This is a genomic window from Microbacterium sp. SCPM-O-B-15248 (M128) (genome assembly GCF_058214835.1).
The window spans coordinates 169,438-393,329 of record NZ_JBYQLI010000003.1 but is presented as its reverse complement, the minus strand read 5'-3'; the positions used below and the strand labels follow the sequence as shown (position 1 = coordinate 393,329).

The 223,892-nt window shown below is 70.6% G+C and carries 213 protein-coding genes, 2 tRNA genes, 2 pseudogenes and 2 riboswitches (2 of these 219 only partly in view); of the genes and pseudogenes, 92 read left to right on the top strand and 125 right to left on the bottom strand.

What is annotated here, in order from left to right:
* The 3 genes in view from AC3E6M_RS07210 to AC3E6M_RS07200 are tightly spaced (each overlapping or abutting the next) and all read left to right on the top strand, a layout consistent with a single transcriptional unit that may run on beyond the window.
* A protein-coding gene (locus AC3E6M_RS07210) for a magnesium transporter MgtE N-terminal domain-containing protein (protein WP_138172836.1) crosses the window boundary here: on the top strand, positions 1–1,238 show its 3' portion. It extends 82 nt beyond the left edge of the window; only the last 1,238 of its 1,320 coding nucleotides appear in the window; the start codon falls outside the window, past its left edge; its stop codon occupies positions 1,236–1,238.
* Positions 1,238–1,771 carry a DUF1003 domain-containing protein gene (locus tag AC3E6M_RS07205; protein WP_138172837.1) on the top strand — a complete coding sequence of 178 codons (534 nt, stop codon included), beginning with the start codon at positions 1,238–1,240 and terminating at the stop codon, positions 1,769–1,771. Before AC3E6M_RS07210 ends, AC3E6M_RS07205 begins: the two co-directional genes overlap by 1 nt.
* On the top strand, positions 1,768–2,919 hold the full coding sequence (locus AC3E6M_RS07200) for an Mrp/NBP35 family ATP-binding protein (protein WP_138172838.1): 1,152 nt from the start codon (positions 1,768–1,770) through the stop codon (positions 2,917–2,919). Before AC3E6M_RS07205 ends, AC3E6M_RS07200 begins: the two co-directional genes overlap by 4 nt.
* 4 nt (positions 2,920–2,923) lie before the next feature.
* Here AC3E6M_RS07200 and AC3E6M_RS07195 read toward each other — a convergent pair whose 3' ends face one another.
* Complete coding sequence (locus AC3E6M_RS07195) at positions 2,924–3,295, bottom strand: twin-arginine translocase TatA/TatE family subunit (protein WP_138172839.1); 372 nt, start codon at positions 3,293–3,295, stop codon at positions 2,924–2,926.
* 71 nt (positions 3,296–3,366) lie between these two features.
* Here AC3E6M_RS07195 and AC3E6M_RS07190 point away from each other — a divergent pair, with 71 nt between their 5' ends.
* Positions 3,367–4,005 carry an O-methyltransferase gene (locus tag AC3E6M_RS07190; protein ID WP_138172840.1) on the top strand — a complete coding sequence of 213 codons (639 nt, stop codon included), beginning with the start codon at positions 3,367–3,369 and terminating at the stop codon, positions 4,003–4,005.
* Positions 4,006–4,080: 75 nt separating this feature from the next.
* Here AC3E6M_RS07190 and AC3E6M_RS07185 read toward each other — a convergent pair whose 3' ends face one another.
* From AC3E6M_RS07185 to dapE, 3 genes are all read right to left on the bottom strand, one after another.
* Entirely contained in the window at positions 4,081–4,254 is a 174-nt protein-coding gene (locus tag AC3E6M_RS07185; RefSeq protein WP_076490128.1) for a DUF3117 domain-containing protein, read from the bottom strand.
* A 95-nt stretch (positions 4,255–4,349) separates the two neighbouring features.
* Positions 4,350–5,591, bottom strand: coding sequence for a hypothetical protein (locus AC3E6M_RS07180; RefSeq protein WP_490529450.1), 1,242 nt, complete (start codon positions 5,589–5,591; stop codon positions 4,350–4,352).
* Positions 5,573–6,649, bottom strand: a complete 1,077-nt coding sequence (gene dapE, locus AC3E6M_RS07175; RefSeq protein ID WP_138172841.1) for a succinyl-diaminopimelate desuccinylase — start codon at positions 6,647–6,649, stop codon at positions 5,573–5,575. Before dapE ends, AC3E6M_RS07180 begins: the two co-directional genes overlap by 19 nt.
* A gap of 49 nt (positions 6,650–6,698) precedes the next feature.
* On the opposite strand from dapE, the gene dapD reads away from it, so the two are divergent.
* On the top strand, positions 6,699–7,613 hold the full coding sequence (dapD, locus tag AC3E6M_RS07170) for a 2,3,4,5-tetrahydropyridine-2,6-dicarboxylate N-succinyltransferase (protein ID WP_138172842.1): 915 nt from the start codon (positions 6,699–6,701) through the stop codon (positions 7,611–7,613).
* A 153-nt stretch (positions 7,614–7,766) separates the two neighbouring features.
* Here the strand turns inward: dapD and AC3E6M_RS07165 are convergent, their stop codons facing one another.
* The 8 genes from AC3E6M_RS07165 to AC3E6M_RS07130 all read right to left on the bottom strand — a co-directional run bounded on the left by AC3E6M_RS07165 (position 7,767) and on the right by AC3E6M_RS07130 (position 15,442).
* A complete protein-coding gene (locus AC3E6M_RS07165) occupies positions 7,767–9,065 on the bottom strand; it encodes a citrate synthase (RefSeq protein WP_230006345.1) in 1,299 nt (432 codons plus the stop codon).
* A 217-nt stretch (positions 9,066–9,282) separates the two neighbouring features.
* Positions 9,283–10,089 carry an ABC transporter ATP-binding protein gene (locus AC3E6M_RS07160; RefSeq protein ID WP_138172844.1) on the bottom strand — a complete coding sequence of 269 codons (807 nt, stop codon included), beginning with the start codon at positions 10,087–10,089 and terminating at the stop codon, positions 9,283–9,285.
* Entirely contained in the window at positions 10,086–10,922 is an 837-nt protein-coding gene (locus AC3E6M_RS07155; protein ID WP_138172845.1) for a siderophore-interacting protein, read from the bottom strand. Before AC3E6M_RS07155 ends, AC3E6M_RS07160 begins: the two co-directional genes overlap by 4 nt.
* Positions 10,919–11,935 carry a FecCD family ABC transporter permease gene (locus AC3E6M_RS07150; RefSeq protein WP_138172846.1) on the bottom strand — a complete coding sequence of 339 codons (1,017 nt, stop codon included), beginning with the start codon at positions 11,933–11,935 and terminating at the stop codon, positions 10,919–10,921. Before AC3E6M_RS07150 ends, AC3E6M_RS07155 begins: the two co-directional genes overlap by 4 nt.
* Complete coding sequence (locus AC3E6M_RS07145) at positions 11,935–12,966, bottom strand: FecCD family ABC transporter permease (protein WP_212743465.1); 1,032 nt, start codon at positions 12,964–12,966, stop codon at positions 11,935–11,937. Before AC3E6M_RS07145 ends, AC3E6M_RS07150 begins: the two co-directional genes overlap by 1 nt.
* Positions 12,963–13,952, bottom strand: coding sequence for an ABC transporter substrate-binding protein (locus tag AC3E6M_RS07140; protein ID WP_212743466.1), 990 nt, complete (start codon positions 13,950–13,952; stop codon positions 12,963–12,965). Before AC3E6M_RS07140 ends, AC3E6M_RS07145 begins: the two co-directional genes overlap by 4 nt.
* Positions 13,953–14,034: 82 nt before the next feature.
* Complete coding sequence (locus AC3E6M_RS07135) at positions 14,035–14,538, bottom strand: helix-turn-helix transcriptional regulator (protein ID WP_490529449.1); 504 nt, start codon at positions 14,536–14,538, stop codon at positions 14,035–14,037.
* A gap of 70 nt (positions 14,539–14,608) precedes the next feature.
* Positions 14,609–15,442 carry a helix-turn-helix transcriptional regulator gene (locus AC3E6M_RS07130; RefSeq protein ID WP_138172848.1) on the bottom strand — a complete coding sequence of 278 codons (834 nt, stop codon included), beginning with the start codon at positions 15,440–15,442 and terminating at the stop codon, positions 14,609–14,611.
* A 165-nt stretch (positions 15,443–15,607) separates the two neighbouring features.
* Between AC3E6M_RS07130 and AC3E6M_RS07125 the strand changes: the two genes are divergently transcribed.
* Together AC3E6M_RS07125 and AC3E6M_RS07120 are read left to right on the top strand one after the other, a co-directional pair.
* Entirely contained in the window at positions 15,608–17,188 is a 1,581-nt protein-coding gene (locus tag AC3E6M_RS07125) for an ABC transporter transmembrane domain-containing protein (protein ID WP_138172849.1), read from the top strand.
* Positions 17,185–18,891, top strand: a complete 1,707-nt coding sequence (locus AC3E6M_RS07120) for an ABC transporter ATP-binding protein (protein ID WP_138172850.1) — start codon at positions 17,185–17,187, stop codon at positions 18,889–18,891. Before AC3E6M_RS07125 ends, AC3E6M_RS07120 begins: the two co-directional genes overlap by 4 nt.
* Positions 18,892–18,898: 7 nt before the next feature.
* Here AC3E6M_RS07120 and dapC read toward each other — a convergent pair whose 3' ends face one another.
* The 5 genes from dapC to AC3E6M_RS07095 are packed head-to-tail and all read right to left on the bottom strand — an operon-like array spanning position 18,899 to position 21,827.
* A complete protein-coding gene (dapC, locus tag AC3E6M_RS07115) occupies positions 18,899–20,002 on the bottom strand; it encodes a succinyldiaminopimelate transaminase (RefSeq protein WP_138172851.1) in 1,104 nt (367 codons plus the stop codon).
* Between the two features lie 3 nt (positions 20,003–20,005).
* Entirely contained in the window at positions 20,006–20,326 is a 321-nt protein-coding gene (gene fdxA / locus AC3E6M_RS07110; protein ID WP_022878250.1) for a ferredoxin, read from the bottom strand.
* A gap of 50 nt (positions 20,327–20,376) precedes the next feature.
* A complete protein-coding gene (locus tag AC3E6M_RS07105; RefSeq protein ID WP_138172852.1) occupies positions 20,377–20,772 on the bottom strand; it encodes a histidinol dehydrogenase in 396 nt (131 codons plus the stop codon).
* Between the two features lie 21 nt (positions 20,773–20,793).
* Complete coding sequence (locus AC3E6M_RS07100) at positions 20,794–21,108, bottom strand: AzlD domain-containing protein (protein WP_138172853.1); 315 nt, start codon at positions 21,106–21,108, stop codon at positions 20,794–20,796.
* Complete coding sequence (locus tag AC3E6M_RS07095; protein WP_138172874.1) at positions 21,105–21,827, bottom strand: AzlC family ABC transporter permease; 723 nt, start codon at positions 21,825–21,827, stop codon at positions 21,105–21,107. The genes AC3E6M_RS07100 and AC3E6M_RS07095 overlap by 4 nt, the downstream gene beginning before the upstream one ends.
* Positions 21,828–21,892: 65 nt before the next feature.
* Here AC3E6M_RS07095 and AC3E6M_RS07090 point away from each other — a divergent pair, with 65 nt between their 5' ends.
* Positions 21,893–22,444 (top strand): helix-turn-helix domain-containing protein, encoded by a 552-nt coding sequence (locus AC3E6M_RS07090; RefSeq protein ID WP_138172854.1) that lies wholly within the window; start codon positions 21,893–21,895, stop codon positions 22,442–22,444.
* A 38-nt stretch (positions 22,445–22,482) separates the two neighbouring features.
* Positions 22,483–22,836, top strand: a complete 354-nt coding sequence (locus AC3E6M_RS07085) for a DUF2200 domain-containing protein (protein WP_138172855.1) — start codon at positions 22,483–22,485, stop codon at positions 22,834–22,836.
* A gap of 9 nt (positions 22,837–22,845) precedes the next feature.
* Here the strand turns inward: AC3E6M_RS07085 and typA are convergent, their stop codons facing one another.
* Together typA and AC3E6M_RS07075 are read right to left on the bottom strand one after the other, a co-directional pair.
* Positions 22,846–24,759: a translational GTPase TypA gene (typA, locus tag AC3E6M_RS07080; protein WP_138172856.1), complete on the bottom strand. Its 1,914-nt coding sequence runs from the start codon at positions 24,757–24,759 to the stop codon at positions 22,846–22,848.
* 135 nt (positions 24,760–24,894) lie between these two features.
* A complete protein-coding gene (locus AC3E6M_RS07075; RefSeq protein WP_138172857.1) occupies positions 24,895–26,649 on the bottom strand; it encodes an ABC transporter ATP-binding protein in 1,755 nt (584 codons plus the stop codon).
* A gap of 62 nt (positions 26,650–26,711) precedes the next feature.
* Between AC3E6M_RS07075 and AC3E6M_RS07070 the strand changes: the two genes are divergently transcribed.
* The gene (locus AC3E6M_RS07070; RefSeq protein ID WP_138172858.1) at positions 26,712–27,314 is read left to right on the top strand and encodes a PH domain-containing protein; all 603 of its coding nucleotides are present in this window, start codon (positions 26,712–26,714) and stop codon (positions 27,312–27,314) included.
* Positions 27,315–27,334: 20 nt separating this feature from the next.
* Here AC3E6M_RS07070 and AC3E6M_RS07065 read toward each other — a convergent pair whose 3' ends face one another.
* The 3 genes from AC3E6M_RS07065 to AC3E6M_RS07055 form a co-directional block, all read right to left on the bottom strand.
* The gene (locus AC3E6M_RS07065; RefSeq protein WP_138172859.1) at positions 27,335–28,384 is read right to left on the bottom strand and encodes an ABC transporter permease; all 1,050 of its coding nucleotides are present in this window, start codon (positions 28,382–28,384) and stop codon (positions 27,335–27,337) included.
* Positions 28,385–28,415: 31 nt separating this feature from the next.
* Positions 28,416–29,960, bottom strand: coding sequence for an ABC transporter permease (locus tag AC3E6M_RS07060; RefSeq protein WP_138172860.1), 1,545 nt, complete (start codon positions 29,958–29,960; stop codon positions 28,416–28,418).
* Positions 29,961–30,113: 153 nt separating this feature from the next.
* Positions 30,114–31,907, bottom strand: a complete 1,794-nt coding sequence (locus tag AC3E6M_RS07055) for an ABC transporter family substrate-binding protein (RefSeq protein WP_138172861.1) — start codon at positions 31,905–31,907, stop codon at positions 30,114–30,116.
* A gap of 162 nt (positions 31,908–32,069) precedes the next feature.
* Between AC3E6M_RS07055 and AC3E6M_RS07050 the strand changes: the two genes are divergently transcribed.
* Positions 32,070–32,906 carry a CPBP family intramembrane glutamic endopeptidase gene (locus AC3E6M_RS07050; RefSeq protein ID WP_252370889.1) on the top strand — a complete coding sequence of 279 codons (837 nt, stop codon included), beginning with the start codon at positions 32,070–32,072 and terminating at the stop codon, positions 32,904–32,906.
* 19 nt (positions 32,907–32,925) lie between these two features.
* On the opposite strand, the gene AC3E6M_RS07045 is transcribed toward AC3E6M_RS07050, so the two are convergent.
* Positions 32,926–34,665, bottom strand: coding sequence for an ABC transporter substrate-binding protein (locus AC3E6M_RS07045; protein ID WP_138172863.1), 1,740 nt, complete (start codon positions 34,663–34,665; stop codon positions 32,926–32,928).
* 264 nt (positions 34,666–34,929) lie between these two features.
* On the opposite strand from AC3E6M_RS07045, the gene AC3E6M_RS07040 reads away from it, so the two are divergent.
* Positions 34,930–35,910 carry a type IV toxin-antitoxin system AbiEi family antitoxin domain-containing protein gene (locus AC3E6M_RS07040; RefSeq protein ID WP_138173547.1) on the top strand — a complete coding sequence of 327 codons (981 nt, stop codon included), beginning with the start codon at positions 34,930–34,932 and terminating at the stop codon, positions 35,908–35,910.
* A 180-nt stretch (positions 35,911–36,090) separates the two neighbouring features.
* Here AC3E6M_RS07040 and gcvP read toward each other — a convergent pair whose 3' ends face one another.
* The 4 genes from gcvP to AC3E6M_RS07020 form a co-directional block, all read right to left on the bottom strand.
* Positions 36,091–38,973: an aminomethyl-transferring glycine dehydrogenase gene (gene gcvP / locus AC3E6M_RS07035; protein ID WP_138173549.1), complete on the bottom strand. Its 2,883-nt coding sequence runs from the start codon at positions 38,971–38,973 to the stop codon at positions 36,091–36,093.
* Positions 38,970–39,344: a glycine cleavage system protein GcvH gene (gene gcvH / locus AC3E6M_RS07030; RefSeq protein WP_138173551.1), complete on the bottom strand. Its 375-nt coding sequence runs from the start codon at positions 39,342–39,344 to the stop codon at positions 38,970–38,972. Before gcvH ends, gcvP begins: the two co-directional genes overlap by 4 nt.
* Positions 39,341–40,477, bottom strand: a complete 1,137-nt coding sequence (gene gcvT, locus AC3E6M_RS07025) for a glycine cleavage system aminomethyltransferase GcvT (protein WP_490529446.1) — start codon at positions 40,475–40,477, stop codon at positions 39,341–39,343. The genes gcvH and gcvT overlap by 4 nt, the downstream gene beginning before the upstream one ends.
* A 47-nt stretch (positions 40,478–40,524) precedes the next feature.
* Positions 40,525–40,633: riboswitch (glycine riboswitch) on the bottom strand.
* A riboswitch (glycine riboswitch) is annotated at positions 40,634–40,728 on the bottom strand.
* Between the two features lie 96 nt (positions 40,729–40,824).
* Positions 40,825–42,000, bottom strand: coding sequence for a MarP family serine protease (locus tag AC3E6M_RS07020; RefSeq protein WP_490529445.1), 1,176 nt, complete (start codon positions 41,998–42,000; stop codon positions 40,825–40,827).
* Positions 42,001–42,107: 107 nt separating this feature from the next.
* On the opposite strand from AC3E6M_RS07020, the gene AC3E6M_RS07015 reads away from it, so the two are divergent.
* From AC3E6M_RS07015 to AC3E6M_RS06990, 6 genes are read left to right on the top strand one after another with little or no spacing between them, the layout of a single operon-like run.
* On the top strand, positions 42,108–42,833 hold the full coding sequence (locus tag AC3E6M_RS07015) for an NUDIX hydrolase (protein ID WP_490529444.1): 726 nt from the start codon (positions 42,108–42,110) through the stop codon (positions 42,831–42,833).
* Positions 42,834–42,844: 11 nt separating this feature from the next.
* Complete coding sequence (gene nadA, locus AC3E6M_RS07010) at positions 42,845–44,176, top strand: quinolinate synthase NadA (RefSeq protein WP_138173559.1); 1,332 nt, start codon at positions 42,845–42,847, stop codon at positions 44,174–44,176.
* Positions 44,173–45,690 (top strand): L-aspartate oxidase, encoded by a 1,518-nt coding sequence (gene nadB / locus AC3E6M_RS07005; protein ID WP_138173561.1) that lies wholly within the window; start codon positions 44,173–44,175, stop codon positions 45,688–45,690. Before nadA ends, nadB begins: the two co-directional genes overlap by 4 nt.
* Positions 45,684–46,541: a carboxylating nicotinate-nucleotide diphosphorylase gene (gene nadC / locus AC3E6M_RS07000; protein ID WP_138173563.1), complete on the top strand. Its 858-nt coding sequence runs from the start codon at positions 45,684–45,686 to the stop codon at positions 46,539–46,541. Before nadB ends, nadC begins: the two co-directional genes overlap by 7 nt.
* Positions 46,538–47,677, top strand: a complete 1,140-nt coding sequence (locus AC3E6M_RS06995) for a cysteine desulfurase family protein (protein ID WP_138173565.1) — start codon at positions 46,538–46,540, stop codon at positions 47,675–47,677. Before nadC ends, AC3E6M_RS06995 begins: the two co-directional genes overlap by 4 nt.
* Entirely contained in the window at positions 47,674–48,570 is an 897-nt protein-coding gene (locus AC3E6M_RS06990; protein ID WP_138173567.1) for a glycosyltransferase family 2 protein, read from the top strand. Before AC3E6M_RS06995 ends, AC3E6M_RS06990 begins: the two co-directional genes overlap by 4 nt.
* Positions 48,571–48,603: 33 nt before the next feature.
* On the opposite strand, the gene AC3E6M_RS06985 is transcribed toward AC3E6M_RS06990, so the two are convergent.
* Positions 48,604–50,541: an ABC transporter ATP-binding protein gene (locus tag AC3E6M_RS06985; protein WP_138173630.1), complete on the bottom strand. Its 1,938-nt coding sequence runs from the start codon at positions 50,539–50,541 to the stop codon at positions 48,604–48,606.
* A 212-nt stretch (positions 50,542–50,753) separates the two neighbouring features.
* Here AC3E6M_RS06985 and AC3E6M_RS06980 point away from each other — a divergent pair, with 212 nt between their 5' ends.
* Positions 50,754–52,241 (top strand): MDR family MFS transporter, encoded by a 1,488-nt coding sequence (locus tag AC3E6M_RS06980; protein ID WP_252370909.1) that lies wholly within the window; start codon positions 50,754–50,756, stop codon positions 52,239–52,241.
* Between the two features lie 12 nt (positions 52,242–52,253).
* On the opposite strand, the gene AC3E6M_RS06975 is transcribed toward AC3E6M_RS06980, so the two are convergent.
* Entirely contained in the window at positions 52,254–52,388 is a 135-nt protein-coding gene (locus AC3E6M_RS06975; RefSeq protein ID WP_289508575.1) for a hypothetical protein, read from the bottom strand.
* Positions 52,389–52,540: 152 nt separating this feature from the next.
* Here AC3E6M_RS06975 and AC3E6M_RS06970 point away from each other — a divergent pair, with 152 nt between their 5' ends.
* A complete protein-coding gene (locus AC3E6M_RS06970; protein ID WP_138173569.1) occupies positions 52,541–53,089 on the top strand; it encodes a type 1 glutamine amidotransferase domain-containing protein in 549 nt (182 codons plus the stop codon).
* A gap of 137 nt (positions 53,090–53,226) precedes the next feature.
* Here AC3E6M_RS06970 and AC3E6M_RS06965 read toward each other — a convergent pair whose 3' ends face one another.
* Positions 53,227–54,048, bottom strand: coding sequence for an Fpg/Nei family DNA glycosylase (locus AC3E6M_RS06965; protein ID WP_138173571.1), 822 nt, complete (start codon positions 54,046–54,048; stop codon positions 53,227–53,229).
* A gap of 15 nt (positions 54,049–54,063) precedes the next feature.
* Positions 54,064–55,488, bottom strand: a complete 1,425-nt coding sequence (locus AC3E6M_RS06960; protein ID WP_138173573.1) for a flotillin family protein — start codon at positions 55,486–55,488, stop codon at positions 54,064–54,066.
* 173 nt (positions 55,489–55,661) lie between these two features.
* On the opposite strand from AC3E6M_RS06960, the gene AC3E6M_RS06955 reads away from it, so the two are divergent.
* Entirely contained in the window at positions 55,662–56,069 is a 408-nt protein-coding gene (locus AC3E6M_RS06955) for a glucose-6-phosphate dehydrogenase (protein ID WP_138173575.1), read from the top strand.
* 58 nt (positions 56,070–56,127) lie between these two features.
* Here AC3E6M_RS06955 and AC3E6M_RS06950 read toward each other — a convergent pair whose 3' ends face one another.
* Positions 56,128–57,096 carry an aldose 1-epimerase family protein gene (locus AC3E6M_RS06950; RefSeq protein WP_138173577.1) on the bottom strand — a complete coding sequence of 323 codons (969 nt, stop codon included), beginning with the start codon at positions 57,094–57,096 and terminating at the stop codon, positions 56,128–56,130.
* A gap of 132 nt (positions 57,097–57,228) precedes the next feature.
* Positions 57,229–57,399 carry a CsbD family protein gene (locus tag AC3E6M_RS06945; RefSeq protein WP_138173579.1) on the bottom strand — a complete coding sequence of 57 codons (171 nt, stop codon included), beginning with the start codon at positions 57,397–57,399 and terminating at the stop codon, positions 57,229–57,231.
* A gap of 165 nt (positions 57,400–57,564) precedes the next feature.
* Between AC3E6M_RS06945 and AC3E6M_RS06940 the strand changes: the two genes are divergently transcribed.
* The gene (locus AC3E6M_RS06940) at positions 57,565–58,893 is read left to right on the top strand and encodes a serine hydrolase (RefSeq protein WP_138173581.1); all 1,329 of its coding nucleotides are present in this window, start codon (positions 57,565–57,567) and stop codon (positions 58,891–58,893) included.
* Here AC3E6M_RS06940 and AC3E6M_RS06935 read toward each other — a convergent pair whose 3' ends face one another.
* Positions 58,894–59,427, bottom strand: a complete 534-nt coding sequence (locus AC3E6M_RS06935) for a GNAT family N-acetyltransferase (protein ID WP_171024219.1) — start codon at positions 59,425–59,427, stop codon at positions 58,894–58,896.
* Between the two features lie 160 nt (positions 59,428–59,587).
* On the opposite strand from AC3E6M_RS06935, the gene AC3E6M_RS06930 reads away from it, so the two are divergent.
* A complete protein-coding gene (locus AC3E6M_RS06930; protein WP_138173585.1) occupies positions 59,588–60,085 on the top strand; it encodes a hypothetical protein in 498 nt (165 codons plus the stop codon).
* A 22-nt stretch (positions 60,086–60,107) separates the two neighbouring features.
* On the opposite strand, the gene AC3E6M_RS06925 is transcribed toward AC3E6M_RS06930, so the two are convergent.
* Complete coding sequence (locus AC3E6M_RS06925; RefSeq protein ID WP_490529442.1) at positions 60,108–61,433, bottom strand: MFS transporter; 1,326 nt, start codon at positions 61,431–61,433, stop codon at positions 60,108–60,110.
* Between AC3E6M_RS06925 and AC3E6M_RS06920 the strand changes: the two are divergent.
* Positions 61,338–61,577: pseudogene (locus tag AC3E6M_RS06920) on the top strand (type II toxin-antitoxin system YoeB family toxin); the annotation flags it as partial. The gene AC3E6M_RS06925 and the pseudogene AC3E6M_RS06920 sit on opposite strands and share 96 nt — an antisense overlap.
* A gap of 34 nt (positions 61,578–61,611) precedes the next feature.
* On the opposite strand, the gene AC3E6M_RS06915 reads toward AC3E6M_RS06920, so the two are convergent.
* The 4 genes from AC3E6M_RS06915 to AC3E6M_RS06900 form a co-directional block, all read right to left on the bottom strand.
* Positions 61,612–61,959 (bottom strand): immunity protein CdiI family protein, encoded by a 348-nt coding sequence (locus AC3E6M_RS06915; RefSeq protein WP_138173589.1) that lies wholly within the window; start codon positions 61,957–61,959, stop codon positions 61,612–61,614.
* 83 nt (positions 61,960–62,042) lie between these two features.
* Positions 62,043–63,149, bottom strand: coding sequence for a hypothetical protein (locus AC3E6M_RS06910; RefSeq protein ID WP_138173591.1), 1,107 nt, complete (start codon positions 63,147–63,149; stop codon positions 62,043–62,045).
* 43 nt (positions 63,150–63,192) lie between these two features.
* On the bottom strand, positions 63,193–64,266 hold the full coding sequence (ychF, locus tag AC3E6M_RS06905; RefSeq protein WP_138173593.1) for a redox-regulated ATPase YchF: 1,074 nt from the start codon (positions 64,264–64,266) through the stop codon (positions 63,193–63,195).
* 39 nt (positions 64,267–64,305) lie between these two features.
* Positions 64,306–65,055 carry a class I SAM-dependent methyltransferase gene (locus AC3E6M_RS06900; protein ID WP_138173595.1) on the bottom strand — a complete coding sequence of 250 codons (750 nt, stop codon included), beginning with the start codon at positions 65,053–65,055 and terminating at the stop codon, positions 64,306–64,308.
* Between the two features lie 234 nt (positions 65,056–65,289).
* Here AC3E6M_RS06900 and AC3E6M_RS06895 point away from each other — a divergent pair, with 234 nt between their 5' ends.
* Both AC3E6M_RS06895 and AC3E6M_RS06890 read left to right on the top strand, forming a co-directional pair.
* Positions 65,290–65,886, top strand: coding sequence for a 3'-5' exonuclease (locus AC3E6M_RS06895; RefSeq protein ID WP_138173597.1), 597 nt, complete (start codon positions 65,290–65,292; stop codon positions 65,884–65,886).
* A 50-nt stretch (positions 65,887–65,936) separates the two neighbouring features.
* Positions 65,937–67,262, top strand: coding sequence for a DNA recombination protein RmuC (locus AC3E6M_RS06890; protein ID WP_138173599.1), 1,326 nt, complete (start codon positions 65,937–65,939; stop codon positions 67,260–67,262).
* Positions 67,263–67,276: 14 nt separating this feature from the next.
* Here the strand turns inward: AC3E6M_RS06890 and AC3E6M_RS06885 are convergent, their stop codons facing one another.
* Both AC3E6M_RS06885 and glpX read right to left on the bottom strand, forming a co-directional pair.
* Entirely contained in the window at positions 67,277–67,486 is a 210-nt protein-coding gene (locus tag AC3E6M_RS06885) for a UDP-N-acetylmuramyl pentapeptide phosphotransferase (RefSeq protein ID WP_138173601.1), read from the bottom strand.
* A 246-nt stretch (positions 67,487–67,732) separates the two neighbouring features.
* Positions 67,733–68,722 (bottom strand): class II fructose-bisphosphatase, encoded by a 990-nt coding sequence (glpX, locus tag AC3E6M_RS06880; protein ID WP_138173603.1) that lies wholly within the window; start codon positions 68,720–68,722, stop codon positions 67,733–67,735.
* A gap of 179 nt (positions 68,723–68,901) precedes the next feature.
* On the opposite strand from glpX, the gene fbaA reads away from it, so the two are divergent.
* On the top strand, positions 68,902–69,930 hold the full coding sequence (gene fbaA / locus AC3E6M_RS06875; protein ID WP_138173605.1) for a class II fructose-bisphosphate aldolase: 1,029 nt from the start codon (positions 68,902–68,904) through the stop codon (positions 69,928–69,930).
* 151 nt (positions 69,931–70,081) lie between these two features.
* Here the strand turns inward: fbaA and AC3E6M_RS06870 are convergent, their stop codons facing one another.
* Genes AC3E6M_RS06870 through AC3E6M_RS06850 form a run of 5 tightly spaced genes read right to left on the bottom strand, consistent with a single transcriptional unit; the run spans position 70,082 to position 73,502 of the window.
* A complete protein-coding gene (locus AC3E6M_RS06870) occupies positions 70,082–70,627 on the bottom strand; it encodes an MOSC domain-containing protein (protein WP_138173607.1) in 546 nt (181 codons plus the stop codon).
* A gap of 9 nt (positions 70,628–70,636) precedes the next feature.
* On the bottom strand, positions 70,637–71,347 hold the full coding sequence (locus AC3E6M_RS06865; RefSeq protein WP_138173609.1) for an anti-sigma factor family protein: 711 nt from the start codon (positions 71,345–71,347) through the stop codon (positions 70,637–70,639).
* The gene (locus tag AC3E6M_RS06860; RefSeq protein WP_138173611.1) at positions 71,344–71,847 is read right to left on the bottom strand and encodes a sigma-70 family RNA polymerase sigma factor; all 504 of its coding nucleotides are present in this window, start codon (positions 71,845–71,847) and stop codon (positions 71,344–71,346) included. The genes AC3E6M_RS06865 and AC3E6M_RS06860 overlap by 4 nt, the downstream gene beginning before the upstream one ends.
* 54 nt (positions 71,848–71,901) lie before the next feature.
* Positions 71,902–72,444 carry a DUF6264 family protein gene (locus AC3E6M_RS06855; RefSeq protein ID WP_138173613.1) on the bottom strand — a complete coding sequence of 181 codons (543 nt, stop codon included), beginning with the start codon at positions 72,442–72,444 and terminating at the stop codon, positions 71,902–71,904.
* Entirely contained in the window at positions 72,441–73,502 is a 1,062-nt protein-coding gene (locus AC3E6M_RS06850) for a 4-hydroxy-3-methylbut-2-enyl diphosphate reductase (RefSeq protein ID WP_171024220.1), read from the bottom strand. Before AC3E6M_RS06850 ends, AC3E6M_RS06855 begins: the two co-directional genes overlap by 4 nt.
* 67 nt (positions 73,503–73,569) lie before the next feature.
* Between AC3E6M_RS06850 and xseA the strand changes: the two genes are divergently transcribed.
* Genes xseA through AC3E6M_RS06815 form a run of 7 tightly spaced genes read left to right on the top strand, consistent with a single transcriptional unit; the run spans position 73,570 to position 79,949 of the window.
* The gene (xseA, locus tag AC3E6M_RS06845; protein WP_138173615.1) at positions 73,570–74,883 is read left to right on the top strand and encodes an exodeoxyribonuclease VII large subunit; all 1,314 of its coding nucleotides are present in this window, start codon (positions 73,570–73,572) and stop codon (positions 74,881–74,883) included.
* A gap of 1 nt (position 74,884) precedes the next feature.
* Complete coding sequence (locus tag AC3E6M_RS06840; protein WP_036328293.1) at positions 74,885–75,124, top strand: exodeoxyribonuclease VII small subunit; 240 nt, start codon at positions 74,885–74,887, stop codon at positions 75,122–75,124.
* Positions 75,124–75,756 (top strand): DUF4245 family protein, encoded by a 633-nt coding sequence (locus AC3E6M_RS06835; RefSeq protein WP_490529440.1) that lies wholly within the window; start codon positions 75,124–75,126, stop codon positions 75,754–75,756. The genes AC3E6M_RS06840 and AC3E6M_RS06835 overlap by 1 nt, the downstream gene beginning before the upstream one ends.
* A gap of 8 nt (positions 75,757–75,764) precedes the next feature.
* Positions 75,765–76,412, top strand: coding sequence for a carbonic anhydrase (locus AC3E6M_RS06830; RefSeq protein ID WP_212743484.1), 648 nt, complete (start codon positions 75,765–75,767; stop codon positions 76,410–76,412).
* Between the two features lie 32 nt (positions 76,413–76,444).
* On the top strand, positions 76,445–77,839 hold the full coding sequence (locus AC3E6M_RS06825) for a class II fumarate hydratase (protein ID WP_490529439.1): 1,395 nt from the start codon (positions 76,445–76,447) through the stop codon (positions 77,837–77,839).
* Positions 77,840–77,880: 41 nt separating this feature from the next.
* On the top strand, positions 77,881–79,296 hold the full coding sequence (locus AC3E6M_RS06820) for a sensor histidine kinase (RefSeq protein WP_490529438.1): 1,416 nt from the start codon (positions 77,881–77,883) through the stop codon (positions 79,294–79,296).
* A complete protein-coding gene (locus tag AC3E6M_RS06815) occupies positions 79,293–79,949 on the top strand; it encodes a response regulator transcription factor (protein ID WP_138173624.1) in 657 nt (218 codons plus the stop codon). Before AC3E6M_RS06820 ends, AC3E6M_RS06815 begins: the two co-directional genes overlap by 4 nt.
* Positions 79,950–80,240: 291 nt before the next feature.
* Here AC3E6M_RS06815 and phoH2 read toward each other — a convergent pair whose 3' ends face one another.
* Both phoH2 and AC3E6M_RS06805 read right to left on the bottom strand, forming a co-directional pair.
* Positions 80,241–81,608: an RNA 5'-3' helicase PhoH2 gene (phoH2, locus tag AC3E6M_RS06810; protein ID WP_171024221.1), complete on the bottom strand. Its 1,368-nt coding sequence runs from the start codon at positions 81,606–81,608 to the stop codon at positions 80,241–80,243.
* Positions 81,609–81,793: 185 nt separating this feature from the next.
* On the bottom strand, positions 81,794–82,576 hold the full coding sequence (locus tag AC3E6M_RS06805) for an isoprenyl transferase (RefSeq protein WP_490529436.1): 783 nt from the start codon (positions 82,574–82,576) through the stop codon (positions 81,794–81,796).
* Positions 82,577–82,727: 151 nt separating this feature from the next.
* On the opposite strand from AC3E6M_RS06805, the gene trhA reads away from it, so the two are divergent.
* On the top strand, positions 82,728–83,420 hold the full coding sequence (gene trhA / locus AC3E6M_RS06800) for a PAQR family membrane homeostasis protein TrhA (protein ID WP_138173626.1): 693 nt from the start codon (positions 82,728–82,730) through the stop codon (positions 83,418–83,420).
* Between the two features lie 15 nt (positions 83,421–83,435).
* On the opposite strand, the gene AC3E6M_RS06795 is transcribed toward trhA, so the two are convergent.
* Positions 83,436–83,711 carry a hypothetical protein gene (locus AC3E6M_RS06795; RefSeq protein WP_394529765.1) on the bottom strand — a complete coding sequence of 92 codons (276 nt, stop codon included), beginning with the start codon at positions 83,709–83,711 and terminating at the stop codon, positions 83,436–83,438.
* Between the two features lie 63 nt (positions 83,712–83,774).
* Here AC3E6M_RS06795 and AC3E6M_RS06790 point away from each other — a divergent pair, with 63 nt between their 5' ends.
* Together AC3E6M_RS06790 and greA are read left to right on the top strand one after the other, a co-directional pair.
* Positions 83,775–84,170, top strand: coding sequence for a DUF4307 domain-containing protein (locus AC3E6M_RS06790; RefSeq protein ID WP_490529435.1), 396 nt, complete (start codon positions 83,775–83,777; stop codon positions 84,168–84,170).
* 110 nt (positions 84,171–84,280) lie between these two features.
* Positions 84,281–84,772: a transcription elongation factor GreA gene (gene greA, locus AC3E6M_RS06785; RefSeq protein WP_230007468.1), complete on the top strand. Its 492-nt coding sequence runs from the start codon at positions 84,281–84,283 to the stop codon at positions 84,770–84,772.
* A 77-nt stretch (positions 84,773–84,849) separates the two neighbouring features.
* On the opposite strand, the gene ilvA is transcribed toward greA, so the two are convergent.
* Both ilvA and AC3E6M_RS06775 read right to left on the bottom strand, forming a co-directional pair.
* A complete protein-coding gene (gene ilvA, locus AC3E6M_RS06780; RefSeq protein ID WP_490529434.1) occupies positions 84,850–86,079 on the bottom strand; it encodes a threonine ammonia-lyase in 1,230 nt (409 codons plus the stop codon).
* Positions 86,076–87,266, bottom strand: a complete 1,191-nt coding sequence (locus AC3E6M_RS06775; RefSeq protein WP_490529432.1) for an AI-2E family transporter — start codon at positions 87,264–87,266, stop codon at positions 86,076–86,078. Before AC3E6M_RS06775 ends, ilvA begins: the two co-directional genes overlap by 4 nt.
* 72 nt (positions 87,267–87,338) lie before the next feature.
* On the opposite strand from AC3E6M_RS06775, the gene AC3E6M_RS06770 reads away from it, so the two are divergent.
* A complete protein-coding gene (locus AC3E6M_RS06770) occupies positions 87,339–88,580 on the top strand; it encodes a winged helix-turn-helix domain-containing protein (RefSeq protein ID WP_490529431.1) in 1,242 nt (413 codons plus the stop codon).
* A gap of 50 nt (positions 88,581–88,630) precedes the next feature.
* Here the strand turns inward: AC3E6M_RS06770 and AC3E6M_RS06765 are convergent, their stop codons facing one another.
* The 11 genes from AC3E6M_RS06765 to AC3E6M_RS06715 all read right to left on the bottom strand — a co-directional run bounded on the left by AC3E6M_RS06765 (position 88,631) and on the right by AC3E6M_RS06715 (position 99,041).
* Positions 88,631–89,200 (bottom strand): LemA family protein, encoded by a 570-nt coding sequence (locus tag AC3E6M_RS06765; protein WP_138172794.1) that lies wholly within the window; start codon positions 89,198–89,200, stop codon positions 88,631–88,633.
* 110 nt (positions 89,201–89,310) lie between these two features.
* A tRNA-Leu gene (locus tag AC3E6M_RS06760) sits at positions 89,311–89,383 on the bottom strand.
* A 90-nt stretch (positions 89,384–89,473) separates the two neighbouring features.
* Entirely contained in the window at positions 89,474–90,859 is a 1,386-nt protein-coding gene (locus tag AC3E6M_RS06755) for an NAD(P)/FAD-dependent oxidoreductase (RefSeq protein WP_490529640.1), read from the bottom strand.
* An 8-nt stretch (positions 90,860–90,867) separates the two neighbouring features.
* Positions 90,868–92,175, bottom strand: coding sequence for a S8 family serine peptidase (locus tag AC3E6M_RS06750; RefSeq protein ID WP_252370885.1), 1,308 nt, complete (start codon positions 92,173–92,175; stop codon positions 90,868–90,870).
* Complete coding sequence (locus AC3E6M_RS06745) at positions 92,172–92,690, bottom strand: DUF501 domain-containing protein (protein ID WP_138172792.1); 519 nt, start codon at positions 92,688–92,690, stop codon at positions 92,172–92,174. Before AC3E6M_RS06745 ends, AC3E6M_RS06750 begins: the two co-directional genes overlap by 4 nt.
* 64 nt (positions 92,691–92,754) lie before the next feature.
* The gene (locus AC3E6M_RS06740; protein WP_490529430.1) at positions 92,755–93,372 is read right to left on the bottom strand and encodes an FtsB family cell division protein; all 618 of its coding nucleotides are present in this window, start codon (positions 93,370–93,372) and stop codon (positions 92,755–92,757) included.
* A 167-nt stretch (positions 93,373–93,539) separates the two neighbouring features.
* On the bottom strand, positions 93,540–94,820 hold the full coding sequence (gene eno / locus AC3E6M_RS06735; protein ID WP_138172791.1) for a phosphopyruvate hydratase: 1,281 nt from the start codon (positions 94,818–94,820) through the stop codon (positions 93,540–93,542).
* Between the two features lie 117 nt (positions 94,821–94,937).
* Complete coding sequence (locus AC3E6M_RS06730) at positions 94,938–95,627, bottom strand: O-methyltransferase (protein WP_490529429.1); 690 nt, start codon at positions 95,625–95,627, stop codon at positions 94,938–94,940.
* Positions 95,628–95,658: 31 nt separating this feature from the next.
* Positions 95,659–96,471, bottom strand: a complete 813-nt coding sequence (locus AC3E6M_RS06725) for a cytochrome c oxidase assembly protein (RefSeq protein WP_490529428.1) — start codon at positions 96,469–96,471, stop codon at positions 95,659–95,661.
* 205 nt (positions 96,472–96,676) lie between these two features.
* Entirely contained in the window at positions 96,677–97,495 is an 819-nt protein-coding gene (locus AC3E6M_RS06720; protein WP_138172788.1) for an SGNH/GDSL hydrolase family protein, read from the bottom strand.
* Between the two features lie 100 nt (positions 97,496–97,595).
* Positions 97,596–99,041 (bottom strand): MFS transporter, encoded by a 1,446-nt coding sequence (locus tag AC3E6M_RS06715; protein WP_490529427.1) that lies wholly within the window; start codon positions 99,039–99,041, stop codon positions 97,596–97,598.
* A gap of 124 nt (positions 99,042–99,165) precedes the next feature.
* On the opposite strand from AC3E6M_RS06715, the gene AC3E6M_RS06710 reads away from it, so the two are divergent.
* Positions 99,166–100,023, top strand: coding sequence for a helix-turn-helix transcriptional regulator (locus AC3E6M_RS06710; protein ID WP_138172786.1), 858 nt, complete (start codon positions 99,166–99,168; stop codon positions 100,021–100,023).
* 33 nt (positions 100,024–100,056) lie between these two features.
* Here AC3E6M_RS06710 and hisS read toward each other — a convergent pair whose 3' ends face one another.
* Both hisS and AC3E6M_RS06700 read right to left on the bottom strand, forming a co-directional pair.
* A complete protein-coding gene (gene hisS / locus AC3E6M_RS06705) occupies positions 100,057–101,307 on the bottom strand; it encodes a histidine--tRNA ligase (protein ID WP_490529639.1) in 1,251 nt (416 codons plus the stop codon).
* 144 nt (positions 101,308–101,451) lie between these two features.
* Positions 101,452–102,057, bottom strand: a complete 606-nt coding sequence (locus AC3E6M_RS06700; RefSeq protein WP_490529638.1) for a nucleoside triphosphate pyrophosphohydrolase — start codon at positions 102,055–102,057, stop codon at positions 101,452–101,454.
* A 360-nt stretch (positions 102,058–102,417) separates the two neighbouring features.
* Between AC3E6M_RS06700 and AC3E6M_RS06695 the strand changes: the two genes are divergently transcribed.
* Complete coding sequence (locus tag AC3E6M_RS06695) at positions 102,418–105,090, top strand: phosphoenolpyruvate carboxylase (protein ID WP_138172784.1); 2,673 nt, start codon at positions 102,418–102,420, stop codon at positions 105,088–105,090.
* Between the two features lie 7 nt (positions 105,091–105,097).
* On the opposite strand, the gene alr is transcribed toward AC3E6M_RS06695, so the two are convergent.
* The 3 genes from alr to AC3E6M_RS06680 are packed head-to-tail and all read right to left on the bottom strand — an operon-like array spanning position 105,098 to position 108,812.
* Positions 105,098–106,297: an alanine racemase gene (gene alr, locus AC3E6M_RS06690; protein ID WP_490529426.1), complete on the bottom strand. Its 1,200-nt coding sequence runs from the start codon at positions 106,295–106,297 to the stop codon at positions 105,098–105,100.
* Positions 106,297–107,898, bottom strand: a complete 1,602-nt coding sequence (locus AC3E6M_RS06685) for a helix-turn-helix domain-containing protein (protein WP_138172782.1) — start codon at positions 107,896–107,898, stop codon at positions 106,297–106,299. Before AC3E6M_RS06685 ends, alr begins: the two co-directional genes overlap by 1 nt.
* Complete coding sequence (locus tag AC3E6M_RS06680; protein ID WP_171024163.1) at positions 107,895–108,812, bottom strand: serine hydrolase; 918 nt, start codon at positions 108,810–108,812, stop codon at positions 107,895–107,897. The genes AC3E6M_RS06685 and AC3E6M_RS06680 overlap by 4 nt, the downstream gene beginning before the upstream one ends.
* 153 nt (positions 108,813–108,965) lie before the next feature.
* Between AC3E6M_RS06680 and AC3E6M_RS06675 the strand changes: the two genes are divergently transcribed.
* The 5 genes from AC3E6M_RS06675 (at position 108,966) to AC3E6M_RS06655 (ending at position 115,169) form a co-directional block, all read left to right on the top strand.
* The gene (locus AC3E6M_RS06675) at positions 108,966–110,486 is read left to right on the top strand and encodes an amidohydrolase family protein (protein ID WP_490529425.1); all 1,521 of its coding nucleotides are present in this window, start codon (positions 108,966–108,968) and stop codon (positions 110,484–110,486) included.
* Between the two features lie 137 nt (positions 110,487–110,623).
* Positions 110,624–112,129 (top strand): sugar ABC transporter ATP-binding protein, encoded by a 1,506-nt coding sequence (locus AC3E6M_RS06670; protein WP_490529424.1) that lies wholly within the window; start codon positions 110,624–110,626, stop codon positions 112,127–112,129.
* Positions 112,126–113,094 (top strand): ABC transporter permease, encoded by a 969-nt coding sequence (locus tag AC3E6M_RS06665; RefSeq protein ID WP_490529423.1) that lies wholly within the window; start codon positions 112,126–112,128, stop codon positions 113,092–113,094. Before AC3E6M_RS06670 ends, AC3E6M_RS06665 begins: the two co-directional genes overlap by 4 nt.
* Before the next feature lie 42 nt (positions 113,095–113,136).
* A complete protein-coding gene (locus AC3E6M_RS06660; protein ID WP_138172777.1) occupies positions 113,137–114,279 on the top strand; it encodes a sugar ABC transporter substrate-binding protein in 1,143 nt (380 codons plus the stop codon).
* Positions 114,276–115,169 (top strand): serine hydrolase, encoded by an 894-nt coding sequence (locus tag AC3E6M_RS06655; protein ID WP_138172776.1) that lies wholly within the window; start codon positions 114,276–114,278, stop codon positions 115,167–115,169. The genes AC3E6M_RS06660 and AC3E6M_RS06655 overlap by 4 nt, the downstream gene beginning before the upstream one ends.
* 78 nt (positions 115,170–115,247) lie before the next feature.
* On the opposite strand, the gene AC3E6M_RS06650 is transcribed toward AC3E6M_RS06655, so the two are convergent.
* From AC3E6M_RS06650 to mfd, 3 genes are all read right to left on the bottom strand, one after another.
* On the bottom strand, positions 115,248–115,847 hold the full coding sequence (locus tag AC3E6M_RS06650) for a gamma carbonic anhydrase family protein (RefSeq protein ID WP_138172775.1): 600 nt from the start codon (positions 115,845–115,847) through the stop codon (positions 115,248–115,250).
* Positions 115,848–115,931: 84 nt separating this feature from the next.
* Entirely contained in the window at positions 115,932–116,306 is a 375-nt protein-coding gene (locus AC3E6M_RS06645; protein WP_138172774.1) for an SdpI family protein, read from the bottom strand.
* 13 nt (positions 116,307–116,319) lie between these two features.
* A complete protein-coding gene (gene mfd, locus AC3E6M_RS06640) occupies positions 116,320–119,916 on the bottom strand; it encodes a transcription-repair coupling factor (RefSeq protein ID WP_490529422.1) in 3,597 nt (1,198 codons plus the stop codon).
* A gap of 50 nt (positions 119,917–119,966) precedes the next feature.
* Here mfd and AC3E6M_RS06635 point away from each other — a divergent pair, with 50 nt between their 5' ends.
* The 3 genes from AC3E6M_RS06635 to AC3E6M_RS06625 all read left to right on the top strand — a co-directional run bounded on the left by AC3E6M_RS06635 (position 119,967) and on the right by AC3E6M_RS06625 (position 121,714).
* Complete coding sequence (locus AC3E6M_RS06635) at positions 119,967–120,455, top strand: hypothetical protein (protein WP_138172772.1); 489 nt, start codon at positions 119,967–119,969, stop codon at positions 120,453–120,455.
* Between the two features lie 114 nt (positions 120,456–120,569).
* A complete protein-coding gene (locus AC3E6M_RS06630) occupies positions 120,570–121,085 on the top strand; it encodes a hypothetical protein (RefSeq protein WP_138172771.1) in 516 nt (171 codons plus the stop codon).
* Positions 121,086–121,282: 197 nt separating this feature from the next.
* Positions 121,283–121,714 (top strand): hypothetical protein, encoded by a 432-nt coding sequence (locus AC3E6M_RS06625; RefSeq protein WP_490529420.1) that lies wholly within the window; start codon positions 121,283–121,285, stop codon positions 121,712–121,714.
* A gap of 13 nt (positions 121,715–121,727) precedes the next feature.
* Here AC3E6M_RS06625 and pth read toward each other — a convergent pair whose 3' ends face one another.
* Both pth and AC3E6M_RS06615 read right to left on the bottom strand, forming a co-directional pair.
* Positions 121,728–122,309 (bottom strand): aminoacyl-tRNA hydrolase, encoded by a 582-nt coding sequence (gene pth / locus AC3E6M_RS06620; protein ID WP_490529419.1) that lies wholly within the window; start codon positions 122,307–122,309, stop codon positions 121,728–121,730.
* A 106-nt stretch (positions 122,310–122,415) separates the two neighbouring features.
* On the bottom strand, positions 122,416–123,033 hold the full coding sequence (locus AC3E6M_RS06615) for a 50S ribosomal protein L25/general stress protein Ctc (protein ID WP_138172768.1): 618 nt from the start codon (positions 123,031–123,033) through the stop codon (positions 122,416–122,418).
* Between the two features lie 287 nt (positions 123,034–123,320).
* Here AC3E6M_RS06615 and AC3E6M_RS06610 point away from each other — a divergent pair, with 287 nt between their 5' ends.
* A complete protein-coding gene (locus AC3E6M_RS06610; protein ID WP_490529418.1) occupies positions 123,321–123,446 on the top strand; it encodes a hypothetical protein in 126 nt (41 codons plus the stop codon).
* A gap of 79 nt (positions 123,447–123,525) precedes the next feature.
* On the opposite strand, the gene AC3E6M_RS06605 is transcribed toward AC3E6M_RS06610, so the two are convergent.
* From AC3E6M_RS06605 to AC3E6M_RS06595, 3 genes are read right to left on the bottom strand one after another with little or no spacing between them, the layout of a single operon-like run.
* The gene (locus AC3E6M_RS06605; protein WP_490529417.1) at positions 123,526–124,527 is read right to left on the bottom strand and encodes a zinc-binding dehydrogenase; all 1,002 of its coding nucleotides are present in this window, start codon (positions 124,525–124,527) and stop codon (positions 123,526–123,528) included.
* Between the two features lie 14 nt (positions 124,528–124,541).
* Entirely contained in the window at positions 124,542–125,312 is a 771-nt protein-coding gene (locus AC3E6M_RS06600; protein ID WP_138172766.1) for an SDR family oxidoreductase, read from the bottom strand.
* A gap of 13 nt (positions 125,313–125,325) precedes the next feature.
* Positions 125,326–126,714, bottom strand: coding sequence for a GntP family permease (locus tag AC3E6M_RS06595; protein WP_138172801.1), 1,389 nt, complete (start codon positions 126,712–126,714; stop codon positions 125,326–125,328).
* Between the two features lie 138 nt (positions 126,715–126,852).
* Between AC3E6M_RS06595 and AC3E6M_RS06590 the strand changes: the two genes are divergently transcribed.
* From AC3E6M_RS06590 to AC3E6M_RS06565, 6 genes are all read left to right on the top strand, one after another.
* Entirely contained in the window at positions 126,853–127,548 is a 696-nt protein-coding gene (locus AC3E6M_RS06590) for a FadR/GntR family transcriptional regulator (protein WP_138172765.1), read from the top strand.
* Positions 127,549–127,580: 32 nt separating this feature from the next.
* Positions 127,581–128,096: a gluconokinase gene (locus tag AC3E6M_RS06585; RefSeq protein ID WP_490529416.1), complete on the top strand. Its 516-nt coding sequence runs from the start codon at positions 127,581–127,583 to the stop codon at positions 128,094–128,096.
* A gap of 83 nt (positions 128,097–128,179) precedes the next feature.
* Positions 128,180–129,775 carry an NADP-dependent phosphogluconate dehydrogenase gene (gnd, locus tag AC3E6M_RS06580; RefSeq protein ID WP_138172763.1) on the top strand — a complete coding sequence of 532 codons (1,596 nt, stop codon included), beginning with the start codon at positions 128,180–128,182 and terminating at the stop codon, positions 129,773–129,775.
* Positions 129,730–130,233, top strand: a complete 504-nt coding sequence (locus tag AC3E6M_RS06575; protein ID WP_490529637.1) for a VanZ family protein — start codon at positions 129,730–129,732, stop codon at positions 130,231–130,233. The genes gnd and AC3E6M_RS06575 overlap by 46 nt, the downstream gene beginning before the upstream one ends.
* Before the next feature lie 21 nt (positions 130,234–130,254).
* Positions 130,255–130,989 (top strand): response regulator transcription factor, encoded by a 735-nt coding sequence (locus AC3E6M_RS06570; protein WP_138172761.1) that lies wholly within the window; start codon positions 130,255–130,257, stop codon positions 130,987–130,989.
* A complete protein-coding gene (locus tag AC3E6M_RS06565; protein ID WP_490529415.1) occupies positions 130,986–132,479 on the top strand; it encodes a sensor histidine kinase in 1,494 nt (497 codons plus the stop codon). The genes AC3E6M_RS06570 and AC3E6M_RS06565 overlap by 4 nt, the downstream gene beginning before the upstream one ends.
* On the opposite strand, the gene AC3E6M_RS06560 is transcribed toward AC3E6M_RS06565, so the two are convergent.
* The 6 genes from AC3E6M_RS06560 to AC3E6M_RS06535 all read right to left on the bottom strand — a co-directional run bounded on the left by AC3E6M_RS06560 (position 132,473) and on the right by AC3E6M_RS06535 (position 138,039).
* Entirely contained in the window at positions 132,473–134,026 is a 1,554-nt protein-coding gene (locus AC3E6M_RS06560; RefSeq protein WP_490529414.1) for an FAD-dependent oxidoreductase, read from the bottom strand. The genes AC3E6M_RS06565 and AC3E6M_RS06560 overlap by 7 nt on opposite strands.
* On the bottom strand, positions 134,026–134,901 hold the full coding sequence (locus AC3E6M_RS06555) for an FAD:protein FMN transferase (RefSeq protein WP_490529413.1): 876 nt from the start codon (positions 134,899–134,901) through the stop codon (positions 134,026–134,028). The genes AC3E6M_RS06560 and AC3E6M_RS06555 overlap by 1 nt, the downstream gene beginning before the upstream one ends.
* A gap of 4 nt (positions 134,902–134,905) precedes the next feature.
* Positions 134,906–135,382, bottom strand: coding sequence for an FMN-binding protein (locus AC3E6M_RS06550; protein WP_138172758.1), 477 nt, complete (start codon positions 135,380–135,382; stop codon positions 134,906–134,908).
* A gap of 111 nt (positions 135,383–135,493) precedes the next feature.
* The gene (locus AC3E6M_RS06545; RefSeq protein WP_138172757.1) at positions 135,494–136,528 is read right to left on the bottom strand and encodes a ribose-phosphate diphosphokinase; all 1,035 of its coding nucleotides are present in this window, start codon (positions 136,526–136,528) and stop codon (positions 135,494–135,496) included.
* Complete coding sequence (gene glmU / locus AC3E6M_RS06540) at positions 136,518–137,966, bottom strand: bifunctional UDP-N-acetylglucosamine diphosphorylase/glucosamine-1-phosphate N-acetyltransferase GlmU (RefSeq protein WP_490529412.1); 1,449 nt, start codon at positions 137,964–137,966, stop codon at positions 136,518–136,520. Before glmU ends, AC3E6M_RS06545 begins: the two co-directional genes overlap by 11 nt.
* A gap of 1 nt (position 137,967) precedes the next feature.
* A tRNA-Gln gene (locus tag AC3E6M_RS06535) sits at positions 137,968–138,039 on the bottom strand.
* A 68-nt stretch (positions 138,040–138,107) separates the two neighbouring features.
* Here AC3E6M_RS06535 and AC3E6M_RS06530 point away from each other — a divergent pair.
* Entirely contained in the window at positions 138,108–138,605 is a 498-nt protein-coding gene (locus tag AC3E6M_RS06530; protein WP_138172755.1) for a MarR family winged helix-turn-helix transcriptional regulator, read from the top strand.
* The gene (locus AC3E6M_RS06525; RefSeq protein WP_138172754.1) at positions 138,602–139,114 is read left to right on the top strand and encodes a hypothetical protein; all 513 of its coding nucleotides are present in this window, start codon (positions 138,602–138,604) and stop codon (positions 139,112–139,114) included. The genes AC3E6M_RS06530 and AC3E6M_RS06525 overlap by 4 nt, the downstream gene beginning before the upstream one ends.
* A gap of 15 nt (positions 139,115–139,129) precedes the next feature.
* Here AC3E6M_RS06525 and AC3E6M_RS06520 read toward each other — a convergent pair whose 3' ends face one another.
* The 7 genes from AC3E6M_RS06520 to AC3E6M_RS06490 form a co-directional block, all read right to left on the bottom strand.
* Positions 139,130–140,929, bottom strand: coding sequence for an ABC-F family ATP-binding cassette domain-containing protein (locus AC3E6M_RS06520; RefSeq protein WP_138172753.1), 1,800 nt, complete (start codon positions 140,927–140,929; stop codon positions 139,130–139,132).
* Between the two features lie 310 nt (positions 140,930–141,239).
* Positions 141,240–142,151: an ABC transporter substrate-binding protein gene (locus AC3E6M_RS06515; protein WP_138172752.1), complete on the bottom strand. Its 912-nt coding sequence runs from the start codon at positions 142,149–142,151 to the stop codon at positions 141,240–141,242.
* Positions 142,152–142,185: 34 nt separating this feature from the next.
* On the bottom strand, positions 142,186–142,941 hold the full coding sequence (locus tag AC3E6M_RS06510; RefSeq protein WP_490529411.1) for an ABC transporter permease: 756 nt from the start codon (positions 142,939–142,941) through the stop codon (positions 142,186–142,188).
* Complete coding sequence (locus AC3E6M_RS06505; RefSeq protein WP_490529410.1) at positions 142,938–143,618, bottom strand: ABC transporter permease; 681 nt, start codon at positions 143,616–143,618, stop codon at positions 142,938–142,940. Before AC3E6M_RS06505 ends, AC3E6M_RS06510 begins: the two co-directional genes overlap by 4 nt.
* Positions 143,615–144,439, bottom strand: a complete 825-nt coding sequence (locus AC3E6M_RS06500; RefSeq protein WP_490529409.1) for an ABC transporter ATP-binding protein — start codon at positions 144,437–144,439, stop codon at positions 143,615–143,617. The genes AC3E6M_RS06505 and AC3E6M_RS06500 overlap by 4 nt, the downstream gene beginning before the upstream one ends.
* A gap of 13 nt (positions 144,440–144,452) precedes the next feature.
* Positions 144,453–144,755 carry a DUF427 domain-containing protein gene (locus AC3E6M_RS06495; RefSeq protein WP_138172748.1) on the bottom strand — a complete coding sequence of 101 codons (303 nt, stop codon included), beginning with the start codon at positions 144,753–144,755 and terminating at the stop codon, positions 144,453–144,455.
* Between the two features lie 136 nt (positions 144,756–144,891).
* The gene (locus AC3E6M_RS06490; protein WP_138172747.1) at positions 144,892–145,824 is read right to left on the bottom strand and encodes a 4-(cytidine 5'-diphospho)-2-C-methyl-D-erythritol kinase; all 933 of its coding nucleotides are present in this window, start codon (positions 145,822–145,824) and stop codon (positions 144,892–144,894) included.
* 235 nt (positions 145,825–146,059) lie between these two features.
* On the opposite strand from AC3E6M_RS06490, the gene AC3E6M_RS06485 reads away from it, so the two are divergent.
* On the top strand, positions 146,060–147,640 hold the full coding sequence (locus AC3E6M_RS06485) for a stealth conserved region 3 domain-containing protein (protein ID WP_138172746.1): 1,581 nt from the start codon (positions 146,060–146,062) through the stop codon (positions 147,638–147,640).
* Here the strand turns inward: AC3E6M_RS06485 and AC3E6M_RS06480 are convergent.
* Together AC3E6M_RS06480 and rsmA are read right to left on the bottom strand one after the other, a co-directional pair.
* Positions 147,591–148,526, bottom strand: coding sequence for a phosphodiesterase (locus AC3E6M_RS06480; RefSeq protein WP_138172745.1), 936 nt, complete (start codon positions 148,524–148,526; stop codon positions 147,591–147,593). The genes AC3E6M_RS06485 and AC3E6M_RS06480 overlap by 50 nt on opposite strands.
* Before the next feature lie 139 nt (positions 148,527–148,665).
* Positions 148,666–149,505 carry a 16S rRNA (adenine(1518)-N(6)/adenine(1519)-N(6))-dimethyltransferase RsmA gene (gene rsmA, locus AC3E6M_RS06475; protein ID WP_138172744.1) on the bottom strand — a complete coding sequence of 280 codons (840 nt, stop codon included), beginning with the start codon at positions 149,503–149,505 and terminating at the stop codon, positions 148,666–148,668.
* Positions 149,506–149,562: 57 nt separating this feature from the next.
* Here rsmA and AC3E6M_RS06470 point away from each other — a divergent pair, with 57 nt between their 5' ends.
* A complete protein-coding gene (locus tag AC3E6M_RS06470; RefSeq protein WP_138172743.1) occupies positions 149,563–151,020 on the top strand; it encodes a sugar porter family MFS transporter in 1,458 nt (485 codons plus the stop codon).
* Between the two features lie 69 nt (positions 151,021–151,089).
* Here AC3E6M_RS06470 and AC3E6M_RS06465 read toward each other — a convergent pair whose 3' ends face one another.
* Genes AC3E6M_RS06465 through rsmI form a run of 3 tightly spaced genes read right to left on the bottom strand, consistent with a single transcriptional unit; the run spans position 151,090 to position 154,445 of the window.
* Entirely contained in the window at positions 151,090–152,007 is a 918-nt protein-coding gene (locus tag AC3E6M_RS06465; protein WP_490529407.1) for a TatD family hydrolase, read from the bottom strand.
* Positions 152,004–153,578 (bottom strand): methionine--tRNA ligase, encoded by a 1,575-nt coding sequence (gene metG / locus AC3E6M_RS06460; protein WP_138172741.1) that lies wholly within the window; start codon positions 153,576–153,578, stop codon positions 152,004–152,006. The genes AC3E6M_RS06465 and metG overlap by 4 nt, the downstream gene beginning before the upstream one ends.
* Positions 153,579–153,626: 48 nt before the next feature.
* Positions 153,627–154,445: a 16S rRNA (cytidine(1402)-2'-O)-methyltransferase gene (rsmI, locus tag AC3E6M_RS06455; RefSeq protein WP_490529406.1), complete on the bottom strand. Its 819-nt coding sequence runs from the start codon at positions 154,443–154,445 to the stop codon at positions 153,627–153,629.
* Positions 154,446–154,467: 22 nt separating this feature from the next.
* On the opposite strand from rsmI, the gene AC3E6M_RS06450 reads away from it, so the two are divergent.
* Together AC3E6M_RS06450 and AC3E6M_RS06445 are read left to right on the top strand one after the other, a co-directional pair.
* On the top strand, positions 154,468–156,033 hold the full coding sequence (locus AC3E6M_RS06450; protein WP_490529405.1) for a dolichyl-phosphate-mannose--protein mannosyltransferase: 1,566 nt from the start codon (positions 154,468–154,470) through the stop codon (positions 156,031–156,033).
* A 4-nt stretch (positions 156,034–156,037) separates the two neighbouring features.
* Positions 156,038–156,799 (top strand): AAA family ATPase, encoded by a 762-nt coding sequence (locus tag AC3E6M_RS06445; protein ID WP_138172738.1) that lies wholly within the window; start codon positions 156,038–156,040, stop codon positions 156,797–156,799.
* A gap of 38 nt (positions 156,800–156,837) precedes the next feature.
* Here the strand turns inward: AC3E6M_RS06445 and AC3E6M_RS06440 are convergent, their stop codons facing one another.
* From AC3E6M_RS06440 to AC3E6M_RS06430, 3 genes are all read right to left on the bottom strand, one after another.
* Positions 156,838–157,929 (bottom strand): hypothetical protein, encoded by a 1,092-nt coding sequence (locus AC3E6M_RS06440; RefSeq protein WP_490529403.1) that lies wholly within the window; start codon positions 157,927–157,929, stop codon positions 156,838–156,840.
* A gap of 73 nt (positions 157,930–158,002) precedes the next feature.
* Entirely contained in the window at positions 158,003–159,820 is a 1,818-nt protein-coding gene (locus tag AC3E6M_RS06435) for a thioredoxin domain-containing protein (protein WP_490529635.1), read from the bottom strand.
* Between the two features lie 14 nt (positions 159,821–159,834).
* On the bottom strand, positions 159,835–160,671 hold the full coding sequence (locus AC3E6M_RS06430) for an aldo/keto reductase (protein ID WP_490529402.1): 837 nt from the start codon (positions 160,669–160,671) through the stop codon (positions 159,835–159,837).
* Positions 160,672–160,712: 41 nt separating this feature from the next.
* Here AC3E6M_RS06430 and AC3E6M_RS06425 point away from each other — a divergent pair, with 41 nt between their 5' ends.
* The 4 genes from AC3E6M_RS06425 to AC3E6M_RS06410 all read left to right on the top strand — a co-directional run bounded on the left by AC3E6M_RS06425 (position 160,713) and on the right by AC3E6M_RS06410 (position 167,789).
* The gene (locus AC3E6M_RS06425; protein WP_490529401.1) at positions 160,713–161,060 is read left to right on the top strand and encodes a hypothetical protein; all 348 of its coding nucleotides are present in this window, start codon (positions 160,713–160,715) and stop codon (positions 161,058–161,060) included.
* 8 nt (positions 161,061–161,068) lie between these two features.
* Entirely contained in the window at positions 161,069–162,313 is a 1,245-nt protein-coding gene (locus tag AC3E6M_RS06420) for an LCP family protein (RefSeq protein ID WP_490529400.1), read from the top strand.
* A 79-nt stretch (positions 162,314–162,392) separates the two neighbouring features.
* Positions 162,393–163,550, top strand: coding sequence for a glycoside hydrolase family 3 N-terminal domain-containing protein (locus tag AC3E6M_RS06415; RefSeq protein WP_490529399.1), 1,158 nt, complete (start codon positions 162,393–162,395; stop codon positions 163,548–163,550).
* A gap of 120 nt (positions 163,551–163,670) precedes the next feature.
* Entirely contained in the window at positions 163,671–167,789 is a 4,119-nt protein-coding gene (locus AC3E6M_RS06410) for a DUF3418 domain-containing protein (protein WP_490529398.1), read from the top strand.
* 64 nt (positions 167,790–167,853) lie between these two features.
* Here AC3E6M_RS06410 and AC3E6M_RS06405 read toward each other — a convergent pair whose 3' ends face one another.
* Positions 167,854–168,348, bottom strand: coding sequence for a MarR family winged helix-turn-helix transcriptional regulator (locus AC3E6M_RS06405; protein WP_490529397.1), 495 nt, complete (start codon positions 168,346–168,348; stop codon positions 167,854–167,856).
* Positions 168,349–168,378: 30 nt separating this feature from the next.
* On the opposite strand from AC3E6M_RS06405, the gene AC3E6M_RS06400 reads away from it, so the two are divergent.
* Entirely contained in the window at positions 168,379–169,251 is an 873-nt protein-coding gene (locus tag AC3E6M_RS06400) for a DMT family transporter (protein ID WP_490529396.1), read from the top strand.
* A 75-nt stretch (positions 169,252–169,326) separates the two neighbouring features.
* Here AC3E6M_RS06400 and AC3E6M_RS06395 read toward each other — a convergent pair whose 3' ends face one another.
* From AC3E6M_RS06395 to AC3E6M_RS06355, 9 genes are all read right to left on the bottom strand, one after another.
* Positions 169,327–170,166: a hypothetical protein gene (locus tag AC3E6M_RS06395; RefSeq protein WP_490529395.1), complete on the bottom strand. Its 840-nt coding sequence runs from the start codon at positions 170,164–170,166 to the stop codon at positions 169,327–169,329.
* Positions 170,163–170,828, bottom strand: a complete 666-nt coding sequence (locus AC3E6M_RS06390) for a LuxR C-terminal-related transcriptional regulator (RefSeq protein ID WP_138177260.1) — start codon at positions 170,826–170,828, stop codon at positions 170,163–170,165. Before AC3E6M_RS06390 ends, AC3E6M_RS06395 begins: the two co-directional genes overlap by 4 nt.
* Positions 170,816–172,129 carry a sensor histidine kinase gene (locus AC3E6M_RS06385; RefSeq protein ID WP_138177257.1) on the bottom strand — a complete coding sequence of 438 codons (1,314 nt, stop codon included), beginning with the start codon at positions 172,127–172,129 and terminating at the stop codon, positions 170,816–170,818. Before AC3E6M_RS06385 ends, AC3E6M_RS06390 begins: the two co-directional genes overlap by 13 nt.
* A gap of 82 nt (positions 172,130–172,211) precedes the next feature.
* Positions 172,212–173,273, bottom strand: coding sequence for a substrate-binding domain-containing protein (locus AC3E6M_RS06380; protein WP_490529394.1), 1,062 nt, complete (start codon positions 173,271–173,273; stop codon positions 172,212–172,214).
* Positions 173,274–173,347: 74 nt separating this feature from the next.
* Entirely contained in the window at positions 173,348–174,610 is a 1,263-nt protein-coding gene (gene mmsB / locus AC3E6M_RS06375) for a multiple monosaccharide ABC transporter permease (protein WP_252371045.1), read from the bottom strand.
* Entirely contained in the window at positions 174,597–176,123 is a 1,527-nt protein-coding gene (gene mmsA / locus AC3E6M_RS06370) for a multiple monosaccharide ABC transporter ATP-binding protein (RefSeq protein ID WP_138177279.1), read from the bottom strand. The genes mmsB and mmsA overlap by 14 nt, the downstream gene beginning before the upstream one ends.
* A 143-nt stretch (positions 176,124–176,266) precedes the next feature.
* Positions 176,267–177,370 carry a multiple monosaccharide ABC transporter substrate-binding protein gene (gene chvE, locus AC3E6M_RS06365; RefSeq protein WP_138177277.1) on the bottom strand — a complete coding sequence of 368 codons (1,104 nt, stop codon included), beginning with the start codon at positions 177,368–177,370 and terminating at the stop codon, positions 176,267–176,269.
* A 311-nt stretch (positions 177,371–177,681) separates the two neighbouring features.
* Positions 177,682–178,716, bottom strand: coding sequence for a LacI family DNA-binding transcriptional regulator (locus AC3E6M_RS06360; protein ID WP_138177251.1), 1,035 nt, complete (start codon positions 178,714–178,716; stop codon positions 177,682–177,684).
* Positions 178,717–179,242: 526 nt separating this feature from the next.
* On the bottom strand, positions 179,243–180,565 hold the full coding sequence (locus tag AC3E6M_RS06355) for a M20/M25/M40 family metallo-hydrolase (RefSeq protein ID WP_138176757.1): 1,323 nt from the start codon (positions 180,563–180,565) through the stop codon (positions 179,243–179,245).
* A 93-nt stretch (positions 180,566–180,658) separates the two neighbouring features.
* Between AC3E6M_RS06355 and AC3E6M_RS06350 the strand changes: the two genes are divergently transcribed.
* Positions 180,659–181,642 (top strand): Gfo/Idh/MocA family protein, encoded by a 984-nt coding sequence (locus tag AC3E6M_RS06350; protein WP_138176760.1) that lies wholly within the window; start codon positions 180,659–180,661, stop codon positions 181,640–181,642.
* Between the two features lie 42 nt (positions 181,643–181,684).
* A complete protein-coding gene (locus tag AC3E6M_RS06345) occupies positions 181,685–182,548 on the top strand; it encodes an NYN domain-containing protein (RefSeq protein ID WP_138176762.1) in 864 nt (287 codons plus the stop codon).
* Positions 182,549–182,557: 9 nt separating this feature from the next.
* Here AC3E6M_RS06345 and AC3E6M_RS06340 read toward each other — a convergent pair whose 3' ends face one another.
* Positions 182,558–183,184, bottom strand: coding sequence for an MDR/zinc-dependent alcohol dehydrogenase-like family protein (locus AC3E6M_RS06340; protein ID WP_138176765.1), 627 nt, complete (start codon positions 183,182–183,184; stop codon positions 182,558–182,560).
* Positions 183,185–183,188: 4 nt separating this feature from the next.
* Positions 183,189–184,787 carry an ATP-dependent DNA ligase gene (locus AC3E6M_RS06335; protein ID WP_138176768.1) on the bottom strand — a complete coding sequence of 533 codons (1,599 nt, stop codon included), beginning with the start codon at positions 184,785–184,787 and terminating at the stop codon, positions 183,189–183,191.
* Positions 184,788–184,970: 183 nt separating this feature from the next.
* On the opposite strand from AC3E6M_RS06335, the gene AC3E6M_RS06330 reads away from it, so the two are divergent.
* Positions 184,971–186,626 carry a RecQ family ATP-dependent DNA helicase gene (locus AC3E6M_RS06330; protein ID WP_490529393.1) on the top strand — a complete coding sequence of 552 codons (1,656 nt, stop codon included), beginning with the start codon at positions 184,971–184,973 and terminating at the stop codon, positions 186,624–186,626.
* Between the two features lie 25 nt (positions 186,627–186,651).
* Here the strand turns inward: AC3E6M_RS06330 and AC3E6M_RS06325 are convergent, their stop codons facing one another.
* The 5 genes from AC3E6M_RS06325 to AC3E6M_RS06305 all read right to left on the bottom strand — a co-directional run bounded on the left by AC3E6M_RS06325 (position 186,652) and on the right by AC3E6M_RS06305 (position 192,434).
* A complete protein-coding gene (locus AC3E6M_RS06325) occupies positions 186,652–187,059 on the bottom strand; it encodes a DoxX family protein (protein ID WP_138176774.1) in 408 nt (135 codons plus the stop codon).
* Positions 187,060–187,100: 41 nt separating this feature from the next.
* On the bottom strand, positions 187,101–187,877 hold the full coding sequence (locus AC3E6M_RS06320; protein ID WP_490529392.1) for an LLM class flavin-dependent oxidoreductase: 777 nt from the start codon (positions 187,875–187,877) through the stop codon (positions 187,101–187,103).
* Positions 187,874–188,755, bottom strand: a complete 882-nt coding sequence (locus AC3E6M_RS06315) for an LLM class flavin-dependent oxidoreductase (protein ID WP_490529391.1) — start codon at positions 188,753–188,755, stop codon at positions 187,874–187,876. Before AC3E6M_RS06315 ends, AC3E6M_RS06320 begins: the two co-directional genes overlap by 4 nt.
* A gap of 192 nt (positions 188,756–188,947) precedes the next feature.
* Positions 188,948–191,476, bottom strand: a complete 2,529-nt coding sequence (locus AC3E6M_RS06310; protein ID WP_490529390.1) for an ATP-dependent Clp protease ATP-binding subunit — start codon at positions 191,474–191,476, stop codon at positions 188,948–188,950.
* Between the two features lie 124 nt (positions 191,477–191,600).
* The gene (locus tag AC3E6M_RS06305; protein WP_138176786.1) at positions 191,601–192,434 is read right to left on the bottom strand and encodes a hypothetical protein; all 834 of its coding nucleotides are present in this window, start codon (positions 192,432–192,434) and stop codon (positions 191,601–191,603) included.
* A 60-nt stretch (positions 192,435–192,494) separates the two neighbouring features.
* Here AC3E6M_RS06305 and AC3E6M_RS06300 point away from each other — a divergent pair, with 60 nt between their 5' ends.
* The 3 genes from AC3E6M_RS06300 to AC3E6M_RS06290 all read left to right on the top strand — a co-directional run bounded on the left by AC3E6M_RS06300 (position 192,495) and on the right by AC3E6M_RS06290 (position 194,626).
* The gene (locus AC3E6M_RS06300) at positions 192,495–193,256 is read left to right on the top strand and encodes an EI24 domain-containing protein (RefSeq protein WP_490529389.1); all 762 of its coding nucleotides are present in this window, start codon (positions 192,495–192,497) and stop codon (positions 193,254–193,256) included.
* A gap of 25 nt (positions 193,257–193,281) precedes the next feature.
* Entirely contained in the window at positions 193,282–193,431 is a 150-nt protein-coding gene (locus tag AC3E6M_RS06295) for a hypothetical protein (protein WP_171024345.1), read from the top strand.
* 91 nt (positions 193,432–193,522) lie between these two features.
* The gene (locus tag AC3E6M_RS06290; RefSeq protein ID WP_490529388.1) at positions 193,523–194,626 is read left to right on the top strand and encodes a class I SAM-dependent methyltransferase; all 1,104 of its coding nucleotides are present in this window, start codon (positions 193,523–193,525) and stop codon (positions 194,624–194,626) included.
* A gap of 3 nt (positions 194,627–194,629) precedes the next feature.
* Here AC3E6M_RS06290 and AC3E6M_RS06285 read toward each other — a convergent pair whose 3' ends face one another.
* Positions 194,630–195,094 (bottom strand): DUF3817 domain-containing protein, encoded by a 465-nt coding sequence (locus tag AC3E6M_RS06285; RefSeq protein ID WP_490529387.1) that lies wholly within the window; start codon positions 195,092–195,094, stop codon positions 194,630–194,632.
* A 358-nt stretch (positions 195,095–195,452) separates the two neighbouring features.
* On the opposite strand from AC3E6M_RS06285, the gene AC3E6M_RS06280 reads away from it, so the two are divergent.
* The 5 genes from AC3E6M_RS06280 to AC3E6M_RS06260 all read left to right on the top strand — a co-directional run bounded on the left by AC3E6M_RS06280 (position 195,453) and on the right by AC3E6M_RS06260 (position 199,074).
* Positions 195,453–196,478 (top strand): FUSC family protein, encoded by a 1,026-nt coding sequence (locus AC3E6M_RS06280; RefSeq protein ID WP_490529386.1) that lies wholly within the window; start codon positions 195,453–195,455, stop codon positions 196,476–196,478.
* 7 nt (positions 196,479–196,485) lie between these two features.
* Complete coding sequence (locus AC3E6M_RS06275; protein WP_138176800.1) at positions 196,486–196,989, top strand: hypothetical protein; 504 nt, start codon at positions 196,486–196,488, stop codon at positions 196,987–196,989.
* A gap of 72 nt (positions 196,990–197,061) precedes the next feature.
* Positions 197,062–197,901, top strand: a complete 840-nt coding sequence (locus AC3E6M_RS06270; protein ID WP_490529385.1) for a ribokinase — start codon at positions 197,062–197,064, stop codon at positions 197,899–197,901.
* Positions 197,898–198,824: a nucleoside hydrolase gene (locus tag AC3E6M_RS06265; protein WP_490529384.1), complete on the top strand. Its 927-nt coding sequence runs from the start codon at positions 197,898–197,900 to the stop codon at positions 198,822–198,824. Before AC3E6M_RS06270 ends, AC3E6M_RS06265 begins: the two co-directional genes overlap by 4 nt.
* Positions 198,825–198,897: 73 nt before the next feature.
* Positions 198,898–199,074 (top strand): YegP family protein, encoded by a 177-nt coding sequence (locus tag AC3E6M_RS06260; protein ID WP_138178009.1) that lies wholly within the window; start codon positions 198,898–198,900, stop codon positions 199,072–199,074.
* 209 nt (positions 199,075–199,283) lie between these two features.
* Here the strand turns inward: AC3E6M_RS06260 and nrdF are convergent, their stop codons facing one another.
* Genes nrdF through nrdH form a run of 4 tightly spaced genes read right to left on the bottom strand, consistent with a single transcriptional unit; the run spans position 199,284 to position 203,128 of the window.
* On the bottom strand, positions 199,284–200,258 hold the full coding sequence (nrdF, locus tag AC3E6M_RS06255; protein WP_138178007.1) for a class 1b ribonucleoside-diphosphate reductase subunit beta: 975 nt from the start codon (positions 200,256–200,258) through the stop codon (positions 199,284–199,286).
* A gap of 32 nt (positions 200,259–200,290) precedes the next feature.
* Complete coding sequence (gene nrdE / locus AC3E6M_RS06250; protein ID WP_171024399.1) at positions 200,291–202,423, bottom strand: class 1b ribonucleoside-diphosphate reductase subunit alpha; 2,133 nt, start codon at positions 202,421–202,423, stop codon at positions 200,291–200,293.
* A gap of 11 nt (positions 202,424–202,434) precedes the next feature.
* Positions 202,435–202,857, bottom strand: coding sequence for a class Ib ribonucleoside-diphosphate reductase assembly flavoprotein NrdI (nrdI, locus tag AC3E6M_RS06245; RefSeq protein WP_138178003.1), 423 nt, complete (start codon positions 202,855–202,857; stop codon positions 202,435–202,437).
* 37 nt (positions 202,858–202,894) lie between these two features.
* On the bottom strand, positions 202,895–203,128 hold the full coding sequence (gene nrdH, locus AC3E6M_RS06240) for a glutaredoxin-like protein NrdH (protein WP_022878810.1): 234 nt from the start codon (positions 203,126–203,128) through the stop codon (positions 202,895–202,897).
* Between the two features lie 386 nt (positions 203,129–203,514).
* Here nrdH and AC3E6M_RS06235 point away from each other — a divergent pair, with 386 nt between their 5' ends.
* Complete coding sequence (locus AC3E6M_RS06235; protein ID WP_138178001.1) at positions 203,515–204,720, top strand: MFS transporter; 1,206 nt, start codon at positions 203,515–203,517, stop codon at positions 204,718–204,720.
* A 59-nt stretch (positions 204,721–204,779) separates the two neighbouring features.
* Here AC3E6M_RS06235 and AC3E6M_RS06230 read toward each other — a convergent pair whose 3' ends face one another.
* Complete coding sequence (locus tag AC3E6M_RS06230; protein ID WP_490529383.1) at positions 204,780–205,184, bottom strand: pilus assembly protein CpaE; 405 nt, start codon at positions 205,182–205,184, stop codon at positions 204,780–204,782.
* Positions 205,185–205,255: 71 nt separating this feature from the next.
* Between AC3E6M_RS06230 and AC3E6M_RS06225 the strand changes: the two genes are divergently transcribed.
* The 5 genes from AC3E6M_RS06225 (at position 205,256) to AC3E6M_RS06205 (ending at position 209,507) form a co-directional block, all read left to right on the top strand.
* Positions 205,256–206,008, top strand: a complete 753-nt coding sequence (locus AC3E6M_RS06225) for an alpha/beta fold hydrolase (protein WP_138173640.1) — start codon at positions 205,256–205,258, stop codon at positions 206,006–206,008.
* 56 nt (positions 206,009–206,064) lie between these two features.
* Positions 206,065–207,228, top strand: a complete 1,164-nt coding sequence (locus tag AC3E6M_RS06220; RefSeq protein WP_490529381.1) for an acyl-CoA dehydrogenase family protein — start codon at positions 206,065–206,067, stop codon at positions 207,226–207,228.
* A complete protein-coding gene (locus AC3E6M_RS06215) occupies positions 207,228–208,502 on the top strand; it encodes a DUF445 domain-containing protein (protein WP_490529380.1) in 1,275 nt (424 codons plus the stop codon). Before AC3E6M_RS06220 ends, AC3E6M_RS06215 begins: the two co-directional genes overlap by 1 nt.
* A 60-nt stretch (positions 208,503–208,562) precedes the next feature.
* Positions 208,563–208,913, top strand: coding sequence for a gamma-glutamylcyclotransferase family protein (locus tag AC3E6M_RS06210; protein WP_138173647.1), 351 nt, complete (start codon positions 208,563–208,565; stop codon positions 208,911–208,913).
* A gap of 129 nt (positions 208,914–209,042) precedes the next feature.
* Positions 209,043–209,507: a SixA phosphatase family protein gene (locus tag AC3E6M_RS06205; protein WP_138173649.1), complete on the top strand. Its 465-nt coding sequence runs from the start codon at positions 209,043–209,045 to the stop codon at positions 209,505–209,507.
* Positions 209,508–209,538: 31 nt separating this feature from the next.
* On the opposite strand, the gene hutH is transcribed toward AC3E6M_RS06205, so the two are convergent.
* On the bottom strand, positions 209,539–211,080 hold the full coding sequence (hutH, locus tag AC3E6M_RS06200; RefSeq protein WP_490529378.1) for a histidine ammonia-lyase: 1,542 nt from the start codon (positions 211,078–211,080) through the stop codon (positions 209,539–209,541).
* Positions 211,081–211,132: 52 nt separating this feature from the next.
* Here hutH and AC3E6M_RS06195 point away from each other — a divergent pair, with 52 nt between their 5' ends.
* Positions 211,133–211,912: an IclR family transcriptional regulator gene (locus tag AC3E6M_RS06195; protein ID WP_490529377.1), complete on the top strand. Its 780-nt coding sequence runs from the start codon at positions 211,133–211,135 to the stop codon at positions 211,910–211,912.
* A gap of 16 nt (positions 211,913–211,928) precedes the next feature.
* Here the strand turns inward: AC3E6M_RS06195 and AC3E6M_RS06190 are convergent, their stop codons facing one another.
* The gene (locus tag AC3E6M_RS06190; protein WP_490529376.1) at positions 211,929–212,933 is read right to left on the bottom strand and encodes a LacI family DNA-binding transcriptional regulator; all 1,005 of its coding nucleotides are present in this window, start codon (positions 212,931–212,933) and stop codon (positions 211,929–211,931) included.
* Between the two features lie 164 nt (positions 212,934–213,097).
* Between AC3E6M_RS06190 and AC3E6M_RS06185 the strand changes: the two genes are divergently transcribed.
* From AC3E6M_RS06185 to AC3E6M_RS06170, 4 genes are all read left to right on the top strand, one after another.
* Positions 213,098–214,333 carry a sugar ABC transporter substrate-binding protein gene (locus AC3E6M_RS06185; protein WP_490529375.1) on the top strand — a complete coding sequence of 412 codons (1,236 nt, stop codon included), beginning with the start codon at positions 213,098–213,100 and terminating at the stop codon, positions 214,331–214,333.
* A gap of 10 nt (positions 214,334–214,343) precedes the next feature.
* Complete coding sequence (locus AC3E6M_RS06180; RefSeq protein WP_490529373.1) at positions 214,344–215,453, top strand: carbohydrate ABC transporter permease; 1,110 nt, start codon at positions 214,344–214,346, stop codon at positions 215,451–215,453.
* Positions 215,454–215,533: 80 nt separating this feature from the next.
* The gene (locus tag AC3E6M_RS06175; protein WP_490529634.1) at positions 215,534–216,367 is read left to right on the top strand and encodes a carbohydrate ABC transporter permease; all 834 of its coding nucleotides are present in this window, start codon (positions 215,534–215,536) and stop codon (positions 216,365–216,367) included.
* Complete coding sequence (locus AC3E6M_RS06170) at positions 216,364–218,313, top strand: glycogen debranching N-terminal domain-containing protein (RefSeq protein WP_490529372.1); 1,950 nt, start codon at positions 216,364–216,366, stop codon at positions 218,311–218,313. Before AC3E6M_RS06175 ends, AC3E6M_RS06170 begins: the two co-directional genes overlap by 4 nt.
* A gap of 39 nt (positions 218,314–218,352) precedes the next feature.
* Here AC3E6M_RS06170 and AC3E6M_RS06165 read toward each other — a convergent pair whose 3' ends face one another.
* Positions 218,353–218,829 carry a YbaK/EbsC family protein gene (locus AC3E6M_RS06165; protein WP_490529371.1) on the bottom strand — a complete coding sequence of 159 codons (477 nt, stop codon included), beginning with the start codon at positions 218,827–218,829 and terminating at the stop codon, positions 218,353–218,355.
* Positions 218,830–218,948: 119 nt separating this feature from the next.
* On the opposite strand from AC3E6M_RS06165, the gene AC3E6M_RS06160 reads away from it, so the two are divergent.
* Positions 218,949–220,022: a Glu/Leu/Phe/Val dehydrogenase family protein gene (locus AC3E6M_RS06160; protein ID WP_490529370.1), complete on the top strand. Its 1,074-nt coding sequence runs from the start codon at positions 218,949–218,951 to the stop codon at positions 220,020–220,022.
* 54 nt (positions 220,023–220,076) lie between these two features.
* On the opposite strand, the gene AC3E6M_RS06155 is transcribed toward AC3E6M_RS06160, so the two are convergent.
* The 3 genes from AC3E6M_RS06155 to AC3E6M_RS06145 all read right to left on the bottom strand — a co-directional run bounded on the left by AC3E6M_RS06155 (position 220,077) and on the right by AC3E6M_RS06145 (position 221,721).
* Complete coding sequence (locus AC3E6M_RS06155) at positions 220,077–220,415, bottom strand: histone-like nucleoid-structuring protein Lsr2 (RefSeq protein ID WP_230008082.1); 339 nt, start codon at positions 220,413–220,415, stop codon at positions 220,077–220,079.
* A gap of 84 nt (positions 220,416–220,499) precedes the next feature.
* Positions 220,500–221,264 carry an acetolactate decarboxylase gene (locus AC3E6M_RS06150; RefSeq protein ID WP_490529367.1) on the bottom strand — a complete coding sequence of 255 codons (765 nt, stop codon included), beginning with the start codon at positions 221,262–221,264 and terminating at the stop codon, positions 220,500–220,502.
* Positions 221,265–221,268: 4 nt separating this feature from the next.
* Positions 221,269–221,721, bottom strand: a complete 453-nt coding sequence (locus AC3E6M_RS06145) for a histone-like nucleoid-structuring protein Lsr2 (RefSeq protein ID WP_490529366.1) — start codon at positions 221,719–221,721, stop codon at positions 221,269–221,271.
* 106 nt (positions 221,722–221,827) lie between these two features.
* Here AC3E6M_RS06145 and AC3E6M_RS06140 point away from each other — a divergent pair.
* The 3 genes and pseudogenes from AC3E6M_RS06140 to AC3E6M_RS06130 form a co-directional block, all read left to right on the top strand.
* Positions 221,828–222,145, top strand: a pseudogene (locus tag AC3E6M_RS06140) (amino acid permease C-terminal domain-containing protein); the annotation flags it as partial.
* Between the two features lie 125 nt (positions 222,146–222,270).
* Positions 222,271–223,317: a permuted SH3 domain-containing protein gene (locus AC3E6M_RS06135; protein ID WP_490529365.1), complete on the top strand. Its 1,047-nt coding sequence runs from the start codon at positions 222,271–222,273 to the stop codon at positions 223,315–223,317.
* Positions 223,314–223,892: the 5' portion of an ABC transporter ATP-binding protein gene (locus tag AC3E6M_RS06130; protein ID WP_490529364.1), read on the top strand. The gene runs 219 nt beyond the window's last position; the window shows 579 of its 798 coding nt (coding positions 1–579); the start codon lies at positions 223,314–223,316; its stop codon lies beyond the right edge, outside the window. The genes AC3E6M_RS06135 and AC3E6M_RS06130 overlap by 4 nt, the downstream gene beginning before the upstream one ends.

The window sequence follows — 223,892 nt, the reverse complement described above, 5'->3', positions numbered from 1 at the left end:
GCGACGTCGTGGTGATCTACCGCTCGTCCGCAGCGCCGCGCGTCGTGGGCCTCGTCATCGAAATCCCCGGCCGACGACATGTGTTCGTGTCGATCGGACGCGTGACCTCCATTCAGGCCGGCCAGGTGATCACCACCGGGCTGATCAACGTGCGGCGCTTCCAGCAGCGCGGCGGCGAGGTGCGTGTCATGGCCGAGATGCTCGGACGGCGCGTCCACCTCGTCGACGGGTCCGGCGACGCCGTGATCGAAGACGTCGCGATCGAGCGCAACCGTCTCGGCGAATGGGACGTGGGCCAGCTCTTCCTGCGGCGTCCCCGAACGAGCGCCTCCCCGTTCGCCAAGGGAGCAACGACCTTCGCGGCGTGGAACGAGGTCCGCGAACAGCAGACCCCGGGCCAGGCGCAGTCGGCCGAGCAGTTGGTGGCGACCTACTCCGACCTCAAGCCCGCGGATCTCGCCAACACCCTCCTCGACCTCCCCGAGGAGCGTCTCATCGAGGTCGCCGAAGAACTCAGCGACGACCGCCTCGCCGACGCCCTCGAAGAGATGCCCGAGGACGAGCAGGTCCACATCCTCGAGCAGCTCGGCGACGAGCGCGCCGCCGACATCCTGGATGCCATGGAGCCCGACGACGCCGCCGACCTCCTCGGTCAGCTGCCCGAGACGCGCCTCGAACAGCTCCTCGACCTCATGGAGCCCGAAGAGGCCGACGACGTCCGCGCCCTGCTGCAGTACGGACCCGACACCGCCGGCGGTCTGATGACCCCCGAGCCCATCGTGCTGTCCGCCGACGCGACGGTGGCCGAGGCCCTCGCGCTGATCCGGCGCCATGAGCTGCATCCCGCGCTCGCGGCATCCGTCTTCATCACCCTGCCGCCGTACGAGACGCCCACGGGCCGGCTGCTGGGCACGGTCCACTTCCAGCGCATGCTCCGCTACCCGCCGCACGAGCGGCTCGGCGCGATCATCGACGACACCCTCGAGCCGGTACCCGCGGATGCCTCGGCGGCCGAGGTCGCGCGCATGCTCGCGAGCTACAACCTCGTATCGCTGCCCGTCGTCGATCAGGCCCACCGCCTCGTCGGATGCGTGAGCGTCGACGACGTGCTCGACTACCTGCTGCCCGACGACTGGCGCACGCACGACGGCGATGATCCGAGGCCCAGGACGACGATCAGACCGCTCGCGACCGCGAGCATCCCCCAGATCCCGACGCAGACCCCGAGGAGGCGCTGATGGCACGTGCACAACGACAGACCTCGCTCGACGCGCCCCGCGGTCGCACCGGGATGCTCGCCCCCCGCACCCCCCAGCCCTCGCGCGACCGGTTCGGCCGGTTCACCGAGTGGGTCGCCCGGGCGATGGGCACCCCGACGTTCCTCCTGTCGCTCACGCTGTTCTGCGTGGTGTGGATGGGGTGGAACTCCCTCATGCCCGACGAGCTGCGCTTCGACTCCGCCGCGATCGGTTTCACCGCCCTCACCCTCGTGCTCTCGCTGCAGGCCTCCTACGCGGCGCCGCTGATCCTGCTCGCGCAGAACCGACAGGACGACCGCGACCGCGTTCAGATCGAGCAGGACCGCCAGCGCGCCGAGCGCAACCTCGCCGACACCGAGTACCTGGCCCGCGAGATCGTGGCGCTGCGGATGGCCGTGCGCGATCTGACCGACGAGGTCATCACGAAAGAGAGTCTGCGCGCCGAGCTGAAGGCCGCGCTGGAACGTCTCGACGACAGCGACGCCGCCGAACCGAAACCGGCCGCGCCGTGACCGGGGCGGCCGCCGACCGCGTGCGCGCCGCCGTCGCCGCCGTCACGGATCCGGAGTTGCGTCGCCCGCTGGGCGAGCTCGACATGGTGCGCGACATCACGGTGCGCGACGGCGTCGCCGAGGTGGGGATCGCGCTCACGATCGTCGGCTGCCCCGCCGCGGACCGCATCGAGCGCGACGTCCGTGCCGCCGCGGCATCCGTCGACGGGATCTCCGCCGTCGAGGTCGCCGTCGGCGTCATGTCGCCCGACGAACGTCGAGCGCTGACCGAGCGTCTGCGCGGTGGTCGCGCGGCGCGCGAGATGCCGTTCGGCCCCGGCTCCCTCACTCGGGTCATCGCCGTGACGAGCGGAAAGGGCGGCGTGGGCAAGTCGACCCTGACCGCGAACCTCGCCGTCGCCCTCGCCGCCCGCGGGCTTCGCGTGGGACTCGTGGATGCCGACGTCCACGGCTTCTCGATCCCCGGACTGCTCGGCCTGGTCGACGCCGACGGTCTGCCCCCCGCGCCGACGCGTCTGGACGACCTCATCCTTCCTCCGGTCGCGTATGGCGTGAAGGTCATCTCGATCGGCATGTTCCTGCGCCGTCCCGGCGAGGATGCCGCCGGCGCGGTCGCGTGGCGGGGTCCGATGCTCCACCGCACGGTGCAGCAGTTCCTCACCGACGTGTACTTCGGCGATCTCGACATCCTGCTGCTGGACATGCCCCCGGGAACCGGCGACGTCGCCATCTCGGTGGGGCAGCTGCTCCCCCACGCCGATGTGCTCGTGGTCACCACCCCGCAGGCTGCGGCCGCCGATGTCGCCGTCCGCTCGGGCCTCGTCGCCCGCCAGACCGGTCAGACCCCGGTCGGCGTCATCGAGAACATGGCCGCGATGGCGCTTCCCGATGGGACGCTGCTCGACCTGTTCGGCTCCGGCGGCGGCGAAGCCGTCGCCCGCGCGCTGTCGAGCCCCGGCGACGACGTGCCCCTGTTGGCATCCGTCCCCCTCAGCCCCGCGCTGCGCACCGGCGGCGACGACGGCCGCCCCGTGGTCATCGCCCGGCCCGACGACCCGGCGTCCGTCGCGATCGAAGCCGCCGCAGCCGCCCTCGCGGCACGCCCGCGCGGACTGTCGGGACGCGCGCTGCCGATCCGACCGCGCTGAGTTCTCAGGTGGCTTCGTCGTCGAACGGCGGCGTCTCACCGGCGACGAACGCGGGCTTCTCGGCCGAAGCCTGGGTCGCCAGTGCGGCCGCGCCGGCCGCGCGCATCGTCGCCGTGGGCGTGTCCTCGAGAAGCGCCTCGCGGATGATGCGCCGGGGGTCATACTGACGCGGGTCGAGCTTGCGCCAATCGACGTCGTCGAAATCGGGGCCCATCTCGTCGCGCATGCGGGTCTTCGCACCCTGCATGGTCTCTTTCGCGCGCTTGGTCAGACGGGCGAGACTCTCGGCGTACTTGGGCAAGCGCTCGGGGCCGATGACGAGCGCAGCGATCACACCGATCAGCAGGAGCTTCTCGATCGTGAGGCCGAAGAACATGAGTTCAGATTACCCGCCGCGCCTCGGACGCCCGGACCACCCTGCCGTCTAGCCTGAGCGGGGAGGTCCACGTGAGCGGTTACGAAGCGAACGAGCGGTTCGTGCAGGAGTCGACGGTCGAACCCGAGCACATCGCGCGCGCCCGCGCGCACGCGCTCGAGCTCGGAGCCGCACCGATCAGCGCCGCCGTGGGCGCGCAGATCGCCGTGCTCGCCGCGTCCTCCCGCGCGCTCAATGTCGTCGAGGTCGGAACGGGCGGCGGTGTCTCGGGTCTGTGGCTCCTGCACGGCTCACCGCGGGCGACGCTGACGACGATCGACAGCGAGCCCGAACACCTCGGCGCCGCACGGGCGGCGTTCGCCGAGGCGCGGATTCCCGCGGCTCGCGCGCGTTTCATCACCGGCCGCGCGGCCGATGTTCTCCCCCGGATGAACGAAGCCTCGTACGACATCGTCCTCATCGACGCCGACGCCGAAGGCGTCATCGAATACGTCGAGCACGGTCTGCGACTCGTGCGCGCGGGCGGCACGGTTCTCGTTCCCCGCGTCCTCGCCGGCGGCGCCGTCGCCGACCCGGTGCGGCGCGACTCGGTGACGACCGCGTACCGCTCGCTGATACAAGAGGTGCAGACCTCCCCCGCCGTCTTCGGCGCGATCTCGACCACGGGCGAAGGTCTCCTGCAGCTGACGACGGTCACCCCTCTCACCTGATCGGGCGGGCGCCATCACCCTTGGCGAACGGCGAAGGCCGGTCCCCCGTGGGAACCGGCCTTCGGACACGATGCGTCAGGCTGCGCCGACGACACCGCCGAGCACGTCGTAGAGTTCCTTGGCTTCGGCGTCGTTCACCGACACCACCAGGCGTCCGCCGCCTTCGAGCGGAACACGCACGATGATGAGCCGGCCCTCCTTCACGGCCTCCATAGGTCCGTCACCGGTACGCGGCTTCATGGCTGCCATCGCGGCCCCCTTTTCGTCGTTGGTCTATGGAGTAGTTTAGTCGGTCCGCCGGGCGACCTGACGGGACGCGCGCCCGCGACGTCCGTCACGCACGGTCACGGAATCTGCCAGTACGTGTTCCCGAGCCCGTACATGTTGTAGATCCACCACCATTGACCGAGCAACGCCGCCCCCAGAACGGTCACGCGCCACGCGCGCGAACGCGGGACGGCCACCGCTCCCCAGAGGGGCGAGATCGGCAGCAGCAGCCGGAAGATGCTCGACTGCGGGAAGAACACGAGCAGCAGGTAGAGCAGATAGCTCGCCGACCAGAGGCGGATCTCCACGCCGAGACGTTTCACCTGGGGGGCGAACAGCAGAACGGCAGCGACGCCGAGGACGAGCAGCACGAGAGCGGCGTATCCCACGGCGGCGCCGAGGCCCCACTGCGTGAACCAGAACCCCGCGGCCTGGACCCACCCCTCGACCGGGACGAAGTGTCCGCTCGTCTCGCCGATCCAGTTGCGGCGCCAGGCCAGTTCCGTCGCGAGGTAGGCACCGGGATCCCCCGTGACCACGGCGGCGATCGCTTGCCACACGAACCCGACCACGACCGCCAGCGCCGCCACGCCGACGAGGTGCGCCATGTCTCGCAGAGGCAGCGGATCCACCCGTCGGCGAAGGAACCGATGGATGCCGTACAGGCCGACGAAGAGCGCGAAGGCCAGGATGCCGGGACGTGTGAAGCCCATCGCCGGCACCAGGAGATACAGCCATCCCCACTGTCGCAGCTGCACGCAGCGCAGGGCGAGGAAGAGCAGGAAGAGGAAGAGCGCTTCGGCGTAGCCGACCTGGAACAACGCCGCCAGCGGCCCGCAGGCGAAGAACGCGACCGCCCACGTCGCAGCGGCGTCGCCGATGCGGTCGCGGAGGAGGCCGTGCAGCATCACGCTCGCCCCGAAGCCCGAGACGAGCGAGATCACGACGGCGCCGGCTCCCCACGACCCCAGCAGCGCACCGAGCCCCGCCGACAGGTAGGCGTAGACGGGCATGAACGCCCACGCGTTCTCGGCCACGCCGCCCTGCGGGGTGAGCGGTAGATCGGCCGGGTAGCCGGATACCGCCGCCAACCAGTACCACTGCGCGTCCCACCCGAGAGCGAGTTCGCCGAGCGACGGGGCGACGCCGTACCGAGAAGCCGGTCCCGACAGCGCGGCGGCGATGAGGAAGAACCCCGTCGTGACCAGTCGCGCCGCCACGTAGATGACGGCGATACGGGCCACCACCGGTCCGCGCGGCCACACGGTGCGCGCCGGCACCGAGGTGGCCGCCGGCGAACTCACGACCCGGTCAGCCACGACCGGAGGCCGCGCTCGACCGCGTCGATCTGCGCCAGGGGCACGCGCTCCTCGTCGTGGTGCGCGAGGTGGGGGTCTCCCGGCCCGTAGTTGACGGCGGGGATGCCGAGAGCCGAGAAGCGGGCGACGTCGGTCCAGCCGTACTTGGGTTTCGGCGTCGCGCCGACGGCATCCACGAACTCGCGCGCCAGGGCGGCGTCCAGACCCGGACGCGCCCCCCCGGCGACGTCGACGATCTCGACGTCGAAACCGGTGAACACGTCGCGGACGACCCGCTCTGCGGCCGCCGCGTCGCGGCTCGGCGCGAAGCGGTAGTTGACCTCGACCTCGCACGCGTCGGGGATGACGTTGCCGGCCACACCCCCGGTGATGCGGACGGCGTTCAGACCCTCGCGGTAGACGAGACCCTCGACCTCGATCTCGCGGGCCCGGTACTCCGCCAGCCGGGCCAGGACAGGAGCTGCCTTGTGGATGGCGTTCTCACCGATCCACGAGCGGGCGCTGTGGGCTCGCACCCCCGTCGTGCGGACGAGCGCACGCAGGGTGCCGTTGCAGCCGCCCTCGACCTCACCGTTGCTCGGTTCGCCGAGGATCGCGAAGTCGCCCGCGAACAGATCAGGGCGATTCCGCGAAAGTCGGCCGAGGCCGTTCAGCGCCGAGTCGACCTCTTCGTGGTCGTACCACATCCAGGTGATGTCGACCGGAGGAGCCGTGAGCTCGACCGCGAGCTTGAGCTGCACGGCGACGCCCGCCTTCATGTCGACGGTGCCCCGTCCCCACAGGAACGGTTCGCCGTCGATCTCGATGTCGCGCGTGGGCAGGTTGTCGTTGATCGGCACGGTGTCGATGTGCCCGGCGATCACGACGCGCCGCGACCTCCCGAGCGACGTGCGGGCGACGACCGTGTCGCCATCGCGGATCACCTCGAGGTGGGCGTGACCGGAGACGGCAGCCTCGATGGCATCCGCCAGCGGGGTCTCGTCGCCGGAGACGCTGGCGATGTCGCAGATCGCCCGAGTGATCTCGACGGAGGACGCGGTCAAGTCGAGCGTGGGCATGCCTCCGATCCTACCCAGCGCGCCTCCGGCGCCCCGATAGCCTGTCAGAGTGACGAACGAACGACAGATCACCGGTACCGGCCTCTCGACCATCGCCTCCGACGGGACGGTCCTGGACGCGTGGTTCCCCGCTCCCGCCCTCGGCACCACGGATTCCGGTGCCGATCACGGCCTCGACGCCCTCGCCGGGAGCGACGAGCGCCGCGCCGTGCGGATCGAGGTCGTGACGCTCACGATCGACGTGGATGCCGCACCGGCCTCTACCGTCGACGCCTACCTGCGCCTGCAGGCGCTGTCGCACCGACTCGTCCGGCCCAACGAGATCTCTCTCGACGGCATCTTCGGCCACCTGCCCAACGTCGCGTGGACCAACGCCGGCCCGATGCACCCCGACGATGCCACGCGGCTGCGCCCGGCGCTGCTGCGCCACGGCATCCAGATCCAGGGTCTGGACAAGTTCCCGCGTCTCCTCGACTACGTCACCCCCGCCGGTGTCCGCATCGCCGACGCGTCGCGCGTGCGTCTGGGCGCGTACCTCTCCCCCGGCACGACGGTGATGCACGAGGGCTTCGTGAACTTCAACGCCGGCACGCTAGGGGCCTCGATGATCGAGGGGCGCGTGTCGCAGGGCGTCGTGATCGGGGACGGGAGCGACATCGGCGGCGGCGCCTCGATCATGGGCACCCTCTCGGGCGGCGGCACCCACCGCGTCTCGATCGGCGCCCGGACCCTCCTCGGCGCCAACGCCGGCATCGGAATTTCCCTGGGCGACGACTGCGTCGTCGAGGCGGGCCTCTACGTCACCGCCGGCACGAAGGTGCAGGTCGGCGACGGGACGGTGAAGGCCGGCGAGCTGTCGGGCCGCAACGGCATCCTGTTCCGTCGCAATTCGCTCACCGGCGCCGTCGAGGCCTCGGCGCGTGCGGGCGTCGGCGTCACGCTGAACGAAGCGCTGCACGCCTGACGCTTCCCTCCGGGCTGAGAAACGCTCTCTGCACTGAGAAACGCGCGCAGCGAGCGTTTCTCCCTGCGGCGAGCGTTTCTCGCGCTCCGCCGGGCCACCGCACACGCGAAACGCCCCGCCCCTCGCAAGAGGGACGGGGCGTGTACGCGGGGGTCAGCGCGCGCCGGGGTAGTCGCGCTGGGCGGCCCCTGTGTACAGCTGCTGCGGGCGGCCGATCTTCGTCTGCGGGTCGGTGATGGCCTCGCGCCACTGTGCGAGCCAGCCCGGCAGACGGCCGATCGCGAAGAGCACGGTGAACATGCGCGTCGGGAAGCCCATCGCCTTGTAGATGACGCCGGTGTAGAAGTCGACGTTGGGGTACAGACGACGCTCCTTGAAGTAGTCGTCCTGCAGGGCGATCTGCTCGAGCTCCTTGGCGAGGTCGAGCAGCGGGTCGCTGACGCCGAGGGCCTCGAGGACCTCGTCGGCCGCCTCTTTCACGAGCTTCGCGCGGGGGTCGTAGTTCTTGTAGACCCGGTGCCCGAAGCCCATGAGCTTGACGCCCTGCTCCTTGTTCTTCACCCGCTCGACGAAGCGCTCGACGCTCTCGCCCGAGTCGCGGATGCGGCCGAGCATCTGCAGCACGGCCTCGTTGGCGCCGCCGTGGAGCGGGCCCGAGAGCGCCTGGATGCCGGCGGAGATCGACGCGAACTGGTTGGCGCCGGTGGAGCCGACGAGGCGAACGGTCGAGGTGGAGGCGTTCTGCTCGTGGTCTTCGTGCAGCATGAGCAGCAGGTCGAGCGCCTTCGTCATGACCGGGTTGATCTGGTAGATCTCGCTGAGCACACCGAAGTTGAGCTTGAGGAAGTTGTCGACGAACCCGAGCGAGTTGTCGGGGTACAGGAACGCCTGCCCGATGCTCTTCTTGTGCGCGTACGCGGCGATGACGGGGAGCTTCGCGAGCATCCGCACCGTGTTCAGCTCGACGTGCTCGGGGTTGTGCGGGTCGGACTCCGACTCGTAGTAGGTCGAGAGCGCGGCCGTCGCGGCCGACAGCACCGACATGGGGTGCGCGGTCGGCGGGAGCGAGGAGAAGAAGCGCTTGAGGTCTTCGTGCAGCAGGGTGTGGCGGCGGATGCGCTCGTCGAACGCCGCCAGCTCGGATGCCGAGGGGAGCTCGCCGTAGATGAGCAGCCACGCCACCTCGAGGTAGGTGCTGTTCTTCGCGAGCTGCTCGATCGGGTAGCCGCGGTAGCGGAGGATGCCCTGGTCACCGTCGATGAAGGTGATGTCGGACTTCGTCGACGCCGTGTTGACGAAACCGTAGTCGAGCGTGGTGTGACCGGTCTGCTTCGTCAGCGACGCGATGTCGATGCTCGGCGTACCGTCGGTGCCCCGCAGGACCGGGAATTCGGCGGTGGTGCCCCCCACCGTGAGAGTGGCCTTGTCGTGCTCCGTACCCGCGTCGCTCACCGCGCCTCCTTGCGATTTCTGGTCGCCCGTGTGGTCGGACCGTAGGAGCACCCGGCCCCCACGGCCTTCTCGGTCGAACTCCGCCTGCGCGATTCCCGACACGGCACGCGGCGGAGGGTGGCCCGCACACAGTGCCCTTACAGCCTAGTAGGGCCGGCGACGTACAGATGACATCGCCAAAGGATGCCCCCTCCGGATGGAGGGATCCTCCTGAGCCTCAGGCGCGCCGCCGCGGCACCACGAGCGGCGTCGCCGTCTCGGGGTCCGGGATGATGCGACACGGGAGGTCGAACACCTCCTCCACCGCGGTCTCGGTCAGCACCTCGCCCGGCGCACCGTCGAGCACGACGCGGCCGTCCTTCAACGCGATCAGACGGTCCGCGTATCGCGCCGCCTGGTTCAGATCGTGGAGCACGGCGATGATCGTGCGTCCCCGATCGCGGTGGATCCGGGCGAAGAGGTCGAGGGCGTCGATCTGATGGGCGATGTCGAGGTAGGTCGTCGGCTCGTCCAGCAACAGCGTGTGCGTGTCCTGAGCGAGCGCCATCGCAAGCCACACCCGCTGTCGCTGGCCACCCGACAGCGCATCGACGTCGCGATCGGCGAGAGCGCTCACGCCCGTGGCATCCATCGCCTCGCGCACGGCGGTCTCATCCGCGGAGGTCCACGCGGCGAAGGGCCGCCGATGGGGATAACGGCCGCGCGCGACCAGGTCCGCCACGCGCATCCCCTCGGGAGCCGTGCTCGACTGGGGCAGCATGCCGAGCGAGCGGGCGAGCTCCCGCGGCGACCGGTCCCGTACGTCTCTCCCGTCGAAGACCACCGAGCCCTCGGCGACCGGCAGCAGACGCCCGATCGCGCGCAGCAGCGTCGACTTGCCGCAGCCGTTGGGGCCGACGATCGCGACGAACGAACCTCGCCGGATGCCGAGCGAGAGCTCGTGCACGACGGTTCGGCCGTGGGGGTAGGTGATCGAGACGCCGTCGAGCGCGATGACCTCGTCGACGGCGGTGTCCGGCCTCACAGCAGTCCTCTTCCGGCCAGCAGCTCCTCCAGGCGGTCGGCCTGGGTCTCGTCGTCGACGGAGGTTTCGAGCACCTCGTCGATGGCCCGCTGCAGCTCGGGGCCGGCCGCGGCGAAGCGGGCCGCCCACCGCTCGCTGTCGCGGCGCCAATAGCCCATGGTCGTCCACCGTGAGGCCGGGATGCCGAGCTCGCGGCGCAGTCGCGCACGAACGGCTCGCATGTCGGCGGCCTCGCCGGAGAACCAGACGTAGGCGAGCGGGTCGCCTCCGCAGAGTCGCCGCGTCTCGTCGACGAGCGCGGACGTCGCGCACCACCGCAGGTCGTCCCCCGGCCGCAGGGCGAGCGCCTGCCGGTCCGCGGGGTCGTCGAGCGCGATGACGATCGACGCCGGCGGCGACGTCTCGAGCGCGGCACGCTCCTCGAGGATGCGTCCGATCGCGGGGAGCGCGCTGACGTCGCCGCAGAGGACGAGGGACGTCGTGTCCGACGGGGGCGCATAGTGTCCGCGCGGCGCATCGAACGCGACGACGTCGCCGACCGCGGCGGCCCCGGCCCACTCGGTCGCGGGGCCCGTTCGGTGCAGAACCAGGTCGACGTCGATCTCGCCGCGGCCTTCCCGCCGCCGGCGCACGGTGTAGTACCTCTTGACGGAGTCGCCACCGGGAACCGGGACCCACAGACCGAAGAACTCGTCCGCCGGCCCGGGTTCCGGCATCCCGGCTCCGCCGAGACCGCGGACTCCGGCCAGCGTCACGCGGACCATATGGGGCGTGAGGCGCGACACCGCCGTCACCCGCGCCTCGTATTCCGGTCGGTCCTCTCGCAGAGTCATCGACGGGTCCTCTCTCTTCGGGTGAGCAGCCAGGCCAAGTAGAGGCCACCGAGGCAGACCGTCACCAGACCGGTCGGCAGCATGACGGGGGCGACCACGCGCGACGCGATCAGGTCGCTGGCGGACAGCAGGCTCGCGCCCACGAGCGCCGACGCCCCGAAGGGAATGGTGCCGGTGCGCCACACCCGCCGGGCGATCTGGGGCGCCGCGAGAGCGACGAAGCCGATGGGGCCGCACACGGCGGTGGCCACGGCGATGAGCGCGACGCCGATGAGCATCGCCCACCACCGGGTGGCCGACGGACGCGCGCCGAGGGCGGCGGCCCGCTCGTCGCCGAACTCCAGGGCGTGCAGGGCGGGTGCGAGCGCCGCGATGGCGACAGCTCCCGCGGCCAAGGCGAGCGCGGCGGGGAGGATCCACTCCGCGGCCGCACCGTTGAGCGAACCGGTGGCCCAGACGGCAGCGGCGCGGGCGCGGGCGTCGTCGAGGCGCACCACGAGAAGGACATTGACCGCGGCCGCCATGGCGCTGACCCCGACACCGGTGACGACGACCGTGAATCCCCCGAAGCCCGTGCGGGCGCACAGGGCGAACACGATCGTCGCCGTCACGAGTCCGCCCCCGACGGCGCCGCCCGCCAGCGCGAGGATCGACGACGCTCCCGCCAGGGTGACGGTCAGCACCCCGGTGAAGGCGCCGACCGAGAAGCCGAGGATGTCGGGGCTGCCGAGGGGGTTGCGCGTCACCGTCTGGAAGAGCGCGCCCGAGAGAGCCAGGAGCGCGCCGACAACGATGCCGAGCATTGCGCGCGGCAAGCGCCACTGCTGGACGACGAGCACAGTGCCGGCATCTCCCGCGCCGACGAGGGCCCCGAGGGCGTCGGCGGGGGTCACGCCCAGATCGCCGAGCGTGAGCGTACCCAGGGCCGACGCCACCAGGATGGCACCGACCACCACGGAGGCGATCCGGCGGCGTCGGAGCAGGGCGGGGTGCGCCCGGGTGATCGCGGCCATCACGACCGCCGACGACGGTGGACGAGGGCGATGAGCACGGGCGCTCCGAGGAAAGCGGTGACCACACCGAGGGGAAGCTCTCGCGGCGCCACGACCGTCCGGGCGATCAGGTCGGCGGCCAGGAGCAGTACGGGCCCGGCGACGATGCTGGCCACCAGCGTGCGGACCTGGTCGGCGCCGGTGAACGCGCGGACGGCGTGGGGAACGAGGAGCCCGACGAACGCGACCGGCCCGATCGCGGCGGTGGCCGTGCCGCACAGCAGGACGACGGCGACGAGTCCGGCCGTACGCACGCGTGTCACACGCGCGCCGAGCGCGTGCGCGGCATCCTCCCCCATCACGAGCAGATTCAGACCGGGCCCGATCGCCAGAGCCAGCACGAGTCCCACCGCGACGATGCCCGTCACCCACAGCGCCGTGGGCGCGTCGCGAGCCGCCAGCGATCCCGCCTCCCACATCCGGATGCGGGCGTACTGCGCCGGGTCGATGAGGCTGAGCGCCTGCGTGAGGCCCGCGAGGACCGCGGTGAGGGCGACGCCGGCCAGGACGAGCCGGGACAGGGATGCCGAGCGCCCGACGCCGCCGAGGAGGGCGACGAGGACGCCGGCCACGGCGGCTCCGACGGCAGCGACGAGGAGGGTCGACCCGAAGCCCTGCAGTCCGAGGACGACGAAGGCGAATGTGACGGCCAGAGCGGCGCCCGAGTTCACGCCGAGGATGCCCGGCTCCGCGAGAGGGTTGCGGGTCAGGGCTTGCATCACCACGCCGGCGACGGCGAGGGCCGCGCCCACCGCGACGGCGAGGAGCACGCGCGGAAGGCGAAGGGTCTGCACGATGAGAGCCTCGTGAGAGCCGTCGGGGTGCGTGAGGAGTCCGAGAGCGCGCGACGGCGCGAGCATCGGCTCCCCCACGCACAGTTCGGCGACGGCGAGCGCACCGCCGAGGAGCACGACCACGCCGAGGGCGACACCGAGGGTCGTCGCCGGGGAGCGGCGCGCGCGGCGGCGCTCCCCGACAGCCGACGAGGTCACTTCTGCATCGGCTCGAGCACCGTGTCGACGAGCTCGCGCACCCAGTCCTGCGCGGTGACGTAGTCGGTCACGAGGGTGCGCAGCGCGTAGACGCGCCCGTTCTGGGCCACGGGCAGCGTCTGGAACACGGGCGCGTTCACGACCTCGCTGACGGCGGGGAGAGCCGCGCCGTCCGCGGAGGAGAAGGTCAGCGCGACGGTGACGTCCTCGAACACGGTCGGCAGCTGCTCGAACGGCAGGGAGACGTAGCCCGCGCCGTCGGCGTCGGGCAGCGAGGCGGCGCCGGGACCGTACGCGAGGCCCATCTCGTTGACCACGAGGTCACCCGTGGAGCCGGTGGGAAGCTGGACCGAGAATTGTCCGGCGGCGTCGCCGAAGGAGAAGTTGATCCACCGGTTGCCCTCGATCTGGGCACGGTAGGTCTCTTTGGTCTCGTCGCGCAGCGTTTCGAAAGCGGCCTTCTCGCTCTCCCATTTCGCGGTTGCGCCGGTGGCGGCCGCCGTCTGCTCGGTGATCCTCTGCCAATCACCGCGTGCGGTCCCGCCGGCGATCACGGTGGGGGCGATGGCGCTGAGACGTCGGTAGGTGGCCTCGTCGACCTCGTCCACTGTGCCGACGATGACGTCGGGTCGGGCGGCGGTGAGGGCCTCGAAGTTAATCTCGCCGTAGGTACCGATCTTCGCGGCATCCGCGATGTACGCCATTTGCGTGGGGCTGAAGCTGTCGGCCCAGCGCGAGTAGTCGATCGTGGCGATGGGTTTCACATCGAGCGACATCAGCTGCCACGGGGTGTCGTACGACACGGCGGCGACGCGCTGCGGCTGCTGCGGCACGGTGACCTCGCCGTAGGCCGACTCGACGGTCGTCGAGGCGGCGGAGGTCGGGACAGCAGCCGGAGCGGAGGCCACCGAGGCGCACCCCGACAGCAGGGTGAGGGTCACGGCGGCGGCAGCCACGGTCATCGCGGCACGGCGTCTTCTGGGCACGGGAAAGCTCCTCGGCGTTAGGTAAGGAATACCTAATTATGTCGAGGGATCATCGACCCCCATGAGCACAGACGTGAGCCGTTCAGTCGACTTCTTTGGCGAATCGGTCATCTCTGCGTCCGACGGCGAACGCGCGCGGGCTCACCCCGGCGACCTCCCGGAAGGCCGTGGAGAACGCCGCCGCGGAGTCGTATCCCACGCGCCGCGCGACCGCGGCGACGGGCGCACCCGCGGCGAGCGCTGCCATGGCCGCCTGCATCCGCAACCGTGAACGCCACTGGGAGAAGGACTCGCCCGTCTCGTCGCGGAAGCGTCGCGTGAAGGTGCGCGTGCTGACTGCACAGGACCGCGCCCACTCCTCGACCGTCCGGTCATCGCCCGGCGACGCAGCGAGCGCGGTGGTGACCACGCGCAGCCAGGGGCTCCGCGGCTGCGGGAGCCCGGCATCCGGGCGCGCGCCGAGCGAGAGGAGGTCGAGCGCGAAGGCCTCGGCGCGCGCACGGCGTTCCGGGGCCCGCTCGAGGTCGGCGTGCTCGTCGTCGAGGTGCGTGAGGACGTCGTCGAGGAGGGGCGAGCAGGTCAGCACCGTCGGAGCGCCGGGGTGACGATCTCGACGGACTGCAGCCGAGGCCCCGGGATCCGGCCCGCCGCGTCCGTCATTCGACGCTCGCGAGCGACCGGGCGTACGCGGCGGGCGTGATGCCGAAACGCGCACGGAAGGCGGAGATGAAGCTGCTCACCGAGTCATAGCCCACCGCTGGGGCGACCGCGTGCACGGATTCCCCGCCGAGCAGCAGGCCGACAGCGACGTGAAGGCGTGCGCGCACCCTCCATTCGCGGAACGTCCGTCCGGTGTCGGCGACGAAGGCCCGGGCGATCGTCTTGGCGCTGACGCCCTGCTGCGCCGCCCATGCCTCGAGGTCGCGATCGTCGTCGGGGGCGGCCAGGAGCGCGTGGGCGATGGCGCGCGCCCGGGGGTCCTGCGGAAGAGCGACGACCTCGTGCGCGACGGGCGCCTCGGCCAGCAGGTCGGCGAGCACGGCGAAGCACCTCTGCCGTCGCGCCTCGGTCCGGCCGCCGCGGGCGAGGTGGCTCAGCAGCCCGCCGCCGAGCGGGTCGAGCCCGAGCACGCGCGGGCGGTCCCATCCCGTCCGGCTCGGCCGTCGGTGCGGATCGATGTACACGCTGATGAGCTCCCCCGGCTCGGTGAAGCGCATCTCGTGCAGCACCCCGGTCGGGATCCACGCCGCGTGATCGCGACGCAGATGCCAGCGGTCGGTTCCGACCGAGACCTCCGTCGATCCGGATGCCATCCACGAGAGCTGATCCTCCTCGTGACGGTGACGGTCGAACTCGCTGCCGGCGCGCACGGGCGTCGAGGTCACCGCGAATTCGGCGAATGTCCAGTGGCGAACAGCCGCCCGCCCGGCGGCGTCATCCGCGAGATCGGGATGTTCCCCACGGGACATCAGGGTGTCCTCGATCAGCACGAAATGTCTCCTCACGGCGGTGGCAGCCAAAGATAAGGCAAGGCTAACCTAGCATCCTCCCCGACCCGTCGATCCGAGAGCCGCCATGCCCGCCACACCCCCGCGTTCCCTCTCCGGCATGGCCTCGATGTCGCCGCTCGGACGCGAGCGGGCGCACGCACGCCCATGACCCGGATGCTGCTGCAGGCGCCGAGCTCCCCGATCGAGACGCGGCCGTTGACGGTCTCGCCCGCGACCACCCCGCGCCGCCTCGTACTTCGGGTGATGGGGGCCGTGCCCCGCTACGCGGTGCCCGCCGCCGCCCTGTCGGTCACGCATCAGGTGGGAGAGGCGCTCGTCCCCGTGGTCATGGGGATCGCGATCGAACGAGCTGTGGCCACGGGCGAACTCGCCCCGCTGCTGTGGTGGCTCGGCGTGCTGGCCGGGGTGTTCCTGACGCTGTCATTCTCGTGGCGCTTCGGCTCCCGCCTGGCGGAATTGGGCATGCTCGCCGTCCAGCACCGGCTGCGCCAGACGATCGCCGAGCACGTCCTGCGACGCTCGCCGCGCTCGGGGCGTCCGTCCGACCAACCGGGGGTGGCTCTGTCCCTCGCGGTATCCGACGCCGCGCGCCTCGCGGAGGCCGTGGAGATCGCGGTCTATCCGGTCGGACAGCTCGCGGCCGTGCTGTTCGGCGGCAGCGTCTTGCTCACCCTCGCGTGGCCGCTGGGCCTGGCCGTGCTGATCGGGGCGCCCTTGCTCTTGTGGCTGACGGAGCGCGCCGGCGCCTCGCTCCGGGAGCGCAGCGGCGACGAGCAGCAGGCCGCTGCGGCGGCCGCGGGCCGCGCCACCGACCTCATGAGCGGGTACCGCGTGATCCGCGGGATCGGCGCCGAGGAGGAAGCCGCCCGCCGCTACCGCCGTGCCAGTCAGGCGGCGCTGCGCGACACGCTGCGCGCGCGCCGCGCGGAGGGCGTCTTCGGCGGGGTGATGGGGAGCGTCACCGGTCTGTTCCTCACCGGTGTCGCCGTGGTCGCGGCCCTCCTCACCGTCACGGGGAGTCTGGGACTCGGAGAGTTCATCGCCGTCGTGGGACTCGCGCAGTTCCTCATCGATCCGTTGCGTTCCCTGGCCCTGTCGACGGGCGCGTGGTGGGCGTCGGCGACGGCGTCGGCGGGGCGCCTCCTCGACGTCCTCCGGGACGACGAGGAGCGCGACAGCGCACCGGAACGCGCGCGACCAGTGGCACTCCCCCACGATCTCCTCGACATCTCCCCCGGGGAGTTCGTCGTGGTCGCCGGCGACGGACGGCAGGCGCACCACGTGCTGTCGGGTCTCGTCGCCGCCTACCCCGATGCTCTCGTGGCGCCCCATGACGCCCACTTGTTCTCTGGAACCGTGCGCGAGAACGTCGCCGGCCCCCGGACGGATGCCACGCGCCTGGCATCCGCCCTGCGGGCCGCCGGGTGCGACGAACTGGTCGACGTTCTCCCCGCGGGGTGGGATACCCCGGTCGGAGAGAACGGCACCGGCCTCTCGGGCGGACAGCGGCAGCGCGTCGCGCTGGCCCGGGCTCTCGCGCGCGACGCCGAACTGCTCGTACTGCACGACCCCACGACCGCCGTCGACGCCGTCACCGAGGCGCGGATCGCCGAGCGCCTGCGCACCTCGCGTCGCCACGTCCGGACCGTGGTGGTCACGCGCGCTCCGGCGTTCCTCGCCGTCGCGGATCGTGTCGTCCGGCTCGCCGAGGAAGGTGTCGCATGAGCATCCCCCTGCCACTGGCCTCGGCCGGCGACGTCGCGCGCGAAGTGTGGCGAGCCCTCCCCCGCGGCTGGTGGCGACTGCCCGCTCTGGCGGCGGTCGTGCTCGGCGCCGCTGCGGCGGGAATCGTCGGTCCGCTGGCGCTGGGCACCGTCGTCGACGCCCTCGGCGCGGGCGAGCGTGGCGCACACCTCGTGCCGCTCCTCGCGGTCGTCATGTCCGTCGCGGTCGTCGCCAACGTCGTCCTCACCGCGATCGGCACGGTGACCGCGTCGCACCTCTGTGAGAGCGCCCTTGCGGTCTTGCGCGAGAGCATGGTCGAGACGGGGCTGCGCCTCCCCCAGGAGCGCATCGAACGCGCGGGGACGGGGGATCTCATCGCCCGGGCGGGCGACGACGTCGCCGAGGTGTCCGACGCGATCCCCCGTGTCGTCCCCGCCGTCGTCGGCGCGGCGTTCACGATCGCCGTCACCGTCGTCGGAATGGCGGTGATCGACCCCTGGTACGCGGTCGTGCTGCTGGCGGTGTCTCCCGTGCACGTGTGGGCGGTGCGCCGCTACCTCCGCGACGCGCCGCCGGTGTACGCCGCGGAGCGCGCAGCGATGTCCGAGCGCGCGCAGCAGCTCCTCGATGCGCTCCGCGGCCGCGAGACCGTGCGCGCGTTCGGCCTCGCCGGATCGCGCCTCTCGAGGATCTCGGAGGCGTCCTGGACGGTGGTCCGGTGGAGCATGCGAGCGCGCGGCATCCAGAACCGGTTCTTCGCCCGGCTGAACGGCGCGGAGTTCCTGGGGATGGCGGGACTGTTGATCGCCGGGTTCGTGCTGGTGTCGGCCGACGCGGGCACGCTGGGCGGCACGACCGCGGCGATGCTGCTCTTCCTGCGCCTGTTCGGCCCCATCAACCAGGTGCTGTTCGTCACCGACGACCTGCAGTCCGCCCTCGCCTCGCTCGGCCGGATCGTCGGGGTGATCCGCACCGAGACGGCGCCCGAGCGTGAGGCCGCGAGTGTCGCCGGCGACACAGTGCACCTCGCGAAGGTCACGCACTCCTTCGTGCCCGGGGTCACCGTGCTGCACGACGTGTCGCTCCGGATCGGCGCGCACGAGACGGTCGCCGTCGTCGGCGCGTCCGGGGCGGGCAAGACCACGCTGGCCGCAATCGCCGCCGGGGTCCACACGCCCGGGCACGGCGAGGTGCGACGCCCGCACTCGGTCGCCCTCGTCACGCAGGACGTCCACGTCTTCGACACCACGCTCCGCGAGAACCTCACTCTCGCCGCGGCGGATGCCACCGACGCCGAGGTGCGGGACGCGCTGATCCGCGTGGGTGCGGACTCACTCTTCACCCGCCTCGCCCGCGGGCTCGACGAACCCGTGGGCGCCTCGGGAACGACTCTGACGGCCGCCGAGGCGCAGCACATCGCGCTCGCGCGCGTGCTCCTGGCCGATCCGGCCTTCGTCGTGCTCGACGAGGCGACCGCGGAGGCGGGGTCGAGCGAAGCCGGACGCCTTGAGGAGGCTGCCGCCACCGCCGTGCGCGGCCGCACGGCCCTCGTCGTGGCACACCGCCTCAGCCAAGCCGCCGCGGCCGACCGGGTCGTCCTGTTGGATCGCGGGCGCGTCCGAGAAGAGGGGACGCACGACCGGCTGCGTGCCGCGGGGGGCGACTATGCGCGGCTGTGGGCCGCGTGGAGCGGATCCGAGTAACCGCCGACTACGGCGCCAGCCGCTCCGCCGCGGCCGCGATGCGCTCGTCGGTCGCCGTGAGCGAGAAGCGCACGTGCTGGGGGAAATGCGTCCCGTAGAAGTGCCCCGGGCCGACCAGGATGCCGAGTTCGGCGAGACGCCCCACGCTCTCCCACGCATCGCGTCCCTCGGTCGCCCAGAGGTACAGACCGCCTTCGCTGCGGTCGACGCGGAAGCCGGCCGCCTCGACCGCCGGCTTGAGCACCGCGCGACGACGGGCGTACCGCTCGCGCTGCGCGAGGACGTGCGCGTCATCGTCGAGGGCCACCGTCATGGCCCGCTGCACCGGCGCGGGAGGCATGAGCCCGAGGTGCTTGCGACCGGTCAGCAACCGGGCGACCAGCTCCGAGTCACCGGCGAGGAACGCCGCGCGGTATCCGGCGAGGTTGGACTGCTTGCTCAACGAGTACACCGACAGCACGCCCGTGAGGTCATCGCCCACGACGCGCGGGTCGAGCACGCTCGGCACGCGCTCGGCGTCCCACGGCGCCTCCCAGCCGAGTTCGGCGTAGCACTCGTCGGAGGCCAGCACCGCGCCGAGCTCTCGCGCCCGGATCACGGCATCCCGAAGCTCGTCGGTCGAGAGCACGCGCCCGTCCGGGTTTCCGGGCGAGTTGATCCACACGAGGCGCGTGTTCTCGGGCCATTCGGCAGGATCATCGGATGCCACGGGCTCCGCGCCCACGAGACGCGCACCGACCTCGTACGTCGGGTACGCGGCACGCGGGTGCACGACGACGTCGGCCGGTCCGAGGCCCAGAAGGAGGGGCAGGAGAGCGACGAGTTCTTTGGACCCCACCGTCGGGAGGACGTGGGCGGCGGTCAGGCCCGGGACACCGCGCCGACGGGCGTACCAGGCGACGATCGCCTCGCGCAGCGCCGGGGTCCCCATGGTCTGCGGGTACGCGTGCGCATCGGTCGCGGCGGCGAGGGCCTCGGCGACCACCGCGGGAGTCGGGTCGACGGGCGACCCGATCGACAGATCGACGATGCCCGCCGGGTGACGACGGGCGCGCTCGGCGTACGGCGCGACGGCATCCCAGGGATAGTCGGCGAGGTCGGCGACGCCCACGGGTCAGTGGCTCTGCGGAGGAAGTGCCGAGATGACCGGGTGGTCCTTGGCGATCACGCCGACCTTCGCGGCACCGCCGGGCGAGCCGATGTCGTCGAAGAACTCGACGTTGGCCTTGTAGTAGTCCGACCACTCTTCGGGGAGGTCGTCCTCGTAGTAGATCGCCTCGACGGGGCAGACCGGTTCGCACGCACCGCAGTCGACGCATTCGTCGGGGTGGATGTAGAGCGAGCGCTCACCCTCGTAGATGCAGTCGACGGGGCATTCGTCGATGCACGCGCGATCCTTGACATCGACACACGGGAGGGCGATCACGTAAGTCACCCGATCAGTCTACGCGTGACGACGACCCCACCCGGCCCGACGGCCGGACCCTATGATCCGGCAGCGGGCTGGGGCCGCAGTCGGGAGACGTCCGGCCAGAAAGCCACGAGGGTCAGCAGGATCGGGCCGACGAAAGTCCAGGCGATCGCGATCCACGCGGTGTCGGGCGTCGCCGCCGCGACGATCGCCGAACCCCCCGGTCCGACCTGCGAGAACAGGAACGTGGCCGCGATGATGCCCAGACCGCCGGCGATCGCGTTGACGCGGTCCTGCGTGAGCGTTCGGAGGGCGATGAGCAGCGCCGCGCACCCGACGGTCGCCAGGACGAGACCGACGGGCAGGGCACCGAGCCGGTAGGCGTGCCCGACCGTGGCGGCCGTCCCGTAGAACGCACCCACCGCGAAGGCGACGACCCAGCCGAAGACACGGACGATCCCTGAACTCACGCGGTCAGTCTAGGCGCGGGGTCATGTGGCCCAGCCGAACGCGCGGAGGAGCGCCGCGGTGGCCGCGGCGGCGGCGACGACCACGAGGAACGGCGCCCGCAGCCACAGCAGCACCGCGGCGACCACGACCGCCGGCACGCGTGCGTCGACGACGATCGCGGACCCCGCTCCCACGGCCTGCACGACGACGAGCGCCGAGAGCAGCGCGACCGTCAGCAGATCCGCGATGCGGGCCGGCCGCGGCGCGTCGAGCCAGCCCTGCGGAAGCAGATAGCCCACGGCCTTCAGCGCGAGGCAGAGCACGGATGCCGCGAGCACGGCGGTCCACAGGGTCATGGCATCCCGTTCTCGTCGTCCGCCGCCGGCGCGGCCGGGCGGCGCGGGTCGAACCAGCCGAGGGCGACGGCGACGCCGGCCGCCGCGATGACGGGGATGCCGGGCATCGCCCAGGGCGTCAGCAGGGCGGCCACCGCCGCGGCCCCGATCGCGACGGCGAGGGGCTGACGCCCTCGCAGGCGCGGCCACAGCAGAGCGAGGAAGGCGGCGGCCGCGGCGGCATCCAGTCCCCATGCCCGCGGGTCGCCGAGGACATCGCCGAGGAGGGCGCCCGCGAGCGTCGTCAGGTTCCACCCGACCCAGATGGCGACGCCTGTGACCCAGAAGCCCACGCGGCGGGCGCGCGGGGTCTGCTGAGCCAGGGACACGGCCACCGACTCGTCGATGGTGAACGGAGTGGCCGCGGCCCGCCACCAGCCGCCCGGGCCGACGACCGGCGACATCCGCATCGCGTAGGCGGCGTTGCGCACGCCGAGCAGGGCCGACGAGGCGACGGCCGCCGGAGCCGCGGCGACTCCCCCGGCGGCGATCACTCCGACGAAGGCGAACTGCGATCCGCCCGTGAACATGAGTAGGCTCAGCACGCACGTCTGCCACACATCGAGACCAGATGCCACCGACAGGGCGCCGAACGAGATCCCGTACGCGCTCGTGGCGAGGGCGACCGCGACACCCTGACGGGCGGCGACTCCGTCCGGTGTTCGATAGAACGAACGCATGAACAGCATCGTGAACGATCGCTGGCCGTTCGTCAAGTCGAACGATCGTCACGCATAATGAACGCATGAGCGAGCTCGGCGATCGCATCGCGACCACCCTCCGGCGCGAGCGCGAGCGCCGCGACCTCAGCGTCTCGGAACTCGCGCGTCGTGCGGGAGTGGCCAAGGCCACGGTGTCGCAGCTCGAGAACGGCGGCGGGAATCCCAGCGTCGAGACGCTCTGGGCCCTCGCCTCAGCGATGGAGATCCCCTTCGCGGTCCTCGTCGACGAAGGCGTGCGCTCCCCCACCCTGATCCGCGCGGGCGAGGGCGGCACGGCGGTCGCGTCCTCGGCATCCGAGTACGTGGCGGTGCTGCTCTCGGCGAGCCCGCCGCACGCGCGCCGGGACATCTACCTGCTCACGGCGGAGCCCGGAGCCCCACGGCTGTCCGACCCGCACCCGCGCGGCACGATCGAGCACGTCGTGATGATCACGGGCCGCGGCCTCGTCGGACCGGCCGACGCGCCGTTCGAGCTGGGGCCCGGCGACTACCTCTCGTACGCCGGTGACGCCCCGCACGTCTTCGAGGCGCTCACACCGGGCATGGGCGCGGTGTGCGTGTCCGAATCGCGCTGACACTCGCCGGCGCGGGTCGATGAGACTATCGTTCCCGCATGAGCCGCATCTTCGACACCGCGTTCTCGGCGATCCACCCCCTGTACGTCGCCAAGGTCGAGCGCAAGGGACGCACCCGCGAGGAGCTCGACACCGCGCTGCGGTGGCTCACCGGCTTCGACGACGCCGAGCTGGAGCACCACATCGCCGCCGACACGAGTCTGCGGGACTTCTTCGACGCCGCGCGCCTGAACCCCCTGTCGGTGAACGTCACCGGGGTCGTGTGCGGCGTGCGTGTCGAACAGATCGAGGATCCGCTGATGTACCGCATCCGGCTGATGGACAAGCTCGTGGACGAGCTCGCGAAAGGACGACCCCTCGCGAAGGTGCTTCGCGAGGGGTCGTCGGTCTGACGCGAACGCTCAGGCGTTGGCATCCTGGCGCTTGAGGCGCGAGGCGGCGCGACCGCGCTCGGTCGCGTCGAGCACGACCTTGCGGATGCGCACCTTCTCGGGCGTGACCTCTACGCATTCGTCGTCGCGGGCGAACTCGAGCGACTCTTCCAGCGTCAGCACGCGGGGCGGCGTCATCGACTCGAAGGAGTCCGAGGTCGACGAACGCATGTTCGTGAGCTTCTTCTCCTTGGTGATGTTGACGTCCATGTCGTCGGCGCGCGAGTTCTCGCCGATGACCATGCCCTCGTAGACCTCTTCGGTCGGCTGCACGAAGAAGCTCATGCGCTCCTGCAGGGCGATCATCGCGAACGGCGTCACGACGCCCATGCGGTCGGCGACGATCGAGCCGTTCTGACGCGTCGTGATCGACCCGGCCCAGTCGTCGTAGCCGTGCGAGATCGCGTTGGCGATACCGGTGCCGCGGGTGATGGTGAGGAACTCGCTGCGGAAACCGATGAGACCGCGCGAGGGCACGACGAACTCCATGCGCACCCAGCCGGTGCCGTGGTTCGTCATGTTGTCCATACGGCCCTTGCGGGCGGCCATGAGCTGCGTGATCGCGCCGAGGTGCTCTTCGGGAGCATCGACCGTGAGGTGCTCGAAGGGCTCCTTGAGCTTGCCGTCGTCGCCGCGCTTGGTGACGACCTGGGGCTTGCCCACGGTGAGCTCGAAGCCTTCGCGGCGCATGTTCTCGACGAGGATCGCGAGAGCCAGCTCGCCACGGCCCTGCACCTCCCACGCGTCGGGGCGTCCGATGTCGACGACCTTGAGCGAGACGTTGCCGATGAGCTCGCGGTCGAGGCGGTCCTTGACCATGCGCGCGGTGAGCTTGTGCCCCTTGACCTTGCCCATGAGGGGCGAGGTGTTGGTGCCGATCGTCATCGAGATGGCGGGGTCGTCGACCGTGATGGCCTTGAGCGGACGCACGTCCTCGGGGTCGGCGATGGTCTCGCCGATCGTGATGTCGGGGAAGCCGGCGATGGCGACGATGTCACCGGGGCCCGCGTCTTCGGCGGGGTAGCGCTCCAGCGCGCGTGTCTTCAGCAGCTCGGTGATGCGGGCGTTGCTGGTGGTGCCGTCGGCACGCACCCAGGCGACCGTCTGGCCCTTCTTCAGCGTGCCGTTGAACACGCGCAGGAGCGCGAGGCGGCCCAGGAAGGGGCTGGAGTCGAGGTTGGTGACCCACGCCTGCAGCGGAGCCTCGTCGTCGTAGGACGGAGCGGGCACGTGCTCGAGGATCGCGCCGAACAGCGGCTCGAGGTCGTCGTTGTCGGGCAGGGCGCCGTTGTCGGGGCGGTTGAGCGACGCGGCACCCGCGCGGCCCGACGCGTAGACGACGGGAACGTCGAGCAGCGCGTCGACGTCGAGGTCGGGCACGTCGTCCACCAGGTCGGACGCGAGTCCCAGCAGCAGGTCATGCGCCTCTCCTTCGACCTCGGCGATACGCGCGTCCGGGCGGTCGGTCTTGTTGACCAGCAGGATCACGGGGAGCTTGGCCTCGAGCGCCTTGCGCAGGACGAATCGCGTCTGGGGCAGCGGACCCTCGGACGCGTCGACGAGGAGCACGACGCCGTCGACCATCGACAGTCCGCGCTCGACCTCGCCACCGAAGTCGGCGTGACCGGGGGTGTCGATCACGTTGATCGTCACCGGCACCTCGGTGTGCACACCGTTGTAGGTGATCGCCGTGTTCTTGGCGAGGATCGTGATGCCCTTCTCACGCTCCAGGTCGTTCGAGTCCATCGCACGCTCTTCGACGTGCGCGTGGTCACCGAACGAGCCGGTCTGGCGCAGCATGGCGTCGACGAGGGTCGTCTTGCCGTGGTCGACGTGCGCGACGATCGCGACGTTACGGAGGTCAGGACGAAGGGCGTGCGCCATGGAGGGTCTCCAGGAAAATTCGGGGTGGCGCCCGGAATCGGGCACATCTAGTCTACCGGGCGTCTGCAACACTCCCGGCAGGGAGCGAAAAGGGGCGGCATCCCCACAGGAACGCCGCCCCCGATCACACGCGATTCAGGAGGCCGGCGTGTTCTTCAACAGCTCGTGCCGCAGTTCGCGGCGGGCGGCCTGCACCTCGACGTCGGGAACCGGGATCGCGGCGATCAGACGCTGCGTGTAGGGCTCCTTCGGCGACCGCAGGATCTCGTCGCGCGTGCCCTGCTCGGCGATCTTGCCGCGGTTGAGCACGACAATGCGGTGGGCCATGGCATCCACCACGGCGAGGTCGTGGCTGATGAACAAGCACGCGAAGCGGTGCTCCTGCTGCAGCTCGCTCAGCAGCTCCAGGACGCGCGCCTGCACCGACACGTCCAGGGCGCTCGTCGGCTCGTCGGCGACGAGCAGACGCGGCTGCAGCGAGAGCGCGCGGGCGATGCCGACGCGCTGCTTCTGTCCGCCCGAGAGCTCGTGCGGGTACCGGTTGCGGTAGCTGCGCGGGAGGCGCACCTCGTCGAGCAGCTTCTCGACACGAGCGTCGAGAGCGGCACCCTTGGCCTCACCGGCGAGGAACAGAGGCTCCCCGATGGACTCGCCGATCGGCAGACGCGGGTTCAACGACGACGACGGGTCCTGGAACACGATGCCCACGCGACGACGCAGCGACTTGATGAGCTTGCGCGAGCCGCTCGAGATGTCCACCCCGTCGACGACGAGGCGCCCGTCGGCGATGGGCTGCAGGCCGATCGCCGCGCGACCGATCGTGGACTTGCCGGAACCCGACTCCCCCACGAGACCGACGATCTCGCCCTCGGCGATCCCAAGAGTGACGTCGTCGACGGCACGGAACGCCGCCACGCGCCCCTTCTTGCCGTACTCGATCGAGACGTGGTCGAGCTCGAGCACCGGGTGGGCGATCTCGGGTGCCGCGGCGGCCAAGCGGATCGTCTCCGTGCGCGCAGGGCCTTCGGCCACGGCGGCTGCGAGCGACTCGACGACATCGACCGTCGACTCGCCCTCCAAGGTCTCACCGAGACGCGGGACGGAGGCCAGCAGTTCCTTGGTGTAGGGGTCCTGCGGGTCGCCGAGCACCTGAGCGGCCGGTCCCTGCTCGACGACCTCGCCGGACTTCATCACGACGATCCAGTCGGCGAGGTCGGCCACGACGCCCATGTCGTGCGTGATCAGCAGGACCGCGGAGTCCAGGCGATCGCGCAGGTCGCGGATGAGGTCGAGGATCTCGGCCTGGACCGTGACGTCCAGGGCCGTGGTCGGCTCGTCCGCGATGAGGAGTGCCGGCTCCAGGCTGATCGACTGCGCGATCATCGCGCGCTGACGCTGACCGCCCGACAGCTGGTGCGGGTAGGACGCGAACGCCTTGGCGGGGTCCGGGAGACCCACCATGTCCAGCAGCTCCATCGCGCGGACCTTCGCCTCGGACGGCGCCATGGTCGTGTGCGCACGGAGCGCCTCGATGATCTGCGAACCGACCGTGAGCACGGGGTTCAGGGCCGTCATCGGCTCCTGGAAGATCGCGGCGACCTCGGGCCCGCGCAGCTGCCGCATCTGGCTGCTGCTGAGCGTCGTCACCTCGCGCCCGTTCACCTTGATGCTCCCGCGCACGCGGCTGTTGCGCGGAAGCAGATCGAGCACGGCCATCGAGCTGACGCTCTTGCCCGAGCCCGACTCGCCCACGACCGCGACGACCTGGCCGCGCGCGATCGAGTACGTGAGGTTCTTGGCCGCGGGGACCCAGACGTCGTCCACCGCGAAGTCGACGCTGACGTCGGTCATCTCGAGCGCGGGGATGCCCGCCTTCTCGGTCGTGCTCATGAGGCTGTCCTCTCCGTCCCGCGGGGCGGGAGTGAGTGATCGGGGAATGAAAGAATCAGGGGATGCCACGCCAGACGTTCCGTTCGACGTTCACCCGCATCCTGTGCGGCATCCTGTGGGCGATCATCGCCGCGGTGGCGATCGGCCTGCTGGCCGTCCCCGCAGTGGACGTCGCGCCCGCCCTGGTGATCGTCGGCGCTCTCGGCGCTGCGGCCCTGGTGACCGGCATCCTGTGGTCGCCCTCGATCTCCGTCGACGACGACGGCGTGGAGGTCGACAACATCGCGCTGACCTACCGCGTGCCGTGGGCGGCGCTCATCCACGTCGACACGCGCTACGCGCTGCAGCTGCACACGCCCGGCCGGCGCATCGGCGTGACCGCCGCACCCGCGCCGGGAGCCACGGGCTCCCTGCGCGCCGCGCGCGCCCACCGCCGCAGCGAAGCCGCGACGGCTCCCGGTACGCGTCCGGGCGAACTGCCGAACACCGACTCCGGCCGCGCGGCCGCCCTCGTCCGCGATCGCTGGCAGACCCTCCGCGACGCCGGCCGCGTGGAGGCCGGCATCGCCGATTCGGTACCCGTGCGGGTGAGCGCCCGCATCGACAACCTGCTGCTGCTGGTCGCGGGTGCGGCCGGCGTGCTGGGGGCGATCGTCCTGGGCTGACATCGCGAGGATGCCGGTCGTCATGACGACGGCGTCTCCGGGTGCACGCGTCCCTGGACGCTCGCGGGCGCGGTGGTGGACGGCGCCGCCTGCTCCTTCGTCCGACGCAGCGAGAACCGCTTCTGACGCGGGTCGAACGCGTCGCGCAGGCCGTCACCGACGAAGTTCACGAGCACCGCGAGGAGCACGATGAACACCGCGGGCCACCAGAACAGCCACGGGCGGGTCTGGAAAGCCGACTGGTTGTCGGAGATGATCAGGCCCAGCGAGACGTCCGGCGGACGCACACCGAGCTGCAGGTAGCTCAGGGCCGTCTCGAGGAGGATCGCCGAGGCCGCCAGCAGCGTCGCCGCCACGATCACCACGCCGATGGCGTTGGGCAGGATGTGCTTGAAGATGATGCGGGCATCGCTGGCGCCGGCCACGCGCGCCGCCTCGACGAACTCGCGTTCACGCAGCGACAGGAACTCGGCGCGCACCAGGCGGGCGATTGTGGTCCACGACACCATCGCGAGGAAGAACGCCAGGGGGATGACACCGAGACCGCCGGTGGCTCGACCGACGACCGCACCGATCACGATGATCGGGATGACGATGAACACGTCGGTGATGCGCATGAGCACCGAGTCCACCCACCCGCGGTAGTAGCCGGCGAGGGCACCGATGACGGTTCCGACGGCCGTTCCCACGACGCTGATGACGAGCATCACGAGGATGGAGTTCTGGATGCCGCGCATCGTCATCGCGAAGTAGTCGATACCGATGCGGTCCTGGCCGAACGGGTGGTCGCCCACCGAGAACGGGAACAGCGACAGCGTGGGAGCCCCGCCGTCGTTCTGGGGGTTCAGCGAGCTGTAGTCGTACTTCCACCACCCCGGGATCGGGCCGAGCCCGATCGCCGAGATCGAGAAGATCGCGAGGAGGACGAACAGGATGCCGGAGACGACGGCGACCTTGTTCGAGAGGAAGCGACGCAGGATGAGCCGTCCCTGGCTGACGCCGACGGTCTGCCGTTCGTCGGACGGCGGCGGCGCGTCGACGTTCGCGGGCTCGGGGAGCATCTGGGTCATCGGAGGACCTCCGGGATTCGGACGGCGGCGATCATGCGACCACTCGCACGCGGGGGTCGAGCGTGGCGTAGGCGAGATCGGCCAGGAAGTTGAAGACGATCGCGGTGATGGCGATGACGAGGAAGTAGCCCATGACGGGGTTCACGTCGACGCGTTGGATCGAGGTGACGAACAACGCCCCCATGCCCGAGATCGCGAAGACCTTCTCCGTGATGACCGCACCACCCAGGAGCGCGCCGACGTCGGTGGCGACGAGCGTCACGATCGGGATCAGCATGTTCCGCAGGCCGTGCCGCAGGATGACGGTGCGCTCGGGAAGGCCCTTGGCCCGCGCCGTGCGGATGTAGTCCTGGTTCATCACCTCGAGCATTCCGGCACGGGCGTACCGCGTGTAGCCGGCGAACGAGATGAGCAGCAGCGAGATCGTCGGCAGCAGCAGGTGCGTGAACGTGTCGATGCCGGTGATCCACATGTCCCCGGTGAACCCCGGGGTGCTCGCGCCGACGGTCGCGATGGGGCGGCCGTTGATGCGGGGGTTGTTGACGTACTGCGGCCACGACTGCATGTAGCGGTCGAGCACGACGAGAGCGCCGGACAGGAACGCCACGAGCGCGCCGATCCGGGCGGCCATGCCGCGATCGGGGGCGCCGAGGACGTAGCCCGAGACGAGGCCCACCGCGACGGCGACGACGCCGAGGATGATGACGGTGGCGAGCGTGGAGATGTCGAACAGCCCCTGCAGCGCGAAGTAGCAGACGTAGGCGATGGCGCCGTTGAGCGCCGCCACGATGAGCGCGCGGCGGTTGCGGAGGCCGGCGATCAGCGCCGTGACGATGACGACGACGCCGGCGATGAGCAAGAGCAGACCGACGGGACCGAAACCGGGGTTGCGGAACCAGTCCGTGACGTTGAAGTACACCAGGAGCGCGACCGTGGCGAGACCTGCGGTCGCGGCAACGATGATGCGGCGACGGGCGTCGCCCCCGATCATCGCCTGCCAGATCACCGCGCTGATCACCGTGAGCAGGGCGATCACCCATATCGGGATGGACGTGGCCGATTCGAGGAAGCTGTTGAACCCCAGGGCCATGAACTCCTTCAGCAGCACGGCGACGAGGAACGACGGCAGCGAGAAGAGGAAGAAGCTGAGGAGGGTGATACCGAAGTCGAATCCGCTGTACTGACGCAGGGCGGAGACGACGCCGACGACGATGCCGAGGACGATGGCCAGCACGAACGACGCCGTCACGAGCTGGAGGGTCGACCAGATGGCGGTCGGGAGGATGTCGAGGACCGGGGCGTTCGAGATCGTGAGACCCAGATTGCACGTCCCGGCGAACGGGATGAGGCAGCCGGCTGCACCGCCGAGCCACAGGAAGTACCGCAGAGGCGGGGGGACGTTCAGGTCGAGCGCCGCGACGCGTGCGGCGATCAACTGGTCACGGTTGGCGGCCGAGCTGTCGCGCAGGTCCTGCAGCGGGTCGCCGGAGTTGGCGGCCAGCACGTACATGATGAACGACGCTGCGAGCAGGACCAGGATCGAGACGGCGATGCGCCTGAGGATGAATCCGACCATCGCGGGAGGACTTCTTTCGATCGGGTGACGGACGCCTGTGGGCGCCCAGGAAAGGATAGTCGCGCGTGCACCGGGGTGGGGCGCACCGCGCGCAGACGAAGTGAGGCGCCGGAGCCGAGCGACTCCGGCGCCTCACGAGGGATCAACGGGTCATCAACCCGCCAGCGTCCACTCCTGCGCGTTCCACACGATGCCCGTCTGGCCGCCGAAGTAGTCGACGCCCTGGACGGAACCGTTGTCGGCGAACAGGCCCGGCGACTGGAACAGCGGCAGACCGTAGAAGTCCTTCGCCGTCGCGGTGTCGATCTGCACCTTGATGTCGGCGAGCTTCGCGGCATCGACCGTCACCTGGCTCTCGTCGACGAGGGTGTCGACGGCCGGGTTGCTGTAGTTGTTGTAGTTTCCGCCGCCGCCGCTCTTGAAGATCTGCGGGAGAGCAGCGTTACCGGCACCCGGCGACACCCATCCGAAGATGGACACGTCGTAGCTGCCGCTGCCCAGGAGCGAGCTCCAGTCGGGCGAACCGGCATCCACGATGTTGAAGCCCGCCTGCTGCGCCGACTGCTGGATGGCGCGGAAGCTGTCGACACGGTTGGGGTTGTTGGTGTTGTAGAGGATGCGGACCGTCGGGGTCGCACCGTTCAGCAGAGCCTTCGCGCCCTCGACGTCGGGCTCGGTGAACGCGTCGTATCCGCTCGCGGAGACGGCGGTGTTGTACTGGTCACCGTCGGTGGGCAGGAAGATCTGCGAGTTGAGCACCTCGGCGTCGGGGTTGACCGGCTTGACGATCGAGTCGAGGATCTGCTGACGCGGGATCGTCTTGAGGAAGGCCTCGCGGACGTTGGCGTCGGCGAACACGCCGCCGAAGCTCAGGTCGACGTGGTCGTACGCCAGCTGGCTACCCGCGTGGACGGTCGCGTTGGCGTTCTCGAGCGCCGTCAGCGTGTCGGCGGAGGGCTGCGGCTGGATGGCCTGGACCTCACCGTTCTGGAGGGCCGTGACCTGTGCGTTGGCGTCACCGATGAAGCGGATGATCAGCTGGTCGTACGAGGGCGACATGGAGCCCTTGTAGTTGGGGTTCTTCCCCAGCGTGATGCTCTGCTCGGGCGTGAAGGCGGTCACGATGAACGGACCGCTCGCGACGAGAAGGCTCTCATCGGTCGGCATGGCCGTCACGTCGTAGCCGGTGTTCCAGAAGTCCGCGGCGGCCTTGAGGGTCGCGTTGGGGGCGACGGGAGCCGCGGGGTCACCCTTGGGGGTGTCCTTGAGGAGCTGGACGAAGTCGGCCTCGGAGACGCCGGCCTTCTCGGCGAGCACGTGAGCGGGCTTGCCGATCGGGTTGACGAGCTCGTAGTCCACGAAGGGCTTCGAGTAGACGAGGGTCATCGACATGTTGTCGTCGCTGATCTCGGGGAAGGCGGTGGTGTCCAGGCCCGCGGTGCTGCCCGCGAGGCTGAAGTACTGGGTGCCGCCGTTGGTGACCTCGCCGCTGGACGGGTCGAGGACGGCGTCGTTGTAGTACCCCGAGTTGATGGCCCAGTTCACGAGCATGTCATCGGCGTTGATGGGCTCGCCGTCCGACCAGGTGAGGCCCTCGTTGATGGTGTACTTCACCGTCAGCGGGTCGTCCGAGACCTTCTCGTAGGTGCCGAAGTCGGTGTTGTTCAGGACGCTGAAGTCCTTGTCGAGGCGCTGGAAGCCACCGAGGCCGAGGCCGCCGCTGACACCGGTGAGGTAGCCCACCATGCCGTTGGTGTCCAGGTTCGCCTCGGGGGTGTCGCCGTTGAACGACGTGAAGGCGTTCGTCGTGGCGATCGTGATGGTGCCACCGGTGCTCGACCCGCTGTCGGGTGCGGCAGTGGTGGTGCAGCCGGCGAGTGCGAGGGCCGCGATAGCGACACCTGCTCCCGCCGTCAGGGCGCGTGCGCGCCGAGTCTTTTCAGACACTTTGCCTCCTGTGCAAGGTTTGACGGGCACCCCGCACTGTCGGGACAGCGGGGGGCCGTGGATACCGAAACCCTAGGTAAACGCCTTGCGTTGGTCAAAACTCCTGGGAAAACCGTTACATACCTTTAATTCGAACGCGGTTGCATGTGGCAATCTGACAACATGCCGCGCAGTGAGGCCTTCTCCGGTCCCGGAATCGAACAAGACGCCTTCCGGCGTCGCCGTCTCCCCTGGGAAATCGTGCTGGTGCTGTTGATCAGCGTCGGCCAGTCCGCCATCTACTCTGTCGTCGCGTTCGTGCGGGCCGCCACCCGGGCTCCGATCTCGCAGCAGCAGACGCAGCTGAATCCCTCGCGCAGCGCCGAACCCTTCTGGGATGCGCTGTACCAGTTCCTCGACATCTTCTTCTCGCTGGCTCTCGTCGGCCTGGTCGTGTATCTGCTCTGGGAGCCCGCCGACAACGCGCTGCGACGCATCGGACTGGACTTCCGCCGCTTCGGCTCGGACGTGGCCCGCGGAGTGGCCCTCGTCGTCCTCATCGGCGTCCCGGGGATCGGGGTGTACGCCGTCGGGCGACTCCTGGGGCAGAGCATCGCGGTGGTGCCCGCGCCCCTCGATTCGTCGTGGTGGGTCATCGCCCTCCTCGTCCTCGCCGCGCTGCGAGCCGGGCTCACCGAGGAGGTCGTCTTCCTCGGGTACCTGTTCGATCGCCTGCGGCGCCTCGGGTGGTCGTGGACGTGGATCATCGTGTCCACGGCGCTGCTGCGCGGGAGCTACCACCTCTACCAGGGGTGGCCGTCCGCGCTCGGGAACGTCGTGATGGGGCTCGTCTTCGGCTGGTGCTACAAGCGGTGGGGACGCGTGATGCCCCTCGTCGTCGCACATACGCTGATCGACATCGTCGCCTTCGTCGGCTACCCGCTCGCGGCGGCCTGGTGGCCCGGGATCTTCGCGCCCACCACACCGACGCCGACGCCGACCGCCTCCCCGACGGCCTGAGGCCTCGGGAAGCGGCGCGTCAGGGAGCGGGAGGGGACCACGTCCAGAACGACGGCGGCATCCCGTTGGGCTCGGACGTGTACGGCACTCCCCCGACGCCCTTGGCGACAGCCACGGCGCCGGTGCGCTCGAGCAACGGCACCCCGGTGAACTCCGCGAAGAGGGCGCGATCGATCTCCTTCGCGTGGGCGAGCACGTCGACCGGATCGGTGTCGCGCGTCAGCTCGGCGAACTCGTCCTCGGCCACGGGGGTCGAGACTCCCTCGGCCAGACGGTCGCGCGCCGACCGGTAGAGGCTCTCGTCCTCTCCGACCCAGGCCAGGGTGGCATCCGGTGTCTCCGTCGCCGCCGCCGCGCGCACGGCGATGCCCGCCTCTGCGCCCATCGCGATCATCCGAGCGAAGACGGCGGACGAGATCTCGTCGGTGGGGTCGTGAGCGACACGGAGCACGGCGGGGCGGTCGTCCAGCGCCGATCGCGCGGCACCGGGGTCGCTGCCTGTGCCCGGCGCTCCGTTGCCCGAGACGAGGTCGCTGTAAGTCTGGCCCATGCCCGGGGACGACAGGAACGATTGCAGCGGGCGTGCGTCGGGCCGCTGCTCCGAGAGGATGTCCTTGACCAGCGCGTCGCGGTCGAGCGACAGGCTCACCGCCTCGCGCAGCGCCGTCGACGCGGTCTCGGCGAAGCGGAGCTGCAGCGTCTGCGTGGTCGGCCCCGTCGTGACGGTCACACCGGCGTCGGCGAGGGTCTCGAGGTCGGCGGCATCCGGATCGCCGATGTTGGCGACGTCGACCTCACCGGCCGCGAGCGCGGCGACCTGAGCCGCACGATCGGGGAAGAACCGGATCGTCAGCCCCTCGAGGCCCGGATAGTGCCCGCCCTGGTAATCGTCGCGGCGGACGAGTGTGACCGCGGATGCCGCGGCCTCGGTGACCTTCCACGGTCCGGACGCGACCGCCGCTGCCGGATCGAGCGTTCCGTCGGCGGCCGCGGCGAAACCGGTGTTCCACGCGGCCGCCGCGGCGGCCAGCACCGGGTTCGGGGTGGCGGGTGCGGAGGGGTCGCCCTCGGGCGTCGTCAGGATCGCCGTCATGAGGTCTTTGACGGTCACTCCGGCCTTCGCGGCGACGACATGGATCGGACGGTCGAGCAGCCACTGCCGGTTCCAGTCCGCGAACGGCTCCGCGTAGGTCAGTGTCAGGGTGTCGTCGGCGCGATCGATCGTGGGCCGCGCCGTGCGGGCGTTGGGATCCGGGAGGGTCGCGGTTTCGAAGTAGCGCGTGCCCGACACCAGCGCACCGGTCTCGTCGTAGGTCGCGTCGTCGAAGTAGTGCGACGAGACCGCCCAGCCGAACACGAGGTCGTCGAGGGTGATCGGGGTGCCATCCGACCACGTCCGATCGGTGAAGAGCTCGTAGCTGACGGTCAGGGGGTCGCCCTCGACGCGCGTGATCCGGCCCAGGCCGCCGTTGGGAACGACTTGGAGGTTGCCGTCCAGCGACCCCAGACGCTCGTCGATGAGCGCGGAGACAGCGCGGTTCGCCGGGGTGTCGCCGTTCGCGCTGGCGGCGTTGAAGCTCGTCGGTGTCCCGACGACTCCGACGGTCAGGCTCGTGCGAGCGACCGGCTCTTCGGCCGGGGCCGGCTCCGGCGCCGAACAGCCGGCGAGGGCCACGACCGCGGCCGCGGTCAGAGCGGCCAGCCGCACGAAGCGGCGACGCGGCGTCGACGAGGTCTGCTGATACTGCCCGAGATGCACAGGGGCACCCTACCCAATGCCCCCTGTGGGTTGCCCTGAGGGAAGCCCGGGCGGGTGGGCGGGTGGCGGGCGGGCGGCACCCCCGCCGGAATCCGCGAAACAGCAACTGCCTGACAAGTCCACTGCAGCGTGCAGTGGAGATGTCAGGCGGATGCAGTCTCGATGGGGCGGCGCGCTCGGCGACCCCTCCTCCCCAGGATGCCGAGGATGCGGGGCGCCTGTGGACGGACGCCACGGGCGGCCGAGGTGCGACAGCCTGGGACCATGATCCCGATTCCGCGTACGTCACCGATCGCCCTCGTACGGGCGGCGGAGCTGACGCACTCCACCCGCAGCATCCGTCGAGGAGAGGTCGTCCCCGTGCTGCGCGGTGTCTACGCCGAGACCGGCGACTGGCAGTCCCTCCCCCGTTGGGAGCGCGATCTCGCCCGCGTCCACGCTCATCTGCTGCGTGACCCGGATGCCGTGCTGTGTCTGGAGTCCGCGGCGCTGCTGTGGGGCCTCCCCACGCTCGGGGCGATCGAGACGGTCCACGTACTCGCGGACGACACGGCGACGTCGCGTCGAGTGAGCGGCATCCGGGTGCACACCAGTGCTCATTCGGACCGGGTGATCGACGAGATCGGCGGCATCCGTCTCACCTCACCCGCCGAGACGTGCGTCGACATCGCCCGGACCCGGCATCCGGCTGCGGGACTCGTCCTGGCGGATGCCACGCTCCGCCGCGACGCGACGATGACCGCGGCCGCACTGGGCGCGCTCAACGAACAGCGCGGCTCGGCGCGGGGACGCCGACATGCTCGATGGGCACTCGAGCGCGCCGATGCCGCCGCGGAATCGCCGCTGGAGTCCACGAGCCGCGCCGGGATCGAGTGGTGGGGGTTCCCGACGCCGGAGCTGCAGCATTGGATCGGACCGTGGGACGACGACGGCGATCGGACCGACATGTGGTGGCCCGCCATCGGCCTGGTGGGCGAGGCCGACGGTCATATGAAGTACGACGGAAGGTTCGGAGACCCGGTCGCCGCGCTCCGCGCGCGCGAGGAGCGAGACCGCCGGTTGCGCCGTCGCGGGGCGCGCGCCGTTGCCCACTGGGCCTGGGACGACCTGGCGGACCCGTCCGCGCTTCGCGACATCCTGCTGTCGGCCGGCCTCTCCCCCGACCGTCCGCCCGATCTGAACCGCCTCGCGGGCCTTCGTCGTCTGCTGCGCCCCGGCCTCCCGTCCGCCACGCCCCTGCCCTGACCCGTCGCCAGGCCTCGACCCCGGCGGCCGTCCGCCCGCGGACCCGCCGAGACTGCCCGCCCGCCAGCGCCACTCCACCCCGCAAAACAGCAACCGCCTGACAACTCCACTGCAGCGTGCAGTGGAGTTGTCAGGCAGATGCAGTCTCGCGAAACGCGACCCACGCCCCGCCCCACCGCGTCAGGCGAACGCCTCCGGCGGGGGGCAGGAGCACACCAGGTTGCGGTCGCCGTAGGCCTGGTCGATGCGGCGGACGGGCGGCCAGTACTTGGTGCGGACGAGCGAACGCTGCGGATACACCGCGGTCTCGCGCGGATACGCGTGCGGCCACTCGTTCGCCACGGCCGCCTCCGCGGTGTGCGGGGCGTTCACGAGCGGGTTGTCGTCGGCGGGCCACTCCCCCGCCGCGACGGCGAGGGCCTCGTTCTTGATCGCGATCATGGCATCCACGAACCGGTCGAGCTCGGCGAGGTCCTCGCTCTCGGTCGGTTCGACCATGAGCGTTCCGGCGACCGGGAACGACATCGTCGGGGCATGGAAGCCGTAGTCGATCAGCCGCTTCGCGACGTCGTCGACCGTGACCCCGGTCTGCTCCTTGAGCGGGCGGAGGTCGAGGATGCACTCGTGCGCGACCAGTCCGCCCTCGCCCGCGTACAGCACCGGGTAGTGCTCGCGCAGGCGCGCGGCGATGTAGTTGGCCGAGAGCACCGCGGCGGCGGTGGCCTGCCGCAGTCCCTCGGCGCCCATCATGCGCACGTACGCCCACGAGATCGGCAGGATGCCGGCGGAGCCGTGCGGGGCGGCCGACACCGGGCCGCCGTCGAACACGCCACCGGCGTGATCGGCGCGCTGCGAGAACGGGTGCGACGGGAGGTAGGGCGCGAGGTGCGCCTTCGCGGCCACGGGCCCCACGCCGGGGCCTCCCCCGCCGTGCGGGATCGCGAACGTCTTGTGCAGGTTCAGGTGCGACACGTCGCCGCCGAGATCGCCGAAGCGGGCGAAGCCCAGCAGCGCGTTGAGGTTCGCGCCGTCGACGTACACCTGGCCGCCCGCGTCGTGGACGGCCTGCGTGATCTCGAGCACGTCGTGCTCGTACACCCCGTGCGTCGAGGGGTACGTGATCATCAGGGCCGACAGCTCGTCGGCGTGCTGAGCGATCTTGGCCCGCAGGTCGCCGAGATCGACGTTGCCGGCCTCGTCGCACGCGACCACCACGACCCGCATGCCCGCGAGGATCGCCGAAGCCGCATTCGTGCCGTGCGCCGAGGACGGGATGAGGCACACGGTGCGCGCCGTATCGCCGTTCGCGTGGTGATACCCGCGGATCGCGAGCAGGCCCGCGAGCTCGCCCTGGGAGCCGGCGTTCGGCTGCAGCGAGACGGCGTCGTATCCGGTCACCTCGGCGAGCCACCGCTCGAGCTGCTCGATCATCGCGAGGTAGCCGTGCACGTCGGCTTCGGGCGCGAACGGATGCACCCGCGAGAACTCCGGCCACGACACCGCCGCCATCTCCGTCGCCGCGTTCAGTTTCATGGTGCAGGAGCCCAGCGGGATCATGCCCCGGTCGAGCGCGTAGTCGCGGTCGGCGAGCGTCTTGAGGTACCGCATCATGGCCGTCTCGCTGCGGTGCGCGTGGAACACGGGGTGGGTGAGATACGCGTCGTCCCGGTGCAGGTGCCCCTCGACCCCGCGGAGCGCCTCGCCCTCGGGAAGCTCCTCGGTCGGCAGCCCGAAGGATGCCACGATCTCGGCGACGTCGGCATCCGTCGTCGTCTCGTCGACCGACACGCCCACCGTGGCGTCGTCGACCCACAGCAGCTGGTAGCCGCGCGCGCGGGCACGGTCCACGACGTCTTGCGCCCGGCCGGGCACGTGGACCCGGACCGTGTCGAAGAACGCGTCCGAGGACAGGTGCAGGTCGAAGGAACGGAGAGCGGATGCCAGGGAGTCGGCGGTCCGCGCGACGCGCGTCGCGATCGCCCGCAGCCCGTCGGGCCCGTGGTACACGGCATACATCGCGGCCATCACGGCCAGCAGCACTTGCGCGGTACAGATGTTGGACGTGGCCTTCTCGCGGCGGATGTGCTGTTCGCGCGTCTGCAGCGACAGGCGGTAGGCGGGGTTCCCCGCGGCATCCAGCGACACCCCGACGAGCCGACCCGGGAGCTGGCGCTCGAGCCCGGCGCGCACGGCCATGTACCCGGCGTGCGGGCCGCCGAAGCCGAGGGGCACGCCGAAGCGCTGCGTCGTGCCCACGGCGACGTCGGCGCCGAGCGAGCCCGGCGAGCGCAGCAAGGTCAGGGCGAGGAGGTCCGCGGCGGCCACCACCAGACCGCCGCGCGCGTGGACCGCGGCTGCGACGTCGGAGAAGTCCCAGATGCGGCCCGTGGCGCCGGGGTACTGCACGAACGCCCCGAAGCACTCCGGCACCTCGCCGGTGAAATCGGTCTCGTGCACGCGGACACCGACGGCCGCGGCCCGGTGGGCGAGCAGCGCCTTGGTCTGCGGGAGCGCATCGGCGTCGACGAGGAACACGTCGGTCTTCGCCTTCGATGCGCGCCGGGCCACGAGCATGCCCTCCACGACCGCGGTGGACTCGTCGAGCATCGACGCGTTGGCGGTGGCGAGGCCCGTGAGGTCGGTGACCATCGTCTGGAAGTTGATGAGCGCTTCCAGACGCCCCTGCGAGATCTCGGGCTGGTACGGCGTGTACGCGGTGTACCAGGAGGGGTTCTCGAGGACGTTCCGCTGGATCACCGACGGCGTGAAGGTGTCGTAGTAGCCGAGGCCGATCATCGGGCGGGCCGAGCGGTTGGCCGCGGCGAGCTCACGCAGTTCGGCGAGCGCTTCGGCTTCGGTCGCCGCCGGGGGCAGCGCGCTCGTCTCGCGGGGGCGGACGTGGATGGATGCCGGGACGGCGGTCTCGACGAGCCGCTCGACGCTGTCGTACCCGACGACGTCGAGCATGCGGGCGCGGTCACCGGCGCCGATGCCGATGTGGCGATCAGTGAAGGCGGCGGGCGCCGTGGCATCCGTCCGGGGGGCGGCGGTGGTCAGGCTCATGCGGTGAGGTCCTCGTACGCGGCGCGGTCGAGGAGGTCGCCGGGCAGGTCGCCGTCGAGGCGGATCTTGACGAGCCAGCCCGCGCCGAACGGGTCGGCGTTCACGAGTGAGGGGTCGTCGACGACGGCGTCGTTGATCTCGACGACGGTGCCGCTCAGCGGCGCGTAGAGCTCGCCGACCGACTTGGTCGATTCGATCTCGCCGCACACGTCGCCGCCGGCGACGGTGGACTCGGTCGCGGGGAGGTCGACGAAGACGACGTCACCGAGCTTCTCGGCGGCGAAGTCGGTGATGCCGACCGTGGCGAGGTCGCCGTCGAGGGCGATCCACTCGTGCTCGGAGGTGTAGCGGAGAGCGGTCAGGTCGGTCATGCGTTCCTCCGGTAGAAGGGAAGGGCGGTGACGGTCGCGGGGATGCGGGTCCCGCGCACGTCGATGGTCAAGGGGGTGCCGGGTTCGGCCGCGGTCGGCGAGACGTACGCCATGGCCACGGGGTGACCCAGGGTGGGGCTGAGGGCGCCGCTGGTGATCTCGCCGACGACCTCGTCGTGGCGGAGCACGGCGTAGCCGGCGCGGCCGGCGCGCTTGCCGTCCGACACCAGGCCGACGAGGACGGGGGCGTCCGCGGGACGCGATGCCAGGGCGTCCTTGCCGACGAAGGCGTCTTTGTCGGTCGCGACGACGCGGCCGAGTCCGGCCTGCGCAGGCGCGATCTCGCGAGTCAGCTCGTGTCCGTAGAGCGGCATCCCGGCTTCGAGGCGCAGGGTGTCGCGTGCCGCGAGGCCGCACGGGACGAGACCGTGCGGGGCGCCGGCCGCGAGCAGAGCGTCCCACAGATCGCCGGCGCGTTCGACGGGAACGAGCAGTTCGTAGCCGTCCTCGCCGGTGTAGCCGGTGCGCGCGATGAACAGCGAGTCCCCGTCGAAGGTGCCCTCGGTGAAGGCGTAGTAGCCGAGTTCCTCGAGCGGCGTGCCGAGGATCTCGACGGCGCCGACGGACTCGAGGATGCCGCGGGCTCGCGGCCCCTGGAGGGCGACGAGGGCGACGGAGTCGGTGACGTCGCACACGGTCGGTGCCTCTCCCGCGTCTGCCGGCCAGCTCTCGCGGACACGGGTGAACGCGCCGGCCACGGCTTCGCGGTTGCCCGCGTTCGCCACGACCAGGTAGTGCTGCTCGCCCGTGCGGTAGACGATGACATCGTCGACGATGCCGCCGTCGTCGGCGAGCACGAGCGAGTACTTGGCCTTGCCCGTGCGCATCGCCGATGCGCGACCGGCGAGGACGACGTCCAGCAGATCGGTGGCGCGTCCGTCATGCACCCAGAACTCGGCCATGTGCGAGATGTCGAATAGCCCGGCGGCTTCGCGGACGGCGCGATGCTCGGCAAGGTCGGACGAATAGCGGACGGGCATGTTCCAGCCGCCGAAGTCGGTGAACGAGGCGCCGAGGGCCTCGTGCCGATCGTGCAGCGGCGAGGAGCGCGGTGGAGCGGGGGTGTCGGTCATGAGTTCTGCCGTTCGCGATGACGGTCAGACGCCGGTCGGCGCCTGAGAACTCCCCCTCTGTCATGGACCTGAGAGTTTCGCCCGGGCGGCATGCGCGCGCGGGCTTTCACCGTCGGTGGACCCGCCGGATGTGCCCGGGTCTCTTTCCAGAGTGGCCCGATCGACGCGGTACGCGTACCTGAGAGATTGGCGGGGAGGCTTGCTCCTTCGGTGCCCGGCTGCGTTCGCCGGAGCTCTCCCGCATCGATCATGGGGCCGGTGTGGACTTGTGGCCGCCAGTGTATCCGAGGCGGCGACGCACAGCCATCCGCCGGGTGGGGACCGATCAGACCCGATCGCCCGCGCGATCAGCGCGTCGTGCAGCTCCCCGATCCCACCGGCGCCGACAGCGACCCCAGCTGCGCGAGGACGGGGTCGAGCTCGGTGGGGGTCATGGCGTACCCGACGTCGTCGTCGGTCTCGGATCGCGCGAACACCACGCCGGCCACTTCTCCCGCGGGGGTCAGGAGCGGTCCGCCGGAGTTGCCCGGCCGCACCGTCGCGCCCAGCGCGTAGATCTCGCGCGGCGCGGACTGGTCACCGTAGATGTCGGGCACCGGGACCGTCCCGGTGGAGAGCACCTGCGCGCCGCCCGAGGTGAACGGACCGCCGTAGGGGTAGCCCTGCACGACGGCGGCCGAGCCCACGGCGAGCGCCGACGAGACCGGCAGGATGGCGGCATCCAGTCCGTCGACCGCGATGACGGCGAGATCGTCGACCGGGTCGAAGTAGACCACGCGCCCTTCTTTCGCCTCACGACCCGGCAGTTCGACCAGCGGCGCATCGACGCCCGCGACGACGTGCGCGTTGGTGACGACGCGGTCGTCGGCGACGACGAATCCCGATCCGCTGGCGGTGATGCCGCACGCGTAGGCCGTGCCGCTGATGCGGGCGACGGACTGCGCGGCACGGGTGAGTGCGGGGTCGTCGAGCGCGATCGTGGGGGCGCTGGGCACCGGGCCGATCTGGATCAGCTGCCCCAGTCGCGGGATGCCGTCGGCGAAGACGGTTCCGCGGAGTTCGCCCAGCGCGGCGCGCACGGGGTCGGGCGTGAGCCGGTCGATCGTTCGGACGACCGTCGAGGATGCCAGGGCGGTCGAGACGATCGGCACGCCGGCCGTGGTCAGGGTGCCGGCGAAGAACGACAGGGCGAGGGCGGCGGCGGCGAGGTTCACGAGCCCGCCCAGGATGCGCTCGGGCACCCGGAGTTTGATGCGGTCGGCTCCTCGACGGAGGGCATTGCCGACGGCGGTTCCGAGGGCCGCGCCGAGCATGAGCAGCAGCACTCCCGCGGCGACGATCGCGGCGCCGCGCCACATGGGGTCGGCGACCCACTGCCCCACGAGCGGGATGAGCCAGAACGCAGCGACACCGCCCAGCGCGAGGCCGGCGAAGAAGCCGATCGTGGCGAGGAATCCGCGGGCGATGCCCACGATGAGCGCGAGTGCGAGAAGCACGATCAGCACGATGTCGACGAGCGGCATCCCTACCTCCAGGGTCGTGCCGAAAGCGTACGTCGCGCCGCTGGGAGACTCCCGTTTTGCCCTTCGGGTCACGGTGACACTAAGATCGTCGCGGAGATATGGTCACAATGACACGAACCCGGCAGCCCGAACCCCGCGACAGCGACGTCCGCGTCGCGGTCTCGACCGTGATCTTCAGCGTGCGTCGCGACGCGTACGACGAACCCGTCCTCTCCCTCCCCCTCGTGCGGCGGACGCGAGATCCCTTCGACGGTCGGTGGGCACTCCCCGGCGGCTGGCTCGACCCGGCCGAGGGCCTGGATGCCGCTGCCTCGCGCACCCTCGAAGAGACCACGGGTCTCACCCCCAGCTACCTCGAGCAGCTGTATGCCTTCGGGGCGGTCGACCGCTCCCCCACGCGAGTGGTGTCGATCGTCTACTGGGCGCTCCTGCGGTCGGACGAGGTCGACGCCCAGGTCGCCGCTCATGCGCGCGAGGGCGACGCGCCCGAGAACGTCGAGTGGTTCGACGCGACGAACCTCCCCGCGTTGGCCTTCGACCACAACGACATCGTCGAATACACGCTCTGGCGCCTGCGCAACAAGGTCGGCTACAGCCGCATCGCGCACGGTCTGCTGCCCGACGAGTTCACTCTGGCCGACCTGCGCGAGGTCACCGAGACGATCATCGGCCGCCGGCTCGACCCCGCGAACTTCCGACGCCAGATCGACACGTCGGACACCGTCATCCCGACCGAGCGCTTCCGCACCGGAAGCCACCGCCCCGCCCGCCTGTACCGCTACAACCGTGACGTGGAGCTCGCCGACCGCGGCCCGCTCACGTCCCGTCACTGATCGGACCGCCCATGAACACGACACCCCTCACCCTGCAGCCCCGCGCCGACATCGATCCCTCGGTCGACCACGTCATCCAGGCGATCGTCTCGGGTGCGACGACCGACGCGACGTGCACGACCGACCTCGCCGTCGGCCCGTGGGACTTCGATACGCGTCCGGGCTATGGACCGGGATCGTCGATGGGCGACGTCATCCCCACCGGCGCTCCCCGCCAGGGCGAGCTGCCGCGTGAGTACCGCGAGGCCTCCGACGACGAGCTCGACGCGCGCGTCCGCGCGGCCAAGGCGACCCTCGGCGACCGCGTCGTCGTGCTGGGGCACTTCTATCAGCGGGAAGAAGTCGTCCGGCACGCGGACTACGTGGGCGACTCGTTCCAGCTCGCCAACGCCGCCAAGGCGCACCCCGAGGCCGAGGCGATCGTCTTCTGCGGCGTGCACTTCATGGCCGAGACCGCCGACCTGCTGTCGCACCCCGACCAGGCCGTGATCCTCCCGAACCTGGCCGCGGGATGCTCGATGGCCGACATGGCCGACATCGACCAGGTCGAAGAGTGCTGGGAGCAGCTCGCCGACGTCTTCGGCGACCTCGACACTCCGGATGCCGAGGGCCTCGTGCCGGCGATCCCCGTGACGTACATGAACTCCAGCGCCGCCATCAAGGGCTTCGTCGGTCGGCATGGCGGGATCGTCTGCACCTCGTCCAACGCGCGGACGGTGCTGGAGTGGGCCTTCGCCCGCGGGCGCCGCGTGCTGTTCTTCCCCGACCAGCACCTCGGACGCAACACCGCCAAAGCGATGGGCGTGCCGCTGGAGCAGATGCCGATGTGGAACCCGCGGAAGGCCCTCGGCGGCTCCGATGCCACGACGCTCGAGGACAGCCGCGTCATCCTGTGGCACGGCTTCTGCTCGGTGCACCGCCGGTTCACCGTCGAGCAGATCGAGAAGGCCCGGTCCGAGCACCCCGGCGTGCGCGTGATCGTGCACCCCGAGTGCCCGATGGACGTCGTGGATGCCGCCGACGAGGCGGGGTCCACCGACATCATCCGCAAGGCGATCGCTGCCGCGACCGAGCCGACGACCTTCGCGATCGGCACAGAGATCAACCTGGTCCAGCGCCTGGCCGCCCAGTACCCGCAGCACAAGATCTTCTGCCTCGACCCGGTGGTGTGCCCGTGCTCGACGATGTACCGCATCCACCCGGGCTACCTCGCGTGGGTGCTGGAATCCCTCGTCGCCGGCGAGGTCGTCAATCGCATCACGGTCCCCGCCGACGTCGCCGATCCCGCGACCGTGGCGCTCGAGCGCATGTTGGCCGCGAAGCCGAACGGCGCCGTGAAATGACCCACGTCATCGTCGTCGGCAGCGGCATCGCGGGGCTCACCGCCGCCCTGCACGCCGCCGAACGCGGATGCCGGGTCACGGTGGTCACCAAAGGCGCGCTGGCCGACACCAACACGCGCTGGGCGCAGGGCGGGATCGCCGCCGTCACCGGCGCGGACGACTCGCTCGCCTCGCACGCCGCCGACACGATCACCGCGGGCGCGGGCCTGGGCGACCGTGACGCCGTGGAGACGCTCGTCGCGGAAGGCCCCACCCGCATCGCCGAGCTGGTCCGGCGGGGCGTCGCCTTCGACCGCGGAGCCGACGGCGACTTCGCCCGGGGCCTCGAAGCGGCGCACGCGCGTCCCCGCGTGCTGCACGCCGGCGGGGATGCCACGGGGGCGGCGATCCAGTCGGCCCTGGGGGCGGCCGCGCGCGCGATGACCCTCGACGTGCGCGAGCACACCGTCCTGCGCGATCTCGTCGTCGAGGGCGGCCGAGTCGTCGGCATCGACGTCGAGTCGGGCGGCGTGCGCCGACGCCTCCGCGCGGACGCCGTCATCCTGGCCACCGGGGGTGCCGGACAGCTCTACGCCCACACGACCAATCCGGCCTCGGCCACCGGCGACGGGATCGCTGCGGCCCTGCGCGCCGGCGCCGCCGTGGCGGATCTCGAATTCGTGCAGTTCCACCCCACCGCCCTCGCCGTGGGCGAGGCGTTCCTGGTCTCCGAGGCGGTGCGCGGGGACGGTGCCGTGCTGGTCGACGACGCGGGGCGCCGGTTCGCCTTCGACGCGCACCCCGACGGCGAACTTGCCCCGCGTGACGTCGTGGCCCGTGCCAATGCTCGCGCGATGGCGGCCCAGGGCGGCCGCCCCGTCCGGCTGGACGCGACCGGTCTCGGCGCCGCGCGCCTGGCTCAACGCTTCCCCACGATCGACGCCGCCGTGCGGGCGCGGGGCCTGGACTGGTCGCGGGAGCCGATCCCCGTCACCCCCGCCGCGCACTACTTCATGGGGGGTGTCGTGACCGACCTCGACGGGCGGACCACGATGCCCGGTCTCTACGCCGTGGGCGAGACCGCGCGCACCGGCGTGCACGGCGCGAACCGGCTGGCATCCAACTCCCTCCTCGAGGGCGCCGTGTTCGGCGCCCGCGCGGGAGAAGCCGCCGCGTCGGACACCGCATGGCCGAACGTCGACGCCCCCGCCGCCGTTCCGCTCGCCGCCGTCGCCCCGGCGGCGGACGCGCCGCCGTTCTCGCGCCCGGCACTGCAGCAGCTCATGTGGGACGACGCCGGACTCGTCCGCGACGACGCCGGTCTGCGCCGGGCCGCCGGCATCCTGGCCGCATGGAGCGCCGACACGCGCCCCCGCGGCGCCGAGGACGACGCCCTGCTCCTGCTGGCGCGGCACGTCGTGGCGGCCGCGCTCGCGCGCACCGTCTCGGTCGGCGCGCACTTCCGCTCGGACGAGGCCTCCTCGTCGCCCACCGCCGTATCCGTCCCTGCCACCCAGGAGGCCTTCGCATGCTGACCCGCGCCGCGATCGACCGCGTCGTCACCGCCGCCCTCGAAGAGGACGCCCCGTGGGGGGACCTCACGAGCGAGACCCTCATCCCGGCCGGCGCGACGGCCCGCGCCGAGCTCGTGGCCCGAGAGATCGGCGTGTTCAGCGGGAGTGACGTGTTCCGGGCCGCCTTCACGCTGACCGACCCCACCATCGGGGTCGAGGTGCGCGTCGCCGACGGCGCGGAGTTCGTCCCGGGCGAAGTCCTCGCCGTGGTGTCCGGGCCCGCGCGCGGCGTGCTCACCGCAGAGCGCATCGGCTTGAACTTCGTGCAGCGCATGTCGGGGATCGCCTCACTGACGAGCCGCTACGTCGCCGCGGTGGCCCACACCGGCGCCCGCATCGTCGACACCCGCAAGACGACTCCCGGGCTGCGCGCGATCGAGCGCCAAGCCGTCCGCGACGGCGGAGGGCACAACCACCGCTTCTCCCTCTCGGACGCGGTCATGGCCAAGGACAACCACCTCGCCGTGCTCGCTGCCAGCGGGATGCCGCTGACGCAAGCCCTCGAGAGCGCGATCGCGCGGCTGCCGCACACCACCCACGTCGAGGTCGAGGTCGACCGTCTCGACCAGATCGACGCGGTGCTCGCGGCGGGCGTCGACACGATCATGCTCGACAACTTCTCGCTCGACGACCTGCGCGCCGGGGTCGAGAAGATCGCCGGGAGCGCCGTGGTCGAGGCCTCGGGAGGAGTGACGCTCGACACCGTGCGCGCGATCGCCGAGACCGGCGTCGACGTCATCTCCGTCGGCGCGCTCACCCACTCCGCGCCGGCACTCGACCTCGGTCTCGACATCCGCATCCGCACGACGTGAGCCTGTACCTCGACAACGCCGCGACGACCCCGGTCCGCCCCGAGGTCGTCGACGCGATGGCGCCGTACCTCACCCGCTGGTTCGGCAACCCGTCGAGCCACCACGAGGTCGGCGAAGCCGCGGCATCCGCTCTCGACGACGCCCGCGCGCGCGTCGCGGGCGTCCTCGGGATGCGACCCGGCGACATCGTGTTCACTTCGGGGGGCACCGAGTCGAACAACACCGCGATCAAGGGGCTCGTGCTCGGTGTCCTCCCCCGCGGCAAGCGGCACCTGGTGACCACGGCGATCGAGCATGAGTCGGTGCTCGCCTCTGCCGACTACCTCGCGCGGCTCCACGGCGTCGACGTGACCCACGCCCCCGTCGATGGCACGGGACTCCTCGACCCCGACGACCTCGCCGCGGCGCTCCGCGACGACACGGCCCTCGTCAGCATCGGATACGCCAACAACGAAGTCGGCACGGTTCAGGATGCCGCGACCCTCGCCGCGGTCGCACGGGAGCGGGGCGTCCCCCTGCACCTCGACGCCGTCCAGGCCGCGGGGTGGCTGCCGCTGTCCGGGCTCGGCGCGGACGCCCTCACGATCGCGGGGCACAAGATCGGCGCCCCGAAGGGCACCGGAATCCTCGCCGTCCGTGGACGCCTGCCGCTCGAACCGCTGCTGCACGGCGGCGGACAGGAACGCGGACGCCGCTCCGGAACGCCGGACGTGGCCGGTGCCGTCGCGATCGCCACGGCACTGTCGCTCGCCGAGGCCGAACGCGCTGCGGAGGCCGCACGTGTCACGGATCTGCGCGACACGTTCATCGCCCGAGTGCTGCACGCCGTTCCCGGCGCCCGTCTGACCGGCCACCCGACGCGGCGGCTTCCCGGGACCGCGAGCTTCGTCTTCCCCGGCATCAACGGCGAGACCGTGCTGCTCGAACTCGAACGCCGCGGCATCGTCTCGTCGAGCGGGTCGGCGTGCGCGGCGGGCAGCGACGAGGCGTCGCACGTGCTGCTCGCCCTGGGCATCGACGCGGACGACGCCCGCACCGCCGTGCGGTTCACGCTGCCGCACGGGCTGACGCGGAATCTCGACGTCGTGGCAACCGCCGTCGCCGAGGCGGTCGCCGCCGTAAGATCGCGCGGGTGACTTCCCCCGCGATCACCGTGATCGTCCCCGGTCGCGACGTCGAGGAGTTCGCGCTCGAGGCGCTGCGCTCGCTCGAGGCGCAGACCCACCCGCGCTGGACCGCCGTCCTCGTCGATGACGCCTCGGTCGACGGCACCCGGGGGATCTTCGCCGACGCCGCCGCGGCCGACCCGCGCTTCCGCGTCGTCCGGCATCCCGAACCGCGAGGACTCGGGGCCGCCCGCAACACCGGGCTCTCGCTCGTCGAGACGCCCTTCCTCGCGTTCCTCGACGCCGACGACCGCATGCGTCCGGACGCCCTGGAACGACTCGCCGCGACCCTCGAGGACTCCGGCAGCGACTTCGTCGTCGGCGCCTACGTGCGCCTGCGACCGGATGCCGACGGCCCGGGCTACACCGCCGGGGCCGTCCAGCCCTGGGTGACGGCGGCCACCGATCCCGCCCGGCGCGCGACGACGCTCGCGCAGCACCCCGCGGCATCCGGGAACATCGTCGCGTGGTCCAAGCTCAGCCGGACCGCGTTCTGGCGCGCGCACGACCTGCGCTTCCCCGAGGGTCGCTACTACGAGGATCAGGTCGTCGCGCAGCGGATGTACACGCTCGCGACCGCCTTCGACGTCGTCCCCGACGTCGTGGTGGAGTGGCGGGAGCGGCGCGACCGGAGTTCGATCACGCAGCGTCTGAGCGAGGTGGACGTGCTGCGCGACTACCTCGAGGCGCTCGGTGAGGGCATCGCCCTGCTGCGCGCGGCGGGAGCCGACGCGGCCGTGGCCGAACGCGGGCGACTCATCCGCACCCTCGATCTGCCGCCGCTGCTGCGCCTCGCCGAGACGCACCCCGACCCGACCTACCGCATCGCGCTCGAGGCGTTCCTCGAGACGCTGCCGGCGTAGCGAACCGGCCGCGCGTCGACGCGGCCGAGGCCGTCACGTCGGCGACTGGTCCGCGCGTCGCGTGACCAGCGCCGGCCGCTCGAGGTCGGCGCGGTCGTGCTCCTCCTCGGTGAGGACGAACGACGCCGCCATCTGCTCCGCGGCCAGACCCGTGTACAGGCCGCCCGCGGCGAGGAGCTCGGCGTGCGTCCCGGACTCGACGATGCGGCCCGCATCGACGACATGGATGCGATCGGCTCCGACGACGGTCGACAGCCGATGCGCGATCGACAGGGTCGTGCGACCGTGCGACGCCGTCTCGAGAGCCTCTTGCACGATGCGCTCGGAGACGGTGTCCAGCGCGCTGGTGGCCTCGTCGAGCAGCAGTACGGGCGGGTCCTTCAGGAGCACCCGCGCGATCGCGATGCGCTGCTTCTCCCCACCCGACAGGCGGTAGCCGCGCTCGCCGACGATCGTGTCGTAGCCGTCCTCGAAACCGGCGATGACGTGGTGGATGTTCGCCGCGCGGCACGCCGCCTCGATCTCGGCATCCGTCGCCTCGGGCTTGGCGTAGCGGAGGTTCTCGCGCACCGTCGCGTGGAACAGATACGTCTCTTGCGAGACAATGCCGATGTTGTCGATGATCGATGCGCGCTCGAGGGCCCGCACGTCGGTTCCCGAGAACAGCACCGCCCCGGCGCTGGCCTCGTACATGCGCGGGGTGAGGTACAGGATCGTCGTCTTGCCCGCGCCCGAGGGCCCGACGAAGGCGACGTGCTGACCGGGCTCGACGACGAACGAGACCCCACCGAGGGTCGGACGCGCATGGTCGGGGGCGTCGGGGTAGCGGAAGACGACGTCGCGGAACTCCACGCGTCCCACGGGACCCGGCGCCGCCGAGACGGGGATCGCCTCGGGCGCATCGGCGATCGCCGGCTTCAGGTCGAGGTATTCGAAGATGCGGGCGAACAGCGCCGACGAGGTCTGCACGTCGAGGGCGACGCGCATGAGCCCCATGAGCGGCATGAGCAAGCGCGCCTGCACCGTGGTGAACGCGACGATCGTGCCCGCCGTGAGCGTCCCTGCTCCGCTGCCGACGAGCAGCCCCGCGACGAGGTAGATGATGGCCGGGACGCTCGCCATGATGACCTGCACGACCGCGAAGAAACGCTGACCGCTCATCGCCTGACGCACCTGCAGGCGCACCTGGTTGGCGTTCTCGGCGTCGTATCGCGCGGACTCCGTGCGCTGACGGTTGAACGACTTCGACAGCAGGATGCCGGACACGCTCAGCGTCTCTTGCGTGATGGCCGACAGCTCGGACAGGGACTCCTGCGTCTGCGCCGCGATACGCGCGCGCACCTGCCCGACCCGTCGCTGCACGAGCACGAGGATCGGCATGATGACCACCGCGATGAGGGTCAGCCGCCAGTCGATCAGGATCATCGCCACGAGCGAGGCCACCACCGTGACCGAATTGCCGAGGATGCTGGTGACCGTGTTCGTCAGCACGCCCGAGACCCCGCCGACGTCGTTCTGCAGACGCGACTGGATGACACCGGTCTTGGTGCGAGTGAAGAAGCCGAGCTCCATCGCCTGCAGGTGGTCGAACAAGCGCACACGCAGATCGCCCGTCACCCGATTGCCGACCGTCGCCGTGAACCACGTCTGCGCGACGCCCAGCCCGCCCGAGATCAGGAAGAGCCCGATCATCGCCGCCACGAGACCGGCCAGCAGTCTCAGGTCCACCGGAGAACCGTCGACGGGGAAGAGCGCGTCGTCGAAGATCCGCTGCACCAGCAGCGGCGGGATCACCGCGACCGCCGCCCCCACCACGACGAGCACGACCGTGACCGCGATGCGGGCCCGATAGGGGCGGAAGAGTGAGGCGACCCGCCGCCCCAGGTCGGGAACGCGCGGCGCCTCGGCGTTGCGCTGCCGTTGGGTTTCCGCGTACACGCCGCGGAACATGCTGCCACCCGTGCCGCCCATGCTCATGCCGGTCAGCCTACGTCCGGCCGCCGACACGGCGGCGCTCAGGGCCCGGACATCACGGCACGCTAGGATCAGGCACGCGCTGTCGTCGCCTCCGACCGCCTCGACCCGTTTCCCGCTCGCCGGGAATACGCGCCCGCTTCGCGCCGTTACCTCCGAAGCTCGTCGCCTTCGTGACGCCTGGACGCCTGCCCCGATTGGACCCCGCCTTGGCCGCCACCACCGGAACCTCCACCGCCCCGCCCACATCGGCCTCGGGTGTCACTGCCGAACAGAGCCGCGTCATCTGGCTCCTGCTCATCGCGGCGTTCGTGGCGATCCTCAACGAGACCACGATGAACGTGGCGATCCCGTTCCTCATCCGCGACCTGGGCATCACCGCCGTCGCCGCCCAGTGGCTGACCACCGCTTTCATGCTGACGATGGCCGTCGTCATCCCCATCACGGGCTTCCTCCTGCAGCGCTTCACCACACGCCAGGTGTTCGTCGCCGCGATGACACTGTTCTCGGCCGGAACGCTCGTGGCGTTCCTCTCCCCCGGTTTCGAGCTGCTCGTCGTCGCCCGCGTCATCCAGGCCTCCGGCACCGCGATCATGCTGCCGCTGCTGATGACGACGATCATGACGATCGTGCCGCCGCAGCAACGCGGCCGCATGATGGGGCGCGTCAGCATCGTCATGGCCCTCGCCCCCGCGATCGGACCCACGATGTCGGGTCTGGTGCTGCAGTCGCTCGGCTGGCACTGGATCTTCGGGATCGTCCTCCCGATCGCCCTCGTCGCGCTGTTCGTCGGCGCTCGGTGGATCCACAACCTCGGCGAGACCCGCAAGGCCCCCATCGATGTCCTGTCCGTGATCCTCTCGGCCTTCGGCTTCGGTGGACTGGTGTTCGGCCTCAGCCAGATCGGCGGCGGACACGGTGCCGGAGCCGATGCCGCCGCCGCCCAGTCGGCGTCGACCGTGACCCTCGTCGTCTCGCTCGTCGTCGGCGTCGCCGGCCTCACGCTCTTCGTGCTGCGTCAGCTGCGGCTTCAGAAGGGCGGAACGGCCCTGCTCGATCTGCGGGTCTTCCGCTCGCTGAACTTCTCCCTCTCGGTCACGCAGCTCGGGGTGATGTCGCTGGCGTTCTTCGGGGCGATCACGCTGCTGCCGCTCTACCTGCAGAACGTCTTGGACAAGACCCCCCTCGAGACCGGCCTGGCCGTGCTCCCCGGGTCGCTCGCGATGGGCCTGGCCGGGCCCCTCATCGGCCGGCTCTACGACCGCTTCGGCACGCAGGTCCTCCTCGTGCCCGGCGCCGTCATCACCAGCGGCACGCTGTGGTTCTACTCCACGGTGGGGACGGACACGTCGTTCGTGCTGCTCATCGTCGCGCAGACGGTGCTGTCGATCGGCCTTGCGCTGTCGTTCACGCCCCTGTTCACGGCATCCCTCGGCTCGGTCGCGCCGCAGTTCTACTCCTACGGCTCCGCCGTGGTCGGCACCGTGCAGCAGGTCGCCGGAGCCGCCGGCATCGCCCTGCTGGTCACCGTGATGTCCTCGGTGTCCGCGTCCCACGGCGGAGGACTCGAGGCGGACGCCGCGGGAGCGCGCATGGCGTTCATGATCGCGGCGATCGTCTCGCTGCCGCTCATCGTCGGAGCGTTCCTGATCCGCAAGCCCGCCGACCAGATCGACGGAGTCCCGCTCGCGCACTGAGCTCGATCGGGCTCACCCGATCGAGCAGGAGCCCCCCGCGCACCGATAGGTGGGAGGGGTGCGGTCGTCGTCCGAGGCCTCGGGCGTCAGAAGCGTGAGGATGGGCTTCGACGGGGTCTCGGTTTCGGGGGTGCTCTCACCGGACATGCGCTCCATGCTACGCCCGCGCGCAGGAACGGGGGCCGGTCGTACGCGGGACTTCCGCGGTACCCGGCGGGCACGGCATCCGCAACCCCCGTCCCGGTGTCAGGGCCTCTTCCTAGCGTGGACTGATCCCCACCCCAGCGAGAGGAGTCCCCATGACGGATCTCACCGGAAAGCGCATCGCCTTCCTTCTGACCGACGGCTTCGAAGACAGCGAGCTCACCAGCCCCTGGGAGGCCGTCACCGCGGCCGGCGCCGAGGCCGTTCTGGTCTCTCCCGCAGACGGCACCGTCACCGGGGAGAAGGGTCACGAGCAGAAGGTCGACCTCCCCGTCGGTTCCGCGACGGCCGATGACTTCCACGCACTCGTGCTGCCCGGCGGCGTCCAGAACGCCGACGACATCCGGATCGTGAAGGATGCCGTGCACTTCACGCGGGCGTTCTTCGACCAGCACAAGCCGGTCGCGGTCATCTGCCACGGCGGGTGGATCCTCACCGAGGCGGACGTGCTGAAGGGCCGCACGCTGACGAGCTACCCGACGCTGCAGACCGACCTGCGCAACGCCGGCGCCACGTGGGTCGACGAGGAGGTCCACGTCGACCAGGGCCTCGTCTCGAGCCGTAACCCCGACGACCTGCCCGCGTTCAACGCCAAGCTCGTCGAAGAGGTCGCCGAGGGAAAGCACTCCGGCCAGACGGCCTGACCCGCACGCCGGTCCCCGCGGGCCGCGGTGCCCGCACGCCGAGACTGCATCCCACTGACATCCCCACTGCACGCTGCCGTGGAGTTGTCAGGCGGGTGCAGTCTCGCGGTTTGGGGCGCCGCGCCCCCTCCCACCCGTCAGGCGGAGAGCGGCTGGCAGGACGGGCAGTACTGACCGCCGCCCTTCGTCCCGGGGATGTCCTCGATCGTGCCGCCGCAGTCGGGGCAGGGCTCGCCCGTCCGGCCGTGCACCCGCATCGACGCGACCTTCGCCGCCTTCTGCTCGGCGATCGGGATGCCGTCGCGCGCGGCGACGGCGCCGTCCAGGACCTCGCGCACCGCCGTGTGCAGCCGCGTGACCTCGTCGTCGCTCAGCGAGGCGGCCTGGGCCACGGGAGACAGCCGCGCGACGTACAGGATCTCGTCCGAGTAGGCGTTGCCGATCCCCGCGAGGGACTCCTGCTCCTGCAGCAGCGCCTTGAGCTGCTTGCGTCGTCGACCGAGCGCGGTGACGAGCGCCTCGCGTGAGAAGCCCGGGTCGGCGGCATCCGGTCCGAGTTTGGCGACCGCCGCCACGTCGTCGGGCGCGTCCACGACGTGCAGTTGCACCGACAGCCACTCCCCCGCGTCGGTGATCCCGAGCACGCCGTCGTCGAACGTCACGCGCGCGATCAGCGCCGCGCCGTTCGCGGGAGGATCGGATGCCGTTGCGTCGTCGCTCCACGTCGCCCATCCCGCGCGACCGAAGCCGATCGAGAGGTGGGTGCCGTCGGCGTCGAGGTCGATGTGCTTACCGTGCCGATCGACGCTCCCGACGGTGCGGCCGACGATCTCGTCGAGCGGTCGCGCGCGGGTCTTGAGGGCGCGGAACTCGGTCAGCTCGACGCCGCGCACGACGCGGCCGGTGAGGCGCTCACGCAAGAACCGCGTGAGCGCCTCGACCTCGGGCGCCTCGGGCACCGTCGAGGTTCCTCGTCAGGCCCCGGGCTCGGACGCCGTGGGCGACGTCCCCGAGGTGGATGCCGGTGCGGCCTCGGTGGTCGCGCTCGTCTCGGACGGGCGGTGAGACGCGTCGGCGAAGGCGTCCGCGACGGCACGCCCCTGGATGATCGCGGTCAGGTCGATGCCGGTGGCGGCCCGGACCGCCTCGAACGACGACCGCAGGCCCGTGGCCGACTCGGCCGCGAGGTGGCCGCTGGCACCCTCGCCCCCGAGCACGGTGATGTTGCCCACGCGGTCATACCCCTTGGCGAACTCCGCCATCATCGGCACGAGCGCCTCCAGCGCGCGCTGCGCGAGCAGCGCCTCCTGGTTGTGCGAGAGGGCCTCGGCCTCGGCGCGGATCGCTTCGGCCCGGGCCTCACCGGCCAGGCGGACGGCTTGCGCGTCGGCCTCTGCGCGCACGCGGACGGCGGCCGCTTCCTGCTCGGCGATCTGGGCGCGGGCCTCGGCGGCCTTGATCTGCGCGTACGCCTCGGCGTCGGCTTCCTTCTGCCGCTGGTACAGGTCGGCGTCGGCGACGCGGGCGACCTCGGACTCGAGGCGTGCCTGCGTGTTCTGCGCCTCCTGCTGCAGCACGGCCTGCCGACGCTCGGCACGCGTGAGTGCCTCCGCCTGCTCGGCCTCGGCGTTCGCCCGGCCGACCTCGGCCTTGGCCGCGGCGCTGTTCTTGTCGAGCGCGGTCTGCTCGATGAGGTTGGCCTCGTCGGTCGCGATCTGACGCGCGCGGATCTCGCGGACCGCGTTGATGCGCGCGACCTCCGCCTCGCGCTTGACGCGCTCGACCTCGGTCGCTCCGAGCGCGGAGATGTAGCCGTTGGTGTCGGTGATGCCCTGGATCTGGAAGGAGTCGAGGATCAGTCCCTGCGACGACAGATCCTGCTTGATGCCCTCCGCGATCTGGTCCGCCAGCCGCTGGCGGTCGCGCATGAGCTCTTCGACGGTGAGCGTGGCCACGACGCCGCGCAGCGCGCCCTCGAGCTGCTCGGTCGTGAACTGCTCGATGGCCTTGTCCTGCGAGGCGAACCGCTCGGCCGCGCGGCGCACGGACTCGGGATCGGATCCGATCTTGACCAGCGCGACACCGCTGACGTTGACCGTCACACCGGTGGAAGACTGCGCGGTGGGCTCCATCTTGATCTGACGGGCACGCAGCGAGATCATCTCGCCGCGTTGGGTCAGCGGGTTGACGATCGCGCCACCGCCGGTGATGACGGTGATGCGCGACGAGTTGCCGTCGGCGGCCTTCTGGCGCTTACCGACGATGACCAGGGCTTCGTCGGCCTTCGCGACGCGGTACCACCCGCGAATGATGCCGGCGACGATGAGGATGACGACGATGGCGACGACGAGAGCGATGACGACGACGAGACCGATCGCCCCCAGAGCGGCGAGTTCCATGCTTCTCCTTCGATGGGCACCGCCGAGGCGGCGCGGGGGAATTCTCTCCAACCTATCGGGAGGGTCTCCCGGGCTGTCCACCCCCACGGATCCCCCCGGAGGTCACCACGTGCCGGTGAGGGCGCGTACCGTGGAGGGTGAGGCGGCCCGAACCGCCGCAAGAAGGGTCCCCCATGAAGATCGTGTCCTCGTCGGATTGGCGGGATGCCATCGCCTTCGATGCTCCCGTCCTCGTCGCCGATGTCGTCCCCGGAGAGCCCACCCGTTGCGTCGGGTGCGGAGCCGAGGGAGAGCTGTTCGACCGCGGTGAGTTGTGGGCGGTCAAGCACCGCCATCCCAAGCACCACGGCGGCTTCGTGCGCTTCTACTGCGCCGCGCACAAGCCCGAGCCGGCCCCCGCCCCGCCGGCACCGATCGAGCTCAAGAAGGTGCGCGCGTCCGCCCCGCGCGCCGAGCGCCGCGTCGCCGGCCCGAAGCCCGTGGCGCCGAGCGACCGGCCGTTGCGCACGATGTGCCCCGACTGCTTCGTCGAGGTCTCGGCGGGCGGCGACTGCGGCATGTGCGGCGCACAGGTCGTCTGACGCTTCACGACAGAACCGCCCCGGTCGCGTGCGACGGGGCGGTTCTGTCGTTCGTGGCTCAGCGTGCCGAGATGGTCCAGCCGGCCTCGTGCGAGGCACCGGGGTCGAGCGAGACGACGCCGGTGGCGAAGTCGTAGGCGTCGTCGTTGAAGGCGTCGGGTGCGCACGTCATCGGTTCCACCGCGAGCCCGGCGCGGTGTCCGGGCGTCCCGGGTCCGGTCGGCTGGTCGGCCGTGTGGATCTGCACCCACGCGCAGTCCTCGGCCCAGCTCATCGCCACCCCCGTGCCCGACGGGTCGGTGAGGGTGACGGTCGTGCGACCGTCGGCATCCCGGATCAGGCCGGTGTACGCGTGGTCGATCTCGACGGCACCGAGCACGCGCGCGTCGCGGAAGTCGAAACGCTCCGCGTCGGAGGTGACGGATGCCAGGGCCACCGGCGACAGCCGGTCGGGCGTCACCTCGAGCACGGTGTCGGCCGGGAGGCCCAGCGTCCACTCGTCCAGCGCGGCGGGACCGCCGACGAGGTACGGGTGGGGGCCGGTGCCCCACGGCGCGGGCGTGTCCGACAGGTTCGTCGCCCGGACGGTCTGCGTGAGGCCGTCGGCATCCAGTCGGTACGTGGTCGACACGACGAGCCACCAGGGGTAGCCGGCCTGTGCGGGGACGGTCGCCGTGAGCGTGACAGCGTCCTCCGAGGCCTCGAGCACGTTCCAGTCGACCCACGACAGCAGCCCGTGCAGCGCGTGGCCGCGCTTCGGCTCCGTGAGCGGCAGTCGGTGCTCCTGGCCGTCGAAGCGGTGGATGCCGTCGACCACGCGGTTCGGCCACGGCGCCAGCGTCGTGCCGCGGTAGGCGGGGCGCAGCTCGTCGGCGTCGAACGGCACGACGAGGTCACGACCCTCGTACGTGAGCGAGCGGAGGGAGGCACCGACGCTCGCGATGGCGGCTTCGTAGCCGTGGGCACGGAGGACGACGGGGGTACCCGAGACCAACGTCGGGGTCTCGGTGGGAACGGCAGCGGTCATGCCGCCATTATCCCGGGGATGATCGCCGTGCACGGCACCCCCGGGGCGCGGCGAGCGCCGGGCCTCCGCGTCGCCCTCCGGAAACGACGAATGCCCCGACCGCGACGGGTCGGGGCATTCGGGGAGGGCGACTTACTTGAAGGCGTCCTTGACGTTCTCGCCGGCCTTCTTGACGTTGGCCTTGGTCTGGTCGGCCTGACCTTCGGCCTCGAGACGCTCGTTGTCGGTGGCCTTGCCGGTGGCTTCCTTCGCCTTACCGGTCAGGTCTTCCGCGGCGTTCTTGATCTTGTCGTCGAGTCCCATGTCGGCTCCTCCCGTCGTGGTATTCCGGGTATCTCCCGATACCCTCCACGGTAGACACGGCTTTCGACCCCGTCGGGGGGCTTGAAAAACCGCTCCGGGTGAGGAAGAGCGTGCGACACGAGATCGCGACGGGTGAGGTTCGTGGGAGTGCGCGAGGGGAAACGCATGGGGGAAACGCAGGACCATACTGATGACCTGAGCGCGTTCGCGGGATTGCTGGACAAGGCGCCCGCGGCATCCGGATCGGGCCGGGCGGGGCGGATCGTCCTCATCGTCTTCCTGGCGAGCGTGCTGGTGGTCCTCGGCGCGGGCGGCGGATACGTGTGGTGGGCCTCGGCGGCACCGCTGGCTCCGCCGACCGTCACGACTCAACCGCCCGCCGTCGCTGCCGGCCAACCCGCCGCGATCGGCATGCCGGCGTCGGGGGCGATGCGTGTCAGCGTCACCGGCGGCGAGGACTACCTCGGGGCGGAAGCCGACGGCGCGCGGGTCGCCTCGGGCGGCGACGATCCGCGGCCGATCGCGAGCATCGCGAAGCTCGTCACCGCGCTCGTCGTCCTGGACCGGCATCCGCTCGACGGGGCGAACGATCCCGGCCCCACTCTCGCCTTCACCAAGGCCGACACCGACCTGTACGACCAGTTCTACGTCCGCGGGGTCACGATCGCCCGGATGCCGGACGGATCGAGCATGTCGCTCCACGACGCCCTCGCGACGATGCTGCTGCCTTCGGCGAGCAACTACGCCGTCGCGGTCGCGCGATGGGGCTTCGGGTCGGAGGGCGCGTACGTCGACGCCGCTCGCGCATGGCTCGCGGCGAACGGGTTGGAGTCGACACGGATCGTGGATGCCACGGGCATCGACGAGCGCAACACGAGCACGCCGCGCGACCTCGTGGCGCTCGGGAAGATCGCCAAGGCGAACCCGGCCCTGGCCAGGATCGTGGGGATGTCCTCGATCTCTCTGCCCGGCGGGCCCGGGACCGTCACCAACACGAACGGCCTGCTCGGGACCGAGGGCATCCGGGGCCTCAAGACGGGGAACCTGGGCGAGGGCACCTTCAACCTGCTGTTCAGCTCACTCCTCGACGTCGGCATCGGCGCGCCCTTGACGATCACCGGGGTCCGCCTCGGAGGAGAGAGCCACGACAGCACCGATCAGGACGTCGTGACGGTGCTCCAGAGCATCCGCGCCGGGTTCCACGAGGTGCCGGTCGGGACCGTCGGTGACGAGCTCGGCGAGATCACCACCGCGTGGGGCGCGCGCGCCGAGATCGTGCTTGGTCGCAGCGCGGCGCTGATGACCTGGTCGGACACCCCGGTCGTCACGGCGCTCGACGTCCAGACCCCCGAGCGCTACGCCGACGGCGAGTCGGTCGGCACGATCACCTGGACCGCCGGGCCGAACAAGGCGACCGCCGACGTGAAGATCTCGGGCGAGCTCGAGGAACCGACGCTCTGGTGGCGCCTGACGCACCCGGGCGAGCTGGGCTGATCAGCTCCGCCGCTTCTCGAACCGGAACATGAGGTCGGGCCCGCGCTCGTCGTCGTCGGCCGTCGTCGGATGGGGGCTGTTCGGGTCGGGGTGTCCGGGGTGGAAGAACTCGACGATGTGGAACCCGCACCGGTTGACGTAGAAGTGGATGTTGCGAGTGTCGAAGTACGGGGTCATCGTCTCCCACACCTCGGCATCGGGGTAGTGCTCCTCGAGCGCGCGCCACGTCGCCGATCCCACTCCCCTGCCCTGCGCCGCCGTGTCCATGAACAGCAGGTCCAGACTTCGGCGGCGTCCCCCGTCCTTCATCGAAACGACGGCTCCGCCGACGCTCTGCCCGTCGACGAGCACGTTCCAGGAGTCGGCCCCGGGTGCGTCGATGGACTCCCGGATCTCCCCGACCGAGATGACGGGCTCCGAGCCGGCGTGACCGGGCTCCGCCGCCTCGGCACCGGCGGTGAACGCCTCCTGGAGGCGCACGATGAAGGCGGGCTCTTCTGCCGGCTCGAGCGGACGCAGTTGCACGGTAGTCACGGTGGCATTCTCCCCTGCCTGCCGGCGCTCGTTCACCCCTCCACCGTTTCGATTCGCTGCGAACGACGAACCCGACGCCCATCGGCGGCTGAGGACCGCAGTCGAGCCCCCGGTCGAGTGACCGGGGGCTCGGACGTGCGCTCGACACATACTGGGGTACGTGGACCTCCGACCGTCGCTCACCCCTCCTCGCATCGACACCGCGATCGTTCCGCGACTCGCCGCTCTCGTCAAGGAGATCGACCTCCTCCCTGACGGCGAGGCGGCGGCACAGATCGCGGCGTTCAACACCGCCGTCGGATCGACCCTGGTGCACCAGGACTTCCGGGAGTACTTCGCCAGTCAGTCGGCGGAGGAGTTCGCGAGAGCCCATCTCATCGAACACGCTGTCACCCCCACCCCCGGCATCACGCGGGAGGAGATCGTCGAGCTGTTGCGCCGAGCGATGTCGTCCCGCAGCCAGGAAGACGTCGAGACCTATCACGCCCTACTCCGCGTCAACGGTGCCGGGAAGGCGATCGGCTGGATCTACTGGCCCCCGGATGCCGACGTGATCCCGGGCGCCTGGGACGAGGGGCGGGAGATCGGCGAATACGACCCGTCCGCGGAGCAGATCGCGGAATGGCTGTTCGCGGTTCAGCTGCGGCCCGAAGGCTGACGCACGGGCCGATGGTTGCTCGTCAGCGCTCCGCTGAGACATCGGGCGCGTCCAGAGCGGTCGCCGCGCCCCCGCGCATCGGGAGGGCGGCGACCAGCGTCACCCCGAGCAGCACCGTCAGATACACGACGAAACTGAAACCGCCCGCCGTGGCGTGGTAGACGAGCGGAGCGGTGCCGCCGAACAGCGAGTTGGCCACGGCGTACCCGAGGCCCACACCGAGGGCACGGATGTGGGCGGGGAAGACCTCCGCCTTGGCGATGCCGTTGACCGAGAGGTAACAGGTCAGAACCGCGAACGCGAGGACCAGGATGCCGAAGACCACCGCCGGCGATGTCACCCGGGCGGCCGCGGTCACGAGGAACCCCGCGCCCAGGACACCCGCTGCACCGAAGGCGATGAGCAGAGGCTTCCGGCCGATCCGGTCGCTCAGCGCCCCGCCGAGCGGCTGCATCAGCAGCAGCACGACGAAGGCCGCGAGCACGACCCCGGTCGTCGTGGACTCGGCCGCGTGTCCGCCCGCGGCGAAGGACGCCTCGCGGAGGACGGAGGGCACCGTGACCGTCGCGGTGTAGAACGCCGCGCTGCCTCCCGCTGTCAGCAGGATCACCCAGATGAGCGGCCGCCAGTATGTGCGGACCAACTCGGCGATCGTCGAGGCCGGTGGGGTGGTGAATGGGCCGACCACCGGCGCTGGCTGCGGCTTCGCCCGCGCCCACAGCAGCGATGCCAGACCGGCCGCGCCGCCCGCGACGAACGCGACCCGCCACCCCCACTCCGACACCGCCGCGCGATCGCTGATCAGCAGGAGCACCAGGAGCGTTCCCTGCGCGAGCACGAGACCGCCGACGATCGTGGTGGCCTGGAACGAGGCGAAGAATCCGCGGTGCCCCCGCGTGCCCGACTCCGACAACAACACCGTGGCCGCCGCGTACTCGCCCCCGGTGGCGATGCCCTGAACGACACTCACGACCACGAGGATCACGGCCGCCCACGCCCCGATCGACCGCTCGGTCGGCGCGACCGCGAGAGCGACGGAACCCGCGGACATCAGGGTGACCGCGGCCACGAGTGCCCGTTGCCTCCCCCGACTATCAGCAAGCCGACCGAACAGCCACGAGCCGACCGGCCGCACGACGAAGGTCACGGCAAACAGGCCGTACACAAAGAGCAGCGAGTCCGGTGAGTTGGGATCGAAGAACTCGGTGCGGAAATACGGGGCGAAGATCGCGTAGACGTAGAGGTTGAACCACTGCGCGAGGTTCGGCACGGAGCCCGCGAGGATGGCCCGCACCCGCGCCCGGCGCTCCGGAGTCGACCCCGGTGCGGCCGGTGGGGTGGGGTTCACGCGCCGACTCTAGCGAAGGTCGTCGCGGGAGCGGCCTCGGAGCCGCTGAAACACGCATTGGCCGGCGCGGGGTCGCGCCGCATCGACGAGGCGAATCGGCTCGTCTACATCGCCGACGACACGCACGTCACGGTGCTGCAGGCGCGATACCGCTACTGCCATCGGCGACCCTCAGACCTCAGCCTTCGGCCGTACCCAGCTCTGTTCGGAGCGGCCACGGCTCGTACCAGACGTCGGCGAACGCCGAGACCTCGTCGGCGAGCCGTGCCGCGACGCCCTCCCCCGCCGCGCGCCACGCCTCGCAGGATGCCGCGTCCTTCCACCCGTCGAACGGGTCGAAGTTCGCCTCCCACAGGGCGTTCCACGCGGCGATGTCGCGACGGAGCGCATCGGACAGCCCATAGTCGTCGGGCGTCGTCGTGTACCCGACGTCCCACGTCGGTGTCGAGTCCTCCCACAGCGGCCAGTCCCGGCCGTAGTCCGGGAATAGCCGGATGGAACGTCGCACCGGAGGGGTTCCGTTCATGGCCGGAAGCCTACGTGGGGAGCCTGCTCAGTTGTTGAAGCGGGACTCCACCACGTCGCGGTCACGCAGCTGAAGCAGGCGGATCACAGCTCGATGAGGTGCTGCAGGAAGGTGCGGGCAGCCGCGACATCAATCGAGGCCCGGTGGGATCCATCGAAAACTACACCCCAGTCAGCGCTGAACTGGGTCACCCCACGACTGCCTCGCCCTGCCCAGTGGTGCTGCACTCCGGTAACACGGAGGAGTTCTCGATCAAGGACGGGCACGAGAGAGGAAACAACCCGCTCACGATCGGTGTCGATACCAATCGCCAGTATTGCTGCCACCGACCCCGGTTGCGCAAGGAAATCGAGCATTTTGTCGACGTTATAGGCCTTTGGCGCGGAGGATCGATTCAAGCGTTTGGATTTGACGTCGATGGAAAGCTGTCCGTCTGCGAGAGCAACCCCGAGGTCATCGAGGCGATGCCCGTTCTCACCGCCCGTGATCAAACGCTCCACTTCCTGCCCACGGAGATTGCCATTCTCATTCCGCGCCGCATCAAGAATCGCACGTTGCGCCCCCTGCACTCGAGAAGCGAGTTCGACCGAGATAGCAAGGTAGTGGGGCGTGTCCAACGCTTCGGCGGCGCGGCGAGGGGCGTCGAGAATGGCTGCACGCTGTGTCGCGCTTGGGACGAACTTGGGTCGACGCGCCTTGACCATTGCGGAGACCTCGGCAAGCCGTTCGACGGTCTCGTCCCACACCGACGCCTGGTGCAATTCGAAGATCGAGGAGAAGTTCTCGCGACGATTTTCCAACCCAGCGAACGACCGCATGATGTCCCACCCATTGAAACTTCCGCGAATGTGGTCAGGTCGAAGCTCAGAGGAACTGTGACTGATCCTTGCTAGCACGGACGAATTTGCTAGCAAGAAGCTCACCTCACTCGGACGCACAATCACGACCACCAGAGGTTGATGATCATGCAGCCGAAGAGCGGACAACGACAAGACGGTGTTGGAGAAATTCTCCTGGTTAGCTTGCGTGAACCGAAGAGCGTAGCCTGCCCCTACGAACACGCTTCGAGCGCGCCGGGGCGTGAAAGCCGCCTCGTAGGCCCTGGACATCTCCGCCTTGTCGGCGTGTCGATGCGCAGCCTTGTAGGCGACGAGATAGTCAAGAGCCTCACCGAGAGCGCTGTGCTCCACCTGCCGCCTCCCCCGCGTCCTGCATGCCCCTACTTCTACCCACTCAGTTGTTGAAGCGGAACTCCACCACGTCGCCGTCCTGCATGACGTAGTCCTTGCCCTCGAGGCGGGCCTTGCCCTTCGCACGGGCCTCGGCGACCGAGCCGAGCTCGATCAGGTCAGCGAACGAGATGACCTCGGCCTTGATGAAGCCCTTCTCGAAGTCGGTGTGGATGACACCGGCCGCCTGCGGGGCCTTCGCGCCCTGCGGGATCGTCCACGCGCGGGCCTCCTTGGGACCTGCCGTGAGGTAGGTCTGCAGGCCCAGCGTGTCGAAGCCGATCCGCGCGAGCTGGTCGAGACCCGACTCGTCCTGGCCGGTGGACGCCAGCAGCTCGGCGGCATCCTCGGGGTCGAGGTCGATCAGTTCCGACTCGATCTTGGCATCCAGGAACACGGCCTTCGCCGGCGCGACCAGCGCGGCCAGCTCGTCCTTGCGGGCCTGGTCGGTGAGAACGGCCTCGTCGACGTTGAAGACGAAGATGAAGGGCTTCGCGGTCAGCAGACCCAGTTCGCGGATCGGCGACAGGTCGAGACCGGATGCCGAGAGCAGCACGCCCCGCTGGAGGGCGTCCTCCGCGGCCTTGGCAGCGTCAAGCACCGAAGGGTCGAGCTTCTTGCCCTTGACCTCTTTCTCGTAGCGCGTGATCGCCTTCTCGAGGGTCTGGAGGTCGGCGAGCTGCAGCTCGGCGTTGATCGTCTCCATGTCGCTCGCGGGGTTCACCTGCCCGTCGACGTGGACCACGTCGTCGTCGGCGAATCCGCGGACGACCTGGGCGATGGCATCCGCTTCACGGATGTTCGCGAGGAACTGGTTGCCCAGCCCCTCCCCCTCGCTGGCGCCGCGGACGATGCCGGCGATGTCGACGAACGACACCGCGGCGGGCACGAGACGCTCGCTGCCGAACACGTCGGCGAGCTGCTGCAGCCGCACATCGGGAAGGTTCACGACCCCGACGTTGGGCTCGATGGTCGCGAACGGGTAGTTCGCCGCGAGCACCGAGTTCTTGGTCAGGGCGTTGAAGAGAGTGGACTTTCCCACATTGGGAAGGCCGACGATTCCGATGGTAAGAGCCACGGGAGTCCAGGTTACCCGGCCCGCGCCGCCCTCACCGCGTCAGGGACGCCGCGCGCGGAACGCGTGGGTCACGTACGGCAGGTCGACCGCTCCGCCGTCGGCGAGTCCCGGGACGGATGCCACGACCCCGTCGACCTCGGCGTCGATGCGCGCGCGCTCCTCGGCGGATGCCGTGATGATGTCGCTCCGAGAGAAGACGAGGTCGCGCAGCTGGGCCAGGGTGATGCGGCGGCTCCAGGTCCACGTGCGGTGCTCGAGGTCGACGAGCGGCTCGGCGATCCGCGGCCCACCGTCGGCGAGAAGCCGTTCGGCGTTCGACGTCCCGATCACCCGGGTGAGGCTGCGCACCCAGTCGACACGCTCGTCGCGGATGTTCCACACCAGCCCGAGCACCCCGCCGGAGCGCAGGACGCGCGCGATCTCGAGAGAACCAGGCTCCGGATCGACCCAGTGCCACGCCTGTCCCATCACCACGGCGTCGAGGGCCGAGTCGGGCAGCGGCAGACGCTCGGCGGTACCGGCGAACGTCGGGATGCCGCGGACGTTCTCGCGCAACGACGCCAGCATCGCGGCATCCGGATCGATCGCCACCACGTCGGCACCGAGCTCGACGACCGCACGCGTGAGCTTGCCGGTACCGGCACCCACGTCGGCGACGCGCAGCGCCCGGCCGGGCTCGCGGACCGGCGCGAGCATCCACGCGACCGCCTCGGCCGGATACTCGGGCCGCCCCGACTCGTAAGCCGCGGCCGCCTGCCCGAACGACGTCGACTTCTGGCGTTCCGTCATGCCTCGACCCTATGCCGGGGGCGGGACGTCCGCGCGGGCGCCTCCCGTAGCCGTACCATGCGGCGGAGTCGGCAGGGGACACGCCGATACCGGAAGCCAGGAGCCGGCGTGCCACCCGCACGACGACCCACCGCCTGGCGGTCACCGTCGACGACCCGCGGCGCGACGAGACCGATCCCGCGTCGGACGGCGTGCCGTCCCGGCCGGACGGGGAGGTCGAGCGAGGGTGGAGGCGTGGCACTGGATTTCACCGCGATCGACTTCGAAACGGCGAACTCCAGTGGCGCGTCCGCGTGTGCGGTGGGGCTCGCGCGCGTCCGCGACGGACGGGTCGTGGCTACTGCCGCCTGGCTCATCAAGCCGCCGGCCGGGCACGACGACTTCGCCGCGATCAACGTCGGCATCCACGGCATCCGTCCGTCCGACGTCGTCGACGCGCCGGACTGGAGCACGCAGCTGGCTCGGCTGACCGCCTTCGCCGGGGCGGACGTGCTCGTCGCCCACAATGCGGGCTTCGACATGTCGGTGCTGCGCCGTGCGTGCGCCGCGACCGGCGACGACTGCCCCTCGTACCGCTATCTCTGCAGCGTCCAGATGTCGCGGAAGACCTACACCCTCGATTCCTACCGCCTGCCGCTCGTCGCGGCCGAGGCCGGATGCTCGCCGTTCGCTCACCACGACGCCCTCGCCGACGCCGTCGCGTGCGCGGAGATCACGATCGACTGCGCCCGGCGCGCCGGAGCCGCCGATGTGCACGCCCTCGCCGCGCACCTCGGCGTGCGGGTCTCGCAGATCCAGGCGGAACGCCGCCTCGAGCGCGCCGTCGCCTGACCCGCCCGCCACTTCCGGGCGATGTCGGAGGCCTGCGGCACACTGAGCACATGGATGCCATCGCCCTGATCCTCGCGATCCTCGCCCTCGCGATCGGTGCCGGCGCGGGCTGGTTCCTCGGCGCCGCGCGGGCCACCTCGCGCGCCGCGACCGAGCGGATCGCTCTCGCCTCGCGCGTCGCCGCCGCCGATGCCGCGCTCGTCGGGGCACAGGCGCAGCTCGACCATCAGACGACCCTGTACCGCGACCTGGTGGGCCAGACACGCGCCGATCAGGCAGCGCGCGAAGAGCGCGAACGCCGCGAGCAGACGGTCCTGCGCGCGCTCGATCCCGTGCGCGAGACCCTCGACGCGATGCAGCGCAAGGTCGACGGCCTCGAGCGCGACCGCGTCGAGCAGTACTCCGCGCTGGGCGAACAGTTGCGACTCTCGCGTGAGGCCGACGAGGCGCTCCGCGCCACGACCGAGTCCCTCGCTTCGGCGATGCGCTCGGGCAGCACGCGCGGCGTCTGGGGCGAGACACAGCTGCGACGGGTCGTCGAGGCCGCGGGGCTCACGCGCTACGTCGACTTCGACCTGCAGTCCTCGATCACCTCCGACGCCGGCGCGGGTCGCCCCGACATGGTCGTGCGTCTCCCCGGAGGCAAGGCTCTCGCGGTGGATGCCAAAGTCCCCCTCGACGCCTACCTCCAGGCCAGCGCGATCCCGGTGACCGCCCCGGGCGACGAGGGCGCGCGCCGGGCGGCCCTCCTGACCAAGCACACCCGGGCCGTGCGCGCGCACGTCGACGCGCTCGCCCGCAAGACGTATTGGGCAGGGCTCTCGACCAGCCCCGAGTTCGTGATCTGCTTCCTGCCGAGCGAGTCCCTGCTCTCCGCGGCCCTCGACGACGACCCGACGCTGCTCGAGTACGCGTTCGCGCGTCGAGTAGCCCTCGCGTCGCCGGTGAACCTGTGGGCGGTCCTCAAGACCGTGGCCTTCACGTGGACGCAGCAGGACGTCTCCGACGAGGCGCGCACGTTGTTCGCCCTCGGTACCGAGCTATACGAGCGCGTAGGCGTGCTCGCCGGTCACGCCGGCGATCTGCGGCGCGCCCTGGAGCGCACCGTCGACAGTTACAACCGCTTCGCCGGGTCGCTGGAGTCGCGCGTACTGGTGACGGCGCGCAAGTTCCCCGGCATCGACGAAACGAAGCTCGACGCCGTAGACGCTCCCGCGCCGCTCGAGGCGTCACCGCGCAGGTGGACGGCGCCCGAACTCATCGACGCCGCCGAGAACGACGGCGAGGCGACCGAACGCGGGCTCGCACACCGGGACATGACTCATGCCGACCTCGGCGCGATCCGCGCACGAGCGGGAATCGCCGACGGCAACTGAGCGTCGCCCGAGGATCAAGACCCGCCGGGAACCCAGCTCAGCAGGCTCACGACCGCGGCCGAGACACCGACGAAGGCGCCGACCATCCACCATGCGCTGATCTCGTGGCCCTCATCGCGGCGCTTGCGCAGCAGCACATCGGGACGCCGCGCGGGGTCGAGAGCATCGGCGATGACCGCCTGTGCACCGGTCTGCGGTGCGGTTGAGTTCGTCGGAGCTGCCATGGAACGATCCCCCTTCGGGTCTCGGAAGAACGCAGCGTCGCCGTTGACACCTTCGTCGATTCTGCCAGACACCCCCTCGTGGGGGAGTCACGCTTGCGCAACGACACGCCCGGCTGTATCTGCATGCATCGAACTTCCGGACCCGCAGGTCCGCCTGACTCAGGCCCACCTGACGAAACACCGCGAGGCGGCATCCTGCTGTCTCAGCGAATCAGCGCCGCGGGCGGACGCGCCACGGGACGACGGTCAGAGCCACTTCGACGTGAGGTGCTCCGACGAGATCCGGCGGAGCGTCCCCGACGCACCGCGCAGCACGACGCTCTCGGTGTAGATGAAGTCGCCGTCGCGACGGACGCCCTGGACGAGCTGGCCGTCGGTCACACCGGTGGCCACGAAGATCGTGTTCTTCCCCTTGACGAGGTCGTCGGCCTCGTAGACCTCGCCGTCGAGCTTCAGACCGGCATCCCGGCCCTTCTGCTTCTCGTCGTCGGTGCGCGGTGCGAGGACGCCCTGGATGTGACCCCCCAGAGCCTTGATCGCACACGCGGTGACGATGCCCTCGGGGCTACCGCCGATCCCGACGCACATGTCGGTCCGGGCGTTGTGTCGTGCCGCGTTGATGCCGCCGGCGACGTCGCCGTCACTCATGAGGCGGGTACCCGCACCGGCTTCGCGGATGTCGGCGATGAGCTGCTCGTGACGCGGGCGGTTCAGCACCGACACGACGATCTCGTCGACCGGCTTGCCGAGCGCCTTGGCGAGCAGCCGGATGTTCTCGCCGATCGGGAGGCGGATGTCGACGACGCCGACGCCCGCGGGTCCGGTGACGAGCTTGTCCATGTAGAAGACGCTCGAGGCGTCGAGCATCGTGCCGTGATCGGACACGGCGATGACCGACAGCGCGTTCTGGCGTCCGGCGGCCGTCAGGGAGGTGCCGTCGATCGGATCGACGGCGACGTCGCACTGAGGGCCGCGACCGCTGCCCACCCGCTCGCCGTTGTAGAGCATGGGGGCGTTGTCCTTCTCGCCCTCACCGATGACGATCGTGCCGTCGAAGTTGACGGTGCTGAAGAAGGCGCGCATCGCGTCGACGGCGGCGCCGTCGGCGGCCTCCTTGTCGCCGCGGCCGATGAAGGGCACGGCGCGGATGGAGGCCGCTTCGGTGGCCCTCACCAGCTCGAGAGCCAGGTTCCGATCGGGGTGCAGGGGACTCATGTCGGACGTCAGGCTCACCATGAGCCCCACTGTAGCCAGCGCGACTGTGACAACCGCTGGTTTTTCCCGACCGGAGCCCGAAGGATTCGTGATTCTTAACGCCTCGGCAGAACTGCGGCGATCCTCGCCCGGCCGCGGCGTCACGATCGGGTGCCTTCGCTAGAGTGACGGTGTCCCTGTCACGACCAAGGAGCGCCTCCATGCCCGTCGCCACCCCTGAGCAGTATGCCGAGATGCTGGACCGCGCCAAGGCCGGCAGCTTCGCGTACCCCGCGATCAACGTCTCGAGCTCGCAGACCATCAACTCCGTGCTCCAGGGCCTGACCGAAGCCGGCTCGGATGGCATCCTGCAGGTCACCACCGGTGGCGCCGATTACTTCGCCGGTCACACCGTGAAGGCTCGCGCCACGGGTGCCCTCGCTTTCGCGAAGTACGTGACCGAGGTCGCCAAGAACTACCCGATCACGGTTGCGCTGCACACCGACCACTGCCCGAAGGACGCCCTGCCCGGTTTCGTCCTGCCGCTGCTGGAAGCCTCCGAGGAAGAGGTCAAGGCCGGCCGCAACCCGATCTTCCAGTCGCACATGTGGGACGGCTCGGCCGTGCCGCTCGACGAGAACATCGACATCGCCGCCGAGCTCCTCCCCCGCCTCAAGAACATCAACGCGATCCTCGAGATCGAGGTCGGCGTCGTCGGCGGCGAAGAGGACGGCGTCCAGCACGAAGGCTCCAACGAGGCGCTCTACACGACGGTCGCCGACGTGACCAAGGCCGTCGAGCGCCTCGGTCTCGGCGAGAACGGCCGCTACATCTCGGCGCTCACCTTCGGCAACGTGCACGGTGTGTACAAGCCCGGCGGCGTGAAGCTGCGCCCCGAGCTGCTCGGTGAGATCCAGGAGGGCATCGCCGCCAAGTTCGGCACCGGCCCCAAGCCCCTCGACCTCGTCTTCCACGGTGGCAGCGGCTCGACCGATGAAGAGATCGCTCTCGCGGTCGCCAACGGCGTCGTCAAGATGAACATCGACACCGACACCCAGTACGCCTTCACCCGCTCGATCGCGGGCTACATGTTCTCGAACTACGAGGGCGTGCTGAAGGTCGACGGCGAGGTCGGCAACAAGAAGCAGTACGACCCGCGCGCGTGGGGCAAGGTCGCCGAGTCGGCGATGGCCGTGCGCGTCGTCGAGGCCACGAAGCAGCTCGGCTCCTTCGGCAAATCCCAGGGCTGACACCTCTCCCCGAACGCCCCGGCTCCGGCCGGGGCGTTCGTGCGTCCCGCGGCCTCTCCCGCGCGCGAAACTGCATCTCCCTGACATCTCCCCTGCAGCCTGCCGTGGAGATGTCAGCCGGATGCAGTTTCGCGGCCATGGCCCGCCCCCGCTACGCGCGGTAGAGCTCGAGCACCGTCGGGGCGGCGGGTGGCGACGAGACGATCTCGACGCGGTCGCCGGCGCGCACCTCGCCGGCGCGGCGGACACGCAGGTAGGCACCGAGCCGGCCCTCGTCCGAGAAGCGCTTGACCCACCCACGGCCCGTCGAGCCGCCCACCCAGCGCGCGAAAGTGGCGCACGGCGTGCGGGGCATCGTGACCTCGAGCTCGACGGTCTCCCCGATGCGCCAGACCTCGCCGATCCGCGCTCCGTTAACGTCGATGCCCTCGAGGCGCAGGTTCTCGCCGAACCACCCGGGGGCGAGCTCTCGCCCGAGCTCGCGCTCCCAGAACTCGGCGTCGTCCTGCGCGTAGGCGTACACCGCCTTGTCGGGACCGCCGTGGTGCTTGCGGCTGGCTTGCACGTCGGCGCGGACCCCGAGACGTCCGATGCGCACCGCACCCTCGAGGGCGCGCTTGTCGATCGCGGTGACCCCCACCGACCCCGAGTCGGGACGCAGGGCGTGGACGGCGCAGACGGCGATGAGGCTCGGCATCCGTCGATGCTAGGGGCTGTCGAACTCCCGGCGCATCACGACGCGGTCGCCGTCGAGCGTGCGGATCTCGATCGAACCAATGCTCGAGGCGGCGACGTCGGTGCCCGCGCTCAACTCTGTTGTGGACCCCGGACCGGCGCGCCACGTCGAGAGCATCGTCGTGGCGCCGGCGTCGTCGGTGACCGCGAGCGCGTAGGGCCATCCTCCGGGCGGAGCGTCCAGCACCTCGCCGGTGTACTGGCAGACGAGGTCGATGCGTGTCCCCCACTCGACCGACGTCAGTTTGACCGACGCCTCCAGCGGCGCTCCCGCGACGTCTTCGAGGGCGTACACGGTGCCGCCAGCGTCGTCCGCGGGGGCCGTGAGCGCCAGCACGCTCGGCACCGCGATCACGAGCAGGGCGGCCGCGGCGGCCCCCGCCCACAGCGCCACCGTGCGATGACGACGGCGGCGCGCGGTCCGCACGAGCCGCCCGCGGAGGGCAGGGTGCGGAGCCATCGGCGCCGCGGCGGGCGCGGGGTCGGTGGAATCGATCGCGCGGGCCCGCTCGGGCGACAGGCGCGAGAGCAGACCGGCGGTGGGCGCGAGCTCGGCGACGGCAGCGCGGCAGAGGGCGCACCCGTCGAGATGCCGCTCGTACTCGGCGCGATCGGCAGCGGACAGCGCGCCGAGGACGTACGCCCCGTCCCACGTGGCGAACCGCTCGTGTGCGGCGTTCATCGCGTCACGCCTCTCTCTTGCAGGGCGAGCCGCAGCGCGCGCACGGCGTAGTGCAGACGCGACTTGACGGTCCCGGCGGGAATCCCCAGCTCTTCGGCGGCCTGTGCCACGCTCCGGCCGCCGTAATAGGCCGCGACGATGACGGCGCGGTGATCGGGCGTCAGAGTCGCGAGGGCCTCTTCGACGAGCAGCGCGTCGAACATGGCATCCGTGTCGTCGCCGCCGGCGGTCTCGGGAAGCTCATCGACGGTCTGCTCGTGGCGCCGGCGGGCGCTACGCGCGTCGTCGATGACGATGTTGCGCGCCACCGTGAACATCCACGACCGCAGGGTCGACGGGTCGTCGGCCATGATGCGCGGCGTCCGCCACGCCCGCAGCAACGTCTCTTGCACGACGTCGTCGGCGCCCGCGTGGTCGCCGGTCAGGCTGACGACGTAGCGCCAGACGGGGGCGGCGTGAGCGTCGTACAGCGCCGTCAACTGCGCGTGATCGTCTCGCACCGCCGATCCCCTCCTGTCGTCCTCAAGAGAACACGGGATGCCCGGCCCGTCGGTTCAGTTGGTGACTGCGCCCGTGAGAGCCGAGAGGAAGGCGGGGTCGGCCATCAGCGCGATCGTGATGCACACACCGGCCAGGAGCGTCGTCGCGACGAAGCCCACCAGAGGCACCCAGAACGCCACGCGCCCGCGGCGCAGCCGTCGCCACGTCAGAGCGGCCGTGACGAGATACCCCACGCCGTACACGACCGACGCGACGGCGCCCCAGACGAAGCCCGACGACAGAGCGGTGTACGTCGCGTCGACCCCGAGGATCTGCGCGGCGCGCTCGGCGTATCCGGGAAAGTCCAGGAGCTGCACGATCGTGGAGATGACCGAGACGAGTCCGTAGACCAGCAGCACGAACGTGACGACACGGTCGGCGAGGGGTCCGCGCGCACGGTGTGCGGCGGGAGCGGCCGTCGGCTCCGAGTCGGGCTCCGGCGCGACCCCCGACTGGAGCGCTTCGGTGACCTCGGGGTGTTGGATCCGGGCGCGCTGCTCCTCGGGGGTGGCGTACTCGCCGTATTGCGGGCGCGGGCGCGACTCCGCGTCACTCACGCGCGACCCCGGCCGCCCAGGGCGCGCTGGTCGCGCTTGCCCGACGAGTCCTGACGCAGTTCCTTGGGCAGCGAGAACATCAGGTCCTCCTCTGCCGTCCGGACCTCCTCGACGTCGCGGTAACCGGCGCCGGCGAGTTCTTCCAGCACCTCGGTGACGAGGACTTCGGGTACCGACGCGCCGCTCGTGACGCCCACCGTCTCGACACCCTCGAGCCACTCCTGCCGAACCTCGTCGACGTAGTCGACGCGGTAGGCGGCTTTGGCGCCGTACTCGAGCGCGACCTCGACCAGGCGGACGCTGTTGGACGAGTTGGCCGATCCGACGACGATCACGAGGTCGGCGCCGACCGCGACCTTCTTGATCGCCACCTGACGGTTCTGGGTGGCGTAGCAGATGTCGTCGGACGGCGGATCCTGCAATTCGGGGAAGCGCACACGCAAGCGGCGGACCGTCTCCATCGTTTCGTCCACGGAGAGCGTCGTCTGCGAGAGCCACACGACCTTCGACGGGTCGCGCACCTCGACGGTGTCGGCGTGCTCCGGAGAGTTGACGACGGTGACGTGCTCGGGGGCCTCGCCCGCCGTGCCCTCGACCTCTTCGTGGCCCTCGTGGCCGATGAGCAGGATCTCGAAATCGTCGCGGGCGAAGCGGACCGCCTCGCGGTGCACCTTGGTCACGAGGGGGCACGTCGCGTCGATCGCCTGGAGGTGCCGATCGGATGCCGCGGACACGACCGCGGGCGAGACCCCGTGAGCGCTGAAGACGACGTGCGAGCCCTCGGGTACCTCGTCGACCTCTTCGACGAAGATCGCGCCCTTCTTCTCGAGCTCGGTGACGACGTGGATGTTGTGCACGATCTGCTTGCGCACGTACACCGGCGCCCCGTAGCGCTCGAGGGCCTTCTCGACGGCGATCACCGCCCGGTCGACACCGGCGCAGTAACCGCGGGGCGCGGCCAACAGCACCTTCTTCTGTCCGTGGACCGGGATATCCTGGAGCCGCCCGCGTCGACCCGGGATACGGGGAACGGGCAGGTGGACGGCAGGTGAGCTCACCCCTCGATTCTACGGGGGCGCCCCTGGACGACGGCCGAACCGCCACCATCGACCCGTACGAGAGACCATGACCTCCTTCCGACCCGACGCCGTCGAGGGCCTCACGCCCCCGGCGGACTCCGTTCATCCCCGTGAGTCGACGACGGACGCGCCGACCTCGGTCTCGCGACTGAACGACACGATCCGCGGGTTCATCGAACGGTGGGGATCCGTCTGGGTCGAGGGCGAGATCACCTCGTTCAACCGGCGCGGCGGGAACGTGTTCGGCCGCATGAAAGACCTCGGCACCGATTCGACCGTGGCGTTCCGGATCTGGTCGAGCACGCTGGCTCGGCTGCCGAAAGACCTGCAGGTCGGCGATCACGTCGTCGCCTGCGTCAAGGCGGACTACTTCCCCCGCACGGGCGACTTCTCGTTCGCGGTCTCGGCGATGCGGCACGTGGGCCTGGGCGAACAGCTCGAACGTCTCGAACGCCTGCGCGCGCAGTTGCGGTCCGAGGGGCTGTTCGACCCCGCGCGCAAGAAGAAGCTGCCCTTCCTCCCACACTGCATCGGTCTCATCACGGGCGAGAACTCGGATGCCGAGAAGGACGTGCACCGTAACGCCGAACTGCGGTGGCCCCAGGTGCGCTTCCGCACCCGGTACGCCGCGGTGCAGGGCGACCGCTGCGTCCCCGAGACGCTCGCCGCACTGACGGCGCTGGATGCGGACCCCGACGTCGACGTCATCGTCATCGCGCGCGGCGGCGGCGATCCGCAGACGCTCCTCGGCTTCAGCGACGAGCGACTCGTGCGCGCGGTGGCCGCGGCATCCACCCCGATCGTGAGCGCCATCGGCCACGAGAACGACCGTCCGCTGCTGGACGACGTGGCCGACGTCCGCGCCTCGACGCCGACCGACGCGGCCAAGCGCATCGTGCCCGACGTGAGCGAGCAGCGCGCGGCGGTCGCCCAACTCCGGGCGCGCCTGACCGGTCGCCTCACCCAGCGGGTGCTGCACGACATCGCCCAGCTCGAGCAGTTGCGTTCGCGCCCGGCGCTGCGGACTCCGCACACGATGCTGACCGCCCGCGCGCAAGACGTGTGGATGCTGTCGACCCGGGGCCGCGACGTCGTCGACCGCCGGCTGCAGGCCGAGGAGCGCCGCACCCGCGAGCTGCGCGCGTCGCTGCGCGCGCTGTCCCCCGAGGCCACCCTGGCGCGGGGCTATGCGATCGCTCAGGTCGAGGGCGGCGGGATCGTGCGCGACGCGACGCAGGCGCCAGCGGGAGCACGCGTCGTCGTGACCGTCGCCGACGGCGCTTTCGGCGCCTCCTCCACGGGCCCCATCGAACCCACGGACTCCTCGTCCGGCGGCGGCCGCACCGCCGGTCCCGCCTAAGATGGATGCCATGACCGCGACGCCCTCCGGCCCCTCCGCCGACGTGGCGTCCCTGTCGTTCGAGCAGGCCCGTGACGAGCTCGTCCGCGTGGTCGCCGAACTCGAGCAGGGCGCTCCCACGCTGGAGGAGTCGCTCGCGCTGTGGGAACGCGGCGAGCAGCTCTCCGCCCGATGCGAGGAGTGGCTGCTGGGCGCGAAACGGCGTCTCGATGCCGCGCGCGGCGAAGGCGAGGAGTCCTGATGGCCCGCGTCGTCGCGGAGCTCGGTCGTCCCGAGACGCCGGACGAGACCGCGGCGCGCAAGGCCGAGTCCTCCCTCCGCTACCGCTCGAGCAAGACGTTCCGCAACCTGATCGCGGCGCTCCTCGTGACCGTCGCCGTCGTGCTGGTCGTGATCGCCGCCGTCCCGCGCGGAGAACCGGCGCCGCGCCCGCAGCCGGACGTCCCCGCTCTCGCCGCCGAGCTGTCCGACGACCTCGGCCGCCCCGCCCTCGCCCCCGCTCTGCCCGACGGGTGGCGCGTGAACCAGGCGATGACCGAGGGCCAGGGTGGTGTCGAAGCGTGGACCATGGTCTACGTGCGCTCGGGCGAGTCCGGCTTCGTCCGCGTGGCCCAGGGCCTGGACACCGGCGAGGAGTGGGTCGCCCAGATCCTCGGCGGAGCGCGCAGCACCGAGACGATCGAGATCGACGGCCTCGACTGGGCCGTCTACCGCCCGAGCGACCCCGAGCGCGCCGGCAACATCAGCTACGCCCTGTCCACTCCCGCCGGGCCCGATCAGGTCCTGATCTACGGGGATGCCAGTCCCGAGACCACCGCGATCGCCGCGGCATCCGTCACCACCCAGGTCCGCGAACTGAGAGAGATCCCGTGAACGATCGCATGACTCCCCGTGACGTGTGGAGCCAGATGCTCGAGGGCAACCGGCGTTTCGTCTCCGGAGCGCCCGCCCACCCGCGGCAGGACGTCGAGCGCCGTGCCGAGCTCGCGAGCTCGCAGCACCCCACGGCCGCGCTCTTCGGCTGCTCGGACTCGCGTCTCGCCGCCGAGATCATCTTCGACCAGGGCCTGGGCGATCTGTTCGTCGTGCGCAACGCCGGTCAGGTCATCTCCGACTCCGTCATCGGCAGCCTCGAGTACGCCGTCGGCGTGCTGGAAGTGCCGCTCATCGTCGTCCTCGCGCACGACGCGTGCGGCGCCGTGGGTGCAGCCATCGACAGCACCGGAATCGACGCGCCGACGCTCCCCGCCTACATCTGGCGTCAGATCGCCCCGATCGTGCCCGCGGTCCGCCGTGTCCAGCGCGCCGAGGCCGCTGCCGGCCGCGGTACCGAGCGCGTCGACCCCGAACTGGTCGGCCGCGAGCACCTCCGCCACACCGTGGCCGATCTGCTGCGCGCGTCCGAACTCATCAGCGAGGCCGTGGCCGACGGCCGCGTCGCGGTGGTGGGCGCCAACTACCGACTCGACGACGGGGAAGCCGTCCCCGTCGTGAGCGTGGGTGACGTGGACGAGCCCCGCGCCGCCTGAGATAGAACGAAACGATCTGGAGGAACGACGACGTGACCGACATCGAGTACCGCATCGAGCACGACACCATGGGTGAGGTGCGGGTGCCGAAGGACGCCCTCTACGCCGCGCAGACGCAGCGCGCGGTCGAGAACTTCCCCATCTCGGGTTCGGGCTTGGAATCGACGCAGATCGCGGCGCTCGCCCGCATCAAGAAGGCCGCGGCACTGGCCAACAAAGATCTCGGCACCCTCGACCCGCGCGTGGCCGACGCCATCGCCCAGGCCGCCGATGAGGTCATCACCGGCGCGTACGACGCCCACTTCCCGGTCGACACCTACCAGACCGGCAGCGGCACCTCGTCGAACATGAACATGAACGAGGTGCTGGCCACCCTCGCCACGCGCATCCTCGGCGACACGGTGCACCCCAACGACCACGTCAATGCGTCGCAGTCCTCGAACGACGTCTTCCCGACGTCCGTGCACATCGCCGTGACCCAGGCGCTGATCGACGATCTCATCCCCGCCCTCGACCACCTCTCGGTGGCGCTCGAGGCGAAGGCCGAGGCGTGGAAGGGCATCGTCAAGTCCGGTCGCACGCACCTCATGGATGCCACGCCCGTCACTCTCGGCCAGGAGTTCGGCGGCTACGCCCGCCAGATGCGCCTCGGCATCGAGCGTGTGCAGGCCGTCCTCCCCCGCGTCGGCGAGGTCCCCCTCGGCGGCACCGCCGTGGGCACGGGGATCAACACTCCTCTCGGCTTCCCGCAGAAGGTCATCGAGCTGCTCGCGGCCGAGACCGAGCTGCCGATCACCGAGGCGAAAGACCACTTCGAGGCCCAGGCCAACCGCGACGGTCTCGTCGAGGCATCCGGTGCCCTCCGCACGATCGCGGTGTCGCTGACGAAGATCAACAACGACATCCGCTGGATGGGCTCGGGCCCCAACACGGGTCTCGGCGAGCTGCACATCCCCGACCTGCAGCCGGGATCGTCGATCATGCCGGGCAAGGTCAACCCGGTCGTCCCCGAGGCGACGCTCATGGTGTGCGCCCGGGTCATCGGCAACGACGCCACGGTCGCGTGGGCCGGCGCATCGGGCTCGTTCGAGCTGAACGTCGCCATCCCGGTCATGGGGACGGCGCTGCTGGAGTCGATCCGACTGCTCTCCAACGCCATGCGCGTCCTGGCCGACAAGACCATCGACGGCTTGGAGGCCAACGTCGCGCGCGCTGAGGCGTTCGCCGGGATGTCGCCGTCGATCGTCACCCCGCTCAACAAGGTCATCGGCTACGAGGCCGCCGCCAAGATCGCCAAGCACGCCGTCGCCAAGGGCATCACGGTGCGCGAGGCCGTCATCGACCTGAGCTATGTCGAGCGCGGCGAGATCACCGAAGAGGTGCTCGACGCCAAGCTCGACCTGCTCTCGATGACCCACCCGGGCTGAGCCGAACCTCGCACGACGCCGGGGAGCGCCATAATCAGAGGATGATCCGCCCTACGAGAGCCGTCTCGGCACGGGTGCGGCTCCTCGGGGCGATCCTCGGCGTCGTGCTGGTCGGACTCATCGTGGCCGGAGGTGTCACGTTCTTCGTGCAGAGCGAGCGCGTCCTCGCCAACGCGCAGCGCCAACTCGACGGCTTCGTCTCGACCGTCTCGGTCTCGGCGCAGGATCCGGCGGATCTCGTCGCGGCGGCCGTTCCGGGGCGCACCGACGCCACGCTGGCCCTGAGCGGCGGCACGATGCTGGCCTCCACCCCTGCACCGCCGGGGGTCCCCCTGACCGCCGATGCCGCGTTCCTCGATGCCCTTCGCTCCGCGCTCGAGCGCGGCGAGACGCGCGGCCGCCTCGACAGCACTCTCGGCCCGGTGCTCTACGCGGCGGTGCCCGCCGGCGACGCCACGATCGTGCAGGCCATCGCCATTGACGAGCGTATGGAGCTGGTGAGCCTGTCGACCACGACGTATGCCCTCACCGGGGCGGTGGTGCTCCTGGCCGTCGCCGTGGCCGGCTGGTTCGTCACCGGGCGGCTCTTCTCGCCCCTGCGCAAGCTCCGCGACACCACCGACGCGATCACCATCGCCGATCTCGGCACCCGTGTCTCCGCCCACGGCAACGACGAGATCTCCGACCTGACCGCGTCGGTGAACTCCATGCTGGACCGCCTGTCGATGTCGGTGGAATCGCAGCGGCAGTTGCTCGACGACGTCCGGCACGAGCTCAAGACACCGATCACGATCGTGCGCGGTCACCTCGAGACGATGAACCCCACCGATGCGCGCGACGTCATCGAGACGCGCGACCTCGGCATCGCCGAGCTGGACCGGCTCTCGCGTCTCGTCGACGACATCGACACCCTCGCCGACGTGGAGGCGGGGTCGGTCTCGACCGGGATCGTGGACGTGGGCGCCCTGACCGACCGCATGGGCGAGCTGGTCGGTGGGATCCCCGAGCACACCTGGGCGATCGAGGCCCGCGGTCGTGGCCGCATCGTCGGCGACCACGACCGACTGGTCCAGGCGTGGCTGCAGCTGGCGGACAACGCCGCGAAGTACACCCCGGCGGGCAGCCCGATCGAGATCGGCAGTTCCACCGATGGCACGACCGCGAGCCTGTGGGTGCGGGACCACGGTCCCGGCATCCCTCCCGCCGCCCGGCATCGCGTGTTCCGGAGGTTCGACCGGGTGTCGACGCGGCGCGGCGTCGACGGGTCGGGCCTGGGACTGTCGATCGTGGATGCCATCGCCAAGGCGCACGACGGGCACTGCACCATCGCCGACACCCCGGGGGGCGGCGCGACCCTCACGCTGCACGTCCCGCTGGGCGGCTCGCACACGCCCGCCGACCTGCCGACGCCCGTGCGTGCCGGTGACGTCGTCCTGCAGAGAGAGGCCACCGGATGACTCGCATCCTCATCGCCGAAGACGAGGAACGCATCTCGGCGTTCGTGGCCAAGGGATTGGAATCGGCCGGCTACCAGACGCTCATCGTCGACGACGGCGCCGAGGCTCTCGAGACGGCGTTGTCGGGCGAGGTCGATCTCGTCCTGCTGGATGTGGGCCTGCCCACGATGGACGGATTCGAGGTCCTTCGGAGCTTGCGCGGTCAGGGGGCGTCGATCCCCGTCATCATGCTCACCGCCCGCACGAGTACCCGCGACACCGTCGACGGCCTGGACGCGGGGGCGAACGACTACGTCGCGAAACCTTTCAAGTTCGACGAGCTGCTCGCGCGCGTACGTTCGCGTCTACGCGAACCGGTGAGCCTGGGGAGCATCACGATCGCGCACGGAGACGTCTCGCTGGATGTACTCACCCGCCGCGCCTCCGTCGCCGGTCGTGAGATCGATCTCAGCGCGCGCGAATTCGCCCTGGCAGAGGAGTTCATCAGCCACGCGGGCCAAGTGCTCAGTCGGGAACAGCTGCTCAGTCGTGTCTGGGGGCTCGACTTCGACCCCGGGTCGAACGTCGTCGACGTCTACGTCCGCTACTTGCGGGCGAAGTTCGGCGCCGGTCGCATCTCCACCGTGCGCGGCGCCGGCTACCGCTGGCAATGACCGCGCCGGAAACCCAGAAGCCCCCGGTCGGGGGGTACCGGGGGCTGGGGGATCGTCCGTGGCGGTCTTCCGCCGTACCCGAAACGTCGGTGACCTGCGCGGCAGGACGATCTCGTTTTTCTTTTGTGGGGGGAACCGCCGGGGCGGTGACGAGGTTTCCCTCGCCCGTGATCCCACTCTGACGCCCTCGTGTGAGAACGCCGGGAGGTGCAGATGAGAAACCTCTCATCTCGAGAGCCCCCGAACGCCGAAGGTCCGGGATGCGTGGCATCCCGGACCTTCTATCGGTGGTCAGGACAGCTCGGCCGCCTCCAGCAGATCCGTCACGAGGGCGGCGATCGCCGACCGTTCGGAACGGGTGAGGGTGACGTGGCCGAAGAGCGCGTGACCCTTCAGCGTCTCGATGACCGACGCGACGCCGTCGTGCCGCCCGACGCGCAGGTTGTCCCGCTGCCCGACGTCGTGCGTGAGAACGACGCGGGAGTTCTGCCCGATCCGGCTCAGTACCGTCAGGAGGACGTTGCGTTCGAGGGACTGAGCCTCGTCGACGATCACGAACGCGTCGTGCAGTGAGCGGCCGCGGATGTGGGTGAGCGGCAGCACTTCGAGCAGCCCCCTCGCCACGACCTCTTCGAGGACGTTGCCCGACACGACAGAGCCGAGCGTGTCGAACACGGCCTGACCCCACGGGTTCATCTTCTCGGCCTGGTCACCGGGCAGGTAGCCGAGCTCTTGTCCCCCGACGGCGAAGAGCGGTCGGAACACGATGATCTTCTTCTGCTGCTGCCGCTCCAGAACGGCCTCCAGCGCCGCGCACAGCGCGAGCGCCGACTTGCCGGTCCCGGCACGGCCGCCGAGCGAGATGATCCCGACCTCGGGATCGAGCAGCAGGTCGAGGGCGATGCGCTGCTCGGCGGAGCGCCCGTGCAGCCCGAAGGCGTCGCGGTCGCCGCGGACGAGGCGGAACTCTCCGTCACCGGTGACCCGGCCCAGCGCCGAGCCGCGCTCGGAGTGGATGATCAACCCCGTGTTGACCGGGAGCCCGACGACGTCGTCGCTCGAGGCCACCTCCGCCTCGTACAGGTCGCTCAGGTCGTCGCCCGAGACGTCGATCGAGGCGATCCCCGTCCAGCCGGAGTCCATGGCCTGCTCCGCGAGGTACTCCTCGGCCGAGAGACCGAGGGATGCCGCCTTGACGCGCATCGGCAGATCCTTCGACACCACGGTGACTTCGACGCCGTCGCGCGCGATGTTCATCGCCACGGCGAGGATGCGGCTGTCGTTGTCGCCCAGGCGCATGCCCGAGGGCAGGACCGACGGGTCGGTGTTGTTCAGTTCGACGCGGAGCGTCCCGTCGTCGCCGACGGGGACCGGGAAGTCGAGCCGGCCGTGCTCGATGCGCAGTTCGTCGAGGTGGCGCAGCGCCTGCCGTGCGAAGTAGCCGATCTCGGGATCGTGGCGTTTGCCCTCGAGTTCGGTGATCACGACGACCGGGATGACGACGGAGTGCTCAGCGAACCGGAAGAACGCGCGCGGATCGCTCAGCAGTACCGAGGTATCCAGGACGTAGGTGCGCAAAGCCTGGTCGGCTGAGGCATCGGTTTCCGAAACAGTGCTCTCGACGACGCGACGCTGGTCGTACGGTGCTCGTGCAGTCACAACCCACTCCCGACCCGGGTGTCTCACCCGGCTGTCACGAGTCGACCTGTGGGTCACGAGTCGCGATCCGAAGGCCGACTCGATCGGGCTCCGTGCCCGATGACCTCACCGTAAGGCCTGACGCCGGATGCCAGGGTCGCGAACACGCCCGGAAAAGTGACGAGTGCGTTAACGCTGATGACGGCTCATTGTCCGAATCGTCGGTCGCGCGCAGAGAAGTCGCGGATGGCCCGGAGGAAGTCCACCTCGCGCAGATCGGGCCCCAGGGCCTCGACGAAGTAGAACTCCGAATGCGCGGACTGCCAGAGCAAGAAGTCACTGAGACGCTGCTCGCCCGACGTGCGGATCACGAGGTCGGGGTCGGCCTGGCCGCCGGTGTACAGATGCTCCCCGATCTGCTCCGGCGTGAGGCTGGCGGCCAGCTCCTCGAGCGATCCGCCTTGCTCGTCGTGCTTCGCGATGATGCTGCGCACCGCGTCCACGATCTCGCTGCGCCCGCCGTACCCGACGGCGAGGTTCACGTGCAGACCGGTGTGCGAACGGGTGCGTTCGGTGGCCTCGTGCAGCACCTCGGCGAGGGCCGGCGACAGGTCGTCGGAGCGGCCGACGTGCTGCACCCGCCAGTCGGGCTCGTGGGAGAGCTCGCCCGCGAGCTCCGCGATGATGTCGATGAGGTCTTCGAGCTCCCGCGAATCGCGCTTGCGCAGATTGTCGTTGGAGAGCAGGTACAGGGAGACGACCTGGATGCCGAGATCGTCGCACCACTGCAAGAACTCGTGCATCTTCGCGGCGCCGGCGCGGTGACCGTGCGCCGCGCTGTCGAAACCGAGCTGCCGCGCCCATCGGCGGTTGCCGTCGATCATCATGGCCACGTGGTGCGGAACGGTGCCGGGCATCCGGCGACGAAGGCGCGAGATGTACAGACGATAGAGGGGCCCTCGCCCCTCGTTCTTCCGCACGCGCGCCACCCGGCTACGCTACCGCGTCCGGCCCCGGGAACACCGAGAGGATGACGCGTACGCGCCGCACGGGCGGGGAGATCGGCATGTGCCGACGGGGGTATGCGGGGAGACGTAGGGTCGAGGGGTGACGCTCTCCCCCACTGGCGACGGACCCGAAATGCCCCAGCTCCCCCTCTTGGAAGCCGGGGCCGTCGGAGCGCAGGACGATCTCAAGCCGACGTGGCGCGGCTGGATCCATGCCGCGACGTTCCCCGTGGCGATCGCCGCCGGAATCGTGCTCATCTGCCTCGCCCAGGGTGCCCCCGCGAAGTGGGCCTCCGCGGTGTTCATGGCGACCTCGATGCTGCTGTTCGGAAACTCCGCGCTCTACCACCGGTTCAATTGGAAGCCCCGCACGCGGGCCGTGCTCAAGCGCATCGACCACGCCAACATCCTGCTGCTGATCGCGGGCACCTACACCCCGCTCGCCGTTCTCGCGCTGCCGACGCCCAAGACCGTGCTGCTGCTGTCGATCGTGTGGACCGGCGCGCTGCTCGGCATCCTGTTCCGTGTGTTCTGGCTGCACGCGCCGCGCTGGCTCTACGTGGCGCTGTACCTCGCGCTCGGCTGGGCGGCCGTGATGTACCTCGTCGACCTGCTCGACGCGAACGTCGCGATGATGGTGCTCGTCGTCGTCGGCGGTCTGCTCTACACGGCCGGGGCGATCGTGTACGCCCTGAAGCGGCCGAATCCGTGGCCCGGGCACTTCGGGTTCCACGAGATCTTCCACGTGTGCACCGTGCTGGCGTTCCTGTGCCACTGGACCGCGTGCCTGCTCATCGCCCTGGCCCCGGCGTACCACGCGGGCTGAGCCCGCGCGTCGGCGTCAGCTGCGGGGAGCGGCGGGGTCGATGTCTTCGTCGTCGGTCTCGCTGGCGGCCCGTGCGGCGCGCGCCTGCTCCTCGGCATCCAGCTCGGCGTTGACCTCTTCACGGTAGCGACCGCGACGGATGCGGCGGAGCATGTCCCACACGAGCAGGAAGACCGCGACACCGATGAACGCGATCGCGGCGAACCCGAGGGGGCCCGGGGTGACGATCGAGGGGTCGGGAGTCGACGCGGGGGTCGGCGTGGCCGCGAGGGCCGCGAGCGCGGTGAGCATGAAGTCCTTCGGTCCGGGCGGAAGCGCGTAGCCTGGAAGTCCAGCCTAAAGCCCGGGGAGACCATGACGACGCAAGCGATGCTCGACGAGCGCTACGGTCGCACCCGGTCGCCGCGCCGCCGCATCGCCCTGTGGAGCATCGTGGCCGTCGTGGCCCTCGCACTGACCGGGGCGCTGGGGTGGACGACGGTCGCGAACAGCCTCGCCTCCGTCACGTCCACGGGAACCGGCTTCACGGTGGCGGATGCCGAGCGCGTCGCGGTCTCGTTCCAGATCACCTCCCCCGTCGGGCAGCCGGTGGCCTGCGCGCTCGAGGCACAGGATGAGGAGCACGGCACGGTCGGATGGCGGGTCGTGGAGTACCCGGCATCCGAGGAGCACAGCCGGGCGTTCACCGAAGAGATCCCCACCCTCGCCCTCGCGACGACGGGTTTTGTCAACTCCTGCTGGGTACCGTAGGCTTTTTCTTCAAGACGCGCCCCGGCTCGATGCCGGGGCGTTCGACATATGTCCCGGCGGGTGCAGTCCGTGTGCCGCTCACGCCGGCCTGATCGACGAAGGAGACCACCGTGACTGGCGACACTCAGGTGACGTTCCTCACCCAGGATGCCTACGACCGTCTCGCCCACGAGCTCGAGCACCTCTCGACCACGGGCCGCGAAGAGATCGCCAAGCGCATCGAATCGGCCCGCGAAGAGGGCGACCTGAAGGAGAACGGCGGCTACCACGCCGCCAAGGACGAGCAGGGCAAGCAGGAGGCCCGCATCCGCACCCTCCAGCAGCTGCTCAAGGACGCCAAGGTCGGCGAAGCCCCCGAGAGCACCGGCGTGGTCGAGTCCGGCACGGTCGTGACCGCGCTCATCGCCGGCGGCGAAGAGAAGTTCTTGCTCGGCAACCGCGAGATCGCGGTCGACTCCGAGCTCGACGTCTACAGCGAGGCCTCGCCGCTGGGCGCCGCGATCCTCGGCATGAAAGAGGGCGAGAGCGGTTCCTACACCGCCCCCAACGGCAAGCAGATCCCCGTCGAGATCATCACGGTCGAGACCTACTCCGGCCAGTGAGCCGGTGATCCCGCGAGCCGCTCCCCCGATTCGGGTGGGCGGCTCGCGGCGTTGTGGGCGCGTGTGCCGCGGGCGACTCAGTCCGGGACGACGGTGGCGATGAAGCCGGCCTCTTCGAGCGTGCGGATCACGAGCGCTCGGTGCTCCGCGCCGCGGGTCTCGACGCTGAGCTGAAGGATGACCTCGCTGATCTGCAGGCCCTGACCGTGCCGCGTGTGCAGCACCTCGATGACGTTCGCGCCCACCTGCGCCAGCAGCTCCGACACCCGTGCGAGCTGCCCCGGTCGGTCGGGCAGCGGAATCCGCAGCGACATGTACCGACCGGATGCCGAGAGCCCGTGGGCCACGACGCGCTGCAGCAGCAGCGGGTCGATGTTGCCGCCGGACAGGATCGTCACCGTGGTGCCGGTGGCCTGGACCTTGCCCGCGAGGATGGCCGCGACACCGACGGCGCCGGCGGGCTCGACGACCTGCTTGGCGCGTTCGAGCAGCACCAGCAGCGCGCGCGCGATGTCGTCCTCGGTGACGGTGACGACCTCGTCGACATACTGACGGATGAGCTCGAAGGGCAGGTCACCCGGACGGGCCACGGCGATGCCGTCGGCGATCGTCGGAGTCGTGGGCACCTGGATCGGATGTCCCGCGGCGAGCGAGGTCGGGTAAGCGGCCGAGTTCTCGGCCTGCACCCCGATGATGCGCACGTCGCGCCCCTCGGCGGCAGCGCGCGCCTTGACCGCGGCGGCCACACCGGCGGCCAGTCCCCCGCCGCCGATACCGACGATGACGGTGTCCAGGTCGGGGAGGTCCTCGACGAGCTCGAGACCGAGGGTGCCCTGTCCGACGATGATGTCGCGGTGATCGAACGGGTGGATGAGCACCGCCCCGGTGCGCTCGGCGAACTCGGCGGCCAGGCGCAGCGGCGTCTCGACCGTCGCTCCCTCGAGCACGACCTCGGCGCCGTATCCGCGGGTGGCGAGGAGCTTGGGCACGGGCACGCCCAGCGGCATGAAGATCGTGGCCGCCATGCCCAGCTGCTGCGCGGCGAGAGAGACGCCCTGCGCGTGGTTGCCGGCCGAGGCCGCGACCACTCCGCGGGCCCGCTCCTCTGCCGTCAGCCGCGACAGACGGTACGTCGCGCCGCGGATCTTGAACGACCCGGTGCGCTGGAGGTTCTCGAGCTTGAGGTGCACCGGCACACCGAGGAGCTCGGTGAGGTGCAGCGATTCGTCGAGGGGCGTCCGCGTGATGATGCCGCGCAGGGTCTGCGCGGCATCCTCGAACTCGGCCAGGGTGGGCGTGTCGTTCATGATCTCCTTCCGGAATCCCGCGGCACCGTCTGCCAGATCAGGTCGGCGGCGTCCACGGACGAACCGTCATCCCGCCACGCCTTGGTGCTGAGGTAGACCGCGACCACGTTCACGAACGCGGCGAGCGGGACGGCGAAGAGCGCGCCGGGGATGCCGCCGATCATGGCGCCACCGGCGACGACGAGCACCACGGCCAGCGGGTGCACCTTGACCGCTGTGCCCATGAGGATCGGCTGCAGGACGTGACTTTCGAGCTGCTGCACGCCGAGCACGACGATCAGCATGAACAGGGCGATCAGCGGTCCGTTGTACACGAGGGCGATGAAGACCGCGAGGGCGCCGGTGACCACGGCCCCGACGAAGGGGACGAAGGCGCCGAGGAAGACCAGCACGCCGATGGGGATCGCCAACGGCACGCCGAGAAGGAACGCGCCGAGACCGATGCCGACCGCGTCGATCGTGGCCACGAGCAGCTGCGTGCGCGCGTACGTGATGACGGTGCGCCAGCCCGCACGGCCCGCGCCATCGACCGCCGGTCGGGCTACACGGGGGAAGAGCCGGGTCGTCCAGCGCCAGATGCCCCCGCCGTCGGCGAGAAGGCACAGCAGGATGAACAGCGTCAGGAGGAGGCCCGTGGCCACGTGTCCGAGCGTCGTGCCGATCGCGAGGGCTCCGGTCCACAGAACCTCGGCCTGCTGCTGCAGGAACGTCCCCGCCTGCTGGAGGCCGTCGTCGATCTGCTGCGCGCTCAGGTGCAGCGGACCATCGATGAGGTATTGCCGGAACTGGCCCACGGCATCCACGGTCCGGTCGCGCACCGACGAGAACTCGCGCGTGATCTGCCAGACCGCCAGCCACAGCAGTCCCGAGATGACCGCGATCGTGCCGAGGACCGTGACGACGATGGCGAGCCACCGCGGCCACCTGTGCCGCAGCAGGAACGAGAACGCCGGCCACACCAGTGCGGTGATGAGGATCGCGACGAGCATCGGGACCACGAGGAGCTTGAGCTGGATGACCAGCCACACCACGACGCCGATCGCGGCCGCGATGACGAGCAGACGCCACGCGTAGGCCGTGGCCTGTCGCAGGGCTGGCGGGACCGGCGGCTGCAGATCGCTGGAGACCGTGCGGCGCTTGAGGGCGTCGAGGAAGGATCCGCGAGGTTCGGGATCGTTTCCGCTCATCCCGTCAGCCTACCGCCGCGCTCCCGCCCCCATGTCCGGGTCGTGTCGGAGGTCACGGTTACGGTGAGACGCATGACCACGACGCTCCGGCGTGCGGACGCGCGCCGCATCGCCCTGGCCGCCCAAGGGTTCGGCCGCCCCCGTCCCGAGACCGTGGGGACGCGCCAGATCACCGGTGCCCTCCACCGCATGCGCATCCTGCAGATCGACTCGGTGAATGTGTTCTCGCGTTCGCACTACATGCCGCTCTTCGCGCGCGTGGGCGCTTACGACACCGCTCTGCTCGACAAGGTCGCCTTCTCGCGGCGCCCGAAGTGGGTGGAGTCCTGGGCGCACGTGGCATCCCTCGTCGCCGCCGAGGACTGGCCGCTCTTGCAGTTCCGGCGCGACGACATGCGCCGCAAGTACGGGCACGACGACTGGGCGCAGGCCAACCAGCCGCTGCTGCAGTGGCTCCGCGACGAGCTCGCCGACCGAGGCCCGCTGCGCCCGGCCGAGATCGACCACGACGCCCGCAGCGGCTCGCGTGGATCGTGGTGGGGGTGGGACGACGTCAAGAACGGCTTGGAGCGGCTGTGGCTGTTCGGCGAGGTCGCGATCGCGGGGCGCCGGGGGTTCGAACGGCGGTACGCGCTGACCTCCGACGTGCTGCCGGCCGCGGCCCTGGATCGCGAGGTTCCGCGCACCGCGGCGATCGCCGAACTCGTCCGACGCGCGGCGCTCGCCTACGGCGTCGCCACGGCGGCCGACCTGGCCGACTACTGGCGCATCCGCGACCGCCCCGCCGTCCTCGCCGCGATCCACGACCTCGTCGACGCGGGTGAGCTCCTCCCCGTCCACGTCGAGGGCTGGCAGGTCGGCGGCCGCCCCGCCCGGGCCTGGCTGCACCGGGATGCCGCGCGCCCGCGCCGCATCGGGGCGACCGCGATCCTCACGCCGTTCGACCCCGTCGTGTGGTTCCGCGACCGCGCGGAGCGGCTGTTCGACTTCGACTACCGCATCGAGATCTACACCCCCGCCCCGCAGCGCCGCTTCGGCTACTACTCGCTGCCGGTGCTCGTCGACGACGACATCGTCGGCCGGCTCGACCTCAAGGCCGATCGCGCGGCCGGCGCGTTGCGCGTGCAGTCGGCCTGGTGGGAGCCGGGGGCTCCGCCAGACGCGGCCGAACGCGTAGCGGAAGAGCTGCGCACCGCGGCGGGGTGGCAGGGCCTCGAGCACGTGACGGTCGCACGCTGGGGCGACGCGGCGGACGCGATCGCCGGCGCGCTGGGGTCGGCGCGCCACGAGCACCCCGACGGTCGCCGGAACTGAGGCGCCCCCTCTCCCGGACCGGGAGGAGGGGGCGCGTCACGCGGATCGCGTCAGAACTGCACGCGCGGCGGCTCCGAGATCGCGGCACCGTCGACGACCTCGAAGAACTCGCGCGAGTGGAAACCGAGCTGCCGGGCGAAGAGGTTGTTGGGGAACACCTTGATCTTCGTGTTCAGCTCGCGGACACCGCCGTTGTAGAACCGGCGCGACGCCTGGATCTTGTCCTCGGTGTCGACGATCGACTGCTGCAGCTGCAGGAAGTTCTGGCTCGCCTGCAGCTGGGGGTACGCCTCGGCCACCGCGAACAGCGACTTCAGCGCCTGCTGCATGTGACCCTCGGCGACGCCCGCCTCGGCGGGGCTCTGCGCCGAGATCGTCTCGGCGCGCGCCCGCGTGACGTTCTCGAACACGGCCTTCTCGTGCGCCGCGTAACCCTTGACCGTCTCGATGAGATTGGGCAGCAGATCGGCTCGGCGCTTGAGCTGGACGGTGATGTCGCTCCACGCCTCGTCGACGCGCACGTTGAGGGAGACGAGCGCGTTGTACGTCGCCCAGAGATAGATCCCCGCGATCACCAGGATCGCGACGACCACGATGACGGGGACGAGCCACTCCCACATGTTTGGGTTCTCCGTTCGACGACTGCCGCATAATCCTAACGGCGCGGTCGCCGTGCGGAAGGAGCACGCGGACGACTCCCAGTGGATACGCACGCAGGACGCCCGATACGTACCCCCGGTGGGACTCGAACCCACACTGAAGCGATTTTAAGTCGCCTGCCTCTGCCATTGGGCTACGGGGGCGGATGCCACGCTCCACCGTAGCGCGGAGGGTGACGGCATCCGGGAACGACGAGACCCCCGCGGTCATCCGCGGGGGTCTGGGTCGGAACGTCAGCTGGCGGCGCCGACCTTCTCGGGCTTCGAGTCGGCGAGAGCCTCGGCCGCGGGCTGCGCCGGACGCGGACGGGCGGCGAACTCCTCGAAAGCGGCGCGCGGGTTCTGCACGGCCTCGAGCGACACGGTCTCGCGGCCGTGGAAGAAGTTCTGCACCCAGTCGCCGACGACGCGGAACTTGCGCTCCCACGTCGGCATGGCGAGGCCGTGGTACCCGCGGTGGGCGAACCAGGCGAGCAGACCCGTGAGGGCGAACTTTCCGGACTGGAACGCACCGTTGTACAGGCCGAGGCCCGCGACGGCGCCGAGGTTCTTGTGGAAGTACTGCTTGGGCTCCTCGCCGCGCAGCACCGCCACCAGGTTCTTTGCCATGAGCTTGCCCTGGCGCACCGCGTGCTGGGCGTTGGGGACGCAGAAGCCGCCCACTCCACCGCCGGACAGGTCGGGCACGGCCGAGACGTCGCCGGCAGCCCACGCGCCCTCGACGATCTCGTCGTCGGTGCCGACGCGCAGGTCGGGGCGGGTGCGGATGCGGCCGCGCTCCTCGACGGGCAGGTCGCTGCCGCGCACGACGGTCGGGTTGGCCATGACACCCGCGGTCCAGATGATGAGGTCGGTCGGCAGCTGCTCGCCCGTGGAAAGCTCGATGACGCCGTCGACGGCACCCTTGACCTGCGTGTCGAGGTGCACGAACGCACCCTTCTTCGCGAGGTCGGCCAGCACCCACTCGCTCGTCTTCTGCGACACCTCGGGCATGATGCGCCCCATGGCCTCGATGAGGTGGAAGTGCGTGTCGTCGAACGCGAGCGTCGGGTACTGCTTCAGCAGCGACGACGCGTAGGCGCGGAGCTCGGCGAACACCTCGATGCCCGCGAAGCCGCCGCCGACGACGACGACGGTCAGCAGACGGTCGCGCTCGGGGCCGGCCGGGAGCACGGACGCCTTCTCGAAGTTCGACGTCAGGCGATCGCGGATCGCGACGGCCTCTTCGATCGTCTTGAGGCCGATGGCGTTGTCGGCGATGCCCGGGATCGGGAACGTGCGGGACACGGCGCCCGCGGTGACGACGATGTGGTCGTACTCCTGCTGCCACGACTCGTCGCCCGCGATCGGGGTGATCGTCGCGGTCTTGGACGCGTGCTGGATGCCCGTGATCTTGCCCGCGATGACCGTGGTGCGCTTGAGGTGACGACGCAGACCGACCACGACGTGACGGGCCTCGATCTCACCGGCGGCCACCTCGGGGAGGAACGGCTGGTACGTCATGTAGGGCAGCGGGTCGACGAGAGTGACCTCGGCCTCGTTGCGGCCGAGGAGCTTCTCGAGCTTCCAGGCGGTGTAGAAACCCGCGTAGCCTCCGCCGACGATGAGGATCTTGGGCACGGTGCTGGTCACGATGGAAGAGACTCCTGGTTTGTGGTGCGGCTCGGCTCGCGAGATGTGCGCGCCTGTCGGATTCGCCGGGCAGCAGCACTGACGCCGAGCGTGATCATTATAGCGGCGAGGGTGCCTCCCGCGAGCGGCAGCGTGCCGTACAGCAGGCTGTCGCGCGTGGGGAGCAGGGGCGACGCCGCTCGCGGAGCGGAATCGACCGGCGGCAGGGGCGGGATCTCCACCGGCGCCGTGGTCGGCTCGCCGGAGGGCGCGGGGGCGTCGGCACGGCGATACAGACGCACCCATTCGGCCAGATCACCGAGCGGATTGGACGACACCGAGGGGACGGTCGCCGACACCGCGGCCGCCGCGTCGACCAGACCGTAGCCGTAGAGCGCGTTCTGCCCCGATCCCGCCCCCGGCGCGGGCTTGGCGGTCCGGATCAGCCGGTTCAGCACGTTGTCGGCATCCAGGTCGGGATGGGCGGCGCGCACCAGGGCAGCGATCCCCGAGACGATCGGGGCGGCCCCGCTCGTCCCGTTCCACTGCACGAGCGTGCCGTCGGCCGAGACGCCGAGCAGGCGCTCGCTCGGGGCCGAGAGGCCGATCGTGATGCCCTGCGTCGAGGCGTCGTTGCTCGCGGTGCCCGAGGGGTCGACCCCGCCGACCGCCAGCACACCGGGGATCGTGGCGGGGGCGCCGACACGCGATGTCCCACTCCCCCGGTTGCCTGCCGCCACCACCACGACGACGTCGTGGTCGAAGGCGTACTGGAACGCCTCGTCCCAGCTGGGGTCCCAGTCCAACGTGTTCGTCGTCAGCGACATGTTGATGACGGTCGCACCCTGATCGACCGACCAGTGGATGGCGTCGACGATCTGCTCGGTGAAGGGCTTCGAGGTCACCGCGCCGAAACCGACCGAGACCGACAACAGTTCGGCGTCGGGCGCGACCCCGATCATGCCGCGTCCGTTCCCCGTTCCGCGCGAGGCCGCGAGCGATGCCACCCAACTGCCATGGTTGGAGTCGACGGCGCCGACGGGCGTCCGCCCGTCCGCCGCGCCCACTCCCGACACATCGGTGCCCGCTGCCACGGCGCCCGAGAACTCCACCGGTCCGCGTGCGATGCCGGTGTCGATGACGGCGATCTTCTGGCCCGCCCCGCGCGTGGTCTTCCAGGCGTCCCGGATGCCGTACTGGTCGAGCCAGTACTCCGCGGCGCGGACCGGATCGGTCGGGTCCTCCGGAACCGGCCCCGTCGTCGCGCCCGTCAGCAGCACCACGCCCAGAACGACGGATGCCACGGCCGCGACGACGCGTCTCACCCGCCCGCTCCGGGCGTCTCGCACTCGCACCGCTCGGGCGACCATGTCCCCCTCGCGAGAGCGCGATCGCCGATGGGGTTCACACCCGGCCCCGCGGCCAGGGAGTGACCGGCGAGCGCGTGGAGGCACTTGACCCGGGTCGGCATCCCTCCGGCGGAGATGCCGGCGATCTCTTCGGGTTCGCCGTAGGCCGCGCGATCGCGGAGGTATGCCTGGTGCGCCGCGGTGTAGGCGGCACGGAGCTCTTCGTCGTCGGCGAGCTCGTCGGCGAACTCCTTCATGACGTGACCGGCCTCGAGCACCGACATCGCGGCCGTGGCGGCGGGATGCGTGAGGTAGTAGAAGGTGGGGAACGGGCTGCCGTCGTCCAGGCGCGGAGAAGTGGCCACGACCGTGGGGTTGCCGCACACGCAACGCGCCGCGATACCGATGACGCCGCGCGGCACACGACCCAGCTGCGACTGCAGCACGTCGAGGTCGGCGTCGGAGGCGGGGGGCAGGGGCGAGGTGCTCATCGTCTCCCAGGGTACCCGGCGACCCCGCGGCCGTCCGCGGGGAGCGTCCGTCGCCCTCGCGCGCTCAGGGGGCGGGCGAGGCGTCGGGCGCCGGATCCGGCACGCCGATCGCGGGGGCGACCACCTGGGCCGCGCCGGCGGAGGTCACCGAGCGCACCAGCTGCGACATCCAGTCGGTGCGCGTCTGGCCGACGTCGGCCGACACGTCCTGCTGCTCCTGCGGCGCCTCCGAGGCGGGCAGGTCGTCGTCGATGAGGTACACGACCTCGCCGGGCAGCGTGTAGTACAGGCGTTCGCGCGCCTGAGTGGTGATGTAGGCGGGGTCCGACCAGCGCTCACGCTGGGACTGCAGATCGGCGACCTCGCTCTGGCTGAGGGCCACGGCGCTCTGCAGCGCCTGGATCTGCTGGCGCTGGTCCATGTAGGTGCCGACGGTCGGCACGAGCACGAAGGTCCCGAGCACGACGAGCCCGAGCATGATGACCACGAAGCCCGAGATCCGGAGTCCGCCCAGCCACTCGCGGACGTCGACGCGACGCGCACGCGGGGGTCTGGAGCCCCCGGAGGCCGGCGCCGTCGCGGATGCCGACCCCGAGCGGTTTCGGGAGCGGCGGACCTTCGCGGCGCCGGAGGCCGGGGCCTCGTTGCGCCCGCGGGACGAGGGGAGCGTCGGTCGTTCCACGACGTCTCCTTCCTCACGTTGCGTCGGGCGCGCGCCACGGGCGGTAGCCGAGTCTATGTCGGTGCGGGCGTGCGCCCCGGTGACGCGCCGGGGTCATGGCATCCACGGAGCCGGCCGGGAACGACGAAGGGGGAGCCTTACGGCTCCCCCTTCTCACGCGGTGACGATCAGCCCTGGAAGCGGGGGAACGCCGAGCGGCCTGCGAAGACCGCGGCGCCGCCGAGGTCTTCCTCGATGCGGAGCAGCTGGTTGTACTTCGCGACGCGCTCGCTGCGCGCGGGGGCACCGGTCTTGATCTGGCCGGCGTTGACCGCGACGGCGAGGTCGGCGATCGTGGTGTCCTCGGTCTCACCGGACCGGTGCGACAGCATCGACGTGTATCCCGAGCGGGTCGCCAGAGCGATGGCATCCAGGGTCTCGGACAGCGTGCCGATCTGGTTGACCTTCACCAGCAGCGAGTTGGCGACGCCCAGGTCGATGCCCTGCTGGAGGCGCTTCGGGTTCGTGACGAACAGGTCGTCGCCGACGAGCTGAACCTTCGAACCGATCGCGTCGGTGAGCTTCTTCCAGCCGTCCCAGTCGTCCTCGGCGAGGGCGTCCTCGATCGTGACGATCGGGAAGTTCGCGACGAGGTCGGCGAAGTAGTCGACGAGCTCGTCGACGCTCCACGCCTTGCCCTCGACGGTGTACACGCCGTCCTTGTAGAACTCGGTCGCGGCGACGTCGAGACCGACCGCGATGTCCTTACCGGGGGTGAAGCCGGCCTTCTCGATCGCGCGGATGAGGAAGTCGAGGCCCTCGCGGTTGCTGGGCAGGTCGGGAGCGAAGCCGCCCTCGTCGCCGAGACCGGTGTTGTAGCCCGCGGACTTCAGCTCGCCCTTGAGGACGTGGTAGACCTCGGTGCCCCAGCGCAGCGACTCGCCGTAGGTCTCGGCGCCGATGGGCGCGAGGAAGAACTCCTGGAAGTCGATGCCGTTGTCGGCGTGCTCGCCACCGTTGATGACGTTGAACAGCGGCACGGGCAGCAGGTGCGCGTTCGGGCCGCCGAGGTAGCGGAACAGGGGCAGGTCGGCGCTGTCGGCGGCGGCCTTGGCGACGGCGAGCGAGACGCCGAGGATGGCGTTGGCACCCGTGCGCGACTTGTTCTCGGTGCCGTCGGTGTCGATGAGGATCTCGTCGATGATGCGCTGCTCGCTGGCCTCCACACCCTCGATGGCCGGGCCGAGCTCGTCGACGACCGCGGCGACGGCCTTCAGCACGCCCTTGCCGCTGTAACGGCTCTTGTCGCCGTCGCGCAGCTCGTAGGCCTCGAACGCGCCGGTGGACGCGCCGGAGGGGACGGCCGCCCGCTGGACGATGCCGTCGTCGAGGAGCACCTCCACCTCGACGGTCGGGTTACCGCGCGAATCCAGGATCTCGCGCGCGTTGACAGCCTCGATAAGTGCCACGAAGGACTCCTCGTTGGTTCTGGTGGAAAGAGGGCGGAGCGTCGTCGGTCCAGGGTCGAGTCTAGTGACCGCGGTCGTCGCCCGTGGGGTCGGGTCGGGGCGCCGTTCGTGTGGCGATCACGGCGACGCCGGACCGACCCCGGATGCCACGGCGTCCGTCAGCACCGCGAGGGCGAAGCCGTCCCAACCCTTGCGATCGAGTGTCTGCAGGGCGGTGGCGTCGAAGCGCGGGTCCTCGCCGAGCATCACCACGCCCGCTCGCGCGCCCGCGACCTTCGTGTCACCCGGGGCCGGATCCGCGACCTCGCCGGCCCGCACGACGTTGTCGAGCACGACGACGGTGCCGGGGCGGCCCAGACGCGCGGCCCAGTCGAGGTAAGCGGGATTGGACTCCTTGTCGGCATCCACGAACACGAGGTCGAACGGTTCCTCGCCCGCGAGCGTCGGGAGGACGTCCGTGCCGCGCCCGATGCGCACCTCGACGCGGTCGGCGACGCCCGCCCGCGCCAGGTTGGCGCGGGCGGTGCCGGCGTTGCGCTCCTCGGCCTCGATCGTCACCACGCGACCACCCTCGGGCAGCGCCCGCGCGAGCCAGATCGTGGAGTATCCGCCGAGCGTGCCGATCTCCAGTACCCGTCGCGCCCCACTGATGCGCACCAGGAGATGCAGGAGTTTCGCAGCGACCGGCGACACCTCGATCGCGGGGAGCCCCGCCTCGTGTTGCGCGGCGAGCGCGGCATCCAGGATCGGATCGGCCCCGATCAGGGTGTCGGTCAGGAAGCCGTCGACGTCGTCGTGTGTGGGCACTCCCCCAGCCTGGCGAGCCGGAGAGCGCGGGTCAACGGCGTCCGTCGAGGTGCGCGCGGGTCATCGCGTCGTACTCCTCGTCGGACAGGTCGTCGAAGCTCTTCGCCTCGACACGGTCGGTACGCATCCAGCGGATCAGCAGGATGACGAGGATCGGCACGTCGGCGAATTCGGCGATGAACCAGATCAGGTCGCCGGCGAGGTGCTGGTCGTGCAGCGTCGTCGGCCACCACGACACCGCTCGGGCGGCATCCGGGATCAGGTCGAGCACCGTGTCGTTCAGGCGGAGGAGCAAACCGGGCACGGAGTCGATGAGGAGCTCGACGAACGCGAGGAGGAACTCGATCGCGATGAACGTGCCGGTGTGGACGGCGCCGAGGGCCATCATCGGCAGCACCATCGCCAGCCCCACGAGGGGAACGACGATGCCGAGCGACGCCTCGACGACGGGGGTCACGCGCAGGACGCCGGCGAGGGGCGTCAGGAACAGACAGAACACGGCGGCGATCACGACGGTGGCGACCATCGCGTTGCCGGTGATCCGCACGAACCGCGTCGACAGCAGCCGCTGGAGGCGACCCCGGCCGATCTCGCCGCTCACGCGGGCGAGCAGATCGAGGGGGCGACCGGCGGCGATGCCGGCCGGGACGGCGAAGATCAACAGCGCGATGCGCGTCGAGAACGCCCACCGCAATTGCGACGAGTACACGCCCAGGAAGCCCAGTTCGATCACGGCGTACGGCGCGAGCCCGAGCACGAAGAACCCGATCGTACGCAGCGCGGGCCAGTGTTCTCCGCGGCGACGGAGGCGCACGACGGCCGAGGCATACGCGACGGATGCCACGACGATCACGCCGATCGCGACGGGATCGGCGTGCCAGATGGTCAGGAGAACGTGCAGAGGAGGCGTGCGGTCACGGTAGGCCGGGCGGCTATGCGTTTGCCGGAACCGCGGCGGGTTCGGTCGCCCGGCCTCGCGTGCGAAACTCCTGAATCGTCGGCCGGTTCCGCCGGGCAGCGGCGTCGCCGCCCGGCCCGCCGTGCGGAACTCAGGAGTTTCGACCGCCGACCGGGACCGCCGCCGCCCCGAGGCCGGCGAGCACGGCGGGCAGCAGCGCTTCGGCCGTACGGCGGTAACCCAGGGCGCTGGGGTGGAAGCGGTCGACGCTGAACATCTCGTCCGGGCGTTCGGCGAACACCGGCCCGACGGCCCGCGCGAGGGGGACGACGCGGCCGCCGGCGCGGTGCACGGCCGCCGCCTGGGCTGCCGCGAGCTGCCGCGACGACCGCGCCGCCAGGGCGCGTAGCGGTTGCGGGATCGCGCGGAGCGTGCCGAGGTCGGGGCACGTGCCGACCACCACGGGCACGCCCGCGTCGCGCAGCGCGCGCACGATCACCTCGAGCTGTTCCGCGGCACGGGATGCCGGGATGCGGTGCGTCACGTCGTTGCCGCCCACGACGATCACCGCGACGTCGGCCCGGTAGTCCGGCGGAACCGCCGCAAGCTGGCTCGCGAGCGCCGAGCTCTCAGACCCGACCACCGCGGCCGTCCGCAGCCGCACCGGCCGGCCTTCCGCGCCGGCGATGCCCTTCGCGAGCCGCGCCCCCAACGTGTCGCGTCGGTGACCGGCGCCCAGACCCGCCGCGATCGAATCCCCGAGCAGCAGGAGCTCGACCGGCGGACCCGGGTGCTTCTTGCGGCGCCACACGCGATCGGCATCCAGAGCGTGCTCCCCCAGGGGCTTGCCGATGCGCCGACGCGCGATCGCGGCCTGTCGCGCGATGAGGGTGCGCACCCCGACCGCCGCCGTGCCCAGCACCGCGACCGACGACGCGACGGTGACGGTGATCGGCCGACGCCTGCGCATGGCGTCAGTCCATCGCGGCGGGGTGAACGGCGGGTGACGTCCGTGCGGTGGGCAGGGCCGGGGGGGGGCTCAGGCGTCGGGCTCAGGGCCCGCGCCCGGCTCAGACCTCCACGCGCCGCCGGCCCCGCGCCCGCAGCACGAGCGCGAGCACGAGCACCGCGACCGCGAGGACGATGTCGAGCGCGAGTCCGGCGAGCAGTTCGTCGCGGCCCTCGACGTGCGTGAACGACACGACCCCGCCGATCACGATGACGCCGAACGAGAGCGCGATCTGCTGGGCCGTGCTGAACATGCCGCCCGACAGCCCCGCGGCTCGCACCGGAACCTCGCGCACGACGAGCTGCGTCAGCGGCGAGAAGATGAGCGCCTGCCCCGCACCGAGGAGCACGAGCGCCGGCTGCAGCCACAGCCCGATGTCGGATCCCCACGCGAGAACCACCGTCGCCGTCATCGCCAGCAGCGCGACGAGCTGCAGAGCGACGCCCCACGCGAGGGTCGCGTCACCGAGCCGCGCCTGCACGCGCGCGACCGTGAGCGAAACGACCGCGAACACCACGGCGAACGGCAGCAGCGCCAGGCCCGCCTGCAGCGACGTCATGCCGCCCGCCTCCACCGCGCGCGGGAAGACGTAGAGGAGCGCCGAGTATCCGGCGAAGAACAGCGCCGCCGACAGCAGCCCGAGCTGCAGCGGGCGCAGACGCAGAACGCTCGGGGGCAGCAGCGGCACGCGACCGCTGCGCTCCACGGCGTCCTGGTGCCGCCACATCGCCACGAACGCGACCGCGGCGACGAGCAGCACGACGTACACCGGCCACGACCAGCCCCACGCCGGGCCGAAGGTCAGCGCGACGGACGCGGCCAGGATGCCGATGCCCAGCGCGGCCGTGCCGACGAGGTCGATCGCCACGTGCTCGTGCGACCGACTCCGCGGCGCGAGGGGCGCCAGCGCGATCGCCGCCGCGGCCACCAGCGCCACGACGACGAACACCGCGCGCCAGCCGTCCACCACGCCGAAGCTCGTCGCGGCGAGCGCGCCGCCCGCGACCTGGCCGACGGCGGATCCGATGCCGCCGCTCGCGCCGAACGCCGCGATGGCGCGTGTGCGGGCGGCGCCACCCGAGGTCGCCTGGATCGTCGCGAGGACCTGCGGGGTGCACAGCGCGGCTCCCACGCCCTGGACGACGCGCGCGGCGATGAGGGTCGACACGGACGGCGCGAGCGCGCAGGCCACGGCGGAGACGAGGAACAGCCCCATGCCGACGGTGTACAGACGGTGGCGGCCGAAACGATCGCCCAGACGTCCGCCGAGGATGAGCAGGACGGCGAACGGGATGCCGTAACCCGCGATGACGAGTTCGAGCGAGACATCGTCCGCGCCGAAGCGGTCGCGCAGTGTGGGCAGGATGACGGTGACCGCGTTGAAGGCGAACGTGCCGACGCCGGGGCCGAGCAGGAACCCGACGTAGCGCCACGTCGGGACCGCCTCGACGCCCGGGACCGTGGGGACGGGCAGGGTGCCGCTGGCGGGGTGTGCGGAGGTCGTCATGGTGCCAGCATGGAGGGTGCCGCATCCTGGTACCAGGAGTCTCCTGATCCTGGTAGTCGGAGCAACACCCTGAGCCCCTCCGGAGAGCACGCCGAAGCCTAGGCTCGCGGCGGAAGGAGACGTCATGACCCGATCCGACGAGACGCGCGCGGAGTTCGCCGCGTTCCTGCGCAGTCGACGAGCGCGACTGCAGCCGTCCGACGTGGGACTTCCGGACGGTGCACGTCGCCGCGTCGCGGGACTGCGCCGCGAAGAAGTCGCGCAGCTCGCCGGTGTGGGTCTGACCTGGTACACGTGGCTCGAGCAGGGCCGCCCGATCGCGGCATCCGTCCAGGTCATCGCCGCGATCGCCCGCGCCCTTCGACTCACCGACGATGAGCGCGACCACCTGTTCGCCCTCGCCGACCTCCCCCGACCCGAACGCGCGGCGCGGGCCTGCGTCGAGACACCCCACCTCGATCTGCTCGAGAAGCTCCTCCCCTACCCCGCGGCGCTGCAGACCTCGCGTTTCGAGATCCGCGCCTACAACCGGGCGTACCGCTACCTCTTCGACGACCTCGACGAGATGCCGACCGCGCGTCGGAACTGCGCCGTGCTGCTGTTCACCGACGAGACCTGGCAGCGCTCGCACGTCGACCTCGATCATGCGCAGCGGCGCATGGCCGCGCGACTGCGCTCGGCGTACGGGCGACACCACGACGAACCGGCGTGGCAGCGGTTCATCGCCGACCTCGAAGCCGCCTCGCCGCGCTTTGCGGAGCTGTGGAGCCGCGGTGACGTCGGCGGCGAGCCGCACGCCGTCAAGCACCTCGTCAGCGCCCGCGTCGGCGAACTCCACCTGGAGATGTCCAGCGTGTGGGTCGACGAGGGCCTGGGGTCTCGCGTCGTGTGGTTCGCCCCGCGGGATGCCGGGACGGCGGCGCGCCTGGAACGACTCGCGGCCGAGCATCCCGAGCAAGCGCTCATCAGCGCGGTGGCGTGAGGGCGCGACGCCCGCCGGCGGGGCTGCGTCGGGTCAGCCGAGCGGCTTGATCTCGAGACTCTCGCGCGTAGTCGCGCTCCCGACCGTCGCGAAGGCGGTGTATCCGTCTGCGGTGGCGCGCTCCAGCAGCGCCTTGAGGTTCTTGGTGCGCTGCTCCAGTCGCACCCGACGTCCTTCGCCCACGAGCACCGTCTTCAGACTCACCAGGTCGACGAGGGGGACATCGCGGTCGTGGACCAGCACCACGGCGTGGTCGCCCGCGCTCTCGGCATCCGGGAGCAGGTCGACGATGCGCTCGAAGCCGATCGAGAAGCCGACCGCCGGCACGTCCTGGCCGAGGAAGCGGCCGATCATGCCGTCGTAGCGCCCGCCGCCACCCAGCGAGTAGTCGACGCTCGGGTGGGCGAGTTCGAAGATCGTGCCGGTGTAGTACCCCATACCGCGGACGAGGAACGGGTCGAACCGCAGGGGGACGTCGCCGCCGCGCGCGGCCGCGACCGTCTCGCCGAGCGCGACGAGGTGGTCGACGATCTTGTCCGGGATGCCGTCGGGCAGGGCCGCACGGATACCGACGGCGTCGAACCCCGCGGCGTCGGAGTGCGGCCGGTCGAGGTACGCGGCGAAAGCGTCGACCGCGGGCGCCGAGGCGCCACGCCCCCGCAGCTCGGCCACGACGCCGGAGGCGCCGATCTTGTCGAGCTTGTCGATCGTGATGAGCACGCCCGGGCGCTCGTCGGGGGCGAACCCGAAGACGTCGAGCATCGCGTCCAGCGCGCGACGGTCGTTGACGCGGATCGTGCCGCCCTCGAGTCCCAGGGCGTCGAGCACGTCGAGGCTCGCCGTCATGAGCTCGGCCTCGGCACGCGCGGTGGCGTCGCCGATGATGTCGATGTCGCACTGCACGAACTGGCGGTAGCGCCCCTTCTGCGGGCGCTCGGCGCGCCACACCGGTGCGATCTGGATCGCGCGGAACACCGAGGGCAGCGACGCGCGGTGGGTGGCGTAGAACCGGGCGAGCGGAACCGTGAGGTCGTAGCGCAAACCCAGGTCGGCGAGCGCCGCCGGGTCCTCGGCTGCGGCGCGGATCGCCTCGGCATCCAGTCCGCGCTTGAGGACGCTGAACGACAGCTTCTCGTTGTCGCCGCCGATCCCGGCGTGCAGACGCGCGTACTCCTCGACGACGGGGGTCTCGATCTCGTCGAAGCCGTGCGCGCGGTAACGCTCGCGGATCACGGCGAGCACGCGCTCGCGTCGGGCCTTGTCAGCGGGGAGGAAGTCGCGCATGCCGCGCGGCGGGTTCACGGATGCCACGCTCCCATTGTTCCAGTCCTCGAGCGCCGCGTCCGTCCGGGCGGGTGGGGCGCCAGATCACGTGAACTCGCCGACAGCACCCGTTATGGCGCGTCGCAAGGCGTGACCTCGGCCAGATCACGTGATCTGGCGCGCCTCAGACACCCGCACCTCGGCGGACAGGTGGCGGAGACGGGAGCGCAGCGCGCGGTCGGCATCCCAGCCGTGCTCGCGAGCGAGCTGCACGAGGGCGAGCAGCGCGTCGCCGAGCTCGGACTCCGTCGTGGGCGCCAGGGGCGCGCGGCCCGCGGTCACCCCGACCTGCGCCGCCTTGCCGAGCACCTTCTGCGCCAGGGCGAGCGAAGGCATGTGGTCGCTGACGCCGTCGAGCACACTCGTGCGCTCGCGCTTCTCGGCGGCCTTCGCCGCGTTCCAGTGCACCAGCACCTCTTCGGGAGTGGATGCCACGGCGTCACCGAAGACGTGCGGATGCCGGCGCACCATCTTCTCGGTGAGGCCGCGAGCCACGTCGTCGATGTCGAACGGTTCGTCGGGGTCGCCGGCGGCGATCTCGGCGTGGAACAGCACTTGCCAGAGCAGGTCGCCGAGTTCCTCGCGGAGGTCCGCGCGCGTCCCGGACTCGACCGCGTCGATCACCTCGGCGCTCTCCTCGACGAGGTACGGCACGAGGTCGCGATGGTCGATCGTCTGCGTCCAGGCGCAGCGTTCCCGCACCGCGCGCATCGTCTCGGCGGCCTCGCGCAGCGCGTCGTCGCTCACGGTCCCTCCTCCTGCGGCACGGTCGGAGCCGCTGCCCCCGAGTATGCCCCGCCCCCGTGCCGCGCGGTCCCGCGGCAGGCACAACTCCTGCAGATCCGGGGGCGCCGACGCCCGGAGCGCTCGACCGCGCTCGGGCAGCCGGAGTTGTGCCGCCCGATACGGGGACACAACGCAGGAGAATGCGGGATGCTGACGCACGAACGGCCCGAAATCCTGCGGCATCCCTCGCCAGAGCCCGGAGAATCTCCTGCGTTGTGACCGCCGGAACGGCACGGAACGGCCCGCGTGACATGGCCGCAACGTGACGCAACTACTCTGGGGCGTGTGCGTGAACTGACCCCGACCGAGGCCATCGACCTCGTGGGCCGCTTCGAAGCAGGCCAAGAACTCCCCGAACAGATGCGCGCCGACGTGCGTCTGCTCGGCTCGCTCCTGGGCCGCGTGCTTCGCGAGAGCGGCTCCCCCGGCCTCTACGACGACGTCGAGAAACTGCGGACGGCGACGATCCAGGCCTACACCGACGAGACGCCCGAGGCGTTCGAGCGGGCTGCGGCGATCGCCGACGGCTTCTCGATCGCCCGCGCCGACGAAGTGGCGCGCGCCTTCACGGCGTACTTCCACCTCGTCAACCTCGTCGAGGAGCACCAGCGTGTGCGCGTGCTCCGCGAGCGCGGCGACCGTCCGTCGCGCGGCGGCACCCCCGACACGATCGCGACGGCCTTCGAGCGCCTGTCGAGCGAGATCGGCGAGGAGGGCGCGCTGGCGCGTCTGCAGGCGCTGCGGTTCCACCCGGTCTTCACCGCGCACCCCACCGAGGCCCGCCGCCGCGCGATCTCCACGAGCATCCGCCGGCTGTCCGAGCTGCTCGCCGAGCACGACGACGCCGGCGAGAACGACACCGAGACCCGGCGCACCGAGCGCCGCATGCTCGAGGAGATCGACACGCTGTGGCGCACCGCGCCCCTCCGCCGCGAGAAGCCGTCACCGGTCGACGAGGTGCGCTCGGTCATGGCGGTCTTCGACGAGACGCTCTACACCGCCGTCCCACGGGTGTACCGCCGCATCGACGACATCCTGCAGGGCGAGAACGCCGGTGCCCGCGCGCCGATCGTGAAGCCCTTCGTGCGCGTCGGCTCCTGGGTCGGCGGTGACCGCGACGGCAACCCCTTCGTCACGGCATCCGTCACCCGCAAGGCCGCCGCGATCGCGAGCGAGCACGTGCTGATCGGCCTCGAGCGCACGACGCAGCGCGTGGGTCGCGGACTGACGCTGGATGCCGAGACCACCCCGCCGAGCGACGCGCTGGTTGCGCTGTGGCACCGCCTCCGCGCCGCCGACGAAGACGCCGCGGCCGAGATCGCCGAGCGCTCCCCCGACGAGCCGCACCGCCGCATCCTGCTGCTCCTGGCCCGCAAGATCGCCGCGACGCGCACGCGCAACGCCGACCTCGCCTACCGCGATCCCGAGCACCTGCTCGCCGATCTGCGCACGGTGCAGGACTCCCTCGTCGCGGCCGGCGCCGCACGCCAGGCCTACGGTTCGCTCCAGCGCCTCGTCTGGCAGGTCGAGACGTACGGCTTCCACTTGACCGAGCTCGAGGTGCGCCAGCACTCGGCCGTGCACGCGAAGGTCCTCGCCGAGCTCCGCGCCGGCGGCGAGCGCAGCGAGCAGACCGAAGAAGTGCTCGAGGTCTTCCGCTCGATCGCCTACGTGCAGGAGCGTTTCGGGCCGCGCGCCGCCGGCCGGTACATCGTGTCGTTCACGCAGTCCGCCGACGACCTGGCCGCCGTGCACGAGCTCGCGTCGTACGCGATGGGCCCGGGCGAGCAGCCGCCGGTGCTCGACGTCATCCCGCTGTTCGAGACCTTCGCCGACCTGCAGGCCGCTCCCGGCATCCTCGCCGAGATCGTCTCGCACCCCGCTTTCGTCCGTCGACTGGATGCCACGGGTCGCCGCCTCGAAGTGATGCTCGGCTACTCCGACTCCTCGAAGGACGTCGGCCCCGTCGCCGCGAACCTCGCGCTGTACGAGGCCCAGGCGTTGATCTCGACGTGGGCCGAGGCCGAGGGCATCGAGCTGACCCTCTTCCACGGCCGCGGCGGCGCCCTCGGGCGCGGCGGCGGTCCGGCGAACTCCGCGATCCTCGCGCAGCCGCCGCACTCGGTCGACGGCCGGTTCAAGCTCACCGAGCAGGGCGAGGTCATCTTCGCCCGCTACGGCGACCCGGACATCGCGATGCGCCACATCGATCAGGTCGCGGCCGCGGTGCTCACGGCATCCTCCCCCTCGATCGAACGCCGCAACCGCGGGGCGGCCGAAGCGTTCGCCGACGTCGCCGCCACGATGGACGTCGCGTCACGCGAACGGTTCTTCGCCCTGGTGAAGGCCCCCGGCTTCGCGCCGTGGTTCGCCACCGTCACTCCGATGGAAGAGCTCGGGCACCTCGCGCTCGGCTCGCGCCCGGCGCGCCGCGGCCTGTCGGTCGAGTCGCTCGAAGACCTCCGCGCGATTCCGTGGGTGTTCTCGTGGACCCAGGCCCGCATCAACCTCGCCGGGTGGTTCGGCCTCGGAACGGCGCTCGATGCCGTCGGTGACGAGCAGCGTCTGCGCGAGGCGTACGAGCAGTGGCCGCTGTTCCGGACGATGATCGATAACGTCGCGATGAGCCTGGCGAAGGCCGACGAGCGCATCGCGCGTCGGTACCTCGCTCTCGGCGACCGCGACGACCTCGCCGGTCTCGTGATGGACGAGATGCTCCTGACCCGCTCGTGGGTCGAGCGGATCACCGGCGGCGGGCTGCTGGGCAACAAGCCCGTGCTGCAGCGCGCGGTGAAGATGCGCAGCCCGTACGTCGACGCGCTGTCGCTTCTGCAGCTGCGGGCCCTGCGGGCTCTGCGCGACGCACCCGCCGACGCCCCCAAGACCGATCCCGAGCACCAGCGCCTGCTGTTGCTGTCGGTCAGCGGCGTGGCCGCCGGTCTGCAGAACACCGGCTGAGCGGCCCTCACTCCGCGGGGTCCGGGGCGCGCAGGTGGGAGTGGAGGCGAGGACCGCGTACCGACAGTCCCGTGACGACCTCGTACGGGATGGTGGACGCTGCCTGCGCCCATCGCGCGGCGGACTGTCCCCGAGAACCCCCGAGCACCGTGACGGTGTCACCGACCTCGACCGGGACGGCTGATTCCGCAGGCCCGAGGTCGACGACCAGCTGATCCATGGCGATCCTCCCCCGCACCGGGAAGGTGGCCCCGCCGATGAGAACGCTCATGCCGTCGGCTGTTCGAGGCAAACCGTCTCCGTATCCGAGCGGGACGAGCCCGATTCGGGTCGGTCTCGATGTCACGAACTGGGCGCCGTAGGAGATCCCGTGGCCAGCGGGAAGGACGCGCACGCTCGAAAGGACGGTCGAGACCGAAAGGGCGGGACGCAGGTCGATGGGCTCGCGCGCGTTCACCCCCAGGGGAGACAGCCCGTAGGTGCCCAGCCCCAGCCGGACCATGTCGAAGTGCAGCTCGCGGTGACGAAGGGCCGCTGCCGTGTTGGCGATATGCCGACGGTGCGGCCGGATGCCGTGGCGACGGGCGAGCTCGACCGTCGCAACGAACGTCCGTGCCTGCGCACGCGTCCTCTCGTCCTGCTCGGGATCCTCCGCGGCCGAAAGGTGCGACATCATCCCCTTCACCTCGATGCGCCCTTGCGCCTCGTAGGCCGCGGCCCAACCGAGGATCTCGTCCAGGTCGGCGGGCGAGGCTCCGTTGCGTCCGAGCCCCGTGTCGACCTTGAGGTGCACTCCTGCGCGGCCGCCCGCCGTCTCGACCGTGCGGGCCACCGAGTGCAACTCCGCCAAAGAGGAGACGCCGAGGTCGACAGCGGCTCTCACGGCTCCCGTCATGTCGGTGCGCGGCGTGTGGAGCCATGCCAGGACCGGCGCGCCGATGCCGGCGCGTCGGAGCTTCAACGCTTCCTCGACGTGGGCGACCCCCAGCGTGTCAGCGCCCGCTCGAAGGGCCGCGCGGGCCACCTGCACGTCGCCGTGCCCGTAAGCGTCCGCCTTGACCACCGCCATGACCGCTGCAGGTGCCACCCACCGCGCGACCGCGGCGACGTTGTCGGCGATCGCGTCGAGGTCCACATCGACCCAACGCTCCGCACCACTGCCGGCGGTGATCGTCGCCTCCGGCCGTTGACCGGATGAGGATGCCATCACAGTCGCCGCAATCGGAGCTGGAGCATGAGATTGAAGCGGTCATCGGGGTTGTCCAGGTCGACGCCGAGGAGTTCCTGGATGCGGCGGAGCCGCAGTCGGAAGGTGTTCGGGTGCACGATGAGTTCCTCTGCTCCCGCACGCACGTCGCCGAAGTTCTCGAGATATCGGTCGAGGGTGAGCAGCAGCTGCGTCCCGTGGACGGCGTCCCAATCCGTGAGCTGATCGACCTGGTGCAGAAGAGAGCTCTGCTCGTCCGTCCACCGATCCTTCATCTCGGCGAGCATGACGTCGTGTCGCACCTCGTCGATGCGGTACGCACCCCGCTCACGAAGCCCGATGACGCGCAGCACACGATCGGCACCAGCCTTGGAGCGGTGCAGATCGCCGATGTCGCGAACGGATTCACCGATTCCCAGCCGAACCGGAAGGCGGGTTGCACGCTGAGCGACGAACGCCGTGCCCACCGCCGAGAGGTACGCCCCCTCGGCCCCGTGCTCCTCGTCCACCGGCAGGATGCCGTAGACGATGTCGCCGACCGAACCGGCGAGGCTGTGCGGGTGGTAGGTCACGAGGTGCAGTTCGAATGTCCGGCTGATGCGCTCCATTCGCACGATGTCGGCCGGATCGTCGGTTCCTCCGTCTACCGAGGAGACGCCGAAGACGATGTACTTTCGCGAGCGCAGGCCCAGCTCGGTCGCCGCGCTCCGCGCCTGGTCACCGCCGTTCAGGAGGGCCGCGAGCTGGCGCCGTCGATGCCGACGTGACGCATCCGCCTCGACTCGCTCCCGCAGCATCTGGACGGCGACGATCCTCGCAGCCTCCACCATCACGCGCTGACGGCTCGCGTCGAGCGGCTCGTCCACCACCGCCCAGATGGACCCCAGCAGAGAATCTCCCGCGGTCACCCGAACGACGGCTCGGCCGCGCTCGTAGACGTCTCCCGGCTTGATGAAGATCGGAAGCGGCTCGGCGTAGACGCGGTGGAAGATCCCCGCGTCACGCAGACGCTGCTGGGAGGACTCCGGCACCCGCTGTCCGAGTACCGCCGCCCGTCGCGATTTATCGGTCTTCTGCTCGCCGGAGGAGAACGCCACGATGCGGGAGTTGACGTCCTCGATGGTCACCGCGGCATCGAGGAGGGCCGCGACGGAGTTGGCGAGCGAGCGCAGATCGGTCGCTTCGCCGATGATGTCCGTGTCGTCGCCGAAGCCGTCGATCGCTTGGCGCGAGATCGCCAATGTCGCGGCCGCGGCGATCTGATTCCACGGCACGCCGCGCACGAGACCGATGACCGGGACCCCCGCACTATCGAGGACGGCGGCCGCATCGCGGTCCACGGATACCGGCTCGCGCAGGACGAGGGCTGCCGCTCTGCGCTCCGCCAGCTGGCGCACGAGCTCGAGCGTGGGTTCGCCACCCGCGACACCCACCCCGAGCACGAGGGAACCGGGGATGATCAGCGAGGGATCCAACGGATCGAAGATCGTCACCGACGACACCGTCGAGGTCGGCTGTACACGTCCGAGCGCCAGTTCAACCACGGTCGTCCCCAGCTCGCCGAGCACCTTGTTGAGCGGCACCCCCGCAGACGCGCTCATGTCGACGACCTCATCGAGCCGCCTCCGCGCCGCAAATACGGGGAATCCGCGACGGGGGCCGGACCGGCGTCCTCAGGCCACCAGTGCCGCAGGAGCAGGTGGCCGATGCGTCCGTTGGTGACTTCGCCCTCGTCCTCGGGCGCGAAGAGCGTATCGTCCGACCCCCGCGTGCAGGCAGCGTACGTGAACCCCGTGCCACGGAACCGGACGATGCCCATGTCATTACGTACCCCGGGGTAGAACCCGGTCTTGCTGGCCGATACAACGGGCTGAACGATGCGAAGCTCCTCCGCATACGGTGCCACGCTCACGTACCGCAGCACCTGGTCGAGATACTGCTGCTGCGACAGCAGCTTCTCGCACGCCTCGGACACGGCCGGCGAGAAAGCCGTCCGGTGAGCTATGGCTTGGGCGAGAGTGTCGAGGTCGTTCGTGCTCGCCACGCCCAGGTGAGCGATGTCGCGACCTATGACGTCGAAATCGAGCCTGTTCTTCAACCGGATGCTGTGCAGTCCGAGCTCGGTCATCGCCCGATTGACCTCAGCGATCCCGCCGAGCTGATCGATGACCAGGTTCGCGGCCGTGTTGTCGCTCACGGCGATCATGAGGGCAGCCGCGTCGGCGACCGTCAGTGTCAGACCGCCCGACAGCAGCTTCAGGACCCCGGAGCCGGGCACGCGGTCCTCCTCGTGCATCGTCAGGCGGCGGTCCAGGTGCACCGCACCCCGTTCGGCTCGGTGAAAGAGCGTCACGAGGATCGGCACCTTGATGACGCTGGACGCGGGGAACGCTTCGCGCGAATTGAACTCCACGTGCTCACCGGTACGGAGATTGGTCGCCGCCACACTGATCTCGCCGCTGAACTCGTCAGCGATACGCGCGATCTCGGCCTGAATGTCCTCCGCGGCCCCCATGAGGCACCTCTTCCTTCGCTCGGAACCCTCATTCTCGACGACGTGCTCCCGCGCGCGACACCATGGCCTGAACAGTGTTCGCCGGCCAACGCTGGCCGGTTGCACATCGCTCCAAGGAGCGTGTCTGCGCATCCTTGTGGTGGAGGCTCACATATGACACCCGAAGACGCCGCACACACTCCGGCTCCCGCCGATATCGTCATCCGCGGGGGGCGCGTCGTCGACCCGCGATCCGCGCAGGACGGCATCGCCGATGTCGCCGTTCGTGACGGCAGGATCATCGCCGTCGGCCAGGTCTCCGCGACGGCACGCTCCACGATCGACGCGCGCGGGCTTGTCGTCGCACCCGGGTTCATCGACCTGCACAGTCATGCTCAGACACCTATCGGACTCGGATTCCAGGCGCTCGACGGCGTCACTACGGCACTGGACCTCGAATCGGGCACTCTTCCGGTGCAGGCGCAGTACGCCGCCGCCGTCACCGAGGGTCGCCCGATCAACTTCGGGTTCGCCGCTTCGTGGGCCGTCGCCCGCATGCATGTCATGGCGGGGATCCCTCTTCCCACCCCCGCTGAGGACGGCACGCTGACCACCGCCATGGAAGTTTTCCAACGCAACCAGCGGCTGCCTGCGTGGCATCGGATCGCGACCCGGGCAGAGGTGGACTCGATCATCGGTGTGCTCGCCGATGCGGTGAGTCAGGGCGCCATCGGGATCGGGGTACTCCTCGGCTATGCACCCGCCTCAGGCCGTGAGGAGTACTTCCGCGTGGCTGAGCTCGCCGAGTCGGCCGGAGTAGCGGTCTTCACGCACTCGCGTCAGATGTCCAATCAGGAACCGGGCTCATCCGTCGACGGGGCACTCGAGGTGATCGCTGCCGCCGCAGGCAGCGGAGCCCGTATGCACATGTGTCACATCAACAGCACCTCGTTGCGACGCATCGACGATGTCGCCCGCGCCGTGACGAAGGCGCAATCGCGGGGCAACCAGATCACGACGGAGGCCTACCCCTACACGATGTCCAGTACGGGGATCGGCGCCGCCTTTCTCGCCCCCGACCGCCTCGACCGCCTCGGCATCGAGGCCTCCGCCATCACCTACCTTCCGACGGGTACACGAGTCCGTGACGTCGACGAGCTCGCACACTTGCGCGCGACCGACCCGGGGGGACTGTGTCTGATCGACTATCTCGACGGCGACGACCCCGTCGACGTGAGAACGCTCCTGCGCAGCTTCGATGTGCCGGGAACAGTCGTGGCCTCGGATGCCATGCCGATCGTCGGCCCCGACGGTCGCTATCTCTCCGGGCGGAGCCCGCTCCCGGAGGGTTCGCGCGTGCATCCGCGCAGCGTCGGAACGTTCGCGCGCACGTTCGGCTGGCTGGTGCGCGACCTCGGCGCACTGTCCCTGCCGGATGCGGTCCTGCGCACCTCGACGATCCCCGCCGAGATCCTCGCCCCCTTCGTACCGCGGATGCGGACGAAGGGCCGCGTGGCACCCGGATTCGACGCGGACATCACCGTCTTCGACCCTCATCGCATCAACGATCGGGCCAGTGCGATCAGGATCGAGGCATCAGTCGGCGTGCGTCACGTGATCGTCGGCGGGGAGCCGGTCGTCACAGAGGGCGCGCTACGGACGGGCACAGCCGGACGCCCCCTGAAGTCGCGCTGAGCGGGTCATGGCGAGGCGCCGCAGTGTGCGCCCGCATACTCGCTCGGCCACAACGCTGGCGAACTGGACATAGGTGACCCCGTCGCCGCTTCCTAACCTGGACCCACTATCGACAACACCGACCCGGAAGGTACGCGATGGATCCCACCCCGGTTTTGTCCGTCGACGGCGTGACAAAGCGGTACGGCGAGAATGTCGTGCTGGACGGCATCACCTTCTCCCTCGCGGCCGGAGAGCGCACGGCATTGCTCGGCGAGAACGGCGCGGGCAAGTCGACCCTCGCCAAGATCATCGCCGGGTCGACGCGTCCCGACGACGGCGGCATCGCCGTGGACGGCCGTGGCGTACGGTTCACCGTTCCTCGCGATGCGCTGGCCGCGGGGGTGTCGTTCATCCCCCAGGAACTCGTCTACGTGCCGGCGCTGACCGTCGCCGAGAACATCAGCCTGGGTGCACCACCGTCGCGCTTCGGGTTCACATCGCCCTCGGCGATGATCCGCGCCGCTCGCAAGTACGCCGACATCGCCGGCTTCGATCTTCCGCTCGACACTCCGATGGCCGACATCTCGCTCGCGCAACGTCAACTCGTCGAAATCGCCAAAGCCGTCACGCGCCAGGCCCGCATCCTGATCCTCGACGAGCCGACCGCCGCGCTCGAGTCCGAGGACAGCGCGCGACTGCACGAACTGCTGGGACGCCTGTCGGCCTCCGGGGTCGCCGTCATCCTCATCAGCCACCGTCTCGAGGAGGTCTTCGCAACGTGCGATACCGTGCACGTCCTGCGCAACGGTGCACTCGTACGCTCCAGTCGCACCGCGGATCTGACCCCCTCGCAGGCGATCGCCGACATGCTCGGCCATGAGCAGTCATCGACGGCGAAGGTCGACCGCCGCTCCAGCGACGCGCCGCCCCGGCTGGAAGTGCGGGGCCTCCGGCGCACTCAAGCCCCGATTCTCGATGATGTTGATCTGGTCGTGCGTGAGGGCGAGATCGTCGGACTTTACGGGCTCCGCGGTAGTGGCGCCGACACTCTTGCGGAGACCCTGGGCGGCCTGCACCCTGACGCGGTCGGTCGCATCGCTGTGGCCGGCGCCACGATGAACCGTCTACGCAACCCCCGCCAGAGCTGGCGGGCCGGCATCGCCTATGTTCCCGCAGATCGGAAGTCCCAAGGACTCGTCCTCATCGACTCGATCCGCCGAAATTTCACGTTGCCCGACCTGCGCCGCGTGTCTCGTGCGGGCTGGATTCTCCGCCGCCGCGAGAGGGCCGTCGCTCAGAATCTCTATACCCGTGTGCGGGTACGGGCCCGATCGATCGACCAGACCGTCGGTGAGCTTTCGGGGGGAAACCAGCAGAAGGTGCTGGTCGGAAACCGTCTGCTCGCAGACGCACCTGTTCTCGTCCTGCACGAACCGAGTCGCGGCGTCGACGTCGGGGCACGTGAGGAGATCCACGACATCCTGCGCGGCCTCGCCGACGGCGGTACCGCGCAGCTGGTGGTCACCTCGGACATCGAGGAAGCGGTCCTCCTGTGCGACCGGCTCCTTATCGTGCACCGCGGTCGCATCGTCGATGACATCGCCTTCCCCACCCGAGCAGATCAAGCCCGCGCCCTCGAAGCCGCCGGAGGTATCCAATGACCGAGAGCTCCATCCGCCCCACCAGACGTGTACGGCTCCCCCGCCTCTCGTCTCAGCTCCTGGTATTGGTGGGGTTCCTCGTCGTGGTCGTCGGGGTGTTCGCGAGCATGAGTGCGAACTTTCTCAGCACCGCGAACGTCCTCAACATCCTGTCGATCTCGGCTGTTATCGGGCTCGTCTCCCTCGGACAGGTCCTCCCGCTCATCTCGGGTGGCTTCGATCTGTCCGTCAGTGGCGTCGTCCCTCTGGCGGGCGTGCTGTTCGCGCTCCTGACGAATGCCGGGCTCGGCCTCGTACCCGCCCTGGTCGTCGTGCTGGCTGCCGGGGGCGTTGTCGGGCTGGTCAACGGCTTGCTCATCACCCGGGCTCGCATCAATCCCTTGATCGCCACCCTCGGAACCCTTTCCGTGGTGGGCGGGCTCGCCCTCGTCATCTCCAACGGATTGCAGATCCCCTTCACCAACCCCGATGTCGGGGCCTTGACCTCACGAGGCCTGTTCGGTGTGAACAACCAGGTGTGGCTGTTCGTCGGTCTCGCGATCGTGGTTCACATCGTCCTGTCGTACACCTCATACGGTCGACGCATCTACGCCGTCGGCGGCAACGTGGAGGCGGCCCGGCTCGCCGGCATCCGGGTGAACTCCGTGACCTCCTCGGTCTACGTCCTCTGCTCGATGCTGGCGGCTTTGGCCGGTGTCGTCCTCGCCAGTCAGCTGCTGACCGGCTCGGGCACGGCCGGCATCAACACGAACCTTCAGTCGATCACCGCCGTCATTCTCGGCGGGGCGGCCCTCACGGGCGGCGTGGGCGGCGTTCCGGGAACGGTTCTCGGCGTACTGATCCTCGGCGCGCTCTCCAACGGCATGGCCCTCACCCACGTGCCGTCCTTCTATCAGACCATCGCGACCGGACTCGTGCTGCTCGCGGCGGTGGGTCTGAGCCAGATTCGACGCCGACTGCGCTGACCGCGTTCACCCCTCTGCACCATCACACCCGAAAGGAATCCCATGTCCGCACACAGCGCATCCGTGTTACGCCGACTCGCTCTCGGCACGAGTGTCACGGCGATCACCGCACTTGCCCTCTCCGGGTGCTCGGGCGGGTCGACCGCCGACGCGTCCGACGGCACGATGACGGTCACCTTCGCCAACTACAACGAGAGCGTGCCGTTCTTCCAGGTGATCCACACGACCCTCGACGGGCTCGACCCCGCATCCAAGGGTGTGGATGTCACATGGTTCGACAACAAGGGCGACGCCTCGACCATGCTCCAGAACGTGCAGCAGATGATCGTGGAGCAGCCGAATGCCATGGTGCTCTACCCCGTCTCGTCCGCCACCGACGGAGTCTCCAAGCTCATCGCCGACAGCGGCATCCCGTGTGTGGCCCTCAACATCGACGCGAGCGCATGCTCCTTCCTCAACATCGACAACGCCGCGCTGGGAGACGAGAGCGCGACGATCGTCGGAGAAATCGCCAAGCAGCGGGGGTGGGACGCGTCGAACACCACCGTCCTGATCGGTCAGAACGCCGCCGCCGGCGAGGGGGTGAACGCCGCCGTCCACCACTTCTATTCGACGGTGGCCGACGTCCTCGGCTTCGAGGCCGTCGCGCCCGACGCGATCAGCGCGACCACGACCACGATCGGGACGAACGGCATCCAGTTCGACGGCGGGTCGACGCTGCAGCCGAGCTTCGAAGCCGTCCAAGGTCTCATCGCGAGCATCCCCGCGGATCGGAACATCATCCTCTACACGGTGAACAACGACTCCACCAACGGCGCTCTCCGCGCACTGGAGGACGCGGGTCGCGGGGGAGCGGACAAGCTGCTCATCGCCGGCCTCGGCGGTGACGAGACCGGGCTCGCCTCACTCAAGAACGATCCCCGATGGGTCGCTGAGGGCGACATCTTCGTGTCCTACTGGGGCGAGTACGCGGTGGCCATGGCGCAGGCTCTCGCCGACGGCGTCAAGCCTCCCGCCGATGTGACCCCGCTCCCCCAGCTCGTGATGAACAAGGAGCAGCTGGCCACCTACCACCCGGACGGCACCACCGCGGTCGCGAAGCTCCCCCCGCTCAACGAGGACAACCGGTTCCTCGGCGACACGGGGTTCCTGAAGGCGATGGGCAACGTCGAGGGCGTGGAATGACCCCAGCGCAGCGCGATGACCTCATGGGCACCCTCACCGACATCGACGAGCGCTTCTCCGGCTCTCTGCACGTGTCGGCTCGGAGCCTGAACGGTACGGGGGCGGTGGAGCTCAACTCCACCGCCCCCGTGGCCACCGCGAGCGTCATCAAGATCCCGATTCTGCTGACCGCTCTGCGCCACGCGGAGCTGGGCCGGATCGACCTCGATCGTGTCAGCTCACCCGCTCGAGACCACGGGGTGCAGGGCTCGGGGATTCTCCGCCTGCTGCGAAGCGACCTACAGGTCACCTTCGAGGACCTGCTCGTGCTCATGATCGCGACGAGCGACAACATTGCCACCAACGCCGTGCTCGCTGAGATCCCGGGGGGCGTGGACGAGGTCAATCGGATGATGGACGCCGTCGGCCTGCGACGCATCCGGCTGCGGAACCCCGTCGACCTGGACCTCATCGCGGACGACCCGGAACTGCTGGGCGTGGCTCCGGTAAACCAGCTGCGCGCTCTGATGGACGCTGTCCAGTCCCGCACGGCCGTTTCGCCGTGGGTGTCGGGCAGGGCGGAGCAGATCCTCACGACTCAGCTCTATCTCGATCAGGTGACGAAGTTCTACAAGGTCAACCCGTACGCTGCGGAGCTCGCCGCGCTGGCGCCTCTGACGGTGGCGTCCAAGACGGGATTCGTCCCCGGGACCCGCGTCGACGCCGGGATCGTGCGCTGGCGCACGGGCGGCTTTGTCTACGCGTGCGCGGCGGTCGGTTCATTGGACGAGAGCTTCGCCTCGGACGCCGAACCGTCGTTGGCCCTGGCCGACGCGGGGGTTGCCCTCTTGGAGGCGTTCTGGACAGGCCCCGACATTCCCCTCGTCCCGGGCGCACACCGCCACGTGTGATGATGATCAGCGGTCCGCGCCACCCTCCCGCGGCCGGTGGACGTGAACAGCATCGGATGCCGGGGCCCCCGCCCCGTCTCAGTCGAGTCGGCGGTCGTGGGCGTGCCGCGCGAGACTCCGGCCGTACCGCTCGGTGAGCTGGATCATGAGGTCGGGGGTCTCACGGTCGAGGCCGAAGACGTATCCCGGGAAGTCGAGCTCCTTCTGGGCGGCCCAGATCTCGTCGTGCCGGTCGGGCGAGAGCAGCTGCACCGGATCGCCCACCGCGACCCATCCGATCGGCACCACCGTCTCGGGCGCAAGGACGGTACGCAAGTGGACCACCGCGTTGATGCGCACCTCGCACCTGTCGCCGACCTCGGCACCGTTGAAGACCCGCGTGCCGGTGGCCAGGAACACCTCCGCGCCGATGTCGGCTCCCGCCACGCTGGCCATGGGACCGATCAGAGTGTGGGCCCCGACGTGCACCGCGTGGGTCGAGCTCGCCCGCACCAGCGCGTTCTCCATCACGACCGTGTGCTCTCCCAGCACGATCCGACTCCCCTCGGCGGTGAGCACGGCGCCGTGGAGGACTTGGCATCCGGGACCGATCGTGACGTCGCCGCTGATGACGGCGGTCGGGGCGACGACGGCGTCGGGATGGATACGGGGCTCGGCCCCCAGATGAGCGAAGCGCATGAGCGGCGTCCTTCCCGTCGGTGCCGTCAGCGTAGCGCCGGGGCACGAGACGGGGCGAGGGGGGCACGGCACCGCCGCGCCGGATCACGTCCGGTCGGTCACCTCGCGCGCCGCGCGTCCGCCGACCACTGCCGCGCGCACGGAGAAGCCGATCACCGTCACGGCGCCGAGCACGATCACGGCGGCCATCACCGGCTCCTGCGCGGCCCCGGGTAGGAGGAGAGCACACCACGGCAGCACGGCCGTGACGACGGCGACGATCGCGCTCCGGCGGAGATCGGCCGCCCCGGCGCGATGCGCGGCGATCCAAGCGGCGTCGGACGCCTGAGTGGCGACGGTCCGGATGCCGATGAGGTCGTTGCGCGCGAGCGTTCCCGCCGCCGAGCGGCGCGCGGTCCACGACGCGACCCCCGCCAGGGCGAGCATCGACACGCTGACGATGACGAGAGTGGGGATCACGGCATCCGTCCGATCACGCCGGCGCGGTCTCGGACTCCTTGGCCGCGGGAAGCGGCCACAGGGCGTCGAGCAACTGACGCACCCACGCGATGAGGTTCCCGTCGGCGGTGTCCGACGGGAGCGGGACGACCATCGCGTCGCCGTTCGCGACGAGCTTCGCCTTCGGGTAGAGCCGCTGCAGGCGCACGCGCATCGAGTCGGGGAGGTTCGCGGGAGCGATGCGGAGGTTCGAGCCCATCGCGACGACATCGGCGAGGCCCGCTTGCGCGGCACGGCGGCGCAGCCGCGCGACGGCGATGAGACCCTCCACTTCGGCCGGCGGCTCGCCGTACCGATCGCGGAGCTCGTCGACGACGAGGTCGATGGCGTCGTCCTTGGCGGTGGCGGATGCCGCGGCCGAGAGCTTCTGGTACGCCTCGAGCCGCAAGCGCTCGCTGTCGATGTAGGTCTCGGGCAGACGCGCATCCACGGGCAGCTCGAGCCGCAACTCGGTCGGCCCCTCGGTGTCTTCGCCGCGGAAGGTCGCCACGGCCTCGCCGATCATGCGCAGGTACAGGTCGAACCCGACGCCGGCGATATGGCCGGCCTGCTCGGCACCGAGCAGGTTTCCCGCACCGCGCAGCTCCAGGTCTTTCAGGGCCACCTGCATGCCGCTGCCGAGGTCGTTGTTGACCGCGATCGTCTCGAGACGGTCGGCGGCGGTCTCGGACAGCGGCTTCATCTCGTCGTACAGGAAGTACGCATACGCACGCTCGCGACCGCGGCCGACGCGACCGCGCAACTGGTGCAGCTGCGACAGACCGTATTTGTCGGCGCGATCGATGATGATCGTGTTCGCGTTGGCAATGTCCAGGCCCGTCTCGATGATCGTCGTCGACACGAGCACATCGGCCCGGCGCTCCCAGAAGTCGTCGACGACCTGCTCGAGGGCGTGCTCCCCCATCTGGCCGTGCGCGACGACGATGCGGGCCTCGGGCACGAGTTCGGCCAGGTGCGCGGCGACGCGCTGGATCGACGACACGCGGTTGTGCACGTAGAACACCTGCCCCTCGCGCAGCAGCTCGCGACGGATGGCCGCGGCGATCTGCTTGTCGTTGCGGGGGCCGACGTACGAGAGGATCGGATGCCGGTCCTCGGGCGGGGTGGCCAGGGTCGACATCTCGCGGATACCGGTGACGGCCATCTCGAGCGTGCGGGGAATGGGCGTGGCGCTCATCGCGAGGATGTCGACGTTGGTCTTGAGCTTCTTCAGCGAGTCCTTGTGCTCGACACCGAAGCGCTGCTCCTCGTCGATGATCATCAGGCCGAGATCTTTGAAGATGACCTTCTCGGTAAGGATGCGGTGCGTGCCGATGACCATGTCGACCGTGCCGTCGGTGAGGCCCGCCAGGGTGGCCTTGGCCTCTTTGTCGGTCTGGAACCGCGAGAGCGGTCGCACGGTGACGGGGAAGCCGGCGAAACGCTCGGCGAAGGTCTCGAGGTGCTGCTTGACGAGGAGGGTCGTGGGCACGAGCATCGCGACCTGCTTGCCGTCCTGGATCGCCTTGAACGCCGCGCGCACCGCGACCTCGGTCTTTCCGAAACCGACGTCGCCCGAGAGCAGACGATCCATCGGAATCGGCTTCTCCATGTCGGCCTTGATCTCGTCGATCGTCTGGAGCTGGTCGAGCGTCTCGGCGAACGGGAACGCCTCTTCGAGCTCACGCTGCCACGGGGTGTCGGGACCGAAGGCGTACCCCTTGGATGCCATGCGCGCCGAATACAGCTTCACCAGCTCGACCGCGATGTCGCGGACGGCCTTGCGAGCACGGCCCTTCGCCGCGGCCCAGTCGCCGCCGCCCATCTTGGACAGAGTCGGGGCCTCGCCGCCGACGTACTTCGACAGCAGGTCGAGCTGGTCGGTCGGGACGAACAGCTTGTCGCCCGGATATCCGCGCTTCGACGGCGCGTACTCCAGGACCAGGTACTCCTTGGTCGTCTTCACGGCGTTGCGTCCGCCGCTCGAGACCTCGCGGCGGGTCAGTTCGAGGAACTTGCCGATGCCGTGCGTGGCATGGACGACGACGTCGCCGGGCTTGAGCTGCAGGGGGTCGACGACGTTGCGTCGCCGCGACGCGAGCTTCTTCACACCGCGGTTGTCGCCGCCGACCGCGCGACCGTAGAACTCCGTCTCGGTGATGACGGCGAACTTCGTCTCTGTCAGTTCGAAACCGCGCTCCAGCGGTGCGCACACCACGTGCGCGACACCGGGTTCGGGCGGGGACAGCACGGCGTCGACGCGGCGAGCCGCGATCCCGCGCTCGGCGAGGACGTCGCGCGCGCGGTCCACCAGACCGGGTCCGGATGCCGTCACGACCACGGACCACCCCTCGGCGAGCAGTCCGCCGACGTGGGCGGTGGCCCCGTCGACGTTGCCCTGGAAGGACGGCACCGGGTCGGCCTTCACCCGATGCGCGGAGTCGTCGCCGACCACGAGGCCCTCGGCCTCGGCATCCGCCGCTCCGGAGTCGAACGCGCTCAGGCGCCACCACACCCCACCGCGGCCGCCGGCGATCTCGCGCAGGTCGTCGAGGGTGAGGAAGTCGCCCGCGCCGAGGTCGACCGGGGTGTCGGCACCGGCGGTGGCCGCCGACCACGCCGCCTCGAGGAACTCGCGGTTCGTGTCGCCGAGCGTCGTGGCACGCGCCAGCGAACGTTCCGGGTCGACCAGGGCGACGGCGGTCCCCCCGGGCAGGTAGTCGACGATCGTGGTGAGGCCGTCGATCAGCACCGGGATCAGCGACTCCATGCCCTCGGCCGGGATGCCTTCGGCCATCTTCTCGAGCAACTGGCGCAGACCGGGGTAGCCGTCGCGCAGTTCGGCGGCCCGCGCCCGCACGGCGGGCGTCAGGAGCAGCTCGCGGCTCGGCACGAGGGAGACCTCGAGCACCTCGCCGGGCAGCGAACGCTGGTCGGCGACCGAGAAGGCACGGATCTGATCGACCTCGTCGCCGAAGAACTCGACGCGGTACGGGTGGTCGGCGACCGGCGGGAAGACGTCCAGGATGCCGCCGCGCACGGCGAACTCCCCCCGGCGCGAGACCATGTCGACGCGGTGGTAGGCCAGTTCGACCAGACGCGCGGAGACCTCGTCGAGCTCGCTGCCGCGGCCCCCGACCCGCAGGTCGACCGGCTCGACGTCGCCGAGGCCCGGGGCCAGCGGCTGCAACGCGCTGCGTACCGACGCGGTGACCACGAGTGGCGCGGCACCGTCCCACGCGGCGATCCGGCGCAGCACGTCGAGGCGACGCCCGACGGTCTCGGGGCTCGGGCTCAAGCGCTCGTGCGGCAGCGTCTCCCACGCCGGGAAGTGCATGACCTGCGCGCCCGGGAGCACGGCATCCAGGGCGGGGCCGAGAGACTCGGCGCGACGACCGGTCGGAGCGATCACCAGAACGGCGCCGGGCGAGCCCGCGGTGCGGCGGTGCTCGAGGAGAGCCGCGATGACGGGGGCGTCGAGTCCATCGACGACGGAGAGAGACAGATCGGAGGATGCCGCCGACGCGGCCTCCCGGTACGACTCAGCCTGCTCGAGGGCGCGCACGATCCCGGGAACTGTCACTCGACACATCCTACGCGGAGGCACCGACACCGGCTCCGAACGCCCCGTAGGGTGGCTTCATGACCTCGCCCCGCGTTCCCGGCGAGCCCTCGTTCGCGGCTCCCCACACGGCGCCGCCGGCCGGTACCTTCCTCACCGCTCCCCCGGCCGCGAAGCGGCGGCGTCCGCTGGGTGCGCTGGCCCTCCTTCTCTCGATCCTCGCCGGGGTCGTGGCGTCCGCGATCGGCGGATTCGCCGCCTTCCGGGTCGCTCGAGGTGCCGGGGCGGAGTTCCTCGCCCGCGGAGGGCAGTCCGTGGACTGGCGAATCCTGTCGCCGGTTCGCGACCTCGTCCTGCTGGCGGAGGTGTGCTTCTGGGCCGGGACCGTCCTCGGCGTGACGGCGTTCGTGCTGGGGATCGTCGCGACCGCACGCGATCGCGGTCGGGCCGCAGGCATCGCGGCCATCGTCGTCTCGGCGCTCGGTCCGTTCCTCTTCGCGGCGCTGGTCTTCCTGGCCCTCACGGCAGGCGCGAGCACCTCCGTCGGCAGCGTCGGTTCTCCGGTCTGAGGCTCGTTACCCGCTCCCGCCCCCGCGCGTCCACCCCCGCGGGCGTGTGCGGCTCCGTCCGTAGGCTGACCGGGACGGGGGTGACCAGGCCCTCGCCGACCAGAGGAGGACACCGTGAGCAGCACACCGCCGCCCTTCGAGCCCGATCGCACGCCGCCCGCCACCCGCGCCGAGGCCGCTCAAGCCTCCTACGCCGCACCCCCCATCGCCGAGCCGCACGGACGCGCGCTGTCGGCGAAAGGCCCCCGCGGCCTCGGGCTCATCGCGTTCGTCGTGTCGCTGGCCGCCATCGTGATCGGTTCGGTCCTCGGCATCCTCGGTGGGATCCAGAGCGGAAGCCTGACGCAGTTCGCCGCGATCACCGACGGGACAGCCTCCATCGACCCCGACGCCCTCCCCGCCGCGGCGAACCAGATCGGTCTCGCCGCCGGCATCCTGTCGGTGTCGGCCTTCCTCGCGTGGGGCGTGCTCGCCCTGTGGGGCTTCATCCAGGGAATCGTCGCCGCGGTGAAGAACCGCGGGCGCGGCTGGGCCATCGCCGCGATCGTGCTCGCCGTCGTCGGCGGAGGAGTGGTCTTCGTGTTCTTCGGCATCGGAGCCGCCATCGGCGCGGCGCCCTACGTGCAGTAGCACTCGCGACGATGGCCCCGGTCCGCGGACCGGGGCCATCGTCGTTTCGGGGCGACGTGCGCACCGCGCCGCACCCGGGTGAGGCGCCGGTCGGACGAGTTATCCACGGATGTCGCCACGAGCCCCGCGGGGCACCGAACGATGGCGCTAGCTTTCGAACCTGACTTCGATCGACTCGCCCAGCGGAAAGGCACGCGATGAGGGACCCCTCCACGAAATCGACCGGCCCCACCCGGAGCACCCCGTCCTCCGCACGGGCCGCGTCGAGATCGCCCGGTGCGGGCGCGGGCGGACGCGAAGAGGAAGAGCCCTCGGGTCCGTGGCTCGCCGTCTTCGCCGTTCTCGCGGGAATCGCCGTGGCGGCGTGGGCGGTGGGCAACGTCCTTCGCGACAGCCCCGACCCCGCCGTCGGACACCTCGGAGGAGTCTGGGTACTCATCGGCGCAGCGGTGGGTCTCGCCGCGTGCGTGGCCGGCGCGATCGGCATGGCGATCGCCTTCCGTCGCTCGCGCACCGCCCGCCGACCTCCCGGAGGGACGAACCGGTCCGCTCCTCCCCCGCATCCGGGGCGTCCCGTCGCGAGACGACGCCCGTCGCCGGCACGGGGTCGCTCGAACGGCCCGGAGTGACGCGCGCGCGGGCTCAGCGCGGGGCGTGGAATCGCTGCTGGGCGGCGACCAATCCGTCCTCGACCAGCAGCTCGACCGCGTCCGCGGCGTCGGAGATCAGGATGGGCAAGGTTTCGCGCTCTTTCGAGCCGAACGGATCGAGTACCCAGTCGGCCGGGTCCTGCCGCCCGATGGGTCGACCGATGCCGACGCGCACGCGCGGGAAGTCGGGGGTCCCCAGCGCCTTCGCGACGTCGCGCACACCGTTGTGCCCCCCGTGCCCCCCGCCGGTCTTGAGCTTGAGGGTGTCGAAGGGAATGTCGAGCTCGTCGTGCACGACCACCACGCGTTCGGGCTCCACGGCGTAGAACCGCGCGAGCCCGGCGACGGGACCGCCCGAGACGTTCATGAAACTGTTCGGCTTGGCCAGGACCAGCTTCGCTCCCCCGGGACGCAGCCACGTCTCCACGACGCGCGCGTTCGCCTTGTGCGCGCGGAACGACTCGCGACGCCGTCCGGCCAACTCATCGACCACCATCTGACCGATGTTGTGCCGCGTCGCCTCGTACCGCGGACCGGGGTTGCCGAGCCCGACGATCAACCACGTGTCCGCCATGGCATCCATCCTTCCGGATCCGCACGCGGACCCTGACAGCAAAAACGAGGGGGCGTGGATGCACGCCCCCTCGTCGGTCGCGGACCGCTCGCGCGGTCCGCTGAGATCAGTTCTGGTCGCCCTCGGACTGCTCCTCGGCGACCTCGGCGTCGGCCTCCGCGATCTCCTCCTCGGCAGCGAGGGTGTCCAGCGGCACCGAGACACCGACGACGAGCGTCTCGGGGTCGGTCAGCAGCGCGGCACCGGCGGGCAGCGTCAGGTCGGCAGCGGTGATCTGCGTGCCGTCCTCGGCGCCCTCGACCGAGACCTCGACGTTCTGCGGGATGTGGGTGGCCTCGACCTCGAGCGACACCGTCGTGTTCTCGAGGTTGACGATCGTGCCGGGGAAGGGCTCGCCGACGACCGTGACGGGGATGTCGACCTGGACCTTCTCGCCCTTGCGGACGACGAGGAGGTCGATGTGCTCGATGATCTGACGCACGGGGTCCTTCTGCACGTCCTTCACGAGCACGAGCTGGCTCTTGCCCGCGATGTCGAGGTCGAGCAGCGCGTTGGCGCGACGGATCAGCAGAGCGACCTGGTGGCCCGGCAGCGCGACGTGCTGCGGGTCGGTGCCGTGACCGTAGATGACGGCCGGGATCTTGCCCGCGGCGCGGAGGCGACGGGCGAAGCCCTTGCCAAAGTTCTCGCGGAGTTCCGCGACGACCTTGTTGTCTTCCGACATGATGTTCTCCTCGCGGGCACGGGTCCCGCAGCTTGTGAGCGGACGGTGTCCGCACGTATGTGGTCTGGATTCGACTCGAACGCGAGCGCGTGAGGAAAGCCGGGAGCCTGCATCACCGCGTCGATCACGGATGCCACGCGCACCACCCGGGCGCACGAGGTTGCATCCCTCGCCGAAGTTCCCCGGAAGTCTACCAGCGACGCGCTCCGCGTTCGACCGGGCTGCCGCACCGGCTGCGCGAGACGCACCGGTAGGATTTGGTGAGCCCCACCGACCGGAGGAACTTCATGGACAGCGGCCTCTTCTCTCACGTCGTGCTCTGGACGATCGGCGTGATTTCCGCGATCGGCGCCGTCGGCGCGATCGGCGCCCTCTTCTCGCTCGGGCGCACCGCCGACTACAAGAAGCACTGACCGCTTCCGCCGAAGAAACGACGGACGGCGCCGGGCCCGAGCGGCCCGGCGCCGTCTGCGTGCCGGCGGATACCGCGCTCTACAGCGCGAACAGCACCTTTCCGGACGCATCGGAGTCCCGAGCGGTGGCGAAGGCGGTCTCGGCCTCCGCGAGCGGGAACTCGTGCGTGATCGCGGCCTCGATGTCGGGCCGTTCGACCAGGAGGCGAATCGCCTGATCGATCTCGTCGGCGAAGCGGAAGCTGCCCAGATAGCGCACTTCCTTGGCGATGAAGGGGGCGAGGTTCACGGATCGCTCCGCGTCGGGGAGCATCCCGACCTGCACCACGGTCCCCGCGATCCGCACCGCCCGCAGGGCCGCCGAGATGGACTGCGGCACACCCGAACACTCCAGGACGACGTCGAACGCTCCCGCGGAGAGCTCCTCCGCCCGCACGTCCACGGTCTCGGCCGCGCCCAGCTCTCGCGCCCGGGCGAGCGGTCCGGGCAGGACGTCCGTGGCGGTGACCCGCGCTCCGGCCGCCGCGGAGGCGGCCACGGCCATGAGCCCGATCGGACCGGATCCCGTGACGAGCACGCTCCGGCCCTCGACGGGTCCGGCCTTTCCGAGCGCGTGCAGAGCGACCGCGAGCGGCTCCGCGAGCGCCGCCCGGCGCACCGTGAGGCCGTCCGGCAGAGGCCTGACCATGCGACGGTCGACGACGAGATACTCCGCGGCCGCGCCCTGGGTGTGCGGCCACGTCGAGGCGCTCCCCAAGTAGGAGCCCCCTGGCCACAGGTGCGGGTCGTCCTCGATTCCGGGACGAGGTCGGCCGAACCGGGCAGGGTGCACGGTCACCGGGGTTCCGGCGGCCCAGCGACCCGCGGGGTCGTGATCGATCCGCCCCGAGAGCTCGTGACCGGGGATGAGCGGCTCGCGCACGACGAACGCTCCATTGGCCCCGTGGAAGTAGTAGTGCAGATCCGAACCGCAGATCCCGATGTAGTCGACCCGGATCCGGACCTCGTCCGCCCCGGGCTCCGGAACGGCGATGTCGCGCACCGCCGCCTCGCGGGCGGCGTCGATGAAGAGTGCCTGCATGTCTCGTCCTTCCGTCAGACGACCGCGGTCATTCCGCCGTCGACGAAGATGTTCTGGCCCGACACGAAGCTCGAGGCATCCGAGGCGAGGAAGAGCAGCGCCCCGTCGAGCTCGGCGAAATCGCCCCACCGGCGCGCGGGCGTGCGCTGGGTGAGCCAGGCCGTGAACTCGGCGTCGTCGACGAGGTCGCGATTCATCTCGGTCGCGAAGTAGCCCGGCGACAGCGCATTGACCTGGATGCCGTGGCGAGCGAGGTCCGCGGCCATTCCGGCCGTCAGCTGGGCGACGCCCCCCTTGGCGGCCGAGTACGGCGCGATGGTCTGCCGCGCCAGACGCGACTGGACGGACGCGATGTTGACGATCTTGCCCGAGCCGCGGGCCACCATCGCCGGAGCGACGAAGCGCGTCACGTAGAACACACCGGACAGGTTCGCCGCCATGAGCTCGTCCCAGTCCTGCACCGCGAACTCGTGGATCGGAGCGCGACGCTGGATGCCGGCGTTGTTGACGAGGATGTCGGGGACCCCGACCCGCTCGATGAGGGTCTCGAGCTGCGCCTGTGCGGCCGCGGCATCCGTCACGTCGAACACGACGGATGCGGCCTCGCGGCCCGAGAGGGCCGCCAGGTCGCGACGGGTGGCCTCGACGGCATCCCGGTCGCGCCCGTGCACGATGACGCGCGCGCCGGCGCGGGCCAGCGCGGTCGCGAGGGAGCGGCCGAGTCCGCGCGACGACCCGGTCACGAGCGCCAGACGGTCGCTGACGTCGAAGAGCGAAGTACTCATGCGTCCCGCCCGGTCAGATCAGCGCGCCGACGCCGAAGACGGCGAGCGCGGCGAGGAAGCCGAGGACCGACTCGATCGCCTGCTGCACGGTCCAGGTCTTCAGGGTGGTCTTGACGTCCATGCCCATGAGGCGGCCGACGAGCCAGAAGCCGGAGTCGTTCACGTGCCCGGCGAACACCGAGCCGGCCGCGGTCGCCAGGGTGATGGCGGCGACCTGCAGGGGCGAGAAGTCGCCGGCCATGACGGCGGGGGCGGCAAGGCCCGCGGCGGTGACGAGCGCGACCGTCGCCGATCCCTGCGCGAGGCGGAGGACCACGGCGATGATGTAGGCCGCGAAGATGATCGGCAGGCCGAGGTCGCTCAAGCTGTCGGCGAGCGCGTCGCCGATGCCCGAGGCGCGCAGGACCGCGCCGAACATGCCTCCGGCGCCGGTGATGAGGATGACGGATGCCACCGGGCCGAGCGACGAGTCGACGACCTTCTCGATCGCCGTGCCCTTCTCGCCGCGGCGGAAGCCGAAGACGATGGTGGCCACGATCACGGTGATGAGCAGGGCGACGGCAGAGTTGCCGAGCAGGATGAGCACCTGCACCCAGGTGTCGTCCGTCGAGACGGCACCGGCGCTCGCGAGTGTCGACAGCCCGGTGTTGAGGAAGATCAGCAGCATCGGCAGCAGCAGGACCGCGATGACGGTCCCTGGCTTCGGGGCGTTGACCGGCTGGTCGTCGTCGATCTCGCCGAAGAGGGCGGGAACCGGCAGCTGGATCCGCTGCGCGACGAATTTGCCCCACAGGTAGCCCGAGACGTACCAGACGGGGAAGGCGATGATGAGGCCGACCAGCAGGACGATTCCGAGGTTGGCGCCGTACAACTCGCTCGCACTGACGGGGCCGGGGTGGGGCGGCAGGAAGACGTGCATGACGGAGAAGGCCGCGGCGGCGGGAAGGCCGAACAGCAGCACGTTCGTGCGCGAGACGCGCCGCGCGATCGCGAAGATGATCGGCAGCATCATCACCAGGCCCGCGTCGAAGAACATCGGGAAGCCCAGGACGAGCGACGTGATGCCGAGCGCGAACGGGGCCCGCTTCTCGCCGAACACCCGCACGAACATCTCCGCGAGCGACCGGGCACCACCGGAATGCTCGATCAAGCGCCCCAGCATGGCTCCGAGGGCGACGAGCAGTGCGACGGTGCCGAGCGTTCCGCCGAACCCTCCGGTGAGAGTGCTCACGATCGCCGACACCGGGATGCCGGCGACGAACGCCGTCACCAGCGACACGATGATCAGTGCCAGGAAGGCGTGCACTTTCAGCCAGATGATCAGGACGAGGATGAGGGCGATCGCTCCCGCCGCGATGGCCAGCAGCGGGGCCGTTCCGAGTGTCTGAGTCCAGTCGTCCAAGAAGATCTCCATTGATTAACGATGGTCGGTCGTGCGCCGTGCGCGGCTGCCTCGATCGGCTCCCGCCGCGAGGCGTCGCACGATCTTCACACAATGATCATATTTTTGACAAGATATGGTCGTACCTAAGGAGGGGTCATGGCCCGAGCCTCACACGGCTCCGTCACCGATGCGATCGGCCGACGGATCGCGGACGGTGTCCTCGTCCCGGGCACGGTCCTCACGCTCGGCGGGCTGGAGGCCGAGTACGGCGTCTCCCGGACGGTCGTCCGCGAGGCCGTGCGCGTCCTCGAGGCGATGGGTCTGGTCGAACAGCGCCGTCGCGTGGGTGTCACCGTGCGTCCACCGAGCGCCTGGAGCGCGCTGGACACGCGTCTGATCGGCTGGCAGCTCGCCGGACCCCGCCGCGACCAGCTCATCGTCAACACCACGGAACTGCGCGCCGCCATCGAGCCCATCGCCGCCCGCTTGAGCGCGCAGCGCTCCACGGACGTGCAGCGGGGCGAGATCCTGCGCCTGGCCGAAGAGCTGGCCCGACTCGGAGCAGCGGGGCTCGGCAATTCCGCCGAATACCTGGAGGCTGACATCGCCTTCCACGACCTCATCCTCGTCTCGAGCGGCAACCTCATGCTCGCCGCCGCCCGCGCGCCCATCGCCGCGGCGATCGAGGGGCGCGCGCTCCACGGATTGACCCCGGGCGTGCCGAACCCCGACGCCCTGCACAACCACGTCGAGACCGCGGCAGCCATCGGGCGCGCCGATCCCGACGCCGCCGAAGAGCACACCCGTCGCTACGTCGCCGCCGTGCTCTCGGAAGTCCGCCACACCATCTGATCGCCCCCGCACATCGACGAAGAGAGAGCCTCTTGGACAGCACCGCACCCGTCCTCGTCTTCATGGGCCCGGCAGGGACCGGGAAATCCACCGTCGCCGCGCTTCTGGCCGGCCGCCTCGGGTGGGACCTGCAGGAAGGCGACGATCTGCATCCCGCCGCCAACGTCGCCAAGATGGCCGCCGGTCACGCGCTGAACGACGACGATCGGGGGCCTTGGCTCGACCGCGTCGCGGCCTGGATCGACGGACAGATCGCCGCGGGCCGGCCCGGCGTCATCACGTGCTCCGCCCTCAAGCGCCGGTACCGCGACGTGCTGCGCCGCGACGACGTGACGTTCGTGCTGCTGATGGGCGACCCCGCGCTCGTCCTCGAACGGCTGCTCCGCCGCCAGGGGCACTTCATGCCGCCGTCGCTGCTCACGTCGCAGTTCAACGCCCTCGAGATCCCGGATGCCGATGAGCAGGCGATCCGCGTCGACCTCGACATGACGCCGCAAGACCAGGTCGACACCGTCATCGCCCGACTGCACCTGTCCCGCGGCGCCTGAACCGCGTCGGACCGAGCCGATACAGTGGCGGGGGACCCGATCCCGTCCGTCCCCCTCTTCCGCACGTGAACACGGAGCAACGAATGACGTCGACCCCCTCCCCGACCGGACCCTCGACCGACCAGGACCAGGCACCGCACGAGGCCGCTCCGCACCACGAGGGTGCGCCCGCCCCCGAGGAGGTCGATCGCCCCACCGCGGAGGCCGATTCCCGTCCCGAGGGTCAAGGAGACGCCAACGCGAACATCGGTGTCGTCGGGCTGGCGGTCATGGGCTCGAACCTGGCCCGCAACCTCGCCAGCCGCGAGGGCAACACCGTCGCCGTGTTCAACCGCAGCGCCGACAAGACCGAGCACCTCGTGGCCGCGCACCCCGAAGCCGGGTTCGTGGACGCGTACTCCTACGCCGACTTCGCCGCGTCGCTGTCGCGGCCGCGCACCGCGATCATCATGGTCAAGGCCGGTCGCGCGACAGACTTCGTCATCGACGAGCTCGTGAAGGTGTTCGAGCCCGGCGACATCATCGTCGACGGCGGCAACGCGCTGTTCACCGACACCATCCGCCGCGAGAAGGCGGTCCGCGAGACCGGAATCAACTACGTCGGCATGGGCGTCTCCGGCGGCGAGGAGGGCGCCCTCCTCGGACCGTCCCTCATGCCCGGCGGCTCCGACGAGTCGTGGCAGACGCTCGGCCCGATCCTGACGTCGATCGCCGCGGTCGCCGAGGGCGAGGCCTGCGTCACCCACGTCGGCCACGACGGTGCCGGCCACTTCGTCAAGATGGTGCACAACGGTATCGAGTACGCCGACATGCAGCTCATCGCCGAGGCCTACGACCTCATCCGCCGCGCCACCGGCAAGACCCCGGCCGAGATCGCCGACGTCTTCGCCGAGTGGAACCGCGGCGAGCTGGAGTCCTACCTCATCGAGATCACCGCCGAGGTGCTGCGCCAGACGGATGCCGAGACCGGCACGCCCCTCGTCGACGTCATCCTCGACCAGGCCGGCGCCAAGGGCACGGGCGCCTGGACGGTGCAGACCGCGCTCGACCTCGGCGTCCCCGTGTCGGGTATCGCGGAAGCCACGTTCGCCCGCTCGCTGTCCAGCCACCCCGAGCAGCGCGAGGTGTCCCGCGAGCTCCCCGGCCCCGCGGGCACCGACGTGCTCTCGGGCGAGGATGCCGACGCGTTCATCGAGCAGGTGCGTCTGGCCCTGTACGCCTCGAAGATCGTCGCGTACAGCCAGGGCTTCGACGAGATCCGCGCGGGTGCCGCCCAGTACGGCTGGAACATCGACCTCGGGGCGGTGTCGAAGATCTGGCGCGGCGGCTGCATCATCCGCGCGCAGTTCCTCAACCGCATCGCCGAGGCGTACGACGCCGAGGCCGAGCTTCCCGTGCTGCTGACCGCCCCCTACTTCGTCGAGGCCCTCGGCCGGGCGCAGGACGCGTGGCGCCACATCGTCGCGCTGTCGGCGGCGAGCGGCATCCCCGCCCCCGCCTTCAGCTCGTCGCTGGCGTACTACGACGGCCTGCGCGCCGAGCGTCTGCCGGCCGCCCTCATCCAGGGCCAGCGCGACTTCTTCGGGGCGCACACGTACCGCCGGATCGACAAGGAGGGGACGTTCCACACCCTCTGGTCGGGCGACCGCACCGAGATCGAGGCCGAGGACACGCACTGAGCCAGCTCTCAGCGAAGCGGCGACGGGCACTGCTCGTCGCCGCTTCGGCGTCGTACACCGTCGGGCTGTGGTGGATGACGTTGCGGCCAGAGCCGTACGGGCCCGAAACCGGAGGTCTCGTGCGTGGGCTCCTCGACCTCCTCTCGGGGTGGCCGCTGACCGCGTGGGTGACGTTCGACCTCGTGGAGTTCTCGGCCAACGTCGCGATGTTCCTCCCCCTCGGCCTGCTCGTCGTGGCCTGGGGCGGGCGCCCGTGGCACGGCATCCTGGCGGGTCTCGCGCTCAGCGCGACGATCGAGACCACGCAGCTGCTGTTCCTCCCCACCCGTGTCGCAGATCTGCGCGACGTCGTGGCGAACACGCTCGGCGCGACTCTCGGCGTGATGGCGGCCGTCCTGATCGCCCGCACAGGTCGACTTCACAGCGAGCGCATAGCGAGTGCCATAGAAAGCTCATAGATACGCCGACACAATGAGTTCATGACCGCGACCGCCAGCGCCCCCGCTTTCACCCGCCCGGACGGCAGCGCCCTCCGCGTCCTCGTCGTCGACGACGAGCAGATGCTCACCGACCTGCTGTCGATGGCGTTGCGCATGGAGGGGTGGGAGGTGCGCACGGCCGGTTCCGGCTTCGACGCGCTGCAGGCGGCCCGGGACTTCGAACCGGATGCCATGGTGCTCGACATCATGATGCCCGACCTCGACGGCATGGCCGTGCTGCAGCGGCTGCGTCACTCGGGCAATGACGTGCCGGTGCTCTTCCTCACCGCGAAGGACGCCGTCGCCGACCGCGTCGCCGGGCTCACCGCCGGCGGCGACGACTACGTCACGAAGCCCTTCAGCCTCGAGGAGGTCGTGGCGCGCCTACGCGGACTGATGCGTCGCGCGGGCACCGCGCTCACGCGCGACTCCGAGCCGATCCTGCGCGTGGGCGACCTCTCGCTCAACGAGGACAGCCACGAGGTGGTGCGCGCGGGAACCGAGATCGAGCTGACCGCGACGGAGTTCGAGCTGCTGCGCTTCCTCATGCGCAACCAGCGCCGCGTCGTGTCCAAGGCGCAGATCCTCGACCGCGTCTGGAACTACGACTTCGGCGGACGTTCGAGCGTCGTCGAGCTGTACATCTCGTACCTGCGCAAGAAGATCGACGCGGGCCACGAGCCGCTCATCCACACCGTCCGCGGCGTCGGCTACATGATCAAAGCCCCTCAGTGAGACGGGTCGAGGCTCGCCACCGCTGGACGCTGCAGTCGCGGCTGATGGCCGCGGTCATCGGAATGGTGGCATTCATCCTGGTGATGATCGCGGTGTCCACCGCGGCGATCATCTCGGGGGTCCTGCAGAGCAACCTGAACACCCAGGTCGCCGCGGCCGTGCGCAATGTCCAGCAGGTGGGGCCCTCGACGACCGCCATCGACGCGCTGGCCGGAGGCCCGTTCCCGGATGGCACCGTGCTGGTGCTGCGCACCCCCGGCCGGGGCGACACCGGGGCGTACGTCGACGGGCGGTCGGTGCGGGCGCTCGACGAGGCGCAAGTCGATGAGATCCGGGATGCCGTGGCCACGGGCCTGCCGGACTCCGACACCATCGACCTGCCGGGCCTCGGGGACTACCGCATCGGGGTGACGGCCAACCAGACCGGCACGGTGGCGGTCCTGGGGCTGCCGCTCAGTCAAGTGACCGCGACGATCGGGGCGATCCTGACCACGGTCGCGCTGGTCACGGCGGGCGGTCTCTTCCTGCTCGCGGCGATCATCGCCATCGTCATCCGGGTGGGTCTGCGGCCTCTGCGCTCCGTGGCCGAGACCGCCGCCCGGGTGGCATCCATCCGCATGGACCAGGGCGATGTCGCCATCGACGAGCGCGTGCCGGCGGATCAGGTCGACGAGCACACCGAGATCGGCCGAGTCGGCGCGGCGTTGAACACGCTCCTCGACAAGGTCGACGCCTCGCTCGCCGCTCGTCAGCGCAACGAAGAGCTCATGCGCCGATTCGTGGCGGATGCCAGTCACGAACTGCGCACGCCCCTGGCATCCATCCGCGGGTTCTCGGAGCTCTCGCTGCGCGCGATGCGCCAAGCGCAGGACGACGAGAGCCGACAGCGCATCGCGATGGCCGTCGAGACGACCGAGCAGTCGCTCGAGCGCATCCAGGCGCAGTCGCTGCGCATGACGACGCTCGTCGAGGACCTGCTGCTGCTCGCGCGCCTCGACGAGGGTCAGGAGCTCGTCTACGGCACGGTCGACCTCACGCGCCTCGCGGTCGAAGCCGTCGGCGACGCCCGACCCGCCGGTCCCGACCACGCGTGGTCGATCGACGTGGACGACGAGCCGGTCGAACTGGCCGGCGACACGTCGCGCCTCAACCAGGTCGTCGCCAACCTGCTCGCCAACGCCCGCACGCACACCCCGGCGGGTACCGAGGTGACGGTGTCGGTGACGCGAGAGGGTCACGACGCGGTGCTGCGCGTGCACGACGACGGGCCGGGCATCGACCCGGCGGTGACACCGCAGCTGTTCGAGCGGTTCGCTCGCGCGGATCGCTCGCGCGACCGCAAGACGGGCGGCACGGGTCTCGGGCTCTCCATCGCGAAGGCGATCGTGGAGGCGCACCAGGGCACGCTCACCGTGCGCAGCGCTCCCGGCGACACGACCTTCGAGGTCAGGCTGCCCGCCAAGCCCCGGGACCCGGCCGGAGTTCAGTAGCCCGCGAACGCGTCCGTCGTGAGCGAGGTCGCTTTCGCGAGAGCCGGAGCCAGAGCCGCGATCAGCCGCGGCGGACCCGACACGTACGCGGCGCGCTGTGCGAGGTCGGGAACCGCGCGCTCGAGCGCCTCGGCGTCCACCCGGTCGGGACCGGCCCACACCCATCCCGCGGGCAGATCCCGCGGCTCGTCGCGGCAGAACACGACCACGGGGATGCCGCTCGCGGCGATGTCGTCGCGGAAGGCCAGCTCGCTCGCCGCCGAGACGACGTACACGAGCACGACGTCGCGGGTCTGACCGGTCGCAGCGAGGTGACGCAGTTGCGAGACGAACGGTGTCACCCCGATGCCGGCGGCCACGAGCAGCACGGGCGCGGTCGGACGCGCGGGCAGCACGAAGTCGCCCCAGACGCCGGTGACCGCGAGCGTGCCGCCGACGGGGACCTCGGCCAGGGCGCGCTTGTACGAGGACTGCGAGCCGTCCTTGAACGCGATGCGCACGATCGGCAGATCCTCCGGCGCCGACGCGATCGAGAACTCGCGGCGCGTGCCGCGCGCGTCGGCGCGCCGATGCGGGACGTCGAGCTCGAGGTACTGGCCCGGCGAGAAGGAGAAGGGCCGCGCGGCGCGGAAGGTCAGCTCGCGCACCGTCGGGGTGAGGTCGCGTCGGCCTTCGACGCGCAGCCGCACGGCCGCGCGCAGGCAGAACAGGAACGCCACGAGATTGCCGATCAGCAGCGCCCGCTCCTGGCCGAGGGTGATCCCCCCGACGGCGATCGGCCAGCCGGCGAGCACACCGACCACCACCGCCACGAGGAACTGCTGACGACGGCGCGGCGGCAGCGTCAGGGGCTCGGACAGCATGAAGGCGCCGAGGAACAGGAAGGGCGACGAGAACGCCACCTGCAGCAGTACCGCCGGCACGTCGACAGGGAACCCCGCGGCCTGGAACTGCACCGTCGTGCGGACGAAGGCCACCGCCACGGCGACGACCCAGAACACCGCGACGATCGCGAGACGGTCGGTACGAGCGAGCAGCAGCAGCCCCAAGACCAGGACGGGCCCCGCCAGCCACGGCGTGCCCACCCACCACGCCGAGCCGCCGAGGTCGGGCGCCCACACGCTCACGATCGTCAGCACGGTCGCGCCGGTCGCCGCCGGGTTGAAGATGTGCCGACCGCGCCACACGAGAAGGTACTTCGACAGGGATGCCACGACCCCGGCGAGCACGAGTCCGGCCAGGCCGAGGGGATCCAGCGTCGGCCGCACGACGAACAGCAGGATCGCGGCGGTGATGAACGAGGACTCCAGGCGACGCGGCATCCGGAGCACGCTCTGCGCGGCGAGGTCGGTGAGCGCGCCCGCGGCCGTGAGCACCGCGGCGCTCACGACGATCTCGAGCGGGTCCGGACCCACGAGACCCGCGAACGACAGCGCGAGGGCGATGACCGCCAGAAGCCCCAGCGACGCGAGGACGAGGCGGTACCTCGACACGCGGCCGAGCAGGCCGCGCACGCGGGTGGAGCCCGCGGTGACGGTGGCGCTCATCAGAAGATCTCTCCTTCGAATCCGGGCGACCATTCCACGCGGCCGTCGGTGCGGATGCGTACCCACGTCGCGCCCCAGGCGGCCGCGAGCTCGGCGCCGCCGTCGAAGAACAGCGCGGTGGCGAGCGCGTCGGCCCGCATCGCCGTGTCGGCGACCGCCCAGGTCGCGGCGTACGCGCGCACGGGAGCCCCGGTCCGCGCATCCAGGACGTGGTGCAGCCCGTCGCCCCACGCGCGGCGCGTGATCGCCGACGCGCATAGAGCACCGTCGCGCACCGTGACGACACCGATCGCGCGCTCGGGATCGTAGGGATGCTCCAGGCCGATGCGGACGGGCGCACCGCGCACCGCGAGATCCCCCGAGCCGTCCACGATGACGTCACCGGCGGTGTGGGCGCGAACGATGTCGAGGACGCGGTCGACCAGACGCCCCTTGCCGAGCGCACCCACGTCGAGCATCGCCGGTCGGGACATCGACAGGATGCCGCTCCCCCACGTCAGCACGTCACGCCAGGCCGGCGCCGGCTCCGCCGCTCCCCGCGGCGCGAGCGTGAGCCGGGCGTCGTACCCGAGCCGGGCCAGGGCATCGCCCACGAGGGGGTTCACGGCACCCCGGGTCGCGGCATCGAGCTCGTCGTACAGCGCGAGCATGGCATCCGTGTCCGCGGGAGCGACGACGGAGGCCGTGCGTCCCTCCGCGAGCGCCGAGACCAGCGAATCGTCGCGGAACCGCGACCACTCCCGGTCGAAACCGTCGACGGCGACCGCGACCCCCGCGCGGGCGACCACCGACAGCGGGTGCGCCGTCTCGATCGCCCACGAGGTGCCGATCGCGTCGAACGTCCAGACCGAACCGGTCGTGGTCGCCGCGGTCATGGGGTCAGGCCTGGGCCTGGGACTTGATCGCGTCGACGGCCTTCATGAAGCCGCCGCTGGTCAGCGAGGATCCGGCGACCTTGCTGACCGAGATCTCGTCGAGCTTCTTGCCCACGACCTCGTCCTTGATGCCGCCGATGAACTCGCCCTGGTACCGGCGGGACTCCGCGGCCTGCGGGTCGCCCGTGACGGTGACGTCGGTGACGGTGTCGCCGGCGAGCGTCAGGGTGACGTCGACGGTCTCGACGCTCTCGGGCGTGGCGTACTGGCCCGTGGCCTCGTACGTGCCGTCGGTGTACGTGCCCGAGGACGACGAGCCACCGGCGGCGGCGCTCGTGCTCGGTGCCGACGACGCGGCGGGTGCCGGCGCCGCGGCGTCGGTGGTCCCGCCGGAGCATCCGGCGAGGGTCACGATCCCGGCGACGCCCAGCAGAGCGGTGCCGACGCGGACGGGGCGGGGGACGGCGGTCGTACGGATCATGCGGGTCCTCTTTCGGTCGTGCCTCTCGGCGCGGTCGTGCTCACGATGAGGACACGATCTCGACCCGACCCTGGTTCAGTCTTGGGCGAACCTCTGAGCCGCCGATGAATCTCAGGCGTCGCCGCCGAACATGCTCGTGACCGACCCGTCCTGGAAGACCTCGTGGATCGCGCGAGCGAGCAGCGGCGCGATCGGCAGGACGGTCAGGCCCGGGAATCGGCGCTCCGGCGGGAGCGGAACCGTATCGGTGACGACGACCTCGTCGATCGCGGGATCCTGCAGGCGGACGCTCGCGGGATCGCTGAAGATCGCGTGGGTCGCGGCGACGATGACCTTGCGTGCGCCGCTGGCCTTGAGCGCCTGCGCCGCCTTCTGGATCGTGCCGCCGGTGTCGATCATGTCGTCGACGAGCAGGCACGTGCGCCCGTGGACGTCACCGACGATCTCGTGCACCGAGACCTGGTTGGCGACCTTCGGGTCGCGGCGCTTGTGGATGATCGCGAGCGGCGCGCCGAGGCTGTCGGACCAGGTGTCGGCGACGCGCACGCGCCCCATGTCGGGCGAGACGACGGTCAGGGTCTCGCGGTCCTCGCCGGTCAGGCCCTGCTCGAAGTGCTCGAGTAGCACGGGCTTGGCGAACAAGTGGTCCACAGGACCGTCGAAGAAGCCCTGGATCTGCGCCGCGTGCAGGTCGACGCTCATGATGCGGTCGGCACCGGCGGTCTTGAGCAGGTCGGCGACGAGGCGCGCGCTGATCGGTTCGCGGCCGCGGCCCTTCTTGTCCTGGCGCGAGTAAGGGAAGTACGGCGCGACGACCGTCACACGCTTGGCAGACGCGCGCTTGAGCGCGTCGAGCATGATGAGCAGCTCCATGAGCCACTCGTTGACCGGCGGACCGAAGGACTGGACCACGAAGACGTCGCACCCGCGGATCGACACCTCGAAGCGCGTGTAGATCTCACCGGACGCGAACGTGCGGTGCTCGGTGGGCGCGAGTTCGGTGCCCAGGTGCCGCGCGACCTCCTCGGCCAGTTCGGGGTGCGACCGACCCGAGGCGACGACGAGCCGCTTCTTGGTCTTGGCGACGAGCCCGGGGGCGATGCCGTTGTCGCGGTCGAGATCTACACGGTTCTTCTTACGAGCCATCGCGCGCTTCCTGTTCACCCCGAGCCCGCGCAGCCACATCGGCCGCTCCGGTGCCCGGTCGATTCTTCTCGACCCACCCCTCGATGTTCCGCTGGGGTGCGACGCTCAGGGCCAGCGCACCGGCCGGGACATCCTTGCGGATCACAGCGCCGGCGCCGGTCTTGGCGCCATCCCCAATCGTAACGGGCGCGACGAAGACGTTGTGCGAGCCGCTGTGCACTTCGTCGCCGATCACGGTGCGGTGCTTGGTGATGTCGTCGTAATTGGCGGTGATGGCCCCTGCCCCGAGGTTGACGCCGCGACCGATGTCGGTGTCGCCGATGTAGGACAGGTGCGGGACCTTGCTGCCCTCGCCGATGGAGGAGTTCTTCACCTCGACGAACGTGCCGACCTTGCCGTTCGCGCCGACGCGGGCGTTCGCCCGGAGGTAGGCGAAGGGTCCGACCGTGGCCCCCGCCGCGACGACGGCGAGCGTCCCGTCGGTGCGGGTGACCGTGGCATCCTCGCCGATCTCGCAGTCCACGAGAGAGGTGTCGGGTCCGATCGTGGCACCCGCCGCGACGACCGTCGCCCCGCGCACGTGCGTGTTCGGGAGGATCGTCACATCGGGGGCGAGCACGGCGGTGACGTCGATCCAGGTCGTGGCAGGGTCGACGACGGTGACGCCCTCGAGCTGCCAGCGGCGGACCGTGCGGGCGTTGAGCGTGCGGCCGGCCTCGGACAGCTGGACGCGGTCGTTCACCCCGAGTGCGGCGCCCGCATCGGGCGTGACGGATGCCGCGACCCCCAGGCGCGCGTCGCGCAGCAGCGCCACGACGTCGGTGAGGTACTTCTCGCCCTGCGCGTTGGCGGTGCCGACGAGCGCGAGCTGCTCGCGCAACGGCGCCGCGCGGAAGACGTAGACGCCGACGTTGATCTCGCTGACCGCGGCCTCGTCGGCCGTGGCATCCTTCTGCTCGACGATGCGCTGCACGCCGTCGTCGCCGTCGCGGATGATGCGTCCGTACCCCCGGGGGTCGTCGACGCGCGCGGTGAGGAGCGTCACGGCGGTACCGCCCGCGCGATGCGTCTCGACCAGCTCGGCGAGGGTGTGCGACTGCAGGAGCGGCACGTCGCCGCTGAGCACGAGGACGTCGCCGGCGAAGTCCTCGAGCGCGCCGAGCGCAGCCTCGACCGCACGCCCGGTGCCGGGCACCTCGTCCTGGTCGACGATCACGACGCCCGGGGCCAGTTCGCTGACCGTCTCGGCCACGCGCTCGCGCTCGTGACGGACGACCACGACGATGCGGGACGGGTCGAGGGATGCCGCCGTGTCGAGCACGTGCCCGACGAGGGGACGGCCGCCCACGGTGTGGAGGATCTTCGGCGTACGCGAACGCATCCGCGTTCCCTGACCCGCAGCGAGGACGACGACGGCCAACTCGGTCGGTGATGTCATGCTCCGCCGCCAGGATTCGAACCTGGACCTAACAGCTCCAAAGGCTGTCGTGCTGCCGTTACACCACGGCGGACCGCGCCAAGGGGCGCCGGTCAAGTCTGCCAGACCGCGGCGCCGAGACGTTCTCGACATAATGAAGACGTGAGCCGGGACAGCGACGAAGTCGATCGCATCGTCGAGGCCTGGGTGCGCCAACGACCCGACCTCGACTTCTCGCCGCTCGAGGTGCTCTCGCGGGTCGCACGCTTGTCCCGCCACCTCGACATCGCGCGCAAAGAGGCGTTCCGCCGCAGCGACATCGAGTCGTGGGAGTGGGACGTGCTCTCGGCCCTCCGCCGCGCAGGTGAGCCGTACCAGCTCAGCCCGAAGCAGCTGCTGCAGCAGACGCTCGTCTCCAGCGGCACCATGACCAACCGCATCGACCGGCTCGTCGCCCGCCGGTTCGTACGACGCGAGGCCGACCCCGGCGACGGACGGAGCATCCTGGTGACCCTGACAGATGACGGACGTGTGCGCGTGGATGCCGCGATCACGCGCCTCGTGGACGCCGAGGCGGTGCTGCTGGAGAGCCTCTCGCGCGGCGACCGCGAGCGACTGGCGACCCTGCTGCGCAAGCTGAGCCTAGGGTTCGACGCATGAGCGCCCCCGCCGCACCGCCGTCGGTGGGACGCCGGGTGCTGAACTGGTTCGACGTCCGGTTCCGCTCCCCGGCGGCCATCTACGGGCTCATCGTCTTCACGGCGTTCGTCACGATCGCGGAGGACCACGCCGAGAGCATCGAGGACATGCTCGCGACGTCCGTCGCCAGCCTGATCGTGTTCTTCATCGCCCACGTCTTCGCGCACACGCTCACCGAGCATTCCGAGCACGGCTTCCGCGCGGCGACGAGGAACGCCGTGCGGCACGGTGCGGGGATGCTGTACGCCTCGGTCCCCTCGATCCTCGTGCTCGTGATCGCGGGTTTCAGCGGCGCCACGGTCTCGGACGGGGTGGATTACTGCATGTTCGCGGCGTTCATCGTGTTGGCGATCCTCGGATACCACGCGTTCCAGAGCCGTCGCGCGCCACTGCTGGCCCGGATCTTCGGGGCTTTGGCCACCGCGATGCTGGGACTGTTCATCGTGATCCTCGAGTACGGCTTCCACTGAGGCCGCGAACGGATCTCAGCCGATCGTCTCGGTGAGCTCGAACCAGCGCAGCTCCAGTTCGTCGCGCTCGGACTCCTGGTCCGTGATGCGCTGCATCTCTTTGCCGAGGCCCACGTAGTCCGCCTGGTCGTGGTCGGCCAGCGCCGCCTTGGCGCGGTCGATCTGGGCCTGGAGTTTCTCGATGCGCCGCTCCAGCGCCGACGCCTCCTTCTGCGCCGCACGCAGGTCCGCACCCTGGAGCCCCGGCTCCGCGGGGGCGGACGAGTGCCCGGATGCCGCGGAGCGCGAGGGCTCGGCATCCTGGAGCGCCCGCAGGCGCAAGTACTCTTCGACGCCGCCGGGCAAGTGTCGGAGCTTGGCGTCGAGGATCGCGAACTGCTGGTCGGTGACGCGCTCGAGGAAGTACCGGTCGTGCGAGACGACGATGAGCGTGCCCGACCACGAGTCGAGCAGGTCTTCCATCGCCGCGAGCATGTCGGTGTCGAGGTCGTTCGTCGGCTCGTCGAGGATGAGGACGTTCGGCTGGTCGAGCAGGATCAGGAGCAGTTGGAGGCGCCGCTTCTGCCCGCCGGACAGGTCTTTCACCGGGGTCGACAGCTGGGCGCTGGAGAAACCGAGACGCTCGAGCAACTGCCCCGGGGTGAGCTCTTGCGCCTTCGATCCGGCGCCGAACGTGTACGTCGTGCGCAAGCCGGCGATCACGATGCGCACGGGGTCGTTCATGTGCTGCTCGAGCTCGTCGAGGCGCTGGGTGAGCGTCGCGACCTTGACGGTCTTGCCCCGTTTGACGCGACCGGTCGTCGGCTCGACCGTGCCCGACACCAGGCCCAGCAGCGTCGACTTGCCGGCGCCGTTGACGCCCAGGATGCCGGTGCGCTCCCCCGGTGCGATGCGCCACTCGACGTCCTTCAGGACCGTGTGCTCACCGTAGGTGACGCCGGCGTCGAGGAGATCGACGACATCCTTGCCGAGGCGCGCGACCGCGAGGGACTGCAGCGCGACGCGGTCGCGGATCTCGGGGACGTCCGCGATGAGCTCGTTCGCGGCATCGATGCGGAACTTCGGCTTCGACGTGCGCGCGGGCGCACCGCGCCGCAGCCACGCGAGTTCTTTGCGGGCGAGGTTCTGACGGCGCTGCTCGATCGAGGCGGCCTGACGATCCCGCTCGACGCGCTGCAGGATGTACGCCGCGTACCCACCCTCGAAGGGCTCGACGATGCGGTCGTGCACCTCCCACGTGACGGTGCAGATCTCGTCGAGGAACCACCGGTCGTGCGTCACGACGAGCAGACCGCCCGCTGACGGCGACCACCGGCGCTTCAGATGCCCCGCGAGCCACGTGATGGCCTCGACGTCGAGGTGGTTGGTGGGCTCGTCGAGGAACAGCACGTCCCAGTCGCCCGAGAGCAGCCGTGCGAGCGCCACCCGGCGGCGCTGGCCGCCCGACAGGTCGCCCAGACGCGCGTCCCACCGGAGGTCGCCCAAGAGTCCGGCGATGACGTCGCGCGTGCGCGCGTCACCCGCCCACTCGTGCTCGGGGCGGTCGCCGACGACGGCGTGGCCGATCGTGTCGTCGTCGTCGAGGGTGTCCTGCTGGTCGAGGACGCCGACCGTCACTCCCCCGCGCACCGTGACGCGACCGCCGTCGGGCTCGCGGAGTCCGGCGAGCATGCCGAGCAGGCTCGACTTGCCGTCGCCGTTGCGGCCGACGATGCCGATGCGGTCGCCCTCGTTCACGCCCAGCGAGACGGAGTCGAACACGACCTTGGTCGGGTATTCCAGGTGCAGGGCTTCGCCCCCGAGCAGATGTGCCATATCCGTCCCAGGCTACGCGGCGCGGGCACCCCGGCGCTCCGCGCTGCGCTCGGACGGTCCGCGGGGCGCTCGCCCGCGCCCCGGGTTGCGCGCTACTCGGACCGCGAGTTGCGCGCTGTTCGGACCGAGGCTTGCGCGCTGTTCGGACCGCGAGACTGCATCCGCCTGACATCTCCACTGCACTCTGCAGTGGGGATGTCAGTCAGATGCAGTCTCGGGGGACGGCGGTGCCCAGACGTGCAGCGGCGGTGCCCGAACGCGCAGCGGGGCCGCCCGGACTCCCGGACGGCCCCGCTGGTGTGGCTTCGGCTCAGAGGTTGTTGTCGGCGAGCCAGGCCTTCGCGATGTCCTCGGAGGACTGCTGGTCCACCGTCGACTTCACGTTCAGTTCCACCAGACCCGCGGGGGTCAGGGCGGCGGAGACCTTGTTCAGGACGTCGGAGACCTGCGACGCGACCTTGGAGTTCACCACGGGCACGACGTTCGACGCGAGGAAGAGACCCTCGGGGTCTTCCAGCGTGACGAGGTCGTCGGTCTGGATGCGCGGATCGGCGGTGTAGACGTTCGCGATCTGGACGGTCCCGGCGATGAGGTCGTCGACGGTGGTCTCGCCGGTCGGCGAGAACTGCACGTCCACGCCGTACGTCGACTTCAGGCCCTGCGGGCCGTAGGGACGCTCCGCGAGCTCGGCGTTGCCGCCGAGGGTCAGCGGGGTCGTGACCTTCGCGAGGTCGGCGATCGACGTCAGGCCGTTGGCCTGTGCGAACGCGGCGGTGACGGTGTACGAGTCCTGGTCGGTGGCCGTCGACTGATCGAGCACCTCGAGGCCCTCGGGCAGGGCGGCCGGCAGCGCGGCGTAGACCTCGTCGGCCGTGCGCGCCGTGGTCTCTTTGTCGAAGAACTGCAGCAGGTTGCCGCTGTACTCCGGGAAGACCGTGACGGTGCCGTCCTCGAGCAGCGGGATGTAGGCGTCGCGCTGACCGATCTGGAACTGGCGCTTGACCGTGAGCCCGGAGTTCTCGAGGGCCTGGGCGTAGATCTCGGCGATGATCTCGTTCGAGAAGTACGCCTGCGAGCCGACGACGATCTCGTCGGACGAGGCGCTGGCGTCGCCGCCGCCGCTCAGGGGATCGCTCGAGGCGCCGCAACCGGCGAGGGCGAGCGAGGCGACCGCGAGTCCGGCGAAGACGCCGAGACCCTTGCGAGTTCGTGCTGTGAACATGGGTTCCTCTTTCTGGTGGTGGGAGTCGGGTGAGTCAGGAGGTCGTCGACGACGCGGGTGCGCCGACGGCGAGGGCCTCGGCACGCCGCTCGCGCGCAGAACGCGCGCGCGGCGAGGCGGCACCGGCGGCACGGATGCCACGGGGCACGACGAGGTGCTGGAGCAGGGCGAACAGCCCGTCGATGACCAGCGCGAGGACGGCGACGAGGAGAGCACCGCCGATGAGGATGTCGAAGCGACGGAGTGGGATGGCGGCGATGATGTACTGCCCGAGTCCGCCGAGGCCGATGTAGGCCGCGATCGTCACGGTCGCCAGCACCTGCAGCGTCGCGGCGCGGATACCGCCGACCAGGAGCGGGAGGCCGAGCGGCACTTCGATGCGCCACAGGATCTGGGCCTCGGTCATGCCCATCGACCGGCCCGCGTCGATGACACGGCGGTCGATCGCCTCGAAGCCCGTGTACGCGCCGGCGAGGAGCGAGGGGATCGCGAGGACGACGAACGAGATGACCGCGGCTTCGGGCTTGTGCAGCACTCCGAGCAGCAGCGTCAGCAGGATCAGCAGGCCGAACGACGGGATCGCGCGCGCGGCGCCCGAGATGGCCACCGCCACCTCGCGGCCCTTTCCGGTGTGCCCGATGTACCAACCGAGCGGCACGGCGATCGCCGCGGCGATGAGCACGGAAACGACGGTGTAGAGCAGCTGCACGCCGATGGCGGCCGGGATGGAGTCGAACTGGCCGGAGTCCCCCGAGAAGATCCAGGCGATGGCGTCGCCGAAGAGGTTCATGCGGTCACCGCCGTCCGGGTCGCGCGACGCGCGGGGGTCTTCACCCGGCGCGTCCACGGCATGAGCAGGCGGCCGGCGATCACCAGCAGCAGGTCGATCACGAGGGCCAACACGACGACCGCGACCACACCGGCGAACACTTCGGGGATGATCCGTCGCTGCAGACCGTTCGTGAACAGATATCCGATGTTCTGGATGCCGACCAGGATGCCGACCGTCGCCAGGGCGATCGTGCTCGCCGACGCCACCCGCAGCCCGGCGAGGATCACGGGCCCGGCGAGCGGGAATTCGACCGCCCAGAACCGCCGGAACGAGCCGTAGCCCATCGCGGTGGACGCCTGGCGCACTCCCGCGTCGACCGAATCGAGTCCGTCGGCGACGGCGCGGACGAGGATCGCGACCGCGTAGATCGCGAGCGCCACGACGAGGTTCGTCTCACTCACGATCGAGTACCAGCCGGTGACGACCGGCATCAGGATCAGCAGTGCGAGCGAGGGGATCGTGTACAGGAGCCCCGTGATCGTGATGACGCTGCTGCGCACGAGGCGGTACCGCCAGGCGAACCACCCGAGCGGGATGCTGAGCACGAAACCCACCAGCAGCGCGATGAGGCTCTGCCGCAGATGCAGCAGCGTCATCTCGCCGATCAGGCCGAGGTTGTTGATCACCCAGGTCACGGGCGCGGCTCCTCCACGAGAGCACCCTGCGTGCGCCCCTCGGCATCCACGACGACCGTGCCGTGCGCAGTCTGCTTGAGGCGCAGTGCGCGTTTGCCCTTGACCGCACCGATGAAGCTTGCGACGAAATCGTTGGCCGGGTTCTCGATGATCTCGCTGGGCGCTCCGACCTGGGCGATCTGCGCACCCTTCTCGAGCAGGACCACCTGGTCGCCCAGAAGGAACGCTTCGTCGATGTCGTGCGTGACGAACACGATGGTCTTGCCGATGTCGCTCTGCAGACGGATGAGCTCTTGCTGCAGCTCGTCACGGACGATCGGGTCGACGGCCCCGAACGGTTCGTCCATCAGGAGGATGTTGGGGTCGGCCGCGAGGCCACGGGCCACGCCCACGCGCTGCTGCTGACCGCCCGAGAGCTGGCTGGGGTAGCGATCGGCCATCGCGGTATCGAGCCCCACGGTCTCCATGAGCTCGAGTGCGCGGGTGCGCGCCTTCTTGCGGTTCTCGCCCTGGAGTACGGGCACGGTGGCGATGTTCTCGGCGACCGTGAAGTGCGGCAGAAGACCGGAGTTCTGCATGACGTAGCCGATACGTCGTCGCAACTGGACGGGTGGCTGCGCGGCGATGTCCTCGCCGTCGATCGTGATCGAGCCGGCGGAGGGCTCGACCATGCGATTGATCATGCGCAGCAGCGTCGTCTTGCCGCACCCGGAGGAGCCCACGAAGACGGTGGTCTTGCGCGAAGGGATGACGAGGCTGAAATCGTCGACGGCCTTCGTGCCGTCCGGGAAGACCTTCGAGACGGTCGAGAACTCGATCATGCGCGTGCCCGACTCAGTCGGAGACCACGACCTTGCGATCGAACGCGACGTATCCCGCGAAGTCGGTGCCCACGCGATCGACCGCACCGGGGCGGAGGTCGGGGTAGGACCACGCACCGTCGGTCAGCTCGGCGCCATCGAGGGAGACGTTCCAGTACTGGGCCGCGCCCTTCCACGGGCAGGTGTACGGCGTCGGGCTCTGGGAGAGCGCGCCCTCGCGCACCGCGCGCGGCGGGAAGTACCAGTTTCCTTCGATGGAGACCAGGTCGTCGCGGTCGGCTTCGGCGATGACGACGCCGTCGAGTACTGCCTTCATGGGAACTCCCCTTTCGTGGCCGCTGGCGGACACGGCATCCGCCGGCACGAAACCACTGCGATCGAGGCTAGCGAGGGCCTCCGACACGAACCGGCAGATTGCTGCGTGTGACGACCTGGGCTATGGTGCGGGCCCGTCAGACCAGCCGGGCCCCGGCCACGGGACCGTGGGCGTGCAGGGCGTGGTGCCCGGCGGCGCTGAGCGTCACCTGGAGATCGATCGCCGCCGTCTCGTCGGCGGTGAGGAAGGCCAAGGTCGGCCCCGATCCCGAGACGATCCCGGTCAAGGCACCCGATCGTTCGCCGCGCTCGAGGATGCGCGCCAGATCGGGGCGCAAGTGCAGCGCCGGGGCCTGCAGATCGTTGCGGACGGTCGCCGCCAGCATGCGGGCGTCGCCTTGCCGGAGCGCGTGCAGCACATCGGGGGCCACGGCGGGGACACGCGGTGCCGGACCGATGTCCACCATGTGGCGCTCCCGGTGGGCGTCCAGTTCGCCGTAGACCACCGGTGTCGACAGCCCCACGTCGTTGGTCACGAGCACCCAGTCGAATCGGCCCGAGGCCAGCGCGGGATTCAGTTCGTCTCCGCGTCCCGTGCCGATCGCGGTGCCGCCGAGGAGGGCGAACGGCACGTCCGCACCCAACTGCGCCGCCAGACGCGTGAGGTCGGCGGTCGGCATCCCGATGCCCCACAGCGCATCGCACGCCACGAGCGCCGCCGCCGCGTCCGCAGACCCGCCCCCCATTCCTCCGGCCACCGGAACGGCCTTGCGCACGGACAAGTGCACGCCCCGGTCGACGCCGGCGACCCGGGCGAGCAACCGCGCGGCACGGACGGCGAGATTGCTGCCGTCGGTGGGGACTCCGTCGACGTCGACCGTCGAGGTGCCCGCGATCTCGATCGTGATGTCGTCGGCCGCCGTGGCGGTGATCTCCTCGTACAGCGAGACGGCCTGATACGCCGTGGCGACCTCGTGATAACCGTCGTCGTGGACGTCGCCGACCTCGAGGAAGACGTTGATCTTCCCCGGCGCGCGCACGCGGACGGACGGCGGCGTGGGCCCCCTCATCGGACGGCCCGCCGCCCGCGGAACCGAAGTGCCCCGCCGTGTGCGAAACTGGAACGTCGACCCGAAAGCGTCCGACCCGCGAGAGACGGGTGGACGGCGGCCGGGCCGGAACGGGCGATCTCAGTCACTCTTCGACAGTAGCGCGCCGCCGTCCGGCGCCGTCGCCGAAACGCAGCCGTAACGACGGCTCCCTACGGTGTATCAACCGTCCCCATCACCCCCGAGGAGGCACAGTATGCGATCGATGGTCCCCCTTTCTGTCGAGACCGACCCCTGGCGCGCACTCCTCTCCCGGGCGGACATCCGCATGGTGGACGGCATCCTGCACCTCGTCGACGACACCTCGACCCCCGCCGACGCCGAGCGCGACGACCTGCTCACGGTGGCATCCGCCATCGAGACCGCGGGTGTTCCCGTCCTGCTCGTGCGCGACGCGAACCGCCGACCGAAGCTCGTCGTCGACACCGTTCACGCGGATGCCGCGCTCGCGGCGCTGCGCGATCCCGAGCTCGGTCCCGTGTACCTCAAGGCACGCGGCGACGACCCGGTGCCCGCGCACAGCGTGGTGCCGACCCCGCACGCCGTCGAGGCCTACGCCGTCTTCCGTCCGCGCACCTCGACCGAGGGCTCGTACCGCTACGGCTCTGCGCTGGCGCCGCGCCTGGAGCTGTGGCGTTTCGGCGCGCAGACCGTCGAGGCCCCGCGCCCGAGCGCGCTGACGCGCCGGACCTTCGCCGCGGCCGATCTGGACCTCGTCGAGATCGAGCGCTACGGGCGCCGCTGGCGGACGGTCGCGGGCATGTTCGACCCGCACCCGAACGAGTTCACGCACGACGTCGACATGGTCTTCTCGTGGGTCGACGGTTCCTCGAGCGACTTCCAGCGGCAGCGCGCTGCCCGCATGAAGGGGTACGTCGTGGGCGACGGCGACGACAACGCCGCCCGGTACCGCCAGGTCGACGAACTGCGCTACGCGCTGCGCAGCGTCCACATGTATGCCCCGTGGGTGCGCCGCATCTTCATCGCGACCGACTCCCCCACACCCGAGTGGCTGGCCGACCACCCCAAGGTCACGATCGTGCGCAGCGAGGAGTTCTTCGCCGACCCGACGGTGCTGCCCACGCACAACTCTCACGCGGTCGAAGCTCAGCTGCACCGCATCCCGGGGCTGGCCGAGCACTTCCTCTACAGCAACGACGACATGTTCTTCGGGCGGCCGGTGACCCCCGAACTGTTCTTCAGCGGAGCCGGCATCAGCCGTTTCGTCGAGAGCGGCATCCGCATCGGCAGCGGCGCGGCGCACGTCGACCGCTCGGGCCACGACAACGGCCTGCGGGTCAACCGGGCGCTGCTCAAGGAGCGCTTCGGTCGGGTGATCACTCTCGACCTCGAGCACTGCGCCACCCCGCTGCGGCGGTCGGTCGCGTACGAGCTCGAGCAGGAGTTCGCCGAGGACTACGCGCGCACGGCGGCGAGTCGGTTCCGCTCCGCCTCCGACATCTCGGTGACCAACAGCCTGTACCACTACTACGCACTGGCGACCGGTCGCGCGGTCGTGACCACGGAGCCGCGCACTCGGTACGTTCAGACCACGCAGCTCGATTCGCTGCGCCGCATGGAGCGTCTGGTGTCGCGTCGCGACACCGACATGTTCTGCCTCAACGACGGCAGCGTTCCCGAGATCCCCGAAGAGGTGCGGGTCCCCGCGCTGCGCGCGTGCCTGGAGCGCTACTTCCCGGTCGCAGCCCCGTGGGAGAAGACAACGGTCAGCGCAGGATCGGCATCGGTGTCGTCGGCGGCGACACCCGCCCGCTGAGCTCGCGGTTCGTCGGCACGACGATTCCCGCCGAGCGCAGGCGTTCCTGCGATTCGGCGGCGTCGACGTACTGCAGCACCTCGGCGGCGACGACCGGCACGACCGAGTGCACGATCGTCTCGTCGTAGACGTGCACGAGGTTGAACCCCTGCGCACCGTCCTGCGGCCGCGTCCCGCCGACGGGCACCATGAGGTCCTGCGTGTAGCACGTCGCGGATGCCACCGAGACAGGGATGCCGGCGAAGGTCGCGAACGTGGAGTAGTGCAGGTGCCCGGCGAGGATCGTGCGCACGTCGCTCCCCCGCAGCACGTCCGCGAGCAGGCGCTGTTCGCGCAGCTCGACGGTCGCGGCGAGATCGAGGACGCTCGGCACCGGCGGGTGGTGCATGGCCAGGATCGTCCCGAGCGGAGCGGGGACCGACAGCACGTCGGTGAGCCACTCGCGTTGCCCGGCGCTGACCTCGCCGTGGTGCTGCCCCGGAACGGACGTGTCCAGCGTCACGATGCGCAGCCCGTTCAGCTCGTCCACCCGGTCGACGGGCGCCGTCGGGTCGCCGTGGTCGGAGGGGAGCAGATGCGAACGGAAGGTCGCCCGGTCGTCGTGGTTGCCCATGACCCAGATGACCGGGGCACCCAGGCGCTCCGCGACCGGCTCGACGAGCTCCCGGACGCGCGCGTAGGCGTCACCCTCGCCGAAGTCGGCGAGGTCGCCGGTAAAGATGAGACCGTCGGGGCGGACGCCGGAGGCCTCGATCGCGGCGATCGCCTGAGCGAGGTGCGCCTCCGAGTCCACGCGGTCGTAGAGCGGTGCTCCCCCCGCCCGAAGATGGGTGTCGCTCAAGTGCAGCAGCACGCGTTCGGCGCGCGGGTATTCGGAGTAGCGCATCTCGTTCCCTTCGGGTCGTCGGGTGCGACCTCTCCCCGGCGTGATGCTCCCGGTTGGGCTGAAATGTTACAGACATGTTTCCGGAACGCGTGGTGAACACGTCGGGAAATCACCCCGACGTCGGCCCCGGGGCCGACCCTCAGAGAGCGGCGATCCGCACGAAATCGTCGATCGAGAGCTGCTCGCCCCGCAGGGTCGGGTCCACTCCGGCACGCTCGAGCGTCTCCGATGCGACGGCCGCCGATCCACCCAGGACAGCGGACAGGGCCTGCCGCAGCATCTTGCGACGCTGCTGGAAGGCGGCATCCACGATCTCGAACGTGCGGCGCCGGAGTTCTTCGCTGCCACGCGGCTCGGCATCCCGTTCGAAGCCCACGAGTACGCTGTCGACGTTGGGCACCGGCCAGAACACCTGGCGCGAGACGGTTCCGGCCAGGCGCCACGCGCCGTACCACGCGGCCTTGACGCTCGGCGCGCCGTAGACCTTCGACCCGGACGGGGCCGCCAGACGCTCCCCCACCTCGGCCTGGACCATCACGACACCGCGCTGCAGGAACGGGAACGTCTCGAGGAAGTGCAGCAGCACCGGCACGGACACGTTGTACGGAAGGTTCGCCACCAGGACTTCCGGCTCTCCCGGGAGCGAGCGCACCTGCAGGGCGTCGGCGTCGATGACGGTGAGGCGGTCGTCCGCGACGCCGTGCACCGCAGCCGTCTCGGGAAGACGCGCGGCCAGGCGGTGGTCGATCTCGACCGCGACGACGGAGGCGCCGGTCTCGAGGATCGCGAGGGTCAACGAACCGAGACCGGGACCGATCTCGACGACACGGTCGGATGCCTCGACCCGGGCGGCGTGCACGATCTTGCGCACCGTGTTCGCGTCGACGACGAAGTTCTGCCCCAGCTTCTTCGTCGGGGTGACGTCGAGGTCGGCGGCGAGCCGGCGGATCTCGGCGGCACCGAGGAGCGAAACGGGCATTGTTCCACTGTAGCCAGCCTCGGACCACCGTCCCTTTCCTGGGAGTACCGTGAACGGGTGAGCCAGACGCAGTCGATACCCGCCAACGCCTTCACCATCCGCAGCCCCTACGGGCGACGAGCGATCGTCCTCTCGATCGCGGCGGCGGTGGGCGGCTTCCTGTTCGGATTCGACTCTTCGGTGATCAACGGCGCCGTCCGCTCGATCGAGTCGGACTACACGAAGGAGCCGATCCTCACCGGCTTCGTCGTCGCGATCGCCCTGATCGGCTGCGCCGTCGGCGCGATCGCCGCGGGAGCGCTGTCCGATCGCTACGGCCGGCTGAAGGTCATGATGGTCGGCAGCGGTCTCTTCCTCATCTCGTCGATCGGATCCGCGCTGACCTTCAGCGTTCCCGATCTCATCGTCTGGCGCGTGCTCGGCGGACTCGGCATCGGCATCGCCTCCGTCGTCGCCCCGGCGTACATCGCCGAGGTCGCCCCTCGGCAGATCCGCGGAAGCCTCGCCTCCCTCCAGCAGCTCGCCATCACACTCGGCATCTTCGCCGCCCTCCTCAGCAACGCCCTGCTCGTGGCGGCCGCCGGCGGCAGCGCCGACAACATGCTGTGGTGGGGCTTGGACGCGTGGCGCTGGATGTTCCTCATCGGGGTGATCCCCGCCGCCGTGTACGGTTTCCTCGCTTTCACGATGCCCGAGTCGCCCCGGTACCTTCTGGCCCGCGGGCGCACGGAGGAAGCACGCGAGATCTTCGCCCGCCTCGTCCCCCCGGCCGACCTCGAGAAGACCGTCAAGGACCTCACCAGCGCCATCGAGAGCGACCGGAAGAACAAGGGCGCCTCGCTCGCCGGTCCCGCCCTGGGTCTGCAGCCGATCGTGTGGATCGGCATCATCCTGTCGGTGTTCCAGCAGTTCGTCGGAATCAACGTCATCTTCTACTACTCGACGAGCCTGTGGCGCGCGGTCGGTTTCGACGAGAGCAACTCGCTCCTCATCGGCGTCATCACCTCCGTCACCAACGTGCTCGTGACGCTCATCGCGATCTGGCTCGTCGACCGAGTAGGCCGCAAGCCCCTCCTGCTCGTGGGCTCCGCGCTCATGGCGATCTCCCTGGGAACGATGGCGCTGGCCTTCTCGTTCGCGGTCGGTGAGGGTCAGGACGTCTCGCTCCCGGGCGCCTGGGGCCCCGTCGCGCTCGTGGCCGCCAACCTGTTCGTCGTCGGCTTCGGCGCCTCGTGGGGCCCGCTCGTGTGGGTGCTCCTCGGAGAGATCTTCCCGAGCCGCATCCGTGGCAAGGCGCTCGGTGTCGCCGCCGGTGCGCAGTGGTTGGCGAACTTCCTCGTGTCGTGGACCTTCCCGGCGCTGGCGGACTGGTCGCTGACGATCACGTACGGTGCGTACGCGTTCTTCGCGGCACTGTCGTTCGTCTTCGTGTTGTGGAAGATCCCCGAGACCAAGGGCATGGAGCTCGAGCAGACCGAGACGCTCTTCGTGAAGAAGCCCAAGACCCGGGCCTGACACCCGCTCCGCCTCACGATCGACGGCCGGCCTCCCGCGGGAGGCCGGCCGTCGATCGTGAGGCGCGGATCAGAACGCGCCGTAGACCTCGAGCGTGTTCGCCGCGACCTGCGCCGCGAGCTCATCGGCATCCGTCCCGAGCTCGGCGGCGAGGAAGCGCAGCGTCACCGGGATCAGGTACGGCGCATTCGGGCGACCGCGGAAGGGCGTGGGCGTGAGGAACGGCGCGTCGGTCTCGACGAGGATGCGCTCGCGCGGGGTGACGGCGAGGGCGTCGCGCAGGTTCTGCGCGTTCTTGAACGTGACGTTGCCCGCGAACGAGAGGTAGTAGCCGCGGTCGGCGGCGACCCGCGCCATCTCGACATCGCCCGAGAAGCAGTGGAACACCGTCCGCTCGGGGGCGCCGACGCGCTCGAGCGTCTCGAGGACCGCGTCGTGCGCGTCGCGATCGTGGATCTGCATCGCGATCCCGTGCTTCTTGGCGAGGGCGATGTGCGCCTCGAAGGAGCGCATCTGGGCCGGGATGCCGTCGGCCTCGGTGCGGAAGAAGTCCAGGCCCGTCTCGCCGATCGCCCGCACCCGCGGCTGGGCCGCGAGCTCGTCGATGACCGCGATCGCGGCATCCAGCTCCCCGGCCTCGTCGTACGCCGGCGCTTCGTTCGGGTGGATCGCGACGGCGGCGAGGACGCGCGGGTGCTGCTCGGCCGCCCACGCCGACCAGCGCGACGAGTCGATGTCGCCGCCGGCCTGAACGACCCCGTGGACCCCGACCGCGACCGCGCGCTCGAGCTGTTCGTCGAGAGAGAGTCCGGTCTCGCCGTCCTCGATCTCGAGGTGGCAGTGGTTGTCGTAGACGGCGACGCCCAGCGGCTCGGGCGCGGGCGGGTAGCTCACGTCGCGGCGGCCGTCCGCCGACCGCTCGCGCACGTACTGACTCGGGTCGCCGCCCTCGATGGTGCCGCGGGGGCGCTCGACAGGCGTGCTCATGCCTGCTCGACGCGCGGGAACAGCGGCGACAGGCCGTTGACCGATGCGCCCGGACGCAGCACGCCCCACGCCCCCGCCTCGCGGAGGGGCTGGTCGTGCAGACGGCCGATGCTCTCGGCGGCACCCAGCGCGACCCACAACTTCTCGGTCGCGATCGGCATGACCGGCGACAGCAGCACGGCGAGGGCGCGCAGGCCCTCGGCCGCGGTGTAGAGCACCGTGCCGAGGCGCTCGCGCTGCGTCTCGTCCTTGGCGAGCGCCCACGGCTCGTTCTCGGTGATGTAGGCGTTCAGCGCCGTCACGATCGTCCAGATCGCGTCGATCGCCTCGTCGATGCGGAACCGCTCCATCGCCGCGTCGGCGTGGGTCGCGGCATCCGCCACCGTCTTCTGGATCGCCAGGTCGGCCTCGGTGTAGGCGCCTGCCGGGGGGACGATCCCCTCGAAGTAGCGCTCGATCATCGCGACCGTGCGGGATGCCAGGTTGCCGAACCCGTTGGCGAGTTCGGCCTGGTAGCGGGCCGAGAGGTCCTCCCACGAGAAGGAGCCGTCCTGGCCGAACGCGATCGCCGAGAGGAAGTAGAACCGGTAGGCGTCGGAACCGAAGACGTCGGTGATCTCGGTCGGCGCGATGCCGGTGAGCTTGGACTTCGACATCTTCTCGCCGCCGACGAGCAGCCAGCCGTGGGCGAAGACGCCGCGGGGCACCTCGAGGCCGGCGGCCATGAGCATCGCGGGCCAGATCACCGCGTGGAAGCGGAGGATGTCCTTGCCGACCACGTGGTACGCGGGCCAGCGGCGGGCGAACTCCTCGGGATCGGTGCCGTAGCCGATGGCCGTGGCGTAGTTGAGCAGCGCGTCGACCCACACGTAGATGACGTGCGACTCGTCCCACGGCACCTGGATGCCCCAGTCGAAGGTCGATCGCGAGATCGACAGGTCCTTCAGGCCGTTCTTGACGAACGACACGACCTCGTTGCGTGCCGAATCGGGGCGCACGAAGTCGGGCACCGAGCGGTAGAGCTCCAACAGCGGCTCCTGGAACTCGCTGAGCTTGAAGAAGTAGTTCTTCTCCTGCAGCAGCTCGAGCGGCTTGGAGTGGATCGCGCAGACCTTCAGCCCCTCGAACGGGCCCTCGCCATCGACGATCTCGGCCTCGGTCTTGAACTCCTCGCACCCGACGCAGTACAGCGCCTCGAACTCGCCCGCGTAGATGTAGCCCCGGTCGTACAGCGCCTGCACGAACTTGGCCACGCGCTCCTCGTGACGCGGCTGGCTCGTGCGGATGAAGTCGTCGTTGGCGACGTCGAGCGTCTTCAGCAGCGGGAACCACGACTCGCCCACGAGCTTGTCGACCCATTCCTGCGGCGTGTGGCCGTTGGCGGCGGCGGCGCGCATCATCTTCTGGCCGTGCTCGTCGGTGCCCGTCAGCATCCAGGTGTCGTCACCGGCCTGACGGTGCCAGCGCGCGAGAGCGTCGACCGCCACGGTCGTGTAGCCGTGGCCGATGTGGGGCACGTCGCTCGGGTAGTAGATCGGCGTGGTGATGTAGAAAGATCGGCCGGAAGTCACCCCAGGATTCTACGGGGGACGGCTCCGCCCTCCGGCCGGTGTGACGCGTCAGCCCTTGACCGCGAGCGCCGCCTGGTACAGCTCGCGCGAGGAATGCCCCGTGAGCGATGCGACCTCGGCCGCGGCCTCCTTGAGCCGCGTCCCGGTGCGAACGAGTTCGAGCACCTGGGTCACGGCATCCGGGAACGCCACCTCGCGTGCGGTTGCCCCGCCGACGACGATCGCGATCTCGCCCCGCACGCCCTCGGCCGCCCAGGCGGCGAGCTCGGCCAGAGTGCCGCGCTTCACCTCTTCGTACAGCTTGGTCAGCTCGCGGCAGACGGCGGCAGGGCGATCGGCGCCGAAGGCGGTCGCCATGTCGTCGAGGGTGGATGCCAGCCGCGAGGGCGACTCGAAGAAGACGAGGGTCCGCTCCTCCGACGCCAGCTGTGCGAAGGCCTTGCGGCGGTCGCCGGGCTTGCGGCGAGGGAACCCCTCGAAAGCGAAACGGTCGGTCGGCAGCCCCGAGACCGCGAGGGCCGCGACCACGGCGCTCGGTCCCGGAAGGACCGTGACGGTGACGCCCGCGGCGGCGGCCGCGGCGACCAGACCGTAGCCGGGGTCGCTCACGGTGGGCATGCCGGCGTCGCTCAGGACGAGCAGGTCGTCCTCGCGGGCCAGCTCGACCAGCTCGGCGGCGCGTTCCTTCTCGTTGTGGTCGTGCAGGGCCAGCAGACGGGGCCGATTGCTCACGCCGAGACCCGCGAGCAGGCGCTGCGTCGTGCGGGTGTCCTCGGCGGCGATGACGCTCGCGTTCTCGAGGGCCTCGACCAGGCGACGAGACGCATCACCCAGGTTGCCGATGGGGGTCGCCGCGAGGATGATCACCGCCCCACCTTATGCTGGGGGCGTGAGTGCCGTCCTGCCGCCCGCTACGACCGCGGAGCCGGCGACGCGCCTCGACCGCTGGCGCGAAGCACTGCTGGAGAGTCCCGGCGGCCTGCGGGTGTGGCGCTGGCTGGCTCCCGCGCTGATCACGGTGTTCGCCTTCGTCGTGCGCGTGGTCAACCTCGGCGACCCGCACCAGCTGATCTTCGACGAGACGTACTACGTCAAGGACTCGTGGAGCCAGTGGGTGCTCGGCTTCCCGTCGACGTGGCCCGAGGGCGCGGACGAACGCTTCGCCGCCGGCGACACCGGTTTCTTCACCGGCGTCGGCAGCTACGTGGTGCATCCCCCGCTCGGCCGCGTGTTCATCGGGGCGGGCATGGCCCTCTTCGGCGCGGACACGGCGACCGGCTGGCGGATCGCCGCGGTCGTATTCGGCACGGCCACGGTCCTCGCGGTGTACCTCTTCGCGCGGACGCTGACCGGATCGATCGTCTTCGCCTCCGCGGCATCCGGGCTCATGGCCATCGACGGACTCGGGATCGTGCTGAGCCGCGTGGCGCTGCTCGATGTCTTCCTGACGTTCTTCATCGTGCTCGCCCTGTGGTTCGTGGCGCTGGACCGACGCCGGGCGCTCGACCGCTGGGCCTCCCGTGAGGCGGTGGGCGCGACGTGGGGCCCGGTGTTCTGGAACCGGCCGTGGCTCGTGGCGGCCGGGGCCGCGGCGGGCGCGGCGACCGCCGTGAAGTGGTCGGGGCTCTACGTCGTCGCCGCGATCGGCGTGTACGTCGTCGTCTCGGATGCCCTGGCCCGCCGCCGCGCGGGCGTCACGCAGTGGCCCATGGATGCCGTCCGCCAGGGGCTCGTGTCGTTCGTGCTGCTCGTCCCGATCTCCGCGGTGGTCTATCTGACGAGCTGGTCGGGGTGGCTGTTCACCGACGGCGGCTACTCGCGGCATGCCCTCGACACGATGCCGGCCGAGGGATTCTGGGCGTGGGTGCCGCTGCCGCTGCAGAACCTCTGGGCCTACCACGAGGCGATGTACACCTTCCACGTCGGGCTCGCGACGCCGCACAGTTACGCGAGCCCCGCGTGGCAGTGGCCGCTTCTCGTTCGGCCCACCTCGATGTACTGGCACCAGGACACGGTCGGGCAGAACGGATGCCAGCTCCCCGGCGGCTGCACCGAGGCGATCTCGAGCATCGACAACCCGCTGCTGTGGTGGGCCGGCATCGCCGCGTCGGTGTACCTGCTCGTGCGCTTCGTGCTCGTCCGTGACGGACGCTACGCGCTCGTGCTGACGGGGCTCGCGGCGACCTACGTGCCGTGGCTGCTGTACCCCGAGCGCACGATCTTCCAGTTCTACACGGTGGCGATGGTGCCCTTCCTCGTGCTGGCCCTGGCATTCGCGCTGCGCGACATCGCCCGCGGGCCGGGGTCGATGACACGCGCGAGCGGTCAGGCGTGGGTCGTGGTGTTCCTCGCGCTGTGCGTGCTGCTCTCGGCTTTCTGGTACCCGGTCTGGACGGCGCTCCCGGTGCCCTACGAGTTCTGGCGCCTGCACAACTGGCTGCCGAGCTGGATCTGACATCGTGAGCCGCGGCGACGAGTGGCTGCACGACCCGCGGCCGGTCCAACGGGTGCGCCTGTTCGACGACGCCGCGGTCGATCCCCGGGCGTGGCCCGCCGCGATCCCCGCCGTCGCGCAGTTCCTCGAGGTCGCGGACCGCGACGGCTGGGAGTTCGGCCCGGGCGTGACGTTTCTCGTCGGTGAGAACGGCTCGGGCAAGTCGACGCTCATCGAGGGCATCGCGGAGGCCTACGGGCTGCCCGCCGAGGGCGGGTCGACGAACGGGGGCGGGCAGACCCGCCGCACCGAGAGCCCGCTCGGCGAGTGGCTGCGGCTGGAGCGGAGCCCCCGCGCTCCCCGCTTCGGGTTCTTCCTGCGCGCCGAGACCATGCACGGCTACTACTCGTGGCGCGACGATCTGCCCGACGCCCCGCCGAGCCTGCATCCGATGAGCCACGGGGAGTCGTTCAACGCCCTGCTCGATGAGGCGCTCGACCACCCGCACTACGTCGCCGGTCTGGCGTGCCTCGACGAGCCCGAGGCGGCCCTGTCGTTCTCGTCGACCCTGCGGTGGTTGGCCTCCCTCGACCGCATGCGCTCCCGGGGTACCCAGGTGATCTGCGCGACGCACTCCCCCGTGCTCGCGGCCCTCCCCGGCGCGACCATCCTCGAGCTCGGCGAGTGGGGCATCCGCGAGAGCGCGTGGGAAGACCTGGAGATCGTGCGACTGCACCGGGGGTTCCTCGACTCGCCCGGCCGATACCTGCGGCACCTCCTGGACTGACGGAGCGCGCGTCGAAGGGACGCGCCCCGGGCCCCGGCTCAGCGGAACATCATCTTCTCGTAGAGGGTGCGACCGCGGACGTGATCGGCGAGGCCGCCGAGGCGGATGTCGAGTTCGGCGTCGGCGGTGAAGTCGTAGTACTCCGGGTGCTCGCCGGCGTGCAGCACCGCGGAGAGCGGCGTGCGGTGCGGGCGCATGTCGAGCGCCTCGATGAGCCGAGGCTCGGTCACCGTGAAGGAGATCCGGTCGTCGCCGCGCTCCCACGTCCATTCGAGGCGCGTGGGGTACGTCTGCTGTCCCGGACCGTCGACCTCGCCGCTCGTGGACAGACGCAGGGGAAGCAGGTCGTCGGTGAGGATCTCCTCGCCGCGCGCGAGGTAGAACGTCGGGATCTGGATCTGCCCCAGCCCGAACAGACCCTTCGTGGTCATCTGGACGTACACCAGCGTGTAGTCGCCGATGTGTGCCCGACCCCAGAACCAGTGGTCGAGGAACGACCCCATGAGGTGGTTGCCCCAGTTGTGATCGTGGTAAGCCGTGCCCGCGAGGGTCACGGTCTCGACGCCCTCCGTGATCGTCGCCTCCACGGTGCCGTACGGCACCGGGACGACCCACGCGAGGTAGTGCGACTTCGCGGCGTCGAAGAACGTGATCCCCGCGCCCGGCCGCCAGGAGGGTGCGGCACGCCGGATCGTGACCTCGGCGGACAGTCCCTCGACATCGAGGTGCAGGCGATAGGTGTCGAGGTCGCCCACGACGGTGTTCGAGCCGATGCGGACGTCGCAGCCCTCCGTGGCCGCCGAGAACGTCTCAGCCGGGAAGACGGGCTCCACGTGCGTCCGCGTTCCGTCGGCGTGCTGGCGGATCACGAGCACCGTCGGCGCGAGCGGGCCGCCGGGATCGGTGTGGGGCTTGTTCGAGAACGTCACGACCAGGGTCGAGCCGTCGTCGAATTGGCAGTCGAAGTACCACCACTCGAACGTCGAGTCGGCGGCCTCCGCGGCGCGATAGCCGTCCTCCCACGGTTCGACCACGGCGCCGTGGAGGCCGAGGGCGGCCATCCCCTCGCCCTGGGCGGCATCCATCCGGGCGCGGATCTCTGGAGTGTCGGGAATGGCGTGCGCGGACATGGGCTCCTCCTCGAGCGTCGGGTATCCCACATCCTGACCGAGGACGGGCGGATCGGCCAGAGCAGACGGGTCCTCAGACCAGCGCCGCGGGATCCGTCGTCGGCAGGGCGCACGTGAACGCGCGGCAGTCGTACGCCGTGGCCTCGCCTCCGCGGGAGACCTTGCCCTCGAACAGCTCGAAGCCTGCGCGGGCGAAGTCCTCGGCCTGCTCGGCCGTGAGCACCGCGACGACGTCGGCCGCGACCCGGCGCGCGGCGTCGGCGAGGGCGGCATCCGTCTGGCCGACCACGACGACCTGACGCGGGGGCGTCGCGAGGCCGAGAGCGACGTCGAGGATCGCGCCGTACGCCAGGGGAGCTGCGAGCGCCGCGGGGGCAGCAGCACGGACGAGCGTTTCGGCGGCCTCGCGATACCGCTCCCCCGCCCCGAGACGCCAGAGGTCGAGCGCCGCGGCGGCGAACGCCGAGGGTCCGGAGGGCGCGGCGCCGTCGCTGGGGACGCCCTGCGGCTGCATCCCCTGCACCGCGAGCACGGGGTCGCCGCCCCCGGGCGGACGGATGCCGTCGGCCATGAGGCACGCGTCGACCAGGGCGCGGGCGCGTTCGGCGTACACGACCTCGCCGGTCACGCGCGCGAGCGCGAGCAGGCCCCGTGCCAACCCGCCGTAGTCCTCGAGGGTCGCGGGAGCGGTCGAGCGGATCTCGTCGAGAGAGGCTCGGCGGAGCGTGCCGTCGTCGCCGATGTTGCTCTCGAGCACGGCATCGGCGGCCCAGCGGGCGGCCTCGATGAACCGGGGATCGGTACGCGCGCCGGCGGCGGCGAGCGCCCCGATCGCGTGGCCGTTCCAGCCGGTGACGACCTTGGCATCCAGGGCCGGCGGCGCGAGCCCGGAACGATCGGTGGCGCGGTAATACCCGCCCTCCGACCGCTCGCCGTCGATGATCGACTCGGAATCCTGCGCGGCGGCGATCCCGCCGGTCGGCAGTTGGAGAACGTCGACGAGGAAACGCGCGGTCTCGGCCGCGGTGGCGTCGTCACCGGCGGCGAGCGCGACCTCGATGAGGCCGGCATTGTCGGTCAGCATGCGCTCGTAGTGCGGCACGGTCCAGTCGCGCCGGGTCGCGTAGCGGAAGAAGCCGCCTTCGACCGGGTCGCGCAGTTCGGAACCGGCCATGGTGTCGAGGGCACGGGATGCCACCCCCGCCGCGTCCGGAACGAGTGCGGCGAGCGCGGGGTGCTGCAGCAGCCGCAGCACCGGGGTGTTGGGGAACTTGGGGCTCTCCAGCGCGGCGCCGGCGGCGAATCCGCCGTACTCGCGGTCCTCCCGTGCGACGACCGACCGCACCGCGTCGGCCAGGGCCTCCGGCCCCGGAACGGTGTCGGCGGCGTCGGAAGCCGCGGCGGCGAGCGCGTCGCGGAGGGCCGCGGCCGTGGCATCCACTTCTCCGCGGCGCTCGGTCCACGCCTCGCGGACCGCGGCGAGCACCTGCCGGAAGGAGGGCAGCTGCGCGCGGGGCTCGGGCGGGAAGTACGTGCCGGCGTAGAACGCCCGTCCCTCGGGCGTGACGAACACGGTGAGCGGCCACCCGAGATGCGGGGTGAACGCGGATGCCGCGTCGAGATACGCCGCGTCGACGTCGGGGTGTTCCTCGCGGTCGACCTTGATCGCCACGAACCCGTCGTTGACGAGCGCGGCGGTCTCGGCATCCTGGAACGACTCGCGCGCCATCACGTGACACCAGTGACAGGTGCTGTAGCCGATCGAGACGAGCACGGGCACGTCACGCTCGGCCGCGACGGCGAACGCCTCGGGCCCCCACGGGAACCACGCGACGGGATTGTCGGCGTGGGCCCGCAGGTAGGGGCTCGAGGCGTTCGCGAGGCGATTCAGCGTCGTGTCCGTCGTCAGTTCAGGTCGTCGGGGTGGGTGCCGACGCGGCCCGACCCGTCGCCCGGATCGATGGCGTCGATCGCGGCCATCTCGTCGGCGGTCAGCTCGAAGTCGAACAGATCGAAGTTCTCTTCCAGCCGCTCACGACGCACCGACTTGGGGAACACGATGAGACCGTGCTGGATGTGCCAGCGCAGCACCGCCTGAGCGGGCGACTTGCCGTGCGCCTCGGCGGCATCCTTCACCGCGGGGATCTCGAACAGGTCGTACTTGCCCTGGCCGAGCGGGCCCCACGACTCGATGTGCATGTCGTGCTCGGCACCCCACGCGCGGATCTCGCGCTGGCTGAGCGCGGGGTGCAGCTCGATCTGGTTGACCGCGGGGGTCACGCCCGTCTCGGCGACGATGCGGTCGAGGTGCGGCACGAGGAAGTTCGAGACGCCGATCGAGCCGGTCTTGCCCGCCTCGCGGATCTCGATCATCTTCTGCCACGCGTGGACGTAGTTGTCGTTCTTCGGCGTCGGCCAGTGGATGAGGTACAGGTCGACGCTGTCGAGGCCGAGCTTCTGGAGGCTCTCGTCGATCGCGGCGTGCGGCTCGTCGCCGTCGTGGCGGTCGTTCCAGAGCTTCGTCGTGACGAAGAGCTCGTCGCGAGCGATGCCGCTGGAGGCGATGGCGCGGCCCACGCCCTCTTCGTTCTTGTAGATCGCGGCGGTGTCGATGTGGCGGTAGCCGACCTCGAGGGCCTCGGACACGGCGCGCTCGGCGTCGTCGGCGGGCACGAGGAACACGCCGTAACCGAGCTGGGGGATGGAGTTTCCGTCATTGAGCTGGACAGAGGGAACAGTCATGTCCCCCAGCCTAGGAGGGCCGGGCGACCGCGGGTCCGGGGTTGACGCCGTTCACGTGCGGCATCACGGGCGTCGACGACTTCGAGGGCAAGCGCATCACGATGGACGACATCGACGTGATCTCGTACGAGGACACCGCCGGTGCCATGCTGCAGGACGCGATCCGGGCCGACACGAAGCGCCTCGCGGACGACCCCGCGTACGCCGACGCGGCCACGCGATTCCTCAAGGCCGTCATCAAGGGCTGGGTGTTCGCGCGCGACCGCCCGGGCGTGAGCGCCCCGGGCGTGCGCGCGTCCCCCGTGCGCCAGCTGTGGCAGATGAACGAGGTCCACAAGCTCATCTGGACCGCCCCGTGTCGCCGTCCGTTCCCGGGAGGGCGTGGTTGACTACCCGGATGACGCAGCCCCCGGCCCAGCACGCGCGCCGTCAGCCGACCTCGGGCTGGCGTCGCGGAGCGAAGGCGCTCGCCATCGTCGTGACGGTCGTCGTCGTGGCCACCGTCGCCGTCGGCGGCTTCTACGCCTGGTCGCTGACGCAGCGGCTGCAGGAGGCGGCCGTGCCCCTCAAGGACGCCCCGGCGCAGCCACCGGCGCTGAGCGCCTACGCGGATTCCTTCGCGGTGCTGGTCGTCGGCACCGACGAGTGCGACGACCAAGTGCGAGAGGCCTTCGGGGCCCGCTGCTCCGACCCCGAGAACGAGGGCACGCGCAACGACGTCAACATGCTCGTCCACGTCTCGACCAACCCCCGCCGGGTCACGGTCGTGTCCTTCCCCCGCGATCTTCAGCTGACGATCCCCGAGTGCACCGCCCCGGACGGATCGGTGTTCGGCGGCACGTTCAAGGCCCCGATCAACAGAGCGTACGAGTACGGCGGCCTGACGTGCGTGGCCGATACCGTGTCCGAGCTCAGCGGGCAGAGCATCCCCTTCGCCGCGAAGGTCAGCTTCGGCAACGTCGTGAACATCACCGACGCGATCGGTGGCGTCGAAGTGTGCATCGGCGGCGAGGGCATCGACGACCCCGACGCGGGCATCGACTGGGAACCGGGTCCGCGCGTGGTGACCGGCTACGACGCCCTCGCGTTCCTGCGCACGCGCAAGGGCATCGGCGACGGCAGCGACCTCGCCCGCATCGGCAACCAGCAGCAGTACCTGTCGCGCTTGGTGAACAAGCTCCGCAGCGACGAGGTGCTCTCCAACCCCGGCACGCTCATCGGCTTGGCCAACACCGCGGTGAACAACATCACACCCAGCGAGAGCCTGGCCGACCCGATCCGCATCGCGCAGCTGGCCTACACGCTGAAGGACGTCCCGTTCGACGACATCACGTTCGTGCAGTTCCCCGTCCTCGACGACCCCGACGACCCCAACCGCGTCGTGCCCGACGAGGCCTCCGCCGCCGTGCTGTGGGATGCGCTCGCGCGCAACGCGCCGCTCGCGCTCACCGGTGAGGCCGGCTCCAACGGCGGCGTGATCGCCGACCCGTCGGCACCCGCCCCGACCGAGCCGGCGCCCGTCGAGACCACCCCGGCCCCGGATGCCACGGACGCGACGGCCGGGCCGGACGTCGTCGAGCTGCCGAGCAACGTCAACGGCTCGAAGGCCACCCAGGCCACCTGCTCGGCCGGCAACGGCTGACCCGGCATCCCGCCTCGCGAGGGCGTCAACCCCGGACCGCTTCGCCACGGACGCGCGGCGCATGCGAGACGATCGACGAGTGAAGATCCTCACGCGCTCCACTCTCCTGCTCGCGCTCGCGGCCCTCGCCCTGACCGGGTGCGTCCCCGAGCCCGCGACGACACCGACGCCCGCGGTGAGCGCCACCCCGACGCCCACCCCCACTCCCACGTCCACCCCGGATCCGCTCGCGGGGCTCAGCCTCGAGGACCGGGTCGGGCAGATGTTCATGGTCGGGACGTCGGTGGACGGCGCCGACCCGATCACGCTGGCCGCGGTCCGCGACGACCACGTCGGCGGGATCTTCCTGCACGGCCGCTCCGACGCGGGCGTGCAGCCCACCGCCGATCTCGTGAGCGGCTTCACCTCGGTCGTCGCGCCGGGCGGCCCCGAACTGTGGGTCGCGACCGACCAGGAGGGCGGAGACGTCCAGGTGCTGTCGGGGCCGGGGGTCGACGGCATCCCCTTCGCCCGCGATCAGGGCGCGTGGGATGACGCGACGCTGCGCGCGAACGCCGCCACGTGGGGCCGGCAGCTCGCTGATGCCGGAGTGAACATGAACCTCGCGCCCGTCGCCGACATCGTGGACAGTCCCGAGGCCGCGGGCGACAATCCGCCGATCGGTCAGTTCAACCGCCAGTACGGCTACGACGGGCCGACCGTCGCGGCGAAGGCCGGCGCGTTCGCGCAGGGAATGCGCGACGGCGGGATCCTGCCCACGTTCAAGCACTTCCCGGGACTCGGTCGCGTGACCGAGAACACCGACACGCGCAGCGATGTCACGGACGACGTCGTCAGCGCCGACGGCCCGGACGTGGGCGTGTATTCGGCGGTGCTGCCGCAGGGGCCGGCGATCGTGATGCTCTCGACCGCGATCTACGCCCGCATCGACCCGAGCGCCCCGGCGGCGTTCTCGCCGACCGTGGTGGAGGTCCTGCGCGACACGGTCGGGTTCGACGGCGTCGTCACGGTCGACGACCTCTCGGCCGCGCGGCAGGTGCAGCCCTGGTCCCCCGCCGATCGCGCGGTGCTCGCCGTCGACGCCGGCATCGACCTGCTGCTGGTGTCGGCCGATCCTTCGGTGTACCCCGAGATGCGGCATGCCGTCCTCGCTCGCGCGCAGAGCGACGCCGCCTTCGCCGCGAAGGTGGATGCCGCCGCCACCCGCATCCTCGCCGCGAAGACCGCGATGCCCTGACGTCCCCGCTCGCGATGAACGCCGTTCCTTCGTAGAAACGCTGCGGCGCTGCGTGTTTCGGGAGCAACAGCGTTCATCGGTACCGCTCGGCCCCGCCGTCCCGGGATAGGCTGAAAGGCTGTGTCCGTCGAACCCGTCATCGTCTACCCGCCCGAGCTGCCCGTCAGCGCCGCGCGGGACGAGATCGCGCGCGCCATCCGCGACCACCAGGTCGTGATCGTCGCCGGCGCGACCGGTTCGGGCAAGACGACGCAGCTGCCGAAGATCTGCCTCGAGCTCGGGCGCACGTCCATCGCGCACACGCAGCCGCGCCGCATCGCCGCGCGCACGATCGCCGAGCGCATCGCGGAAGAGATGCAGGTCCCCCTCGGCTCGACCGTGGGGTACAAGGTGCGCTTCACCGACAAGGTGTCGGCCGACACCCGCGTGGCGCTCGTCACCGACGGCATCCTGCTCAACGAGATCCACCGCGACCGCCTGCTCCGTCGCTACGACACGATCATCGTCGACGAGGCGCACGAGCGGTCGCTCAACATCGACTTCCTGCTGGGGTACCTGCGGCGGCTCCTGCCACAGCGGCCCGACCTCAAGGTCATCGTCACCTCGGCGACCATCGATCCCGAGAGCTTCGCGCGCCACTTCGCCGCCCCGCCCACGGCACTCGGCGGCGAGCCGGTGCCCGCACCGGTGATCGAGGTGTCGGGGCGCACGTATCCGGTCGAGATCCGGTATCGGCCGCCGGGTGGCGACGGCGACGCGGGCGAAACTCCTGAGATTCCGGATGCCGTCGCGGCCGATGCCCCGTCGTCTCGCGGCCCAGCCACCCGAGCGACACGGAAAGTCAGGAGTTCGGCCGTCGAGAGCGACGAGGTCGACGAGGTCGGGGCCGTGGTCGCCGCCCTGCGCGAACTCGATCGCGAGGCCGCGGGCGACGTGCTGGTGTTCTTCCCCGGCGAAGCCGAGATCCGGGATGCCGCGGATGCCATCCGCGGGGCGTACCAGAAGGATGCCGCGCCCACCGAGGTCCTGCCCCTCTACGGGCGCCTCTCCGCCGCCGAACAGCACCGGGTGTTCGAGCGTTCCACCGTCGCCGGCGTGCGCCGCCGCGTCATCCTCGCGACCAACGTCGCCGAGACGAGCCTCACGGTCCCCGGCATCCGGTACGTCATCGACACGGGGACGGCGCGCATCTCGCGCTACAGCAATCGCTCGAAGATCCAGCGGCTGCCGATCGAGGCCGTGTCGCAAGCCTCGGCGCAGCAGCGGTCGGGCCGCGCGGGCCGCACGTCGGCGGGCATCGCGATCCGGCTGTACTCCGAGGACGACTTCCTCCGCCGACCGGAGTACACCGAACCCGAGATCCTGCGGACGTCGCTGGCATCCGTCATCCTGCAGATGCTCTCGCTGGGGTTCGGCGACATCCAGGCCTTCCCGTTCCTGACGCCGCCGGATTCGCGCGGAGTGAAGGCGGCGCTCGACCTGCTCGTCGAGCTGGGCGCCGTGAAGCTGCCGGCCCGCGGCGACGACCGCGGCCCGCGCCTGACCGGCATCGGCCGCGAGATCGCGCGCCTGCCCATCGACCCGCGCTTCGCGCGCATGCTCCTCGAGGCCCGCGGCTCGGGCGTGCTGACCGAGGTGCTCGCGATCGTCGCCGGGATGTCGATCCAGGACGTGCGCGAACGGCCCGAGGAGCGACGCGAAGAGGCCGACCGCTTCCACGCGCGCTTCATCGACCCCACGAGCGACTTCCTGTCGCTGCTGAATCTGTGGGATTACCTGCAGGAGAAGCAGGCCGAGCTCGGCTCGAGCGCGTTCCGTCGCCTGTGCCGGAGCGAGCACCTGAACTACGTGCGCGTGCGGGAGTGGGTCGACGTGCACCGGCAATTGCGTTCCGTGCTCGGGAGCGAGCGCGGCGGCGTTCCCACGAAGAACGATGTCCCGAATTCTGCTGCTCCGAGCCGCTCCGGGCAGCACCGTTCGGGACATGCTCCGCCAGAAAGGGGACGGGGGACGCGCGCAGACGCCGAACCGCAGGGCCACGCGCAGGGCGACGCGATCCACCGCGCCGTCCTGTCGGGGCTGCTGTCGCACATCGGCATCCTGGATCCGCGCACGGTGGCGCAAGCCAAGGACCGCAAAGCACCCGGCGACGCCCGGCCCACGAAGGGCGAGTACATCGGGGCGCGCGGGGCGCGGTTCGCGATCTTCCCGGGGTCGGGGCTGAAGAAGAAGCGGCCGTCGGCGGTCATGGCCGCCGAACTCGTCGAGACGTCGAGGCTGTTCGCCCGCACGGTCGCCGCCGTCGACCCCGCGTGGGCCGAGGATCTCGCCCCCGACCTGGTGAAGCGCTCGCTGAGCGAACCGCACTGGTCGAAGGATGCCGGAGCCGCCTCCGCCTACGAGAAGGTCACGCTGTTCGGGGTCGAGCTCGTCGGCCGTCGCCGGGTGCAGCTCGCCCGCTTCGACCGACCGCTCGCGCGCGAGATGTTCGTGCGGCACGCGCTCGTCGAGGGCGAGTGGGACCCGTCGGTCCTCGACAAGCGCCTCACCGCGTTCCTGCGCCGTAACCAGGAGCAGCGCCGCCTGCTCGAGAAGATCGAGGAGCGCGAGCGCCGCCGCGACATCCTCGTCGGCGACGAGGCCGTGTTCGCGTTCTACGACGCGCGCATCCCCGCCGACGTCACCGACGTGCGCTCCTTCGAGACGTGGTGGAAGGATGCCGCGAACCGCACGCCCCATTTACTCGACCTCCGCGAGTCCGACCTCACCGGCGACCGCGCCCAGGGCGATGATCGGGCGTTCCCCGCGCGCTGGCGGCAGGGCGACCAGACGCTGAACCTCGCGTACCGCTTCGAGCCGGGCGCCGACGACGACGGCGTCACGGTCGTCGTCCCGCTGCCGCTCCTGGCACAGCTGCGCCCCGACGGCTTCGACTGGCAGGTGCCGGGGATGCGCGACGAGCTGGTGACGGCCCTGCTGCGGGCGCTGCCGAAGACGATCCGCCGCAACGTCGTTCCCGCCGCGGACTGGGCCGAGAAATTCTCGGCCGAGCTCGCCGAGAAGGGCCCCGAACACGCGAACGGCCTGCCGAAGTCGACGCTCGTCGACGCCCTCGCCGCGCTCGTGCAGCGCGTCGCGAACCAGCGGGTGGGCGCCGCCGACTTCGAGCTCGAGCGGGTGCCCGGACACCTGCTGCCGTCGTTCCGGGCGGTCGATGCGCGCGGCCGCGCCGTCGGATCCGACCGCGACCTCGCTGCGCTGCAGCGCCGCCTCGCGGACCGCGCCCGCTCGAGCGTCGAGTCGGCGGTGACCCGCGAGCGCCCCGCACCCCGCGCCGCTGCGCGCGTCGCCGAGGCCTCGCCGGCCTTCGCCTCGCGCACGAAGCTCACCACGTGGGATCTCGACGAGCTCACCGAGGTCGTGGACACTCCGGTCGCCGGCGGCGTCGTCCGCGGCTACCCGGCGCTCGTGGACGACGGCGACAGCGTGGCGCTGCGCGTCGAGGCCACACCCGAGGATGCCGCGCGGCATACGCGCGCCGGCATCCGTCGCCTTCTGCTCCTGGCCGTCCCCTCCCCCGCCACGTACGTGCTCGACCACCTGACCGCGAACGAGAAGCTCGCGCTCGCGGCATCCCCGTATCAGAACGCGAAGGCCCTGATCGAGGACGCCCGGGTGGCCCTCGCCGACGACGTGCTGCTGCGCGAAGCGCCGAGCGGTGTCGTGCGGACGAAGGCGGAGTTCGAGCGGGTGCGCGATGCGTTCTCGGTCGCGTCGGTCGATCGGACGTTCCAGACCGTCTCGGTCGCGGCCAAGATCCTGCTGGCGCAGCGCGAGGTCGAACGCGCGATCAAGGACGCCTCGTCGATCACGCTGCTCGGCGCGCTCAACGACGTGCGCGGGCAGCTCCAGGGCCTGATCTTCTCGGGCTTCCTCTCGAGCACCGGTCTCGCCCGGCTGCAGCACCTGCCGCGCTACCTCGCCGGCGCGCTCGATCGCCTGAAAACGCTTCCCGACAACCCCGGCCGCGACCGTCAGCGCATGACCGAGTACGAGCGCGCCTCCGCGGGCTTCGTCGAGGCCGGCGGCACGGTCCCGCTCCCCGCGACCGCTCCCGCGAACCTCGTGCAGACGCGCTGGCTGCTGGAGGAGTACCGCGTCAGCCTCTTCGCCCAGCGCCTCGGCACGGCCGAGCCCGTCTCGATCCAGCGGATCGCGAAGGCCCTCAAGGGCGCGTGAGTCGCCAAGAACTGTCGCCGACGACCACGCGGAAGCGACAGAATCTGGCGACTCGCGCGCGGGGCTAGACCCCGAGCGCGGTGCCCCAGGCGCGCAGGAGACGCTCGACGTCGCCGCGCTGGGCGGGGCTCAGGCCCGCGAGCAGCCGTGCCTCGTTGCGGACGTGGGCGGCGAAGGCCTCGTCGATGACGCGTCGGCCGGCGGGGGTGAGCGCGATGGTGCGTCCGCGCCCGTCGTCATCGCTCTCACGCCGGACGACGAGCCCGGATGCCACGAGCCGGTCGACGCGCTTGGTCACCGCACCGGTGGTCACCATCGTCGTGCGCGCGAGCTCGCCGGGAGCGGCGGCGAACGGCTCCCCCGCGCGGCGGAGCGCCGCGAGGATGTCGAATTCGCCCTCGCCGAGCCCGTGCTGCCGGTAGACGACGAGAAGCTCCTCGCGGAGTCGGTCGGCGACGCGATGGAGGCGCCCGATGACCTGCAGCGGAGAGACGTCGAGGTCGGGGCGCTCGGCGCGCCACTGCCCGACGATGTGGTCCACGCGGTCGGTGTCTGCCATCCCGCCACTTTACCTTCCACGGAAGCTATTATGTCTTCCATGGAAGGTAATTGGCGGATCGTCGCCGTCACCGCGGTCGCCCCCGTCGCGTGGGGCGCCACGTACGTCGTCACCCGGCACCTGCTGCCCGCGGACGCTCCACTGTGGGGCGGAGCTCTCCGTGCGCTCCCCGCGGGGCTGCTGCTGTGGGCTCTCGCCCGCCGACGGCCGCGAGGCGCGTGGTGGGGAAAGGCGCTGGTGCTCGGCGCGCTGAACTTCGGCGGGTTCTTCGTGCTGATCTACGTCGCCGCCCAGCTGCTGCCCTCGTCGGTCGCGGCGTCGATCATGGCACTCGCCCCGCTGGCACTCGCCGGCCTCGCGTGGCCGCTCCTGGGCCAGCGGCCGACGGTGCGCTGGGCGCTCGGTGCCGTGCTCGGCTTCGTCGGCGTCGCACTCGTCGTGGGACTCGGGGCCGCGGGGATCTCACCCGCGGGTGTCGTGGCATCCGGGATCGCCCTCGTCTCGTCGTCGCTCGGGGCGATCCTCACGACGCGCTGGCGCGACGACACCCCCCTCCTGGCCACGACGGCGTGGCAGCTCACCGCCGGCGGACTCGCGCTCACCGCCGTCGCGGCGAGCGTCGAGGGGCCTCCCCCGTCGGTGGATGCCACGGGCCTGATCGCCTACGCCGGCATCGCCGTGGTGGCGACGGCGCTGGCGTTCGTGTGCTGGTTCATGGGCCTCCGGCACTTGCCCGCGGGGGCCGTCGGCCTCATCGGGCTGCTCAACCCCGTGACCGGGGTACTGCTCGGCCTCGCCGTCGGGGGCGAGTCCCTCGCGATCGGGCAGCTCGTCGGCATCGTCGCGGTGCTCGCCGCGATCGCGGTGTCACGACCGGGGCGGATACAGGCCCCGGCGACGTGACCGGGGCGGATCCGCGCCGCGGAGGAATGACGAGGGCCGCGGCGCACTCCGCCCCGGCCCTCGTCTCGCTTGCGGTCAGGACGCGCGCAGGGTGACCGATCCGAGAGCGGTCTGCACGTCGACGCGCGGGGTCGCCGTCGACGAGGTCTCGAGTGCGCTGTCGAGCGACCCGGGGCCGTCGTGGATCACGCGGTAGGTGTCCTCCGGCAGAGTGAGGTCCACCGACCCGGCGGTCACGTCGATCGTCGTGCGGGTCGGGGTCGAGCCGGTCAGCGTGGCCGTGAGGTCGCCGCCGGCGAGCTCGAACGCCGCGGTATCCACGTCGGAGACGTCTGCCGACGCGGAACCGCCCGCGACGGACAGGTCGAGCGAGCGAGCATGCCCCGACAGTGTCGCCGTGCCGCCGCTGAGCTTCACCGACACGGCGCCGAAGTCACCCGTCGCGTCGAGGCTGCCGCCGGTCACGTCGATGCGAGCATCCACACCCGAGCGGACGAGCGACTGCGGGAGAGTGAGCGTCGCCGAGGCTCCGCCGCTCCAGCTCCGGAACCCGCGATCGGGAGAGCTGACGTGCAGGGTGTCTCCGCGCCGTTCGAGGGTCCAGACCCCCGCGCCGTCGCCGTCGAGCTGCGCCTCGCTCACGTCGCCGTACTCGACGCTCAGCGCGCCGCCGGTCACGTCGATATCGAGGTCGCGGACGCCGCGCGTCTCGCTCTGCTGCACAGAGGCTCCGCTCGCGTTGTCGCGCATCACGCCGATCGCGGACAGCCCGCTCGATCCGAGCGTGCCCAGGATCGCGCATCCGCCGATGACGATCGTGACGATCGAGACGGCGAGGGCGGCCGTCGACCGGCGGCGCGGAGTGGGCGCCGGGGCGGGCGGCGGAGTCGGGTCGAGGGGGGTCTGAACGGTCATGAGGACGCTCCGGTGGTGTCGTGTCCCAAGTGGACCAGGGCGGCGATGACGCGGCGATTGCCCGTCTCGTCCTGCTCGAGGCCGAGCTTGGTGAAGATAGCGGTGATGTACTTCTCGACGCTCGCGGCCGAGACGAACAGCGACTGGGCGATGGCCTGATTGGAGCGTCCCTCGGCGATCAGCGCGAGAACGGCCCGCTCCCGCTCGGTGAGGGACTGCAGCCGATCGTCGCGTCGCCGGCGGGCCAGCAGCTGGCCCACCACTTCGGGGTCGAGGATCGTCGCGCCGTCGGCGATCCGCGCGACCGCCTCGAGGAACTCGCGCACGTCGGCGACGCGGTCCTTGAGGAGATAGCCGAGCGAGCCCTGCCCGTCGGCGATCAAGTCGCTCGCGTACCGCTCCTCGACGTACTGCGACAGCACGAGGACGGCGAGACCGGGATGCCGAGAACGCAACGCGATCGCGGCGCGGATGCCCTCGTCGGTCCACGTCGGCGGGAGCCGCACGTCCAGGACGCACAGGTCGGGCGCGCCGTCGGCGACGGCCTCGTCGAGCCCTGTGGTGTCGGACAATGCCGCGACGACCTCGTGTCCGTCGTCCGCGAGCAGGCGCACGAGCCCCTCGCGCAGCAGGACCGAGTCCTCGCAGATCAGGATGCGCACGGGACCGTCACCTCCACCGACGTGGGCCCGCCCTGCGGGCTCTCCAGGCGAACGGTGCCGCCGGCGGCCGTGACGCGATTGACGATGCCGTCGAGCCCGCCGCCGGGGACCACGCGGGCACCGCCGAGACCGTCGTCCTCCACCCGCGCCCACAGCGCGCCGTCGTCGCGCACCCGCACGTCCACGCGGCACGTCGATGCCCGCGAATGCTTGGCGGCGTTGGTCAACGCTTCGGCGATCGAGAAGTACACCGCCGCCTCGGCGGGTCTGCTGCACCGGCGCGGCAGCCGCACGTCGAGGGTCACGGGGATGTGCGACCGCGACGCGAGCGCTGAGAGGGCGGCATCCAGACCCCGGTCCTCGAGCACCGAGGCGTGGATGCCGCGCGCCAGCTGGCGCAACTCGGTGATGGCCGACTTGGTCGAGGCGTGCGCCTCGGCCACGAGCGCCTTCGCGGCCTCGGGGTCGTCGTCGATCTTGGTCTGCGCGAGACCCAGGGTCATCCCGATCGACACGAGCCGCGGCTGGACGCCGTCGTGCAGGTCGCGTTCGATCCGGGTGCGCTCCACCTCGGCGGCGCGGACGGCGCCGGCTCGGCGGGTATCCGACGTGCGCGCCTGCTCCTCGAGCTGCGCTTCGCGGGAGGGCACGAGAATGGCCCGGGTGAGGACGCCGTGCAACAGCGCGAGCCCGAAGACACCCGCGACCGCGAGGAGCGCGCCGACAGCACCGAGGATCGGGGCGCCGGCGCCGCTGAGCAGAGCGGCACCGAAGAAGCCGGTGTGCGACCACCCGAACAGGGGGCTGAACGCGAGCGCGATGCCCCACGACACGACCCCGACGAGGAACAGCACGATCAGGCCGAGCACGGTCGACACGCTGAAGGATGCCACCGCGCGCCACTGGCGCGGCTCGATGGCCTGCAACCAGATCGTGTGGAGGACGCCGACGAAACCGGTGCGGTCGCTGCGGCGGATCCGCACGGGCGGGAGGTCGAAGCCGTACAGCCCCTCGAGCCGTGCCTGCTCGAACCACGCCACGCCGAAGAGCGCGTAGACGAGACCGACGAGCACGACCGCTCCGATCAGCAGCGCGAAGAGCAGGCCGACGCCGGCGCCGAGCATGCCGAAGAGCACGCCGAAGATGCCGGGACCGATGAGCCCGAGCGCCGCCAGCTGGGCGGCGGCGCCCCAGACCTGGCCGGGAGACGTGACGCGCGCCTTCGCGGGCGCGGGAGCGGTCGCGCCCGGGGGCGACGGGAGCGCGGGCGGCGGAGGAGGAAGGACGGATGCCGTGGTCATGTGTTCCACGGTAGGACCGGGCCGCGCGCCGGTCAGCCCGGGCAACCCTCGCCGTGATTCGGGTTTTCCCGAATCGGGCGGCTCACAGCTCGCCCGCGTCCAGCCAGCCGCTCCCGAGGAACACCGCCTGGACCTCCGGCCGCCGCACCACCGCGGCCTCCAGCGCCGGCCCGGCGGAGGAGGCTTGACCCGTCAACGCCGCCGCGACCGCGTCCGCCACCGTCGGGGCGACGAGACGTGTGTCGACGAACACGGTCGCCTCCACGACACCGTCGCGCAGGGCCCGCACCGTCGCGGTGTCGCCCCCGGACCCGATGACGACCGGTGCCGGGACGGCGTCGTCCGCATCCGGGGACGGGCTCGGCGAGGGCGAGGCGTCCGGATCGGGCGTGGTGAGCGCGGTGACCACGCCACGGGTCACCGCGTCGCCGAGGGCCAGTATCGCCGTGGGGCGCTCCTCCTCCCCCACCATCTCCCGCGCACGGTCCTCGGCAGCGGACTCGACGCCCGCAGCCTCGTCGGCGACGGCGGCATCGGCGAAATCCGCCCCGGTGAGCAGGGTGACGGTGCCGGCGGCGACCGCGGGCGCCAGCGCCTCGATCGCCGCGGCGTGGCGCGCGGCGGCATCCGGATCCTCGGTCGCGCCGGCGAGCACCGCGACCGTCGCGGGCGCCGTCCCCAGGTCGTCGAGGAGCGCCTCGGCCTGCGCGCGTCCGACCTCGGCGGGGTCGACGGCGACGAACGCTCCCGCGCCGTCGAGATCGCGGGCGACCGCCACGACCGGGACGTCCTCGGCCGCCGCGGCCTCGCGGGCAGCGGCCAGCGCATCGAGGGAGACGGGGACGAGGACCACGGCATCCTCGCCCTTGGTGATCATGTTCTGCGCCTGCGACACCTGCGTCCGGGTGTCGGCGGCGGCGAACTGCAGGTCGACGCGGTACCCCCGCTCGCGCAGCTCCGCGGACAGCGCGTCACCCGCGCGCACCCAGGCCAGGTCGTCGGCACTCGGAAGCGTCACGCCGACGACTCCGGCTCCGTCGCTCGTTCCGGTGGTGCGGGCGGTGCTCGCGCTGCAGCCCGTCAGCGCCAGAACGGCGACGAGGGCCGCCGCACCGAACGAACGGGGAATCGAGCCGAGGGTCACCCGCTCCATCCTGCCCCAGACACGACGGACGCCCCGCCGCACGAGGCGACGGGGCGTCCGAGGGACGGGACGGATCAACCGCGCGTGCGGTTCTTGTTCCACACGTCGAAGGCCACGGCCAGCAGCAGCACGAGACCCTTGATGAACTGCTGCACGTCGGTCGAGATGCCCATGAGCGACATGCCGTTGTTGAGCACACCCATGACAAGACCACCGGCGATCGCACCGACCACGCGGCCGACACCACCCTGGACGGCGGCGCCACCGATGAACGACGCCGCGATGGCATCCAGCTCGAACAGGTTTCCCGCACCCGGACCGGCCGAGTTCAGTCGGCCCGTGAAGACGATGCCCGCGAGAGCGGCCAGCACGCCCATGTTGACGAAGAGCAGGAAGTCGACGCGACGGGTGTTGATGCCCGACAGCTTCGCGGCGGTGCGGTTGCCACCGATCGCGTAGATGTGACGGCCGAAGACGCTCCGGCTCATGACGGTCGAGTACCCGATGATCAGGATCGCGAGCACGACGAGAACGATCGGCGTGCCGCGCGAACCGGGCGCGACGCCCAGCAGGTAGGTCAGGTACGCGATGAGTGCGCCGCCGCCGATGATCTTGAACAGGAACCACACCCGCGGCTCGGTCTGCAGCTCGAGCGCCGCGCGCTTGGCGCGCTGACGGACCTGCGAGAACACGAACAGCACGAGGGTCAGGGCACCCAGCGCCACGGTGATCCACTCGGCGGGCGACGTCGCCGCCGGGAACAGGTCGGGGAACAGGTAGCCGCCGCCGAGCTGGCGGTACTCCGTGGGGAACGGCGTGATCTGCGTGTTGCCCAGCGTCATCTGCGTGAGACCGCGGAACAAGAGCATGCCCGCCAGCGTCACGATGAACGCCGGGATGCCCACGTAGGCCACCCAGAACCCCTGCCACATTCCGACCACCGCGCCCAGCACGAGCGAGAGCAGGATGCCGAGCCACCAGGGCATGCCCCACTGCACGATGAGCACGCCCGAGACGGCACCGACGAAAGCGGCGACCGAACCGACGGACAGGTCGATGTGGCCGGCGATGATGATCATCACCATGCCGATCGCCAGGATCAGGATGTAGCTGTTCTGGACGATGATGTTCGACACGTTGCCCGCGGTGAGCAGACGCCCGCCGGTGAGGGCCTGGAACAGCAGCACGATCACGATGAGCGCGATGAAGATGCCGATCTCGCGCAGCCGGGAGGTGAAGAACTGCACGATGCTGCCGACTCCCCCGGCGCCGCCGCCGACCGGGCCCTTGGGCGTGGCCGGACCCGCCTGGGTCGCCGTGTTGTTAAGCGCTGACATGGTCGGCTTCCTTCTCCTTCGTCATGAGCACCATGAGGGCCTCGGGTGTGGCCTCTTCGATGGGCAGCTGGCCGGTGATGTGGCCTTCGCTGAGGGTGTAGATGCGGTCGCAGATGCCGAGGAGCTCGGGAAGCTCCGACGAGATCACGAGCACCCCCTTGCCCTGCGCCGCGAGGGAATTGATGATCGTGTAGATCTCGTACTTGGCGCCCACGTCGATGCCGCGGGTCGGCTCGTCGAGGATGAGCACCTCAGGGTCGGAGAACAGCCACTGCGACAGCACGACCTTCTGCTGGTTGCCGCCCGAGAGCTTGCCGACTACGACATCCACCGTCGGGGCCTTGATGTTCATCGACTTGCGGTAGCGGTTGGCGACCAGGTACTCCTCGTCGCCGTCGACCCAGCCGCGCTTGGCCAGCTTGCGCATGCCCGCGAGCGAGATGTTGCGCTTGATCGTGTCGATGAGGTTGAGCCCGGCACCCTTGCGGTCCTCGGTGACGTACGCCAGTCCGCTGCGGATGGCGGCGGGCACCGTGGAGGTGTCGGCCTTCTCGCCGCGGATGTAGACGTCGCCCGTGATGCGCGAGCCGAAGCTCTTGCCGAACACGCTCATGGCCAGCTCGGTGCGGCCCGCGCCCATGAGTCCGGCGATGCCGACGACCTCGCCGGCACGGACGGTCAGGTTCGCGTCGTGGATGACCACGCGGTTGGCATCCGTCGGGTGGTGGACGGTCCAATCCGCGATGCGCAGCACCTCGTCGCCGATCTCGACGTCGCGGTCGGGGTAGCGGTTCTCGAGCTCGCGTCCGACCATGCCGCGGATGATGCGGTCCTCGCTCGTGCCGCCCGTGGCGACGTCGAGGGTCTCGATCGTGCGACCGTCACGGATGATCGTGACCTCGTCGGCGATCGCCCGGATCTCGTTGAGCTTGTGGCTGATGATGATGCACGTGATGTTCTGTCCGCGCAGGTGCCGGATCAGATCGAGCAGGTGCTCGGAGTCGTCGTCGTTGAGGGCGGCCGTGGGCTCGTCGAGGATGAGGAGCTTGACGTCCTTCGACAGGGCCTTGGCGATCTCGACGAGCTGCTGCTTGCCGACGCCGATCTCGTTGACCGGCACGTCCGGGCTGTCGCCCAGACCCACGCGGGCCAGGAGCTTCGCCGCCTCGCGGTTGGTGGCATCCCAGTCGATCAGGCCGCGGTGGGTGATCTCGTTGCCGAGGAAGATGTTCTCGGCGATGGACAGGTACGGGCTGAGCGCCAGCTCCTGATGGATGATGACGATGCCGGCTGCTTCGCTGTCGCGGATGTCCTTGAACTCCACGGTCTGACCGTCGAAGACGATCTCGCCGCGATAGTCGCCCGCGGGGTAGACACCGCTGAGCACCTTCATGAGAGTGGACTTTCCGGCGCCGTTCTCGCCGCAGATGGCGTGCACGGTTCCGCGCTCGACGGTCAGGGACACGTCGGCCAAGGCGATGACGCCGGGGAACTCCTTGGTGATCGAGCGCATCTCGAGGATGGTGCTCACGAGGTCCTCCTTGCAGGACCGGCTCGCAGCCGGTGGGGGTGAGGGAAGAGGGGTGCCTCCACCGCGACCGAGCGGATCGGTCGCGGCGGAGGCGGTCCGGGAGGGCCGCAGCCCTCCCGCGGAGGTCACTTCAGGTCGTCGGCGGTGTAGTAGCCGCTGTCGACGAGAACCTTCTCGTAGTTGTCCTTCGTGACGATCGTCGACTCGAGCAGGTACGACGGAACGACCTTCTCGCCGTTGTCGTACGTGGTGTCGTCGTTGACCTCGGGGGTCTCGCCCTTGCGGATGTCGTCGACCATGGTCACGGCCTGCTTGGCGAGCTCGCGCGTGTCCTTGAAGATCGTCGAGTACTGCTCGCCCGCGATGATCGACTTGATCGAGCCGACCTCGGCGTCCTGACCCGTGATGACCGGCAGCGCGTTGGCCGCGTAGCCGCCCGAGGTCAGGGCCGAGATGATGCCGATCGAGAGACCGTCGTAGGGCGAGAGGACGCCGTCGAGCTTGGTGCCGCCGATGACCGTGAGGATGTTCTCCATGCGCTTCTGCGCGGTCTCGGGCAGCCAGCGCAGGATCGCGGCCTGGCCGAACTCGGTCTGACCGGACGGAACCGCCAGCACACCCTTGTCCATGTAGGGCTGGAGGGTGTCCATCGCGCCCTTCCAGAAGAAGGTGGCGTTGTTGTCGTCGGGGCTTCCGGCGAACAGCTCGACGTTGAACGGGCCGGCTGCGCCGGTCTCCTTGCCCGAGGCGTCGAGGACACCGAGGCCGGTCAGGAGCGAGGTGGCCTGCTGGACGCCGACCTTGTAGTTGTCGAACGTCGTGTAGTAGTCCACGTTCGGCGTGCCGTTGATGAGACGGTCGTACGCGATGACCGGGATCTTCGCGTCAGCGGCCTGCTGGAGCACGTCGGTGAGCGTGGTGCCGTCGATCGAGGCGACGATCAGGGCCTTGGCGCCCGAGGTGATCATGTTCTCGATCTGCGAGACCTGGGTGGGGATGTCGTCGTTGGCGTACTGCAGGTCGACCTGGTAGCCGAGGTCCTCGAGCTGCGACTTGACGTTGTTGCCGTCGGCGATCCACCGCTCCGACTGCTGCGTCGGCATCGCGACACCGATGATGCCACCGGCCTCCGCCGAGTCGCCGCTGCCGCTGCCGGTGCGGTCGCCCGCGCAGCCCGCGAGGCCGATGCCGAGCGCGAGGACGCCCGCTCCCGCGACCGCCTTGAGCATGCTGTGCTTGTTCACTCTGGTTCCCTTCGTTGGGTTTGATGTCACGGTCTCTCCGCGCGGAGCCCACCGCTGCAGCGCGGACGGCACGCCGACACGCGTCCGATGGGGCGAAACGAGGCCGGTCGGCGGCGCGGTTACGCGTCGTTCGAAACGTCTTCGTCTCGACGGAGTCGCTCCGCAGCGAGTCCCGTCGGCGTGGTGTGGCAGTCATGTGACCGTTCACATTGTGTGTGTGATGCTACCCCGCGCATCGCCGCCGCTGTCAAGTCCCGCTGCGTTCGCAGACCAGGCGTTGCCAAACCGTGACGTGATCAGCGACTCGGCGGAGCGGTCGACGACCGCACGATGAGGCGCAGGTGGTCGGGCTCGGGCATGGTCTCACCGTCGCGAGAGACTCCCAGGTCACCGAGCAGATCCCAGACGGCACGCTGCCCGATGCCGGTGAAGTCCTGGCGCACCGTCGTCAGCGGCGGCCACAGGTGCGCCGCCTCCGGGACGTCGTCGAATCCGACCACCGACACGTCCTCGGGGACGGATCTGCCGATCGCGCGGACGGCGTGCATGAACCCCAGCGCCATGTGGTCGTTGCCGGCGAACACCGCCGTGGCATCCTCGGTGCGGAGCAGCTCGAGCCCGGCCTCGAAGCCGAACTGCGCGGTCCAATCACCCAGGATCGGGGGGCGCGGCGTCAGATCCTGCGCGTCCATCTCGGCCAGGTACCCCCGCATGCGATGGTCGGCCTCCAGCCAGTCACGGGGACCGGCGATGTGCAGGATGCGGGAATGCCCGAGCTCGACGAGATGCCGCACCGCCGCGCGCGCACCGGCGACCTGGTCGTTGAACGTCGCGGCCGGGGTCGCCGGGCCCGTCGACGAGACGATGCGCACCGGTACCGGCAACTGCATCTCGTCGAGGATGGGCACGACGCGGGTCTGCGGGGCCACCGCGATGAGCCCTTCGATGGACTGCTGGACGAGGTGGTCGATCGAGGCCCGCACGTCGTCCGGGGCGCTCGTGCCGAGGTTGGTCAGCGTCATCCGGTACCCCGCCCGGCGCGCCGCCGATTCCACCGCCTGCACCATCGCCGAGACGCCGTGCGTGGTCGTGCGCGGCCCCAGGACGCCGATGAGCCGCGTCCGACTGGTAGCCAGGGCGCGCGCGGCCTGGTTCGGGACGAATTTCAGCTCCGCGATCGCCGAGCGCACGCGCGCCGCGGTCTCGGGGCGCAGCTGAGGGCTGTTGTTGATCACCCGTGAGACGGTCTGGTAGGACACCCCAGCCAGACGCGCCACGTCGCGGATGCTCGGGGCCTTGGCCGCGGCATCCGGGATGTCGGTGTCGGTCATCGATTTCGCCTCTTTGCGTCGCCGATCGATTCGTGACCGGTCACACGAGGATAACCGACGCGCTGCTCCCCCTCCGCGCCGGGAGGGGGCGGTGGGGATGGGGCCGGGGCGGGCGGGGCTGCGGCGGGCGCGGTGGGGCCGGGGCGGGCGGCGGGTGCGCCGCAACCCGCGAGACTGCACCCGCCTGACAAACCCACTGCAGCCTGCAATGGAGATGTCAGTCGGATGCAGTCTTGCGGTCGAGGAGGGGCGGGCTCGCGCGGGCGCGGCACGCCGGGCGGGCGGGGAGGGCCGGGCGGGCGGGTCAGGATGCCGGGCGGGCGGAGCGGGCGGCGGGACCCGCGCGGGGTCGGGGCACATCACCGCGCCGCAACCCGCGAGACTGCAACCGCCTGACAAACCCACTGCAGCCTGCAATGGAGATGTCAGTCGGATGCAGTCTCGCGGTCGAAAGAGGAGCGGCGCGGGCGCGCCGGCCCCGCCGGCCCCGCCGGCCCCGCCGGGCGCGCCGGCCCCGCCGGGCGCGTCAGGATGCCAGGAGGGCGCGGTAGAAGCGGATGCCGCGGAGCCACACGTCGACGCGGATGCGCTCGTCGGGAGCGTGCAGGGCGTCGCGTTCGGCGCGCGTGAGGTGGAACGGAGCGAAGCGGTACACGTTGTCGGTGAGCCCGGTGTAGAACCGGCTGTCGCTCGCCCCGAGCTGCAGGTACGGCAGCGGCACGACGTCGTCACCGAGCGTCTCCCCCACCGCCGTGGCGAGCCGCCGCCAGGCCGCGCCCTGCCACGGGGACACCGGAGAGGGATCGCCCCCATGGCGCAGCTCGATGTCGATGTGCGGGTCGGCGATGGCGCGGCGCACGTGGATGGCGGCATCCGACACCGTGTCGCCGGTGAGCAGTCGCACGTTCACCGTCGCGCGTGCAACGGTGGCGAGGACGTTGTCGCCCGCCGATCCCTCCAACCGGGTCACCACCGCGGTCGTGCGGACGAGCGCGTTGGTCTCGGGCCCGAGCAGGGCGAAGGCTGCGGTCAGCACCGGCGCCGTCAGCTCGGTACGGCGGAATGCCGTGCGCACCGGCGCGGGCGCGTGCGCGGCGGCGGTCGCGAGCATCGCCCGGACCGGGGGGACGAGCCGGCGCGGGAAGGGGCGACGACGCAAGCGATCGATGGCACGCGCGAGGCGCGCGGTGGCGGGGAGGGCGGGCGGCGTGGACGCGTGTCCGCCCGCTTCCCGCGCGACGAGGTCGAAGGTCGCAGTGCCGCGCTCCGCGACCCCGATCATCGCCGTCGGCGCCGCGACACCGGGCACCGCGTCCTCGACGACGGCCCCGCCCTCGTCCAGCACGAGCGCGGGGCGGACACCCCGCTCCGCGAGCAGCGCGGCCATCGCGTGAGCGCCCGTGCCCAGCGTCTCCTCATCGTGGCCGAACGCCAGCCACACATCGGTACGCGGAACGAGCCCCTCCGACAGCGCCTCTTCGACGGCCTCGAAGATCGCCACGAGGGCGCCCTTGTCGTCGATCGCGCCGCGGGCGTACAGCGTGGCCTCAGCCCCCTCGCCTTCGATCCCGGCGGCGAAAGGGTCCCGGGTCCACGGTTGCCCCGCCGTGTCGACGACGTCCTGGTGGGCCAGGAGCAGCAGGGGCTCGCCGGTCGACCGCCCCCGCCAGCGGTACAGCAGCGAATGCCCGGCGACGACCTCGCGCTCGAGGTGCGCATGGACGAGCGGGTAGAGCCGTTCCAGCGCGGCGCGGAACTCCTCGAAGCGCGCCGTGTCGGTCCGCGTCACGTCGACGTGCGACACGGTCGGGATGGCCAGCAGCTCGCGGAAGCGCTCGACGGGCGTCATGACGCGAGCCTACGCGGGCGGCATCCGTCCTCGCTCCTTCGCGCGCCGTCCCGACGCGGCCTGATGTCCCGTTCGCGCCGATACGGTGGAGCCATGACCGGACTGCACTGGGGCATCCTCGCCACCGGCGGCATTGCGCACGCCTTCACCTCCGACCTCCGCACTGCGGGACTCGACGTCGCCGCCGTCGGTTCCCGATCGATCGAGAACGCGCGCGCGTTCGCCGAGCAGTACGACATCCCCCACGCGCACGGCTCGTACGAGGAGCTCGTCTCCGATCCCGACGTCGACATCATCTACATCGCGACACCGCACCCGGGCCACCTCGACAACGCCCTTCTCGCGCTCGACCACGGCAAGCACGTCCTCGTCGAGAAGCCGTTCACCCTCAACGGCACCGAGGCCGCGGCGATCCGCGACCGCGCCGCCGAGAAGGGTCTCTTGGCGATGGAGGCCATGTGGACGCGGTACCTGCCGCACATGGAACGCATCCGCGAGATCCTCGCCGCCGGCACCCTGGGGGAAATCCGTGTGGTGTCCGCCGATCACACGCAGAAGATCTCGACCGACCCGCAGCACCGTTTGAACTCCCTCGACCTGGGTGGTGGAGCGCTGCTGGACCTGGGCATCTACCCCATCTCGTTCGTGGTCTCCGTGCTCGGCCTCCCCGAGCGCATCACCGCGATCGCCCGCCTGTCGGATGCCGGGAGCGACGCCGAGGTCGCGACGGTGTTCGCCCACCCCGGCGGCGCCGTCTCGACGACCGTGTCGTCCTCGCGCGGTGCGGGCATGAACATCGCGCAGATCGTGGGCACCGAGGCCCGGATCGAGATCGACCGCGTCTGGTACACGCCGACGACGTTCCGCGTGGTCGGTCCCGACGGCGGCGTGATCGAGGAATTCGACGGCGCCGTCGAGGGACGCGGAATGCAGTTCCAGGCTCTGGCGGCCGAGCGCCTGGTCGCGGCGGGGGCGACCTCGAGCGACGTGCTCTCCATCGACGACACCGTCGCGATCATGGGTGTTCTGGATGAGATCCGCCGACAGATCGGTGTGGTCTACCCCGGGGAGCGCTGAGCGGGCTACCCGTCTCACGCTCCTACGGGGGAGACTGGAGCCATGCCGGATACCCAGAGCGCCCGTGTCGCCGTCTACCTCGACTTCGACAACATCGTGATGTCCTGGTACGACCGCGTGCACGGGCGCAACGCGTACTCCCGCGACCGGCAGAAGATCGCCGAGAACCCGATCGAACCCGAGATCGCCGAGCGGCTGACGAAGGCGACGATCGACGTCGGAGCGATCATCGACTACGCGGCGTCGTTCGGCACCCTGGTTCTGACGCGCGCCTACGCCGACTGGTCGGCCCCGGTGAACGCCGAGTACCGCTCGCAGCTCGTGGCCCGCGCCGTCGACCTCGTGCAGTTGTTTCCCGCAGCGGCATACGCCAAGAACGGGGCAGACATCCGTCTCGCGGTGGATGCCGTCGAGGACATGTTCCGTCTTCCGGACCTCTCGCACGTGGTGATCGTGGCGGGTGACAGCGACTACGTCCCCCTCGCGCAGCGGTGCAAGCGTCTCGGGCGCTACGTCGTCGGCATCGGTGTGGCCGGCTCCACGGCGAAGTCGCTGGCCTCCGCGTGCGACCGATTCGACAACTACGACGGTCTTCCCGGCATCCCCAAGCTCGCCGAGACGAAGAAGGATGCCGCACCCTCGCGGCCGCGCGCTCGCAAGCGGTCTCAGGATCCGGCGGTCAATTTGCTCGAACGCGCCATGCAGCTGGAGGGCGAGCGCGCCGACGGAGAATGGCTGCACGCGTCGGCGGTCAAGGACCTGATGAAGCGGCTCGACCCGTCGTTCAGCGAGAAGGCGCTCGGCTTCCGCAGTTTCTCGGACTTCCTGAAGGCGCAGACCGACCACGTCGAGGTCGACGAGGAATCCAACGTCGTGCAGGTGCGCGCGGTCGCGCGGGCAAGCTGAGGCCCGGCGTCAGCGCCGCTGGGCGCCCGGGGCGACGTGCGCGAGCACACTCCCCCACACCTCCGACAGCGTCACGTGGCCGTTGATCGTGTCGAGATCGTCGGGGTGGATCTCCTCGATGCGGGCGGACGGCAGACGGCTCCTGTACCACTCGGCGTCGCCCGCGTCCGCCGGCCCGGAGCCCCCGACGACGATCAGGGTCTCAGCGGCGACCCCGTCGAGCAGCGGCGCATGCACGTCGCGACTGAGCGGGTCGGACGGGCTCTCGACGCCGACGATCGCCAGTCGGTCGACGACATCACCCATCGCGGCTGCCAGGTGAATGGCGATCGGCCCGGCGGACCGTTCGCCCACCACCCCCACCGTTGTGCCGAGCGCTTCGCGCTCGAGCAGTGTCCGCAGGGCGTCGACGGTCAGACCCGCGGGCGTCTGTCCGCCGAACGCCGGCGGGTCCTCGAGCTCGGGGGCGTCCAGACCCACCGCGACGATCCGGACGTCGAACCCCGACGTGATGCGGACGTCAGGATCGATCGTCGAGACGTCGCCCGTGCGCAGCACGAGCACCGCGCGGGGCGCGCCCGGTGTGCCGAAGCTGCGGTACTCGAGTTCTCCATCCAGCCACGGAGCACGACTCATCGCCTCACCCTTCCCCGGGCCTGGCGCCCGCATCGTCGGCGGCATCCGCCTCGTCCGTCTCCGGCCCGATGGGGGCACCGGCGCCCGGCAGAAGTGCGCGGAGCGTGTCGATCGTGTCAGCCTCGGCCGCCGGCTTGTCGGGCCGGTAGGCCTTGACGCGCGCGAACCGCAGCGCCACACCGCCCGGGTAGCGCGAGGACCGCTGGACACCGTCGATCGCGATCTCGACGACCGTGTCGGGGGCGACGCGGATCCCGCCGGGAGCGGCACCGATCTCGCGCTCGGCGAAGTGGGCCGTCTGCCACCGCAGGAGCTCGTCGGTGAGGCCCTTGAAGGTCTTCCCGACCATGACGAAACCACCGGGATCCCCGAACGCCCCGCCCGGATCCCGAGCCCCGAGGTGCAGATTGGACAGCCAGCCCGCGCGCCGCCCGGATCCGCGTTCGACGCCGAGCACGACGAGATCGAACGTGTGCACCGGCTTGACCTTGAGCCAGCTCTTGCCACGGCGTCCCGCGGTGTAGGGGGCATCGAGGCCCTTCACCATGACACCCTCGTGACCGGCCTGCAGAGCCGCACGGGCGAACGCGTCGGCCTCGGTGGGATCGTCGGTCACGATCGCCGGGATCCGCGCGTCGGGGGCGATGCGGTCGAGTTCCGCCCGGCGGACCACGAGGGGCTCGTCGACGAGATCGCGCCCGTCGATGTGCAGGACGTCGAAGAACCAAGGCTGCAGCGCGATCTCGCGCGCCGTCTCGGCGCCGAACCGCGCCATCGTCTCTTGGAACGGGCGCGGCGCCCCGTCGTCGTCGAGCGAGAGCGTCTCGCCGTCGAGGATCACGTCGGTCACCGGGAGCTCGCGGACGAGCGCGACGATCTCGGGCACGCGGTGGGTCACGTCGGCCAGCGTGCGCGTGTACACGTGCACCTCGTCGGCGTGACGGTGGACCTGCACGCGCGCACCGTCGAGCTTGTACTCCACCGACGCTCGACCGGCGATCGCGAGCGCGTCGGCCACCGACGCGGCGGTCGAGGCCAGCATCGGCTGCACGCCGCGGCCCACCACGAGACCGATGGATGCCAGATCCTCCGGCGTCCCCGTCAGAGCCACCGCGGCCGTCTCGCCGAGGTCGCCGGACAGCATCGCGGCCCGACGCACGAGGAGCGGATCTCGGTCGGCGGCGCGCGCGACGGCGTCGAGGAGCACGCCCTCGAGTGCACCGGTGCGCAGCTCACCCGTCATGATCCGGACCAGCAGGTCCCACTCGTCCGCCGTCGCCTGTGCGGCCAGGTCGTCGAGAAGAGCCGTGCGCGCCGCGGCCGACCCGCCGCCCGAGATCGCGACCAGCCGCGCGAACGCCGCGTCGATGTCGCCGATCGTCAGCCGGGACGAGTCGGCGTGCTCGCCGGCGCGCGCTGCCAGCGTGCGCCAACCGACGCCGAGACGTCCCTGGCGGGGCGCGGCGGTGAGCAGGCCCACCGCCGGCACGATCTCGTCGGGGGCGAGTCGGCCGAGGGCCTCGGCGAGGACCTCGACCTTGGCGAGGCGCGAGCGCGTGGCCGTCACCGCCGCGAGCGCGGCCTGCAGATCGCCGAAGAGCATGTCGGCATCCTGGCATCCCCCTCCGACATCGCCGGTGGCTTGCGCTCGCGCGCCGGGGATGCCACTCCGTCCGCCGCGTGGAACGCCCGGTCGAGAACACACGCGCCTCAGCTCCGCAAGCCCCGGTCTGCGGCCGACCCGCTGGAGTGTGCTGGATCTCCAGAAACCGACGAACGAGGTCCCGTGAACGCTCCCGCCACCGCCGATCAGTCCGCTCGCACCGCCCGTGAGGTGTTCGGGTGGGACGCGCTCCTCCCGGGCCAGGCGGAGGCGATCGACGCCGTCGTGAGCGGTCGCGACACGCTCGTCGTCTTCCCCACCGGAGCGGGTAAATCCGCGGTGTACCAGATCGCCGGATGCGAGTTGGGCGGAGTCACCGTGGTCGTCTCTCCGCTGCTGGCGCTGCAGCGCGACCAGATCGACTCGATCGACGCGGCTCCGGACGCCCCCGCGGCCGTCGCGCTCAACTCGCGGACCGGGGCGCGGGCCCGCCGCGCCGCCTGGGCCGCGATCGAGAGCGGCGACCCGGTATACGTCTTCCTCGCGCCGGAGCAACTGGCGAACCCCGAGGTGTTCGGTCGGTTGCAGCGGTCCGACGTGCGGCTCGTCGTCATCGATGAGGCACACTGCGTGTCGGCGTGGGGGTTCGACTTCCGTCCCGAGTACGCGCGCATCGGCGACGCCGTCGAGGCTCTCGGTCATCCCCCGGTGCTGGCGTTGACGGCGACAGCCTCGAGTCCCGTCCGCGACGACATCGTCGCGAGCCTCGGCATGCGCGACCCGCACCTCGAGGTGCGCGGAATGGACCGCCCCGAGATCCGTCTGGCCGTGCGACGCCACGAACACGACGCCGACAAGCGCCGCGCCGTCCTGGACGACGTGGGGGATGCCGACGGCCCGACGTTGCTGTACGTGGCCACCCGTAAGGAGACCGACGCGTACGCCGCCGAGCTCGCCGACCGGGGACTCCGGTCCGCGGCGTACCACGGCGGCATGGCGCAGAAGAAGCGCGACGACGTGCACTCCGCGTGGCGGGGCGGAGAGCTGGACGTCGTCGTGGCGACCTCGGCGTTCGGGATGGGCGTCGACAAGGCCGACGTCCGGCTCGTCGTGCACGCCGACGTCACCGAGTCGCTGGACTCGTACGCGCAGGAGATCGGACGCGCCGCCCGCGATGGAGAGCCGGCTCGGGCCGTGCTGCACTATCGCACCGAGGACTTCTCGCTCCGTTCGTTCTTCGCCGGCGGGCACAGCGCACGTCCGGACATCGCCGGCGTCTGGGACGTCCTGCGGCGCGCCGACGCACCGATGCGGGCCAAGGAGATCGCGGAGGAGAGCGGACGCTCGACCCGGGCGATCGGCCGTGTCCTCACTCAGCTCGTCGCGAGTGGACTGGCGGTGTCAGGCCCCGAGGGGATCTTGGCGGACACGGATGCCACAGCCGGCGACGCCGTCGCCGCGGTGCGCGAGCGCGACGCGGCCGAGGAGCGCATCCGCGCGTCGCGCATCGAGATCATGCGGGGCTACGCCGAGACGGTGCGCTGCCGTCGCCGCGCGCTGCTGGAGTACTTCGGGGTCGCGGCGGAGGAGCGCTGCGGAAGGTGCGACCGGTGCGACGCGGCCCCGACGGAGGCAGAGCCCGCTGCCGTGACGGCCATCGACCCCGATGTGGAGACGGTGCGCGTGGACTCCGTCGTCGAGCACGACGAGTGGGGCACGGGCACCGTCATGGCCGTCGAGGCCGATCGGCTCACGGTGTTCTTCCCCGACCACGGCTACAAGGTGCTCGCCCGGGCGGCTTTCGACCGCGGCATCCTCGAGCTCGGCGACGCCGCGTAGCCCGGGCGGTCGTGGGCGCCGCGGATCAGCGCTCGCGCGTCGCCCACCAGGCCCAGACGACGAGCGGCAATTGCAGGAACAGCCGCACGAAGCGCGCCCGGTCTGTGCTCAGGCCCGGCGCCGAACGTCCCGTGCGCCACTGGTGCACGTTCCCCGGGAACACCGCCACGAAGAACGCCGCCACGACCGCACCGACGCGGCGGCGTTCGCGCGGCAGAGCGACGAGGCCGACCCCGAGCAGCACTTCGGCGGCTCCGGATGCCACGACGATGGCGTCCTTGTCGGTGTGCAGCGCCCGCGTGGCCCAGTCCGGCACGACGATGCGGTATCCGCGGCGTCCCCAGGTCAGATGGCTGACACCGGCCCCGATCAGGAGAAGGGCGAGCACGCTGCGCGCGACGAAACGGACGGTGAGACCTCGACGTCGTGGCATCCGGTCAGTCTGTCATCCGCCGCAGAGGGCTCGGGCCGTCGTCAGCCCCGCCCCGGCCCCGTCCGCCGCACGAACTCGAGGTAGGCCTCGACCGTGTCCTCCGCGACGATCGCGCGCAGCACGACCTCGTCGGCCGCCGCCCGATAGGCCGCGACCGCGCCGTCCAGTGCGGTGACGTCGCGGATCGTGGTGTCGGCGGCATCCACCCCCATCCGCGCGAAGTTCGCGGCGTAGTTCGGGAACGCGGCGTAGCGCGCGGTCTCGGCGTCGAGGCGCTCGCGCGCGGCTGCCGCGATCGCGGTGCGGACGTAGACGGCGACGTGCGTCGCGGGGACGAGCGCGTGGAGGGCCTCGGCCTGCGTGTGTGCCTCGGTGGGCGGCACCCAGTTGAGCAGCACCCCCTCGGCGTGCTCGGCGCCGGTCCGCCGCATCTTCGGCCCGAGGGCCCCGACCAGCACGCGCGGCAGCCCGGCGCCGTGCAGCACCGCGACGGCGTCGCGGACGCGCGCGAGCGCCCCCTCGCGGGCGATTCCCGAGCCGATGCCGATCGTCAGGCGGTCGAACGGCAGGTCGAGGGATGCCGCATGCGCGGCGATCTCGTCGGCGGGGCGGCGATCGACCGGGATGACGCCGGTCGCAAGCCGCAGGCGATCCGTCACGCGGGCGGCCGCCGCGAGAGCTGCGAGCGCGTCACCGTCGGGGGTGTCGTTCACCCAGAGCGTGTGGAACCGGGCCTCTTCGACCGCCGGGGCGATGGCGGCGATCGCCTCGGGGCCGAGGGACCCCGCGACCCCCAGCGAGAGCACCCCGTCGCTCACGAGACGCCTCCGGCGGCGGGGAGCGCGACGGCGACCTGACCGACGCCGGCGAGGAACGTGTGCAGGTCGACGTCGTCGGTGGGGAGCAGCACGACGTCGTCCACTCCGGCCGCCTGGAACCGCGCGACGCCCTCGGCGACCTCTCCGACAGATCCCGCCAGGGCGCGGTCGGCGGCATCCGGGAGGTCCTTCAGTACCGCCGCGACCCGCTCGGACGCCCCCGGACCGAAGGCCGTCAGGACGTACGCGACGACGTCGGGGCTGCCCTCGCGCCCAGCCTCGGCCCATCCCGCCCGCACCGTGGAGACCGCCTCGGCGATCTCGGCGACCGTGTGTCGGCTGTCGAGGATGACACCGTCCGCCACCGCGCCGGCGAGGTGGAGGGTCTTCGGCCCTTCGGCCGCCGCGTATACGCGCGGGGCGACGACCGGCGGCCAGTCGAGCGTGACCTCGCGCAACCGCACGTAACGGCCCTCGGCGCTGACCGTGCCTCCGGCGAGGAGTCCGCGCAGGGCCGGCAGCTGCTCCTGCATGAGCGTGAGCGGCGAGGCGGCCTTGGCGCCGATCTGCCGCATCCAGTCCTGCACACCGTGCCCGAAGCCCGGGAGCAGCCGCCCCGGGAACATCCGCTCGATCGTGGCGACCTCCATCGCCGAGGCCGCGACGTTGCGCAGCGGGAAGGGCGCGATGCCCACCCCGACGCGCAGGTGGTCGGTCACGGCGAGCGCGGCCGTAGCCGCAGCCCACGCCGAGGAGCGGAAGCAGTCCTCCCACAGCCAGAGCTCGGGCACGCCCTCGCCCTCGGCGACGCGCGCGGCCTCGCGCAGCTCTTCGGGCGGATGCGGGTACGGGCTGAAGATCGTGCCGATACGACTCATCCCCCTACTCTGCCGTGAACCTCCGACATCACGGCAGGGGCGCCACGGCATCCGTCACAACTCCTGCAGCATGCGTCCGGACCCGCGGCCAGGACCCAGAACGCCGTGACCTGCAGGAGTTGTGCCAGCGAACCCGCCGGGCGCAGACAGGGTCGGGCCCCCGGAACCCGAAGGTTCCGGGGGCCCAGGGCCTTACGCGGCGAGCGCCTCGACGGTGGCCCGGACGACGAACCCGGATGCCGTGGCATCCACCGTCACCGCTCCCCCGTCGACGAGGTCGCCGGAGACGAACAAGTCGGCGATCCGGTCGTCGATCTCGCGCTGGATCACCCGGCGCAGCGGGCGCGCACCGTACTCGGGCTCGTGGCCGACCTCGGCGAGGCGGTCGACCGCGGCATCCGTCACCTCGATCGCCACGTCGCGCGACGCGAGCCGCTTCGACGTGCGGTCCAGCAGCAGACGGACGATGTCGCGCAACTGCTCCTTCTCGAGCTTGCGGAACATCACGATGTCGTCGATCCGGTTGAGGAACTCCGGCCGCATGGCCTCGCGCAGCTTGCCCATCACGCGGTCGCGCAGGTCGTCGTCGGCGAACTCGTGGCCGGTCGTGGTGAAGCCGATCGCTCCCGACCGGGATGCCAGCACCTCGCTGCCGAGGTTCGAGGTCATCACGATGACGGTGTTGCGGAAGTCGACCGTGCGCCCCTGGCCGTCGGTCAGGCGTCCGTCGTCGAGCACCTGCAGCAGCAGGGTGAAGACGTCGGGGTGGGCCTTCTCGATCTCGTCGAACAGCACGACGGAGTACGGGTTCCGGCGCACCCGCTCGGTGAGCTGGCCGGCCTCGTCGTACCCGACGTATCCCGGAGGGGCACCGATGAGGCGCGAGACGGTGTGCCGCTCCCCGAACTCGCTCATGTCGAAGCGGATCACGGCGGAGTCGTCGTCGAACAGCGAGCCGGCGAGGGCCTTGGCCAGCTCGGTCTTGCCGACGCCGGTGGGCCCGAGGAACAGGAACGAGCCGACGGGCCGGTGCTCGTCGCCCATGCCCGTGCGGTTCCGGCGCACGGCCTTCGCGACCGCCGTGACCGCGGCATCCTGTCCGATGACGCGGGCGTGGAGCTCGGTCTCGAGGTGCGCGAGGCGTCCGCGCTCGGACGCGGTCAGGCGAGAGACCGGGATGCCGGTGGCCCGGCTGATGACCGCGGCGATCTCGGGCTCATCGACGACGGCTGCCGCGCGCGGGGCGCTCGTGGCCTCGTCGAGGCGCGTCTGCACCGCGGCGATCTCGTCGCGCAGTCGCGACGCCTCTTCGTAGTGCTCGGCCGAGACGGCGGCGTTCTTGTCGGCCTCGAGGCTCGCGAGACGCTCGACGAGGGCGGACGTGTCCACCGTCACCCCGAGCTTGAGACGCAGCCGCGCCCCCGCCTGGTCGATGAGGTCGATCGCCTTGTCGGGCAGCACGCGGTCGGGCAGGTACCGGTCGCCGAGCTCGACCGCGGCGCGCAGGGCGTCGTCGGTGTAGGTCACGGCGTGGTGCTCCTCGTAGGCCGAGCGCAGGCCGCGCAGGATCTCGACCGCGTCGGGGAGGGAAGGCTCACCCACACGAACGGGCTGCAGACGCCGCTCCAGGGCGGGGTCCTTCTCGATCGTGCGGTACTCCTTGAGCGTGGTAGCGCCGACGAGGTGCAGCTCACCGCGGGCCAGGCGCGGCTTCAAGATGTTCCCGGCGTCCATGGCCCCCTCGCCGCCGGCTCCGGCGCCGACGATCGTGTGCACCTCGTCGATGAACACGACGAGCTTTCCGGACTGCGCGGCGATCTCGTCCATCGTCTGGGTCAAGCGTTCCTCGAAGTCGCCGCGGTAGCGGGCGCCGGAGAGCATCGCCGCGAGGTCGATCGAGACGACCCGGGTGTCGCGCAGCTGCTCGGGCACCCCGCCCTCGACGATCGCGCGGGCGAGTCCCTCGACGACGGCGGTCTTGCCGACGCCGGCCTCGCCGATGAGCACGGGGTTGTTCTTCGTACGGCGGCTGAGGATCTCGATCGTCTGCTCGATCTCGTCGGCACGGCCGATGACGGGGTCGAGGCGTCCCTCGCGGGCGAGGGCCGTGAGATCCGTGCCGAAGCGGTCGAGGTTCGGGGTCTCGGATGCCGTCGGGGCAGAACCCGTGACCTCGTCGCCGCCCACGACGGTCTCGCGCACGCCCTGGGTCAGCGCCTCGGCGGTGACACCCGCCTGCGCGAGGATCTGCCCGGCGGGGGCGTCCTGCGCGAGGACCAGCGCGAAGAACAGGTGGTCGGGGTCGACGTAGGTCGAGCCCGCGGCGCGGGCGACCTGGAAGGCGTGGAACAGCGCGCGCTGCACCGAACCGGCGACCACCGCGCCGTCGACGTCGGCGGCGGGACCCGCGGCCGGGAGGCGGCTCTCGGCGGCGCGCGCGATCGCGGCCGGGTCGGCGCCGAGCCGGGTGACGGCCTCACGCGCGGGCGACTGCCCGACGAGGACGTGCAGCACGTGCAGCGCGTCGAGTTCGCGCTGTCCGCGACCGAGGGCGTAGCGGCCGGCCTGCTGCAGGGCTTCCTGCGTCCGCGAACTGAGGAACCGGCTCAGGTCGATGGAACGTTCGGCACGAGCGCGTTCCCCCGCGAGGTAGCGCGCGAGGAACTCGTCGAACGACTGAGCGCCGTTGTCCCCGGCGCCGGGGGTGACATCTTCGGGCAATTCCGTCTCCTGTGATACGTGAGTGGAGTCGGCTCAAGTTTGATACTTGAGCGACCGCGTATCAAGTTCAACGGCGAGGCTCCGAGGATATTCCCGGGTGCGTTCCCCGCCGCCGGTCGCACGCTCAGAGCCGCAGTCGGGGATCGGGATCGTTCCACAGCTCCACGGTCTGCACCGCCCAGAACGCCGCGAAGAACACGAGAGCGGCCGCTTCGCCGATGAGCACCCACGGCACCGGGGCGGACACCTCGGCACCCGCGACGGCCGCGACCAGCACCACGCCGAGCCCGACGAGGGTGAGGAGGATGCCGCCGGCCACCACCGCATACGCCCGGCGGAACCGCCGCGGCGCCCGTTGCGGGCGCCAGGCGGCGACCACGGCGACCGCCCCGATGACGACGAAGAACGCCACGGCCGCGGCGTTGTGCGCGAGCGCGAGGAACGACGCCGGGTCGACGCCCGCCCACACGGCGAGCCCGACCGTGAGCGCGGCGACGACGCTCGCGGTCGCCGCGACTCCGCGCGAGAACGTGCCCTGCACGACGGCGAGGACGATCGCCGCGACGACACCGAGGAGGACGACGGACGCCACGGCGATGCCGTTGTTCGCGACCGTTGGCAGCACCGCCGGGAGGACGCACGACGTCGCCGAGCCGCACACCGGCGACGACACCGTCGTGGGCACCACGGCCACGACGAGGGCGAGCACGGCGGCGATGTCGAGCAGCCCCTGCTCGACGCTGCGACCGGACAGGGCGAGGAACGCCGCGGCGACCACGAACAGCGACGCGACGAACATCGGGCCGGCTGGGGTGTAGTACGACGCGCTCACCGACGGCAGCCCACCCCCGACGACCCCCTGCACACCGATCGCGACGCCGAGCAACAGCGTGGCGCCGAGGATCGTCAGCCGCACGTACCGGTAGGTGCGTTGCGTGGAGGTGGTGCGGATGCGCATGTCCACATCCTGTCAGCGACCTCCGACGCGGCCCCCGCGACGCCCTGCGAGACTTCTGACATGCATGAGTTCCTCCAGGGCGCCCGCCTGCTCCTCCGCGGACTCGGTCAGTGGCGCCGCTCCCCCGGCGCCATGGCTCTCGGACTCATCCCCGGATTCCTCGTCGGTCTCGTGTTCGGCGCCGCGCTCGTGGCCTGGGCCGTCCTGCTGGGCAACGTCGTCGACGACTGGACGCCGTTCGCCGACGACTGGGACCCGCTGTGGGCGACCGTGCTGCGCACCGCGATCGGGGTGGCCTCGTTCGGCGCGGCCGCGTTCCTTGCGATCGTGTCGTTCACCGCCGTGACCCTGACCGTGGGCGAGCCGTTCTACGACCGGATCTGGCGTGCCACCGAGCTGACCGCGCTCGGCCGCGTCCCGGACAGCGACTATGGGTTCTGGCGTTCGATCGCCGACGCTGTGCGGCTGATCGCCCGCGGCGCCCTCACCGCGCTCGCCGCATGGCTGCTCGGTCTCATCCCCGTGGTCGGCGGAGTGCTCGGGTTCACGGCCGGGTTGCTCCTCACCGGCTGGCTGCTCGCCGACGAACTCACGTCCCGCTCCCTCGCGGCGCGCGGCCTCGACCGCCGCGCCCGCCGAGCGGTGCTGCGGGAGAACCGTGCCCGGGCACTCGGCTTCGGGGTGGCGACGCAGCTGTGCTTCCTCATCCCGCTCGGTGCCGTGGCCGTCATGCCTGCCGCCGTCGCCGGCAGCACGCTCTGGACGCACGCGGCCCTCGGTGAACGGGCGGGGCGGAACCTCGACGCCGACGCCGCACGATAGCCTGGAGCGACCGAAGGGATCCCCTATGTTCATCGTCTCGCTCCTCCTGTTCGTCGGCGGCATGCTGCTCACCGGCCTGTCGTTCTCGCTGGCCGCACCGGCGCTGTTCTTCGCGCTCGGCATCATCCTCGTCGCCGCGTCGCTGGCTCTGCCCTTCCACTTCGGCACGCGGTAAGCCCGCGTCCGTGTCGGCATCGTCGCGCGCACGCGCTGCGTCTTCCGACCTCGGTCCGAGTGACCGCCCCGCCCCCGGGTAGCGTGGAAGGGTGACCTTCTCCCTGGACGACCTCCGCCGCTGGCCGGACCTCGAGGGTCCCGACCTCGTCGCGGTGGATGCCGCCGACCGCCTCCTCCTCGATGAATCCGCCGCCGCGCGGGACGACGTCCCCGACGGCGGGCTCGTCGTCATCGACGATGCGTACGGCGCGCTGACCCTGGGCGCTGCCTCCGACGGAGCGCGCGGCATCCGCGTGCACCAGGATGCCTTCACCGGCGAACGGGCCCTCGCGTCCAACGCGTCCCGCCTCGGGCTCGACGACACGTTCTCGTCGCACGGCCTGGATGCCGACCTGGTGCGGGACGCGCGGGTCGTCCTGCTGCGCCTGCCCCGGTCGCTGCGCGCGCTCGACGACGTCGCGAGCTTCATCGCCGCGCACGCCCACCCCGACGTCGTGGTCTTCGCCGGCGGCCGCATCAAGCACATGACGCCGACGATGAACGACGTGCTGCGGACGCGGTTCGCTCGCGTCGACGTCACTCACGCCCGACAGAAGTCGCGTGTCCTCGTCTCGCGTGGCCCGCACGGCGGCGCGGATCCGCAGCCAGAGGCGGCCACGGTCGACGGGCTCGAGATCCGCGCGCTCGGCGGCGTGTTCGCCGGCGCCTCGATCGACATCGGCACGCGTCTGCTCCTGGCCCACCTGCCGGAGCCGACGAGCCCCGAGGCGATCGACTACGCGTGCGGGAGCGGGGTCGTGGCCGCGGCTTTGGCGACGCGGCATCCCACCCTCCGCGTCATCGCGTGCGATCAGTCGGCCGCGGCCGTGGCCTCCGCGCGGGCGACCGCCGAGGCCAACGGTGTCGCCGAACGGATCGAGGTCGTCCGCGACGACATGCTCGGCTCCCAGCCCGACGGCAGCGCACGCTTCATCGCGCTGAATCCGCCGTTCCATTCCGGCCCGGCGATCAACGAGGGCATCGCGCCGCGCTTCTTCGCCGACGCCGCGCGCGCCCTCGCGCCCGGCGGTGAGCTGTGGACGGTGTGGAACTCGGCCCTGCAGTACCGTCCCGCGCTCGAGCGGATCGTCGGACCGACGCGTCAGGTCGCCCGCGACCGCAAGTTCACGGTCACGGTGTCGACGCGTCGCTGAGCGTCAGCCCTTGCCGCCCGGCGGACCGACGACCAGCAGCACCACGAAGATCAGCGCTACGACCGCCGCGATCAGGATGCCGAGCACCCACGGCCGCCGCAGGAAGAACCGCAGCAACCGGTCCAGGGGCCGGCGGTCGCGCGGGTCGTCCCCGGCCTCGAGGCGCCAGCCTCCGCGCAGCCGCCCGGTGCGGTGCAGCCACAGCTCGGTGGGCACCGTCGCGTACGGGATGATCGCGCTGACGATCGCCACCGCGGCGGGCCCGAAGCCCCACCGCTGATTCAGGGCCACGAGCACCGCGGTGGCGCCGTAGGCGAGGAACAGGAATCCGTGGATGCCGCCCCCGATCGTCACCGCGATCGGCAGGTCGGCGGCGGCCCGCAGGATGAGCCCGGTGATGAGCAGCGTCCACGACACCGCCTCGGCGATCGCGAGCGTGCGGAACAGGGTCAGCGGCGTGCGGAACACGTCTCTCCTCGTACGGGTCGGGGTCTTCCAGCCTACGGAACGCGGGTGGACGTCACCCTCCGCACCCTTCGATGTCGAAGCAGCCCCGCGTCACTCGACGGGTTCGTCGTCGCCGTCGAGCGTCGGGTCGGACTTCTCCCCCTGCGCCGCTGTCGACGTGTCGGGCTCGGGACCGGGCTCGATCGGGGGCTTCTCGCGGTCGGTATCCATGCCTCCACCCCATCACACGAGGGCCGCCGCCGTCCCGCACCCCACCCGCTCGGACGCGGACGTCGCACGTCGCCGCCGGCGAGATTCCCGGATGCCACACCCCACCGCCGCTGCAAGCGCGCCGCTCCGCCCGACGTAGGCTGGAGAGGTGGCGGAATCCCGGGGACGTGTGTGGACCGGGGTCATCCGCGTCGGACCCCATCAGGGCGATCATCGTGTCGCCGCGCGGGCGGCGCTGAGCGTCGGTGTCCCGCTGCTGATCCTGCTGCTGATCGGTCGCCTGGATCTCAGCGTCTACGCGTCGTTCGGTGCTTTCGCGGCGCTGTACGGGCGCCTCGACGTCCCCCGTCGTCGGGTCCGGATGCAAGCCACGGCGGGCGGCATCCTGGTCCTGGCGATGCTGCTGGGCACCGCGCTGTCCGCGCTCGCGGCACCGCCGCTGGCGAGCGTGGCGGTCGTGGCGGCTCTCGCCGCGGCAGTGACGCTGTTCGCGTACCGGTCGCAATGGCATCCGCCCGGCGCGCTGTTCACCGTCTTCGCGGCCGGCGCGTGCGCGAGCTTCCCCGCGACGGCGGCGACCTTCGGGCTCGTGCTCCTGGTGGGGGCGAGCAGCGTGATCTGGAGCCTCCTCGTGACCGTCGTGTTCGTACTCGCGCGACGCGGCTCATGGCGGCTGCCGACGCGCCCGCGCCCTCCGATCGGAGCCGTCGCGTGGGAGATGACAGCGACGGTCGGGGCCGCGGCGCTCCTCGCCGGTATCACCGGGGCCCTGCTGATCGGCACGCACTGGTACTGGGCGATGGTCGGGGCCGTCGCGGCCGTGGGCGGGGCGCACGTCACCGCGCGTCTGATCCGCGGAGTTCAGCGCCTCGTCGGCACCCTCCTCGGAGTCCTCATCGCCGCGGGCCTGCTCGCGCTGTCGCTCCCGCCGTGGGCGGTGCTCGTGGTCGCGATCACCCTGCAGGCCGGCGCCGAACTCTTCGTCGGACGCAACTACGGCATCGCGATGGTCTTCATCACGCCGCTGGCGCTGCTGATGATCTCGCTCGCCTCCCCCGCCACGCCCGACATGCTGTTGCGCGACCGAGTCCTCGAGACCGTGATCGGTGTCGCGGTCGGCACGGTCGTCGCGATCGTGTCGGCAGCGTTGCGTCGGCGACCCTCGCGAGGGTGACTCCGACATGACGACTTCCCCCGACGCAGCGCCCGCGTCCCCGCCGCGCCTCGGCCACGACGCCGCCGAGCGGATCAGCGCGGGCTGCTACGGCGCTCTCGTCTCGGCATCCACCCTCTTCGGTCTCGGCGACTCCGATGTGGGCGTGGTCATCGCCGTGGTCGCGCTGACGAACATCGTGTACTTCGCCACCCACGTCTTCGCGTACTCGCTCGGTGATGTCTCGACCGACCGCCCGTCGCGGATCATCGCGCACCACCTGCGGGTGAGCGCGCCGATGGTGTCGGTGACCTTCGCGCCGCTGCTCGTCGTCGTGGCGCTCACGGCCCTGGGGGTGACACTGCCGACGGCATTGCTGTGGGGTGTCGGAGTGGCGATGATCTACCTCGTCGTCGTCGCGACCACCGGCGCACGCCTGCGCGGCTATTCCCCGCTCACCGTGGTGCTGACGGCGGTGGGGGCCGCGATCGTGGCGGCGCTTCTCATCGTGGCGAAGCTGCTGCTGCACTGAAGGTGACAGGCTTGGTCCGGTGAGCACCGAACTTCTCCCCTCCTCGCGCGTCGTCGCCACGGAGACCGAGCGATGACCGCCGCACCGAAACTCACGGTCGTCGGCGCCATCAACGTCGACCTGACCGCCCGCGTGCGGCGGGCACCGGGACCCGGCGAGACCGTCGCCGACGGCGAGCTGCAGCGGGGCCCGGGCGGCAAGGGTGCGAATCAAGCCGTTGCCGCGGCGCGACTGGGCGCTGACGTCCGCCTGATCGGTGCCGTGGGAGACGACCCCGACGGGCACGGCATCCGGCAGCGGCTCCGCGGTCTCGGCATCGACGCGTCGGGGGTGCAGACCTCGGCCGAGGCCACCGGGACGGCGCTGATCGTCGTCGATGCCTTCGGTGAGAACTCGATCGTCGTCTGCGCGGGCGCGAACGCCGACATCGACGCCGACAGCCTCGGCATCGCGCAGGGCGCCGCCGTGCTGATGCAGTTGGAGGTGTCGGATGCCGTGGTCGACGCGGCCTCGCGCGCGGCGGGCTTCTTCGCGCTCAACGCCGCGCCCGCCCGCCCGCTCCCCCACGGCGTGATCGATCGCTGCGACCTCGTCATCGTGAACGAGACCGAGTACGCGCAGCTCCCCGAAGTGCACGATGCTCCGCTGCTGTGCGTCACTCTCGGCGCCGTGGGGGCGCGGCTGTACCGCCACGGCACGCTCGTCGCCGAAGCGCCGGGGGTGACCACGACGGTGCGCAACACCGTGGGCGCCGGCGACGCGTTCTGCGCCGCGCTGGTGGTGGGCCTTCTCCGCGGAGACGACGAGACCGCGGCGCTGGCCCGCGCGTGCGCCGTGGGTGCCGCCGCCGTCGCCGACGACGCCTCGCAGCCCGCGCTCGAGCCGCTCGACACCTACGGGGTGACCCGATGACCCGCCGCCCGATCCTCGTCGACTGCGACACCGGCATCGACGACGCGCTCGCCCTCGCGTACCTGCTCGCAGAGCCCACCGTCGAGATCGTGGGTGTCACGACCGTCTCCGGGAACACGGATGCCGCCCGCGCCGCCGCCAACACCCTGTCGCTGTTCGAGCTCGCCGGTGTCCACGACATCTCCGTCTCCGTGGGCGCGCAGGACTTCCGCGGCCGCGCCTACGCCGGCGGCGCTCCGCACGTGCACGGCCACGACGGGGTCGGCGGGATCGCCCTGACCGCCGCCGCCCGGGCCCACGACGCCCGGCCGGCCGTCGAGCTCATCGATCACCTCGCCTCCCGAAATCCGGATCTCACGGTGCTCGCCCTCGGCCCGCTCACCAATCTCGCCGCCTACGCCGAGGCTCCCGGCGTCACCGCGTTCGATCGGCTCGTCGTCATGGGCGGCGCGTTCGCCCACTCCGGCAACGTCACCGCGTGGGCCGAAGCGAACATCCACAACGACCCCGAGTCCGCCGCGGTCGTCTTCGCGCAGGACTGGGACATCACCGCCGTTCCGCTCGACGTCACGATGACGCAGACCCTGGATGCCACCGACCTCGTGCGCCTCGAAGCGATCCCGGGTGCCGTGCCGCAGGCGCTGGCCGGGATGCTGCCCGCGTATCTGGACTTCTACGAGAACCGCGTCTTCCCCGACCGCCGCTGCGCGCTGCACGATCCGCTGGCCGCGATGGTCGCCGCGGGGGCACTGCGAGGACTCAGCGTCGCCAGCGGTCAGATCGAGGTGCGGCTTTCCGGCGGGGAGCGCGGGCGCACGGTGTCGTCGCGCGCGTCGTCCACGCAGCGGTGGGTGCGCGGCATGGAGGGGTCGGCCGTCGAGCTGTTGATCGACCGGCTCGAGTCGCGGGAGTGGCCGGACTGAATGCCCCGTTGCGCACACCGCTCCCCGACGACATGATGGCCTCGTCCGACGGCACTCCAATGGGGGAGAAATCATGGCAGGAAAGTACGAGCTGTACAGCGACAAGGCCGGCAAGTTCCGGTTCCGACTCAAGGCGGGCAACGGTCAGGTCATCGCGTCGAGCGAGGCCTACGAGTCGAAGGCATCCGCTCTGAACGGGATCGCCTCGGTGAAGGCGAACGCGGATTCCGACACCGACGATCTGACCTGATCCTGACCCGCATCCCGCTGGCGATCCCGGCCCAGGAGGCCGGTCGCCTCGACCATGCGCGGAGAGGTATTCGGGTCGCGCACGAAGGATTGCGCACGACCCGGCCACCACAGAGGTGCGGCGTCCATTGGGCACCAGCGGTCGCTGGCCGCATCACAGACGAAGGGGCCCCGCGCGATCTCTCGCGCGGGGCCCTCGTCACCACCGGATCAGAAGTCCCAGTCGTCGTCCTCGGTCGCCTCGGCCTTGCCGATGACGTACGACGAACCCGACCCCGAGAAGAAGTCGTGGTTCTCGTCGGCGTTGGGCGACAGGGCCGACAGGATCGCCGGGTTCACGTTCGTCACCGACGCGGGGAACATCGCCTCGTAGCCGAGGTTCATCAGAGCCTTGTTGGCGTTGTAGTGGAGGAACTTCTTGACGTCCTCGCTCAGGCCTACCGAGTCGTACAGGCTCTGCGTGTACTGCACCTCGTTGTCGTACAGTTCGTACAGCAGCGAGAACGTGTAGTCCTTGATCTCGTCGCGGCGGGCCTGGTCGACCTGCTCCAGTCCGCGCTGGAACTTGTAGCCGATGTAGTAGCCGTGCACGGCCTCGTCGCGAATGATCAGGCGGATCAGGTCTGCCGTGTTGGTGAGCTTGGCGCGGCTCGACCAGTGCATCGGCAGGTAGAAGCCCGAGTAGAACAGGAACGACTCCAGCAGCGTGGAAGCGACCTTGCGCTTGAGCGGGTCGTCGCCACGGTAGTAGTCCATGACGATGTGCGCCTTCTTCTGAAGGAACTCGTTCTCGGTCGACCAGCGGAACGCCTCGTCGATCTCCTTCGTCGAGCACAGCGTCGAGAAGATCGACGAGTAGCTCTTGGCGTGCACCGACTCCATGAACGCGATGTTGGTGTACACCGCCTCCTCGTGCGGGGTGATCGCGTCGGGGATGAGCGAGACCGCCCCGACGGTGCCCTGGATCGTGTCGAGCAGCGTCAGACCCGTGAAGACGCGCATCGTCAGCGTCTGCTCGTCGGGCGTCAGCGTGTTCCACGACTGGATGTCGTTGGACAGCGGCACCTTCTCGGGCAGCCAGAAGTTGTTGACGAGACGGTTCCAGACCTCGAGGTCCTTGTCGTCCTGGATGCGGTTCCAGTTGATGGCCTGAACGTGGTTCAGCAACTGCAGCTTCTCAGCCATGGTGTCCTCAATAAGAATTCGTGATCAGCGGATCAAAGCATGCACGAGACGCACTCGGTCATGTCGGTGCCCTCGAGCGCCAGCTGACGGAGGCGGATGTAGTAGATCGTCTTGATGCCCTTCTTCCAGGCATAGATCTGGGCCTTGTTGATGTCGCGCGTGGTGACGGTGTCCTTGAAGAACAGCGTCAGCGACAGGCCCTGGTCGACGTGCTGCGTGGCCGCGGCGTACGTGTCGATGACCTTCTCGTAGCCGATCTCGTACGCGTCCTGGTAGTACTCCAGGTTCTCGTTCGTCATGAACGGCGCCGGGTAGTAGACGCGGCCGAGCTTGCCTTCCTTGCGGATCTCGATCTTCGAGGCGATCGGGTGGATCGAGCTCGTGGAGTTGTTGATGTACGAGATCGAACCGGTCGGCGGGACGGCCTGCAGGTTCTGGTTGTAGATACCGTGCTGCTGGACGGATGCCTTGAGCTCGCGCCAGTCGTCCTGGGTGGGCACGGGGATGCCGGCGAAGAGCTCGGCGACCTTGGCGGTCTGCGGCTCCCACACCTGGTCGGTGTACTTGTCGAAGAACTCCCCCGACGCGTAGGTCGAGTCGGCGAACCCGTCGAAGGCGACACCGCGCTCCATCGCGAGGCGGTTCGAGGCCCGGAGGGCGTGGAACAGCACCGTGTAGAAGTAGATGTTCGTGAAGTCGATGCCCTCTTCGGAGCCGTAGTGCACGTGCTCGCGAGCGAGGTAGCCGTGAAGGTTCATCTGCCCGAGGCCGATCGCGTGCGACCGGTCGTTGCCGTCTTCGATGGAACGGACCGAGGCGATGTGGCTCTGGTCGCTCACCGCGGTGAGGGCGCGGATCGCGGTCTCGACCGTGAGGCCGAGGTCGCGGCCGTCCATCGCCAGGGCGATGTTCATCGAACCGAGGTTGCAGGAGATGTCCTTGCCGATCTCGGCGTACGAGAGGTCCTCGTTGTACGAAGTCGGGGTGTTGACCTGGAGGATCTCCGAGCACAGGTTGGACATGTTGATCCGACCCTTGATCGGGTTGGCCTTGTTCACCGTGTCCTCGAACATGATGTACGGGTAGCCCGACTCGAACTGGATCTCGGCGAGGGTCTGGAAGAACTCGCGCGCGTTGATCTTCGTCTTCTTGATGCGCGGGTCGTCGACCATCTCGCGGTACTTCTCGGTGACCGAGACGTCGCCGAAGGGCACGCCGTAGACGCGCTCGACGTCGTACGGCGAGAAGAGGTACATGTCCTCGCCGTTCTTCGCCAGCTCGAACGTGATGTCGGGGATGACGACACCCAGCGACAGCGTCTTGATGCGGATCTTCTCGTCGGCGTTCTCACGCTTGGTGTCGAGGAAGCGCAGGATGTCGGGGTGGTGCGCGTTGAGATACACCGCACCGGCACCCTGGCGGGCTCCGAGCTGGTTGGCGTAGCTGAAGCTGTCTTCGAGGAGCTTCATCACGGGGATGATGCCCGAGGACTGGTTCTCGATCTGCTTGATCGGGGCGCCCGACTCGCGGATGTTCGACAGCAGCAGGGCCACGCCACCGCCGCGCTTGGACAGCTGCAGGGCGGAGTTGATGCCGCGGGCGATCGACTCCATGTTGTCTTCGATACGCAGCAGGAAGCAGGACACGAGCTCGCCGCGCTGCGCCTTGCCGGCGTTGAGGAACGTCGGGGTGGCGGGCTGGAAGCGACCGGAGATGATCTCGTCGACGAGCTGCACCGCGAGGCGGGGGTCGCCGTCGGCGAGGGCGAGGGCGGTCATGACGACGCGGTCCTCGAAACGCTCGAGGTAGCGCTTGCCGTCGAAGGTCTTCAGCGTGTAGCTCGTGTAGTACTTGAACGCGCCGAGGAAGGTCTCGAAGCGGAACTTCTTGCCGTAGGCACGGTCGTTGAGCTCCTGGATGAACTCCAGCGAGTACTTGTCGAGCACCTTGGGCTCGTAGTACTCCTTCTCGACGAGGTAGTCGAGACGCTCCTTCAGGGAGTGGAAGAACACCGTGTTCTGGTTGACGTGCTGCAGGAAGTACTCCCGCGCCGCCCGCTTGTCGGCGTCGAACTGGATCTTGCCGTCCGCGTCGTACAGGTTCAGCATCGCGTTCAGGGCGTGGTAATCCAGCCCTTCGAACCGCGCCTCGGTCTTGAAGTCCACGTCGCTCAGCCCTACTTCCACCACTGTTCCAATCCTTCGGTGACGCGCTCGACGTCTTCTGGTGTGCCGAATACCTCGATGCGATACAAGTGCGGCACAGAGCACTTGCGGCTGATGATGTCTCCGGCGAGACAGAAGGCGTCGCCGAAGTTGGTGTTGCCTGCGGAGATCACTCCGCGGATATGCCGTCGGTTGCTTTCCTCGTTCAGGAAGCGGATGACTTGCTTGGGGACGGCGCCCTTCTCGACGCCCCGGCCGACACCCCCGCCATAGGTGGGGGTGACCAGCACGAAGGGTTCGTCGACGTGAAGCGGCGGGTCGGTCGGTCGCAGGGGGATGCGGACGGCCCGCTTGCCGAGCTTCTCGATGAAACGTGCGGTGTTGCCCGACACGCTCGAGAAGTAGACGAGCAGCGGAGCCTCGGTCTCCGACATGACAGCGCTCACGAGAACCCTCTGAGCCCGTCCGGGATCAGGCCAGGCGCGAGGCCAGCTCGTCGATCTTGTCGGGGCGGAAGCCCGACCAGTGGTCCTCGTCGGTGATGACGACGGGGGCCTGCAGGTACCCGAGCGACTTGACCTGCTCGAGGGCCGCGGGGTCCTCGGTGACGTCGAGCACGTTGTACTCGATGCCCTTCGAGTCGAGTGCGCGGTACGTCGCGTTGCACTGGACGCAAGACGGCTTGGTGTAGACCGTGATCGCCATTTCGTTCTCTCTCTCCCCTGGAAAATCGTCATCCGACCGCTTGGAGCGGGCCGGGAGCTCAATACTACATATGGGGACGGACATCGGGGGGAACCACAAGGGGTAGTAGTTACACGAGTGTGATTTTCCACCGCTCTCCCCATGTACAACACAGGTTGTCCACGATTTCATCCACAGGCGGAGCCCTCATTTGGATGTCATCAAGACCCGCCGTTCCGCGGATCTCGTGCCTTCTCCCACGATCCATCCACAGCTCGGACGCTAGACGGGGGCTCCGACATCGCACAGGCGGTGGATATCTCCGCCCGGCGTGTCGCGGCGTGTCGGACTCGGCGGTCGTGGACGGCGACGTCACCCGTGTCGGAGGCAGGGGATAGCGTGGTGCGGTGGCCGGCTACCGCGTACTTCTCAGAACCCCGGGCGTGGGGCGCATCATCGCCGCTCAGCTGACGGCGCGGTTCCCCAACGGCATGATCAGCCTCGCGGTGCTCCTGCACATCGAGCACGTCACCGGCTCATACGGCGCGGCGGGCCTCGTCCTGGCCGCCACCAGCGTCGGCCAGGCCATCGCCGGGCCCGTGACCAGCCGCTGGATGGGTCTCTGGGGCATGCGGCGCGTCTTGACGGTCACCCTCCTCATCTGCGCGGCCGCGATCGCCTCCATCGCCCTCCTGGTCGTGCCGCTGCCGGTCTACATGGTCTTGGGCCTCATCGGCGGTCTCTCCACTCCCCCGGTCCAGTCGGCCGTGCGCACCATCTACCCCAAGATGGTCAACTCCTCCCAGCTGACGCCGCTGTATTCGCTGGACGCGTCGCTGCAAGAGATCATCTGGGTGCTCGCGCCCGTGCTCATCACACTGGTCGGAACACAGGTGGGCACCGTCCCGGCCCTGCTGCTCATCGTCGTGATCCTCCTCGGCGGGGGCGCGTGGTTCATCCTCAGCCCCGAGGTCGGGCGCGTGCGCATCCCCCGCAGCCGTCGGGCGCTGGGCACGGTGCTGCGCAAACCGCCGGTCATCCTCGCGACCGCGACCGGGTTCCTGCTCATCGGCGCGTGCGCGGCCGTCGAGGCCGGCGTGGTGGCGACGTTCGACCACGGCGGCCTCGAAGCCGGTCTCGTCCTGGCCGTGTTCGCCGTCGGCAGCCTCACGGGCGGCCTCGCGTTCGGGCACATCCCCATCGGCCCGTGGGCCATGGCGCGTCGCTTCGCGATCGTCGCCGTCGGCCTCAGCCTCACGATCGTCTCGCTCAACGCCTGGTGGCTCGGGGCGACGCTGCTCGTCGCCGGCGCGGGCATCGCCCCCGCTCTGGCCGTCATGTTCGCGATGACCTCCGCGAGCGTCCGGTTCAGCGAGACCGCCGAGGCGTACGGCTGGATCGGAACCGGCCAGCTCATCGGTGCGGCGGCGGGATCCGCGGTCGCCGGCTTCCTCGTCGACGGTGTCGGGCCGCAGGGGGCGTACGTCGCCGCCGCGGCGTTCGCCGTCCTCGGACTGGGGGTCGCCGCACTGTTCGTCCGGGGCTTCCCCGACCTGCGCCACCGCGACGCGAGCCCCATCCCCGACACCGAACCGGTGCCCACGATCACCTGACGCGCGACCGGTGCCCACACGCCGGCCCCACCCCCGCACGGGGTACGGCGACGCGGCGCTCAGCGCAGCCGACGGAGCATCTCCAGCACGGCGAGCGCGTAGGCGTCGGCGGGTTCGGGGTGATCGAAGACCAGTGTGGTGCCCGTGATCGAGATCTCGACCTCGTACGTGTCCGACAGTCGACGCAACGACCGGAACGACGACCGCAGCATCTCCCGCAGGTGCGCCTCCGACGGCAGCCAGAGCGCGTCCTCGGTCGCGACGGAATCCAGCGCCCACTCGGTGGTTCCGTTGAACGCGAGGATCCGCCCGGTCGGGTACTCCCGCGGCTCCACCGTCATTTCACTGACGGTGAACACGTCGGCCTCGAACTCGGGTTCGTTCAGCTGGAACCGGTCGCCCGAGCGCGGATGCCACACGAGCCCCGCCTCGCGCAGGGCCAGGGCCATCTCGGTCGAGATCATGGCATCCATTCTGCGGGCGGGAGGGCGGCGCGGGGCCGCGGGGCCGGGACGGGACGGGACACAATGGAGACATGTCTGCTCCCGTGACTCTCCCCCGCCTCTCGTGGGGCGACGCCCGCGGACCGGCCGTGCTGCTCGCGCACGGTCTCGGCTCCGACGCCGCCCTGATGTGGCGCCTCGGTACGGCGTTGGCCGACGCGGGATGGCATGCCGTCGCCGTGGATCTCCGCGGACACGGCGATGCCCCTCGGACGCTCGACTACTCCCTCGCCGCGTACGCCGCCGACCTCGCCGCGACGCGACCGGACGGCGGGGGCGCGTGGGACGCGGTCGTGGGTCACTCGCTCGGGGGTGCCGCCGCGACGATCGCCGCCGCCGCGGATTCCGCCTGGACCCGCCGCCTCGTGCTCGTGGACCCCGCGATCCACCTGTCCGACCGCGATCGCGACACGGTCCGCGCGAGCCAGGAGCAGTCGTTCGCCGACCCGAGCATCGCCGCGGTGCGCGCCGCCCACCCGGACTGGCATCCGGTCGATGTGGAGTTGAAGGCACGAGCCACGCAGCGCGCGAGCCGATGGGCGGTGGAGCAGACCAGCGCTCAGAACACGGTGTGGGATGTCCGCGCCGAGGCCGCCGCGCTCTCCGTCCCGACCCACGTCATCGGCGCCGACCCCGCCGTGTACTCGATCTTCACGGGGGCGCTGGCCGACGAGGTGCTCCAGAACCCCCTCGTCACGATGTCAGTGGTGTCCGACGCCGGGCACTCGCCGCACCGCGATCGTCCTGACGAGACAGTGGCGGCGCTGCTCGCGGCGCTCGACTGAGCGACGGCAGCGTCTCCGCGGCCGCGATGTCGGGAGCGAGGACCAGAATGGATGCCATGGCCTCCGCGTTCGATCCCGCTCGGTTCCTCTCCGACGACCTGCTCGCGCGGTTGCGCGAACGCGCACCGGTGCACGACCGCGAGAACACCTTCCCGCAGGACGATCTCGACGATCTGCGAGCGGCCGGTTACCTCGGCATCCTGGTACCGACCGCGCTCGGCGGAGCGGGTCTCTCGCTCGGCGAGGCCGCCGAACTCCAGCAGCGTCTCGCCGGGGCCGCCCCGGCCACCGCGCTCGCGGTGAACATGCATCTCGTGTGGACCGGCGTGGCGAAGGTCCTGCACGACCGCGGCCTCGACGATCTGGCCTTCGTGCTGCGCGGCGCCGCAGCCGGCGAGGTCTTCGCCTTCGGCATCAGCGAGGCCGGGAACGATCTCGTGCTCTTCGGCAGCGACACCCGGGCCGCGCCCGACGGGGAGGGCGGGTACCGCTTCACCGGGACGAAGATCTTCACCTCCCTCTCGCCGGTGTGGGACCACCTCGGCGTCCACGGGCTCGACACGACGTCCCCCGACGCGCCCAAGATGGTGTTCGCGTTCCTCGACCGCGACGAGGACGTCGTGAGCCGTGACGACTGGAACACCCTGGGCATGCGCGGCACGCAGAGCCGCACGACAGAACTGCACGGTGCCCACGCGCCGGCCGAGCGCGTGGTGCGTCGGCTCGATCCGGGACCGCAGCCCGACCCGTTGGTGTTCGGCATTTTCGCGGTCTTCGAGATCCTGCTGGCGTCGGTCTACACCGGTATTGCCCGGCGCGCGCTCGATCTGTCGATCGAGGCGGCGCGGTCGCGGCGGTCGAAGAAGACGGGCGCCAGCTACGCGGCCGACCCCGACATCCGGTGGCGCATCGCGGACATGGCCCTCGCCTACGACGCCCTGCCGCCGCAGATCGCGGCGCTCAGCGCCGACGTCGATGCCCGGGTCGACCACGGCGGACGCTGGTTCTCGCTGCTCGCCGGTCTCAAGCACCGCGCCGTGACGGCGGCCAAAGCGGTCGTCGACGATGCGATGCTCGTCGGCGGCGGCTCTTCCTACTTCGCGCACACCGAGCTCAGCCGCCTCTACCGCGACGTGCTGGCGGGGCAGTTCCACCCGTCCGACCCCGAATCGGCGCACTCGGCGCTGGCCACGGCCTGGCTCGGACCGGTCGACGCGTGATGGCCCGCACGCCCACGGCCCTGCTGAGCCCCGCCGATCAGCAGCGCCGCCGCGACCTGCGTCGAATGAAGGGCGTCGCCCTCGGTGCCCTGCTCGGGATGGCGGTGGTCTTCGCGGTCGCCTTCGCGCTGCAACGCGACGTCGAGTGGCTGCAGTACGTCCGCGCGGCCGCCGAGGGCGGCATGGTCGGAGCGCTGGCCGACTGGTTCGCGGTGACGGCGCTGTTCCGGCATCCGCTGGGGCTCCCCATCCCCCACACCGCGATCATCCCCCGCCGCAAGGACGAGATCGGGCAGCAGCTCGGGGAGTTCGTCGAGACCAACTTCCTCGAGGGACACGTCGTGCGCACCAAGCTCGAGGGGACGCCGCTCGCGGCCCGCGCCGGCGCCTGGCTGGCCGAACCCGCGCACGCCGATCGGCTCGCCGCCGAGGGCGCGACCATCGCGACGAGCGTGCTGCGCGCGCTCAGCGACGACGACGTGCAGGGTCTCATCGAAGACCTGGCCCGCGATCATCTGCTCGCACCCGACTGGGGCCCCTCCGTGGGCGGTTGGCTCGAACGCGTCGTCGGATCCGGCGCCCATCACGGCGCGGTCGACCTCGCCCTCGACAACATCGCGGTGTGGCTGGCGAACAACCACGAGATGTTCCAGGGCCTGGTGTCGCGACGGCTGCCGTCGTGGGTGCCGAGTCTGGCGCACCGGTTCGTCGACGACACGGTGTACCGCGAAGCCGTGGGCTTCGTCGATGCCGTCCGCGCCGATCCGCGCCACCAGGCGCGGGCCGCGATCGACCAGTACCTGGGACGCCTGGCCGACAACCTGCAGCACGACCCGGCGACGATGGTGCGCCTCGAAGAGGCCAAGGCCTCGATCTTCGACAGCCCCCGCGTACGCGGCCTGGCCGCCGACGCGTGGAACACCGCCAAGACGGGGCTGCTGGCCTCGCTCGCCGATCCCGACAGCGCTCTGCGCCGCCGCGCGTCGGCGGCGCTGGCGGACGTGGGGCGGCGACTGCAGAGCGAGGAGTCCCTGCAGCGTCGCGTCGACGGCTGGGTCACCGATGCAGCCGTCTTCCTCGTCGAGCGGTACCGCCACGACATCGCCTCGATCATCACCGACACGGTGGAACGCTGGGATGCCGAAGAGACCACCGAGAAGATCGAGCTCATGGTGGGGCGCGATCTCCAGTACATCCGTCTGAACGGCACGATCGTGGGGGCCCTCGCGGGCCTCGCGATCTTCACGGTCGCCCACCTCGCCTGGGGGTCGTGACCGGAGGACTCGCGCGGACACGCCTCACCCGGGGCACACGACGGTGAGTAGCCTGAGCGCGTGAGCTTCGGTTCGGGGGCAGAGCCCCTCTTCACCTACGGAACGCTGCAGCTGCCGGACGTCCAGCTGGACACCTTCGGTCGGCTCATCCCCGGCGAGGACGACGTGCTGCCCGGATACCGGCTCGAGTGGACGGACATCGACGACGAGCGGGTGGCCCAGCTCTCGGGACTCGACGCGCACCCGATCCTGCGTCGGACCGATGATCCGCGCGACCGCGTCTTCGGGCGCGTGCTCGAGCTCACGCCCGAAGAGCTGGATGCCGCGGACGAGTACGAGGTCTCGCTGTACCGACGGGTCTCGGTGCGGCTGGCCAGCGGCATCCGCGCGTGGGTGTACGTCGGCCACTGAGACACGCCCTGCCACAGAACACTCCGGTCGCGCCAGGCTCGTCAGCGCTGGATCACCGCCGCTATCCTCGACTCGGATGCCGGATCGACCAGCGCAGCGCGCGCGCCGGGTCCGTGAAGCGGAGAGACGATGATCCAACTTGTCCTGGCCCGGCATGCCAAATCGGACTGGGTCGACGAGAGTCTCGACGACCACGATCGACCGCTCAACGATCGAGGCCGTCGCGACGCCCCCGCCATGGCGCGTTCGGTTCTCCGACGTGGCGTGCGCCCCGAGGTGCTGCTGTCGAGCACGGCACTGCGCGCCCGGACGACCGCCGAGGCCTTCGGAGACGAGTTCGAGGTCGAGGTGACCGAACGCGCCGAGCTGTACCTCGCCGCGCCCGACACGCTGCTGGAGGCGGCCCGCACGAGCGGGGCGGCCGAGGTCATGGTCGTCGCACACGATCCGGGCTTGAGCGCGCTCGTGTCGCGTCTGGCCGACAGCGACGTGCGGATGGTCACCGCCGCCGTGGCGATCTTCACGTGGCACGAGGGCGAGTGGCCCGACGTCGGCGTCGTCCCACCCGACGAGTTCGAGCTGCTCGCTCCCTGAGCCGCCGCCCGAACGGGCCGGCCGTGCGGACCTACGCCGCCAGGCCCGAGTGCTCGACGGCGGCGCGCGCCACCGCCCCCGAGAGCACCAGTTCGGTGACCGCCTCGATCTCGGGCGAGACGAAGCGGTCGCGCCCCGGGCCGTCGACGCGCGTGCGGACGAGGTCGCGCACAGCCCCGGTCGCCGGCGCGGGCGGGAGCGGGGCGCGCAGGTCGAGCGCGCGGCATCCGGTGAGCACCTCGATCGCGAGCACCCGGGCGAGACCGTCGACCGCCCGGCGGAGCTTGCGGCCGGCGGCCCATCCCATCGACACGTGATCCTCCTGCATCGCGCTCGAGGGGATCGAGTCGACCGAGGCAGGAACCGCGAGCCGCTTCAGCTCGGACACGATCCCGGCCGCGGCGTACTGGGCGATCATGAGACCCGAGTCGACGCCCGCCTCCGCGGCGAGGAACGGCGGAAGCCCGTGGCTGCGGGCGACGTCGAGCGCCCGATCCGTTCGCCGCTCCGACATGGATGCCACGTCCGCCACGGCGATCGCGAGGAAGTCGAGCACGTACGCCACCGGCGCACCGTGGAAGTTCCCGTTGGACTCCACCCGACCGTCGAGCGTGACGACGGGATTGTCGACGGCGGATCCGAGCTCGCGCTCGGCGACGGTCCGCGCGTGCGCGGCCGTGTCGCGCGCCGCGCCGTGGACCTGTGGCGCGCAGCGCAGCGAGTACGCGTCCTGCACGCGGGTGCATTCCGGCCCCCGGTGGCTCGCCACGATCGGCGAGCCCGCGAGGAAGGCCCGCAGGTGAGCGGCCGACGTCGCCTGGCCGGCCTGGGGACGCAGCGCCATCAGGTCGGCCGCGAACACGGCGTCGCTGCCGAGCTGCGACTCCACCGACAGGGCGGCGGCGACGTCGGCCGTGGTCCACAGCATCTCCAGGTCGTGCAGGGCCAGCAGCAGCATCCCGAGCATGCCGTCGGTGCCGTTGATGAGCGCCAGCCCCTCCTTCTCGCGCAGCACGACGGGCGAGATCCCGGCGGCCGCGAGCGCTTCGGCGGCGGGCATCGCGCGGTCCTCCGCATCGCGGACGTCGCCCTCACCCATGACCGCCAGCGCGACGTGCGAGAGCGGCGCGAGGTCGCCGGAGCAGCCGAGGGACCCGTACTCGCGCACGATCGGGGTGATCCCGGCGTTCAGCAGGGCGGCGTACGTCTCGACGACCACGGGCCGGACGCCCGTGCGCGCCGTGGCGAGCGTCTGCAGCCGCAGCAGCATCAGGGCGCGCGTGACCTCGCGTTCGACCTCGGCACCCGTCCCGGCGGCGTGGGACCGGATGAGGCTCTCCTGCAGCTGCGCGCGACGATCGGGGGCGATGAAGGTCGTGGCCAGCGCGCCGAATCCCGTGGAGATCCCGTAGTGCGGCTGCGGGTCGTCGGCCAGCCCCTCGATCAGCGCGCGCGTCTCGGCGACGCGGGACAGCGCCGCGGGATCGAGCGCGACCGGCGCGCCGTGGCGCGCGACGGCGACGACGTCGCGCGGGGCGAGGGGGATGGATCCGACGGTGACGGTGATGCTCATGCCTCGATCCCACCGCTTCCGCCTCCCGCCCACGCCACCGTTCTGGCATCCTGTGTCTGTGATTCCAGACACTTCGCGTCCGCAGGTCCCCGCGGCCGATCAGACGCTGCGGATCCTGTCGCTGTTGGCCCGCCAGCCCGCGCCGATGGCGGCGCAGTCGATCGCGACCGCACTCGGCCTCCCCCGTTCCACGACCTATCACCTGCTGACGACGCTCGCGCAGCACGGCTACGTCGTCCACCTGGCGGACGACCACCGCTGGGGGCTCGGCACCGCGGCCTTCGAACTCGGCGGCGGATACGCCCGTCAGCAGCCGCTCGCCCGGCTCGGACGCCCTCTTCTGGCCGCACTCACCGACCGGCTCGGCGAGAGCACGCACCTCGGCGTCCTCGTCGGGCGCGACGTGCTGTACATCGTCGAGGAGCGCGCGCCGCGTCGACCGACGCTCGTGACCGACGTCGGCGTGCGCCTCCCGGCGCACCTGGCGGCGAGCGGTCAGGCGATGCTCGCCGCGCTCCCGCCCGCGCAGGTGCGCGCGCTGTACCCGGATGCCGCGGCGCTGACGCAGCGCACGGCGCGCGGTCCGCGCACGCGCGCCGACCTGCGCGATGCGCTGCGGCGTGTGCGAACCGACGGCTTCGCCCGCGAAGACGGCGAGGTCACTCCCGGCTTCCGCTCGGTGGCATCCGCGGTCCTCGACCACGCGGACTGGCCGATCGCCGCGGTGGCCGTCACGTGGCCCGCTGAGACGGAGCGGGAGGCCGCTGAGCTCGCGGACGCGGCACGCGCCTGCGCCCGTGAGCTCGCGCGGCGCATCCGCCCCGGGGCTTGAATCGCGGGGGCGGCGCTCAGCGAACGACGAGCCGTGGCTTCACCAGCACGTGCGCGGCACCGGCGGTCGCGGGGCGGGGCGCCACCACGGTGCCCTCCTCCCCCATCAGCAGGTCGAGGGCACCGGATGCCACCCGCTCGGGGAGCTGCTCGACGCTGGAGAGTCCGAGCGCCTCGGCGGCGGGGGTGTTGTCGAAGCCGATCACGGTGATCTCGGGGTGACCGGCCAGGGTAGTGGCCAGGTGGGCGCCGATGGCGAGCGAGTCGCTCGCGCACACGATGCCGGTCACACCCGGATCGGCGGCGAGCCCCTCGGCAACGACGTCGCGCGCGAGGGCCACGCTGTCCTCCACCACCCACCGCGGTCCGGCGGCGGATCCGACGCTCTCTCGCCAGCCGCGCTCGCGTTCGTCCCCGGTGCCCGAGCCGGCTGGCCAGCCGAGAAACGCGATGCGACCCGCACCGCCGTCGAGCAGGTGTTCGGTCGCGGCACGGGTCCCGGCGGCCCCGTCGACGTCGACCCACAGGTGGGCGGGAGCCTCGACGTCATCCTTCCCCCACGGGCGCCCGAACGAGACGAAGGGCAGTCCGCGCTCACTGAGCCATCCGGTGCGGGGGTCGCCGTAGAAGGTCCCGGTGACCACGACGGCATCCACCTCTCCCCCCTCGAGCAGGTCGCCGAGCCGCTCGATCTCCTCCTCGGCCGTGCGCGCGGCGTACAGCAGCACGCGCATGTCGCGCTCGCTCGCGCGTTCGGTCAGGGCGTGGACGAACCGGTCGAGCACGACGCCCGCGATGCCGCCGGCGTAGGGATCCAGATGGATGCCGATCGTCGAGCTGCGTCGGGTGCGCAGGCGCCGCGCGGCCGCGTGCGGACGGTAACCCAGCTCGGCGATGGCCGCCTCGACGCGCAGGCGCGTGGAATCGCGCACGATCCCGGGGGTGTTGACGACGTTCGAGACCGTCTGTCGCGACACCCCGGCCACACGAGCCACGTCTTCGACGGTAGGGGCTTTCGTCATCCCTTCCCTCCCCGGGTAGACGGTCATCGTAGGGCGAGCCGGAGCGCTTGACAGCACGGCCCGCCGCTCCGTACGTTAGTCGCACCAGAGTTTGAACGTTCAAACTTTCGGGCCCTCCGGTCCCACACGGAGGGGTCGCATGCCTCATCGAAGGAGAGAGACACATGACACGGCACATCGCCCGCACCTGGCTCGGAGCAGGAGCGCTCCTGGCCACCGGGGCCCTGACGCTCACCGCCTGCGGTTCGGGCTTCAACGATTCCGGCAGCGCCGAGCAGTCCTCCGGCGGCTCGCTGTCGATCCTCATCGGCTCCTCGGGCGACGCCGAGACCCAGGCCGTCGAGTCCGCCGTCGCCGCCTGGTCGAAGGAGTCCGGCGTCGACGCGCAGGTGCAGGTCGCCAACGACCTCCCCCAGCAGCTGTCCCAGGGTTTCGCGGCAGGATCGCCGCCGGACCTCTTCTACCTCGCACCCGACGCCCTCGCCGGTTACGCCGCGAACGGATCGATCGCCGCGTACGGCGACGACCTGGCGAACAAGGCCGACTTCTATCCCTCGCTCGTGGAGAACTTCACCGTCGACGGCAAGTTCTCCTGCGCCCCGAAGGACTTCTCGACCCTCGCTCTCGTCATCAACACCGACCTGTGGACCGCAGCGGGCCTCACCGACACGGACATCCCCCAGACCTGGGACCAGTTGGCATCCGTCGCCCAGAAGCTCACGGTCGACGGCCGGGTCGGTCTCGCCTTCGGAGCCGAGTACCAGCGCGTCGGCGCCTTCATGGCGCAAGCCGGCGGCGGCCTGCTCACCGACGGCAAGGCCGACGCCGACAGCAGCGCGAACGTCGAAGCACTGCAGTACGTCAAGACCCACCTCAACGACGGCTCCTTCGCGTTCGCCTCCGACGTGGGCGCCGGCTGGGGCGGCGAGGCCTTCGGCACGCAGAAGGCCGCGATGACCATCGAGGGCAACTGGATCACCGGTGCCCTCACCGCCGACTACCCCGCCGTGAAGTACACCGTCGCCGAGCTCCCCGCGGGCCCCGGAGGCAAGGGCACGCTGCAGTTCACCAACTGCTGGGGCATGGCCGCCGACAGCAAGAACCAGGACAACGCGCGCGCCCTCGCCGAGTACCTCACAGGAACCGACCAGCAGCTGGCGTTCTCGAAGGCGTTCGGCCCGATGCCCTCCATCCAGTCCGCCGCCGACGCGTGGTCGAGCGCGAACCCGGACCTGACGGCGTTCCTCGCCGGAGCCGAGTACGCCCAGTTCCCGCCGAACATCGCCGGAGCCGCCGACGTGATCACCGACTTCAACGCGCAGCTGGAGTCGCTGAAGACCGGCGACCCGCAGGCGATCCTCGGGACGGTCCAGGGCAACCTCGAGGCGATCGCCAAGTAGGCGCCAGTCCATGACCGCTCTCACCACCGCGCCTCGTCGCGCCGGGTCCTCCTCCTCGGGGATCCGGCGCGGCGAGGCCGCCGCCGGCTGGCTCTTCACCGCCCCGGTGCTGATCATCCTCGGCGTCTTCCTGCTCGTCCCGGTGCTCATGGCGCTGTGGGTGAGCTTCTCGGACTGGAGCGGGCGCGGCAGCCCCTTCTCGTCGAACGTGAACTTCGTCGGGCTCGACAACTACGCCGCGGTCACCACCGGCGGCGGTCTCGCCGAGCGCGACTTCGGAACGGCCCTCCGCAACAACGCCTGGTACGTGCTGCTCGTCGTGCCGCTGCAGACCGCGCTCTCGCTCTTCCTCGCCGTCCTCGTCAACCGCGCGGTGCTGCGCGGCCGCGGGTTCTTCCGCACGGCCTTCTACTTCCCCTCCGTCACGAGTTCCGTCGCGATCACCGTGCTGTGGCTGTTCCTGTTCTCGACCTCGGGCGCGATCAACGAGGTGCTGTCGTGGCTGGGGATCAACGGCCCCAACTGGTTCAGCGACCCGTCCGGCATCGTGCACAACGCCCTGGCCGCAATCGGCGTGACGAGCGGTCCCGCCGCCCTCACCGGCAGCACCTTCCTCGGCGTCTCATGGTGGGACTGGCTGGCCGGCCCGTCGGTGGCGATGTCGGCGTTCATCCTCATGGCCGTCTTCACGACCTCGGGCACCTTCATGCTCCTGTTCATCGCGGGCCTGCAGAACATCGGCGGCGACGTGCAGGAGGCCGCCATGATGGACGGCGCGAACGGCTGGCAGCGATTCTGGCGCGTCACGCTCCCCCAGCTGCGGCCGGTGCTGTTCACCGTGCTGACCCTCGGGCTCATCGGCACCTGGCAGGTGTTCGACCAGATCTACACCGGCACCCAGGGCGGCCCCGGAAAGACCACGCTGACCCCCGCCTACCTGAGCTACTCCTCGGCCTTTTTGTCGCAGCAGTGGGGTCAGGGTGCGGCGATCGCGTTCGTCCTCTTCGTCATCATCGTCGTCCTCACGATCCTGCAGCGATGGGTCCTGCGCGAGCGTCCCGTCTCGCGCCGCCGCGCACGGCAGTACGAGGTGCGCGCACCGAAGGGAGGAACGCGATGACCGCCACGGCATCCCCCGAGAGCAACGTCCTGGCCGAGCAGGTCGTCGGCGGCCCTCGCCGGAAGACGGCGAAGCACCGCATGTCGGGCAAGGCCCTGCGGTGGCAGATCGCCCTGTACGCCCTGCTGTGCGTGCTGGCCCTGATCTACATCTATCCGTTCCTCGTCCAGGTGGCGACGTCGTTCAAGACGGATGCCGTCGCGGCTGCCGATCCGATCTCGCTCGTGCCGCAGCCCTTCACGTGGGCCGCGTACGAGAGGCTCTTCCTCCGCTCCGACTTCCCCGTCTGGTTCGCCAACTCCGCGGTCGTCACGGTGTTCGTGACCCTCGGCCGGGTGTTCTTCAACTCCCTCGCCGGCTACGCGCTCGCGCGGCTGCAGTTCCGTGGCCGCGGAATCGTGTTCGCCGCGCTCGTCGCGGTGATGGCGGTCCCGGCCGTGGTGCTGCTCATCCCGAAGTTCCTCGTGATCAACCAGCTCGGCATGTACGACTCGTACGCGGGCATGATCCTCCCGCTGCTGGTGGATGCCGCCGGTGTCTTCATCATGAAGAACTTCTTCGAGTCGATCCCGCCGTCCGTCGAGGAGCAGGCCCGCATCGACGGAGCGAGCACGTTCCGCATCTTCTGGTCCGTCGTGCTCCCCATGGCGAGGCCGGCGCTCATCACGATCGTGATCCTGTCGTTCCAGGGATCGTGGAACGAGCTCAGTCACTTCGTCATCTCCACCCAGTCCCCCGAGCTCACCACCCTGACCAAGGGCGTCGCCTCGCTCGCGAGCGGGCAGCTCAGTCAGGGAAGCCAATTCCCGCTCAAACTCGCGGCCGCGGCCATCATGACGATTCCGGTCGCCGTGGTGTTCTTCGTGTTCCAGCGCCGCATCATGAACGCCAGTGAAGGAGCCGTCAAAGAATGACCACCGCCCCCGCCGCCTCGCCCGCGGCACCTCTCGCCGCCGCCCCGCACGACACCGCGCCCCTGCAGCCCCTGCTCAGCGACGCCCTGATCGTGCTGCGGGCCCCGACGCAGGCGTGGTCGGACCGCGACGGCACCGTGGGCACGGCGGCCGTGCACGGGATCTACCACGGCGACGTCCGGCACGTGCGCACGCTGACCGTCTCGTGTGACCAGTCGAAGATCGAGGCGATCTCGACGGCCCCCGACGGCCCGTCGCGGATCGTGTTCGGCGCGATCCTGCGGGGCCTGGACGACACCACCCCCGACCCGAAGGTGCGCCTGCTGCGCGAGCGCACGGTCGCCGATGGACACGTGTCCGAGACGTGGACGGTCCGTTCCCGCGTCGACGCACCGATCCGCACGACGCTCCGTCTCCGCCTGCAGCCCGAATTCGCGCTTCTGCACGAGGTGAAGTCGGGGCACGCGCACGCCCGCGACGTCGAGGTCGAGACCGGCGACGGCTTCGTGCGGATCTCGGCGGGCCCGCAGGGCCTCGAGCTGCACAGCCCCGGGGCGCAGGCGGCATCCGGGCCCGAGGGGGTCGAGGCGTCGTGGGACATCGAGGTGCCCCCTCTCGGCGAGACGGTCGTGTCGTGGTCGCTCACGCTGCGGGACGACACCCTCGTCGTCGGTGGGGCCGACGCACCCGCGCGCTGGGACGCTGCCGCGGTGGCGGCTCGGGCGACCGATCCGCGGCTGGCCCGGTGGCTGACCACGGCGCTCGGCGACCTCGACGCACTGCGACTCGTCCTGCCCGACGACCCCGACGACGAGTTCTTCGCCGCGGGGGCCCCGTGGTTCTTCACCCTCTTCGGTCGCGACTCGCTCTGGGCCGCACGGCTCGCCCTCCCCCTGGACGGCGACATCGCGGCATCCACCCTCCGGGTCCTGGCGCGCCTGCAGGGCACGGTCGACGACCCCGAGACCGCGCAGGAGCCGGGCAAGATCCTGCACGAGCTCCGCTCGTCGGCGCTGGAGATCCCCGGTGAAGGGATCTCGCTCCCGCCGCGGTACTACGGCAGCGTCGACTCCACTCCCCTGTGGATCTGCCTGCTCGCCGACGCCCACCGCGCAGGCCTCCCCGCCGACGAGGTGCGCGCGCTGCTGCCGGCGCTGCGCGCGGCGCTCGGCTGGATCCGCGAGAGCGGCGACAGCGACGGCGACGGCTTCCTCGACTACATCGACCGGCTCGGTACCGGCCTGGCGAACCAGGGCTGGAAGGACTCCGGCGACTCCATCCAGTGGCGCGACGGCACCCTCGCCGACGGACCGATCGCGCTGTGCGAGGTGCAGGGGTACGCGTACGAGGCCGCCCTCGCCGGGGCCGACCTGCTGGACGCGTTCGGCGACGACCGGGATGCCGCGGACGCGACGTTCTGGCGCGAATGGGCGGCCGACCTCAAGGCGCGCTTCGCAGACGCGTACTGGATCGAGACGCCCGAGGGGCGGTACCCCGCCGTGGCCCTCGACCGCGAGAAGCGACCGGTCGACACCCTCACGAGCAACATCGGGCATCTTCTGGGCACGGGCATCCTGGATGCCGCGGACGAAGCGCACGTCGCGGCCCTGCTGCGCGGGGAGTCGATGTCGAGCGGCTACGGCATCCGCACGATGTCCACCGGCGCCGCCGGCTATTGGCCGCTGTCGTACCACGGGGGCAGCGTCTGGGTGCACGACACCGCGATCGCCGTGCACGGGATGCTGCGGGCGGGCCTGACCGAGGACGCCCGCGCCGTCGTGGCCGAGCTCCTCGACGCCACCGAGGGCTTCGCATATCGCGTGCCCGAACTGCACTCCGGCGACCCGCGCGCGGCATCCTCGGTACCCACGCCGTATCCCGCGGCGTGCCGCCCCCAGGCGTGGTCCGCCGCTGCGGCGGTCGTGTGCCTCACGGCCCAGTCCTGAGGCGGCGGGCCCGCACCGCCCGGTCGCGTGTCGGGACGCTCAGTCGACCTTCGCCACCGTGCCGCCGGTGAGGCGAACCAGTTCGTCGAAGGTCAGGGGGAAGACCGTGTGCGGCGTCCCACCGGCGGCCCAGATCTCGTCGAACCCCGCGAGGTCCTCGTCGACGATGGTCGCCAGCGGCGCCGGGTGCCCCGTCGGCGCGACACCGCCGATGGGCTGCCCCGTCGCCGCGAGCACCTGATGGGGCGTGGCCCGCCGGATGCCGCCCCGCCCCAGCCGGGCGGCCAGCGCCGCCGTGTCGACCCGGTGCGCGCCGCTGGTCATCACCAGGAGCGGTTCGTCGTCGCTCCAGAAGACCAGACTGTTCGCGATCGCCCCGACCTCGATCCCCAGCGCCGCGGCAGCGAGGGCCGCCGTGTGCGCCGCGTCGGGGAGCACGACGATCTCGCCCGCGATCCCCGCGCGCTCCAGCGCGGCGGCGACGAGACGGCTGCGGGCGGGAAGGGACTCGCTCATCGCGCCAGCCTAAGCGTTCGCCCCGCGTCGCTCGACGCGTCAGAATGGAAGATGGATGCCGCACAGCCGCGGCATCCGCGACAGTGCCGCCCACAAGGCGGCCGACGAAAAGGACCGCGATGACCCACGCCCTCCCCCTGCCCGATTTCGCCCACGAACGCGTGGAGGTGGTGACGGGACGGCGGAGCGGCCTGTTCATCGCCGTCGCCCTGCACTCCTCGGTGCTGGGCTCCGCCCTCGGCGGCGCGCGCCTGTGGACCTACCCGCACTGGAGCGACGCCCTCGGCGATGCCCTGCGGCTGTCTGCGGCGATGACCCTCAAGAACGCCGCCGCGGGGCTCGACGCCGGCGGCGGCAAGTCGGTCATCGGCCTCCCCGAGGGCACGGTCCTCGAACCCGATCGTCGCCGCGCCGCGTTCCTCGACCTCGGTGACGCGGTCGAGAGCCTCGGCGGCCTCTACCGGACGGCCGAGGATGTGGGTTCCACCACCGACGACATGCTCGTGGTGAGCGAGCGGACGGCCCACGTCGTCGGCCTCCCCGGCGCCGTGGGCGGCTCGGGCGAGCCGGCCGGCCCCACGAGCCTGGGCGTCTACGCGTCGCTCGTGGCCACGCTCGAGCGGGCCGTCGGTTCGGGCGACGTCCGCGGACGCCGCATCACCGTCGCCGGCCTGGGACAAGTGGGCGGTCGCCTGGCCGAACGTCTCACCTCCGAAGGCGCCATTCTCACCGTCACCGACGTCAACCCCGCCAAGCGCGGTCTCGCCGCCACTCTGGGCGCCGCGTGGGTCGAGCCGGGCGAAGCGCACCTGATCCCGGCCGACCTTTTCGTTCCGGCCGGTATCGGCGGCGTGCTCACCGACGAGGTCATCGACGCCCTCGACGCCCGCGCCGTGTGCGGGCCGGCGAACAACCCTCTCGCCGACCGCTCCGGCGCCGACCGTCTCGCCGCACGCGGCGTGCTCTACGCGCCCGACTTCGTGGTGAATGCCGGTGGTGTGATCTACCTCGACCTCGAGGCCAAGCAGATCGGTTCGCGCGAGACGATCATGAGTCGCGTCGCCGGAATCGGCGACACCGTTCGCCGCGTGTTCGACGAGGCGGAGACGCGCGGCGTCACTCCCCTCGCCGCCGCCGAGGGACTCGCCGCGGACCGTCTGCGGGTGGGCGCGGAATCGACCGCCCTCGTCTGAACGACGAAGAACCCCGGATGCCAGGTGAATGGCATCCGGGGTTCTTTTCGTGCGTCAGTGAGCGGCGTCGTACGCTTCGAGCACGTTCGCCGAGATTCGCCCGCGGGAATTGATGGAGTAACCGTTCTCTTCCGCCCATGCGCGCACGTCGCCGAGATCGCGCGACGAACCGGTGCGCGACTTGGTCGCGCGACGCGCATTCGCCGGCACGGAACCGAGCGGCCGTGCCGAAGAGATGAAGGGTTCGAACGCGTCGCGGAGCTTCTTCGCGTTCTCGTCGGAAAGGTCGATCTCGTATGCGCGCCCCTCGAGCGAGAAGTGAATCGTCGTCCCCCCGTCGATGACAGCGCCGTCGAGATCGTCGATGAGCTGCGTAATCTGCTTTTTCGCCATGTGGCTGATCCTATGACCCCACCTTGGATGAATTCAGTGAGAAGCACGCGAGTTCACCCGGGATATAACCCCACCGAGCCGTCATCAATCATTCTGGGGGGAACCAGGCGCGCCGCCTTCGATCGCCGTGATGCGATGATCCTCACCGTGGGTGAGTTCCGTCGCCAAAAACTCTTCATCGAGCGGAAGCCGTAATGAGAACTGCGCGAAGGCCGAGACGCGCAGGACGGCCCGGTCGATGTCCACATCGAGAACGTGCCCGCCGATCAGACGATCCTCGCTGAGGAAGTGCACGTGCAATCCCGCCACCGATATGCCCTGATAGATCCGGGGCATCCAAAAGCCGACGATGACCCCGGACCGATCACGAGTCACGGTCTCCACCTGCTCGGCGGCGACGTCGGCCAAGGGAGGGAAAGGGGCCTCTTGGCGCGCGGTGACGCGCGTGCGCACGCGACGCACGACACCGTCGACCCGAACCGCATGGAACAGGTTGCGGCTGACGAGCCGGTCCTCGACAGCAGCGGTGAACCCGCCGAGATCCAGCCCTTCGAGATGCTCGCCCTCGCTCTTACCGAAAGAGCAGACGTCGACGAACGGCAAAGTCTCGTCCTCGCGCAGAAGCCGCGGCGCGGCATCCACGGAGCATTCGAATGCCTCACCGTCGACGAAGAGGACCTCCCCACCGAGACGATCGCAGCACCCGATTCCGGTGTCACCCCAGCCGTGAACCTCGGAAACCGGGATTCCGGCGGTGTACATTCCGCCCATAAGGGCGTCGAGGACGGCGAACTGCGTCACCGCGCCGGAATTCACGGTCTTTCTGCCGTCGCTCGACAGCGGAGTCATCGGCTCAGGAGTTTGCGGCGCCGTATGCCTCGAGCACGGAAGCCGGAACACGGCCCCGGTCGCTCACGGTGTGCCCGTTGGCACGCGCCCATTCACGCACCGCGGCGAGATCGATATCGCTCGATCGGCGCGACGAACGCGTGCGACGCGACGCCGAGGTGGAACGACCGACCGGACGCGCGGCATCCACGAACGGCGCGACGGCGGCATAGAACTTGTCGGCATTCCGGTCGGAGAGATCGATCTCGTAGGAACGCCCCTCGATCGAGAAAGTGATCTGCTTTCCGTCGCCCTCTTCGAGGACGGTCCCGTCAAGATCGTCGACCAGATGCGTGATGTGTTTGATTGCCATGGTGGAATAAGAATACACCCGATGCCCTTTTGCTTCCGCCTCTTCGGAGGTGCTGACGCGGGACCTGTATGAGAGCCCGCGATAGGAATGCGCCGAGGAAGGCACTATCCTCCCGAGGTGGCGTTCACCCCCGGAACGCCCCGGACGGAGGAAGTAGCGTGTGAGTCTTTTCCGCACGAAGTCGGTGGAGCAATCCATCGACGATACCGATCACGGTCAGGGCTGGATGGCCACGGTCATCTCCGCCGGCGCCGTGGCAGGTCTGACCCCCGTCGTGATCGTTCTGCGCCGCACGCGCCCCGACCTCGCGCGCGGCTTCCGCGTCCCGCCGGTGCTGCCGATCCTGTCGGCGCTCATCTGCACCTCCCTGATGCTGAACCTCTCGGTCGAGACGTGGCTGCGGTTTCTCGTCTGGCTGGCCCTGGGCTTCGCCGTCTACTTCGCCTACTCCCGGCGGCACGCCCGGGTGAGCACGGGAGCGATGCTCGACCCGTCGAAGCCGCTCGTGGTCGGCACGCCGGGGGAATGAGCGATGCGCCGGCACTTCACCCCGGGGATGTCGGCATCCACCGCCCTCCGCCCGGGGGCCGTGTCCGAGGCATCCCCTAGGCTGGTCGCGTTTCGACGACGACGATCACCTCTCCGGGGGGTTTCATGGGGATCGCACGCACGTGGGTCTTTCCGATTCTGCGCACGTTACTGGTGACGATCATCGCCGCCGCCCTGATCAAACTGGCGTTCTTTCCGGACAGACCACTCGATGCCGATCCGGCGCAGCCGACGGGGACGGTGTCCGAGCCGCGCGTGATCGCGACAGCGGGGACCATCACGAACGACGTCGTGATCAAGGCGACCGTGTCGGCGGACCCGGCGGCGCCGTTGCGGTCGACGGCCGCCGGCACGGTCAACAAGATCTTCGTCACCCAGGGCTCGCCCGTCGCCGAGGGCGATGTCGTCTTCAACGTCAAGGTGCCGATCGAGCGCGACCCCGCCGACAGCGTGGATGCCGAGGGCAAGCCCAAGCCCGCGATCTTCCGGTACGAAGACGTCACGGCGCCCGCCGCCGGCACGCTCAGCGCACTGTCGGTCATCGCGGGTCAGGAGCTGGCGGTCGGAGCGACCGCGGGCAACGTCGCGCCCCCGACGTTCTCGGTGTCGGGAACGCTGGAGCCCGCGCAGCAGTACCGCCTGCTCAACCGCCCCGGAGACGCCACCGTGACTATTACGGGCGGGCCGGCCGGATTCACGTGCACGAACCTCCGGATCACCACTCCCCTGTCCGGGAGCTCGCCCGACGACGCGACCACCGGTGCCGCCGGGTCCGCGGGCTCCGCCGGCACGTCGGGATCGGGGACGACGGCCACGTGCGCGGTGCCGGGCGACGTCACCGTCTTCGCCGGACTCGCCGCCGAGATGACGATCGCCGGAGGGCGTGCCGAGAACGTGATCGTGGTCCCCACGACGGCGGTGCGCGGTGCGGCGCAGAGCGGCACCGTGTGGGTGTCGACGGCGGACGGCGCCACCGAGGAGCGGCCGGTCGCCCTCGGCCTCACCGACGGCACGCAGGTGCAGATCACCGAGGGTCTCACCGAGGGCGAGGAGATCCTCGAATTCGCTCCCGGGGCGATGGCCGGGTCGCCCGATGGATGCACGACGTATCCCGACGGCTCGATGTTCTGCGAACCGGCCGCGCAGTCGTGAGTCTGCTCGAGCTGCGCGATGTCACTCGCACGGTCATCCCTCCCGATCAGCCCGCGCTGACGATCCTGTCGGGTGTCGACATCGTGATCGAACCGCGCGATCACGTCTCGATCGTCGGGCGTTCCGGCTCGGGCAAGTCCACCCTCCTGAATCTCCTGGGACTGCTCGATCTGCCCACGAGCGGCGAGATCACCTTCGACGGCGATCCCGTGCGCGGGCTGTCAGCGGCACGACGAGATCGCCTGCGCGGGGCGGCGATCGGCTTCGTGTTCCAGCAGTTCAACCTGCTGCAGGGCCGCACGGCTCTCGAGAACGTCACCATGCCGCTGCTGTACTCCAGCGGGACGACCTTCTGGCGCCGCACGAGGATCGCGGCCGAGATGCTCGATCTCGTCGGGCTCGGGCACCGGCTGCACAGCATGCCCGACCGGCTCTCCGGCGGCGAACAGCAGCGGGTCGCGATCGCCCGCTCACTCGTGCGCGGACCGCGACTGATCCTCGCGGACGAGCCGACCGGGGCCCTCGACCTCGACACCGGACAGAGCGTGATGGAGCTCATCGACGAGGTCGCCGAG

What these genes read in the sequence shown, in the direction of transcription:
- AC3E6M_RS07205 (WP_138172837.1), top strand. Translation starts at nt 1,238, where the DNA reads ATGGCACGTGCACAACGACAGACCTCGCTCGACGCGCCCCGCGGTCGC.
- AC3E6M_RS07195 (WP_138172839.1), bottom strand. Translation starts at nt 3,295, where the DNA reads ATGTTCTTCGGCCTCACGATCGAGAAGCTCCTGCTGATCGGTGTGATC.
- AC3E6M_RS07185 (WP_076490128.1), bottom strand. Translation starts at nt 4,254, where the DNA reads ATGGCAGCCATGAAGCCGCGTACCGGTGACGGACCTATGGAGGCCGTG.
- dapE (WP_138172841.1), bottom strand. Translation starts at nt 6,649, where the DNA reads ATGCCCACGCTCGACTTGACCGCGTCCTCCGTCGAGATCACTCGGGCG.
- AC3E6M_RS07155 (WP_138172845.1), bottom strand. Translation starts at nt 10,922, where the DNA reads ATGACTCTGCGAGAGGACCGACCGGAATACGAGGCGCGGGTGACGGCG.
- AC3E6M_RS07150 (WP_138172846.1), bottom strand. Translation starts at nt 11,935, where the DNA reads ATGGCCGCGATCACCCGGGCGCACCCCGCCCTGCTCCGACGCCGCCGG.
- AC3E6M_RS07125 (WP_138172849.1), top strand. Translation starts at nt 15,608, where the DNA reads ATGACCCGGATGCTGCTGCAGGCGCCGAGCTCCCCGATCGAGACGCGG.
- AC3E6M_RS07120 (WP_138172850.1), top strand. Translation starts at nt 17,185, where the DNA reads ATGAGCATCCCCCTGCCACTGGCCTCGGCCGGCGACGTCGCGCGCGAA.
- AC3E6M_RS07100 (WP_138172853.1), bottom strand. Translation starts at nt 21,108, where the DNA reads ATGACCCTGTGGACCGCCGTGCTCGCGGCATCCGTGCTCTGCCTCGCG.
- AC3E6M_RS07095 (WP_138172874.1), bottom strand. Translation starts at nt 21,827, where the DNA reads ATGCGTTCGTTCTATCGAACACCGGACGGAGTCGCCGCCCGTCAGGGT.
- AC3E6M_RS07090 (WP_138172854.1), top strand. Translation starts at nt 21,893, where the DNA reads ATGAGCGAGCTCGGCGATCGCATCGCGACCACCCTCCGGCGCGAGCGC.
- AC3E6M_RS07085 (WP_138172855.1), top strand. Translation starts at nt 22,483, where the DNA reads ATGAGCCGCATCTTCGACACCGCGTTCTCGGCGATCCACCCCCTGTAC.
- typA (WP_138172856.1), bottom strand. Translation starts at nt 24,759, where the DNA reads ATGGCGCACGCCCTTCGTCCTGACCTCCGTAACGTCGCGATCGTCGCG.
- AC3E6M_RS07075 (WP_138172857.1), bottom strand. Translation starts at nt 26,649, where the DNA reads ATGAGCACGACCGAGAAGGCGGGCATCCCCGCGCTCGAGATGACCGAC.
- AC3E6M_RS07070 (WP_138172858.1), top strand. Translation starts at nt 26,712, where the DNA reads ATGCCACGCCAGACGTTCCGTTCGACGTTCACCCGCATCCTGTGCGGC.
- AC3E6M_RS07065 (WP_138172859.1), bottom strand. Translation starts at nt 28,384, where the DNA reads ATGACCCAGATGCTCCCCGAGCCCGCGAACGTCGACGCGCCGCCGCCG.
- AC3E6M_RS07060 (WP_138172860.1), bottom strand. Translation starts at nt 29,960, where the DNA reads ATGGTCGGATTCATCCTCAGGCGCATCGCCGTCTCGATCCTGGTCCTG.
- AC3E6M_RS07050 (WP_252370889.1), top strand. Translation starts at nt 32,070, where the DNA reads ATGCCGCGCAGTGAGGCCTTCTCCGGTCCCGGAATCGAACAAGACGCC.
- AC3E6M_RS07040 (WP_138173547.1), top strand. Translation starts at nt 34,930, where the DNA reads ATGATCCCGATTCCGCGTACGTCACCGATCGCCCTCGTACGGGCGGCG.
- gcvP (WP_138173549.1), bottom strand. Translation starts at nt 38,973, where the DNA reads ATGAGCCTGACCACCGCCGCCCCCCGGACGGATGCCACGGCGCCCGCC.
- gcvH (WP_138173551.1), bottom strand. Translation starts at nt 39,344, where the DNA reads ATGACCGACCTGACCGCTCTCCGCTACACCTCCGAGCACGAGTGGATC.
- gcvT (WP_490529446.1), bottom strand. Translation starts at nt 40,477, where the DNA reads ATGACCGACACCCCCGCTCCACCGCGCTCCTCGCCGCTGCACGATCGG.
- AC3E6M_RS07020 (WP_490529445.1), bottom strand. Translation starts at nt 42,000, where the DNA reads ATGCCGCTCGTCGACATCGTGCTGATCGTGCTTCTCGCACTCGCGCTC.
- AC3E6M_RS07015 (WP_490529444.1), top strand. Translation starts at nt 42,108, where the DNA reads ATGACACGAACCCGGCAGCCCGAACCCCGCGACAGCGACGTCCGCGTC.
- nadA (WP_138173559.1), top strand. Translation starts at nt 42,845, where the DNA reads ATGAACACGACACCCCTCACCCTGCAGCCCCGCGCCGACATCGATCCC.
- nadB (WP_138173561.1), top strand. Translation starts at nt 44,173, where the DNA reads ATGACCCACGTCATCGTCGTCGGCAGCGGCATCGCGGGGCTCACCGCC.
- nadC (WP_138173563.1), top strand. Translation starts at nt 45,684, where the DNA reads ATGCTGACCCGCGCCGCGATCGACCGCGTCGTCACCGCCGCCCTCGAA.
- AC3E6M_RS06985 (WP_138173630.1), bottom strand. Translation starts at nt 50,541, where the DNA reads ATGGGCGGCACGGGTGGCAGCATGTTCCGCGGCGTGTACGCGGAAACC.
- AC3E6M_RS06975 (WP_289508575.1), bottom strand. Translation starts at nt 52,388, where the DNA reads ATGTCCGGTGAGAGCACCCCCGAAACCGAGACCCCGTCGAAGCCCATC.
- AC3E6M_RS06970 (WP_138173569.1), top strand. Translation starts at nt 52,541, where the DNA reads ATGACGGATCTCACCGGAAAGCGCATCGCCTTCCTTCTGACCGACGGC.
- AC3E6M_RS06960 (WP_138173573.1), bottom strand. Translation starts at nt 55,488, where the DNA reads ATGGAACTCGCCGCTCTGGGGGCGATCGGTCTCGTCGTCGTCATCGCT.
- AC3E6M_RS06955 (WP_138173575.1), top strand. Translation starts at nt 55,662, where the DNA reads ATGAAGATCGTGTCCTCGTCGGATTGGCGGGATGCCATCGCCTTCGAT.
- AC3E6M_RS06950 (WP_138173577.1), bottom strand. Translation starts at nt 57,096, where the DNA reads ATGACCGCTGCCGTTCCCACCGAGACCCCGACGTTGGTCTCGGGTACC.
- AC3E6M_RS06945 (WP_138173579.1), bottom strand. Translation starts at nt 57,399, where the DNA reads ATGGGACTCGACGACAAGATCAAGAACGCCGCGGAAGACCTGACCGGT.
- AC3E6M_RS06940 (WP_138173581.1), top strand. Translation starts at nt 57,565, where the DNA reads ATGGGGGAAACGCAGGACCATACTGATGACCTGAGCGCGTTCGCGGGA.
- AC3E6M_RS06915 (WP_138173589.1), bottom strand. Translation starts at nt 61,959, where the DNA reads ATGAACGGAACCCCTCCGGTGCGACGTTCCATCCGGCTATTCCCGGAC.
- AC3E6M_RS06900 (WP_138173595.1), bottom strand. Translation starts at nt 65,055, where the DNA reads ATGACGGAACGCCAGAAGTCGACGTCGTTCGGGCAGGCGGCCGCGGCT.
- AC3E6M_RS06890 (WP_138173599.1), top strand. Translation starts at nt 65,937, where the DNA reads ATGGATGCCATCGCCCTGATCCTCGCGATCCTCGCCCTCGCGATCGGT.
- AC3E6M_RS06885 (WP_138173601.1), bottom strand. Translation starts at nt 67,486, where the DNA reads ATGGCAGCTCCGACGAACTCAACCGCACCGCAGACCGGTGCACAGGCG.
- glpX (WP_138173603.1), bottom strand. Translation starts at nt 68,722, where the DNA reads ATGGTGAGCCTGACGTCCGACATGAGTCCCCTGCACCCCGATCGGAAC.
- fbaA (WP_138173605.1), top strand. Translation starts at nt 68,902, where the DNA reads ATGCCCGTCGCCACCCCTGAGCAGTATGCCGAGATGCTGGACCGCGCC.
- AC3E6M_RS06870 (WP_138173607.1), bottom strand. Translation starts at nt 70,627, where the DNA reads ATGCCGAGCCTCATCGCCGTCTGCGCCGTCCACGCCCTGCGTCCCGAC.
- AC3E6M_RS06865 (WP_138173609.1), bottom strand. Translation starts at nt 71,347, where the DNA reads ATGAACGCCGCACACGAGCGGTTCGCCACGTGGGACGGGGCGTACGTC.
- xseA (WP_138173615.1), top strand. Translation starts at nt 73,570, where the DNA reads ATGACCTCCTTCCGACCCGACGCCGTCGAGGGCCTCACGCCCCCGGCG.
- AC3E6M_RS06840 (WP_036328293.1), top strand. Translation starts at nt 74,885, where the DNA reads ATGGATGCCATGACCGCGACGCCCTCCGGCCCCTCCGCCGACGTGGCG.
- AC3E6M_RS06835 (WP_490529440.1), top strand. Translation starts at nt 75,124, where the DNA reads ATGGCCCGCGTCGTCGCGGAGCTCGGTCGTCCCGAGACGCCGGACGAG.
- AC3E6M_RS06830 (WP_212743484.1), top strand. Translation starts at nt 75,765, where the DNA reads ATGACTCCCCGTGACGTGTGGAGCCAGATGCTCGAGGGCAACCGGCGT.
- AC3E6M_RS06820 (WP_490529438.1), top strand. Translation starts at nt 77,881, where the DNA reads ATGATCCGCCCTACGAGAGCCGTCTCGGCACGGGTGCGGCTCCTCGGG.
- AC3E6M_RS06815 (WP_138173624.1), top strand. Translation starts at nt 79,293, where the DNA reads ATGACTCGCATCCTCATCGCCGAAGACGAGGAACGCATCTCGGCGTTC.
- trhA (WP_138173626.1), top strand. Translation starts at nt 82,728, where the DNA reads ATGCCCCAGCTCCCCCTCTTGGAAGCCGGGGCCGTCGGAGCGCAGGAC.
- AC3E6M_RS06795 (WP_394529765.1), bottom strand. Translation starts at nt 83,711, where the DNA reads ATGCTCACCGCGCTCGCGGCCCTCGCGGCCACGCCGACCCCCGCGTCG.
- AC3E6M_RS06790 (WP_490529435.1), top strand. Translation starts at nt 83,775, where the DNA reads ATGACGACGCAAGCGATGCTCGACGAGCGCTACGGTCGCACCCGGTCG.
- ilvA (WP_490529434.1), bottom strand. Translation starts at nt 86,079, where the DNA reads ATGAACGACACGCCCACCCTGGCCGAGTTCGAGGATGCCGCGCAGACC.
- AC3E6M_RS06775 (WP_490529432.1), bottom strand. Translation starts at nt 87,266, where the DNA reads ATGAGCGGAAACGATCCCGAACCTCGCGGATCCTTCCTCGACGCCCTC.
- AC3E6M_RS06770 (WP_490529431.1), top strand. Translation starts at nt 87,339, where the DNA reads ATGACCACGACGCTCCGGCGTGCGGACGCGCGCCGCATCGCCCTGGCC.
- AC3E6M_RS06765 (WP_138172794.1), bottom strand. Translation starts at nt 89,200, where the DNA reads ATGTGGGAGTGGCTCGTCCCCGTCATCGTGGTCGTCGCGATCCTGGTG.
- AC3E6M_RS06745 (WP_138172792.1), bottom strand. Translation starts at nt 92,690, where the DNA reads ATGAGCACCTCGCCCCTGCCCCCCGCCTCCGACGCCGACCTCGACGTG.
- AC3E6M_RS06720 (WP_138172788.1), bottom strand. Translation starts at nt 97,495, where the DNA reads ATGCGCAGGCGTCGGCCGATCACCGTCACCGTCGCGTCGTCGGTCGCG.
- AC3E6M_RS06715 (WP_490529427.1), bottom strand. Translation starts at nt 99,041, where the DNA reads ATGACGACCTCCGCACACCCCGCCAGCGGCACCCTGCCCGTCCCCACG.
- AC3E6M_RS06710 (WP_138172786.1), top strand. Translation starts at nt 99,166, where the DNA reads ATGACCCGATCCGACGAGACGCGCGCGGAGTTCGCCGCGTTCCTGCGC.
- hisS (WP_490529639.1), bottom strand. Translation starts at nt 101,307, where the DNA reads ATGCGCGACTTCCTCCCCGCTGACAAGGCCCGACGCGAGCGCGTGCTC.
- AC3E6M_RS06700 (WP_490529638.1), bottom strand. Translation starts at nt 102,057, where the DNA reads ATGCGCGCGGTGCGGGAACGCTGCGCCTGGACGCAGACGATCGACCAT.
- alr (WP_490529426.1), bottom strand. Translation starts at nt 106,297, where the DNA reads ATGGCATCCTCATCCGGTCAACGGCCGGAGGCGACGATCACCGCCGGC.
- AC3E6M_RS06685 (WP_138172782.1), bottom strand. Translation starts at nt 107,898, where the DNA reads ATGAGCGCGTCTGCGGGGGTGCCGCTCAACAAGGTGCTCGGCGAGCTG.
- AC3E6M_RS06680 (WP_171024163.1), bottom strand. Translation starts at nt 108,812, where the DNA reads ATGGGGGCCGCGGAGGACATTCAGGCCGAGATCGCGCGTATCGCTGAC.
- AC3E6M_RS06675 (WP_490529425.1), top strand. Translation starts at nt 108,966, where the DNA reads ATGACACCCGAAGACGCCGCACACACTCCGGCTCCCGCCGATATCGTC.
- AC3E6M_RS06670 (WP_490529424.1), top strand. Translation starts at nt 110,624, where the DNA reads ATGGATCCCACCCCGGTTTTGTCCGTCGACGGCGTGACAAAGCGGTAC.
- AC3E6M_RS06665 (WP_490529423.1), top strand. Translation starts at nt 112,126, where the DNA reads ATGACCGAGAGCTCCATCCGCCCCACCAGACGTGTACGGCTCCCCCGC.
- AC3E6M_RS06660 (WP_138172777.1), top strand. Translation starts at nt 113,137, where the DNA reads ATGTCCGCACACAGCGCATCCGTGTTACGCCGACTCGCTCTCGGCACG.
- AC3E6M_RS06655 (WP_138172776.1), top strand. Translation starts at nt 114,276, where the DNA reads ATGACCCCAGCGCAGCGCGATGACCTCATGGGCACCCTCACCGACATC.
- AC3E6M_RS06650 (WP_138172775.1), bottom strand. Translation starts at nt 115,847, where the DNA reads ATGCGCTTCGCTCATCTGGGGGCCGAGCCCCGTATCCATCCCGACGCC.
- mfd (WP_490529422.1), bottom strand. Translation starts at nt 119,916, where the DNA reads ATGTGTCGAGTGACAGTTCCCGGGATCGTGCGCGCCCTCGAGCAGGCT.
- AC3E6M_RS06635 (WP_138172772.1), top strand. Translation starts at nt 119,967, where the DNA reads ATGACCTCGCCCCGCGTTCCCGGCGAGCCCTCGTTCGCGGCTCCCCAC.
- AC3E6M_RS06625 (WP_490529420.1), top strand. Translation starts at nt 121,283, where the DNA reads ATGAGGGACCCCTCCACGAAATCGACCGGCCCCACCCGGAGCACCCCG.
- pth (WP_490529419.1), bottom strand. Translation starts at nt 122,309, where the DNA reads ATGGCGGACACGTGGTTGATCGTCGGGCTCGGCAACCCCGGTCCGCGG.
- AC3E6M_RS06615 (WP_138172768.1), bottom strand. Translation starts at nt 123,033, where the DNA reads ATGTCGGAAGACAACAAGGTCGTCGCGGAACTCCGCGAGAACTTTGGC.
- AC3E6M_RS06610 (WP_490529418.1), top strand. Translation starts at nt 123,321, where the DNA reads ATGGACAGCGGCCTCTTCTCTCACGTCGTGCTCTGGACGATCGGCGTG.
- AC3E6M_RS06605 (WP_490529417.1), bottom strand. Translation starts at nt 124,527, where the DNA reads ATGCAGGCACTCTTCATCGACGCCGCCCGCGAGGCGGCGGTGCGCGAC.
- AC3E6M_RS06600 (WP_138172766.1), bottom strand. Translation starts at nt 125,312, where the DNA reads ATGAGTACTTCGCTCTTCGACGTCAGCGACCGTCTGGCGCTCGTGACC.
- AC3E6M_RS06590 (WP_138172765.1), top strand. Translation starts at nt 126,853, where the DNA reads ATGGCCCGAGCCTCACACGGCTCCGTCACCGATGCGATCGGCCGACGG.
- gnd (WP_138172763.1), top strand. Translation starts at nt 128,180, where the DNA reads ATGACGTCGACCCCCTCCCCGACCGGACCCTCGACCGACCAGGACCAG.
- AC3E6M_RS06570 (WP_138172761.1), top strand. Translation starts at nt 130,255, where the DNA reads ATGACCGCGACCGCCAGCGCCCCCGCTTTCACCCGCCCGGACGGCAGC.
- AC3E6M_RS06560 (WP_490529414.1), bottom strand. Translation starts at nt 134,026, where the DNA reads ATGAGCGCCACCGTCACCGCGGGCTCCACCCGCGTGCGCGGCCTGCTC.
- AC3E6M_RS06555 (WP_490529413.1), bottom strand. Translation starts at nt 134,901, where the DNA reads ATGACCGCGGCGACCACGACCGGTTCGGTCTGGACGTTCGACGCGATC.
- AC3E6M_RS06550 (WP_138172758.1), bottom strand. Translation starts at nt 135,382, where the DNA reads ATGATCCGTACGACCGCCGTCCCCCGCCCCGTCCGCGTCGGCACCGCT.
- AC3E6M_RS06545 (WP_138172757.1), bottom strand. Translation starts at nt 136,528, where the DNA reads ATGGCTCGTAAGAAGAACCGTGTAGATCTCGACCGCGACAACGGCATC.
- glmU (WP_490529412.1), bottom strand. Translation starts at nt 137,966, where the DNA reads ATGACATCACCGACCGAGTTGGCCGTCGTCGTCCTCGCTGCGGGTCAG.
- AC3E6M_RS06525 (WP_138172754.1), top strand. Translation starts at nt 138,602, where the DNA reads ATGAGCGCCCCCGCCGCACCGCCGTCGGTGGGACGCCGGGTGCTGAAC.
- AC3E6M_RS06520 (WP_138172753.1), bottom strand. Translation starts at nt 140,929, where the DNA reads ATGGCACATCTGCTCGGGGGCGAAGCCCTGCACCTGGAATACCCGACC.
- AC3E6M_RS06515 (WP_138172752.1), bottom strand. Translation starts at nt 142,151, where the DNA reads ATGTTCACAGCACGAACTCGCAAGGGTCTCGGCGTCTTCGCCGGACTC.
- AC3E6M_RS06510 (WP_490529411.1), bottom strand. Translation starts at nt 142,941, where the DNA reads ATGAACCTCTTCGGCGACGCCATCGCCTGGATCTTCTCGGGGGACTCC.
- AC3E6M_RS06500 (WP_490529409.1), bottom strand. Translation starts at nt 144,439, where the DNA reads ATGATCGAGTTCTCGACCGTCTCGAAGGTCTTCCCGGACGGCACGAAG.
- AC3E6M_RS06495 (WP_138172748.1), bottom strand. Translation starts at nt 144,755, where the DNA reads ATGAAGGCAGTACTCGACGGCGTCGTCATCGCCGAAGCCGACCGCGAC.
- AC3E6M_RS06490 (WP_138172747.1), bottom strand. Translation starts at nt 145,824, where the DNA reads ATGAGGGGGCCCACGCCGCCGTCCGTCCGCGTGCGCGCGCCGGGGAAG.
- AC3E6M_RS06485 (WP_138172746.1), top strand. Translation starts at nt 146,060, where the DNA reads ATGCGATCGATGGTCCCCCTTTCTGTCGAGACCGACCCCTGGCGCGCA.
- AC3E6M_RS06480 (WP_138172745.1), bottom strand. Translation starts at nt 148,526, where the DNA reads ATGCGCTACTCCGAATACCCGCGCGCCGAACGCGTGCTGCTGCACTTG.
- rsmA (WP_138172744.1), bottom strand. Translation starts at nt 149,505, where the DNA reads ATGCCCGTTTCGCTCCTCGGTGCCGCCGAGATCCGCCGGCTCGCCGCC.
- AC3E6M_RS06465 (WP_490529407.1), bottom strand. Translation starts at nt 152,007, where the DNA reads ATGAGCACGCCTGTCGAGCGCCCCCGCGGCACCATCGAGGGCGGCGAC.
- AC3E6M_RS06440 (WP_490529403.1), bottom strand. Translation starts at nt 157,929, where the DNA reads ATGTCCGCGCACGCCATTCCCGACACTCCAGAGATCCGCGCCCGGATG.
- AC3E6M_RS06430 (WP_490529402.1), bottom strand. Translation starts at nt 160,671, where the DNA reads ATGACTGTTCCCTCTGTCCAGCTCAATGACGGAAACTCCATCCCCCAG.
- AC3E6M_RS06420 (WP_490529400.1), top strand. Translation starts at nt 161,069, where the DNA reads ATGACGCAGCCCCCGGCCCAGCACGCGCGCCGTCAGCCGACCTCGGGC.
- AC3E6M_RS06405 (WP_490529397.1), bottom strand. Translation starts at nt 168,348, where the DNA reads ATGGCAGACACCGACCGCGTGGACCACATCGTCGGGCAGTGGCGCGCC.
- AC3E6M_RS06400 (WP_490529396.1), top strand. Translation starts at nt 168,379, where the DNA reads ATGTCTTCCATGGAAGGTAATTGGCGGATCGTCGCCGTCACCGCGGTC.
- AC3E6M_RS06395 (WP_490529395.1), bottom strand. Translation starts at nt 170,166, where the DNA reads ATGACCGTTCAGACCCCCCTCGACCCGACTCCGCCGCCCGCCCCGGCG.
- AC3E6M_RS06385 (WP_138177257.1), bottom strand. Translation starts at nt 172,129, where the DNA reads ATGACCACGGCATCCGTCCTTCCTCCTCCGCCGCCCGCGCTCCCGTCG.
- mmsB (WP_252371045.1), bottom strand. Translation starts at nt 174,610, where the DNA reads ATGTCAGCGCTTAACAACACGGCGACCCAGGCGGGTCCGGCCACGCCC.
- mmsA (WP_138177279.1), bottom strand. Translation starts at nt 176,123, where the DNA reads ATGCGCTCGATCACCAAGGAGTTCCCCGGCGTCATCGCCTTGGCCGAC.
- chvE (WP_138177277.1), bottom strand. Translation starts at nt 177,370, where the DNA reads ATGCTCAAGGCGGTCGCGGGAGCGGGCGTCCTCGCGCTCGGCATCGGC.
- AC3E6M_RS06360 (WP_138177251.1), bottom strand. Translation starts at nt 178,716, where the DNA reads ATGACCGACACCGACATCCCGGATGCCGCGGCCAAGGCCCCGAGCATC.
- AC3E6M_RS06355 (WP_138176757.1), bottom strand. Translation starts at nt 180,565, where the DNA reads ATGACGCCCGTCGAGCGCTTCCGCGAGCTGCTGGCCATCCCGACCGTG.
- AC3E6M_RS06350 (WP_138176760.1), top strand. Translation starts at nt 180,659, where the DNA reads ATGACCGGACTGCACTGGGGCATCCTCGCCACCGGCGGCATTGCGCAC.
- AC3E6M_RS06345 (WP_138176762.1), top strand. Translation starts at nt 181,685, where the DNA reads ATGCCGGATACCCAGAGCGCCCGTGTCGCCGTCTACCTCGACTTCGAC.
- AC3E6M_RS06340 (WP_138176765.1), bottom strand. Translation starts at nt 183,184, where the DNA reads ATGAGTCGTGCTCCGTGGCTGGATGGAGAACTCGAGTACCGCAGCTTC.
- AC3E6M_RS06335 (WP_138176768.1), bottom strand. Translation starts at nt 184,787, where the DNA reads ATGCTCTTCGGCGATCTGCAGGCCGCGCTCGCGGCGGTGACGGCCACG.
- AC3E6M_RS06325 (WP_138176774.1), bottom strand. Translation starts at nt 187,059, where the DNA reads ATGCCACGACGTCGAGGTCTCACCGTCCGTTTCGTCGCGCGCAGCGTG.
- AC3E6M_RS06315 (WP_490529391.1), bottom strand. Translation starts at nt 188,755, where the DNA reads ATGAGTCGTATCGGCACGATCTTCAGCCCGTACCCGCATCCGCCCGAA.
- AC3E6M_RS06305 (WP_138176786.1), bottom strand. Translation starts at nt 192,434, where the DNA reads ATGCGCATCCGCACCACCTCCACGCAACGCACCTACCGGTACGTGCGG.
- AC3E6M_RS06300 (WP_490529389.1), top strand. Translation starts at nt 192,495, where the DNA reads ATGCATGAGTTCCTCCAGGGCGCCCGCCTGCTCCTCCGCGGACTCGGT.
- AC3E6M_RS06295 (WP_171024345.1), top strand. Translation starts at nt 193,282, where the DNA reads ATGTTCATCGTCTCGCTCCTCCTGTTCGTCGGCGGCATGCTGCTCACC.
- AC3E6M_RS06275 (WP_138176800.1), top strand. Translation starts at nt 196,486, where the DNA reads ATGACGACTTCCCCCGACGCAGCGCCCGCGTCCCCGCCGCGCCTCGGC.
- AC3E6M_RS06270 (WP_490529385.1), top strand. Translation starts at nt 197,062, where the DNA reads ATGACCGCCGCACCGAAACTCACGGTCGTCGGCGCCATCAACGTCGAC.
- AC3E6M_RS06265 (WP_490529384.1), top strand. Translation starts at nt 197,898, where the DNA reads ATGACCCGCCGCCCGATCCTCGTCGACTGCGACACCGGCATCGACGAC.
- AC3E6M_RS06260 (WP_138178009.1), top strand. Translation starts at nt 198,898, where the DNA reads ATGGCAGGAAAGTACGAGCTGTACAGCGACAAGGCCGGCAAGTTCCGG.
- nrdF (WP_138178007.1), bottom strand. Translation starts at nt 200,258, where the DNA reads ATGGCTGAGAAGCTGCAGTTGCTGAACCACGTTCAGGCCATCAACTGG.
- nrdI (WP_138178003.1), bottom strand. Translation starts at nt 202,857, where the DNA reads ATGTCGGAGACCGAGGCTCCGCTGCTCGTCTACTTCTCGAGCGTGTCG.
- nrdH (WP_022878810.1), bottom strand. Translation starts at nt 203,128, where the DNA reads ATGGCGATCACGGTCTACACCAAGCCGTCTTGCGTCCAGTGCAACGCG.
- AC3E6M_RS06230 (WP_490529383.1), bottom strand. Translation starts at nt 205,184, where the DNA reads ATGATCTCGACCGAGATGGCCCTGGCCCTGCGCGAGGCGGGGCTCGTG.
- AC3E6M_RS06225 (WP_138173640.1), top strand. Translation starts at nt 205,256, where the DNA reads ATGTCTGCTCCCGTGACTCTCCCCCGCCTCTCGTGGGGCGACGCCCGC.
- AC3E6M_RS06220 (WP_490529381.1), top strand. Translation starts at nt 206,065, where the DNA reads ATGGCCTCCGCGTTCGATCCCGCTCGGTTCCTCTCCGACGACCTGCTC.
- AC3E6M_RS06215 (WP_490529380.1), top strand. Translation starts at nt 207,228, where the DNA reads ATGGCCCGCACGCCCACGGCCCTGCTGAGCCCCGCCGATCAGCAGCGC.
- AC3E6M_RS06205 (WP_138173649.1), top strand. Translation starts at nt 209,043, where the DNA reads ATGATCCAACTTGTCCTGGCCCGGCATGCCAAATCGGACTGGGTCGAC.
- hutH (WP_490529378.1), bottom strand. Translation starts at nt 211,080, where the DNA reads ATGAGCATCACCGTCACCGTCGGATCCATCCCCCTCGCCCCGCGCGAC.
- AC3E6M_RS06190 (WP_490529376.1), bottom strand. Translation starts at nt 212,933, where the DNA reads ATGACGAAAGCCCCTACCGTCGAAGACGTGGCTCGTGTGGCCGGGGTG.
- AC3E6M_RS06185 (WP_490529375.1), top strand. Translation starts at nt 213,098, where the DNA reads ATGACACGGCACATCGCCCGCACCTGGCTCGGAGCAGGAGCGCTCCTG.
- AC3E6M_RS06180 (WP_490529373.1), top strand. Translation starts at nt 214,344, where the DNA reads ATGACCGCTCTCACCACCGCGCCTCGTCGCGCCGGGTCCTCCTCCTCG.
- AC3E6M_RS06175 (WP_490529634.1), top strand. Translation starts at nt 215,534, where the DNA reads ATGTCGGGCAAGGCCCTGCGGTGGCAGATCGCCCTGTACGCCCTGCTG.
- AC3E6M_RS06170 (WP_490529372.1), top strand. Translation starts at nt 216,364, where the DNA reads ATGACCACCGCCCCCGCCGCCTCGCCCGCGGCACCTCTCGCCGCCGCC.
- AC3E6M_RS06165 (WP_490529371.1), bottom strand. Translation starts at nt 218,829, where the DNA reads ATGAGCGAGTCCCTTCCCGCCCGCAGCCGTCTCGTCGCCGCCGCGCTG.
- AC3E6M_RS06160 (WP_490529370.1), top strand. Translation starts at nt 218,949, where the DNA reads ATGACCCACGCCCTCCCCCTGCCCGATTTCGCCCACGAACGCGTGGAG.
- AC3E6M_RS06155 (WP_230008082.1), bottom strand. Translation starts at nt 220,415, where the DNA reads ATGGCGAAAAAGCAGATTACGCAGCTCATCGACGATCTCGACGGCGCT.
- AC3E6M_RS06150 (WP_490529367.1), bottom strand. Translation starts at nt 221,264, where the DNA reads ATGACTCCGCTGTCGAGCGACGGCAGAAAGACCGTGAATTCCGGCGCG.
- AC3E6M_RS06135 (WP_490529365.1), top strand. Translation starts at nt 222,271, where the DNA reads ATGGGGATCGCACGCACGTGGGTCTTTCCGATTCTGCGCACGTTACTG.